The 230,686-nt window shown below is 48.2% G+C and carries 227 protein-coding genes, 1 tRNA gene and 13 pseudogenes (2 of these 241 cut by a window edge); 102 read left to right on the top strand and 139 right to left on the bottom strand.

Features of this window, described 5'->3' with window-relative positions; genetic code table 11:
* The 24 genes and pseudogenes from dcm to codY form a co-directional block, all read left to right on the top strand.
* A protein-coding gene (gene dcm, locus DW085_RS20385) for a DNA (cytosine-5-)-methyltransferase (RefSeq protein ID WP_118491486.1) crosses the window boundary here: on the top strand, positions 1-344 show its 3' portion. Its footprint begins 142 nt before the window's first position; the window shows 344 of its 486 coding nt (coding positions 143-486); its start codon lies beyond the left edge, outside the window; it ends in the stop codon at positions 342-344.
* A 4-nt stretch (positions 345-348) separates the two neighbouring features.
* Positions 349-519: a hypothetical protein gene (locus tag DW085_RS19060; protein ID WP_182430767.1), complete on the top strand. Its 171-nt coding sequence runs from the start codon at positions 349-351 to the stop codon at positions 517-519.
* 2 nt (positions 520-521) lie between these two features.
* Positions 522-713, top strand: coding sequence for a hypothetical protein (locus DW085_RS04145; protein WP_118491484.1), 192 nt, complete (start codon positions 522-524; stop codon positions 711-713).
* 169 nt (positions 714-882) lie between these two features.
* Complete coding sequence (locus tag DW085_RS04140; RefSeq protein WP_118491482.1) at positions 883-1,263, top strand: hypothetical protein; 381 nt, start codon at positions 883-885, stop codon at positions 1,261-1,263.
* 185 nt (positions 1,264-1,448) lie between these two features.
* Positions 1,449-1,880: a dUTP diphosphatase gene (locus DW085_RS04135; RefSeq protein ID WP_118491566.1), complete on the top strand. Its 432-nt coding sequence runs from the start codon at positions 1,449-1,451 to the stop codon at positions 1,878-1,880.
* A gap of 32 nt (positions 1,881-1,912) precedes the next feature.
* Positions 1,913-2,149 (top strand): polya polymerase, encoded by a 237-nt coding sequence (locus tag DW085_RS04130; protein ID WP_118491481.1) that lies wholly within the window; start codon positions 1,913-1,915, stop codon positions 2,147-2,149.
* Positions 2,150-2,153: 4 nt separating this feature from the next.
* Positions 2,154-2,312, top strand: a complete 159-nt coding sequence (locus DW085_RS19055; RefSeq protein WP_182430765.1) for a hypothetical protein — start codon at positions 2,154-2,156, stop codon at positions 2,310-2,312.
* 20 nt (positions 2,313-2,332) lie between these two features.
* Positions 2,333-2,776, top strand: a complete 444-nt coding sequence (locus DW085_RS04125; protein WP_118491479.1) for a hypothetical protein — start codon at positions 2,333-2,335, stop codon at positions 2,774-2,776.
* A 12-nt stretch (positions 2,777-2,788) separates the two neighbouring features.
* Complete coding sequence (locus DW085_RS04120) at positions 2,789-3,301, top strand: GNAT family protein (RefSeq protein WP_118491477.1); 513 nt, start codon at positions 2,789-2,791, stop codon at positions 3,299-3,301.
* Positions 3,295-3,813 carry an AAA family ATPase gene (locus DW085_RS04115; RefSeq protein WP_118491475.1) on the top strand — a complete coding sequence of 173 codons (519 nt, stop codon included), beginning with the start codon at positions 3,295-3,297 and terminating at the stop codon, positions 3,811-3,813. Before DW085_RS04120 ends, DW085_RS04115 begins: the two co-directional genes overlap by 7 nt.
* Before the next feature lie 10 nt (positions 3,814-3,823).
* Positions 3,824-4,276: a phosphoadenosine phosphosulfate reductase family protein gene (locus DW085_RS04110; protein ID WP_243033917.1), complete on the top strand. Its 453-nt coding sequence runs from the start codon at positions 3,824-3,826 to the stop codon at positions 4,274-4,276.
* Between the two features lie 200 nt (positions 4,277-4,476).
* Positions 4,477-5,103, top strand: coding sequence for a hypothetical protein (locus DW085_RS04105; RefSeq protein ID WP_118491473.1), 627 nt, complete (start codon positions 4,477-4,479; stop codon positions 5,101-5,103).
* Positions 5,104-5,315: 212 nt separating this feature from the next.
* Positions 5,316-5,765, top strand: a complete 450-nt coding sequence (locus DW085_RS04095) for a hypothetical protein (RefSeq protein WP_118491469.1) — start codon at positions 5,316-5,318, stop codon at positions 5,763-5,765.
* Between the two features lie 11 nt (positions 5,766-5,776).
* A complete protein-coding gene (locus DW085_RS04090) occupies positions 5,777-6,481 on the top strand; it encodes a hypothetical protein (protein ID WP_118491467.1) in 705 nt (234 codons plus the stop codon).
* On the top strand, positions 6,474-7,043 hold the full coding sequence (locus DW085_RS04085) for a GTPase (protein ID WP_182430764.1): 570 nt from the start codon (positions 6,474-6,476) through the stop codon (positions 7,041-7,043). The genes DW085_RS04090 and DW085_RS04085 overlap by 8 nt, the downstream gene beginning before the upstream one ends.
* A complete protein-coding gene (locus DW085_RS04080; protein WP_182430763.1) occupies positions 7,018-7,584 on the top strand; it encodes a hypothetical protein in 567 nt (188 codons plus the stop codon). The genes DW085_RS04085 and DW085_RS04080 overlap by 26 nt, the downstream gene beginning before the upstream one ends.
* Before the next feature lie 221 nt (positions 7,585-7,805).
* Positions 7,806-9,983: an anaerobic ribonucleoside-triphosphate reductase gene (gene nrdD, locus DW085_RS04075; RefSeq protein WP_118491461.1), complete on the top strand. Its 2,178-nt coding sequence runs from the start codon at positions 7,806-7,808 to the stop codon at positions 9,981-9,983.
* A 73-nt stretch (positions 9,984-10,056) separates the two neighbouring features.
* On the top strand, positions 10,057-10,596 hold the full coding sequence (gene nrdG, locus DW085_RS04070; protein ID WP_118491459.1) for an anaerobic ribonucleoside-triphosphate reductase activating protein: 540 nt from the start codon (positions 10,057-10,059) through the stop codon (positions 10,594-10,596).
* Positions 10,584-10,760 carry a hypothetical protein gene (locus DW085_RS19050; RefSeq protein WP_182430762.1) on the top strand — a complete coding sequence of 59 codons (177 nt, stop codon included), beginning with the start codon at positions 10,584-10,586 and terminating at the stop codon, positions 10,758-10,760. Before nrdG ends, DW085_RS19050 begins: the two co-directional genes overlap by 13 nt.
* Before the next feature lie 30 nt (positions 10,761-10,790).
* Positions 10,791-11,060, top strand: a complete 270-nt coding sequence (locus tag DW085_RS04065) for a hypothetical protein (protein ID WP_118491457.1) — start codon at positions 10,791-10,793, stop codon at positions 11,058-11,060.
* Between the two features lie 43 nt (positions 11,061-11,103).
* A complete protein-coding gene (locus DW085_RS04060) occupies positions 11,104-11,763 on the top strand; it encodes a cell wall hydrolase (protein WP_118491455.1) in 660 nt (219 codons plus the stop codon).
* Between the two features lie 55 nt (positions 11,764-11,818).
* On the top strand, positions 11,819-12,019 hold the full coding sequence (locus tag DW085_RS04055) for an excisionase (protein WP_118491454.1): 201 nt from the start codon (positions 11,819-11,821) through the stop codon (positions 12,017-12,019).
* A gap of 73 nt (positions 12,020-12,092) precedes the next feature.
* Positions 12,093-13,229, top strand: coding sequence for a site-specific integrase (locus tag DW085_RS04050; protein WP_118491452.1), 1,137 nt, complete (start codon positions 12,093-12,095; stop codon positions 13,227-13,229).
* A gap of 232 nt (positions 13,230-13,461) precedes the next feature.
* Positions 13,462-14,258, top strand: a pseudogene (gene codY, locus DW085_RS04045) (GTP-sensing pleiotropic transcriptional regulator CodY).
* Between the two features lie 106 nt (positions 14,259-14,364).
* On the opposite strand, the gene purF reads toward codY, so the two are convergent.
* Positions 14,365-15,789: an amidophosphoribosyltransferase gene (purF, locus tag DW085_RS04040; protein WP_118491450.1), complete on the bottom strand. Its 1,425-nt coding sequence runs from the start codon at positions 15,787-15,789 to the stop codon at positions 14,365-14,367.
* A 174-nt stretch (positions 15,790-15,963) separates the two neighbouring features.
* Complete coding sequence (locus tag DW085_RS04035; protein WP_118491448.1) at positions 15,964-18,063, bottom strand: glutamine synthetase III; 2,100 nt, start codon at positions 18,061-18,063, stop codon at positions 15,964-15,966.
* Between the two features lie 909 nt (positions 18,064-18,972).
* Between DW085_RS04035 and aspS the strand changes: the two genes are divergently transcribed.
* From aspS to gatB, 4 genes are all read left to right on the top strand, one after another.
* Positions 18,973-20,304, top strand: coding sequence for an aspartate--tRNA(Asn) ligase (gene aspS, locus DW085_RS04030; protein ID WP_118491446.1), 1,332 nt, complete (start codon positions 18,973-18,975; stop codon positions 20,302-20,304).
* A 75-nt stretch (positions 20,305-20,379) separates the two neighbouring features.
* Positions 20,380-20,673, top strand: coding sequence for an Asp-tRNA(Asn)/Glu-tRNA(Gln) amidotransferase subunit GatC (gatC, locus tag DW085_RS04025; RefSeq protein WP_106999925.1), 294 nt, complete (start codon positions 20,380-20,382; stop codon positions 20,671-20,673).
* 41 nt (positions 20,674-20,714) lie between these two features.
* Positions 20,715-22,190: an Asp-tRNA(Asn)/Glu-tRNA(Gln) amidotransferase subunit GatA gene (gatA, locus tag DW085_RS04020; RefSeq protein WP_118491444.1), complete on the top strand. Its 1,476-nt coding sequence runs from the start codon at positions 20,715-20,717 to the stop codon at positions 22,188-22,190.
* 1 nt (position 22,191) lies between these two features.
* Positions 22,192-23,628, top strand: a complete 1,437-nt coding sequence (gene gatB, locus DW085_RS04015; protein ID WP_117795458.1) for an Asp-tRNA(Asn)/Glu-tRNA(Gln) amidotransferase subunit GatB — start codon at positions 22,192-22,194, stop codon at positions 23,626-23,628.
* Positions 23,629-23,794: 166 nt separating this feature from the next.
* On the opposite strand, the gene DW085_RS04010 is transcribed toward gatB, so the two are convergent.
* Positions 23,795-24,874 carry a Xaa-Pro peptidase family protein gene (locus tag DW085_RS04010; RefSeq protein ID WP_117795456.1) on the bottom strand — a complete coding sequence of 360 codons (1,080 nt, stop codon included), beginning with the start codon at positions 24,872-24,874 and terminating at the stop codon, positions 23,795-23,797.
* 248 nt (positions 24,875-25,122) lie between these two features.
* Between DW085_RS04010 and DW085_RS04005 the strand changes: the two genes are divergently transcribed.
* The 13 genes from DW085_RS04005 (at position 25,123) to pgeF (ending at position 34,789) form a co-directional block, all read left to right on the top strand.
* Positions 25,123-26,487, top strand: a complete 1,365-nt coding sequence (locus tag DW085_RS04005) for an MATE family efflux transporter (protein WP_117795454.1) — start codon at positions 25,123-25,125, stop codon at positions 26,485-26,487.
* A gap of 232 nt (positions 26,488-26,719) precedes the next feature.
* Positions 26,720-27,061, top strand: coding sequence for a YlxM family DNA-binding protein (gene ylxM, locus DW085_RS04000; protein ID WP_106999921.1), 342 nt, complete (start codon positions 26,720-26,722; stop codon positions 27,059-27,061).
* Positions 27,062-27,076: 15 nt separating this feature from the next.
* Positions 27,077-28,444 carry a signal recognition particle protein gene (gene ffh / locus DW085_RS03995; protein WP_118293513.1) on the top strand — a complete coding sequence of 456 codons (1,368 nt, stop codon included), beginning with the start codon at positions 27,077-27,079 and terminating at the stop codon, positions 28,442-28,444.
* A gap of 81 nt (positions 28,445-28,525) precedes the next feature.
* Positions 28,526-28,765: a 30S ribosomal protein S16 gene (rpsP, locus tag DW085_RS03990; protein WP_106999919.1), complete on the top strand. Its 240-nt coding sequence runs from the start codon at positions 28,526-28,528 to the stop codon at positions 28,763-28,765.
* A gap of 32 nt (positions 28,766-28,797) precedes the next feature.
* Positions 28,798-29,025, top strand: coding sequence for a KH domain-containing protein (locus DW085_RS03985; RefSeq protein WP_022360235.1), 228 nt, complete (start codon positions 28,798-28,800; stop codon positions 29,023-29,025).
* Between the two features lie 203 nt (positions 29,026-29,228).
* A complete protein-coding gene (rimM, locus tag DW085_RS03980; RefSeq protein WP_106999918.1) occupies positions 29,229-29,741 on the top strand; it encodes a ribosome maturation factor RimM in 513 nt (170 codons plus the stop codon).
* 65 nt (positions 29,742-29,806) lie between these two features.
* On the top strand, positions 29,807-30,565 hold the full coding sequence (trmD, locus tag DW085_RS03975; RefSeq protein WP_118491442.1) for a tRNA (guanosine(37)-N1)-methyltransferase TrmD: 759 nt from the start codon (positions 29,807-29,809) through the stop codon (positions 30,563-30,565).
* 154 nt (positions 30,566-30,719) lie between these two features.
* Entirely contained in the window at positions 30,720-31,067 is a 348-nt protein-coding gene (gene rplS, locus DW085_RS03970; protein ID WP_022360232.1) for a 50S ribosomal protein L19, read from the top strand.
* 235 nt (positions 31,068-31,302) lie between these two features.
* Positions 31,303-31,848: a signal peptidase I gene (lepB, locus tag DW085_RS03965; RefSeq protein ID WP_106999916.1), complete on the top strand. Its 546-nt coding sequence runs from the start codon at positions 31,303-31,305 to the stop codon at positions 31,846-31,848.
* A gap of 24 nt (positions 31,849-31,872) precedes the next feature.
* The gene (gene ylqF / locus DW085_RS03960) at positions 31,873-32,748 is read left to right on the top strand and encodes a ribosome biogenesis GTPase YlqF (RefSeq protein WP_022358769.1); all 876 of its coding nucleotides are present in this window, start codon (positions 31,873-31,875) and stop codon (positions 32,746-32,748) included.
* Positions 32,749-32,754: 6 nt separating this feature from the next.
* Positions 32,755-33,426, top strand: coding sequence for a ribonuclease HII (locus DW085_RS03955; RefSeq protein WP_117795445.1), 672 nt, complete (start codon positions 32,755-32,757; stop codon positions 33,424-33,426).
* 15 nt (positions 33,427-33,441) lie between these two features.
* The gene (locus DW085_RS03950; RefSeq protein ID WP_118491440.1) at positions 33,442-33,828 is read left to right on the top strand and encodes a YraN family protein; all 387 of its coding nucleotides are present in this window, start codon (positions 33,442-33,444) and stop codon (positions 33,826-33,828) included.
* A 70-nt stretch (positions 33,829-33,898) separates the two neighbouring features.
* Positions 33,899-34,789 (top strand): peptidoglycan editing factor PgeF, encoded by an 891-nt coding sequence (gene pgeF, locus DW085_RS03945; protein WP_118491438.1) that lies wholly within the window; start codon positions 33,899-33,901, stop codon positions 34,787-34,789.
* Between the two features lie 155 nt (positions 34,790-34,944).
* Here the strand turns inward: pgeF and DW085_RS03940 are convergent, their stop codons facing one another.
* Positions 34,945-35,154 carry an alpha/beta-type small acid-soluble spore protein gene (locus DW085_RS03940; RefSeq protein ID WP_022358773.1) on the bottom strand — a complete coding sequence of 70 codons (210 nt, stop codon included), beginning with the start codon at positions 35,152-35,154 and terminating at the stop codon, positions 34,945-34,947.
* Positions 35,155-35,469: 315 nt separating this feature from the next.
* On the opposite strand from DW085_RS03940, the gene rsmD reads away from it, so the two are divergent.
* The 3 genes from rsmD to DW085_RS03925 are packed head-to-tail and all read left to right on the top strand — an operon-like array spanning position 35,470 to position 37,177.
* On the top strand, positions 35,470-36,024 hold the full coding sequence (gene rsmD / locus DW085_RS03935; protein WP_022358774.1) for a 16S rRNA (guanine(966)-N(2))-methyltransferase RsmD: 555 nt from the start codon (positions 35,470-35,472) through the stop codon (positions 36,022-36,024).
* 20 nt (positions 36,025-36,044) lie between these two features.
* Positions 36,045-36,548 (top strand): pantetheine-phosphate adenylyltransferase, encoded by a 504-nt coding sequence (gene coaD, locus DW085_RS03930; RefSeq protein ID WP_022358775.1) that lies wholly within the window; start codon positions 36,045-36,047, stop codon positions 36,546-36,548.
* Positions 36,549-36,559: 11 nt separating this feature from the next.
* On the top strand, positions 36,560-37,177 hold the full coding sequence (locus tag DW085_RS03925) for a hypothetical protein (RefSeq protein WP_022358776.1): 618 nt from the start codon (positions 36,560-36,562) through the stop codon (positions 37,175-37,177).
* Here DW085_RS03925 and DW085_RS03920 read toward each other — a convergent pair.
* Positions 37,143-38,147 (bottom strand): nucleoside recognition protein, encoded by a 1,005-nt coding sequence (locus DW085_RS03920; RefSeq protein ID WP_243033916.1) that lies wholly within the window; start codon positions 38,145-38,147, stop codon positions 37,143-37,145. The genes DW085_RS03925 and DW085_RS03920 overlap by 35 nt on opposite strands.
* Positions 38,148-38,384: 237 nt before the next feature.
* On the opposite strand from DW085_RS03920, the pseudogene DW085_RS20380 reads away from it, so the two are divergent.
* The 38 genes and pseudogenes from DW085_RS20380 to fliB all read left to right on the top strand — a co-directional run.
* A pseudogene (locus DW085_RS20380) lies at positions 38,385-38,522 on the top strand (hypothetical protein); the annotation flags it as partial.
* A 14-nt stretch (positions 38,523-38,536) separates the two neighbouring features.
* Positions 38,537-38,595: pseudogene (locus DW085_RS20375) on the top strand (hypothetical protein); the annotation flags it as partial.
* 34 nt (positions 38,596-38,629) lie between these two features.
* Positions 38,630-39,871, top strand: a complete 1,242-nt coding sequence (locus tag DW085_RS19575) for an RsmB/NOP family class I SAM-dependent RNA methyltransferase (protein WP_243033915.1) — start codon at positions 38,630-38,632, stop codon at positions 39,869-39,871.
* On the top strand, positions 39,871-41,340 hold the full coding sequence (locus DW085_RS20370; protein WP_118491436.1) for a pseudouridine synthase: 1,470 nt from the start codon (positions 39,871-39,873) through the stop codon (positions 41,338-41,340). The genes DW085_RS19575 and DW085_RS20370 overlap by 1 nt, the downstream gene beginning before the upstream one ends.
* 1 nt (position 41,341) lies before the next feature.
* Complete coding sequence (locus DW085_RS03905) at positions 41,342-43,279, top strand: YgiQ family radical SAM protein (RefSeq protein WP_118491434.1); 1,938 nt, start codon at positions 41,342-41,344, stop codon at positions 43,277-43,279.
* A 171-nt stretch (positions 43,280-43,450) separates the two neighbouring features.
* Positions 43,451-44,056, top strand: a complete 606-nt coding sequence (locus tag DW085_RS03900) for an SDR family NAD(P)-dependent oxidoreductase (RefSeq protein ID WP_347474965.1) — start codon at positions 43,451-43,453, stop codon at positions 44,054-44,056.
* Positions 44,056-44,214, top strand: a complete 159-nt coding sequence (locus DW085_RS20365) for a hypothetical protein (RefSeq protein ID WP_347474964.1) — start codon at positions 44,056-44,058, stop codon at positions 44,212-44,214. The genes DW085_RS03900 and DW085_RS20365 overlap by 1 nt, the downstream gene beginning before the upstream one ends.
* 57 nt (positions 44,215-44,271) lie before the next feature.
* A complete protein-coding gene (locus DW085_RS03895; protein ID WP_118491432.1) occupies positions 44,272-44,841 on the top strand; it encodes an O-linked GlcNAc transferase-like protein in 570 nt (189 codons plus the stop codon).
* 18 nt (positions 44,842-44,859) lie between these two features.
* A complete protein-coding gene (locus DW085_RS03890) occupies positions 44,860-45,858 on the top strand; it encodes an RluA family pseudouridine synthase (protein WP_118491430.1) in 999 nt (332 codons plus the stop codon).
* Between the two features lie 48 nt (positions 45,859-45,906).
* Complete coding sequence (locus tag DW085_RS03885; protein ID WP_022358599.1) at positions 45,907-46,452, top strand: Holliday junction resolvase RecU; 546 nt, start codon at positions 45,907-45,909, stop codon at positions 46,450-46,452.
* Complete coding sequence (gene pepT, locus DW085_RS03880; protein ID WP_118491428.1) at positions 46,449-47,768, top strand: peptidase T; 1,320 nt, start codon at positions 46,449-46,451, stop codon at positions 47,766-47,768. Before DW085_RS03885 ends, pepT begins: the two co-directional genes overlap by 4 nt.
* Positions 47,769-48,142: 374 nt before the next feature.
* Positions 48,143-48,466: a hypothetical protein gene (locus tag DW085_RS03875; protein ID WP_147353924.1), complete on the top strand. Its 324-nt coding sequence runs from the start codon at positions 48,143-48,145 to the stop codon at positions 48,464-48,466.
* A gap of 365 nt (positions 48,467-48,831) precedes the next feature.
* Positions 48,832-49,698, top strand: coding sequence for a transposase (locus tag DW085_RS03870; RefSeq protein ID WP_118491424.1), 867 nt, complete (start codon positions 48,832-48,834; stop codon positions 49,696-49,698).
* 139 nt (positions 49,699-49,837) lie between these two features.
* Positions 49,838-50,146 carry a 50S ribosomal protein L21 gene (gene rplU, locus DW085_RS03865; protein ID WP_106999905.1) on the top strand — a complete coding sequence of 103 codons (309 nt, stop codon included), beginning with the start codon at positions 49,838-49,840 and terminating at the stop codon, positions 50,144-50,146.
* 5 nt (positions 50,147-50,151) lie between these two features.
* Entirely contained in the window at positions 50,152-50,481 is a 330-nt protein-coding gene (locus DW085_RS03860; RefSeq protein ID WP_022359434.1) for a ribosomal-processing cysteine protease Prp, read from the top strand.
* Positions 50,482-50,484: 3 nt separating this feature from the next.
* Positions 50,485-50,775 (top strand): 50S ribosomal protein L27, encoded by a 291-nt coding sequence (gene rpmA, locus DW085_RS03855; protein ID WP_022359433.1) that lies wholly within the window; start codon positions 50,485-50,487, stop codon positions 50,773-50,775.
* Positions 50,776-50,834: 59 nt separating this feature from the next.
* A complete protein-coding gene (gene obgE, locus DW085_RS03850) occupies positions 50,835-52,127 on the top strand; it encodes a GTPase ObgE (RefSeq protein ID WP_106999904.1) in 1,293 nt (430 codons plus the stop codon).
* A 215-nt stretch (positions 52,128-52,342) separates the two neighbouring features.
* The gene (gene yhbY, locus DW085_RS03845; RefSeq protein WP_022359431.1) at positions 52,343-52,639 is read left to right on the top strand and encodes a ribosome assembly RNA-binding protein YhbY; all 297 of its coding nucleotides are present in this window, start codon (positions 52,343-52,345) and stop codon (positions 52,637-52,639) included.
* 50 nt (positions 52,640-52,689) lie between these two features.
* Positions 52,690-53,316: a nicotinate-nucleotide adenylyltransferase gene (gene nadD, locus DW085_RS03840; RefSeq protein ID WP_117795776.1), complete on the top strand. Its 627-nt coding sequence runs from the start codon at positions 52,690-52,692 to the stop codon at positions 53,314-53,316.
* Entirely contained in the window at positions 53,316-53,897 is a 582-nt protein-coding gene (yqeK, locus tag DW085_RS03835; protein WP_118491422.1) for a bis(5'-nucleosyl)-tetraphosphatase (symmetrical) YqeK, read from the top strand. Before nadD ends, yqeK begins: the two co-directional genes overlap by 1 nt.
* Positions 53,898-53,924: 27 nt before the next feature.
* Positions 53,925-54,293, top strand: coding sequence for a ribosome silencing factor (rsfS, locus tag DW085_RS03830; RefSeq protein ID WP_118491420.1), 369 nt, complete (start codon positions 53,925-53,927; stop codon positions 54,291-54,293).
* A 449-nt stretch (positions 54,294-54,742) separates the two neighbouring features.
* The gene (locus tag DW085_RS03820; RefSeq protein WP_106999901.1) at positions 54,743-55,060 is read left to right on the top strand and encodes a helix-turn-helix transcriptional regulator; all 318 of its coding nucleotides are present in this window, start codon (positions 54,743-54,745) and stop codon (positions 55,058-55,060) included.
* Between the two features lie 21 nt (positions 55,061-55,081).
* A complete protein-coding gene (locus DW085_RS03815) occupies positions 55,082-55,735 on the top strand; it encodes a hypothetical protein (RefSeq protein ID WP_118467706.1) in 654 nt (217 codons plus the stop codon).
* A 47-nt stretch (positions 55,736-55,782) separates the two neighbouring features.
* On the top strand, positions 55,783-56,298 hold the full coding sequence (locus DW085_RS03810; protein ID WP_118491416.1) for a hypothetical protein: 516 nt from the start codon (positions 55,783-55,785) through the stop codon (positions 56,296-56,298).
* A gap of 532 nt (positions 56,299-56,830) precedes the next feature.
* Positions 56,831-57,082, top strand: coding sequence for a hypothetical protein (locus DW085_RS03805; protein ID WP_118491414.1), 252 nt, complete (start codon positions 56,831-56,833; stop codon positions 57,080-57,082).
* Positions 57,083-57,463: 381 nt separating this feature from the next.
* Positions 57,464-58,777 (top strand): hypothetical protein, encoded by a 1,314-nt coding sequence (locus DW085_RS03800; protein WP_117795417.1) that lies wholly within the window; start codon positions 57,464-57,466, stop codon positions 58,775-58,777.
* Between the two features lies 1 nt (position 58,778).
* The gene (locus tag DW085_RS03795; RefSeq protein ID WP_118491412.1) at positions 58,779-59,591 is read left to right on the top strand and encodes a DeoR/GlpR family DNA-binding transcription regulator; all 813 of its coding nucleotides are present in this window, start codon (positions 58,779-58,781) and stop codon (positions 59,589-59,591) included.
* Between the two features lie 4 nt (positions 59,592-59,595).
* Positions 59,596-60,207, top strand: a complete 612-nt coding sequence (locus DW085_RS03790) for a class II aldolase/adducin family protein (protein WP_107000398.1) — start codon at positions 59,596-59,598, stop codon at positions 60,205-60,207.
* Position 60,208: 1 nt separating this feature from the next.
* Positions 60,209-61,042: a purine-nucleoside phosphorylase gene (locus tag DW085_RS03785; protein ID WP_106999896.1), complete on the top strand. Its 834-nt coding sequence runs from the start codon at positions 60,209-60,211 to the stop codon at positions 61,040-61,042.
* 31 nt (positions 61,043-61,073) lie between these two features.
* On the top strand, positions 61,074-62,147 hold the full coding sequence (gene mtnA / locus DW085_RS03780; protein WP_243033914.1) for an S-methyl-5-thioribose-1-phosphate isomerase: 1,074 nt from the start codon (positions 61,074-61,076) through the stop codon (positions 62,145-62,147).
* Between the two features lie 13 nt (positions 62,148-62,160).
* On the top strand, positions 62,161-63,333 hold the full coding sequence (locus DW085_RS03775) for a BMP family ABC transporter substrate-binding protein (protein WP_117795415.1): 1,173 nt from the start codon (positions 62,161-62,163) through the stop codon (positions 63,331-63,333).
* 32 nt (positions 63,334-63,365) lie between these two features.
* The gene (locus DW085_RS03770; protein ID WP_118491410.1) at positions 63,366-64,907 is read left to right on the top strand and encodes an ABC transporter ATP-binding protein; all 1,542 of its coding nucleotides are present in this window, start codon (positions 63,366-63,368) and stop codon (positions 64,905-64,907) included.
* Complete coding sequence (locus DW085_RS20150; protein ID WP_284525705.1) at positions 64,894-65,502, top strand: hypothetical protein; 609 nt, start codon at positions 64,894-64,896, stop codon at positions 65,500-65,502. Before DW085_RS03770 ends, DW085_RS20150 begins: the two co-directional genes overlap by 14 nt.
* 32 nt (positions 65,503-65,534) lie before the next feature.
* Entirely contained in the window at positions 65,535-66,041 is a 507-nt protein-coding gene (locus DW085_RS20145; RefSeq protein WP_284525704.1) for a hypothetical protein, read from the top strand.
* Positions 66,041-67,000 carry an ABC transporter permease gene (locus DW085_RS03760; RefSeq protein ID WP_106999892.1) on the top strand — a complete coding sequence of 320 codons (960 nt, stop codon included), beginning with the start codon at positions 66,041-66,043 and terminating at the stop codon, positions 66,998-67,000. Before DW085_RS20145 ends, DW085_RS03760 begins: the two co-directional genes overlap by 1 nt.
* A 3-nt stretch (positions 67,001-67,003) precedes the next feature.
* Complete coding sequence (locus DW085_RS03755; protein ID WP_118491408.1) at positions 67,004-68,278, top strand: amidohydrolase; 1,275 nt, start codon at positions 67,004-67,006, stop codon at positions 68,276-68,278.
* A 314-nt stretch (positions 68,279-68,592) separates the two neighbouring features.
* Positions 68,593-69,288 carry a TMEM165/GDT1 family protein gene (locus DW085_RS03750; RefSeq protein WP_118467698.1) on the top strand — a complete coding sequence of 232 codons (696 nt, stop codon included), beginning with the start codon at positions 68,593-68,595 and terminating at the stop codon, positions 69,286-69,288.
* Entirely contained in the window at positions 69,276-70,430 is a 1,155-nt protein-coding gene (fliB, locus tag DW085_RS03745; protein WP_118491407.1) for a flagellin lysine-N-methylase, read from the top strand. The genes DW085_RS03750 and fliB overlap by 13 nt, the downstream gene beginning before the upstream one ends.
* 186 nt (positions 70,431-70,616) lie before the next feature.
* Here the strand turns inward: fliB and lexA are convergent, their stop codons facing one another.
* A complete protein-coding gene (lexA, locus tag DW085_RS03740) occupies positions 70,617-71,234 on the bottom strand; it encodes a transcriptional repressor LexA (protein ID WP_022359416.1) in 618 nt (205 codons plus the stop codon).
* A gap of 182 nt (positions 71,235-71,416) precedes the next feature.
* Complete coding sequence (locus DW085_RS03735) at positions 71,417-72,331, bottom strand: hypothetical protein (protein ID WP_118491405.1); 915 nt, start codon at positions 72,329-72,331, stop codon at positions 71,417-71,419.
* A gap of 978 nt (positions 72,332-73,309) precedes the next feature.
* Here DW085_RS03735 and DW085_RS03730 point away from each other — a divergent pair.
* Complete coding sequence (locus tag DW085_RS03730) at positions 73,310-73,612, top strand: LysM peptidoglycan-binding domain-containing protein (protein WP_022359414.1); 303 nt, start codon at positions 73,310-73,312, stop codon at positions 73,610-73,612.
* A 183-nt stretch (positions 73,613-73,795) separates the two neighbouring features.
* A complete protein-coding gene (locus DW085_RS03725; RefSeq protein ID WP_118491403.1) occupies positions 73,796-76,045 on the top strand; it encodes an alpha-galactosidase in 2,250 nt (749 codons plus the stop codon).
* Between the two features lie 209 nt (positions 76,046-76,254).
* Here DW085_RS03725 and DW085_RS03720 read toward each other — a convergent pair whose 3' ends face one another.
* Genes DW085_RS03720 through cobI form a run of 4 tightly spaced genes read right to left on the bottom strand, consistent with a single transcriptional unit; the run spans position 76,255 to position 79,096 of the window.
* A complete protein-coding gene (locus tag DW085_RS03720) occupies positions 76,255-76,806 on the bottom strand; it encodes a hypothetical protein (protein WP_118491401.1) in 552 nt (183 codons plus the stop codon).
* Between the two features lie 25 nt (positions 76,807-76,831).
* The gene (locus tag DW085_RS03715) at positions 76,832-77,575 is read right to left on the bottom strand and encodes an ABC transporter permease (RefSeq protein WP_243021941.1); all 744 of its coding nucleotides are present in this window, start codon (positions 77,573-77,575) and stop codon (positions 76,832-76,834) included.
* The gene (locus tag DW085_RS03710) at positions 77,566-78,408 is read right to left on the bottom strand and encodes an ABC transporter ATP-binding protein (protein ID WP_118491399.1); all 843 of its coding nucleotides are present in this window, start codon (positions 78,406-78,408) and stop codon (positions 77,566-77,568) included. The genes DW085_RS03715 and DW085_RS03710 overlap by 10 nt, the downstream gene beginning before the upstream one ends.
* Positions 78,401-79,096 (bottom strand): precorrin-2 C(20)-methyltransferase, encoded by a 696-nt coding sequence (cobI, locus tag DW085_RS03705; RefSeq protein ID WP_333523582.1) that lies wholly within the window; start codon positions 79,094-79,096, stop codon positions 78,401-78,403. The genes DW085_RS03710 and cobI overlap by 8 nt, the downstream gene beginning before the upstream one ends.
* 442 nt (positions 79,097-79,538) lie before the next feature.
* Here cobI and DW085_RS03700 point away from each other — a divergent pair, with 442 nt between their 5' ends.
* Genes DW085_RS03700 through DW085_RS03685 form a run of 4 tightly spaced genes read left to right on the top strand, consistent with a single transcriptional unit; the run spans position 79,539 to position 81,876 of the window.
* Positions 79,539-79,727, top strand: coding sequence for a hypothetical protein (locus tag DW085_RS03700; RefSeq protein WP_333523581.1), 189 nt, complete (start codon positions 79,539-79,541; stop codon positions 79,725-79,727).
* Between the two features lie 27 nt (positions 79,728-79,754).
* Entirely contained in the window at positions 79,755-80,555 is an 801-nt protein-coding gene (locus tag DW085_RS03695; protein WP_118491397.1) for a PfkB family carbohydrate kinase, read from the top strand.
* Between the two features lie 33 nt (positions 80,556-80,588).
* Positions 80,589-81,455, top strand: coding sequence for an amidohydrolase family protein (locus DW085_RS03690; protein ID WP_106999877.1), 867 nt, complete (start codon positions 80,589-80,591; stop codon positions 81,453-81,455).
* Complete coding sequence (locus tag DW085_RS03685) at positions 81,445-81,876, top strand: secondary thiamine-phosphate synthase enzyme YjbQ (protein WP_106999876.1); 432 nt, start codon at positions 81,445-81,447, stop codon at positions 81,874-81,876. The genes DW085_RS03690 and DW085_RS03685 overlap by 11 nt, the downstream gene beginning before the upstream one ends.
* A 366-nt stretch (positions 81,877-82,242) precedes the next feature.
* Here DW085_RS03685 and DW085_RS03680 read toward each other — a convergent pair whose 3' ends face one another.
* Entirely contained in the window at positions 82,243-82,401 is a 159-nt protein-coding gene (locus DW085_RS03680; protein WP_333489807.1) for a helix-turn-helix domain-containing protein, read from the bottom strand.
* A gap of 11 nt (positions 82,402-82,412) precedes the next feature.
* Between DW085_RS03680 and DW085_RS03675 the strand changes: the two are divergent.
* From DW085_RS03675 to DW085_RS03635, 7 genes and pseudogenes are all read left to right on the top strand, one after another.
* Positions 82,413-82,523: pseudogene (locus tag DW085_RS03675) on the top strand (AraC family transcriptional regulator); the annotation flags it as partial.
* Positions 82,499-82,720 (top strand): hypothetical protein, encoded by a 222-nt coding sequence (locus tag DW085_RS03670; protein ID WP_118491395.1) that lies wholly within the window; start codon positions 82,499-82,501, stop codon positions 82,718-82,720. The pseudogene DW085_RS03675 and the gene DW085_RS03670, both read left to right, overlap by 25 nt.
* A gap of 119 nt (positions 82,721-82,839) precedes the next feature.
* Complete coding sequence (locus DW085_RS03665) at positions 82,840-83,442, top strand: Type 1 glutamine amidotransferase-like domain-containing protein (RefSeq protein WP_007888235.1); 603 nt, start codon at positions 82,840-82,842, stop codon at positions 83,440-83,442.
* A gap of 288 nt (positions 83,443-83,730) precedes the next feature.
* A complete protein-coding gene (locus DW085_RS03655) occupies positions 83,731-84,102 on the top strand; it encodes a DUF2500 domain-containing protein (protein ID WP_118293988.1) in 372 nt (123 codons plus the stop codon).
* A gap of 539 nt (positions 84,103-84,641) precedes the next feature.
* Positions 84,642-84,926, top strand: a complete 285-nt coding sequence (locus DW085_RS03645) for an Ada metal-binding domain-containing protein (protein WP_106999871.1) — start codon at positions 84,642-84,644, stop codon at positions 84,924-84,926.
* 172 nt (positions 84,927-85,098) lie between these two features.
* Positions 85,099-85,389 carry a DUF4491 family protein gene (locus tag DW085_RS03640; protein WP_015552777.1) on the top strand — a complete coding sequence of 97 codons (291 nt, stop codon included), beginning with the start codon at positions 85,099-85,101 and terminating at the stop codon, positions 85,387-85,389.
* A gap of 277 nt (positions 85,390-85,666) precedes the next feature.
* Positions 85,667-86,029 carry a helix-turn-helix transcriptional regulator gene (locus tag DW085_RS03635; RefSeq protein WP_106999869.1) on the top strand — a complete coding sequence of 121 codons (363 nt, stop codon included), beginning with the start codon at positions 85,667-85,669 and terminating at the stop codon, positions 86,027-86,029.
* A 252-nt stretch (positions 86,030-86,281) separates the two neighbouring features.
* Here the strand turns inward: DW085_RS03635 and DW085_RS03630 are convergent, their stop codons facing one another.
* From DW085_RS03630 to DW085_RS03305, 70 genes and pseudogenes are all read right to left on the bottom strand, one after another.
* Positions 86,282-87,337, bottom strand: coding sequence for a tyrosine-type recombinase/integrase (locus tag DW085_RS03630; protein ID WP_022358642.1), 1,056 nt, complete (start codon positions 87,335-87,337; stop codon positions 86,282-86,284).
* Position 87,338: 1 nt separating this feature from the next.
* Positions 87,339-88,177 (bottom strand): annotated as a pseudogene (locus DW085_RS03625) (tRNA 2-thiocytidine biosynthesis TtcA family protein).
* 333 nt (positions 88,178-88,510) lie between these two features.
* Positions 88,511-90,367, bottom strand: a complete 1,857-nt coding sequence (locus DW085_RS03620; protein ID WP_118491391.1) for an NlpC/P60 family protein — start codon at positions 90,365-90,367, stop codon at positions 88,511-88,513.
* Between the two features lie 144 nt (positions 90,368-90,511).
* The gene (locus DW085_RS03615; RefSeq protein WP_022358645.1) at positions 90,512-91,159 is read right to left on the bottom strand and encodes a cytidylate kinase-like family protein; all 648 of its coding nucleotides are present in this window, start codon (positions 91,157-91,159) and stop codon (positions 90,512-90,514) included.
* Positions 91,160-91,320: 161 nt separating this feature from the next.
* Positions 91,321-92,244: an RluA family pseudouridine synthase gene (locus tag DW085_RS03610; RefSeq protein ID WP_118491389.1), complete on the bottom strand. Its 924-nt coding sequence runs from the start codon at positions 92,242-92,244 to the stop codon at positions 91,321-91,323.
* Positions 92,241-92,765, bottom strand: a complete 525-nt coding sequence (lspA, locus tag DW085_RS03605; protein WP_118491387.1) for a signal peptidase II — start codon at positions 92,763-92,765, stop codon at positions 92,241-92,243. Before lspA ends, DW085_RS03610 begins: the two co-directional genes overlap by 4 nt.
* Before the next feature lie 22 nt (positions 92,766-92,787).
* Entirely contained in the window at positions 92,788-93,897 is a 1,110-nt protein-coding gene (gene aroB, locus DW085_RS03600) for a 3-dehydroquinate synthase (protein ID WP_118491385.1), read from the bottom strand.
* Positions 93,898-93,918: 21 nt separating this feature from the next.
* Positions 93,919-94,677 (bottom strand): YlmH/Sll1252 family protein, encoded by a 759-nt coding sequence (locus DW085_RS03595; protein ID WP_022358649.1) that lies wholly within the window; start codon positions 94,675-94,677, stop codon positions 93,919-93,921.
* A 149-nt stretch (positions 94,678-94,826) separates the two neighbouring features.
* Positions 94,827-95,336 (bottom strand): cell division protein SepF, encoded by a 510-nt coding sequence (locus tag DW085_RS03590; protein ID WP_118491383.1) that lies wholly within the window; start codon positions 95,334-95,336, stop codon positions 94,827-94,829.
* A gap of 4 nt (positions 95,337-95,340) precedes the next feature.
* Positions 95,341-96,039 (bottom strand): YggS family pyridoxal phosphate-dependent enzyme, encoded by a 699-nt coding sequence (locus DW085_RS03585; RefSeq protein WP_106999861.1) that lies wholly within the window; start codon positions 96,037-96,039, stop codon positions 95,341-95,343.
* A gap of 41 nt (positions 96,040-96,080) precedes the next feature.
* Positions 96,081-97,484, bottom strand: coding sequence for an HlyD family efflux transporter periplasmic adaptor subunit (locus DW085_RS03580; protein ID WP_118491381.1), 1,404 nt, complete (start codon positions 97,482-97,484; stop codon positions 96,081-96,083).
* Between the two features lie 189 nt (positions 97,485-97,673).
* Positions 97,674-98,237: a cupin domain-containing protein gene (locus tag DW085_RS03575; protein WP_117795366.1), complete on the bottom strand. Its 564-nt coding sequence runs from the start codon at positions 98,235-98,237 to the stop codon at positions 97,674-97,676.
* 45 nt (positions 98,238-98,282) lie between these two features.
* On the bottom strand, positions 98,283-99,464 hold the full coding sequence (locus DW085_RS03570) for a MalY/PatB family protein (RefSeq protein WP_117795364.1): 1,182 nt from the start codon (positions 99,462-99,464) through the stop codon (positions 98,283-98,285).
* Positions 99,465-99,796: 332 nt separating this feature from the next.
* Positions 99,797-100,771: an oligopeptide/dipeptide ABC transporter ATP-binding protein gene (locus tag DW085_RS03565; RefSeq protein WP_118472332.1), complete on the bottom strand. Its 975-nt coding sequence runs from the start codon at positions 100,769-100,771 to the stop codon at positions 99,797-99,799.
* The gene (locus DW085_RS03560) at positions 100,755-101,846 is read right to left on the bottom strand and encodes an ABC transporter ATP-binding protein (protein ID WP_118491379.1); all 1,092 of its coding nucleotides are present in this window, start codon (positions 101,844-101,846) and stop codon (positions 100,755-100,757) included. The genes DW085_RS03565 and DW085_RS03560 overlap by 17 nt, the downstream gene beginning before the upstream one ends.
* A 13-nt stretch (positions 101,847-101,859) precedes the next feature.
* Complete coding sequence (locus DW085_RS03555) at positions 101,860-102,870, bottom strand: ABC transporter permease (protein WP_227589504.1); 1,011 nt, start codon at positions 102,868-102,870, stop codon at positions 101,860-101,862.
* A gap of 8 nt (positions 102,871-102,878) precedes the next feature.
* Entirely contained in the window at positions 102,879-103,253 is a 375-nt protein-coding gene (locus tag DW085_RS19560) for an ABC transporter permease (RefSeq protein WP_243015181.1), read from the bottom strand.
* The gene (locus tag DW085_RS19555) at positions 103,208-103,798 is read right to left on the bottom strand and encodes an ABC transporter permease (RefSeq protein WP_243015180.1); all 591 of its coding nucleotides are present in this window, start codon (positions 103,796-103,798) and stop codon (positions 103,208-103,210) included. The genes DW085_RS19560 and DW085_RS19555 overlap by 46 nt, the downstream gene beginning before the upstream one ends.
* Positions 103,799-103,992: 194 nt before the next feature.
* Positions 103,993-105,654 (bottom strand): peptide ABC transporter substrate-binding protein, encoded by a 1,662-nt coding sequence (locus DW085_RS03545; protein WP_118491377.1) that lies wholly within the window; start codon positions 105,652-105,654, stop codon positions 103,993-103,995.
* Positions 105,655-105,678: 24 nt separating this feature from the next.
* A complete protein-coding gene (locus tag DW085_RS20140; protein WP_284525703.1) occupies positions 105,679-105,804 on the bottom strand; it encodes a M24 family metallopeptidase in 126 nt (41 codons plus the stop codon).
* Positions 105,801-106,739, bottom strand: coding sequence for a Xaa-Pro peptidase family protein (locus tag DW085_RS03540; protein WP_284525702.1), 939 nt, complete (start codon positions 106,737-106,739; stop codon positions 105,801-105,803). The genes DW085_RS20140 and DW085_RS03540 overlap by 4 nt, the downstream gene beginning before the upstream one ends.
* A 2-nt stretch (positions 106,740-106,741) precedes the next feature.
* Positions 106,742-107,380, bottom strand: coding sequence for a M24 family metallopeptidase (locus DW085_RS03535; protein ID WP_118481774.1), 639 nt, complete (start codon positions 107,378-107,380; stop codon positions 106,742-106,744).
* Complete coding sequence (locus tag DW085_RS03530; protein WP_118491376.1) at positions 107,361-107,981, bottom strand: aminopeptidase P N-terminal domain-containing protein; 621 nt, start codon at positions 107,979-107,981, stop codon at positions 107,361-107,363. The genes DW085_RS03535 and DW085_RS03530 overlap by 20 nt, the downstream gene beginning before the upstream one ends.
* Positions 107,982-108,393: 412 nt before the next feature.
* Positions 108,394-108,813: a hypothetical protein gene (locus DW085_RS03525; RefSeq protein WP_022359521.1), complete on the bottom strand. Its 420-nt coding sequence runs from the start codon at positions 108,811-108,813 to the stop codon at positions 108,394-108,396.
* 87 nt (positions 108,814-108,900) lie between these two features.
* The gene (locus DW085_RS03520; RefSeq protein ID WP_181986192.1) at positions 108,901-109,878 is read right to left on the bottom strand and encodes a serine hydrolase; all 978 of its coding nucleotides are present in this window, start codon (positions 109,876-109,878) and stop codon (positions 108,901-108,903) included.
* Positions 109,875-110,270: a methylglyoxal synthase gene (locus DW085_RS03515; protein ID WP_022359519.1), complete on the bottom strand. Its 396-nt coding sequence runs from the start codon at positions 110,268-110,270 to the stop codon at positions 109,875-109,877. Before DW085_RS03515 ends, DW085_RS03520 begins: the two co-directional genes overlap by 4 nt.
* A gap of 82 nt (positions 110,271-110,352) precedes the next feature.
* Complete coding sequence (locus DW085_RS03510; RefSeq protein WP_337803801.1) at positions 110,353-111,429, bottom strand: FtsW/RodA/SpoVE family cell cycle protein; 1,077 nt, start codon at positions 111,427-111,429, stop codon at positions 110,353-110,355.
* Between the two features lie 28 nt (positions 111,430-111,457).
* The gene (locus DW085_RS19550) at positions 111,458-111,616 is read right to left on the bottom strand and encodes a hypothetical protein (RefSeq protein ID WP_243033913.1); all 159 of its coding nucleotides are present in this window, start codon (positions 111,614-111,616) and stop codon (positions 111,458-111,460) included.
* Between the two features lie 151 nt (positions 111,617-111,767).
* Positions 111,768-112,558 (bottom strand): annotated as a pseudogene (gene minD, locus DW085_RS03500) (septum site-determining protein MinD).
* An 84-nt stretch (positions 112,559-112,642) separates the two neighbouring features.
* Positions 112,643-113,308, bottom strand: coding sequence for a septum site-determining protein MinC (locus DW085_RS03495; RefSeq protein WP_118491372.1), 666 nt, complete (start codon positions 113,306-113,308; stop codon positions 112,643-112,645).
* Positions 113,309-113,322: 14 nt separating this feature from the next.
* Positions 113,323-116,223: a penicillin-binding transpeptidase domain-containing protein gene (locus DW085_RS03490; RefSeq protein WP_118467660.1), complete on the bottom strand. Its 2,901-nt coding sequence runs from the start codon at positions 116,221-116,223 to the stop codon at positions 113,323-113,325.
* Positions 116,216-116,734, bottom strand: a complete 519-nt coding sequence (mreD, locus tag DW085_RS03485) for a rod shape-determining protein MreD (protein WP_022359512.1) — start codon at positions 116,732-116,734, stop codon at positions 116,216-116,218. The genes DW085_RS03490 and mreD overlap by 8 nt, the downstream gene beginning before the upstream one ends.
* Positions 116,715-117,569 carry a rod shape-determining protein MreC gene (gene mreC, locus DW085_RS03480; protein ID WP_106999850.1) on the bottom strand — a complete coding sequence of 285 codons (855 nt, stop codon included), beginning with the start codon at positions 117,567-117,569 and terminating at the stop codon, positions 116,715-116,717. The genes mreD and mreC overlap by 20 nt, the downstream gene beginning before the upstream one ends.
* Positions 117,566-118,312, bottom strand: a complete 747-nt coding sequence (radC, locus tag DW085_RS03475) for a DNA repair protein RadC (protein ID WP_118491371.1) — start codon at positions 118,310-118,312, stop codon at positions 117,566-117,568. The genes mreC and radC overlap by 4 nt, the downstream gene beginning before the upstream one ends.
* A 67-nt stretch (positions 118,313-118,379) precedes the next feature.
* Positions 118,380-118,634 (bottom strand): DUF4321 domain-containing protein, encoded by a 255-nt coding sequence (locus DW085_RS03470; RefSeq protein WP_106999848.1) that lies wholly within the window; start codon positions 118,632-118,634, stop codon positions 118,380-118,382.
* Positions 118,635-118,769: 135 nt separating this feature from the next.
* Positions 118,770-120,068, bottom strand: coding sequence for a methionine gamma-lyase family protein (locus DW085_RS03465; RefSeq protein ID WP_117795348.1), 1,299 nt, complete (start codon positions 120,066-120,068; stop codon positions 118,770-118,772).
* A 241-nt stretch (positions 120,069-120,309) separates the two neighbouring features.
* Positions 120,310-121,293, bottom strand: coding sequence for a tRNA (adenosine(37)-N6)-dimethylallyltransferase MiaA (gene miaA, locus DW085_RS03460; RefSeq protein WP_118491369.1), 984 nt, complete (start codon positions 121,291-121,293; stop codon positions 120,310-120,312).
* A 24-nt stretch (positions 121,294-121,317) separates the two neighbouring features.
* The gene (gene mutL, locus DW085_RS03455; protein WP_118491368.1) at positions 121,318-123,414 is read right to left on the bottom strand and encodes a DNA mismatch repair endonuclease MutL; all 2,097 of its coding nucleotides are present in this window, start codon (positions 123,412-123,414) and stop codon (positions 121,318-121,320) included.
* A 32-nt stretch (positions 123,415-123,446) separates the two neighbouring features.
* A pseudogene (gene mutS / locus DW085_RS03450) lies at positions 123,447-126,088 on the bottom strand (DNA mismatch repair protein MutS).
* Positions 126,089-126,190: 102 nt separating this feature from the next.
* Positions 126,191-127,468, bottom strand: coding sequence for a L,D-transpeptidase family protein (locus DW085_RS03445; RefSeq protein WP_118491366.1), 1,278 nt, complete (start codon positions 127,466-127,468; stop codon positions 126,191-126,193).
* 13 nt (positions 127,469-127,481) lie between these two features.
* Positions 127,482-128,848, bottom strand: a pseudogene (gene miaB / locus DW085_RS03440) (tRNA (N6-isopentenyl adenosine(37)-C2)-methylthiotransferase MiaB).
* A gap of 355 nt (positions 128,849-129,203) precedes the next feature.
* Positions 129,204-129,782, bottom strand: coding sequence for a 5-formyltetrahydrofolate cyclo-ligase (locus tag DW085_RS03435; protein WP_118491364.1), 579 nt, complete (start codon positions 129,780-129,782; stop codon positions 129,204-129,206).
* A 16-nt stretch (positions 129,783-129,798) separates the two neighbouring features.
* Complete coding sequence (locus DW085_RS03430) at positions 129,799-130,026, bottom strand: DUF896 domain-containing protein (protein WP_022359502.1); 228 nt, start codon at positions 130,024-130,026, stop codon at positions 129,799-129,801.
* Between the two features lie 90 nt (positions 130,027-130,116).
* Positions 130,117-131,755: pseudogene (locus DW085_RS03425) on the bottom strand (FAD-dependent protein).
* Positions 131,752-132,996 (bottom strand): NAD(P)/FAD-dependent oxidoreductase, encoded by a 1,245-nt coding sequence (locus DW085_RS03420; protein WP_118491362.1) that lies wholly within the window; start codon positions 132,994-132,996, stop codon positions 131,752-131,754. Before DW085_RS03420 ends, DW085_RS03425 begins: the two are co-directional and overlap by 4 nt.
* Positions 132,997-133,080: 84 nt before the next feature.
* On the bottom strand, positions 133,081-133,458 hold the full coding sequence (locus DW085_RS03415) for a hypothetical protein (RefSeq protein ID WP_106999838.1): 378 nt from the start codon (positions 133,456-133,458) through the stop codon (positions 133,081-133,083).
* 75 nt (positions 133,459-133,533) lie between these two features.
* A complete protein-coding gene (locus tag DW085_RS20360) occupies positions 133,534-134,460 on the bottom strand; it encodes a polysaccharide biosynthesis C-terminal domain-containing protein (protein WP_347474967.1) in 927 nt (308 codons plus the stop codon).
* Positions 134,400-135,344, bottom strand: coding sequence for an oligosaccharide flippase family protein (locus tag DW085_RS20355; RefSeq protein ID WP_347474963.1), 945 nt, complete (start codon positions 135,342-135,344; stop codon positions 134,400-134,402). Before DW085_RS20355 ends, DW085_RS20360 begins: the two co-directional genes overlap by 61 nt.
* Positions 135,325-136,464: a DUF3048 domain-containing protein gene (locus DW085_RS03405; RefSeq protein ID WP_243033925.1), complete on the bottom strand. Its 1,140-nt coding sequence runs from the start codon at positions 136,462-136,464 to the stop codon at positions 135,325-135,327. Before DW085_RS03405 ends, DW085_RS20355 begins: the two co-directional genes overlap by 20 nt.
* Positions 136,465-136,530: 66 nt before the next feature.
* Entirely contained in the window at positions 136,531-137,028 is a 498-nt protein-coding gene (ybeY, locus tag DW085_RS03400; protein WP_022359625.1) for an rRNA maturation RNase YbeY, read from the bottom strand.
* A complete protein-coding gene (locus tag DW085_RS03395) occupies positions 137,025-138,059 on the bottom strand; it encodes a PhoH family protein (protein ID WP_243033912.1) in 1,035 nt (344 codons plus the stop codon). The genes ybeY and DW085_RS03395 overlap by 4 nt, the downstream gene beginning before the upstream one ends.
* A complete protein-coding gene (locus DW085_RS03390) occupies positions 138,034-139,323 on the bottom strand; it encodes a sporulation protein YqfD (RefSeq protein ID WP_182430759.1) in 1,290 nt (429 codons plus the stop codon). Before DW085_RS03390 ends, DW085_RS03395 begins: the two co-directional genes overlap by 26 nt.
* Positions 139,324-139,332: 9 nt before the next feature.
* A complete protein-coding gene (locus DW085_RS19545) occupies positions 139,333-139,503 on the bottom strand; it encodes a YabP/YqfC family sporulation protein (RefSeq protein ID WP_243033911.1) in 171 nt (56 codons plus the stop codon).
* 166 nt (positions 139,504-139,669) lie between these two features.
* Positions 139,670-141,544 carry a DUF6020 family protein gene (locus DW085_RS03380; protein WP_147353923.1) on the bottom strand — a complete coding sequence of 625 codons (1,875 nt, stop codon included), beginning with the start codon at positions 141,542-141,544 and terminating at the stop codon, positions 139,670-139,672.
* A gap of 97 nt (positions 141,545-141,641) precedes the next feature.
* Complete coding sequence (gene rpsU, locus DW085_RS03375) at positions 141,642-141,818, bottom strand: 30S ribosomal protein S21 (RefSeq protein ID WP_003504099.1); 177 nt, start codon at positions 141,816-141,818, stop codon at positions 141,642-141,644.
* A gap of 134 nt (positions 141,819-141,952) precedes the next feature.
* On the bottom strand, positions 141,953-144,562 hold the full coding sequence (alaS, locus tag DW085_RS03370) for an alanine--tRNA ligase (protein ID WP_243033924.1): 2,610 nt from the start codon (positions 144,560-144,562) through the stop codon (positions 141,953-141,955).
* A 203-nt stretch (positions 144,563-144,765) separates the two neighbouring features.
* Complete coding sequence (locus DW085_RS03365) at positions 144,766-145,608, bottom strand: lysozyme inhibitor LprI family protein (protein WP_118491354.1); 843 nt, start codon at positions 145,606-145,608, stop codon at positions 144,766-144,768.
* Between the two features lie 251 nt (positions 145,609-145,859).
* On the bottom strand, positions 145,860-146,333 hold the full coding sequence (rnhA, locus tag DW085_RS03360) for a ribonuclease HI (protein ID WP_022359619.1): 474 nt from the start codon (positions 146,331-146,333) through the stop codon (positions 145,860-145,862).
* Positions 146,334-146,366: 33 nt separating this feature from the next.
* On the bottom strand, positions 146,367-147,974 hold the full coding sequence (locus DW085_RS03355) for an MBL fold metallo-hydrolase (RefSeq protein ID WP_117795317.1): 1,608 nt from the start codon (positions 147,972-147,974) through the stop codon (positions 146,367-146,369).
* Between the two features lie 208 nt (positions 147,975-148,182).
* Positions 148,183-149,654 (bottom strand): annotated as a pseudogene (spoIVA, locus tag DW085_RS03350) (stage IV sporulation protein A).
* Positions 149,655-149,748: 94 nt separating this feature from the next.
* Positions 149,749-150,459 carry an ABC transporter ATP-binding protein gene (locus DW085_RS03345; RefSeq protein ID WP_022359704.1) on the bottom strand — a complete coding sequence of 237 codons (711 nt, stop codon included), beginning with the start codon at positions 150,457-150,459 and terminating at the stop codon, positions 149,749-149,751.
* Positions 150,460-150,472: 13 nt separating this feature from the next.
* Entirely contained in the window at positions 150,473-151,231 is a 759-nt protein-coding gene (locus tag DW085_RS03340) for an ABC transporter ATP-binding protein (RefSeq protein ID WP_022359705.1), read from the bottom strand.
* A 3-nt stretch (positions 151,232-151,234) separates the two neighbouring features.
* Positions 151,235-152,299: a branched-chain amino acid ABC transporter permease gene (locus DW085_RS03335; RefSeq protein WP_118293682.1), complete on the bottom strand. Its 1,065-nt coding sequence runs from the start codon at positions 152,297-152,299 to the stop codon at positions 151,235-151,237.
* Positions 152,300-152,411: 112 nt separating this feature from the next.
* Positions 152,412-153,293 (bottom strand): branched-chain amino acid ABC transporter permease, encoded by an 882-nt coding sequence (locus tag DW085_RS03330; RefSeq protein ID WP_117795313.1) that lies wholly within the window; start codon positions 153,291-153,293, stop codon positions 152,412-152,414.
* A gap of 287 nt (positions 153,294-153,580) precedes the next feature.
* Positions 153,581-154,774: an ABC transporter substrate-binding protein gene (locus DW085_RS03325; protein ID WP_118491352.1), complete on the bottom strand. Its 1,194-nt coding sequence runs from the start codon at positions 154,772-154,774 to the stop codon at positions 153,581-153,583.
* Between the two features lie 323 nt (positions 154,775-155,097).
* Positions 155,098-156,107: pseudogene (locus DW085_RS03320) on the bottom strand (NAD(P)H-dependent glycerol-3-phosphate dehydrogenase).
* 37 nt (positions 156,108-156,144) lie between these two features.
* Positions 156,145-156,777 (bottom strand): glycerol-3-phosphate 1-O-acyltransferase PlsY, encoded by a 633-nt coding sequence (plsY, locus tag DW085_RS03315; RefSeq protein ID WP_118491350.1) that lies wholly within the window; start codon positions 156,775-156,777, stop codon positions 156,145-156,147.
* A complete protein-coding gene (der, locus tag DW085_RS03310; RefSeq protein ID WP_118293679.1) occupies positions 156,777-158,108 on the bottom strand; it encodes a ribosome biogenesis GTPase Der in 1,332 nt (443 codons plus the stop codon). Before der ends, plsY begins: the two co-directional genes overlap by 1 nt.
* Before the next feature lie 20 nt (positions 158,109-158,128).
* On the bottom strand, positions 158,129-158,287 hold the full coding sequence (locus tag DW085_RS19035) for a hypothetical protein (protein WP_182430757.1): 159 nt from the start codon (positions 158,285-158,287) through the stop codon (positions 158,129-158,131).
* Between the two features lie 52 nt (positions 158,288-158,339).
* The gene (locus DW085_RS03305; RefSeq protein ID WP_118491348.1) at positions 158,340-159,794 is read right to left on the bottom strand and encodes a DUF512 domain-containing protein; all 1,455 of its coding nucleotides are present in this window, start codon (positions 159,792-159,794) and stop codon (positions 158,340-158,342) included.
* Between the two features lie 279 nt (positions 159,795-160,073).
* Here DW085_RS03305 and DW085_RS03300 point away from each other — a divergent pair, with 279 nt between their 5' ends.
* Positions 160,074-161,261 carry a ribose-phosphate pyrophosphokinase gene (locus DW085_RS03300; RefSeq protein WP_022359714.1) on the top strand — a complete coding sequence of 396 codons (1,188 nt, stop codon included), beginning with the start codon at positions 160,074-160,076 and terminating at the stop codon, positions 161,259-161,261.
* Between the two features lie 136 nt (positions 161,262-161,397).
* On the opposite strand, the gene recG is transcribed toward DW085_RS03300, so the two are convergent.
* From recG to DW085_RS03285, 3 genes are all read right to left on the bottom strand, one after another.
* A complete protein-coding gene (gene recG / locus DW085_RS03295; RefSeq protein WP_118491346.1) occupies positions 161,398-163,455 on the bottom strand; it encodes an ATP-dependent DNA helicase RecG in 2,058 nt (685 codons plus the stop codon).
* Between the two features lie 278 nt (positions 163,456-163,733).
* Complete coding sequence (locus tag DW085_RS03290; protein WP_118491344.1) at positions 163,734-165,428, bottom strand: DAK2 domain-containing protein; 1,695 nt, start codon at positions 165,426-165,428, stop codon at positions 163,734-163,736.
* Between the two features lie 15 nt (positions 165,429-165,443).
* Positions 165,444-165,800 (bottom strand): Asp23/Gls24 family envelope stress response protein, encoded by a 357-nt coding sequence (locus DW085_RS03285; protein WP_106999821.1) that lies wholly within the window; start codon positions 165,798-165,800, stop codon positions 165,444-165,446.
* 442 nt (positions 165,801-166,242) lie between these two features.
* Here DW085_RS03285 and rpmB point away from each other — a divergent pair, with 442 nt between their 5' ends.
* A complete protein-coding gene (gene rpmB / locus DW085_RS03275; protein WP_003504147.1) occupies positions 166,243-166,428 on the top strand; it encodes a 50S ribosomal protein L28 in 186 nt (61 codons plus the stop codon).
* Between the two features lie 136 nt (positions 166,429-166,564).
* On the opposite strand, the gene DW085_RS03270 is transcribed toward rpmB, so the two are convergent.
* The 15 genes and pseudogenes from DW085_RS03270 to pyrH all read right to left on the bottom strand — a co-directional run bounded on the left by DW085_RS03270 (position 166,565) and on the right by pyrH (position 186,307).
* Positions 166,565-167,737: an AAA family ATPase gene (locus tag DW085_RS03270; protein ID WP_243033910.1), complete on the bottom strand. Its 1,173-nt coding sequence runs from the start codon at positions 167,735-167,737 to the stop codon at positions 166,565-166,567.
* A 55-nt stretch (positions 167,738-167,792) separates the two neighbouring features.
* Positions 167,793-168,017 carry a hypothetical protein gene (locus tag DW085_RS19540; protein ID WP_243033909.1) on the bottom strand — a complete coding sequence of 75 codons (225 nt, stop codon included), beginning with the start codon at positions 168,015-168,017 and terminating at the stop codon, positions 167,793-167,795.
* 39 nt (positions 168,018-168,056) lie between these two features.
* On the bottom strand, positions 168,057-169,094 hold the full coding sequence (locus DW085_RS20350) for an ATP-binding protein (RefSeq protein ID WP_347474962.1): 1,038 nt from the start codon (positions 169,092-169,094) through the stop codon (positions 168,057-168,059).
* A complete protein-coding gene (locus tag DW085_RS03265; RefSeq protein ID WP_347474961.1) occupies positions 169,094-171,235 on the bottom strand; it encodes a diguanylate cyclase in 2,142 nt (713 codons plus the stop codon). Before DW085_RS03265 ends, DW085_RS20350 begins: the two co-directional genes overlap by 1 nt.
* Before the next feature lie 188 nt (positions 171,236-171,423).
* On the bottom strand, positions 171,424-171,984 hold the full coding sequence (locus tag DW085_RS03260; protein WP_118491340.1) for a DNA-3-methyladenine glycosylase I: 561 nt from the start codon (positions 171,982-171,984) through the stop codon (positions 171,424-171,426).
* Between the two features lie 106 nt (positions 171,985-172,090).
* Positions 172,091-173,653 carry a cardiolipin synthase gene (gene cls, locus DW085_RS03255; protein ID WP_118491338.1) on the bottom strand — a complete coding sequence of 521 codons (1,563 nt, stop codon included), beginning with the start codon at positions 173,651-173,653 and terminating at the stop codon, positions 172,091-172,093.
* Positions 173,654-173,895: 242 nt separating this feature from the next.
* Entirely contained in the window at positions 173,896-175,170 is a 1,275-nt protein-coding gene (locus DW085_RS03250; RefSeq protein ID WP_106999780.1) for an aminotransferase class I/II-fold pyridoxal phosphate-dependent enzyme, read from the bottom strand.
* Positions 175,171-175,242: 72 nt separating this feature from the next.
* On the bottom strand, positions 175,243-179,751 hold the full coding sequence (locus DW085_RS03245; protein ID WP_118491336.1) for a PolC-type DNA polymerase III: 4,509 nt from the start codon (positions 179,749-179,751) through the stop codon (positions 175,243-175,245).
* Between the two features lie 4 nt (positions 179,752-179,755).
* Positions 179,756-180,831, bottom strand: a pseudogene (ispG, locus tag DW085_RS03240) (flavodoxin-dependent (E)-4-hydroxy-3-methylbut-2-enyl-diphosphate synthase).
* A 228-nt stretch (positions 180,832-181,059) separates the two neighbouring features.
* Positions 181,060-182,187, bottom strand: a complete 1,128-nt coding sequence (gene rseP / locus DW085_RS03235) for an RIP metalloprotease RseP (RefSeq protein ID WP_118491334.1) — start codon at positions 182,185-182,187, stop codon at positions 181,060-181,062.
* Between the two features lies 1 nt (position 182,188).
* Positions 182,189-183,331 carry a 1-deoxy-D-xylulose-5-phosphate reductoisomerase gene (locus DW085_RS03230; protein ID WP_022360463.1) on the bottom strand — a complete coding sequence of 381 codons (1,143 nt, stop codon included), beginning with the start codon at positions 183,329-183,331 and terminating at the stop codon, positions 182,189-182,191.
* A 42-nt stretch (positions 183,332-183,373) separates the two neighbouring features.
* Positions 183,374-184,174, bottom strand: a complete 801-nt coding sequence (locus tag DW085_RS03225) for a phosphatidate cytidylyltransferase (protein WP_106999776.1) — start codon at positions 184,172-184,174, stop codon at positions 183,374-183,376.
* A gap of 12 nt (positions 184,175-184,186) precedes the next feature.
* A complete protein-coding gene (locus DW085_RS03220; protein ID WP_118491332.1) occupies positions 184,187-184,912 on the bottom strand; it encodes an isoprenyl transferase in 726 nt (241 codons plus the stop codon).
* Positions 184,913-185,037: 125 nt separating this feature from the next.
* Positions 185,038-185,592 (bottom strand): ribosome recycling factor, encoded by a 555-nt coding sequence (gene frr, locus DW085_RS03215; RefSeq protein WP_022360460.1) that lies wholly within the window; start codon positions 185,590-185,592, stop codon positions 185,038-185,040.
* Positions 185,593-185,605: 13 nt separating this feature from the next.
* The gene (pyrH, locus tag DW085_RS03210) at positions 185,606-186,307 is read right to left on the bottom strand and encodes a UMP kinase (protein ID WP_106999774.1); all 702 of its coding nucleotides are present in this window, start codon (positions 186,305-186,307) and stop codon (positions 185,606-185,608) included.
* 527 nt (positions 186,308-186,834) lie between these two features.
* Between pyrH and DW085_RS03205 the strand changes: the two genes are divergently transcribed.
* On the top strand, positions 186,835-187,128 hold the full coding sequence (locus tag DW085_RS03205) for a helix-turn-helix transcriptional regulator (protein ID WP_022360458.1): 294 nt from the start codon (positions 186,835-186,837) through the stop codon (positions 187,126-187,128).
* Positions 187,129-187,256: 128 nt separating this feature from the next.
* Here DW085_RS03205 and DW085_RS03200 read toward each other — a convergent pair whose 3' ends face one another.
* The 16 genes from DW085_RS03200 to pta form a co-directional block, all read right to left on the bottom strand.
* Complete coding sequence (locus DW085_RS03200; protein WP_118467603.1) at positions 187,257-188,510, bottom strand: chloride channel protein; 1,254 nt, start codon at positions 188,508-188,510, stop codon at positions 187,257-187,259.
* Positions 188,511-188,558: 48 nt separating this feature from the next.
* Positions 188,559-189,836, bottom strand: coding sequence for a threonine ammonia-lyase (gene ilvA, locus DW085_RS03195; protein WP_118293662.1), 1,278 nt, complete (start codon positions 189,834-189,836; stop codon positions 188,559-188,561).
* Between the two features lie 166 nt (positions 189,837-190,002).
* Positions 190,003-194,574, bottom strand: coding sequence for a chromosome segregation protein SMC (smc, locus tag DW085_RS03190; RefSeq protein WP_118491330.1), 4,572 nt, complete (start codon positions 194,572-194,574; stop codon positions 190,003-190,005).
* A 2-nt stretch (positions 194,575-194,576) separates the two neighbouring features.
* Positions 194,577-195,269: a ribonuclease III gene (gene rnc / locus DW085_RS03185; protein ID WP_107000387.1), complete on the bottom strand. Its 693-nt coding sequence runs from the start codon at positions 195,267-195,269 to the stop codon at positions 194,577-194,579.
* A 185-nt stretch (positions 195,270-195,454) separates the two neighbouring features.
* Positions 195,455-195,685, bottom strand: coding sequence for an acyl carrier protein (acpP, locus tag DW085_RS03180; RefSeq protein WP_106999769.1), 231 nt, complete (start codon positions 195,683-195,685; stop codon positions 195,455-195,457).
* Positions 195,686-195,786: 101 nt separating this feature from the next.
* Positions 195,787-196,776, bottom strand: a complete 990-nt coding sequence (gene plsX, locus DW085_RS03175; protein WP_106999768.1) for a phosphate acyltransferase PlsX — start codon at positions 196,774-196,776, stop codon at positions 195,787-195,789.
* A gap of 176 nt (positions 196,777-196,952) precedes the next feature.
* Positions 196,953-197,282 carry a DUF6363 domain-containing protein gene (locus DW085_RS19530; protein WP_243033908.1) on the bottom strand — a complete coding sequence of 110 codons (330 nt, stop codon included), beginning with the start codon at positions 197,280-197,282 and terminating at the stop codon, positions 196,953-196,955.
* The gene (locus DW085_RS19525) at positions 197,252-197,764 is read right to left on the bottom strand and encodes a patatin family protein (protein ID WP_243033907.1); all 513 of its coding nucleotides are present in this window, start codon (positions 197,762-197,764) and stop codon (positions 197,252-197,254) included. The genes DW085_RS19530 and DW085_RS19525 overlap by 31 nt, the downstream gene beginning before the upstream one ends.
* 381 nt (positions 197,765-198,145) lie before the next feature.
* Positions 198,146-198,760, bottom strand: coding sequence for a cytidylate kinase-like family protein (locus DW085_RS03165; RefSeq protein ID WP_118293659.1), 615 nt, complete (start codon positions 198,758-198,760; stop codon positions 198,146-198,148).
* Positions 198,761-198,772: 12 nt separating this feature from the next.
* Positions 198,773-200,125, bottom strand: a complete 1,353-nt coding sequence (locus DW085_RS03160; protein WP_118491328.1) for an SLC13 family permease — start codon at positions 200,123-200,125, stop codon at positions 198,773-198,775.
* A 408-nt stretch (positions 200,126-200,533) separates the two neighbouring features.
* A complete protein-coding gene (locus DW085_RS03155) occupies positions 200,534-201,535 on the bottom strand; it encodes a hypothetical protein (protein WP_106999764.1) in 1,002 nt (333 codons plus the stop codon).
* 787 nt (positions 201,536-202,322) lie between these two features.
* A complete protein-coding gene (gene rpmF / locus DW085_RS03150; protein ID WP_003499726.1) occupies positions 202,323-202,505 on the bottom strand; it encodes a 50S ribosomal protein L32 in 183 nt (60 codons plus the stop codon).
* 2 nt (positions 202,506-202,507) lie between these two features.
* The gene (locus tag DW085_RS19520) at positions 202,508-202,720 is read right to left on the bottom strand and encodes a DUF177 domain-containing protein (protein WP_347474960.1); all 213 of its coding nucleotides are present in this window, start codon (positions 202,718-202,720) and stop codon (positions 202,508-202,510) included.
* Positions 202,717-203,025 carry a hypothetical protein gene (locus tag DW085_RS19515; protein WP_243015177.1) on the bottom strand — a complete coding sequence of 103 codons (309 nt, stop codon included), beginning with the start codon at positions 203,023-203,025 and terminating at the stop codon, positions 202,717-202,719. Before DW085_RS19515 ends, DW085_RS19520 begins: the two co-directional genes overlap by 4 nt.
* Before the next feature lie 98 nt (positions 203,026-203,123).
* Complete coding sequence (locus tag DW085_RS03140; protein WP_022360442.1) at positions 203,124-204,314, bottom strand: acetate kinase; 1,191 nt, start codon at positions 204,312-204,314, stop codon at positions 203,124-203,126.
* A gap of 233 nt (positions 204,315-204,547) precedes the next feature.
* A complete protein-coding gene (gene pta, locus DW085_RS03135) occupies positions 204,548-205,543 on the bottom strand; it encodes a phosphate acetyltransferase (protein ID WP_117795259.1) in 996 nt (331 codons plus the stop codon).
* Between the two features lie 297 nt (positions 205,544-205,840).
* Between pta and DW085_RS03130 the strand changes: the two genes are divergently transcribed.
* Both DW085_RS03130 and udk read left to right on the top strand, forming a co-directional pair.
* The gene (locus tag DW085_RS03130; protein ID WP_347474959.1) at positions 205,841-207,205 is read left to right on the top strand and encodes a nucleotidyltransferase family protein; all 1,365 of its coding nucleotides are present in this window, start codon (positions 205,841-205,843) and stop codon (positions 207,203-207,205) included.
* Positions 207,206-207,299: 94 nt separating this feature from the next.
* A complete protein-coding gene (gene udk / locus DW085_RS03125) occupies positions 207,300-207,881 on the top strand; it encodes a uridine kinase (RefSeq protein WP_118491326.1) in 582 nt (193 codons plus the stop codon).
* Positions 207,882-208,158: 277 nt separating this feature from the next.
* On the opposite strand, the gene DW085_RS03120 is transcribed toward udk, so the two are convergent.
* From DW085_RS03120 to yedE, 3 genes are read right to left on the bottom strand one after another with little or no spacing between them, the layout of a single operon-like run.
* Positions 208,159-208,395: a DUF3343 domain-containing protein gene (locus DW085_RS03120; protein ID WP_106999761.1), complete on the bottom strand. Its 237-nt coding sequence runs from the start codon at positions 208,393-208,395 to the stop codon at positions 208,159-208,161.
* A 32-nt stretch (positions 208,396-208,427) separates the two neighbouring features.
* Positions 208,428-208,649, bottom strand: coding sequence for a sulfurtransferase TusA family protein (locus tag DW085_RS03115; RefSeq protein WP_118481752.1), 222 nt, complete (start codon positions 208,647-208,649; stop codon positions 208,428-208,430).
* A gap of 19 nt (positions 208,650-208,668) precedes the next feature.
* Positions 208,669-209,763, bottom strand: a complete 1,095-nt coding sequence (yedE, locus tag DW085_RS03110) for a YedE family putative selenium transporter (protein WP_118491324.1) — start codon at positions 209,761-209,763, stop codon at positions 208,669-208,671.
* Between the two features lie 395 nt (positions 209,764-210,158).
* Here yedE and DW085_RS03105 point away from each other — a divergent pair, with 395 nt between their 5' ends.
* On the top strand, positions 210,159-211,052 hold the full coding sequence (locus tag DW085_RS03105; protein WP_118637455.1) for a selenium metabolism-associated LysR family transcriptional regulator: 894 nt from the start codon (positions 210,159-210,161) through the stop codon (positions 211,050-211,052).
* A gap of 44 nt (positions 211,053-211,096) precedes the next feature.
* On the opposite strand, the gene DW085_RS03100 is transcribed toward DW085_RS03105, so the two are convergent.
* From DW085_RS03100 to DW085_RS03070, 7 genes and pseudogenes are all read right to left on the bottom strand, one after another.
* The gene (locus DW085_RS03100; RefSeq protein ID WP_243033905.1) at positions 211,097-212,509 is read right to left on the bottom strand and encodes an SAM-dependent methyltransferase; all 1,413 of its coding nucleotides are present in this window, start codon (positions 212,507-212,509) and stop codon (positions 211,097-211,099) included.
* Between the two features lie 12 nt (positions 212,510-212,521).
* The gene (locus DW085_RS03095; protein WP_106999746.1) at positions 212,522-213,886 is read right to left on the bottom strand and encodes a PFL family protein; all 1,365 of its coding nucleotides are present in this window, start codon (positions 213,884-213,886) and stop codon (positions 212,522-212,524) included.
* A gap of 30 nt (positions 213,887-213,916) precedes the next feature.
* A complete protein-coding gene (locus tag DW085_RS03090; RefSeq protein ID WP_022360436.1) occupies positions 213,917-214,189 on the bottom strand; it encodes an ACT domain-containing protein in 273 nt (90 codons plus the stop codon).
* Between the two features lie 345 nt (positions 214,190-214,534).
* On the bottom strand, positions 214,535-215,332 hold the full coding sequence (locus DW085_RS03085) for an MBL fold metallo-hydrolase (RefSeq protein ID WP_022360435.1): 798 nt from the start codon (positions 215,330-215,332) through the stop codon (positions 214,535-214,537).
* A gap of 7 nt (positions 215,333-215,339) precedes the next feature.
* A pseudogene (gene coaE / locus DW085_RS03080) lies at positions 215,340-215,920 on the bottom strand (dephospho-CoA kinase).
* Between the two features lie 19 nt (positions 215,921-215,939).
* A complete protein-coding gene (polA, locus tag DW085_RS03075; protein ID WP_118491321.1) occupies positions 215,940-218,612 on the bottom strand; it encodes a DNA polymerase I in 2,673 nt (890 codons plus the stop codon).
* A gap of 38 nt (positions 218,613-218,650) precedes the next feature.
* On the bottom strand, positions 218,651-218,989 hold the full coding sequence (locus DW085_RS03070; protein WP_022360432.1) for a zf-HC2 domain-containing protein: 339 nt from the start codon (positions 218,987-218,989) through the stop codon (positions 218,651-218,653).
* Positions 218,990-219,196: 207 nt separating this feature from the next.
* Between DW085_RS03070 and DW085_RS03065 the strand changes: the two genes are divergently transcribed.
* Positions 219,197-219,279: transfer RNA gene (locus DW085_RS03065), tRNA-Leu, on the top strand.
* 152 nt (positions 219,280-219,431) lie between these two features.
* Here DW085_RS03065 and DW085_RS03060 read toward each other — a convergent pair.
* From DW085_RS03060 to DW085_RS03000, 13 genes are all read right to left on the bottom strand, one after another.
* On the bottom strand, positions 219,432-220,280 hold the full coding sequence (locus tag DW085_RS03060) for a M15 family metallopeptidase (RefSeq protein ID WP_118491319.1): 849 nt from the start codon (positions 220,278-220,280) through the stop codon (positions 219,432-219,434).
* 465 nt (positions 220,281-220,745) lie between these two features.
* Positions 220,746-221,036, bottom strand: coding sequence for a phage holin family protein (locus tag DW085_RS03055; RefSeq protein WP_118491317.1), 291 nt, complete (start codon positions 221,034-221,036; stop codon positions 220,746-220,748).
* Between the two features lie 3 nt (positions 221,037-221,039).
* On the bottom strand, positions 221,040-221,399 hold the full coding sequence (locus tag DW085_RS03050) for a CD1375 family protein (protein WP_347474958.1): 360 nt from the start codon (positions 221,397-221,399) through the stop codon (positions 221,040-221,042).
* Positions 221,399-221,776, bottom strand: coding sequence for a hypothetical protein (locus DW085_RS03045; RefSeq protein ID WP_118491315.1), 378 nt, complete (start codon positions 221,774-221,776; stop codon positions 221,399-221,401). The genes DW085_RS03050 and DW085_RS03045 overlap by 1 nt, the downstream gene beginning before the upstream one ends.
* Before the next feature lie 720 nt (positions 221,777-222,496).
* Positions 222,497-223,255 (bottom strand): hypothetical protein, encoded by a 759-nt coding sequence (locus DW085_RS03040; protein ID WP_118491313.1) that lies wholly within the window; start codon positions 223,253-223,255, stop codon positions 222,497-222,499.
* Positions 223,256-223,268: 13 nt separating this feature from the next.
* Positions 223,269-224,201 (bottom strand): hypothetical protein, encoded by a 933-nt coding sequence (locus DW085_RS03035; RefSeq protein ID WP_118491311.1) that lies wholly within the window; start codon positions 224,199-224,201, stop codon positions 223,269-223,271.
* 2 nt (positions 224,202-224,203) lie between these two features.
* Positions 224,204-224,626, bottom strand: coding sequence for a hypothetical protein (locus tag DW085_RS03030; protein ID WP_118472739.1), 423 nt, complete (start codon positions 224,624-224,626; stop codon positions 224,204-224,206).
* Complete coding sequence (locus DW085_RS03025; RefSeq protein WP_118491309.1) at positions 224,619-225,146, bottom strand: hypothetical protein; 528 nt, start codon at positions 225,144-225,146, stop codon at positions 224,619-224,621. The genes DW085_RS03030 and DW085_RS03025 overlap by 8 nt, the downstream gene beginning before the upstream one ends.
* A 19-nt stretch (positions 225,147-225,165) precedes the next feature.
* Positions 225,166-225,585 (bottom strand): hypothetical protein, encoded by a 420-nt coding sequence (locus DW085_RS03020; protein ID WP_347474957.1) that lies wholly within the window; start codon positions 225,583-225,585, stop codon positions 225,166-225,168.
* Positions 225,578-227,332, bottom strand: coding sequence for a hypothetical protein (locus DW085_RS03015; protein ID WP_243033904.1), 1,755 nt, complete (start codon positions 227,330-227,332; stop codon positions 225,578-225,580). The genes DW085_RS03020 and DW085_RS03015 overlap by 8 nt, the downstream gene beginning before the upstream one ends.
* Positions 227,332-227,739 carry a hypothetical protein gene (locus DW085_RS03010; protein WP_118491307.1) on the bottom strand — a complete coding sequence of 136 codons (408 nt, stop codon included), beginning with the start codon at positions 227,737-227,739 and terminating at the stop codon, positions 227,332-227,334. Before DW085_RS03010 ends, DW085_RS03015 begins: the two co-directional genes overlap by 1 nt.
* Positions 227,732-230,629, bottom strand: a complete 2,898-nt coding sequence (locus DW085_RS03005; protein ID WP_118491305.1) for a hypothetical protein — start codon at positions 230,627-230,629, stop codon at positions 227,732-227,734. Before DW085_RS03005 ends, DW085_RS03010 begins: the two co-directional genes overlap by 8 nt.
* A gap of 3 nt (positions 230,630-230,632) precedes the next feature.
* Positions 230,633-230,686 carry the 3' portion of a Gp15 family bacteriophage protein gene (locus DW085_RS03000; RefSeq protein WP_284525701.1) on the bottom strand. 525 nt of this gene lie beyond the right edge of the window, so 54 of the gene's 579 nt are visible here — the last part of the coding sequence; its start codon lies off the right edge, out of view — the gene reads right to left on this strand; its stop codon occupies positions 230,633-230,635.

Raw genomic sequence — 230,686 nt, 5'->3', positions numbered from 1 at the left:
AAGTCGCGATTGCAGAAAATGTGAAGGCGCTGACCCAGAAGAAATTTTCCAAAGAATTCCAGATGGTGTTAGATGGATTGGCGGCGGCTGGGTATAAGAACTACTGGCAGGTTTTGAATGCCAAGGACTACGGCGTGCCGCAGCATCGGGAACGGGTATTCATTGTGAGTATTCGGGATGATATTGAAAGCCACGAACCGATTTTTCCGGTGCCGATCCCATTGGAAAAATGCATGGAAGATTTGTTGGAGCCGGTTGTTGATGAAAAATATTACATCAATAGCGAAAGAGCCATTCAGTTATGCAGGCGCCTTGATGAAGAAAGTGATTCGAGAGGAAGGTGATGTAATGGATTTATATAAGTTTTTGACTATTTTCGTATTTGATATTGCTGCGTCGCTGTGGGCTTACATGGGAATAGAGTTTTTGAAAGATTATTTTGAATCGTTAAAAAATGTTGATGCAGCGATTTGGGGTCCGGCGATCGGACTTATCGTGTCGTTTTTTGTGTGGTGTTAGATATGACAGATGTACAAATGTTAGAAGTTATCTGTGTCGGAGTAATCATCTGGTTTGCTTGTGTAGACTGGGGAATGCAGGACTATTGCCGGGAGGACGACGATAACCTTCCGGCGGTGATGCTGTTTAGTGTCCCGGTGGCGATACTCATAACGATATGGATGATGAATATGGGATGGGTCCCTTTTTGGTAAGGAGAAAATATGAACGGAGAAATATTATTTGTAGGAAATGTTTGCCCGACAAGAACCCGTGAAAATCCGAATCAGGGACGGGTATATGACCCAAGAGGATTATGTCCCTGCTTAAATTGCGGTGGGGGAGGGAATCGGCAACCATTTATCATAGAGAGGAGAACGAAAAGTGACAAATTTTGAGAAGTACAAAGACGAGATTTTAGCCATCATTAATAAAGAGGAGAATATTGCGATGGCTAACGGAATTTTGCAAGAGTGCAGAGACCTGAATTGCAATGATTGCGATTTTGGCAAATCTTCCGGCGATTGTGATTGCAACATGATGAGATGGCTCTATAAAGAATTTTGTCCGTTCAAAAGAGGAGAGCGGGTGATTCTTACCATTCCGGGGCAGCCACCGCTACGATGCTATTTTGCAGAGCAGAAAGAGAATGGTTGTGTTTCTGTTTTTTCCGGTGGGCGTGACGAATGGAGTTCAAACGGAGATACCATGACCTATCCAGAGGAATATATCAAACCGTACAAGGAATGTGAGGAGACGGAATGACATCGGCGACAAAGAAAATCATCCAGGAGATACGTGGTTTAGACAAAAAGCGTGAAGAGATTTTAGATAAACTAAATACATTACCCGGCGGCTATCGAGAGCTTGTGTTACTAAATAGTCTTGATGACTGCGAAAGCCGTGTGCGATTCTTGAACGAGCTATTAATAGAAATGGAGGATAAAAAGATGAACATTAAAATCAAATACTTTGCCGATGACATGGAGCCACTTACCTACATCGACGGCAAATCCGACTGGATCGATTTGCGGGCGGCACAGGATATGACCATTGCAGCGGGTACATACGTCGCGATTCCGCTTGGCATCGGCATGAAACTGCCGGTTGGTTACGAGGCTCATGTGGTTCCGCGCAGTAGCACTTTTAAAAATTTCGGTCTACTCCAGACGAATAGCATGGGCGTGATCGATGAGACGTATTGCGGCGATAATGATCAGTGGCATTTCCCGGCATACGCAACTCGCGACACAGTAATACATAAGAACGACCGGATTTGTCAATTCCGCATCATGGAGCACCAGCCGACGATCGAGTTTACACCGGTCGAGCATCTGGCAGATGAATCGCGCGGCGGATTTGGTTCCAGCGGCATCCGCTAAATTTACATCGCAAACAGAGAGGAGGGCGAATATTGAAACTTGCAAATATCACGAATGTTGATGGATTTTTCAAAGCTGTTGAGGATTGTAAAGGGCGTGTAGAGCTGGTATCCCCAGAGGGCGACCGCATCAACCTGAAATCAAAGCTGGCTCAATACCTAACGCTGGCAAACATCTTTTCGGATGGCTACATCAAAGAGATGGAGCTTGTCGCGTATGAAGAATCCGACGTTTCCAGACTGATTAAATTCATGTACCAGGGAGAGTGATTTCATGGACAGATATTGGGAAACCGAAAAATGCCCCCGTTGCGGTGAAGCACTTGAAACCGAGACATATAAAGAATACCGGGATTCGACGGTGCTTATGCCGATATGGGAAGAATTAACGGTATGGTTTTGCCCGGCGTGCGGCTGGAACGACCGGGATTAAGGTGATGGAAAGGAGTAGTTATGGAATTAGTCAATGTTAATTTATATGCGGAAGGATATTATAGTGGAGCAACTTATGAGGATAATATTTGGATTAAAGAATCTTCCTACGAAAAACTAAGAGATATTTTTCCAACAGAGATTAGCTGTGGTGAATTAGATGGTAAGCACAGCGAGGTTATGGGAGAAGTCGAAATTCAGAATAATTGGCACACGGATGAGGATTTCGCCAAGGCTGGAAGAAGTGAAGGCGATGGAGATCGTCTCGAATTAGAATTAGTAGATCTTTACAACGAACATGGTCTCGATTGGGACGCAGAGCAGGATGAAATCGACGAGTATTTTGATGGATTAGATATTTGGAAAGACGTGACTATTACTCTTCCGGAGAGTAAAATTCCGGCGTTAAGAAAGTATGCCGATTGCCTTATTTATAATGACGACGATAAAAATAGCCGCGCATAAGAAGAGGTGAAAATGTTAGATTTAGCAATTAATCACAAAGAAGAGCTGCAGAAAAGACTTCGTGAAACATGGCTTACAGAACAATATAAGTTTGCTCATTGTGATGTGTTTTGTGAAGAAGAAAAAATTGATGAAGACACCTGGAATAAACATCAGTTTGTTTCGTTAGATCCGGATGGTAGTATTATTGGTTATATCGCCTACAACATCAGTCGCGCAAAGCATAGTTGCTATGGCTTATATATATGTAATTTTTCTGACAATAAAGCTGTTTTTAGTATAGATCTAGGAAATGCTTTGAGGGATATTTTTGAAAGATTCGGGTTCAGAAAGTTGGTTTTTAGTGTCGCCGTTGGCAATCCGATTGAAAAATCATACGACAAAATGATGGAAAGATATGGCGGCAGAGTAGTTGGCATTTTCAAAGAAGAGTTCAGATGTTATGACGGAAAATATTACGACAAGAAGTGCTACGAGATTTTTCGGGACGATTATATGAAACATAGGAGGACGACAAGATGCTAGTTGTAAATCTGTTTGGAGCGCCGGGGAGCGGCAAATCAACTGGTGCGGCATATATTTTTTCACAATTAAAAATAGCCGGGGTCAACGCTGAGCTGGTCACAGAATTTGTCAAGGACAAGGTTTGGGAGAACAATGAAGAGGTGTTCAAGAACCAGGCGTATATCTTTGGCAAGCAGAGTTTCAAAATGAGCCGATGTCGGGATAAGGTTGACGTGATAGTAACGGACTGCCCGCTGCTTTTATCCGCATTATATAACAGCGACGAAATTCTGGGCGAAGAGTTTAATAATGTGGTACATAGGGTTTTCGATTCATACGAGAATATGAACTTCCTCATTAACCGAGTAAAAGCATATCAGCCGGTCGGAAGGTTGCAGACAGAAGAAGAATCCGATCAAATCCAAGGTTCTTTAATGTCTTTATTGACAACCATGAGAGTTCCTTATGAAATCAAAAATGGCAATGTAGCTGGCTACAATGAGATAATCGACGATGTCTTATATTACATTTGAAAGGAGAAAGATGGGACAAAAGCATAATATTACAGACCTACACCAAATGCAGTCGTTGCCGCTTAAAGCAAAAATCGCGATGACAAACCTTCGTATCCAACAATGGGTCGAAGAATACGGAGAAGACGGGGTTTATGTGAGTTTTTCTGGCGGGAAGGACAGCATGGTGTTACTTGATTTAGTAAGAAAACTATATCCTAGTATCGTCGCTGTATTTGTGGACACCGGGCTTGAATATCCTGAAATCCGCGAGTTTGTGAAGCGTTTTGAAAATGTCGAATGGCTCAAACCCAAAAAGACTTTTCGGCAGGTTATCACAGAATACGGCTATCCTTTTATTTCAAAAGAAGTATCTGATAAGGTGTATGGTGCGCGACGTTATCTAAAAGAGTTAAAAGAGTATAATGCTCGGGGGGGGGCAATGTTCGTTATGCATGGGCGATCGCAGATCTTACCGGTATAGACCGGCGAATCGATCCAAATAATCCAGCATATCAAAATCTCTTGCATCCTAACCTAGATGCTCCAACCGAAAATTCTCGCTATCAGCAAATTATAGGCACATATCCCGGCAAAAACGGCAAGCCATCATCTTATAATTTCACAAAGTATCAATTCTTCTTGGACGCTCCGTTCGAAATTTCAGCAAGTTGTTGTCGAATCATGAAAAAATCGCCTGTTCATTCTTACGCCAGAAAAACCGGAAGAAAGCCGATGACCGCGCAGATGGCGAGTGAAAGTCGATTAAGAACGTCGCAGTGGCTCAAAAATGGATGTAACGGATTTAATATGAAGTCGCCAATCAGCAATCCTATGAGTTTCTGGACGGAGCAAGATGTTTTGCTTTACATCAGGGTTCGGCAGGACGAATACGATTCAAACTTACGCGACTGTAATCTTGAAGTCAAATGCAGCGCAGACAAACGTCGTAGAAAGATGGCGCGAAATTACATCAAGAAGCATAAGCGATTCGAGATCTGCTCTGTATATGGAGACATCGTCGGATCAAATGGCGAGAAAGAATCGCTGCCGGAAAATGTAGCAGATATGGGAGTGCTCGACTTAGATAGACCATTGCTCAAAACGACGGGTTGCGATCGTACCGGCTGTATGTTCTGTGGCTATGGGTGTCATTTGGAAAAGCCGGGAAACGGGCGGTTTGAGCGGATGAAGTTGACGCATCCAAAACAGTATGACTATATCATGCGACCCAGAGAACAGGGCGGACTTGGATACAAAGAGATAATTGACTGGATCAATGAGCATGGAAATTTTGATATTAGATATTAGAGAGCGGGGAGGTGATTAGATGACATTTGAAACAAGTCCCAGAATCAATAAGTGGATGCAGGACCATGTAAGACAAGGTTGCATAACTCGTGCAACTGCTGGTGAACAATTTGTTTTTACGTTTCTGCCAAGCGGCATCATAGATTGTCAGACAGTGAAATGTATGTGTTGCGGGAAGGAGTTTACGGATTATGTTGATTGAGGAGGCGTAGATGAATAAACGCGCACGAAAAAAGTGGCTGAAACAACATGGCAAATACGTCGCCCCCAAGGAGCTTTGGAATCTGGATTGCCGTATCGCCGAATTTGTCTTGCCCCGGCTGAGAAAGTTCAGGGAGGTCGAAGACGGTTGTCCCGGTTGCGGCGAAATGGATACGCATGAGAAATGGATGGCGGCTCTTGACAAGATGATCCTGGCTTTCGAATATGTTTTAGATCAGAGCGACTGGTGGATTGATGATCCCAAATATGATTATATTGACGGTCTACATATGTATGGCGCGCCGATCGAAGGCAGCGAATTTGAACGCTTAATCATCGAAAAAGAGGATTGGGTCGCTGAGATTGAAGAAAAACATAAGCAGGAAGAACGGCGGCGGCAGGAAGTAATCGAAGAAGGATTGCAGTTGTTCGCAAAATGGCTTCAACGTTTATGGTGGTAGAGGAGGTTTATATGAAATTTGAGCATACAAAAGTTTGTAATCTTGACGGCGCTGTTCGTGGGCTTAGAAATCCGATGCAGAGCTGGGATCGCAGTGATAGCTATCAGTCTGATTTCACAGATGACGGCAAATGCGGTTTCGTTCTCGGAGCAAATGACTTGGAGCTAATGCAGCGCTTATTAAAGGCGTCGATCAAGGAAGGAAGTTCTCACAGTAAATTCATGCGTCAGATCATGGTTTGCGTTGATATTACCGCACCTCTCTTCTGGTGGAAAGAAGCCGATCAGTATCGTGTAGGCGTAATAACAAATAGTGAAAGCACCATGCATAAGCTGGCGTCTACGCCGATCACAATGGAGTGTTTCGAAATAGGCGATTACAACAAGGGCTTAATCAGCGAACTTGTCGATGGAGAGCAAAAATTCCTTTTTTCATCTTCCGAAGAACCGCCGTGTATTATTGATTGGTTGGAATCTCTTAGGCAGGCTTATCTTAAAACAAAAGATAGAAGATATTGGAAAGAACTCGTGCGTTGGCTTCCTGAATCCTGGCTTCAGACCCGCACCGTTACATTAAACTATGAGAACGTCCGTAATATGTACTTCCAGCGACGTCATCATAAACTCACGGAATGGTCGGAACAATTTGTTGCGTGGGTTGAGTCGCTGCCGTATGCAAAAGAGCTGATTATGTATGAAGGAGATACCAATGAGTAAAAAAACAATCTTTCTTGTCGCAGGTAGAAGCGCGGTGGGAAAAAGCAGCCTTGTCCATGCAGTGTGTGAAAAGACCGGTCTCGTACCGGTCAAATCATACGCGACCCGTCCGCCGCGTCCCGGAGAAACCTCTGAAAACTCCGATCATATCTTTATTTCAGAGGAAGACGTCGCAGGATATGAAAACGATATGGTTGCGTACACAGAAATCAACGGCGCCAAATATTTTGTGACCCGCGAAATTCTGGATGAATCAGATATTTATGTAATTGACCCCGCTGGAATCAAATTCTTACTGGATACCGTCGGGGACGAATATAATTTTATTCAAGTTTATATCCGCGTCCCAAGCTCTACGGCAAAGCAACGGGCAGCACAGCGCGGCGATGCCGTGTTTGAAGAGCGACGAAAATCAGAGGACGAACATTTTAGCCAGTACGAACACGATATGCCGTGGCAGTACCATATTCTGAATGATGGAACCTTTGAAAGCGGCGTGGAAAAACTGGAACGAATCATACGAAAGGAGCAGGAGCGTGCAAAAGCAGAGACTAATTCTTGATTTTGACGGAACAATCACCGATTCAATCGCATCCATTGTTTCTTTATATAATGAAGATTTTCGGTATTATGCCGGGTTCACGCCGGTAGCGCCGGAAAGCATCAAGACGTGGGGAATGGTAGAGTTAGAGCTGGCAAATCCTTGGTATATTGATGCTCTTTGGAACCAGCCGCGATTTTTTGAGCGTCTACAATTTATGCGCGACGGAGAAGAAGTTATCCGTATGTTGTCGTCGCAGTATTCGATTGAAGTGGCGTCGATGTGTCCTCAACCAAACGGCATCGGCAAAGAACGTTGGATCCAAAAACATATGCCTTACATTTCTAAAATTCACATCATCAATCCGGACGAATTTACGGATAAATCCCATTTAGATATGAGCGATGCAATTTTTATTGATGACAATATGAAATATTTAAGCGCGACTAATGCCAAAAAGAAGATCTGCTTCGGTAAGGTTTATGAGTGGAATAAAGGCTGGGACGGGCTGCGCTGCGCGAACTGGAATGAAGTCGCGGCAGAGTTGCTTTTAGACGATTGAGAGGAGGTGAAAAAGGGTAAGTGATAGCAACCGTAGGAATGTTAAAGAGATCTCTCCCCTGCGACGACGATTTCATCACAATCATGATTGAAAACAGGGAATATATTATTGACGGGCTTCGCCGGGTTCCGAATTACACGGAATCCCCAAGCTCGCACGTGTGTTTGGAGTGCCGAAGTTGTGGGACGGGCGAGATCCGAAGATAGAAAGGAGAGGATAAGTTGGCAAAAAAAATAATTAAACGAAATGGCGAAGAAGTGGATTTTGACCAGGCAAAGATTGTGAATGCGATCACGAAAGCAAATAAAGAGGTTGACCGGATTCATCAGATGACAGCATACCAGATTGAAGCCGTCGCGTCATCTATTGTCGAGCAGGTACAGAAGGCGCCGCACGCGGTAAATGTAGAGGATGTTCAAGACATGGTCGAAACCGGCATCATGGAGGTGCGCGGCTATGAAGTCGCCCAGAAATATGTACGTTACCGTTATCGTAGAGAGCTGAAGCGCAAATCAAACACGACGGACAATGGCATTCTGACACTTTTAGATCATGTCAACGAGGAGGTTAATCAGGAAAATTCCAACAAAAATCCAATGATTAATTCTACCCAACGCGATTACATGGCGGGCGAGGTCAGCAAGGATTTGTCGGAGCGTGTACTGCTGCCGGAGGAAATTGTTCGCGCACATAAAGAAGGAATCATTCATTTCCATGATAGCGATTATTTTGCACAGAGAGAACATAACTGCGACTTAATTAATCTGGAGGATATGCTGCAGAACGGCACTGTGATCAGCGAAACGATGATTGAGAAGCCACACAGTTTCTTTACTGCCTGCAACGTCACGACTCAGATCGTAGCGCAAGTAGCCAGCAACCAGTATGGCGGACAGTCGTTTTCTCTTGCACATTTGGCGCCATTTGTCGATATTAGCCGCCAGAAAATCCGGGATGCAGTCGTCGAAGAGCGTACCGCGTGCGGCGACTCATTAGATGAAAACACAATCAATCACATCGTCGAGAACCGTCTGAAAACAGAGGTTAAGAGTGGTATCCAGACAATCCAGTACCAGCTCATTACTCTAATGACCTGCAATGGACAGGCTCCGTTCGTTACGATGTATATGTATTTAGATGAGGTCCCGGAAGGGCAAACCAGAGATGACCTCGAGATGATCATTGAAGAGGTACTGCGCCAGAGAATGCAAGGTGTCAAAAATGAGAAAGGCGTCTGGATCACACCGGCGTTTCCAAAACTCATCTACGTTCTGGATGAAGACAACATCACAGAAGAGTCGAAGTATTGGTATCTAACCAAGCTGGCAGCAAAGTGTACCGCAAAACGGATGGTTCCGGATTATATTTCCGCCAAAATCATGCGCGAGATGAAAAACGGCGCTGTTTACACTTGTATGGGCTGTCGTTCCTTTTTAACAGCCGAAGACGGCATCAGAAATCCAGACGGAAGTATGAAGTTTTATGGGCGTTTCAACCAGGGCGTTGTCACAATCAATCTAGTAGATGTGGCGTGTTCATCCGGTGGCGATATGGAGCGCTTCTGGCAGATTCTCGATGAGAGACTGGAACTGTGTCATCGTGCGTTGCGTTGTCGTCATGAGAGATTACTCGGTACACCGTCAGATGTGGCGCCGATCCTCTGGCAACATGGCGCTCTCGCGAGACTAAAAAAAGGTGAAACGATTGATAAACTGCTTTATGGCGGCTATTCAACTATTTCGCTTGGATATGCGGGGCTTTATGAAATGTGTAAGTACATGACCGGAAAGAGTCACACCGATCCGGATGCAAGACCATTTGCGCTGAAAGTTATGCAGCGTTTGAACGACAAGTGTGCCGAGTGGCGCACGGCAGAAAACATCGCCTACTCGGTTTATGGAACACCGCTTGAATCCACGACCTATAAGTTTGCAAAATGCTTACAGAAACGGTTCGGTATCATTTCAGGCGTCACAGACCATAACTACATCACAAACAGCTATCATGTCAATGTGCGCGAAGACATCGACGCATTTACAAAACTCACGTTCGAGTCTGAATTCCAGAAATTATCCCCAGGCGGAGCCATTAGCTATGTAGAAGTACCTAATATGCAGAATAATATTCCGGCTGTGCTCGCGGTCATGCAGCATATTTACAAGCATATCATGTATGCAGAATTAAATACTAAGAGCGATTATTGCGAATGCTGTGGTTATGACGGCGAGATCAAGATTGTTGAGGATGAGGCTGGCAAGCTGGTGTGGGAGTGCCCGAATTGTGGCAACCGCGACCAGAATAAAATGTCAGTCGCACGTCGTACCTGCGGTTACATCGGGACTCAGTTCTGGAACCAGGGACGTACCCAGGAAATCCGGGATCGGGTGCTGCATCTGTAAAATAAGTTGTTGAATAAAAGAGTCAGAATTTCTGTTCGGCAGCGATTCTGGCTCTTTGAGTATAGGAGAAAGTATGCATTACTGTGCGATTAAGAAAAATGACATTGCCAATGGACCTGGAGTACGCATCACCTTGTTTGTTTCTGGCTGCGACCATCATTGCAAAGGCTGTCATAACCCTCAGACATGGGATCCGGAAGCAGGACAGATTTTCGACGATGCGGCATATGAACAGATTTTTAAAGAGTTGTCGAAGGATTACGTCGCAGGAATTACGATAAGCGGTGGCGATCCTCTTTACGCAGGCAATATTAGACAGATTCGTCCATTGCTCTATTTGATTAGGACAAATTTTCCAAATAAGACGATCTGGCTGTATACGGGCTACACATGGGAACAGCTTTGGTATGATGACAAGTTTGATGTGGAGGGCGGGATCGTTGAAAATCAATGGCGTAGGGCAATCACCGTTATGTGTGATGTAGTTGTTGATGGTGAGTACAAGGAGTCTTTTCGCGACCTTAGTTTGGCATTTCGCGGGAGTTCCAACCAACGACTTATTGATGTGGCAAAAACATTCAGTGCCGAGGAGGTGGTTTTATGGGAATCGTGATCGGAAGTTTTGTCTGGCTGTTATGGACTATTTTGACCGTAATCGTCAGCGTGGTGATTTCGGCGATAGGCGGCTTGATTTGCGTTGCGGCTGCAATTTTTGTTTCACCCGCAGCATTGATCGCAAGTTTGATACAGTTCGGAGATAAAAAGAGAAGTATATAGTGTTAGGCGAAAATAAGAAAGGAGATACATATGAGTTTAGTACAGCACAATGTATGCAAATTAAAAGACGGGCGTGAGCTGAATTTTGATTCGCGTTGCAATTATGTGGAGGTCAACGGCGGATTCGCCTGGTTCTATGCGATTAATCCTGAAAACAAACAGAGAAATCTTTTATTACAGGCGGTAAACGTCGATGAGATTGCAAGAATCATCCATGAATTTCCAGCAGATCTCTACGATGAAATTATGAAACCGCTGTCTAAAATCGCGGTTCCGGAGAAAAAGATTATCACGCCGTAAGGTTTGATATAGCAACTATTAACCCTTGTATAAAGGAGGTTTCATGAAAAAGGCTTTTATCGTCGCGGCGACGATTGCTTCACTGTTTGTCATGCCTGGCTCGGTACAGGCAGGGGAGATGAATATGAAAACCGCTGTTGAAATGGCGGCACAGGACGAATTGGAAACAAAAACAATGTATGCACATGGCGCATTTGAAATTTACGCCGAACCGGATACCACTTCCGAGGTAAAGGGCATCGCGATGGAGAACACTTCATTTGACGCGGCATTCACCGAAGATGGCTGGACAATGATCTTGGCGGAAGATGGTGTGGCTTTTATCGAGGCAGTGAATCTTTACGAGGAACCGGTGAATCATAACTATTCCGACCACGACTTATATCTTCTGGCTCATCTAATCGCCGGAGAAGCGCAACCGTGTGATGATATGGAACAAAGATATGTAGCGTCGGTGGTACTTAACCGGGTAGCGGACAGTCGCTTTCCAAACTCATTAGAAAACGTTATTTTCCAGAAAAGACAATATGCCTGTATTCCAGATGGTAATTTTTACCGGCAACCGACCGAGCGGAACTGGGCGAATGCCAGATGGATTCTTGAAAATGGCAGTATTCTTCCGGGAAATGTGGTGTGGCAGTCCGGCGGGAAACAGGGACGCGGCGTGTACCTAAAAACACCGTGGCATTATTTCTGTTACTAAAATATGGAGGACGTTCTTCTGAATGTCCTCTTTCTAAACTTGAGAAAGGCGAGCAATGACAAAAGAATCTGTACCTATTTGGGAGAAGGCGGCACTGACATTGGAGGAAGCCGCGGCTTACACCAGCATCGGAATCAATAAGTTAAGAGAGCTGACAAATAATCCTCGATGCGAATTCGTTATCTATGTGGGAAGAAAAAGGTTGATTAAAAGGAAAAATTTAGAAAAATATCTGTCAGAAAACATTGAATTGTAGACTTTTGGTGCTTCATGTGCTAACATAATAGCACATAAGGCTTTTCTCATTTAAGAAAGGAGTTTTAAATCGTATGGGAAAAGACCTAAAAGGGAAGGAGCTTGGCATCGGCATAACCCAACGAAAAGATGGGTATTACGTGGGGCGATACACAACCTTTAGCGGAAAGCGGAAGCAGAAAATTTTTAAAAAGTTTCAAGAATGCAGAAAGTGGGTTGCGAATGCAGAATATGACGACAAACACCGCAATCTCAATTTTCCAGATGAAATATTGGTTTCCGAATGGTATAATTATTGGATCGGGATGAAAAAAAGGAAGCTTAGAATTTCAACAATTAATACTTATGAAACCAATTATAAGAATTATATCAAACCTGTAATCGGCGACAAAATGTTGGCTAAGGTAACATCTATGGATTGCCAGTTAATTTTGAATAATATGTCTGATGCCGGAATGAAAACAGCCTCTATTAAAAATATAAAGATAATTTTGAAAGACCTATTGGAATACGCCGTACAAAATGATGTTCTTTCAAAAAACCCTTGTGGTAAACGTATTGAATATAAAATTGGACAAAAATCCAATCCAAGAAAAGCGTTGACCATTGATGAGCAAAAAACTTTGTGCAAGGGCATTATAGGCAACGAATTCGAATATGTATATGTTTTAGCCCTACAAACCGGATTAAGAATCGGGGAAATATCCGGGCTGCAATGGAGCGATGTCGATTTGAAAAATAAAGCCATACATATTCGCCATTCGCTGAGTTATGATAGCAAAATACAAAGTTGGAGAATTGGAGATCCTAAAAGTGAAGCTGGCTTTAGAAAAGTGCCTTTAACTGCGGAAGCGATAAGAGTGTTGTCGCTGCAAAAAGAAAAAGATAAACAAATTGAATCGGCAGAGCAAGAATGGGAAAGTTACGTATTTCTGCGTAAGAATGGTACGCCTCTGATTATGGGGAATGTTGATTCAGCTTTGCGAACTGTGTGCCGCAGGGTTGGGATACGTGAAATCTCAATGCATATCCTCAGACACACATTTGCTACGCGATGTATTGAAGGCGGAATGTTACCAAAGACGTTGCAAACGCTCTTAGGACACGCAGATATTACTACCACAATGAACCTCTATGTAGACACCACAGAAGACCAAAGTGAAAAAGAAATTTACTTGGTCGAAAGTGCTTTATCAGTAAATGGTACATAATTGGTACATGATTAACATGATAAGGCGAAAAACATCGTAAAATCAATATTTTTTTGATGTTAATTTGGCAAATGTAAAAAACTCATAAAAACTCTTGAAATAGATATTAATTATTAAAAAAAAATGAAAAATACAGAAAAACTCTTGCTATTATACGAAAATCGTGTTACAATTCTTACAGGTTAGGATCGAATTCTAATTTACGATAAAGGCAAAGGAGGTAACTGGTAAAATGAGCGTTCAATTACTGGACAAAACTAGAAAAATTAATAAGTTATTGCACAACAACCATTCTCATAAGGTTGTGTTCAATGACATTTGTGAAGTCCTCAGTGACATACTGGAATCCAATATTCTCGTAATCAGCAAGAAAGGTAAAGTACTCGGAGTTGCGATTCATGAGGGTGTGGATGAGATCGAAGAGTTGATCAAGGATCAGGTCGGCGGTTTTGTTGACCGTATGTTGAATGAACGCCTTTTAAGCGTTTTGTCAACGAAGGAAAATGTCAACCTTGCCACATTGGGATTCGCCGAGGAGAACGTGAAGAAGTATCAGGCGATCATCACGCCTATTGATATATCCGGTGAGAGACTGGGTACTCTGTTCATCTACAAATCAGATGCACAGTACGACATCGACGATATCATCCTGAGTGAGTACGGAACCACTGTTGTCGGACTTGAGATGATGCGTTCTGTCAACGAGGAGAATGCAGAGGAGACAAGAAAGATCCAGATCGTTAAATCAGCGATCAGCACCCTGTCCTTCTCCGAACTGGAAGCAATTACCCACATCTTCGATGAGCTGGAAGGCAACGAGGGCATTCTGGTAGCCAGCAAGATTGCAGACAGAGTCGGCATTACCCGTTCCGTTATCGTCAATGCACTCCGCAAGTTTGAGAGTGCAGGCGTTATAGAGTCCCGTTCGTCCGGTATGAAGGAACCTACATTAAGGTTCTGAACGATGTTGTATTTGACGAGTTGAAAGCGTTAAAAGCGCAGAACAACCGTCCGTCATCCAATGTATAAAAACATATAAGACATTTTAAACAAAAACAAAAGTTTTGACAAAACGTGAAAAAGTGTGAGGGATAAAAAAGGACTCGGTGAGAGCCCTTTTTTATTTGCACAATATTTATTCTAATGCATCCTTAATCTCCCCATCCGGCACATCCATCGGATAGTTTCCGGTAAAGCATGCCGTACAGAGCGGCAGTCCGCCTGCCATCTCCTCGAGATCTTCAACCGGCATATATCCAAGCGAATCCGCACCGATCTCCCGGCAGATTTCTTCGACGGAATGGCTGCTGGCGATGAGCTGTTTATTGGATGGGACATCGGTACCGAAATAGCAGGGGAAGAGGAATGGCGGAGAGCTGACGCGCACATGGACTTCCTTCGCCCCGGCTTTTTTGAGCATGCGGATCAGGTTTTTCATCGTCGTACCGCGCACGATAGAGTCATCGACGAGGACAATGCGTTTTCCCCTGACAGCCGGTTCCAGAATATTAAGCTTGATACGGACGCTATTTTCGCGTTCTTCCTGGGTCGGTTTGATGAAGGTTCTGCCGACATAGCTATTTTTATGGAAAATAATCTCATATGGAATGCCGGATGCCTTCGCATATCCCATCGCGGCGGTCAGGCCGGAATCCGGTACACCGGCGACGAGGTCGGCATCGGCAGGGAAGGAATGTGCGAGAGCCGCGCCGCCGCGCAGCCTAGCCTCATAGACGCTCACATCATCGATGTGGCTGTCGAGGCGGGCAAAATAGATGTATTCGAAAACGCAGTGCGCCCGTTTTTCCTGCTGCAGGCTTTTATCAGAAAAAACGCCGTCGCGGGTGATGGTCACGATCTCACCCGGTTCGATATCACGGATAAATTCGCCGCCGACCGAGGTGATGGCACAGCTTTCCGATGCCATGATCCAGACATTTCCCTTTTTGCCGAGGCAGAGAGGACGCAGACCAAATGGGTCACGAACACCGATCAGCTTGCGCGGGCTGGAGATAATCAGGGCATAAGCGCCACGTGTTTTTGCCGCGGTCCGTTTGATTGCCTCTTCGGCGGTCGGGGCAGCCAGACGTTCTCTGGCGATGTGGAACGCGATTACCTCTGAATCCATCGTCGTCTGGAAGATTGCGCCGGTTTCTTCAAGCTGGCGGCGCATCTCAAACGCATTTACCAGGTTTCCGTTGTGCGCCAGACAGAGTGTTCCCTTAAAATATTTAAGTACCAGTGGCTGTGTGTTTTCGATGGTAGAAGAACCAGTTGTGGAGTAGCGGACATGACCAACTCCCAGATTGCCGCCGAGGCGTTTTAACGTCTCCTCATGAAATACCTCATTGACAAGTCCCAGCCCTTTGTAGCAGTTGACAACGCCCTTTGGACCGTTCGTGTCACAGACTGCGATGCCGCATGACTCCTGACCGCGGTGCTGGAGTGCGCTGAGTCCGTAGTACATATCTCTGGCAACATCGCCGCCCTCCAGGTCAAACATTCCAAATACGCCGCATTCCTCACGAAGCCCGGTTTCGTATGTGAGTGACTCCCTCATGATATAAACCTCCTTTGTATTCAAGATACCTGAATGATAAGAAAATAACAGGGATAAGAACCCAAAATTGACTGCAAAATATCAGTATAAAAGACAATATACCAATATTTTGCAGCCAAATCATAACACATTTTTCTCGATTTTTCAATCAAGTCATAATATTGACATGTCAGATTATACGGAGAACAGCAGTTCATCGTAAGTCGGATACGGCAGGAAGGAATCTGGAATCAGGGCTTCTGCGGTATCAACGCTGCTTCTCAAGTCATCCATCTTGGCAAGAATCGTATAGTGGAAATATGCAACCTTCTCGATATTATCTTCCATGGATTCTGCCGCTTTTTCAGCCTCTGCCAGTGCTTCGGTTTTCTCGGAAATCTCGGTGTAGAGACCGGACAGCTTCTCAAGCAGTTTGCTCTCGGCGCTGATCGGTGCGTCCGGCAGGATTGCCTTTGTCTTTGCGGCGGTTTCAGCCAGCTCCTTGCAGTAGGAGAGGACGGACGGCAGGAAGGTCTTCTTCATCATCGAAAGCATCGTCTTTGCCTCGATGTTGATGGTCTTGATGTAGTTCTCTTCCTTGATTTCGTAGCGGGAGAAGAGTTCCTCCTTGGTATAGATGCCGTGTTTCAGGAACAGTTCTACGTTTTTCTCAGCAATCAGGCGCGGAAATGCCTCTGCACAGCTCGGCAGGTCGAAGAGTCCGCGTTTGTGAGCTTCCTCTACCCATTCGCTGGTGTAACCGTTGCCGTTGAATACGATGCGGCGGTGATCACGCAGCACTTCCTTTAAGAGCAGATGGATTTCTGCCTCCAGAGCCTTGCCTGAAAGACCTTCCAGACGGTCTGCAAATTCGCCTAAAACTTCAGCTACGGCTGTATTGATGACAATGTTCGGTTCCGATACAGAGAGAGCGGAACCTGGCATACGGAACTCGAATTTATTGCCGGTAAAGGCAAACGGAGAAGTGCGGTTGCGGTCGGTCGTATCTTTGATAAAGTGCGGCAGAACCTTTGCGCCCGGCTTCATGGTCTGGATTTCTTTTGCCTCAGACTCCAGATCTTTTTCCACAATATTGAGAACTGCTTCCAGATCATCGCCGATAAACATAGACACGATAGCTGGCGGCGCCTCGTTGCCGCCCAGACGGTGGTCATTTCCGGCAGTTGCAACTGATACGCGGAGCAGATCGCCGTAGACATCGACTGCCTTGATCGTTGCGAACAGGAAGAGAAGAAACTGTAAGTTCTTTGCCGGATCACGGTCCGGATCAAGTAGGTTTTCGCCGGTGTTGGTCGATAAAGACCAGTTGTTGTGTTTGCCGCTTCCGTTGATGCCCTCAAATGGTTTCTCATGGAGCAGGCATACAAGACCATGTTTTTCTGCCACACGTTTCATGATTTCCATAGTGAGCTGGTTATTGTCAACTGCCACATTGGTAGTTGTGTAGATGGTGGCAAGTTCATGCTGCGCCGGAGCTACCTCGTTGTGTTTGGTTTTTGCCGGAATACCGAGTTTCCAAAGCTCTTCATCCAGTTCTTTCATGAAAGCGGAAACTCTCGGACGGAGAGCGCCGAAATAGTGGTCATCCATTTCCTGCCCCTTCGGAGCCGGTGCGCCAAACAGAGTTCTTCCGCAAAATTTCAAATCGCTTCTCTTATTAAACAGTTCTTTATCAACCAGGAAATACTCCTGTTCCGGACCAACGGTGGAGACAACGCGGGTCACATCTTCGTTTCCGAAGAGTTTCAGGACACGCAGCGCCTCGCGGTTGATGGTTTCCATCGAACGCAGAAGAGGGGTTTTGGTATCAAGTGCCTCGCCGCTGTAGGAACAGAATGCGGTCGGGATGCAGAGTGTATCGTCTTTAATAAATGCTGGGGAGGTTGGATCCCAGGCTGTATAACCTCTTGCCTCAAAGGTGGCACGAAGTCCGCCGGATGGGAAACTGGATGCATCCGGTTCGCCCTTTACCAGCTCTTTGCCGGAGAAATCCATGATAACTTCGCCATTGCCAACCGGGTTGATGAAACTGTCGTGCTTCTCAGCAGTGATGCCGGTCATCGGCTGGAACCAGTGTGTGAAGTGAGTTGCACCATTTTCAACGGCCCATTCCTTCATTGCAACTGCGACTGCATTTGCAATGTCGAGATCCAGATGGCTGCCATTTTCAATCGTTTTGCGGAGTGCCTTATAAACATCGCGCGGCAATTTGCTTTTCATGACTTTGTCGTTGAATACAAGACTTCCATACAGTTCAGGGATGTTTTTTTTCATAACTCATGTCTCCTTTCAGGTTTTATGTCTGCGATTTTGTGATGATTAAATCTACGTAAGATGAATGTGCTCTGACACATTTTACATAAAGAAAAGGGCACCTCGATCATCTCGAAGCGCCCTTGCTTTTATGTGTAGTAGTATACACGAAAAATTCTGAATGTCAATACAATTTGCACACGAATTTTGAAAAAATGTTTCAAGGGAGGATATTGTACAAGATTTCTTCTATTTAAGTCGAACATCTGTGAGACTTGGCGCGTGATACTGGTCAGCGAAGCTGACATATTCCATACAGAATTACTGCGTGAAAAAAAATTAAAAAACCTCTTTACAAACTCAGAAAAATAGTTTATAGTTTGAACATAAAAAATTGAATCCAACGGGGTGGGCAAGGATGCCATGATAATCATGGTATTCGTGCCCACTTTTTTAAAAGGCAAAGATGGAGACTCTGTTTCGAAGAATCCGACAGAAAGACGCGGTCACCGGCTGAGAGCCGTGTCAGGAGGGAGCGGGACAATAGGGAACACTCCGGAGCCGGATGACTGAGAGCGACACTGGACACCCCGCCAGCCGCCGCAGGTAGGTCATCACGTGACTGCGCGTTAAGCAGCGAAAGAGTAAAAAGAAAAACAATCGTTTCTTTTTAAATGCGGGTGGTACCGCGGGAATATCCCGTCCCGGAATGATGTGAGTGAACGTCATTCCGGGACTTTTGTGTAATAGGAAATTCCTTGGAATCCCCTATTACACAAAAAGGCACTAACGTGCCAATGATGCGCACTCGCGCGAAGATGTAGTTTGTCGCAAGCGACCGCGCTCGGCGCGAGAATGTGCCAAGGCACATTCTTTTTCATTATTCCCGTCCCGGACATATCAAAAAGCAGAGAAAGAGAGGAAACAGCGATGGAATTTATGACAGGTAAAAAGGAAAAAGAAGTGCTGGATCTGGCAGCCGTGTTTGCAGACGGTATGGAAGGACGGGAAGTAAAGGTAAACGGCGCGATCATGAGTGTCCGCAACATGGGCGATATCGCATTTGTGATTCTCCGGAAACGTGACGGCGTGCTGCAGACTGTCTATGAAAAAGGTGTGACCGACGCAGATTTTACTGAATTAAGAGAAGAAACATTCGTAGAAGTTTCCGGTGTCCTCCGAAAAGAAGAGCGGGCGCCGAGAGGCATGGAACTTCGTTTAAAGAGTGTTCGGATCCTCTCGAAACCGGAAGAACCGATGCCGATTGCCGTATCAAAATGGAAAATGAGCGTATCCCTGGAAGCCAAACTGGATATGCGTTCTCTGACACTCCGCAACCTGCGGGAGCGCGCACGTTTCAGAATCCAGGAAGGAATCGCACGGGCATTCCGGGAGTACCTGTATGGAGAAGGATTTACGGAAATTCATTCCCCGAAGATCGGAGCAAAAGGAGCCGAGGGCGGAGCAAACGTCTTTAAACTCGATTATTTTCACCGCCCGGCGGTGTTAGCGCAGAGTCCGCAGTTTTACAAACAGATGATGGTCGGCGTGTTTGACCGTGTGATGGAGGTTGGTCCGGTGTTCCGTGCGGAGAAGCATAACACGAAACGCCATTTAAACGAATATACCGGACTGGATTTTGAGATGGGATATATCGATGATTTTACCGATATCATGGCGATGGAAACCGGATTTCTTCATCATATGGTGGAAATTTTAAAGAAGGAATATTCCACGGAGCTGGAAATCCTTAAAGTCAAACTTCCGGAAGTAGAGAAGATTCCGGCAGTGACCTTTACCGAGGCGAAACGCCTTGCCTCCGAAAAATATGGAACCCAGATCAAAAACCCATACGATCTGGAGCCGGAGGAAGAACACCTGATTGGACGCTATTTTAAAGAAGAGTACGGCGCCGATTTCGTGTTTGTCACCCATTATCCATCCAAGAAGCGTCCATTCTATGCGATGGATGACCCGACAGATCCGAAAGTAACACTCAGCTTTGACCTTTTATTCCGTGGACTGGAAGTCACAACCGGCGGACAGCGTATCCACAGCTACACCGAGTTGATGGAGAAGATTGAAAAACGCGGTATGGATACCGAGGGAATGGAACAGTATTTAAGCACCTTCAAACACGGTATGCCGCCTCACGGCGGACTCGGTATCGGTCTGGAACGTATGACGATGCAGCTGCTTGAAGAGGAGAATGTCCGTGAGGTTTCGCTCTTCCCGAGAGATATGAGCCGTCTGGTACCGTAACGTGACAGGACGCAATTTCCTATGAAACAAAGAGCTTGTCCATAACACATATTATAATAGGAAGGAACAGAACTTATGGCAGTGAAAATAGACGATGAAATGATTGATTATGTTGGTATTTTAGCAAAGCTTTCCCTTTCCCCGGAGGAAAAGGAGGCAGCGAAAAGCGACATGAGCCGGATGCTTGAGTATATCGATATGCTGAATCAGCTTGATACTTCGGAGGTAGAACCGATGTCGCATGTCTTTGACATTCACAATGTGTTCCGCGAAGATGTCGTGGAAAATGGAGATGAATCAGATGCGATGCTTTCGAATGCACCGGAGCAGAAAGAAAAACAGTACAAGGTGCCTAGGACAGTGGAGTAAAAAGAATTAGAGATATAAGCAGCGATATGGAGGAAATCAGGATGGGAATTTCAGAATTAACAGCGCTGGAGCTGGGAAAAGAAATTAAAGAAAAACGAATCTCCGTCCGGGAGGCGGTACAGGCATCTCTGGAACGGATTCATAAATATGAAGATACAGTTCATGCTTATGTAACGCTGACCGAGGAGGCAGCACTGGCACAGGCGGATGAGATCCAGAAACAGATTGACGATGGCACCCTGACCGGACCGCTGGCGGGCGTTCCAATGGCGATCAAGGATAATATTTGTACAGAGGGAATTGAGACAACGTGCAGTTCCAAAATTTTAAGGGGATTTGTACCTCCGTACTCAGCGGAGGCAGCGCTGAACCTCAAAAAAGCCGGTGCGATCCTGCTTGGCAAGACAAATATGGATGAATTTGCGATGGGAAGTACGACCGAGACATCCTGGTTTGGACCGACGAAAAACCCCTGGAATACAGAGCATGTACCGGGCGGATCTTCCGGTGGCTCGTGTGCGGCTGTCGCAGCGGGAGAGACCTTTTTTGCTCTTGGTTCAGATACGGGCGGTTCCATCCGCCAGCCAAGTTCCTTCTGCGGCGTGACCGGCATCAAACCGACCTATGGAACGGTTTCCCGGTATGGTCTGATCGCCTATGGTTCCTCGCTGGATCAGATTGGACCGATTGCGAAAGATACCGCAGACTGCGCGGCAATTCTGGAGACGATCGCTTCCTATGATAAAAAGGACAGCACCTCTGTCAAGCGGGAGGCGTACAATTTTACCGCTGCCCTGACCGGAGAGGTAAAAGGGATGAAGATCGGAATCCCGTCCGATTATCTGGGCGAAGGACTCGATGAAGATGTAAAAAAAGCTGTTCTGGCGGCAGCTGAGGCGTTAAAAGAACGCGGGGCAGAAGTGGAGTTTTTTGATTTAGGCATGGTTGAGTATGCGATCCCAGCATATTACGTCATTGCATCGGCGGAGGCAAGCTCCAACCTGTCCCGGTTTGACGGTGTGAAGTACGGTTACCGCACACCGGAATATGAAGATTTACATGAAATGTATAAAAAGAGCCGTTCCGAGGGCTTTGGACCAGAGGTAAAACGCCGTATCATGCTCGGTTCGTTCGTTTTGAGTTCCGGCTACTACGATGCATATTATCTGAAAGCACTCCGCACAAAAGCATTGATTAAACAGGCATTTGACAAGGCGTTTGAGAAATACGATGTCATTCTGGGACCGGCAGCGCCGTCCACGGCACCGCTGCTGGGCGACAGCCTTTCCGATCCGATGAAGATGTATCTGGGCGATATTTATACTGTTTCGGTCAACCTGGCAGGTCTTCCGGGCATTTCAGTTCCGTGCGGGCTGGATTCGAAGGGACTTCCGATCGGGCTTCAGATGATTGCAGACTGCTTTCAGGAAAAGAAGCTGTTTGGCGCGGCATCTGCATACGAAAAGGCGAGAGGTGCATGGAAGCTTCCGGTTATGACAGACAAGGAGGGCAGATAAGATGAAGAAAGAATATGAGACAGTCATCGGCTTGGAGGTACACGTAGAGCTGGCGACGAAAACCAAGATTTTCTGCGGCTGCTCCACCGAATTTGGAGCAAAACCAAATACTCATACCTGCCCGGTTTGTACCGGTATGCCGGGTTCTCTGCCGGTTTTAAATAAGAAGGTCGTTGAATACGCGATGTCTGTCGGTCTGGCGGCAAACTGTGGTATCAACCAGTTCTGTAAATTTGACCGGAAAAACTATTTTTACCCGGACAACCCGCAAAACTATCAGATTTCCCAGCTGTATCTCCCGATCTGCCACGACGGTTATATCCCGATCGATACGCCTGCCGGTGAAAAGAAAATTCGTATTCATGAAATTCACATGGAGGAAGATGCCGGAAAGCTGATCCACGACGAGTGGGAAGACTGCTCGCTGGTTGATTACAACCGAAGCGGCGTGCCGTTGATCGAGATCGTTTCTGAGCCGGATATGCGGAGTGCTGATGAGGTTATTGCCTACCTCGAACGCCTGCGCCTGCTGGTACAGTATCTGGGCGCATCAGATTGTAAGTTACAGGAAGGTTCGATGCGTGCCGATGTCAACTTATCGGTCCGTGAGGTGGGAAGTGAGACATTTGGTACGAGAACCGAGATGAAGAACTTGAACTCTTTCAAGGCGATTGCCCGTGCGATCGACGGTGAGCGCGCCCGCCAGATTGAGCTGCTGGAAGAGGGCAGGAAGGTCATCCAGGAGACGAGACGCTGGGATGACAACAAGGAATACTCCTATGCGATGCGTTCTAAAGAGGATGCGAAAGATTACCGTTATTTCCCGGATCCGGATCTTCCGCCGGTCTGCATCAGCGATGAATGGCTGGAATCCGTCCGCGCCGCCCTGCCGGAATTGCAGCCGGAAAAAATGGCACGTTACCAGAGTGAATATGGTCTGTCTGAATATGACAGCCGCATTCTGACTGAGTCTAAGAAGATGGCGGATATGTTTGAAAAGACCACTACCATCTGCCAGAAACCGAAGAAAGCGGCAAACTGGCTGATCGGCGAGGCAAGCCGCCTGCTCAAGGAAAAAGGACAGGACGCTGAAAGCCTGTGGTTCTCCCCGATGCATCTGGCACAGCTCATCGATCTGGTCGATGCCGGAACGATCAATAACAACACGGCAAAAGAAGTATTTACAGCTGTTTTCGAGCAAGATGTCGATCCGTCCGCCTATGTCGATGCACACGGACTTGGCATGGTCAATGACGACAGTGCCCTGGAACAGGCAGTTTCCGATGTACTCGCCGCAAACCCGAAGACGGTGGAAGAGTATAAGAGTGGAAAGACAAAGGTACTTGGATTTCTGGTTGGTCAGGTGATGAAAGCGATGAAGGGCAAGGCAAATCCGGGTAAAGTGAATGAAATGATGACGGAGAAGCTGAACGCGTAAAAACGCCTTTTTATAAATGAAAATTATAATTAGCTTTTAAAGAAAAGTAAAAAGAAACTGTCTACAGATACTGGATTTCTGGATGATTCGTGAGTTGTAAGCGGAATTACCAGAAATACCATCTGTAACAGTTTCTTTTTTATATGTTATAAATTATGCGATGTGATTACTCTACAATATCCAGCTCCTTGCTGAAGGAGTTCAGAATCTCGCATCCGTCCTCAGTAATCAGCACCAGATCCTCGATTCTCACACCAACTTCGCCTTCTACATAAATACCTGGTTCGATGGAGAAGATATTGCCAACCTCAGCGACCTTGGTGTTCGCAGAAGAAACATCGCCGTACTCATGTACTTCCAGACCGATGAAATGTCCCAGCCGATGGGTAAAGTTCGGACCATATCCGGCATCCTCGATGATCTGGCGGGCAGCTTTATCGACTTCGCAGAGCGGAACGCCCGGTTTCAGAATTGCTTCTGCGGCAGCATTTGCGCGGCGGACGGTCTCATAAATAGCGCGGTGCTTCTCAGACGGTACTTTTTTATAGAAGAAAGTACGTGTCATATCGGCACAATAGCCATCCTTCCTGCATCCAACATCAAACAGGACGGTGTCGCCCTCTTTCAGAACCGTGTTGTCCGGACCGTGGTGTCCAAGCGCGCAGTTTGCACCGAAGCCAACCAGTGGTTCAAAGGAATATCCGTCTGCACCGAGACTCTTATAAATATCTAACATCTTGGAAGCGATCTCTTCCTCAGTCACGCCCTCATGGATCAGACCTCGGAACTGTGCCATCGCCTTATCATTGATTGCGGAAACCGCACGCATTTTTTCACGTTCTTCGTCATCCTTGCACGCACGGACCTCATCGATGCAGATGGAGCTGACCTTGTAGGAGGAAGCGCCCGAATGATCGATGACCGGAATCAGGAAACGGGCAGCAAATGTTTTATCAATACCGAGCGGTTTGCCTGCCTCAACACAGTCGCACAGAGGAGTCAGGTAATCGTCTGTATCCGAGAAACGGAATTTTTCTACGCCCAGATCTTCCGGAACGGTAAAGAGGTTATTGATAAAGATCTTATTCTTGCCGGACTGGTTAATGTAAAGTGCCAGCAGACGTTCACCCGGATCAATAAAGCGACCCGTCAGATAATAGATCGCATATGGATCGGAAATAATCATCTGATCGAGTCCCTCTGTCTCCATTTTTTTCAAAATTTTATCAAGTCGCTGTGTGTTCATCATGATGTCCTCCTTATAAATAGAGTGGCTGTAACTGTGAAGATGCCGGACAGTTTACGCCATAAATTTATCGTAACTGTTCAGTACCTTCACAGTCACAATTTAGCTGCTTTTATTATAAGACGCGCTGAGAAAAAGTCAACGATAAAAGAACGCTTGAAAAGTGTATGGAAAGGGGGTAGAATAGTATCAACTGACCAGCCTTTGAAAAATGAAAGGACTTTTTTTGGATACGAAAGGAAAAAAACATGGCGAAATCCTATGAAATGGATATGTGCAATGGCCCGATTCTCAGAAAGGTACTTACATACTCCATTCCGTTGATGCTTTCTGGCGTGCTTCAGCTTCTTTTTAATGCGGCGGATGTGATTGTGGTGGGACGTTTTGCAGGCAGCCAGTCTCTGGCAGCAGTCGGCTCGACCAGTTCCCTTATTAATCTTCTCATTAACGTCTTTATTGGTCTGTCGATCGGCGCGAATGTCCTGGTAGCGCGCTATTATGGTGCGAAGAATGACCGCGACATGAGCGAGACAATCCATACGGCGATCACGGTCAGCCTGATGAGCGGGCTGTTTCTGGTCTTTTTGGGTTTGTTTACCTCACGTTTCTGGCTGGAACTGATGGGGACGCCGGACGATGTCATCGATAAATCGACGATCTACATGCGGATTTATTTTGCCGGTATGCCGGCAACGATGGTGTACAATTTCGGAAGTGCAATCCTGCGCGCGATCGGCGATACGAAACGCCCGCTGTATTTCCTGACCGTGGCAGGTGTTATCAATGCGGCACTGAACGTATTCTTTGTTACCCAGCTCCAGATGGATGTAGCAGGTGTCGCGCTGGCAACCGTGATTTCCCAGTGTATTTCCGCATTTCTGGTTATCCGCTGCCTGATGCGTTCAGATGGCGCGATGAAGCTGTCGCTTTCCAAGCTGGGAGTCAACCGGAGGAAACTTCTTCTTATTATAAAGGTAGGTCTTCCGGCTGGTATTCAGGGGGCGATTTTTGCGATCTCCAACGTACTGATTCAGTCGTCTGTCAATTCCTTCGGTTCGATCGCGATGGCAGGCAACACGGCATCGCAGAATATCGAGGGATTTGTGTATACCTCGATGAATGCGCTGTACCAGACCAATTTAAGCTTTACGAGTCAGAATATCGGAGCAGAGAAATACACGCGGATCAAAAAGATTCTTGCCACCTGCCAGGGCGTCGTTGTGACAGTAGGACTGGTGCTTGGATTTGCAGCATACCTCGGCGGTCCGTGGCTGTTGCAGATATATTCAGAAGACGCCGACGTTATTTCCTATGGACTGCTCCGGATGTCGATCATCTGTACGACGTATTTCCTGTGCGGCGTGATGGATACGATGGTCGGAAGCATCCGCGGACTTGGGTATTCGATCCTGCCGACGCTAGTCTCTCTGACCGGCGCCTGCGGACTGCGAGTGATTTGGATCTTTACCATATTTGCAGCGCAGCGATCGCTGGCGATCCTGTATCTGTCGTACCCAATCTCCTGGGCGGTCACTGCGACGGCACATATGATCTGCTTCTGGCGGGCGGCGAAGAAGATGCCGAAGGAAGATGGCCATCCGGTGCGGGGATAGAATTTGAAAGAAAACGTTACTGTTCACGCATACGTGCCCAGTAACGGAATTTGCCGTGGCTTCGCATTTAAATACGGCAAATTCCTGCTGCCACCACGTTTTCTTACGGCACTTTCGGTTCCAAAAGTGCCTACCTGTGAACAGTAACAAGAAAACACAAATCTCATTAGTGTAAAGAAAAAATACTTGACACCAATTAGATTATCGTGTATGATAACACAGGTGATGAGGAATGGAAAAAATTGTTGAACAGGGTCTTTTGTATGATTTCTACGGAGAACTCCTGACAAAGCATCAGCAAAGTGTATATAAGGATGTGGTATTTAACGATCTGTCCCTCAGTGAGATTGCAGACGAACAGGGCATTACCCGTCAGGGTGTGCATGATCTGATCCGGCGCTGTGACCGTACACTTCTTGGTTATGAGGAAAAGCTTGGACTGATTGCCAAATTCCAGAAAACCAAGGAAAAAGTAACTGAGATTCATCGGTTGACGGAAGAATTCAGCCAGACACAGAATCAGGCGCTGATTGAGGCAATCGGGCGAATCTCAAACGAGATATTGGATTTATAATGCAGGAGGTTTTTGATGGCATTTGAAAGCTTGGCAGACAAACTGCAGAATGTGTTTAAAAACCTGACAGGCAAGGGACGACTCAGCGAGAGCGACGTAAAAGCCGGACTCAAAGAAGTCAAGATGGCCCTTCTGGAAGCGGATGTAAGCTTCAAGGTAGTAAAACAGTTTATCAATTCTGTACAGGAGCGGGCGATTGGAACCGATGTTTTAAATGGTCTGAATCCAGGACAGATGGTAATAAAGATTGTCAACGATGAGCTGGTCAAGCTGATGGGCTCCGAAATGACAGAGATTGCGTTAAAACCGGGCAATGAGATTACCGTCATCATGATGGCAGGTCTCCAGGGTGCTGGTAAGACGACCACAACGGCAAAGATTGCCGGAAAGCTCAAGGCAAAGGGAAGAAATCCATTGCTGGTAGCATGTGATGTCTACCGACCGGCGGCAATCGAACAGCTGCAGAAAAATGGTGAAAAACAGGGTGTTCCCGTATTTGCGATGGGAACGAACCACAAACCGGTCAATATCGCAAAGGCAGCGCTTGAGCACGCGGCGAAAAATGGCAACAATGTGGTTATCATCGATACAGCCGGCCGTCTCCACATCGATGAAGCGATGATGGATGAGCTGGTTGAGATCAAAGAGAATGTGGATGTTTATCAGACACTTCTCGTTGTAGATGCCATGACTGGTCAGGATGCAGTCAATGTAGCGAGCATGTTTAACGACAAAATCGGCATTGACGGTGTGGTTCTGACAAAGATGGATGGCGATACGCGAGGCGGTGCGGCTCTTTCTATCAAGGCGGTAACCGGAAAACCGATTCTCTATGTCGGTATGGGCGAGAAACTTTCCGATTTGGAACAGTTTTACCCGGACCGTATGGCTTCCCGGATCTTGGGCATGGGCGATGTTCTTTCCATTATCGACAAAGCATCTGCTGTGATCGACGAGGAGAAGGCAAAAGAACTCGGCCGAAAGATTAAGAAGGCAGAATTTGATTACAACGACTTCCTCGATCAGATGAACCAAATCAAGAAGATGGGCGGCATGGCGAGCATCATGAGCATGATGCCGGGCATGGGACAGCTTAAAGGTCTGGATTTAGATGAAAATGAGAAGACGATGGGGCGCGTGGAGGCGATCATCCTCTCGATGACAGCCGAAGAGCGGCGCAACCCGGATCTGATGAATCCGTCCCGCAAGAAACGAATCGCACAGGGCGCAGGCGTGGATATCGCAGAAGTCAACCGCCTGGTAAAACAGTTCGGAGATATGAAAAAGCTGATGAAACAGCTTCCGGGCATGGCAGGCGGCGGAAAACGCAAGGGTCTTGGCGGACTCGGCGGTATGCTTGGCAAGATGAAGCTGCCGTTTTAAACAAGTGTTAGTAGATGCAGTGTGCATTAGCTATATTTTATAATTCAAGGAAATAAGGAAAATTTCAGGAGGTAATTTAAAATGGTAAAGATGAGATTAAGAAGAATGGGTCAGAAGAAAGCTCCTTTCTATAGAATCGTTGTTGCAGATTCCAGATCCCCGAGAGATGGCAGATTCATCGAGGAGATCGGTATCTACGATCCGAACACAGAGCCGAGCACTCTGAAATTCGATGAGGAAGCTGCTAAGAAATGGTTAGCAACAGGCGCTCAGCCGACAGAGACTGTTGGTAAACTCTTAAAGATCGCTGGTATCCAGTAAATCAAGCATACTGACCTGTGAGGTGCAAAGGTATGAAAGAATTAGTAGAAGTTATCGCGAAAGCACTGGTTGAGAACCCGGACGAGGTAGTGGTTACAGAATCGGTCAAAGACGATGAGACTGTAATCGAGCTTTCCGTTGCACCGGCCGATATGGGTAAGGTAATTGGAAAACAGGGTCGTATCGCGAAAGCGATTCGCTCGGTTGTCAAGGCGGCTTCATCCAAGGAAGACAAGAAAGTTATTGTAGAGATTCAGTAATACAGACGAAGCTGAAAAGCCGGCTGCCTGAAAGGGTGTCCGGCTTTTTTATTTCATAGGAAATTGCGTCCTATGAAATAAAAAACGCTCCGCGAGGATGCGCACTCGCGCGAAGCAGAAACATGTCGCAAGCGACCGCGCTCGGCGCGAGAATGTGCCAAGGCACATTCTTTTTCATGTATTTTATACAGGAGGATTACAGAATGGTTGATTATCTGAGAGTTGGTGTAATTACATCCCCGCATGGCCTGCGCGGAGATGTGAAAGTATTTCCTACCACCGATGATGTGAATCGTTTTAAAAAATTAAAAAAAGCGTATATCGACACTGGAAAAGAAAAAATGCCGGTGACCGTGGAACAGGTGCGTTTTTTCAAAAATATGGTCATTCTTAAATTTAAAGAGATGAATCGGATTGAGGACTGCGAGCCGTTTCGTAATAAGGATATTCTGATCACCCGCGATCAGGCGGTGAAACTGAATCCAGATGAGAATTTCATTGCCGATCTGATTGGTCTGAAAGTGCTGACGGACGAAGGCGAGGAGTTCGGTACGGTGAAAGATATCCTTCAGACAGCGGCTAACGACGTGTATGTGATCGAAGGACCTGAGGGCAAAGAATACCTTTTCCCATCCATCAAGGAATGCATCCTGAATGTGGATCTGGAGGCTGGCACTGTAACGGTTCATATCATGGACGGTCTGCTGGATCTGTAAATGGAATGAAAATCCTAAAATGAAAGTACCGTTGTGAAAGTGCTGTATAAATATAGGAGAAACGGATGAATTTTCATATTCTGACCCTGTTTCCGGAGATGGTAATGGGGGGACTGAACACAAGTATTACGGGGCGTGCGATTGACAAAGGGCTGATCTCGGTTGAGGCGGTCAATATCCGCGATTATTCGAAGGACAAACACCATCATGTAGACGATGCGCCCTATGGCGGCGGCGCCGGTATGGTGATGCAGCCGGAACCGATTTACGATGCATATGAAGACCTGGCGGCGCGCACCGGGAAACGTCCGCGCGTGATCTATCTGACTCCGCAGGGGCAGGTTTTCAACCAGAAAATCGCGGAAGAACTGGCGAAAGAAGAGGATCTGGTGTTCCTCTGCGGGCATTATGAGGGGATCGATGAGCGCGCGTTAGAGCTGGTTGTGACCGACTATCTCTCCATCGGCGATTATGTCCTGACGGGCGGTGAGCTTCCGGCGATGGTTATGATCGACTGCATTTCCCGTCTGGTGCCTGGTGTGTTAAATAATGACGTATCCGCGGAATTTGAGTCATTTCACGACAATCTGCTGGAATATCCACAGTACACCCGCCCGGTTGTATTTATGGATAAGGCGGTCCCGGACGTACTTCTGACCGGGCATCACAAAAATATCGAGACTTGGCGCCGTCAGAAATCGATCGAACGGACGCTGGAACGCCGCCCGGACCTTTTAAAGGATGCGGTTCTGGATAAGAAAGAGAAGAAATATCTGGAAGAGCTGATTCGTCAGAAAGAGGAAAAAGAAATAAAAAAATTCTAAAAAAGAGAGCAGAAAGTCCTTGCAAATCAAGGATTTCTATGATAAAATCATATTCTGTGAAATAAAGAGATGTTCCGCTGTTACAGGAAGCACGTTTTTACGGGATAAAAGATCGTATTAAGAACATCAAAGATTTTAAAGGAGGTTCACAAAGATGAACGAGATTATTAAGAACATTGAAGCAGCTCAGTTAAAGGAAACCGTTCCGAGTTTCAACGTAGGCGATACAGTACGTGTATCTGCTAAGATCAAAGAGGGAAACCGCGAGAGAATTCAGGTTTTCGAGGGAACTGTTATTAAAAGACAGAACGGCGGCGTTCGCGAGACTTTCACTGTTAGAAAGAGCTCCAACGGTGTTGGTGTAGAGAAGACCTGGCCGTTACATTCTCCGTCTGTAGAGAACGTTGAAGTAGTAAGAAGAGGTAAAGTAAGAAGAGCAAAACTGAACTACCTGAGATCCAGAATCGGCAAGGCAGCGAAGGTAAAAGAGTTAGTAAAATAATTTCTGAAGCGGATGGGGCTGCTGTACAGGTCAGCCTGCTGTGCATCCGGATATGCGGTTATGTGTGTCCGGCGCGGCGGGAGGAGCTGTGCAGCAGCTTTTTTTCGTGTAATAGGAAATTCCTTGTGATTCCCTATTATAAAAAAGAATGTGTCCTGGCACATTCTCGCGCCGAGCGCGGTCGCTTGCGACATGAGCGATGATTCATGGGGAACGGATAGAGAGGGAGTGACATATGGAGCTGAAAGAGGATAAAAACCGCATCCGTCTGGTGGTTGGATGGATCGTGGATATCGCGGTGGTAATTTCGATCGCGTGGTTCGCCGTGTTTGCGATGGGGACGCAGATACGGGTGAGCGGTCAATCAATGGAACCGGTGTTGTCGCAGAACGAAAAGGTTCTGATGAACCGCCTGAGTTACCGCGTGATGCGCCCAAAGCGCTATGACATTATCGTATTTGAAAAAGAAACGGGAAATTACAATATAAAACGCGTCATTGGACTGCCAGGTGAGACGGTGCAGATCAAGGACGGTTATATTTACATTAATAATGAAAAATTAGACGCCCCGAACGACTTGGGTAAGGCGGCTCTGGCTGGACTGGCGGAATATCCGATTAGTCTGGATAAAAACGAATATTTTCTGCTGGGTGACAACCGCTCCGGCAGTGAGGACAGCCGCTTTTCCAATGTGGGAAATGTGAAGTTCCGGCAGATCAAAGGAAAGGTCTGGCTGCGGATCCAGCCGGTTAGCCGGTTTGGGTTGATTTCGTCGAGATAGGTTCTAAGAAAGGAAGAAAATTTCATGCAGATACAATGGTACCCTGGACATATGACAAAGGCAAAAAGAGCCATGAAGGAAGATATCAAGCTGATCGATCTGGTGATTGAGCTGGTGGATGCGCGTGTGCCGCTCGGCAGCCGCAACCCGGATATTGATGAGCTTGCGAAGGGAAAGGGACGGATTGTCCTTTTAAATAAGGCGGATCTGGCGGACGACGGCTGTACAGAGCGCTGGATCGCATGGTTTAAGGAGCAGGGCATCCATGCACTCCGCATCAACGCGCGCAGCGGCATGGGAATGAAGCAGATCCAGCCGCTGGTGCAGGAGGCATGCAAGGAGAAAATTGAGCGTGACCGCCGCCGCGGTATCAAAAACCGCCCGGTGCGGACGATGGTAGTCGGCATTCCGAATGTCGGAAAATCGACCTTTATCAATTCCTTTGCCGGAAAAGCCTGCGCCAAGACTGGAAATAAACCGGGTGTTACCAAGGGAAACCAGTGGATCCGCTTAAATAAGACACTGGAACTTCTCGATACGCCGGGAATCCTCTGGCCGAAATTTGAAGATCCGAATGTGGGACTGTGCCTTGCATTTATCGGCTCGATCAACGATGAGATTCTGGATAAGGAAGAGCTGGCAGCCGAGCTGATCAAAAATATGTCCGGACGTTACGGAAAGCGCCTGGAAGAGCGGTATGGTGTGACGCTGGTTGAGAATACGGCTGGGGACGGCGAAGATACAAAAAAAGCCTGGGAAATTCTGCGTGAAATCGCAAGGGCACGTTCCTGTCTTTTAAAGGGCAGCGAGCTGGATACGAAAAAAGCGGCTGGCTTCCTATTAGATGACTTCCGCAGCGGCAAACTGGGGCGCGTGACGCTGGAAGTGCCGGAGGTATAGGAAAACATGAGAAAACTAACAGGAGAAAAACTGGAAGCAGAACTGGCGCGTCTCGAAGGAATGCGCGCCTATGAACATCAGTACGAAAGTGCAGGGATCGTCTGCGGCATTGATGAGGCGGGCAGAGGTCCATTAGCCGGTCCGGTGGTGGCGGCGGTCGCGGTACTTCCAAAAGACTGTACGATTCTGCGGCTGAACGATTCCAAAAAATTGTCGGAAAAATGCCGGGAAGAATTGTTTCTGGAAATCAAAGAAAAGGCAGCTGCCTACGGAATTGGAATTGTAAGCCCGGAGGTGATCGATTCCATCAATATTTTGCAGGCGACCTATGAAGCAATGCGTCAGGCAGTCGCACAGCTTCCGCAGGAGCCGGATATCTTTTTAAATGACGCGGTCATCATTCCGGGGATTTCGGAGGAAAAGCAGATTAAGATTATCAAGGGCGATGCAAAAAGTGTCTCGATCGCGGCAGCCAGTATCCTGGCAAAAGTGACGAGGGATCATATGATGATGGAGTACGATAAAATCTATCCGGAATACGGGTTTGCGAAGCATAAAGGATACGGAACCAAGATGCATAACGAGGCAATTTTAACCTATGGTCCATGCCCGATCCACCGGAGAACCTTTTTGAAGAAGCTGCTGGGCGAGGAAGCCGCGATGCAGGGGATGAAATAACAGAAAAGGAGCTGAATGGGAGAAAGAAACTTTCATCTTCATGGAAATTCATTCAACCGCCGTGCCATCGGAACTGAATATGAAACCCTGGCGTGTGAATATCTCACCCGGCACGGTTATCAGATTCTCTGCCGGAATTTCCGCTGTCGCCAGGGTGAGATTGATATTATCGCAAGAGATAGAGACTACCTGGTTTTTATCGAGGTCAAATACCGCCACGATGAACACGAAGGCGATCCGGCGGAGGCAGTGGATGCCCGCAAGCAGGCGCGGATTCTTCGTACCGCCCGGTATTATATGACGCATTATCATATTTCCGAGGACACGCCATGCCGGTTTGATGTGGTGGCGGTGCTTGGCAGTAACGTGAGATTAATTCGGGACGCGTTCTGGTGCGGATAATTACAAATGAAAGAATTCAAAAACTGCACAATCAGATTTGAGCAAGAGACAGAAAAAGGATGTGACAATCATGGCGCTTACCTATATACAAAAAACAGTTCATCCGGCACCAATTACCCTTCATGAGTCAAACGGAGTGGCTTATTTTACCTTTCCGCTCTTAGAGCAGACCAGGATGGTGCGCCACGCATTTTCTACCCGGCTTGGCGGAGCGAGCAAGGGATATTTCAGTACGATGAACTTTTCGCTGACGCGCGGCGACAACCGGAACGATGTGCTTGAAAATTACCGGAAAATGGCGCGGATTCTGGGAACGGATGTGTCAAAGATGGTGCTCAGCCATCAGACGCACACGACGAATATCCGTCTTGTTACGGAAACGGACGCTGGAAAAGGAATCTGGCGGGAACGCGATTATGAAAACATCGACGGGCTTATCACAAACGAGCCGGGGCTGACGCTGGTTACATTTTTTGCGGACTGTGTACCATTATATTTTGTAGATCCGGTGCATCGTGCGATCGGACTGTCGCATTCCGGCTGGAAGGGAACCGTTCATCGGATGGGACAGAAAACGATCGAGGCGATGGGAGAGGCGTTCGGCACGAAGCCGGAGGATCTGCGCGTCTGCATCGGACCGAGCATCTGCCGGGACTGTTATGAGGTCAGTGAGGATGTGGCAGATGCATTTAAAGAAGAATTTGGAGCAGAAATCAGTCAGGATGATTCAACATCCTGTTATTCCTGGAATGGGAAATCGATTCTCATGAATAAGGGGAATGGCAAGTACCAGCTTGACCTCTGGGGCGCGAACCGCCTGGTGCTCCTGGATGCCGGAATTTTACCGGAGCATCTGGCTGTGACGAATGTATGTACGAAATGCAATCCGGATCTTTTATATTCACACCGCGTGATGGGAGATAAGAGGGGGAATCTGGCGGCATTTTTATCGCTAAAGTAAGTATGTAATCTGTCTGTCAAACAAGTGAATGAATGTTTTGCAGAAAAGAACAGCAGCATGATTGAAAATCGGTCGTTCAAGTCCGGTTTTGTCAATCATGCTGCTGCCGTTTTTTCCGCCGTTTCAGCGAAGATTCAGAAGAGCCCTACGATGCCTTATTTACCAGCCATCTTTTTTTCCTGTTCCTCAATCATCTTTTTGACCATATAGCCGCCGACGGAACCAGCCTGTGCGGAGGTCAGGTTACCATTGTAGCCCTCGCTTAAAGGAACGCCAATCTCATTGGCAACCTCCATCTTAAAGCGGTTCATCGCTTCCTTGGCTTCCGGTACATTGGTTTTGTTAGTGTTGTTGGAACTAGACATAACAGACGCCTCCTTTTTTGCGTGTGCCCCTTCAAACTTTCGTTTGTCCGGGTGTCTCTTTTTGTTACATTCTCAGTATGCGGATCTTAAAAGTGAAATACACTAGAAGGTTTTGTGCAAATTGACATTTTGGGGCAAAACACCCACAATGTAGGGAAAAAAAGTTAGTATTGATCCGATTTTATGCTTGTATATCAGTAAAACTCATACTATAATAGAACAGATGTAGTGTTAAAAAATACGCAAACTGTTTGGTGAATTTTACGGTTGCAGTTCAAAATACATTAATATTTCTAGTAAGATGGAGAAAAATCCATGCGGGTAATAGCAGGAAGTGCCAGAAGGCTTACTTTAAAGACGATCGAGGGAATGGATACGAGACCGACGACGGACCGTATCAAAGAAACTCTTTTTAATATGATTCAGAATGATATCTATGGATGCACATTTCTCGATTTATTCAGCGGAAGCGGGGCGATCGGGATCGAAGCTTTAAGCCGCGGGGCAAAAGAAGCTGTTTTTGTGGAGAAGAATCCGAAAGCGGCGGACTGCATCCGTGACAATCTGAAAGCGGCCCGCCTAGCTGATAAGGCGACGCTGTTAAACTGTGATATTTCGGATGCATTGAAACGGATAGAAAACCGGAAGAGTGCGTTTGATTTCATTTTTATGGATCCTCCGTACAACCATCTCTGGGAGAAAGAAGTGCTTACTTATCTGGCGCATTCGTCCCTGGCAGATGAACATACGATGATCATCACAGAGGCATCGAAAGAGACCGGGTGCAGCTACCTTTCAGAACTGGGATACCATCTCGAAAAAGAGAAGATATATAAGACGAATAAACATCTGTTTATCCGAAAAGCTTGAATACCAAAGGAGAAAAAAAGATGAAAACAGCCATTTATCCGGGCAGCTTTGATCCGGTGACGCTCGGACATTTTGATATTATAAAGCGATCCTCCGAAATTTTTGATCAGGTCATCGTGGGAGTTTTGTGTAATAACGCAAAATCTCCGTTGTTTTCTGTCGAAGAACGTGTTAAGATGTTAGAGGAAGTGACAAAAGACATTCCTAACGTGGAGGTGCAGTCGTTTGACGGACTTCTGGTCGATTTCATGCGCCAGAATCACGCAAAGGTCATCGTGCGTGGTCTGCGTGCGATCACGGATTTCGAATATGAGCTGCAGCTCGCGCAGATGAACCGGGTGATTGCACCCGAAATAGATACCCTGTTTCTGACAACGAACCTTAAATACGCGTATTTAAGTTCCAGCATGGCAAAAGAGGTTGCGATGTACGGCGGAGACATTTCCGAATTTCTCGATCCGGTCATTGCAAAACAAGTACAGGAGAAATACCAGGCGCTTCAGGAAGACAGGGAATGTAAGTAAGGAGAAAAGCTATGAGCAGAATTGAACAGATCATCACAGAAATTGAAGATTATATCGACAGCTGCAAGTTTCAGCCGCTGTCCAACACGAAGATTTTAGTAAATAAAGAAGAGATTGAAGAACTGCTCGTGGAACTGCGTCTTCGCATTCCGGAGGAGATCAAGAAATATCAGAAGATCATCAGCAACCAGGATGCGATTCTGCAGGAGGCACGTTCCCAGGCAGACGCGATGGTAGCCGAGGCGACCGCCCAGACCAATGAGCTGGTTAATGAGCATGAGATCATGCAGCGTGCATATGCAGAAGCAAACAGCATTATTGAGCAGGCAAATGCACAGGCACAGCAGATCGTGGACAACGCTGTCACAGAGGCAAACAATATCCGCCAGGGTTCCGTTCAGTACACGGACGACATGCTCCGCAGCCTGCAGACCATCATCAAGCATTCGATGGAGGGCGCGCAGAGCCGTTTCGAGTCTTACATGAGTTCGATGCAGTCCAGCTACGATGTCGTATCTTCCAACCGTAATGAGCTGGCTGGCAGTGTCGTGACCGAGCCGGAGGAGAACACAGGCGCCGAGGCAGCAGCGGCCGCTACACAGGCGGCATCCGGCGAAGCAGCAGAATAAAGAGAACGAACGAGAGACTGGCGTGAACCAGTTTCCACAGTACATAATGCCGGATGGAAAGTCCGGCATTTTTTTCTCTGTCTTTTCGGCTGTCCCGTATGACTGAATTTGTCTGGGCGATCCCGGATAACCCGCCGAACGCAGCACATGCCGCCATCGCGCCGGATTGAACCGGGATACTGAATATGGCACCAGAACGGGCGATCGCATCGATGCCGGTTGTCATTTCAGCCGTCCCGATCAGAAACAGACGCAGCGTGCCGGAACAGAAGGCGTCGGCAAAGGCAGCGAGGATCGAATACAGCATGATCAAACCGCCGATGCGGACCTGCAGTTCGATGCAGTCCATCAGGATGGTGTCGAAGGAAGCGGGAACGGGAACGGAGACGGATGTGGATTTTGTGCGGGCGGGCTTGACAGAGCCGGTTTCTTTCGAAAAAAATCGGTTTTGAAGGCTAAAAGAAGTTACTTTATTATAAATGCATAGGAGACTTCCAACCAATAAAAGCGGCGTATATAGTGCCAGAACCAGATAGTTTGACGGAACTGCCGGGTTCAGCCTAGGTGCAGCGTATCCGGCGATAAACATGGGGCTTGGCGAAGCACTGATGGCGGTCAGAAGCCGTTTTTCATGTGCCGAAAGCAGCGATTTCCGGTTAAAATCGGCGGCAGTTTTCATTCCCATCGGGTAACCGCAGAGCAGCCCGGCAAGCAGGGCATAGCCGCTGTAGACAGACATCCCAAGATGTTCCAAAACCGGATGAAATGGCGCTAGAAGCAGCCGGACGCCGCCGTGTTCAGCTAAAAGCTTTGAGAAGAGCATAAAGGGAAATAACGTCGGAAAGACCGTATTGAACCATAAAAGAAGTCCTTTCTGTGCCCCATCCGCAGAGAGACGCGGATGCGAGAGCAGAAGCGCCAGGATAAGTGCTGGGAACAGGGCGGATAATATTTTTTTTATATATGGCATGGGAGCGCCTTTCTATCATTAAAAAGTAATATAAAGATAGATTATATATATGTAGACAGAAAATGGCTCATTCCTTTTGGAAGCCTGAAAACCGGCATACCGAACAAAGAAAGAACGAATGAGCGCGAAGAAAAAGTCTTTAGAATCACGATTATAAATGGATATACAGAGCAATAGACAAAAACAGGAGGAAAACGATTGGATTACCGAGAACTGCCGGAAGAATTTCTTGAAAAAATGAAACAATTTCTGGGGGAGGAATACCCGGAGTATCTGGCTTCGTATGAGGAAGAGCCGCGTTCAGGGCTGCGCGTCAACACGGGCAGGCTGACACCGGAACAGTTTTTAGAGATGGCACAGACGGCGGACTGGAATTTGAAACCAGTGCCGTGGACGAAGAACGGTTTTTATTATCAGGCGAACGCCCATCCAGGCATCCGTGGTACTACGCGGGACTCTACTATTTGCAGGAACCGAGTGCGATGTCACCGGCGGCATGGCTGCCGATCAAGCCGGGCGACCGGGTTCTGGATTTGTGCGCGGCACCGGGCGGTAAAAGTACGGAACTGGCGGCGAAATTAGCCGGTACAGGTGTCCTGTTTTCCAATGATATCAGCAATTCGCGCGCAAAAGCGCTTCTTAAAAATCTGGAAATGTTCGGAGCGGGAAATATCTGTGTAACGAGCGAGGCACCGGAAAAAATGGCTGGCATCCTGCCGGAGTTTTTTGATAAGATTCTGGTCGATGCGCCGTGCTCCGGCGAAGGTATGTTCCGCCGCGATCCGTCGATGGTAAAGAGCTGGAACGAAAAAGGTCCCGATTATTATGCGCCGCTGCAGCGCCAGATTCTCGACTGTGCCGTGCAGATGCTTGCGCCGGGCGGGAAACTGGTTTATTCGACTTGTACCTTTGACAGGGGCGAGGACGAGGGAACGATCGAGTATATTCTGGAGAAATATCCTCAGATGGCGGTCGTGCCGCAGAAACCGGAATATGGCTTTGAGGGAAGCCGTGGCATTGAGGGCTGTCTGAGATTGTTTCCGCACCGTCTGGAGGGCGAAGGACATTTTGTTGCGCTGTTGGAGAAGCGGACGGAGAAACCAGACGCAAATGTCAAGGATTTGGAAAATGCCGGTGAGAAAGCATTGAGCGATCCACTTTTGGTAGAGGAAATAGAAGCGCGGTTGTGCCGTGTGGCGGAAGACGGTAAGTCCAGACAGATGGCTTCCGGAAAAGCGAAAGGGAAAATGTTTGGAAAGGGAAAAAACGTGGCGCAAAACCAGACCGCCGAGGATTTTTCCCCCCTGTTTGAGCTTCTGCGCCAGCTTCCGGTAAGAACCTGGAATCCGGAGCAATTCTACCGTGACGGCGAGCGCATCTATTACCTCCCGGCAGCGCTGGCAGGCGACAATACACGTTATTTTAAGCCGCTCCGCTGTCTGCGTACCGGACTTCTGCTCGGAGAACTGAAAAAAGGGCGGTTTGAACCATCCCAGGCGCTGGCAATGAACCTGCGGATGCAGGAATTTGTAAATTACTTAAATTTTAATGCCTCGGATGAGCGCACGATCCGCTATTTAAAGGGCGAGACATTGACAGCCGCAGAGGAAGAGGCAGCAGATGGTCTTGTACTAATCTGTGTGGATGGATTTCCGCTTGGCTGGGCGCAGAAACGGGGCGGTCAGCTTAAAAATAAATACAATCCCGGATGGAGGTGGCAGTGATGGGACAGGGTAAAAGTATACGTTTAGACCGTTTCCTGGCAGAGATGAAGCAGGGAACGCGCAGTCAGGTAAAAGAGATGATCCGCAAAGGGCGGGTTCTGGTCGATGGAACCGTCTGCCGCGAGTCTGACCGGAAAATATTCCCGGACGAAACCCGGGTTACACTGGATGGACAGCCGGTTGGCTGGGCAGACACGGAATATTATATGTTAAATAAACCGCAGGGCGTCGTTTCCGCAACGGAAGACGGGCGCTATCAGACTGTCATTGACCTTATTGATGAAGCAAAGCGAAAAGACCTCTTCCCGGTCGGACGCCTCGATATTGATACGGAAGGACTGCTTCTCATCACAAACGACGGTGCGCTGGCGCATGAGCTTCTGGCACCGAAAAAACACGTGGATAAGGTCTATTTTGCACGCGTAAAGGGAACACTGAAAGAAGGAATCGAAGCGCGCTTTCAGGCAGGACTGACGCTGAAGGATGGCACACCGGTACGGCCGGCAGAGCTTGTGATCGAGAAAAAATGGAACGACGCAGGAGAAGACCTCTGCGAGGCGCGCCTGACCATCCATGAAGGAAAATTTCATCAGGTAAAGCGGATGTTTGAGGCAGAGGGCGGCGAAGTCATTTACCTGAAACGCCTTTCGATGGGACCGCTTGCCCTGGATGAGGCACTGGCGACGGGAGAGTACCGGGCGCTGACGGAAGATGAAATTAGAGCGTTAAAAGAAAGAATGCTAACCTCACAAAATTGTGTATCGAATGACGAAAATTTGTCAGACACCCAAAATAACACACCTCCTGAAATCAACTGGAACACAGTAGACGCCGTCCTCTTCGATCTCGACGGCACCCTGGTCGATTCCATGTGGATGTGGAAAGCGATCGATGTGGAATTTTTAAAGCGTTACGGCTATGACTGTCCGGAAGATCTTGAGAAGGTGATCGAGGGCATGAGCTTTTCCGAGACAGCAATCTATTTTAAAGATCGCTTCCAGCTGCCGATGACCCTGGATGAGATAAAGGCCATCTGGATTGAAATGTCGATCGATAAATACCGCCATGAGGTACCGCTGAAATCGGGGGTTGCGGAATTTCTTCCATTTTTAAAGAAAAAAGGAATCCGCATGGGAATTGCAACGAGCAATGCACAGGATATGGTAGCAGCCGTGCTGGATTCTCTGGATATCCGTTCCTATTTCGGTGTGGTGGCAACTGCCTGTGAGGTGGCAGCAGGAAAACCGGCGCCGGATATCTATCTGAAAGTAGCGGCGGATCTGGGCGTACAGCCGGAAAAATGTCTGGTATTTGAGGACGTCCCGGCGGGGATTCTGGCTGGAAAACGGGCTGGTATGCGCGTTGGCGCGGTCGAGGACGTATTTTCACTTTCCATGACCGAAGAAAAGAAAGAATTAGCTGATTTTTATATCCGGGACTACCGGGAACTGATACAGGGGGCAAGATAAAATGATACATGATTTTTTACCGATCTGCAGGGCGGATATGGACAAGCGCGGCTGGGAGAGCTGCGATTTTGTCTACGTGTGCGGGGATGCGTATGTCGATCATCCGTCGTTCGGACACGCGATCATCAGCCGTATGCTTGAAGCGCACGGCTATAAAGTAGGCATCATCGCCCAGCCGGACTGGAAGAATCAGGAATCCATTCAGATTCTGGGCGAACCGCGTCTCGGATGGCTTGTGAGCGCCGGAAATATGGACTCTATGGTAAACCATTATTCGGTTTCGAAAAAGCGCCGCGCAAAGGATTCCTACACACCGGGCGGCGAGATGGGAAAACGTCCGGATTATGCGACGATCGTCTATTCCAACCTGATCCGCACCTGGTCGAAAAAGCCAATCATTCTCGGCGGTATCGAAGCCAGCCTGCGGCGTCTGGCACATTATGATTACTGGTCCGGAAAAATGAAACGGTCCATTCTGCTGGATTCCCAGGCAGATCTGATTTCCTACGGAATGGGCGAGCGCTCGATCGTGGAGATCGCGGATGCGCTGGCCAGCGGCATCGAGGCAAAGGATATCACCTTCATCGAGGGAACTGTTTATAAGGCGGAAAACCTGGATTCTGTTTATGACGAAATCCGTCTGCCGTCTTACCGCGAGGTTTCCTCTGATAAAAAGACGTATGCGGAGAGCTTTTACACCCAGTACAGCAACACCGATCCATTTTCGGGAAAACGCCTCGTTGAGCCGTACAGCGACCGCCTCTATGTGGTCCAGAATCCGGCGGCGAAACCACTGACCCAGGAAGAGATGGACGATGTCTACGCACTTCCATACATGAGAACCTGGCATCCGTGTTACGATGCAGCGGGTGGTATTCCAGCGATCACGGAAGTAAAATTCAGCCTGATCAGCAACCGCGGATGCTTCGGCGGATGCAGCTTCTGTGCGCTGACCTTCCATCAGGGACGCATCGTGCAGACCCGCAGCCATGAATCAATTATTCAGGAAGCAGAACTTTTGACCCAGGAACCGGATTTCAAGGGCTACATCCACGATGTCGGCGGTCCGACCGCAAACTTCCGTCACCCGGCATGCGAAAAACAGATGACCTACGGTGCCTGTCCGCACAAACAGTGCCTGTTCCCGCAGCCGTGCAAAAACATGAATGCCGATCACAGCGACTATATTTCCCTGTTAAAGAAGCTGCGGGCGATTCCGAAGGTAAAAAAAGTTTTCATCCGTTCGGGTATCCGTTTCGATTATCTGCTGGCGGAGAAAAACCGGGCATTCTTGCGGGAGCTTTGTCAGTACCATGTCAGCGGACAGCTCAAGGTAGCGCCGGAACATATATCGGATAATGTATTAAAACGGATGGGAAAACCGGAGAATAAGGTTTACCGCCAGTTCATGAAGGAATATGCAGCGATGAATGACTCGCTGGGAATGAAGCAGTACCTCGTTCCGTACCTGATGTCCTCCCATCCGGGTTCCACGCTCAAGGAGGCGATCGAACTGGCAGAATATCTGCGCGACCTCGGCTACATGCCGGAGCAGGTGCAGGATTTCTATCCGACGCCATCCACACTATCTACATGTATGTATTACACGGGATATGATCCGCGCACGATGGAAAAAGTGTACGTGCCGACCAACCCGCATGAGAAAGCGATGCAGCGTGCGCTGATCCAGTACCGCAACCCGAAAAACTATGATCTGGTACTGGAAGCACTCCGTCTGGCAGGCAGAACGGATCTGATCGGTTTTGATAAGAAATGCCTGATCCGTCCGCGGCAGATCAAAGGACGCGATTTCGCGGCTGGCGGATATAAAGGGGCGCATCATGCAGCCAGACGGCAAAACCGGCTGCTGCCAATCGTGCAAAAGACACCAAACGACCGGCTGTGGGCAGTATGGCCGGGCACAAACAGACCGGCATAAATGGAAATGGACGAAATGCGGGGGGATTTGGCAGCGCTGGTGTTGGAAAGAGCGGTGGCAGCGGAAAGAAAAAAGCCATCCGGAACGTGCACAAGAAGAAATAAAACGTATGTACGCTCGGAATGCAGGAACGACTCCGAGCGTACATACTTGAGACGGGAGGAATTTCTCATGAAAATTGCGATAATTACAGGTGCCTCTTCCGGCATGGGGCGCGAGGCAGCCAGACAGCTGGCGGATCGCTTTTCGGGACTTCAGGAAGTCTGGCTGATTGCCCGCCGGATGGACCGGATGCAGGAGCTGGAACGGACGCTGCCGATCCCGGCGCGTTGTTTTTCCATCGATTTGACGGATGCATCCCAGCGGGAGACGCTGGAAAACGAGCTGGCGGCGCGCAAGCCCAACGTAAAGCTTTTGGTAAATGCTTCCGGCTTTGGTAAAATCGGAACGGTCGGGAACCTGCCGCTTGACGATGAAACGGGAATGATAGAGCTCAACTGCGAGGCGCTGTGCGCGGTCACGCATATGGTGCTTCCCTATATGAGCGAAAACAGCCGGATTCTCCAGTTCGCGTCAGCAGCCTCCTTTCTGCCGCAGCCGGGATTTGCCATCTATGCGGCAACCAAGGCATTTGTCTTAAGCTACAGCCGCGCCCTGCGGGAAGAACTCCGCCCGCGCAGAATCGGTGTGACGGCGGTCTGCCCCGGACCGGTCAAAACCGAATTTTTCGACATTGCCGAGACAACTGGGAGATTCCTCTTTATAAGCGTCTGGTGATGGCAGATCCGCACAAAGTTGTAAAACTTGCCATCCGCGACTGTATGGCGGGAAAAAGCGTGTCGATTTACGGCGTATGGATGAAGGCATTCTTTGTGCTCTGCAAGATAGTTCCGCATGAGTGGATTCTGCGCACGATGCAGGCGTTAAACCATTAAATCAGACAAAAAGCTAGTATCATTCAATAAAAACATGATAGAAAGGATTTTTACACCGTGAAAAAGATAAAAAAAGGCGATTACGGCTACCGCAATCATTTCAAGCGGAAACAGCTTTTTATCATCGCACTTCTGGCATTATTTATCATCGCACAGCTGGTTGGACGGTCTTTTACAGACAATGATTCCGTCAAAAAAATTCTGACGGTCATGGCGATCGTCACGGTACTTCCGGCGGCGAATCTCGCTTCCCCGCTGATTGCCATTTTCAAATACCATACGCCGGAGCAGGCGTTTCATGAGGCATATATGCCGTATGAGGAAAAATTTGAAGTTCTCTATGATCTGGTTCTGACGACACCGGAAGATGTGATTCCGTCCGATGTGACCGTCGTTCACCCGACCGGCATCTATGTGTACTGCATTAATCCAAAGCTGAATGTAAAGCGCGCGGAGGCAGGTTTAAATGAACTGTTAAAGGCTAACAAACTGGATCCGAACCTGAAAATCGCGACCTCACGCAGTACCTTTGACAAGCGGATTCACAGCCTGAAACCGGCGTCAGAGTATGAGGACGATGGAACTGTAGAGTACGGCGTGCGCGTAATAAAAGGATTATCGATGTAAAAAAGGGAGGCGGCAGCCATGCGGATGCTGACAGTATCTAAAAATGAGGCGGGGCAGCGCCTGGACAAGCTGCTGGCAAAATATCTGAATCTGGCGGGAAAAAGCTTCATTTATAAAATGATGCGGAAGAAAAATATTACCCTGAACGGAAAAAAATGCGACGGTTCCGAACATCTGACCGAGGGCGATGAGATCAAGCTGTTTCTGGCAGAGGAGACGATCGAGAAATTTTCGGAAGTGAAGATTCAGAAGGTTCAAAAGAAAAAGCTCGATATCGTCTACGAGGACGAACATATTTTACTGATCAATAAGCCATCTGGAATGCTGTCTCAGAAAGCGAAAGAGACGGATGAATCGTTGGTTGAATACCTGATTGACTATCTGCTGGATTCCGGCAAATTAAAGAAAGAGGACCTGGCGTGCTTCCGTCCGTCCGTCTGCAACCGCCTCGACCGCAACACAAGCGGCATCGTGGCAGCTGGACGTTCCCTGCCGGGACTGCAGATCATGTCCGAGGTCATCAAGGACCGGAGTCTGGGAAAATATTATGTCTGCGTCGTGCGGGGAATCGTAAAAGGCGAAGCCCGCATCGAGGGATGGCTGACGAAAAATGAAAAGACGAATCAGGTGTCGATCCGAAAAGAGGAGACCCCTGGAAGTCTGCCGATCCGGACTGCATACAGACCGCTGGTATCTGGAAATGGATATACCCTTCTGGAGGTTCATCTGATCACCGGACGATCCCACCAGATCCGCGCCCACCTGGCTTCCATCGGACACCCGATCGCCGGGGATCCGAAGTACGGTGATCCCCGGGTCAATGAGGAAGTGAAGAAACGCTTCGGCGTCCGTTCACAGATGCTTCATGCGTGGCGGCTGGTAATGCCGGAAACGATCTCCGAGCCGCTTTCATATCTGGCGGGCAAAGAATTTACCGCGCCTATGCCAGCGGAGATGAAGCGGATGGAAACGATGATGAAATCAGCTCCAAAACGCCCAGCCAATCATCGCCCGTAAATTTTAAATTGTGCGAAAAATCAAAAAAATAAGTGGAGGAGCAACAACATGGGGACTTGGAACAGCCGGGGACTTCGTGGTTCAACCCTGGAGGATATGATAAACCACACAAACGATCTTTACCGTGAGAAAAAGCTGGCATTGATCCAGAAAATCCCGACGCCGATCACGCCCGTCTCGATCGATAAAACCAGCCGCCATATCACGCTGGCGTATTTCGACCAGAAGAGTACCGTCGATTACATCGGCGCGATTCAGGGCGTCCCGGTCTGCTTTGATGCGAAAGAATGCGCGGCAGATACATTTCCACTGCAGAACGTCCATCCGCATCAGGTCGCATTTATGCGGGAATTTGAAGAGCAGGGCGGGATTGCTTTCTTAATTATATATTTTTCACAGAGGGATGAACTTTACTACCTGCCATTTTTCCATCTGGACGCATACTGGGAGCGGATGCAGCAGGGCGGACGGAAGAGTTTTACATATGAGGAAATGGATAAAACGTGGCGCATCAAAAGCCACCGGGATATATTAGTCCATTATCTGGAACCGCTGAGCCGGGATTTAGGAGAAAGAGAGGATGATTTTTCATGACAACAGCCGTAGAACGTTTTTTGAAATATGTATCATATGATACGCAGTCAGACGAGGCATATGACACCTGCCCGAGCACAAAAAAACAGCTTCTGTTAGCCAATGAGCTGAAACGCGAGCTGGAAGAAATGGGTGCATCCGATGTGCGGATGAGCGAGTACGGATACTTGTTTGCACGCATTCCGGATAATACAGGCAGTACCTCTGCACCGCAAGAAGCGGAAGCTTCTTTCAGCACTGCGTCTGCTCACGGTGCATCCGGCGTTGGACAAAAAAACACCATCCCGGCACTTGGCTTCATTTCCCACATGGACACCGCGCCGTCCTTAACCGGAACAAACGTAAAGCCGCGCATCGTCCAGGCATATGACGGCAAAGATATCGTATTAAATGCAGAAAAACAAATTGTCATGAAAGTTTCAGAATTTCCGTTTTTAGCCGACTTAAAAGGTCAGGATCTGATCGTAACCGACGGAACCACGCTTCTGGGCGCCGACGATAAGGCAGGCGTGGCGGAGATCATGACGATGGCAGAATATTTCCTGAGCCACCCGGAGATCCCGCACGGCGAGATCTGCATTGGATTTACGCCGGACGAGGAGATCGGACGCGGCGCGGATCGTTTCGATGTGAAAGACTTCGGTGCAGCGGTTGCTTATACGGTAGACGGCGGTCCGATCGGCGAGATCGAATATGAAAATTTCAACGCCGCTTCCGGCAAAGTCCGGATTCAGGGAGCCAGCATCCATCCGGGAGATGCGAAGCTCAAGATGAAAAATGCCATTCTCATCGGCATGGAATTTCAGAGCCTGCTGCCGGTCTTCGAAAATCCGATGTACACAGAGGGTTACGAGGGATTCTATCATCTGGATGAAATGAGCGGAAATGTAGAAGAGGCGCAGTTAAATTACATCATCCGCGATCACGACCATGAAAAATTTGAACAGAAAAAGAAATTTTTCGCAGAAGCAGCCGATTTTCTGAGCCGTAAATACGGTGCAGGCACCGTGACGGTGGAGATAACCGACAGCTATTACAACATGAAAGAGAAGATAGAGCCTTGCATGTATCTCATTGATACAGCCAAAGACGCCATGCTGGCATGCGGAATCAAACCGAAGGTTGTTCCGATCCGCGGCGGCACAGACGGCGCCCGCCTTTCCTATATGGGGCTCCCGTGCCCGAATCTCTGCACCGGCGGATATAACTATCATGGAAAATATGAATTTATTCCGGTGGCGTCATTGGAGAAGACGTCCAGGGTTCTAGTGGAGATTGGGAAAAAGTTTGCTGTCATAAGAAGCAGTGTAGAGTGATTATGAAATAAAGACAATCCTTTAAACAGGCAAATTGCCCTTATATAATAGTGCAAATTGCCTGTTTACTTTCATGACTGGTAAGTCAATATTAATTTTTCTGTTAAATGGAATCCATTTCATTATTTCTATTATAAAATTTATTATGGAAACAGGATGAGCTTCATACTGGATATTTTATATTTTTTAGACTTCTATGGAATCGGATATTTTTGTGCTAAAAAGCTAACGAAAAAACGGATACAATTCCGCTTGATTTTTCGCTCTCAAACAAAGCATTTCTGTTTGGTCTGGGTGGTGCGTTTGCTGGGGTGTGTTTGAATCTATTTTTTAATCGGAATTTTCATGTAAACTTTTTCAGATGGCAGTCGTTTATGATTTGTTTTGGTGGATTCACTCTCATGTACCTTATTACCAGTCATACCAGTAAAAATAGAAGCGTCAGCGCAAATGAAACATTGTCACAAAAAGCGTTATCCAATATGCAGCCTATAAACAATGTATTCGCAGCAGAGGAAACGGAGCAGCCACTAACCAGAGCAGCGACAGAAATACCCATCAACCAGGAACATTTTTTTGTTGCAGACATTGATAACGAACTAGATTATGTTTTTTTAGATGAAATTTTATATCAATCATTTAATGGAACTGGATTAAAGATAGTTGCTATTTTCCCCTTCCCCCGCTACCAGGTTTAAAATCTCCAAGTGTATACAAATATGTTTATGCATAATATGGTTTTGAAAAATATTTCCTTATTTTTGCACAAATATATAGAATCGCTTTTAGCTATATTGTATGTATCATTTCACATACAGGAAATACACCCGTTATATGTTTGGGCGTATTTACAGAATAAATAGTTGCAAAATTCTTACTTGCATATCCGAACCAGATATGTTACATTTAACTCATCAAGCATATATATTTCTTTATCTGCAATTCAAGCAATCTTATATTCTAATTATTAATCTGAGAAATCTTATGCTTATCCAACTTGGCAATACGAAAGAGCAGGAGATTCTCAGAAAAGCCAGATTCTCCTGTCAGAAAGGGGAGAATTATGGGGAATTTAATGAGGGTGCGGAGAAATCACAAGGACACGCTGTTCCGGATGCTGTTCAGCACAAGGGAGAATCTGCTGAGTCTGTACAATGCAGTGAATCATTCGCATTATACAGATCCGAAAAAATTGGAGATTGTGACGCTGAAAAATGCTGTATATATGAATATGAAAAACGATCAGGCATTTTTGCTGGATATGCAGTTAAACTTATATGAACATCAATCGACATGGAATCCGAATATGCCACTGCGTTTTCTGTTCTACGTGGCGAAAGAGTACCAGATGCTGGTCCGGAACCAGACCTTGTACGCATCGGCATTGGTGGAACTGCCGACACCGCATTTTGTAGTATTCTACAATGGAGAAAAAGAGCGGGAGGCGGAGGGTCTGCTTAAATTGTCACATTCGTTCATGCAGAAGACAGAACATCCTGAGCTGGAATTGCTTGTGAAGGTTTTAAATATCAATCTGGATAAAAATCTGGAGATCCTGGAAACCTGCCGGTTGTTGAAAGAGTATATGCTGTTGGTTCATAAAATACGGCGGTATGCGATTGAATACAAAGATATCAATCAGGCAGCTGAAAAGGCTGTGACGGAATGTATTGATGAAAATATATTGGCAGAGTTTCTGAGGAAGAATCGAGCGGAGGCGATAGAGGTGTGTATTTTTGAGTATGACGAGAAGAGGGAAACGGAATTGATACGGAAGGCGGAGTTTGCAGAAGGGGAGAAGGTTGGTGAGGCTAAAATACTTTTAAACCTGATTGAAAAAGGCATACTAACAAAGGAACAAGCCCTTGAACAATTTGGTGGTACTTATGAGGACTTGGAAAAAGCAGCTTTATCCGTAACACTGGTTTGAATTTTTCTCCCAAATTCAAGAAAAAACCGTTGACAGATCCATATTCGGATGATAGAATATCTAAGTGTGCCGCACAGCGAGGCTAAAAGTGCGCAAGCCGCCATAGCTGGCGAGTAATGATAATAGGAGGTGCCATCAGATGTACGCGATTATTGCAACAGGTGGTAAGCAGTATAAGGTTGCCGAGGGCGATGTAATCAAAGTTGAGAGACTCGGTGCTGCTGCAGGTGAAGCTGTTACTTTCGATCAGGTTCTGGCTGTTAACAACGGTGAGATGAAGATCGGATGCCCGACCGTTGAGGGTGCTACTGTATCCGCAACAGTTGTTAAAGAAGGCAAAGGCAAAAAAGTTATCGTTTACAAGTATAAGAGAAAAACTGGCTACCATAAGAAAAATGGTCACAGACAGCTCTTTACAGAAGTTAAGATCGAAAAGATCAACGCTTAATTGAAATGATTCAAGTAGACGTATACTCCGATTCCAAAGGATGTACCACGGGAGTGGAAGTAAAGGGACATGCTGGATATGATGAGTACGGCAAAGATATTGTCTGTGCGGCTGTATCCGTTCTGACTGTCAATATGGCTAATTCGGTGGAGAAATTTACCGATGACGGTTTTAAGGGCAGTGTGGATGAAAAGACAGGTCAGTTTATTTTTCATTTTACCGGTACTGTAAGTGCGGAATCAAAACTCCTGATGGATTCGCTGATACTTGGACTTACCGATATCGCGGAGAGTTATGGAGATAAATACATTAAAATTCGATTCAGGGAGGTGTAACGCATGTTTAAAATGAACCTTCAGTTATTCGCTCATAAAAAAGGTGTTGGTTCCACAAAGAACGGTCGTGATTCTGAGTCCAAGAGACTTGGTGCGAAGAGAGCAGACGGACAGTTCGTATTAGCTGGCAACATTCTTTACAGACAGCGCGGAACCAAGATTCATCCAGGTGTGAACGTAGGACGCGGTGGAGATGATACATTATTCGCTATGGTTGACGGCGTCGTAAAGTTTGAAAGAAAGGGCAGAGACAAAAAGCAGGTTTCTGTTTACCCGAGAACAATTAACGAATAATTATAAAGAAGCTCCATACGGATTGTATGGAGCTTCTTTCAGATCAAAAGGAGGTATTTATGTTTGCCGACAGTGCAAAAATTTATATCAGATCCGGAAAAGGCGGCGACGGTCATGTCAGCTTCCGCCGGGAACTTTTCGTAGCTGCTGGCGGTCCGGACGGCGGCGATGGCGGTCGCGGCGGCGATGTCATTTTTGAAGTGGACGACGGACTGAATACCCTGACCGATTTCCGTCATGTCCGCAAATATGTGGCTGGCGACGGAGAGCAGGGCGGAAAACGCCGCTGTCACGGAGCAGACGGCGAGGATCTGATTGTCAAGGTTCCGGAAGGAACCGTTATCAAGGATTTTGAATCCGGTAAGGTAATCGCGGATATGTCCGGCGAGAACCGCCGAGAAGTGATTTTAAAAGGTGGCAAGGGCGGTCTTGGAAATATGCACTTTGCGACCTCGACGATGCAGGTTCCGAAGTATGCACAGCCGGGACAGCCGGCACAGGAACTCTGGGTACAGCTGGAATTAAAGGTAATCGCAGATGTTGGTCTGGTTGGTTTCCCGAACGTCGGTAAATCGACCTTGCTTTCACGCGTTTCCAATGCACGTCCGAAGATTGCCAATTACCATTTCACGACGCTGAACCCGCATCTTGGCGTGGTTGATCTGCAGGATGGACAAGGCTTTGTCATGGCAGATATTCCGGGGCTCATCGAGGGTGCATCCCAGGGAATCGGTCTGGGACATGATTTCCTGCGCCATATCGAGAGAACCAAGGTTCTCGTGCATGTTGTGGATGCGGCATCCGTCGAGGGACGTGATCCGGTTGAAGATATCCGTACCATCAATGCGGAGTTAAAAGCATATAATCCGTCGCTTTTAGAGCGTCCGCAGGTGATTGCTGCCAACAAGGTAGATTCGATTTACAATACCGGCGAAGAGGACTGGGAAGACCCGGTAGAGCGCTTAAAACGCGAATTTGAGCCGGAAGGCATCCAGGTATTTGCCATTTCTGCAGTTACCGGACAGGGTGTAAAAGAGCTCCTTTACCATGTAAATGATCTGCTGAAAACGGTTGACCGCAAGCCAGTTATTTTCGAAAAAGAATTTGAGTACCAGTATCAGGGCGAGAATCTTCCGTATACCGTGGAACGCAATGAAGATGGTATTTATGTGGTAGAAGGACCGAAGATCGAGAAGATGCTTGGTTACACAAACCTTGATTCTGAGAAGGGCTTCCAGTTCTTCCAGAAATTCTTAAAGGACAGCGGTATTCTGGCTGAGCTGGAAGAGGCTGGCATCGAAGAGGGCGATACAGTTCGTATGTATGGTCTTGAATTTGATTACTATAAATAATTGACATTTACGTAACTGTTCAGTACCTTCACAGTCACGCACAAAAATCCATTAAAAATTGCCTACGGCAATGGGATTTTTGCCTGCTGGTCCATGTTTTCGTACGGTCAGCGCAGTAAATGCGCAGACCTACTGAATAGTTACACATTTACAATATTTCAAACTCAGAAATCCACACTGGATCTGAGTTTGAATTTTAACAGGAGATAGATTTTATGACAAGCAAACAGAGAGCTTATTTAAAAGGTCTCGCGATGACCATGGATCCGATCTTCCAGATCGGCAAATCCAGCCTGACACCGGAACTGACCGCTGCTGTGGCAGAGGCGCTGGAGGCTCGCGAGTTAATTAAACTGAATATTCTGAAGAACTGCGTCGATGACGGCAATGAGCTGGCAGCCGTTCTGGCCGAGCGTACCCACGCACAGGTAGTACAGGTAATCGGCAAGAAAATTGTTCTTTATAAAGAGGCAAAGGACGAGAAGAAACGTAAGATCGTTCTGCCAAAATAAAGGAGCTGCATTCTGCGAATGAATCTCTGACAGAAAGGATACGGATGACGATGAAAAAGATCGGTATTATGGGGGGAACATTTGACCCGATCCATAATGGACATATCATGTTGGGAAGACAGGCGTATGAAGAATATGATCTTGACTGCATCTGGTATATGCCCTCCAGGATCCCGCCGCATAAAAAGGATCATACGATCACAGCGGCAAAGGACCGTTTGGCAATGACTGCAGCTGCGATCGCGCCGTATCCTTATTTTAAGCTGTCTGATTTTGAACTTCGCAGAACCGGCGGAAATACCTACACAGCAGACACGCTTCGCTTATTGAAAGAAGAATATCCGGATGTTGAATTTTTCTTTATCGCGGGCGCAGACTCAATTATGGACATTGAAAAATGGTATCATCCCGAATATGTTCTTCCAGCCGTCACATTTTTGGCGGCAGCAAGAGAGCATGAGGAGGCGGATCGTTCGCTGGATGAGCAGATTTCCTATTTAAACCAGAAATATCAGGCGCATATTCTGCGTCTTCACTGCCGTGAAATGGATGTTGCTTCGGCGGAGATCCGCGCGGCTTTCCGAGCAGGACACGCAGCAGACGTTCGTTCCCTGGTGCCGAAGGAAGTCTGTCAATATATCGAACAGCACGGCTTGTATCAGGAGGTAAATGTGTAATGGACGAAAGAATTACAGAGATACGGAAGCATTTGAAAAAGAAATTGAACCCGATGCGCTATGAACATACGCTGGGTGTTTCATACACATGTATGGCTCTGGCAATGCGTTACAGTGCCAATCTGGATCAGGCGGAGATGGCTGGACTTCTCCATGACTGTGCAAAGCGCTATGATGATGCGACTATCATCTGCAAATGCCAGGAGCATGGCATTGAACTGACTGAAGGTGAACTGCGGGCTCCGGCTGTGATTCATGCAAAATTAGGCGCATGGATGGCAGAACACAAGTATGGTATTACCGATCCAGAGGTCTTATCTGCAATCGCCTGCCATACGACCGGAAAACCGGCGATGTCCCTGTTAGACAAGATCCTGTACGTAGCCGATTACATCGAACCGCGCCGTGATAAGGCGCCAAATCTGCCGAAGCTCCGCCGTCTTGCATTTGAAGATCTGGACGAAGCGCTGTATCAGATTCTGGACAGCACCCGCAATTATTTAAAGGAAACGGGCATGGCAGAGGATGATACAACCGAACAGACCTGGGAATACTATCATGAACGTCATGTTCATCAATAGACACATTAACAGGATTTAAATAAAATAATGAGGAGGATAATCCCCGTGGAAGCAAAAGAGCTGACCAAACTTGCCGTAAAGGCGCTGGAAGATAAAAAAGGCGAAGATATTCGCGTCATTGATATTCATGGAGTATCTGTACTGGCTGATTACTTTGTCATCGCAGACGGAAGCAACGCCAGCCAGGTAAAGGCAATGGCAGATAATGTAGAGGAAGAACTCGGCAAAGCCGGTCATGAGTGCCGTCAGATCGAGGGCTATCAGACTGCCGGATGGATCCTGATGGATTACGGCGATCTGATCGTACACATTTTCTCCCGCGATGACAGACTGTTTTATGATCTGGAGCGCATCTGGAGAGACGGAAAAGTAGTTGAGAATATGGAGGAATTGTAATAGATTTTTGTTTCATTCCTTTTATATCACGAACAGAAAGGGAAAAACCTGTAAATGGTTTTTCCCTTTTATCGCGAATAAGAGAGAAAAACTTGAAATCTGTGTTTTCCCATCTATCGCGAACAAGGCTGATAAAGTGTTTTCCTTTCAACTCAAAACTTACTTTTTAAAAGCGCTCCATTTTGTAAATTTCAAAAATAGTGAAATAAAACGAGTTACAAGGTTGGAATACGCTAATTGCAACGAACGCAATTTGTTTATTGAGAAGTGTTGTATCAAAGCAATAAGTATATATATTGATATTTTTTTAAAAGATCATATAATAGTGGTAGGAAAAACCCTACATTCCCTACTGCTATAGTATGATTGGTACTGGTGGGTCTGTCCTTTCCGTGGTAGAATATTTACGTTATCAAGAAACACGGTCCTGAATCATGGAGGTGCAAAGTATGGAACCAATGTATTTGTCAATCCAGCCGGAAGAGACAGGGGAACGCATAAGAAGACTGCTTTTGGAACAAGGGTATACGATTCGGGAAATCCAGGGAGCTTTCGGGTTTGAAAATCCGCAGGCCATTTACAAATGGCTGTCCGGTAAATCGTTACCCAGCATCGACAACTTCATTATTTTAAGTAGATTATTGCATACTACGATTGAAGATATCCTCGTCATTGACGGGGATATTCCTCGTTTATGGGGAATTTTAAACCGATGGTTGAATGACATCCGTTGCCGTATGATTTACAATCGGATCAGAAACAAATGATAGAGGAGAGGACGGTGAAACATGGAATCGGAACATAAATTTATGTTAAATGATATTCTGCGAAAGAAACGGAAAAGTAAGATGCGCAAACCGGAATATCCTGTTTTTCTTACTTACGGACCGATTCACGTTTTCCCCTTGGGATGGATAAAACGTTGGAAAGAAGATATCATCTGCATCTGTCAGAGATTGCGTTACGGATACTGCTACCGTGATGCCTGGGCGATTGACCAGTGGTTTCTTGTTATCATCCCCAATATGCTCAACGATCTACGTATCAACGGTCATGGATATCCGGGATCTTTCACAGGAACCGAAGAAGAGAATGTGCGGAAATGGAACCGGATCCTAGAACATATGGAATTTCTATTTCGGGAGGCAAACGAGGAAACCTGTCACCGGAAAAATCCATATGAAGAAGCATATGATCAGGCAAGAGAGGCTTTCACCCGGAAATACGGGATGTTTGGTGAAAAGCTGAAAACCGAAGAAGAAAAAGAGCAGGAAAAAGATAAAGGTTATTACTGTGTGCATACCATGTCCGATGTGCCGGAATACAAGGAAATATTGGACCAATGGTTTGCAGCGGAGAAGGAACTGGCAGCATACCGAGATCGGTGTATGAAAGAAGGAATGAAGCTTTTTACCAGATATCTCTGGGAGCTGTGGGACTGAGATCATTTTTATTTATATTGATAAGAACATTGTGGGAGGCGAAAATCATGCAGAAAATTACATCGGCTTATGCAAATAAGATGCTGAGAAGCCTGGAAGAAGACAAGGCATTCTGGGTAAACAAGGAATCGACATCCAGTACTTACGTGGCTGCGGTCAACGAGGAACCAGTCGTTCCGGAATATGATTACATGACTGTTGCGAATACGATTGATGAGATTGACAGGAAGATCCTTACTATTAAGCACACATTGAATCTGACCAATGCCACCGCAAAAGTGCAGGTCGGCGCTCAGAAAATGAGCATTGACGGCATCCTGATCCGGATGGCGCAGCTCAACAAGAGAAAGACGGTGCTTGACGATATGCGCAAGAGACTTCCAAAAACGCGAGTCTATGGCAACTCCTTCGGTTCTTCTGGTTCGGCACCGGAGTATAAGTATATCAACTACGATCCGGAACTGATCCGGCAGGAATATGACCGCATCTCCAATACGATCATGGAAATGCAGATTGCACTGGATCGTTATAATCAGACGGTGCTGTTTGAGGTGGATATCTAAGTAGAATTTCCGTACAGGGCATACTTCTAACAAAAAAATTACAAGTGGTTACGGTTCATTGTCATCGCTTATCGGTTATTTGTTATCGGGTTATGTGTTTCGGTTCATGGAGACGGCTTTGGAAAAGCATATCATGCAGATTTTCAAATCACCCTGTAAAAAACCTGTGAGGGATCACGGTGCCAAGGTACGGTTTTCAGGCACAACGGCTGCGGAAGCAATTCCGTAGCCATTTTTCATGGTAAGAAGGATTTCGGTCTGAAAGAGTTCAAAACCTAACTCAAAACTTACTTTTTAAAATCGCTCCATTTTGGAAATTTCAAAAATAGTGTACTGAAGTGGGTTATAAACACGGAATGGATTGGGTCACAAGAATTCCAAAACCGGAATTATGATAAAGCGCTTTATGATTTCAGGCAGGAACGTCTGAGCGAAAATTTGACTCAAAACGTTATCCGCAGAAACCGCTAATTGGAAATTCGAATTCGATGATGATATAGTTGGGCAGAAAAAATCGAAAGGAGATCAGACTATGGGAAGACTTTACAAAATCAACCAGCCGTGTCCCAAGTGCCATGAGGAACATAATTGGTGGCATATTCAGCTGACGGATGAGGAACAGGCGAAGATGGATGCGTATGTGGCAGCCAGTGAGGGAAAATCATCCTTGGAGTTATTTCTGGGCGAGCCGGGAATTGTTGTTATGCGAAAGCTTAAGTGTTGTTGCTGCGGTCACGTATTTGAAGTGAAACAGTACATTATTCAAGGGTATATCAGCATATGAAGCATAAAACAGCTTGTTTCTAATAGTAAATTCCAGTTTTGAAGAACTTTGCAAAACTAACGTCCATAAAAATCATGATATTTTGATTTGCCAGAATTTACTTTTGCAAGTGATTAGCTAAATCAGAACTTAAACTTGCAAACTGGAAGCTCGGATTCCAATTCAGCTCTCCTAGAAAGATCCCTTCGATTTTTCGGGGGATCTTTTTGTGACATAGAAAACCTCATCCTATGGTGAAAAAACAAAACAAAAAACAGAAAAACAAAGAAAAAGAAAGATTAGTACTTGCTTTTCCTATAAAAGGTGCTTATAATGTATGTAAATAAATCAGCTGCTAGTTAGTAGCAAAACTAATAAATACATATAAGAGGAGAAGAAGAGATGAGAAAAAAACTTGCAGTAATGATGGCTGCTATGGCCGCAACCGCGATGGTAGGGGGCTGTGGTGCAAAGGATGCAGCACCGACCGGCGCAGAGACCAAACCGGCTGAGACTTCTGCTGCTCAGGAGACAGAAGCAGCTCAGGAAGAAACCAAAGAGGCTGATGCCCATGAGGCAGAATACCTGGCAGAGTTTTTCGATGTACAGATCAAAGAAGATCCGGACAGTGCTGCTTTTTCCGCTGACCTGAAAAAGGTAGCAGGAGATGAGGCACCGGCTGTCGAGGGGGACATGACCTGGTTTTCTGCTGTGAAAGCTGCTGTGGCTGCTGCTGATTATGAAGAGCTTGCTCTTAGCTATCCGGAAGATAAGATTAAAGATCGTCTTGAACAATATGGGGTAAAGATGGATGAGACGAATGAATATGCCAGATACGTTGCTGCTGCTCTGGATACCAGCCTCATCACTTCCGAAACTGCGAAAAAAGTCGTTGCAGAAGATGCCTTTACAGCTGAGGATGAAATCAGTCTTCTGATGGCAATTGCCAATGCAAATGGAGACGCAAGAAACTACCTTGGCATGTCAAATGATCCAGACATTTACGCGAAACTGGACCAGGCATGGAATTCCTTTATCTTATTTGATGACAGCAAACTGGCAGAGATCGGAAAAGAAGCTGTACAGAACAAGGTAACCACCGGATATGGATTAAAATCTGCTGCATACAGTGCCCGCTTTTTACCGGAACTGACCTTACAGTACGGTCATTCTGATATCAAACATGTACATCAGCTGATGGGGCTCCTGAACAGCGAGAATATCACAGCAAAGGTTCAGCTTGAGCCTAAGATTAGTATTTACCAGTATCTGCCGGAGTGGGGTCCGATCCCGGAGGCTACTCCAACCTACGAAGTAAAAGAATATGAAGATCTTGCACTGGTATATGCAGTAGAATATGACCTTGAGCTTGAGTTCGACAATCTTGAGGATATGAATCGTTTTGACGAAGTAATCAAGACGTACGCAAAGAAAAATGAAGGAAATGAAGAAGCAAAGGGCCTGATCTATGCATCCTGGTGGCAGCCGCTTTATTCTTCAACCAGAACAGATATGCCGGAGACTGATTATCATCAGATCTATGATTGCGTAATCACGAACGATACGTATTCCATTCATCCATTTACCTTACCGGAAGATAAAGATGAGGTTGTTGAAAAACTGACGGAAATCTCCGACGGCCTGGAAGTAGTACCGGTTGAACGCTTCTGCAATACCGCTTTCTATAATTACCTGGAAGGTGAGGACTATCAGTAATATGCATGCAATCGAACGTGCAGAATACATCTTGTCCATGCTGGAGAAGAATAAAGTAGTCATGGTGACGGATCTGAGCCGTGAAATGGGAGTTACGGAAGAAACGGTTCGAAAGGATCTGGAAAAACTGGAAAAACAGGAGAAATTAAACCGTGTTCACGGAGGTGCCTACTTAAACGAAGGTTTTGGCAATGAAACTCCCATCTCGGTTCGCAGCAAGGTGATGCAGGAAGAGAAAAAGCTTCTTGCATCTCTCTGCATGCAATGGATTCACGAAAAGAGTTCCATTTTTCTGGATTGCAGTACCACGGCTCTTCATATTGCAAAGCAATTAGCGGATTTTCCCGGCAAGCTGACCGTCATGACCAATTCTCTGGCAGTGGCAAAGGAGATTGATGTGAATCCGCAGATTCGTCTTATTTTATTTGGCGGTGAGCTGAATCGCGATCGGGAAGCGTTTGAAGGACAGACCGTACTGGAACAGATGAAAACCTGCTTTATCAATTATGCATTTGTCAGCAGTGCCGGCTGCAGTCTGGAGGCAGGTATTACAGATTCCACCCGTGAAGAAGCAGATATCCGTCGTCAGGTATTAAAGCAGGCGAAACATAAGATCCTGGTGGTGGACAATACGAAGATCGGACGCAACGAGGTGTATGTGATCGGAGAGTTGGAGCAGCTCAGTCAGGTGGTTGTGGATCATTCCATCCGAAAAACCAATCCGGACCTATGGGAATGGTTCCAGGCACATCAGATCCCTGTCCTGGAAGGGAAAGCGGAAAGAAAATCAAAAACCAAAGGAGATGAGCGATAAGATTATGACAGATTTGAAGGAACTGAAACAAAATGTGCTGATGACAGCGAAAAAGGCCTATGATGAAAAGCTGATGGCCGGAACAAGCGGCAATATCAGTGCTTACTTTCGTGAGAAGCAGTGGATCGTAATTACTCCCAGCTCCTATGATTACAGTTTGATGGCGGAAGAGGATATCGTAGTGATTGATCTGGATGGCAATCTGGTCGAAGGAAGACACAAGCCATCTTCCGAGTGGAAAATGCATGCTGAGATTTACCGTCACCTGTCCCATGCTAATGCGGTGGTGCATACACATTCTCCTTATGCAAGCAGTTTTGCGGTAAACCATCAGGAAATTCCAGTTGTACTGATTGAAATGATTCCTTTCTTAAAAGGGAAACTGGAGGTAAGTCCTTATGCACAGCAGGGAAGTGCAGAGGTTGGTCTGAATGCAGTTCCAATCCTGGAACGGAAAAATGCCTGTCTGATGGCCAATCACGGTGTCGTGGCTATCGGCGGAACATTACCGGAAGCATATACAAACAGTGTTTATGTGGAGGATGCTGCAAAGATCTATCATCTTGCACTCTGTTCAGGACATCCGGTTGTGATCAAAGAATACGAGGAGGTCTGATATGACAAAGGCGTATGAACGATTATTAAAATGCTATCAGTGCTTTAAAGACAAAATTAATTTTAAGCCGGAGGTGGCACTGGTGCTGGGATCCGGACTCGGTGATTATGCAGATACCATTCGGGTAGAAGCTGTTTTGGATTATCATGATATTGAGGGTTTTCCTGTGTCCACAGTCAGCGGACATAAGGGCAGATTTGTCTTTGGATACGTAGGAGATGTCCCGGTCGTAATCATGCAGGGACGTGTCCACTACTATGAAGGATATTCCATGGAGGATGTAGTTCTTCCCACCCGTCTCATGAAGATGATGGGGGCCCGGGTCTTGTTTCTGACCAATGCTTCCGGCAGTGTGAATTATGATTACAAAGCCGGTGATTTTATGATGATCACCGACCAGATCAGTAATTTTGTACCGTCTCCTCTCATCGGACCCAATGAGGAGATGCTGGGAGAGCGTTTCAGCGATATGTCTGAGATTTACCGTAAGGACCTTTGTGAGATCATCCGGGGTGCTGCTGCAGACCTTCAGATTCCGCTTCAGGAGGGAACCTATATCCAGCTGTCCGGTCCGAATTTTGAAACTCCCCATGAAGTAAAAATGTGCCGGATACTTGGAGGAGATGCAGTAGGAATGAGCACCGCATGCGAGGCCATAGCTGCCAATCATATGGGCATGAAGGTCTGCGGTATTTCCTGCATTTCCAATCTGGGATGCGGAATGACTGATCAGCCTTTGAGTGCGGAGGAAGTGAAGGAAACAGCTGACCGTGTTGCACCGTTATTTAAACAGCTGATTACGGAATCCATAGTTCGAATCGGTAAAATGATCTGAGTGATGAATAAAAAACAAAGGAGATGATAAAGTGGACAATCAGTCAGAAGCAATCAAAAATGTGTACTTGCATGAAGACGGCAAAGCTGTGACCATCATTGATCAGACTAAGCTTCCAACGGTTACCGAATACCTGACCCTTGGAACGGCGAAGGATCTGTATGATGCCATTTTTGAATTGAAAGTCCGGGGAGCACCGGCAATCGTAATTTGTGCGGCATTTGGAATGTATGTTCTGGCCGGAACGATTGAAACCGGGGATTACGATGAGTTTTTAAAGAAATTCAGAGAGTATAAGGATTATCTGAACTCTTCCCGTCCAACTGCAGTGAACCTGAGCTGGGCATTAAACCGCATGGAGCAGGTAGTGACAAGCCACAGCGATGCTTCTGTACCAGAGATTCTTGGATATCTGAAGAAAGAGTGCATGGATATTCAGGAAGAGGACAGCCAGATGTGCAGAGCGATTTCTGAATATGGTTTAAGCCTTATTAAGGACGGAGACGGAATTCTGACACATTGCAATGCCGGACCCTTAGCCACCTCCCGCTATGGAACTGCCTTAGGACCTCTCTTCCTTGGAAAAGAGCAGGGCATGAATTTCCATGTATTTGCAGATGAGACAAGGCCGCTTCTTCAGGGAGCAAGACTTACCTCATATGAGTTAGATCAGGCAGGAATCGATGTAACATTGATTTGTGATAACATGGCCAGCATTGTAATGAAAAACGGCTGGATCCAGGCCTGCTTCGTAGGCTGTGATCGTATCGCTGCCAACGGTGATGCGGCCAATAAGATTGGAACCAGTGGTGTTGCAATCCTTGCAAAACATTACGGAATTCCGTTCTATGTATTAGGACCGAGTTCAACCATCGATCTTGACTGTGCAACTGGCGATGATATCCAGATCGAACTTCGAAGTCCGGAAGAGATCAAAAGCAAATTTTATGAAAAACCGATGGCACCGGAGGGTGTCAAATGTTATAATCCGGCATTTGATGTAACCGATCACACGCTGATCGCCGGAATTGTAACGGAAAAAGGAATCTGCAGACCACCGTATACGGAGAGTCTTGCAAATATGTTTGGCAAAAACAAAAAATAGGAGGAAAAGATTGATGAAAAAATTATTTGGTATTGTAGCAGGTGTAGCAGTATCCGCAGCGTTAATGACAGGATGCGGTGGAAACAATAATACAGCCGAGACAAAGGAAAATACGGCTGAAACAGCAGCAGCTTCTGCTGAGAACGCTGATGGAGATTTAAAGATCGCCATCGTGACCAGTCCATCCGGTGTAGATGACGGCTCCTTTAACCAGGATAACTACAACGGTATCCTGAAATTTATCGAGTCTCATCCGGGAGCAACCGTAACTCCGGTTCGCGAGGAAACCGGTGATCCGGCTGCAGTTATTCAGGCAGTTGCTGATATCGTTGCAGACTACAATGTGATCGTATGCCCGGGCTTCCAATTCTCCGGAATCGGAACCATCGCAACCGATAACCCAGATGTAGATTTTATCCTTGTAGATACGAATCCGACCGATTCTGAGGGTAATGACATCGAATGTGATAATATTTATGCAATGACTTTCAAGGAGCAGGAAGGAGGTTTCTTCGCGGGAATGGCAGCTGCACTGGAGTCTGAAAGCAAAAAGGTAGCTGTAGTAACCGGTATTGCATACCCAAGCAATGTAAACTATCAGTACGGTTTTGAGAGTGGTGTCAATTACGCAAATGAGAAATATGATACCGGTGTTGAGATCGTAGAGATCCCATCTTACGCAGGCGTTGACGTTACCAATAAAAATGTAGGTGGAAACTATGTTGGAAGCTTTGCAGATGAAGCAACCGGTAAAGTTGTTGGAAAAGCTCTCATCGATGAGGGCTGTGATATTCTGTTCGTAGCTGCAGGCGGTTCTGGAAACGGTGTATTTACTGCTGCTAAAGAAGCTGGCAATGTAAAAGTAGTAGGCTGTGACGTAGACCAGTATGATGATGGTGCTAACGGTTCTGATAACATTATTCTGACTTCTGTACTGAAAGTTATGAGCATGAACGTAGAGAAACAATTAAATGCTATCGCAGACGGAGGTTTCCAGGGAGCAAACGCTCTGTTAGGTGCAGATTCTGATTCTGTTGGTTATGTAACAGAGGAAGGACGTCAAAGCATGTCTGAGGATACCGTGAAGAAGATGGACGAAGCATATGAACTTGTAAAAGATGGAACTATCGTTCCGGCAGCAAACTTTAACGGAATTGAGCCGGAAGATTTCCCAGGATTGAAATAATACGTTCTGTACCAGAAAATGAGGAGGCTTAAATGTCGGAATATATCATTGAAATGAAGCACATCACAAAACGTTTCCCAGGTATCGTGGCAAACGATGATGTGACGCTTCAAATTAAAAAAGGTGAGATCTTCGCACTGCTTGGCGAAAACGGTGCCGGAAAATCAACTTTGATGAGCATGATATTTGGTATGTATGAACCGGATGAAGGTGAGATCTTCATCCGGGGTAAGAAAGAACAGATTCATTCTCCAAGCTACGCAACAAAACTCAATATTGGTATGGTCCATCAGCATTTTAAGCTGGTACAGAATTACACGATTACAGAAAACATTATTCTGGGTTTAAAGAAGAAAGACAAACTGTTTGGAATCCTTCCCTATGTTGATTTAAAAAAAGCAGATCAGGAGATCGAGGCGCTTTCTAAGAAGTACGGTCTGGAAGTCAATCCGATCGATGTGATCGAAAATACAAGTGTATCGACACAGCAGCGTGTCGAGATCCTGAAAATGCTGTACCGGGAAGCTGAAATTCTGATCTTTGATGAGCCGACAGCAGTGCTGACGCCTCAGGAGATTGAATCCCTGCTGACGATCATCCGCAACCTCAGAGATGATGGAAAAACCATCATCCTGATCACCCATAAGCTGGAGGAAATCAAAAAAATTGCAGATAGATGTGCGATTTTAAACAGAGGAAAGCTCATCGATGTTCTAGATGTCGCCACGACCTCTACAAAGCAGATGGCCAATTTGATGGTTGGACGGGAAGTTTCTTTTGAAGTAGAGAAATCAGAGCCTCATTACCGGGAGACTGTGTTAGAGGTAAAGAATCTCACTGTAAAAAATCAGGATCATTTTGAAGTAGTAAAAAATGTATCCTTTTCTGTCCACGGCGGAGAAGTATTTGCCATTGCCGGAGTATCCGGCAATGGTCAAATTGAGATTGCAGATGCGATTGCAGGAGTTGAGAAGGCAGCTTCAGGTAGTATTCTTCTGAATGGAGTCGATATCACCAATTACTCCATCTGCAAACGAACCCTGGAAGGAATCTCTTATATTCCGGAGGATCGGCAGAGCTGCGGCCTGGTCATGGATTTTACCCTGGAGGAAAATCTGGGACTGAAAAACTACTTCCGAGAACCATTTTCCCATAAAGGTGTACTGGATAAAGCAGAATTTTCCCAGTACGGAAATGAACTGATTGACCGGTATGACATCCGGAGCAGTCAGGGAAACAAGACCATTGTCCGCTCCATGAGCGGCGGTAATCAGCAGAAGGCCATCATCGGAAGAGAGATTGAACTTCAGTCTCCTCTGATGATCTTTGTGCAACCAACCAGAGGTCTGGATATCGGAGCCATCGAAAATATCCATAAGCAGATTATCCGACAGAGAGATGCAGGAAAGGCAATCCTGCTGATTTCGTTAGAGCTGGATGAGATCATGAATTGTGCAGATACCATCGGAGTAATATATAATGGAGAAATCCAGAAAATAGCAGCTGCAAAAACGCTTACATCAAATGAAGTGGGAGAATTTATGATGGGGGTGCACCAAAATGCTGAAAATTAAACACAGATTGAAAAAGATGCTTGTCAGACTCCTGGGAAATGAAAAATACCAGGGTATCACCATTCCCATGTCGGCCATTTTCTTAAGCCTTCTGGCTGGAGCTGTGATCATTCTTTCGCTTGGCAAGAATCCTCTGTCGGCCTATGGTAACCTTCTTCAGGGGGCTGGATTCCTCCCGAAACCGAGTTATGCCGGATATAAGAATATGCTGACCGACTTCACCAGTTATATGAATGCCTGGACTCCGATGCTTTTTGCGTCTCTGGCAGTAGCAGTCGGTATGTGTGCCGGACTCTTTAATATCGGTGTCTCCGGTCAGATGCTTACCTCTGGTTTTATCACAACTCTGGTGATCGGATATAGTTCCCTTCCGGCAGCGGTGGCTAAGCCATGCGTACTGATTGTCGGAGCAGTCGTTGGTGCACTCATCGGTGCACTTATTGGCTGGTTAAAATACAAATTTAATATCAATGAAGTCGTATCTTCGATCATGATAAACTATACGGCCCAGTATGTGATCAGCTTTTTCATCAACACGTACTATATCAATCCGGTTCCAGGCAGTCCCAGGCCGTCTCGAAAGCATCCCGCCTGACTCTGATGGACACACCCGTCGGAAACTTGAAAATGGATATTCCCTTAGGAATCCTTCTTGCAGTTCTGACTGCAGTCCTGGTGAAGTTCGTGTTAGATCGCACCGTATTTGGCTATGAACTCAAATGCGTGGGACTTGGAAGAAAAGCGGCCATGTATGCAGGTGTCAATGTTGGCAAAAGCATGATCATGGCGATGATGTTCTCCGGTGCATTAGGAGGCCTGGCAGGAGTGACGTACTACCTGGGGTATTTTGGTTCGATTCAGCCCCGCGTCCTTCCAAGCACCGGTTTTGATGCCATCGCAGTGGCACTTCTTGCAGGAAACCATCCCATCGGCATCATATTTTCATCTCTTCTGATCACAGTGATCAGCAAGGGCAGTACCTACATGAATTCAGCATCCGGTCTGGAATCAGAGATCGCATCCGTTATCACCGGATTGATCCTGCTGTTTTCCGCCTGCGGTGTATATATCCGTTACAAAGTGAATCGAATGAAACAAGAGTTAAATGAAGAGACAGAAAGGGGGATCAGCTGATGGAACGAATCCTGATTGATGGTTTATCCTTTGCGATCCCGCTGTTCGTAATGGCAATCGGAGGGATCTACAGCGAAAAGAGCGGCGTGACGAATCTGGCTTTGGAGGGATTGCAGGGAATGGGGGCATTTATAGGCGCCTTTGTGGCCGTTCTGGCTGCAGGCTATTTTGGAAGCAATTCCCAGGTTCCTTATTATCTCGCAATTGTATGTGCCATGGCAGGTGGAATGCTGTATTCGCTCTTATATGGACTGTTATGTATCCGTCTGAAGGCAAATCAGATCATTGGCGGAGTCGTGATCAATATCCTGGCTATGTCACTGACTGCATTTTTTACAAAACTTTTAAACCGCCTTGTGTTCGGTGCAGCTTCGGAAAAATTTGTTCTGGGTGTGTCTGCACGGTTTACAATTCCGCTGCTCTCCGGCATCCCAGTAATTGGAGCCGCATTTAAAGATGTCTATCCATTTGAGATCCTGATCCTTCTGATCGCAGTTGTTGCCTGGTATGTGCTGTATAAAACGCGTTATGGCATGAATCTTCGTGCCTGTGGAGATAATCCTCACGCAGTAGACGCAGCAGGAGAGAATGTTACCCGGATCCGTCTGATTGCAGTCCTTGTATCCGGTGCTCTGTCCGGTCTGGCTGGAATCAGCTTTGCTTATTCCATTTCAGCGAACTTTTCTTCCAACATCTATGTGGGATACGGATATCTGGCGATTGCAGCCATGATATTCGGAAACTGGAAGATCCTTCCTACACTTGGATCCTGCCTGCTGTTTGGTTTTGCCCGATCCGGAGGCTATTATCTTGTCCAGAAGATGCAGATGCCCAGCAGTTACTCGGATCTTGCCATGACGCTGCCTTATATCGTTACAATGCTGCTTTTGATTTTCTTCTCAAAATACAATCGTGCTCCTCGTGCACTTGGAGAGATTTACGACAAAGGAAAGAGGTAGAACATGAATATTCGTTTTTATAATGCCCAGATTCTTCCGATGAATGGAAATATGGATATCATCCACGGAGAGGTATGGGTCGAAGGGAACACTATTACATATGTAGGTCCTCATAAGGAATGCGGCAATGTGTGGGACCGTGAGATCGATGCAGAAAAAAATCTCATCATGCCGGGCTTTAAAAATGCACATACGCACACAGCCATGACGTTTCTTCGATCCTATGCGGATGATATGCCGCTGCAGGACTGGCTGACAAAGCAGATCTTCCCGATGGAAGCAAAATTACAGCCGGATGATATCTACTGGCTCTCCAAACTGGGAATCATGGAATACCTGACCAGCGGTATTACCTCCTGCTTTGATATGTATCTGAATACAGAAATGATGGCTAAAGCATCGGTAGAATGTGGATTCCGGAGTGTACTCGTCAGCGGAATCAATGATTTTTCCTCTTCATTGGAGGAAGTGGAGGCAGATTTTAATACCTACAACCAATATGATGAGCTGATCAGGTATTGTCTGGGATTTCATGCAGAATACACTTGTTCCGAAGAACTCTTAAAAAAGATTGCCGAGCTGTCACAGCGCTACAAGGCTCCTGTATTTGCTCATATGTCAGAAACAGAACGGGAAGTGGCAGAGTGTGTACAGCGCCATGGAACTACACCTGCAGCTTATCTGGATTCCCTGGGCTTATTTGAACATGGGGGCGGTGGATATCATTGCATTTGGTTTACCGATGAGGAAATAGAACTCTTCCGCAGGAAAGGACTGACAGCGGTAACCAATCCTGGATCCAACACAAAACTTGCAAGCGGCATCGCCAACACTACGGCATTTTTGAAACACGGAGTCAATATGGCCATCGGCACAGATGGACCAGCCAGCAACAACTGCCTGGATATGTTCCGGGAAATGTTTTTAGTGACGGGACTGGGAAAACTTCATGATCGGGATGCATCTGCAGTACCAGCAGAAGAAGTTCTGAAAATGGCAGTAACCGGCGGTGCAAAAGCAATGGGACTGACAGACTGCGACTGCCTTGCAGAAGGCAAAAAGGCGGATCTGATTATGATCGATCTGAACCAGCCGAATATGCAACCTATCAACAACCTGATGAAAAACCTGGTATACAGCGGAAGCAAACAGAATGTGAAGATGACCATGATCAACGGCAAGATCCTCTATGAAGACCAGAAATTCTTCATTGGGGTGGAGCCAAAGGAAGTTTACAAAAGGGCAAATGAGATCATAACCCGAATGAGACAATCGTAGGTAAAAGCGTTAAATTCCGTTGACAACACATTCTTTATTTGATACTATTTATCAAGTAAATTCAATATTCCATGAGGGAGTAGTTAGCGCGAAAGTGTGGTTTGTCAACATTCTGATTATAGCAACTGTATAATCTGGCAAATCTTAAATAATGAGACTCATGTATATCGATGGACGACAGTTTTTGTATCATGCATAGCTGTCAGTTGATATACATGAGTTTTTCTTTTGTGCATTGATGCAAAAAAGGGAGGACATCATAATCGACAGTGAGCGGTGAGGGAACATGCATTACATCTAGGAGGAAATGAAAAATGATGCTGTTTTTTAAAGTGTTTTTTACAGAATTTATCGCAGAGATGGGCGATAAAACCCAGCTTATGCTGATTGCTCTCACTTCAAAATATAAGTTGAGAGATATTATACTAGGAACTGCGGCGGCGATTCTTGTTCTGAATGGTCTTGCGGTTCTGGCGGGCGGACTTGTCAGTGAATTTATTCCTGACTGGCTTATTAAGATGATTGCAGCACTTGCATTTCTGTATTTCGCCGCATCGACTCTTGCCGGTGATGATGAAGAAGAAGAGGATGAGGGCGGTAAATCAAAGATTCAGTTTGCACCCTTAGCTGTTTTTTGTACATTTTTTGTGGCAGAACTGGGAGATAAGACTCAGCTTACAGCCATCACGTTCGGAGCCAATGAAGGCATGAAATCAGCCTTTGTTGTATGGATTGGGTGCTCTCTGGGACTTTTTGCAGCGGATATTCTCGGAATGCTGGTTGGATATCTTTTAAAGAGCAAAACTCCCGATGGGCTGCTGAATACACTGGCATTTGTTATTTTTTCCATATTTGGTGCTTTCACACTTCATCAGGGACTGAACATGATGAACGCAAGAGTCTGTCCGATTCCGGTATGGCCGGTATGGATTGCTGCGGCTGTTATTTTTACTGCCTTATGTGCCTGGATCTATATAAAAAGAAAGAAGGAAAATAAATGCGATATTTAAAACCACATTATTATGATAAATTTGTCTGTACAGCAGGAGATTGTCCGGATAGCTGCTGTGCCGGATGGCAGATCATGATTGATGAAACCTCTCTGGAGCGATATGGAAATGAAAAGAGCGAGTTCGGAACGCGATTACGCAATTCTATTGACTGGGATGAAGAATGTTTTTACCAGAACAATCGGCGCTGTGCATTTTTAAATGAAGAAAATCTCTGCGATCTTTATAAAGCACTGGGACCAGATTCTCTTTGTGATACCTGCCGGATGTACCCGAGACATACGGAAGAATACGAGGGACTTCGGGAATTGTCTCTTTCCCTGTCCTGTCCGGAGGCGGCTAGAATCATTCTTTCCTGTAAAGAACCGGTCCGTTTTCTGGAAGAAGAGGACGATTTGGAGGACGATTTTGAAGAATTCGATTTTATGATGTTTTCCCAGTTGGAAGATACAAGAGATGTTCTGTTTTCGATTTTACAGGATCGATCCCTTCCTCTGACACTCCGAATGTCGGCATCCGAACAGCTGACAGAACAATATCAGATCCGGGTGGAAGAGCAGAAGGAATATGAAATTGATGAACTTTTGCGAAACTGTGAAGCTCATCATCAGAGAAAAAAACTTCAGGAATTTGTATCAGAAAGTCTTGCTGAAAAAGGCATTGATGCAGCATCTCTCCATCGGTGGGCACGCCAGATAGAAGAATTGCAGGTACTACGCGGTCTGGAACGCCTGCGTCCGGAATGGGATGATGTGCTGGATGGTGCTGAAAAGTGGCTGTATCAGGGAAGCGAGGAAACCTATCATAAAATTTGCGAAGAATTTCATAAGGCATATGGAAGTTTAGGAAGTCACAAAGAAGAATGGGAAAATCTGGGTGAGCAGCTTTTAATGTTTTTTGTCTATACCTATTTTTGCGGGGCTGTCTACGACGATATGGTCTGTTCCAAGATGGAACTGGCATTGTTCTCTGTCCGCTGGATACAGGAATTTCTGATGGTCCGATGGCTGGAAAATGGAAAGAAACTTTCCATGAAGGATGTGGAAGAAATCTCCTGGAGATATGCCCGGGAAGTAGAACATTCCGATGATAACTTAAATGCACTGGAAGACTGGCTTTTTGAGCGGTATGCACCGGTTTAATCACTGAAAGAAGCGTATTGCAAAAATGAATCATACGAACAAAAAAGCTCTATTCTATAAAATTGAGCGTACAGTATCTCCGGACGTCAACGAATAGCATAGAGCTTTTGAGTTAAATTTTGCCACATAATGCTTCTGTCATTTTCATGATAATAAGCAAAAGGTAAGCGTCAGTAAACCAAGAGGTTACCGCATAAGGCGCAGCAGACCGATTACTTTGCCAAGAATCTGTACTTTATCCACAATAATCGGATCCATAGTTGCATTCTCCGGCTGGAGACGATAGTGACCGTTCTCCTTGAAGAAACGCTTAACGGTAGCTGAATCATCGATGAGTGCAACCACGATCTCGCCATTCTCTGCGACACTGGTCTGTTCCACGATAACACGATCTCCGTCATAGATGCCCACATCGATCATACTATTGCCGCGGACCTTCAGCATAAAAGTTTCGCTGTTCGGAAGCAGTTCTGCCGGAATCGGGAAATAGTTCTCCACATTCTCATCAGCCAGAATCGGCGCACCGGCTGCTACAGTACCGATAAGGGGTACATTCACCAGTTCACGGCGGGACAGGTTAAAGGTGTCATCAACGATCTCGATGGCTCTCGGTTTCGTCGGATCCCGGTGAATATATCCGTTCTTCTCAAGCTGTTCCAGATGAGAGTGGACAGAAGAGGTAGACTTAAGCTGTACCTTTTCACAAATTTCACGTACCGTCGGCGGATAACCTTTCTTTAAAATGCATGCTTTAATAAATTCCAAGATCTCTTTCTGTTTATCTGTAATACGTCCCTGTGCCATATAGATTCCTCCTGTCGATGAAGTATATAAAATGTTTTTAATATCGGATATACAGTGATTCTGGCAGGATACAAGTCGAACGCCCACCTGATGGGACCAGCAGCTGAATCACTGAAAGGTCTGGCCTATAGTAAGCCCTTATTATATTATATATAGTAACATATGTTCGGGCAAAATGCAAACTATTGTTCGTCTTTATCAATGTTTTCTTTTTTAAGCTGTTCTCTTGCCTGCTCAAGCAGCACTTCCAGACGGGCATTTTCTTTGTCTGCCTGACGAAGGAGTTCCTGCATTTCCCGTTCTTTTTTGAATAGTGCGCGCTCCATCGTAAGCTCCGCCTGGGCTTTGCATTGCTGAAGACCCATATCAGCATCTGCTTTTTGTTTTGATAATTCCTGGGTAAGTTCTGTGAGTTTCTGCTGTAGTTCTTTATTTTCAGTTTCAAGTGCCAGAATCCGATCGGATGCATGCTGATAGGACTCTGACTTTACCTCCTGTTCCTTCTGAGAGTGAGAGAGAGCAAGTACCGTATCATGAAGCTCCTGTTTGCATTGTAAAAGCTCATTCTTAAGCATTTCTTCTGATTCTTTTGAATGTTCATTTTTCTTCAGCTGATTTTGTGCCTCTTCTAGTTTCTCCTTCAGCATCTGGTTGATCTGCTCCTGGTCAGCAGCACCTTTTCTGAGCGATTCTAGCTGTTCGGTGAGTGTCTGTTCCTGCTTGGTCAGCAAAGCGGACTCCGCATCCATTTTTTTCTTTTCTGCTTGAAGTTGTTCTACTTTTTTCTGTAACTCTGTGAGGCGCAGTTCTTTTCTCTGGAGTTCAGAAGAGAACTCCTCCCGTGCTCTGGCTTCTGCATTCTGGTTCAATTCCAAGCTATACAGATATGCGGAGGTGATGGACTTAACCATGGTTTCAAACTCCTCAATCTCGACACCTCTCCCCGGGATTGAGGATTTGGCTTGATTTAACTCAAACACCTGCATCACATGATCAAAGCCCTGGGCCTGGTTCATTCCTTTTTGTTCGCAAAATGCACGGAAAGCATCCGCTGTATCGGAATCGATTCGAAAGTTTGCCTGTTTAATTTCTCCCATATTCTATATTCTCCAATCTATTTTTTTGTAACTGTTTATGCAACTATTCAGTAGGTCTGCGCATTTACTGCGCTGACCGTACGAAAACATGGATCAGCAGGCAAAAATCCCATTGCCGTAGGCAATTTTTAATGGATTTTTGCGTGTGACTGTGAAGGTACTGAACAGTTACCTGTTTATTTAATACCCTGACATTCTTGCTGCGAGATGGTAACTGTTCATATTCATGTAGACAGTTACGCGAGATAATACTCTGCTTATCAAACTGATTTCAAAGAAGTGCTTTGCAAAGATCATGCGCCAAGTCTTATAACGTTCGATTTAAACTGAAATTTCAAATTGCGTCATACTTTATTTTATGTATATAGATTATCATGAAACCACAAGGGCGTCAATCTGATTCTGTGGTATGTTATATATATGTTATACATGATTATTGTTATACATAGATTATGATTTTGATAGTAAAAATAGGAATGAAACTATCAACTATTCGTGAAAGGATGCTTTCGCGAATAGTTTCATCGACTTTTGTGGTTATATTTGCCAGAAATAGCAGCGCAGTTTTGTGCAATATGTATGATTCCCTATAAAAATCTATATACCTAAAGTATTTAGATTTTTATAGGGAGCAGGTGTCTGCTGCTTACGAGCAAAGCTGCGTTTTCTTACGGCGCTTTTGAAACCGAAAGTACCGTAAGAAAAGGTGGTGGCAACAGAAATTTGCCGTATTTAAATGCGAAGCCACGGAAAATTTCGTTACTGGGCACGTATGCATGAACATTAGCAAGCTGCGAACAAATGTTTGCGTTTTTCTTTCAAAACCATTGACAAACATTTGTTCGCATCGTATAATGTAGCTATACAGAACAAATGTTCCTGACATTTTTATAATATTCAAATCTCTTCTCATTCTTTAAGAACAGATTTGAATACAAAAAGACGATTCCAACAAAACACGAGAGGAGAAGATTGCAAATGTATACGTTGAAAAAAGGTGTTATGGTTTTAGCTGTTGTTTTCATCATGCTGCTTTCGGGCTTTTTTGGACGGAGTCTGATGTATGTGATGGCTGAGGAAGAAGCAGATACTAGACCGGAAAAGTACTATACCAGTATTCATCTGAAAGATGGAGATACGCTCTGGAGCATTGCTCAGACATATTGTGCAGATTCGGAGGAGTCAGTTGAAGAGTATGTACGGGAGCTGCGCCAGATGAACAGTCTTTCGGATGACCATATTGACGCAGGGCATTACCTGACCATTCGTTATTATAAATAAATCGTTACCGTTCACATACACGTACACACAACCGATAACAGAGACAGAATCAAATTTATAGAATTTTCCATATTCCTGTCCGTAGTCTGTTCATTTAATCTATTTTCTGGTAGAATAAAGTTTAGCAAGCAGTCTATATCTGATTAAATGACAAGCGACAGATGAACAGGAGGAAATAAGGATATGAGTATTGTATATCACGAATCATCGAAGATATTTCATTTATATAACCAGACCATCAGCTATATCATGATGGTTCTTCCAAACGGACATATGGGACAGCTGTATTATGGGAAAAAGATTCGTGACAAGGAAGATTTCTCATACCTTCTTGAATTAGCTCCCAGAGACATGGCATCTTATCTCTATGAAAACGATCGCACCTTTTCACTTGGACATATTAAGCTGGAGTACGGTACTTACGGAAGCGGTGATTACCGGCATCCGGCAGTAGAGATTCTCCAGAATGATGGAAGTACCTATTCAGATTTTCAATTTACTGGATATCAGGTTACATCCGGAAAGCCAAAACTGCCAGGACTTCCTGCTACTTATACTGAACAGGACGGGGAAGCTGAAACTCTTATTATTACGTTAAAAGATACCCATACTAATCTGGAGCTGCATCTTTTATATACAATATTTGTCGAGGGCGGTGTCATTGCCCGAAGTGCTTCTATTTCCAATCAGGGAGACATTTCTATACAGGTTCAGACCGCGATGAGTCTTTGCCTGGATCTTCCTGACCACGATTATGAGTGGATGCAGTTTTCTGGGGCATGGGCGAGAGAGCGCGCGCTCCACACACGCAGGCTTGAGTATGGCATTCAGGCGATTGACAGCACCCGGGGACATTCTTCCCATGAGCAGAATCCGTTCATTATTTTAAAACGCCCTTCGGCTGACGAATTTCAGGGAGAAGCCATTGGCTGCAGCTTGATTTACAGCGGTAATTTTCTGGCTCAGGCAGAAGTGGAGTCACATGGAACCACCCGTCTTATGATAGGAATTAATCCGTTTGGCTTTAGCTGGGAGCTGAACCCTGGTGAAACCTTCCAGACTCCGGAGGCAGTGCTTGTTTACTCCTCTCAGGGACTTAACGACATGAGCCAGACTTTTCACCGGCTGTACCGGCGCCGACTGGCAAGGGGGTACTGGCGTGATCGCGAGCGCCCAATCCTGATCAATAACTGGGAGGCAACTTACTTCAATTTTACCGAAGAGAAACTTCTACAGCTGGCTTCCAGAGCGCAGAAATGCGGCATAGAGCTGTTTGTTTTAGATGACGGCTGGTTTGGTGCCAGAAGCAGCTCAAAAGCCGGACTGGGAGACTGGGAGGCAAACCGCGACCGTCTGCCAAACGGTCTTTCCGGACTGGCACAGAAGATAGAAGCGCTCGGCATGAAGTTTGGTCTCTGGATCGAACCGGAGATGGTAAATGCCGATTCCGATTTATTCCGCACGCATCCTGATTGGATCCTTCAGGTTCCAGGGCGAACGCCTTGTCACGGACGTTACCAGTATGTATTGGATTTTTCCCGGCAGGAGATCCTTGATTACATCTATGAAAAGATTGCATCGATTCTGGAAGGCGCCTCCATTTCCTATATCAAGTGGGATATGAACCGAAGTCTCAGTGATGTATGGAGCAGAGGAGTTTCCGCCAGACAGCAGGGAGAAGTATTTCACCGCTACATTCTGGGTGTTTATCAAATGTATGAGCGGCTGACAACACGCTTTCCGGACATTCTGTTCGAATCGTGCGCCAGCGGCGGAGCGCGTTTTGATGCAGGTATGCTGTATTACGCACCGCAGGGATGGATCAGTGATGATACAGATGCGATTGAACGCCTGCGGATTCAATACGGTACTTCTTATGGTTACCCGATCAGCTCGATGGGATCCCATGTATCTGCTTCTCCGAATCATCAGCTTCATCGTCAGACACCGCTTTGGACACGTGCCAATACCGCGTTCTTCGGAACTTTCGGCTATGAACTGGATCTGGCACAGCTCGGAGAAGATGAGCTATCTGAATTAAAAATTCAGACCGCCTTTATGAAACAGCACCGGTCCCTGATTCAGTATGGTACTTTTTACAGACTTTCCAGTCCGTTTGAAAACAATATCACTGCCTGGATGGCAGTCAGTGAGGACCGCACAGAAGCCCTGGTCGGCTGGTACCGGACACTGAATGTCGCCAATGGTCCGTTTACGCGGCTATATTTACAGGGACTGGAAGAATCCGATCTTTACATTGTTACGGAATATACAGAAGGACATGAAAGTGCCGTAAGCACCCACTATGGCGACGAACTGATGAATTTAGGACTGATTACCAGTGACGCCTCTTCCGGACAGTATATGGATGGTAGAAGAGAGAGCTGCGACTTTGATTCTCGCCTGTTTTATGTACAAAAGCAGGCTGAATAATAAATAAGATAAAAGCATTAAAAAGGGATTCTCCCGAAGCTGGTTTTCAAAGAAGAATCCCTGTAACTGTTCAGTAGGTCTGCGCATTTACTGCGCTGACCGTACGAAAACATGGGTCAGCAGGCAAAAATCCCATTGCCGTAGGCAATTTTTAATGGATTTTTGCGCGTGACTGTGAAGGTACTGAACAGTTACGAATCCCTTTTAATTTAAATCCGGCGTTTCCCCGTATAATCCCGCTTCCGGCGTTCATTTACGATATGATTCAGAATCCCGCCACCGATAATAATAACGGCTGCCATCATCAGCACACGTTTCGCCCCTTCCTGCGGAAGTGTGCTCTTAGACGCAATCGACGTAGTATTGAATTGAAGGGTATATTCGATTTCATGAGGCGTTCCCATCGCCAGTGTATCCGCCCTGACTGTAAGTTCTTTTGTCAGATCCAAAACAGGGATCGTAAAATGAGAATTTGCGTCCTTGGCACTTTCATTCTCGTATTTTCTATTATCTACCACCATGTAATCATAATTGGAACTGCTCCATGTGATGGATATGTATGCCGTTCCATCTGTCACCGTCAGAAGAGCAGGACTTTGGATCGAAGCCTTTCCGCTTCCTCCGGTCATCGTTACCTCGATGGCATATTCACCATCCTCCAGGGAAAGCAGCGTTCCAGCACCTGCCTGCGCCGTCAACGTCCACCGGCTGCTAAATAAGATACAAATGATTCCCAGAAGAATGAAACCTATTTTTTTCATAGACAGAAAACTCCTTATCCTGTGTTTATAAATTCTTTTTCTTATACAGAAACCAGGACGCAGCAACCGAAAAACACGCCAGATACAGAAGCAGGATCCCAATCGTTGTATAAGAAAATGCCTCATGATTGGCGATGCTGCGAAGCGCCGCACTGGTCTGCGATAACGGCAGATATTCAATCACCTGGCGCAGACCATCCGGCATACTCCGGGCTGAAAAGAATGTATTGCACAGATATGCCATCGGCATAATCACGTAATTCGAAAAGCGCGGCACATCGGCATGGTTTTTGGCATAAAAAGATACCACAACTCCAATTGTGGAAAACACAGATCCGTTTAAAAACATTAGAAGGAACGACCAGCCGTTAAAACAGAGCCCCGTTCCGATCGGCAAAATCAGAAGAATAATCACGGCTCCCGCATATAATCCCCGGAGACTTCCGCCGATGATCTGTCCCGCGATGAACTGCCACAGCGGGGTAGGAGAGATGATGACCTGGTCAAATGCTTTTTCGTACAATCTCTGGACGTTTAAATTCTGGGCGATAGCATTGAAACTGCCGTTCATGGTCGTCAGGGCAACCACTCCTGGAATCAGAAAGTTCAGATACGATTGTCCGTGCGACATGGTCTGGATTCCAAGACCAAACACCAGAATATATAAAAGAGGGGCAATCATGGCAGCCAGCGTGATTTTATAAAAATCCCGCCGGAATTCTACCCATTTTTCCCATAACACAGTAAGAATACCCATTTTTACCGGCATTCCAGCTGCTGCCCGATTGTTTCCAGAAATACATCTTCCAATGTCGTACTGCGAAGCGCTGTTTCCTGTTCTGACGCGGACAAATACTGAATTGCCTCCTCCTTTCCATGAAAATAGTGTGATTTCAGCCCATCTGGTGAAGTCTCATCAACCGCATACCGCCCCAGCGTCTCTATCATATGCCCCGGAGCATCTGTTTCCTCCAGACGTCCACCGCACATAAAGCCGACACGGTCACAAAGTGTTTCTGCTTCCTCCATATAATGCGTTGTCAGAAGAATGGTAAGCTTTTGCTGATTCAGCTTTTTCAGAAGATTCCACATCTGACGGCGGGCAAATGCATCCATCCCTGCAGTCGGTTCATCCAGAAGAAGGATTTCCGGTTCTGTTAAAAGTGCCCGGCAGACCATCAGCTTCCGCTTCATGCCTCCGGAAAGCTTTCGGACGGTTCTCTTCCGATAATCGATCAACCCGCAGAATTCCAGCAATTCCTCTGACCGCTCCCGAATCTTTTTGATCGGCATATAATAAAGACGTCCCTGATATTCCATAATCTCGTTCATCGTCATATCCTGACGCATCGAGTATTCCTGCGTAACGACACTGAGTTTTTGTTTCAGCTGATTTTTCTGACGGGTCAGCAGCTCTCCGTTGATCCAGATTTCACCCGAAGTCGGAAGCAGGAGAGTGGAGAGCATTCCGATGGTGGTCGTTTTTCCGGCACCATTCGGTCCCAAAAGCCCAAAGAACTCGCCTGTCTCAATTTTCAGGTTCAGATCCTCGACCGCCAGAAAATGATCGTATTTTTTGGTCAGATGCTTTAATTCAATCATGGTTCCCTTCCTTCACGACAATAATCGAATAATAACTTGCCCGATCTGGAATTTCATCGATTTTATGATAAATATGCTCCTCTGGCATACCACAATTTTCGATCATGGTACCTGTCATATGCTTTTCTTTCAGGGTCGCCTTGACAAGCGGCATCTTGGAAGCTGCTTTCATCAGAACCTTGGTACCTGGAAGTTCCAGCGCCGCCTCAATATCATAAGTGGACGGAATAATATGAAGCTGTTCTGAGCGGTCGACAAGACTGTCCTGAAGCTTGGCGCTGACCGCGCAGAAGGACGGAATGCCATTGATGATTTCAGTTGCATAACCATGTGCTTTTACAATCCGATGGATATAAATATAGGTACTGTAAATCGTCGGATCTCCGAGCGTGAGGCAGGCAACATCCTTCCCCTGTTCCAGCTGCTCTATAATCTGATCCGAGGCAGCCTGGTATGCTGCATTTAAAACAGCTTTATCTTTTGTCATCGGAGTAGTGAGGTTTAAGCATTCCTTTTCATCCAGATTTTCCACGATCCCGCTGGCAATTTTATAGGAAACTGCATTTTCCTTTCCATCCGCCGGTACCGCAATCACCGGGCACTTCTGAATCGTGTCAACTGCCAGATACGTCATGAGCCGCGGATCGCCCGGACCTACTCCTACGCCATATAAGGTTCCTTTTATCATAAACATTTCCTTTCTGTGAAAACTGTGAGAAATTCAAGTGTTCAACTTTTAAAATTTTTGTACGATGCCTTTTTTGCTTTTTTAATAAAGTACGAAATTAGCCTTTTTCAAAAGTAAAAAATTTTGTACTTTATAGTTAGTGGTTAATAAATGGCTTAGATACAAGGATTATAGCATAAAGTACAAAAATTTCAAAATGCACTTTATTTCAGAATGTACTTTATTTCGAAACAGAATAAAGTACATTTTCAAATCGCTTCATTTGAAAAAGGAATGATGCAGACATGTTGAGCGCAGGCTCAATGTGGCTGCATTTTTTTCTTGTTTTTTTATAAAATCCTATTGACAAAATGATTCAGAAACACTAATATGATAATATAACATTATATAATGATATATAATCAATCGATTGAAGAGGAGTTCGACTAAAGGAGCTAAGGAAATGAAGGTAATAGGGATTGGGGACAATGTATGTGATAAGTACATCCATTTAAAAACCATGTTTCCTGGGGGGCAGGCGCTGAATTTTGCAGCGTATGCCGGAATGCTTGGAGCAGATGCCGCATATTATTTTAATCCGTTTGAATATGATAAGAAAAATGTACGGAATTTAAAAATGTATATGCAGTGACGAAGATAAACAGAGGGAGGAGCAGTTATGCGGTTTGCAGCGGTAGGATTCACCTGTATTGATGTATACAAAAACTTAAATATCAGTTACCCGACAGGCAATGGAATCGATCTGATGTTTAATCTGATGGATTTGGTTCCCGAGCTTGTGCCGTCCGTGGTGACGGCGATTGGAGATGATGCCTATGGACAGTCTATGCTGGAAGCGTGTCAGAAAAGGAAGGTAGATACCGGACATGTTACCATTGTTCCCGGGGGACAGACGGCAGTGATAGAGATGCTGTTAAATGGCAGAGACCGGGTGCATCACAGGGCGGAAAAAGGAGTCATGATTCCATATCAGCCAACGGGAGAGGATATGGATTTTATCCGGACACAGGATTACATTCATACCGATCTTTCGTGGAATGTGACAGGATTGCTGAAGGACATGAGAAGCAAGGGAACGAAGATCTATTTTGATTTTTCCAAGCGGTATCGGCATGAGGATGTTCCGACCATTCTAAAAAATATCAATTATGGTATTTTTTCATTTGAAGAGGAGACCGAGGAGGTAAGAGAGCTTTTGCGGATGGGCTGTTCCATGGGAGCCGAGGTGCTGCTTGCCACGTTTGGGGAAGGAGGCTCTCTGGCTTTTGACGGAACAGAGTTTTATCGACAGCCGTGCATACCGGCACCGAAGCTGGTGAATACCGTAGGCGCGGGAGATTCCTATGGCGCCGGCTTTATGAGCGGAGTTCTTCGGGGCAGAAGCATACCGGAATGTATGCTTTCCGGCGCGAAAAAGGCTGCTGAGATTGTTAGTATATTTGAACCTTATCATGTGTAAAGGAAGCTTTGGAGAGAAAGGAGTTGTCGTTTCGTGATTATTGATGTACATGTACACCCGGTATTATTTGGTCCGATCTGTACAGATTCGGACAGGGTGAATTTCAGAAAGAAGGCGTTTGGCCTGTACAAATCATCTCCTGTGCCCATGGAGCAGGTCATGGCCGTGATGGATCATGCCGGAGTGGATCGGGCGGTAATTCTTGCGGAAGATTATTCTGCATCGATGGGACAGCCGATTGTGTCAAACGAAGAAGTAAAGAGGATCGTAGAATTGTTTCCGGAACGCTTTATCGGCTTTGCCAGTGTCGATCCGCGAGAGGAATGTGCGGCAGAAAAACTGAAGGACGCGTTTGAAAAGCTGAATTTGATGGGTCTGAAGCTGAATTTATCCCATTTAAATATGTATCCGGATGACAGACGGTTAAAACCGTTATTAGATCTGTGCACAAAGTATGACAAGTCGGTGCTGTTTCACAGCGGCTTCAGCTGGGAACCGGATTCCCCGTCAAAATATACACGTCCGATTTTGTTTGAAGATATCGCCGTGGAATATCCGACGCTTCGGTTCTGCCTGTCGCATCTGGGATGGCCCTGGGTGGATGAGCTGTGCATGCTGTTGTTAAAGTATCCCAATGTTTATACAGATACGGCGACGGTATTTATGGACAGCCCCAAAAACTATTATGAACAGATTTTCTTGAAAAATATGGCTCCGGGATGGCTGCAGAATAATCTGATGGATAAAGTGATGTACGGATCCAACCTCCCCAGATTTCGCCAGGTCAGAACAAAGGACGGTCTGGAAAAACTGAATCTTCGTCCGGATGTGCTGAAAAAAATCCTGGGAGAGAATGCGGAAGTGTTTCTGGGAATGAAAGGAAGAGGCTATGATTATTAAATCTTATACGCATGAAATTGCCAGCAGACAGGAATTTGAAATGGTAAAAATCACAGATCAGGTGCAAAAGGACGTGGCTGCCAGCGGAATCACAGCAGGAGTTGTTTTTGTCATATCCATGCACACGACTACGGCGATTATGATAAATGAAAGCCTTCCCTGTGTGGAAAAGGACATTGAACTGACGCTGGAACGGTTGATACCAACAGACGGAGATTACGTGCATACCCATATGCTCCCAAGCTATGGAACCTGCAGCGGAAATGCCCCGGGACATTTGAAGTCAATGCTTTGCGGAAATCATTGTGTGCTTCCGGTAATAGATGGAAAAACAGCGGGCGGAAGTGCCCAGGATATTTATTTTGTGGAGTTCGATGGACTGAAGATAAGAAAATATACGGTTCAGATCATGGGAGAATAACCTGATTTTTCCTGTAACAGAGAATAGCGCCTTGCTTTGCCAAAGTGAGGCGCTATTCTTCTGTATCGAATTCGATGCCAGTGTGTGCACACGATTATAAGTGCTCACCAAAGCAACGGATTCTTTATCAAAAACGAAACATGGATGCTTGTACTTTCTGTAAAGGTTTGCGAAGAAAGGAACGGCATTATATTTGACTAAGAGAAGGTCACTTTACATCCCTCAAAATGGGTAAAGTGACCTTTTTATATTATCTTTTATTTAAGGGGAATCATGTATTAGAAGCAACTTGTGATAAGAAAACTAGGAATGTAACATTTTTAATCCTCTTTTTAAATAAATTGGATTTTTATAATATTATGGTTTTCAGAACTTATTTCTTATCTTTTGGTATTCTCTAGGTGAATATCCTTTTAGCTTGTGGAAGAGTCGGCTGAAATAAAGCTGGTTATCATACCCGACAATCTTAGAAATCTCATTGATGGAATAAGTTGTTGTTTCAAGTAAAATCTGAGCATTGGTGATTCGGATTCCTACTGGATAGTGGATTTGAAAGTCAAAGAACGTTTAACCGAACATTTAAAGAAAGATACAAAATATCGCCGAGTGACTATCGGAGTAAATGCGTGAAAGATATGTTGTTATAAACGGTTCTATTAATGGAAAAGAGCTTTCTGTATCCACAAAGAAAAATCCGGAACGGAAGTTGCAGACGGAAAGCCATACCGTTATAGGAAAAGCAGCCGGAGACTTCCAGAACCAACAGAAGATCCAGAAAAATGATCGTGAACAGAGGCTGGCAGGAATCTACTACAACCGAGGAAGAAATGCAGGAGAAGATTAAACGGATGCCGGTTACAGAAGCAAGCCGAATGGCAGTGTACTAAAATTTGGTGGATGTAACTGAAGAAAAAATATGATATAATGTGAGTAACAAGTCGGGATTTATAAAGGAGAATATTGATGAAACTATTTTTATGTTCGCACTTTTCAAGTGTAGGAAGTCTGATAAAGGAAGAAATTGAAAATAAGAAAGTCGCATTTATTCCAACAGCTTCACTGCGTGAAGGCTACACCGGTTATGTCGGCTCGGCTCGAAAATTATTCAAAAAGTTGGGAGCAATCGTAACTGAAATTGATATTTCAACGGAGGCTTATTCAACGATACAGTCTGTTTTTGAAGAAGCAGATGTGATATATTTTACCGGCGGAAATTCTTTCTTTCTTATGGACCAGCTCCGTAAAACGGGAACTGATGGACTGCTGAAAAAGGAATTGGCAAATGGAAAATTGATGATCGGCGAGTCGGCAGGCGCAATTATATGCGCTCCAAGCATCCAATATATCGAGCAAATGGATGAAAAGCCGGAGGACTACTCACAAGAAGATGATGCAGGGATTGATTTGATTGATTTCTATGTTCTTCCGCATTATCTTACAGCACCATTTAAGAAAGTTACCGAGAAAATAATGACTGAGTTTTCGGATTTGAATCTATGCCCAATTAACAACCGTCAGGGAATTGTAATTGATGGTGAAGATTCAAAGGTTATTTGCAAAGACTAATTTGAAAATTCCAGTTTGCCGATGCTAAAAGGTTAAAACAGAATATCGCGGAGACGATGGACTATACGATTTATTAAAATATATTATCTATGCGAGTTTCTACATAATTGTGATTAAAACGGGTATGGATTTCTATGGGTATAAGCGCTTTCCGAAACTATACGAATCGTATTCTGCACCGTGGTATACAGAAGCATTACTGTATATCGCTGCCTCGCTTTTCGTGATTGTCGTATGTTTTGTGCTCAGAGTAATCATTGGACGAAAGATGAAGAAGAGGTGAGCTATATGTTTATGCTGTTTGAGTTTATGTTTCCGATTATCTTCATAATGGTTTTTGGCATGATCATCTTCCAGTTTGTGACAGGAATCGGAACATGGCATAAAAACAATCAGTCACCGCGTTTGTCGGTGAGTGCAACCATCGTCGCAAAGCGTGAAAATATCACACATCATAGCCATGCAAATGCGGGTGACCTGTCTGGAACTCATGGCTACCATTCGACTTCAAGTACCAGCTACTATGTCACGTTTCAGGTAGAGAGCGGTGACCGGATGGAACTGTCGGTTTCTGGCAGAGAATATGGAATGCTGGCGGAAGGCGACATTGGGAAACTTACGTTTCAGGGAACGAGATATCTGTCATTTGAGCGCGTGTGATTCTGGAGGTGATAGTGTGAAAGGAAGTAGACGAGGAGGTGATTTTAAGAAAAAGTTTATGTCAATTCAAGTTAACGAATCCAGAATTAATGTCGCGATGGTCTTCTAATAATGAAGAACCAATGTCACATTATTTAAATAATTCATGTTACCGAGCACTCTGGAAATGCCCTGATTGTGGTGGCGAATATATAAGTTCTATTCGAGATATGGCAACGGGAAACGTGGATTGTGTGTATTGTTCAATGAAAGAAGTTCTTCCGGGTGTTAATTCCTTTTCCGTATTGCATCCGGATTTAATGAATGAGTGGAACCATTTGGATAACTATTTGTTATGTGATCCTGATCAGATTTTGGATAATTGCATAACACCTGTTTGTTGGACATGCCCAGTGTGTGCACACGATTATAAGTGCTCACCAAAGCAACGGATTCTTTATCAAAAACGAAACATGGATGCTTGTACTTTCTGTAAAGGTTTGCGAAGAAAGGAACGGCATTATATTTGACTAAGAGAAGGTCACTTTACATCCCTCAAAATGGGTAAAGTGACCTTTAACATCAATTATGCGACGGGGGACAGCTCGGCTTCTGGAACAAACAAGACGGCAGAAACAGAGCAGGCCACACAGGCTGTTACGCAGGCAGCTTCTCAGCAGACCAGCACGGAATCCTATATCCTCAATACCAATACAAAGAAATTTCATCGGCCGTCCTGTTCGTCGGTCAAACAGATGAAGGAGAGCAATAAAAAATCCTCATCAGAGAGTAGGGATGCGCTGATTGCTGCAGGTTATGATCCGTGTAAAAAATGCAATCCGTAAAAATGTGTCAGATATTTAAAAAATATGGAAGAGGAAGGTTGTAGTTCTATATTGCAATACTTCTTCTTTGCGCATATTGGATATGCTGTTGAGGGCGACTGTTGCACGCAGAAGATAAGTTGCGCCGGTCTGCGATAATGTGCTGTTTGTATAAGGAAAAGGACAAGGAGTTATGATGAATTTTAGTGGGATATTGATTGGTGTGCTTACCTTTTTTCTGATTGGATTGTTCCATCCTATTGTTATATATGCGGAGTATTACTTTGGAAGCCGCTGTTGGCCGGTATTTTTGCTGGTGGGCATTTTGTGTATGATTCTATCCGTAAGAATGCAGGAAATACTTTGGTCGGTTTCCCTGGGTGTCTTGGGCGTCAGTTGCTTTTGGAGCATTAAGGAACTGAAAGAACAGGAAAAAAGAGTGGCAAAAGGATGGTTCCCGAAGCGGAAGGTGGATAAGCACTAAAGAAGAAAGCGGGGAGATGAGAAGATGGCGGTATGGAGATTACAGGTGAATACTGGAGGAGCGAACGTTGCGGATTATTGCTTGCAAAACCATGTTGCAGCACTTTGGGCTGGCAAGGTACTTGCTATGGAACGTTTACGAAATGAGAGATAGAGCGTATGGAAATAATCTATACGTTGTCAACGCACCATAGCGTTTACTATACGTTCTATTTTTTGCCTTTTTAAGAAAAGTGATTAAAAAACTATTGACAATTTGTTACTGGGAGAGATAGAGAGTGCGTTTTGATGAACTTTTTGAAATGAGAAAACTGACAGGAATAAAATTAAAGGACTACATCAGTGGCAATGGATTCTCTAAGGTATCGTTCTGCAAAAAGACAGAAATTTCTCGACCTACTTTAGATAAAATTTTAAATGGCGAGATAGATAGTAAAAGCTCATTCGATAAGCATTTGAATAAAATTTTTACCAGTTTGGGCATTGGCCCGGATACTTTGATGGAATTTTCAACGAAAACGCAAAGCGTAGATGCGATGTACTCGCAAAAGGCTCTGATAAATTATCAAATGAATGATAAGGCAAAGATGGAGTATGATCTGTTGCAGGATATTTTAAACCTTTGCAGTGTTTATTATTAGAGGCAGAAGGCTATGAGTGAACAAACTACAGCAGCCAACTTAGACGAAGTTATTGAGACACAGATGAAGCAGAGTGCGAGTGCTTGAACTAGGAAAACCGATGGCATAGACTATAAGCAGTCGAGGTCATCGGTTTTTACTTGGCAAATATGAATTTTGAACTTTATTTTAGCAAAATACTATTTTCACTTTACACGGAAATAAAGTACGAAATTAGCCTTTTTTACCTAAAAATTTTTTTACTTTTTGCCTTTACTCTTTTTCTCTCAGCTGCACCTTATTCCTTGCACTTCGCCGCCGTTCATCCTCCAGCGCCGCATAATGCTTCTTCGTCGTATTGACATCACTGTGTCCCAAAACATCTGCGACGAGGTAAATATCGCCGGTTTCACGGTACAGATTCGTGCCGTAGGTGCTGCGGAGTTTATGTGGCGTGATCTTTTTTAGCGGTGTGACGAGCTGTGCGTATTTTTTGACCATTTTTTCCACGCTGCGTACGTTAATGCGCTTACGCTGCATGGAGAGGAAGAGTGCTTCTTCGCTGCCTTCCTCTGGGACAATATGTTCACGCTCGCTGAGATAGTCCTGAAGCGCATATTCTACCTCGGCACCAAAATATACGATGACTTCCTTTCCGCCTTTTCGATGAATCCTAAGACCACCGTTTCGGAAATCAACATCGTTGATATTCAGTCCGACACATTCTGATACACGAAGCCCCGTACCAAGCAGAAGCGTCATCATCGCCAGATCTCGCAGCTTGGTCTTTGCATGGTAGGCTTTCTGTTTTTCGGTCAGACATTCGCCATCCTCAACCTCATCCAGGAAACGCGCCACCTCGTCAACATCGAGGCGTATAATTTCTTTTTCATGAATCTTGGGAAGCTGCAGAAGAGAAGCGGGATTATTCTGAATCCGCTCGGTCCGGTAAAAATAGTTGTAAAAGCTTTTGACCGTCGATACTTTCCGCATGATACCCCGCTCTGTATTCATCAGATCCTCACGTTTTTCGGTCGAATAACATTTCAGATACTCCATATATTCTTCCAGATCCATCAATTTGATTTCATCCAGAAGAGAGAGCGGCAAATCGCGCAGCTTCTTTGATTTAAGCTCTGGATTTGCTTGTTTCAGGAAATCAAAAAATGTCTTTAAATCATAGGCATACGCAAGCCGGGTGCGCGCTGATGTACGAGGTTCAATGCCGCGGAAGAAATCGGTACAGAACGGTGGCAGCTCTTTCAGAATGCCTCGGATTCGTTTTGTGTTTTCGATGTCTTCCTGTTCGTGGTAGGAGAGTGCAGCCATATCACAATTCCTCCTTTGGTGATGATGAAAGGTCCGAATGTATCAAATTTTTCAGGTGTCGATCGGTCCGTTCCGGCCATCCGGGATTGTTTCCATCAATAATCGCATGGAAAAAGCGATCTTTTACCCCCGGTGAATCATGGTTGAGTTTCTTTGTTAATTGCTTCACATACTCGCGTTTTGTTTTTCCATCTACCGGACATGGATTTTTACAGACTGGAAGATGGTATTTGTTTTTAAATCCGATCACATCGGCTTCCTGGACATACATCAGCGGGCGGATCAGAGTCAATCCCGTTTTGTCCAGATGGGTTTTCGGCGAGAAGGAATAGAAACGTCCCTCATAAATCAGGGATAAAAGCATGGTTTCGATCAGGTCGTCGCGGTGATGTGCATAGGCGATTTTATTACAGCCAAGTTTCAGTGCCGCTTCATTTAAAGCGCCTTTTCGCATCTTGGCACAGAGCGCACATGGATTGGATTCCTGACGGGTTTCAAAGAGAATCTTGCCGATTTCCGTCGGGACGACCGTGTAGGGCACGTTTAATTCATCACAAAGCTCCTGAACCGGTTTTAAATCAAATGCAGCCGCATCCGATGAAAGCGTCGGCGACAACCGGTTCGAAACCTCCGGAGAAAGTGCCTGAAAGCCCAGATCAACTGTAATAGCACAAAGTTCAAATGGTTCCGGGTAAAACCGGCGAAGCCCTGTAAAGCATATAAAAGTGTCAGGCTGTCTTTACCGCCAGAAATACCGATAGCTATTTTATCGCCGGATTGAATCAGACGATAGTCATCAACCGCCTGGCGGGTTAAACTTAGAAGACGTTGAAGTTTCATGAGAACATCCTTTCAAATATAACGAATGAATAGTTTAGCAAATAGATTAAGTGCATACACATATTTATATTTCAAACTATTCGATAAAGTAGGCTTTCACGAATAGTTATGTCCATCTTCCTATCATACCATGTTTCCCTTTATTTGTAAATAAATCTTTTTACGAATTATTCAATATCGTATTTCAGCATAAAAACAAACCTAAACACAAAATGGATGGATGCCGCCTTTACCATTTACCAGCAAACACTCCAGCAAAAAACAAAGGCAACATCCATCCAGCTCAAAATCCCTTATGACTAATTCATATTCATTTTATTCTTTATTCACTTCTTAATCCAAAAACGCCCGGTAATACGGCCAGACCGCATGAACCTTTCCGACCGTTACATTGCTTGCACTGCCGGATTCATGTACGCCCAGTATGGTTCCGTCTGCGTTCCAGCCTAAAAACATTACAACGTGCGAATCACCGCCAAGCTGGACAAGCAAGTCGCCCGGCCGAAGCTCTGCGCTGTTGATCGCCCGTCCTGTCCGCACAATCTCGTAGGTGCTGGCGGCACCCATTCTATTGCCAAGCGCGGTCCAGTATACCCAGTTGACCCATCCAGAACAGTCAAGCCCTGACAAAATCCGTCCCTTGTAATCCGGGCTTGTCACGCTGGCAAAATGATTGCCGGAAAGTCCTGCTGTACTCGGTTTTCCTCCATAATAATATGGAATCTTGCCAACGGAATTGAGCGCGCATGTGATAACGGCACGCCGCTCCGGTGATAAATCCTCTGGAAGTAAATCCAGGTAAGATGCAATTTCTGCCGGTGTCAGCGGATTCCCGAGTGCAAACTCTGAACTGGCAAGCCCGTACATTCCCTGCCAATCCTGAGCAGCGAGTGTCTGGGCGGCTGTCTGTTTTTCTTCCGTCCAACCCTGCCAGTTCCCGACAGCCTGATTTCCCGTTCCATCGAGTGCAAACAGATTATGCTTCTCTTTCAGACCGGTTGTCTTAACGGTAATGGTCAGATCAACATGTCCCGGGCAATATTTTCCGTTTTCATTTAATGTAACTGCCGCAGCGCTCTCCGCACTGAACGTCGCCTCTGACGGGGACGCAGCCGCTTTTGATTCGGCTGCCTGCTCCTGTGTGGAAGCCCCCGGTCCCTGTGCCGGTTTGACATAATTATTTGCTGTGGATGCCGCCTCGCTCTCCGTTAACGGCTCCTCTGCCGCTGTCTGACTGTCTCCTGCGCCCTGGGCATCTAAAGCCTCCGAGGATGCCTCTCCTGCTGCACTGCCGCTCTCCACATCGTCATCTGCTGTTTCCTCTGTTGCCGGCTCGTCCGGCAGTTCTGTACAGCCCTCACAGTAATACACATTGCTAATGCTCACGTGGTACTGGTGGGAACTGGTCCAGAGCTGATTGATATAGGTATTGAACAGGTCTGTATTTTTCCAGTCAAGGCTGTATGTATATACATTTGCCATGGACAAAATATCGGTCGCATTGGATGCGAGGGACGTCGGCCTTCCGTCTCCGTCGCATATCTGGAAACGGATATTTTTCCAAGTTGGAACTACCCAGCTCGCCGGATCCTGCGCGTTATGCTCTGGATTGGAGGGATCATAGCTGCCGAGTACCTGTGCAGCTGGCAGCCCCATTTTCTGGGAAGCCGTAAGCGGTGTCGTCTGGATCCACCCGTAGATCTCCGATATCCACTGTGCATCCCGCGTTCCAAGCGCTTCGTACATCTTCGCGCCCCAGGTATCTTCTGTCCCCATACTCCGGAATCGTTTTGCAAGTTTATACCATGGAAGAGACTCAAATGCCGCCAATGGATCAGACAGATCAACAGCGCTCTCTTCCGTCCGGAGCGCCATCAGGTTATACTCCGTTTCCGACGGAACATATTCTTCTGAGTCTGCCCCCAGACCATTTAAAAATCGGGATGCCATGTGAATCGGGTGTACCATTTTCTTCATCAGACGGTCGCAGAAGGATTCGTCTGTATCATTTTGTGTCTCCTGGTCTAAAATTCCATCTGCAATCACAACTTTATCAGCAGGCACACCGACTGATAAATCCACCTCCGGGCGCACTGCTTCGGCAATCCCGCACAATAAAATACCCGATGCCGCCATGAGCGCCATTCGGATTATATAAGAATGTCTTTCTTTCATCATCATTTTCTTCATGTATCTACATTCAAAATCTTAAGTAACTATTTTGTTTTTATACCCCAACGCAATCTCATCTTCAAAACATCCAGGCGCAAAAAACCGGTGCGTCCTTTCTGATTCTTCACCAGAAATTCAAACACACCGGTTTTAATTATACTTTTATGCGTTCTCGTTTATCTTAAGAAATTCTTGTTTCTTTTTGGCGAATTCCTTAATAATTTCTACGGCACCGTCGATGCCTACAACACTGCTGTTGATGCAGAGGTTATAGCTCTTGGAGCTGCCCCAGCGTTTGCTGGAATAATAGTTATAATAACCAGAACGCTGCTTATCGGTCTTGATCATCACATCTTTTGCCTTATCGCGGGTAATATTGTGACGTTTCATCAATTCCTGAATCTTCACTTCCTCATCTGCACAGATGAAAACAGACACTACGTTCGGATAATCTGCCAGCGCATAGTCCGCACACCGTCCTACAATGACACAGGATTCTTCATCTGCCAGTTTCTTGATCGTGTCAAACTGTGCCAGGAAAATCTTGTGGTTGATCGGCATATCCATATAAGCCGATGTATTATAACCCATCGAATAGGTGTCCATTACCAGTGAATATAAGAAGCTGTTGGTTGGTTTCTCATCATGCGTCTTAAAAAGCTCTTCACAGAGACCGCTGTTCTTCGCTGCCAGTGCAAGAAGCTCTTTATCATAGCACTTGATTCCCAATGATTCCGCCAGTTTTCGTCCAATCGCTCTTCCGGAGCTGCCGCATTCGCGACCGATTGTAATTACTAAATTTTTTTTCATGTCTCCCTCAACTCCTTTCAAGTTCTGCCTTTATTATAACATAAGCTATCTGAAAAGTCATCATTTTTTCGGAATAAAAGGTATTTATTAGCGACACAGAAATAAACTATCTGAAAAGAATGTGTATACGAATCGGAACGATCTTACTATTCATGTCACTTTTACTTTCCAGCTTTTTTCCGCAGCTTCTCCAGCAGTTCTTCAAAATACGCTGGCAGCGGCGCAGAAAACTCCACATACTCCCCGGTCCGCGGATGGATAAAGCCTAAGACTCCCGCATGCAGGGTCTGCCCTTCCAGTGAAAATGGCTGCCGCGCCGGACCGTACACCTCATCGCCCAGAAGCGGATGACCGATGCTTGCCATATGGACGCGGATCTGGTGTGTGCGTCCCGTCTCCAGGCGGCATTCGATAAATGTATACGCCCCGAAGCGTTCCAGTACGCGGTAATGCGTGATCGCATCGCGCCCCTGTTTGGAGTGGATGCTCATTTTCTTACGATCCGTCGGATGACGCCCGATCGGTGCATGGACAGTACCCTCATCCTCGCGCAGATTGCCAAATACGATGGCATAATACACGCGGGTGATCGAATGCACCTTGAGCTGTTCTGCGAGAGAATTGTGGGCGAAATCATTCTTGCACACCACCAGCACGCCGGTTGTGTTCATATCGATCCGATGGACGATCCCAGGGCGCATGACTCCGTTGATGCCGGAGAGCTGATCCTTGCAATGGTACATCAGCGCATTGACCAGAGTCCCCGTATAATGCCCTGCCGCCGGATGGACAACCATCCCCTTCGGCTTATTGACTAAAATTATATCCGAATCTTCATACAAAATGTCCAACGGGATATTTTCCGCCTCGATCGCCGCCTCCTCCGGTTTTGGAACTTCAAAGGCGATAGTTTCCCCACCATTTACCTTGAAACTGCTTTTAACCGCTTTTCCGTCTGCTGTAACGCTGCTCTCTTTCAGAAGTTTCTGCAAAAAGGAACGGGACAGATCCGGGCAGGCGTCCGCCAGAAATTTATCGATGCGGGTTCCAGCCGCCTCTTCTGGAACCAGATATTCCTGCATCATCGTCCCGACTCCTTTTTCGCACCTTTAAAAGAAAGGAATTCCAGTTCCTCATCCGAATAGAAGAAGAAAAACAGAAGGATCAGCGAGAACGTCGCGATCACCACATAGCAATCTGCCACATTAAAAATCGGAAAATCAATCAGCTTAAAATACAGGAAATCCACCACATATTTCTGCGTCAGACGGTCGATCATATTGCCAACTGCGCCTGATACGAGCAGAAACAAGCTGCACATCAGCGGCAGATACCGTCTCCCTGCCGGCATCCGGTAAACCGCCCACAACACCGCCAGAATGACTGCCGCTGCAATCAGGAAGAAGAATCCCTGCCGTCCCTGCAGCATTCCAAAAGCAGCGCCACGGTTTTCAGAATAATAAAATTCAAACACACCTTTAATGAGCACAACTGGCTTCTGCCCTTTCAGATGGACAACTGCCAGATGTTTTGTAAACTGATCCAGTCCGATGCTGACTCCCAGCCCGATAAAAAAGATAAAGAACTGTCGTAATTTCGTGTTCATGCACCTGATTCCTTTCCTGCTATTATACCAGCACCTGATCGAGTGCCTGTTTCATCTCGTCCTCGGTTACCGTGCGATCCACGTAGGCATCGCCGATGGAATGAATAAGAATAAATTTGATGATGCCGGAATCCATCTTCTTGTCGTTCTTGGACGCTGCCACAATCGCATCTTTTTCAAGCCCGGATACCTGCGTACCGATATGGAATTCTCCCAGTGCTTCTTTGAAGCGGTTTGTTTCCTCCGGTTTGATCATGCCGCGGTTTTCCGACAGTTTCATCGCTGCCAGCGCGCCGAGTGCCACGCATTCACCGTGCAGAAGTTCAAAGTTTTTCAGCTTCTCGATCGCGTGTCCCAGCGTATGACCAAAGTTTAAAAGCATACGGTCGCCTTTTTCGGTCGGATCCTTCTCTACCACAGCACGCTTGATCTCATTGCTCCAGGCCACTGTCTTGCGGAGTGCCTCCGGTTTTCTCGCCCAGATATCTGCCGCATTTTCAAGCAGCCACTCATAATATGCCGCATCCTTGATCAGACCATGTTTGATAACCTCTCCCATACCAGCGGAAAACTGGTTGTCCGGAAGTGTCTGAAGCGTATTGATATTGGTAAATACCAGCTTCGGCATATGAAACGCGCCAACCATATTTTTGTACGCGTCAAAATCAACGCCCGTCTTGCCGCCAATGCTGCTATCCACCTGGGAAAGAAGCGTCGTCGGAATCTGCATGAAGGCAACGCCGCGCAGATAGGTCGCCGCCGCGAATCCGCAGAGATCGCCCACAACTCCGCCGCCGAGTGCTGCCAGCATATCGTTGCGGTCAAAATGGTTCAAAATCAGGGTTTCATATAAATCCCGGACGGTGTCGAGGTTTTTGTGCTCCTCTCCCGCCGGAAATACAAACGAAATTACCGTCTTGCAGCACGGCGCCAGGAGTTCTTTTACCTCATTCAGATATAATTTTTCTACGTTCGAATCCGTCACGATGCAGAGACGGCGGTTTGAAATGGAGAGTTTTTCGATTTCACCCGGAAGTGCCGAAAAATCTTCGGTCATCACAATATCATAGATCGGCTTCTCGTCCAGGTGAACGGTTACGCGATTCATTTTCTCATTCTTTACAGCTGTCATTGGTTTTCAGTCCTTTCTTTTTTATACATATTTATCCGCATAAACATACAGACGTCCCTTTTTCGACAATCCCCCGCTCCCGGCAAAGCGGAATTTTCCCATGCCGCGCACAGATACAATCTCGCCCTCTTTAAGCTGCACCGCCGGGGAAGTCACCTGTTTCCCGTCAATAAACACCTTTTCGCCCTCAATGAGCGGCAGTATCTTCGTGCGGGAGGATGAAAATACCATCGCGATCACACTGTCAAGACGCGGTGATGCAACGCTTCCACTCACGCGCTCCATCTTCGGTGTGATCGGCTCCGTCGCGTCCGCCCTGCGGCAGATCACGGAGGTGTGGCGCACCATCGTGAGTTCCTGGCAGAGATAATCCGCCATCTTTTCCTGGCAGAAGACGCAGCAGCCATTTTCCTTCATCAGAATATCCCCAATGCAGCTGCGCTCAATCCCCAGGTTCATGAGCGCCCCGAGATAATCCCGGTGCGTCAGCGCCTCACTGTAACGCAGGTTTGCCGGAATGACCTCCAACACGGCGATCGGAAGTCCAAACTCCTCATCGTCATACGAAGCCAGAAAACAAAGAAGTTTGCGCTCTGCGCCCTCAAAGCCGCCCGTCAGGCAAGTCCGCACCGGCGGCAGCGTCTTCTCGATCGAGTGAAAGATCGTCTGTTCATTTAACGACAAAAAGCCGGTACTTGTCTGTATATCGCGCTGATAACAGAGTCCGGCCAGTTCTATCATTCTCTTTTTTAAAAGCTGTTCTTCTTTTTCCTGCAGCATCGCGTGTTTCTACTCCTGTTCGAAAGTGCTTATATAAAGTGTGCTCCTGCCCGAAAAGCCTGTATACAATCAGAAATCACACAAATTTCCGATTGTATAATAAATACTCCCAGGTTCAGATATATAGCGAACCTGGGAGTATATCAGTATCAGAAGTGGAGATTCATCCCGGAAACATTCACGGAACCGTCTGCTAAGAGTTCGGGAAAGTCGCCGGACAGCTCAACCGATGACGGTGTCGCAATAAAAATGTAATTGGAAATCTTCTGGAGATTTCCATCCATCGAATAGGTCGCGCCACAGGTGAAATCAATGATACGCTGTGCAACCTCCATGTGGATTCCTTCCATATTTAAAACAACAGCTTTTCCAGCCAGCAGGTAATCGCAAATCTCTCTCGTATCCTCCATGGAAGTAGGTTTGATCAGAGATACTTCCATGCTGCGGCGCATCTGCACTACCTTGCTGTTAGAGGAACGTGGCAGAAAACGCGGCTTAGATTCCTCCTCGTGGCGGTAATCATCCATCTCTTCGTCCCTCTTGCCGAAAGAACGCTTCTTAATCACCGGTTTTTCTTCTTCGTAATCTTCCTCATCGAAGTAATCGTCATCATTCTCTGTGAGACGCATTGTATCCATTAATTTGTTCAGAATACTCATAACCCTATTTCTCTCCTATCTTTGCCCTGGTTCCAAAAATGCCCGTACCGACTCTTACCATAGTTGCACCTTCTTCAATCGCTGTCTGATAGTCTCCGGTCATTCCCATCGAAAGGACATTCATAGTAACATTATCAATGTTTTTCCGTTTCATGTCAACATATAATTCATATAATTTTTTAAAAACACCACGATTTTCTTCCGAATTCTCTACAAATGGTGCAATCGTCATAAGTCCCTGTATGTGGACATGCGGGTACTTTGCAATTTCGCGTGCCGCTTCCTCGACTTCTTCCGGGGCAAAACCAAATTTGGACTCTTCTCCGGCGACATTGACCTCCAGAAGAATAGAAACGTCCAGATCACGTTTGACCGCTTCTTTTTCGATCTGCTCTGCCAGTCCCACCGTATCGACGGAGTGAATCAGAACTGCCTTGTCAATTACCTGACGGACTTTATTTTTCTGTAAATGTCCAATCATATGCCAGCGGATATCAGACGGCAGCTGCGGTTCCTTCTCCAGAATCTCCTGCACCTTGTTTTCGCCGAAATCTCTGGCGCCGGCATCATATGCCTCTTGAAGCATCGGCACCGGCTTTGTCTTACTGACCGCGATCAGCGTGACATCCTCCACCTTCCGTCCGCTCCGCTCGCAGGCGTTCCGTATATTCTGACGTACTTCTTCTAACTGTTCCTGAACCATATGTGATACACCTTCCTTATCTCTATATTTTGGAAATATCATTACTGATATACGATCTGGCCATCCGATACGGTGCTGGCATCCAACACGATATGGTCATAAACCGATAATCCATATTTGGTTCCTTTTTCTACAATGTAATATTCACCGCTATTTGCAAGTTCTTTCACCTGCTTGAACACCGCGTATCCCTTATTAATATTGTAAGCACCTGTCAGCTTTGCCGTCGGTCCTACCTGGAAGCGCTCGTTTGAATCCGGCTTCACCAGATAATCGCCGCTCTTTAACAGCCCATCGTCGCTCTTCTCGACATAATAATACTCATCGGTCGAGCTGTAAATCTCCGGCGTGACAAATTCAATCGACGCCTTTCCGCCTTCGCCGTAAACTTCTTTATTGAAGCCAGCCTCATCTTCAGTAGCGTTGCCGCCCGTTGTCATATAGTCAACTGGAATGGTATAAAATTCCTTCTCCATCACCGATGATACCGGAATTTTAAGTCCCTGCGTTTCCTCGCTGGAGATCTCGAAGGTCATAAAACGCTCGGATTCAAACTGGATCATGTAACGGTCCAGATCCAGGCGTCCATACAGATTGCCATCGGAACCGGTAAACATCGAATAATTTCCCCGGAATTTCATATCACTTCCTAACGGCTCGATCGTCAGTGTATCTTGATCGGCAAACTGCTCTTTATCTTTGTCATCCATCTGAAACACGATACTCCAGTTCTCCGATGTGATGATCTTGTACACCGGCGTGCCCGCCTCGATCAGTTCCCCAGCTCGTCCCACCTGCCGCGTATATTGACTCCGGTCAAACGAATCCGCCGTCACCTCCTCCGGCGCGACCCCCTCAAAAGAATCGGTCACATAGGAAATAATACCCGGCTGGGGCGCCGATATCTGTTTGTAATTGATACCCTGTGCCTGAAGCTGTGCATCCATATCGCCCAGCGCATTGAAATTCATATACTCTGCAACCGAAGCCTGCAAAGAATATTTGGCGTCGTAGACGCTTTCAAAGCGCTGATCGTTGTAGGATAAACAGAACGAACTGAGTTGTTTCTTCAAATCAGCCAGATTTTCTGCTGACAGGGACATCCCAGAGGACTGATTTTCTTCCAAAAATTTCCCCAGCTCGCCGGTCTCATCTAGCGAATAGACGCGCGATCCAGCGCCTGCCCGCTTTCCCTCGCGCACATAATAGTTGACGTATCCGGTCTGCGGTGCATTTTCCACTGTCTCATCCCGAAACAGGATTCCGTTGTATTCTTTATTATTTACAATACTTCCCTCGACGACCTCATAAAACTGGACGTGATCCCGCCTGAGATATGTATAGACACTGAAAGAAAGATAGACGAAAATCATGGCAAAAATGATCATGCCTACATTGATATTCAATGGCTTTCTGTAGCGTACAATTTTCTTATTTTTGGCCATGCAGCTCTATCCTCCCTTTTCCCGATGTACTTCTCTGGCAGCTGTTTCTGCAGTTTCACAGTTACCAGACAAAAATCCACGCAAATTTGTCTCCGGTCATGGACTTTTGCAATATTCTGTATAGCCCAACGTACAGCCTTTATTATACGAGTGAATTGTCCAAATTTCAAGATCAATTCATCCCGTCAATTATACAGAATCATCCATAATCTGCAGATGCCAGAAGGAGCGGCAGGGAGTATCGCCCGCATTCCGCATCGTGTGATAGAGATTCGGCTTGATATAGATCGAATCGCCCGGTCCTAAGAGATAAACCGTTCCATCCAGATTGACCTCCATCTTGCCTTCCAGAATGACTCCGACCTCCGCGTATGGATGCAGCCCCCAGGACGGCGGTGTATCTTTTGTCTCTGGATCATAGGTTGAAAACTCATAAATACCGCGTTTCTTTCCAAAATCCAGACGGCGGATTTGAAGCTTGTACTCATCATATTCATATAACTGCTGCTCCTCCTGGCGGATCAGGGTTCTCTCCTCGCCGGAAGGACTGAGCAGATCCCGGATCGAAATACCAAGCGCCACGCAGATGCGCTGCAGATTGTTCAGCGTCGGGCTTGCCTGGTTCCGCTCCAGATTGCTCAGATATCCCACTGACAGATCGGTAAACTGGGACAGCTTCTGGATCGTGATAGATTTACTCTTGCGAATCTCCTTGATCCGCTGTCCAATATTCTCCACTTCTTCAAATTCCATGCAATCCCTCCGAACGTTTTATTTTTACGGTTCTGCTATTTTTCATTATGCGTTCCGTTTTTTCCATGCCGCCTCGATCTGATCGAGCGCCTGTGCAATCACACTGCGCGAACTGCCCAGATTAAAGCGCATAAATCCAGATCCCTGTTCACCCGAATGCGTGCCCGGATCCAGCCATACCTTCGCTTCATTCGAGAAGAATGCCATCAATTCATCATCCGTCATCCCCAGTTCACGGCAATCCAGCCATGCCAGATACGTTCCCTCCGGTTCTACCAGTTGAATCTGCGGCACACGGTTTTTACAGAAATCGCGCACCAGTGCCAGATTGCCAGCCAGATAGCCGATAAGCTGATCCAGCCATTCCCCGCCGCCTTCATACGCTGCACGGCAGGCGAACAATCCCAGACGGTTCATATTTTCCTGACCAACATCCAGCAGCTCCGACCGGAATTTACGCCGCATCTCCGGATCCGGGATAAAGAGGTTTGATGTCGCCATGCCAGCCAGATTGAAGGTCTTGCTCGGCGCTGTACACATCATCGAATGAAGGCATGCTTCCTCTGAAATCGACGCATACGGAGTCTGCTCATGCCCCTGCCATACAAAATCGCCATGGATCTCGTCGCTGATCACGTATACATGGTGGCGCAGGCAGATGTCAGCCAGTGCGGTCAGCTCTTCCCTCGTCCAGACACGGCCAACCGGATTGTGCGGATTGCATAAAATCATCAGTTTGACATGCTCATCCAGCACCTTCTGCTCCAACTCTTCCAGATCCATCTCATAATGTCCATCTTTTAAAACCAGCGGATTCTCCACCAGCGTCCGCTTATTGCGGAGGATCGCCCGGCTGAATGGATGGTAGACCGGCGGCTGGATCAACACCGCATCGCCCTCCTGGGTAAAAGCCCGCACTGCGATCGAGAGTGCAAACACGATACCTGGCGTGCAGGTCATCCACTCCGGCTGCAGAGTCAGATGATGGCGTTTCTGATACCACGCTGCCACCGCATCAAAGTACGACTCATCTGCCCGGCTGTAACCGAAAATCCCGTGATCTACTGCCTTTTTCAGCGCTTCAACCACGCTGTCCGGCGATCGAAAATCCATATCCGCCACCCAGAGCGGCAGAATATCATCCGCTTTCCCATTTTCTTTCTTAAAATCATGCTTGATCGACCAAGTATGGGTCCGATCGATCGGTGTATCAAAATCGTACTGCATAGAAAATCCACCTTTCTGTTATATATCGTTAAAATTTTCCAAATTCAGCCATAATTTTAAAAAAATTCTAACTAATATTTTACACCAGTCGGCGATCAATGTCTACAATTACTCCCTCAATTAGCCAAAAAACTAAGAAGCTGACGAGGACAGGGCGGTCTGGCTTTCAGCTTATCAAATTGTACGCATTTTGAGCACAGATGTCCGAATGAGGCAGATGTAAGTCCGCATCAGGCGAGCATCTGTAGCGAAAGCAAGCGAACAATGATAAGTCTGAGAAGCCAGGCTGTCCTGTCCCCGTCAGCTTCGACGCCTTCACGAATCTATTTAATTTACTTTACCATATGACAAGCCACAAAATGCCCCGGCGTCACTTCCCGGAGTTCCGGCAGCTTCGCCCTGCACTCCTCCGTCGCATACGGACATCTCTCGGCAAAACGGCAGCAGTCCTTCGGGTTGATCGGGCTTGGAATCTCGCCCTTAACCATGATACGCTTCTTCTCACGCACCAGCCTCGGATCCGCAACCGGAATCGAGGACAGAAGCACCTGCGTGTACGGATGCAGCGGATGTGCATACAGCTCTTCGGAATCGGCAAATTCAACCATCGTTCCCAGATACATAACGATAACACGGTCGGAAATGTATTTGACGACGCTCAAGTCATGTGCGATGAAGAGATAGGTCAGTCCCATTTCTTCCTGCAGTTCCTTTAACATATTTAAAACCTGCGCCTGGATTGAAACATCCAGTGCGGAGATCGGCTCGTCGCAGATTACAAACTCCGGTTCGACCGCTAATGCCCTAGCAATACCAATTCTCTGTTTCTGACCGCCGGAAAACTCATGTGGGAAACGGGACATATGGTCGCGGTTCAGACCGACGCGCTTCAGGATCGCCTCTACCTTCTGATCCACATCCTTGTCCGTCGCCAGTCCATGCAGTTTCATGCCGGAACCGATGATATCCTTGACCGTCATACGCGGGTTCAGGGAGGAATGTGGATTCTGGAAGATCATCTGCACATTCTTGCGGAATGCTTTTTCCTCTTCACGGGTGTATTTAAAAATATCTTTTCCTTTATAGGTGATCGTGCCTGCTGCCGGCTCATACAGCTTTACCAGGCACCGTCCCGTCGTGGACTTGCCGCATCCGCTCTCACCTACCAGTCCCAACGTTTCACCTTTATAAATCGTAAAATGCACGTGATCAACTGCTTTCAGCACTTTTCCCCTGCCGACGTTGAAATACTGGCAGAGATCCGTGACCTGGAACAGGGGTGTGCTCCTATCAATTTGTTTTGCCATGGTGTCCCCTCCGTTTCTCTTCCGGCAGAGCCGCAACATTTTCCTCTTCTTCCTGTTTCTGCGCCTCAGTCAGCCCTTTCATGATATCCACCTTCGGCGCATATTCATGCTGCAGCCAGCACGCACAGGTATGTTCGTCTGAAAGCCTGTGAAATTCCGGCTGTTCTTCATAACAGACCTTCATCGCAAACTCACAGCGCGCTGCAAACGGGCATCCTTTCGGCGGTGCAAACAAATCCGGCGGAGTTCCGTCGATGGGCACCAGCTTCTGATTCTTGGAGGTATCCAGCGTAGCGATTGATTTGATGAGACCTGCCGTGTACGGATGTGCCGTCTCATAGAAGATCTCATCAACCGTTCCTTTTTCAGCCACCTTGCCGCCATACATAACAAGCACGCGGTCGCACATCTTGGCGATAACTCCGAGATCGTGGGTAATCAGGATAATCGAGGTGTTCATCTTATCGCGCAGTTCCTTCAGAAGATCCAGGATCTGTGCCTCGATCGTTACGTCCAGCGAGGTCGTCGGCTCATCCGCGATGATGATGCTCGGCTTGCCGACCAGCGCGATCGCGATCATGACACGCTGCTTCATACCGCCGGACAACTCATGCGGATACTGTTTATAACGACGCTCCGGCTCATTAATGCCGACCAGACGCAGGATCTCCAGCGCCCGTTCCCTGACTTCTGCCCGGGTCATCTCCTTCCGTCCGACAAAAACCTCCTCGATCTGTTTTCCAACCGTCATGGTTGGGTTTAACGAGGTCATCGGATCCTGAAAGATAAATCCAATCTCCACACCGCGGATTTTCCGCATCTCGCGGTCTGTCTTGGTGATGATCTCCTCGCCTTTATACTTGATCGAACCGCCCTCAAAAAATCCCGGCGGCTCCGGGTTGAGCTTTAAAATGCACTGGGAGGTAACGCTCTTGCCGCATCCGCTCTCGCCTACAATTCCAAGAATCTCGCCTTCGCGTACATTAAAACTGACATCCCGGACGGATTTTACCACGCCGCCGTATGTATGGAACGAGAAGGTCAGATTCTTGATTTCCAATATATTTTTAGCCATTGTCTCCTACCTCCTATTCCGTTCCTCTCAATCTCGGGTCAAATGCATCCCGCAGACCATTTCCGAGCTGGTTGAGCGCCAGTACAGTTGTACAGATAAAGAATGCCGGCACGTACAGCATATGCGGCGCTGCCGTCATCATACGGGTTCCCTCTTTTGCCAGAACGCCCCAGCTTGCCTGCGGCGGGGAAATGCCGAGACCGATATAACTCAAGAACGCCTCCTGGAAGATGGCGCTCGGAATTGCCATTGTCAGGTTTGTGATCAGAAGACCCATTATATTCGGGATGATCTCACGCACGATGATGGTGAACGCCGACTCGCCCATGACGCGGGCTGCCAGTACGAAATCCTGCTCTTTCAAGCGGTATACTTCGCCTCTGGTAAAACGGCAGGTTCCCGTCCATCCAACAATAACCATTGCAATGATTAAGCTTTTAACGCCGGAGCCTAATACTACCATAACCAAAATACAGACGATCAGAGATGGAATACCATAAATAACATCGATAATACGCATGACGATCATATCAAACTTGCCGCCATAATAGCCGCAGAAACCGCCCAGCACTGTACCAATTACAGTATTTAAAAGGGCTGCCAGAAGACCGATCGTCAAAGAAACACGCGCGCCCATCCAAACACGTACCCAGAGGTCACGCCCCAGAGAGTCGGTTCCCAGCCAATGAGCTGCTGAAATCCCCTTGCTCATCGAGTAGGCATCCTGCTGGTCAAATCCGTAGTGGCTGAACATCGGTGCAAAGATCGCTAACAGTCCATATGCAATCAACAGAATCAGACTGAAATATGCCGCCTTATTTGTCCGGATTCGTCTCCACGCCTCCTGCCAGAAGGTCAGGCTTGGTCGGGAGATCGATTCCATTTTTTCAATATTTTTACCTACCATCTCAAACTTGTCGCGGGTAATCGTGCGTCCATCTGTCAGGTTTTCGGATGTGCCCGCTGCTGCGCCGGAATTCTCAGAAGGCAGCACATTTCCATCTTTCATTTTCATCTCACCCATACTGCCACCTACTTTCCGCCGATCCGCACTCTCGGATCGATCACGCCATACAGAATATCAACTACCATGTTGCAGAATACCAGGAATGTGCCGTAAAACGCCGTCATGCCAAGGATCAGGGAGTAATCGTTGTTCTGCACACTCTCAACATAATATTTACCCATGCCGGGGATAGCAAACAGGGACTCGATAACAAATGTACCGGTCAGAACGGCTGCTACCGTCGGACCGAGGATCGTAACAACCGGCATGATCGCGTTCCGGATCTGATGCTTCCAGGTCACACGGAACTTGGAAATGCCCTTCGAGCGCGCCGTCTTGATGTAATCCTGCTGGACTACCTCCAGCATACTCGCACGCATGATACGCGAGACGGATGCCATCGTGTAGAATCCCAGTCCGATCGACGGCAGGATCGTGTAGGCGAAGCCTTGTACTGCGCGATCGGGAACAGCCCCCATTTGACTGCAAAGAAATGCTGCAGCAGCGCGCCCATGATAAAGTCCGGGACACTTGTACCAAATACAGCTACAATCACAAAGATTAAATCAATTTTATTGCCACGGTTTAATGCAGAAATAATACCAAATACAAGACCAAAGGAAATCGCAAAACATAATGCGCGGATACCAAGGTCTGCCGAATACGGAAATGCGCCTGCTAACAGGTCATTGACGGTACGGCTCGGATATTTGGTAGAAAAACCGAAATTTCCATGAATCAGATTATTCAGATATGTCAGATACTGCTGGAGTAAAGGTTTATCGAATCCGTAGTAGGCACTTAAATTGGCCTTTGCGGTTGCTGACATTTTCGGATCATTGAACGGTCCGCCCGGCATCAGCCTTGCCAGGAAAAATACAACGGATACGAGAACAAACACAGTCACAATGGATATTCCCACCCGCTTCAGTATATATTTTTTCATAGGTTCACGCTCCTTTAACTACGGGAACATCCCAAATCCGGTTGTTCCGGCCGCCGGTTACGGCTCATTCATCCGCCAGGCGGCCACCGGATATGTACTGCGCTTCAGAAATCCAGCCGCTTTGCCGGATCCTGAAGCGCAGGTGCTTCAATCATCTTCTAAGGTTTTTCAATATGTTTTGGATAGATGATGGATTAGTTTGTGATGTCCACATACATATAGTCATAGTTCAGTCCAACAAAGTATGCGCCCAGATTCTGTACACGGTCAGATACCATATACGGAACCTCTCTTAACTGAAGCGCTACCAGTGCGCCGTCTTCCAGGAGTGTCTTCTCTGCATTGAACAGATTGTCCATACGCTCTTTACCGGAAGTTGTCTTGGAAGCGTCGATGTACTTATCGTATTCATCACTGTGGTAATTTAAGTAGTTGTAGCCGGAGGTGCTGTACCAGAGCTCCAGGTAGCTGTACGGGTCAGAGTAATCCGGTGCCCAGCCGCTCATGATGATATCGTACTCATCACTGTCCGGAACCAGGAGTGCGTTTTTCGTTGCGTACGGAACCATGTTGATATCTACGTTGATACCCAGGTTGTTCTTCCACTGGTTTGCAACAACCTCTGCCTCTTTCTTCGCTGTGTCAGAATCGGATACAACCAGTTTCAGGGAAATATCAGAAGCACTGGAAAGACCTAATTCAGATAATGCCGTATCCAGATACTCTTTTGCCTTATCCATATCACCCTGAAGTGGGAATGCCTCTAACGGATACTCGGTGCCGTACTCGCCGTCCACGCCGCGAACCTGCGGAAGCACATATCTCTGGTTAGCCTGATATAAGCCATTGTGGGTCAGAAGAATGTATTCTTCGCGGTTGACTGCGTAGTTCATCGCCAGACGCAGGTTCTTGTTTGCCAGATATTTATTCCGGTGATTCAGTGCCGCATAATCGTCTGCGCCGTTGTAGTAGGACTGTGTCTTGCCCTCATACTGCGCTGCCAGCTCGGTTGGAACCTCTGCCAGATCCAGCTCGCCTGCATCGAACATCGAAACAGCGGTAGTCTGATCGGCTACGGTCAGAATCTCAACGCCGTCCAGACTGATCTTTTCATTGTCATAGTAATCTGGATTCTTCGTCAGTTCTACCTTGCCGTTACTGTATTCACTTACAACGAACGGTCCATTGTAAACCTGTTTATCGGCACTTCCGCCGAACTCATTGCCATATTTCTCAACCAGGTCTTCACGTACCGGCATGAATGCACTCATGCTTGTCATGCTGACAAAGTAATCAGCCGGATTCTCAAGCGTAACCTCCAGGGTAAAGTCATCCAGTGCCTTGACTCCCAGTTCATCCACCGGAAGTTCACCCTCACTGACCTTGGCACCGTTCTTTAAAACAGCACCCAGATAGCTGGCAGGGCAGGCTGCTGCCGGATCGCAGAGACGCTTCATACCGTACTCATAATCCTTAGCCGTAACAGTCTGTCCATCACTCCACTTTGTATCCTGACGGAGTTTGAAAGTATATACGAGACCATCATCGCTGACTTCATAGCTCTCAGCGGTTGCCGGCTGAAGCTCGCCCTGTACATTGCGGTACAGACCATCATAGATATGATAGGAGACGGTCGCGTCTGCTACGGAGTTTGTCTTATCAGGGTCAATCGTCGCGATATCCGCCGTGTTGGAATAACGGAAAATCTTTTCGCCCGCTGCTGCGCTCTGGGAACTGTCACTTCCCGATTCAGCTGCCTTCGTATCATCCACCGAAGCGCTCGGAGTGGAACAGCCCGCTACACTCGCTGCCATCAGTGCAGCTAATCCCAGTGCAAGTAGTTTGTTTTTTCTCATAATATTCCTCCTTGTCCTTTTTTATTAAAGCTCAATCAGTTCCTTGGTGGCGCTGATCAGGTTTTCATTGCCTGTCTCCGTGATGAGAAGCTGATCTTCAATGCGGATACCGCCCCATCCTGGAATATAGATACCCGGTTCCACGGTCATGACATTATTGGCATGCACGATATTTTTAGAAACAGGCTCATAAATGGAATCTCATGGACAAACATGCCGACGCCGTGTCCGATTCCTGTGTAGTGATATGGAAAATACTCGGTCCCCTCGATGATCTTCGTGGATTCATAATATGCATCCGATGCCGAAACCCCGTCTTTTAAGAATCCTTCCACCGCGGCGACCATCTGCTGCTCAATCCTGTATACTTCCTTCTGCTTCGGCGTTGCGCGTCCGACTACCAGAGTACGCGTCATATCAGATAAATAACCGTGATACTGGCATCCATAATCCATCAGGACCAGATCGCCGTACTCAATCGCTTTCTGAGACGGGATTCCATGAAGCAGGGACGTTCTCGCACCGGAGATGAGGATATTGCCGTATGGCTGTGTATCCGCACCCTCCAGAACCATATAGAGGCTTAAACGCGCCGCCAGCTCTTTCTCGGTAATGCCGACCCGGATATCCTTCTGGATCTTTTCATATGCCCTTGAAGCAATATCACAGGAGATACGCAGGCACTCAATCTCTTCCGGCCTCTTGATGGAGCGGAACTCCTCAATGATGCCGTCCGCCGGTACCAGCTCTGCTTTTACCTCCGACTGGAGATTCTGGTACTGTTCAACGGTCAGGTGGGATGCTTCATAGCCGATCGTCTTTGCTCCAACCTTTCCCGCCGCGTACGCAAGTGCCTTTCCGATGGAACCATAGGTATCTCTCCAGTTCAAAATCGTGTAATCCGGGCACTCATAGGAAACCTGCTCGGTGTAGCGCGGATCTGTCAGAAAGAATTTTTCCTGCTCCGTGATAAAAAGCCAGGAATCTTCGCCGGTATAATGGCTGACATACTTTACATTGACCGGACGGCTGATAAACATGCCATCCAGGTGCTCTTTCTGCATATACGCAAGTAACTGTTCCATGCTTACTCTCCTCCCATCACTGATTCTATTTCCTCTATCGTTCTGGGGATGGATGCTGTCAGATTCTCACAGCTATCCTCCGTTACCAGGCAGTTATCCTCGAGGCGGAAGCCGATGCCCCATTCCTCGCAGTAGATGCCGATATCCACACAGAAAACCATACCCGGCTCTACAATATCCACATCAACCAGATCATGTGTGTCCCAGCCAACATGGTGGGCGCCGCCGTGCCAGATATATCTGCCGACGTCCTCATACCGGTCACATAAGCCGATCGCTTTGAGCTGTTCGAAATTGTATTCCCTCGCCAGCCGGTCCACATCTGCCATCTTCATTCCCGGCCGGATGATGGAGAACATGTGCTGCGAGGTCCGGTATGCACATGTGTAAAGAAGTCGCTGCCGTTCGGAAAACTTTCCGTTGCACGGCCAGCCGCGCGATACATCATTGAAGAGGTGGTCGTACTGGGCGCCTACGTCGTTGAGAATCATATCGCCGTCCTTCGCCTGCCCTGTGTACTCATAATAGTGAATACAGAAATTATTGGCTCCCGCGGAAATGATACTCGGAAATGCCGGTGCAAGGCATCCGTGCTGCGCCAGTGCGTAGTCGAATTCGGCTTTATACTGGTATTCGTACATTCCCGCTTGATGCCTTCATCATCGCCAGAATGCCGTCCCTTGTAATCTTGACTGCCTCCCGCATCGCCTCGATCTCACACGGCTGCTTGATGGTGCGCTGGCGGCGTATCTGACGGGAAATATCCGTGAGTGTGGCTGCCGGGTACCACTTTCTAAGTTTCCGTGCCATCCGGATACTCTCGGTATCTGCATCCTCCGGATCGTGCCGGTACAGATCCATCGCAATCCGCTCAAACCGTCCGCTCCGCATCAGAAGTTTCAGACGGTTTTCCCACTCGCCGCTCGATGCGATCTGCGCGGCCCCGGATCGCGCCCTGGCCTCCTCCGGTGTGAACCGTTTCCCGGTCCACCGCTCGGTCAGCATATCCGGCGGAAGTATGTAAAGTGTTTCCTGTACCTCTTCTCCGTCCTTCTCTGCCATCAGGACTGTGTGTTCCTGCCCGATGCCGGTCAGATAGAGAAAACTCCGATCGGCATAAAACGGATAATTTTCATCGGCTGTTTTTCGGATGGAAGAACCGGAAAACAGGAGAAGCAGGGTGTGATCCGGAAGGCTGTCATACAGCCGCTGTCGGTTCCCCTGGTAGAATTCTGCATTCATAGTATTTTCCTTCCTGTCTTTTAAATGATTTCCGCATACTTTTGTATCTGTCTCACAAATAGACGCATCGGAATCTTTTGTCTCCCGACACGTGTCATTATACCGTATAAATCGAAATTTTACAATTATTTTTCAGTATATTTTGTAATTTTTTTATCCAATACAAAAAATTTCATATGCATGATAGGAAATACTTATAATTTTGAAAAAAATGTAAAAGCATATCTATTTTTTCCCAAAGGTGGTACCTGCAAAAGAAGCATTTCAATGAAAATGTGGAAAGATGGTTTTGAGCCCAAACTAGAAAATTAGGAAAAAAAGAGACCATCCAATTCTCCTTTTTCAGATGAATCGGACAGTCTCCTGTCTCCGCCCTGCGCTGACAGCTGCGGTTTCGTTCATTTTGAATCTCTTATAAAGATACTACAACACTTTCTTTCGCGCACTCTGGAAGATCGGCTGCATTCATGGATATGCTTAAAACGAATTTTACATGATATTTCTCACTGATGGTCTCCAGCGTCTTGTAGGTCTCTTCAATATCCGCTCCCTCGAGGCAGGCAAGTTTCAGGAAGCTGTCAAGATACATCTGCTCCAGATCGTGATCCTGGCAGATAATACCACAAATAAATCCGATAAATCCATCGCTGGTATCAATCGGATATTCCTGTACATTGATAAGGCGAATCTGGTTATTCAACTCATACATATGTTTGGAACTCTTATCCAGATAGACAACGGATCCCTTGGCTTCTTTGACAGCCGTGTTCGCCATATCGAGTAAATATTTAGTTTTTCCTTTTCCCTTTGCTCCTGCGATGATCTGAACCATAACAATCTCCTCCTTGAATTTATTTAAGTTGTATGTAAAATCTTTTATTGTATAAATAATTATAGTATAAATTTATAAATATTGCAATCACTTATTTGAAATTTTAGTCAAAATTTCCGTCATATTGTCATAAAGTGACGGACGATTTGCAGATTTTAGCACAACCGATATATATTCCTTGCCATCGTCCCCATCGCTCGCCATGATCAGGCAGTAGCCAGCCGCCTGTGTGGTGCCGGTTTTGCCGCCTAAGACAGTCACTCCCTCCGGTGCCTCGCGGTCTCCCTTCAGATACCAGTTGCCAACCTTCCAGACCTGCTGTTTTGCGGCTCCATTTGCATCGGTATAATCAGCTGTATAAGACTGCGCGTTGATGATCTCACAAAACAGCGGCAGTTTAAGCGCCTCGTTGAAAATCAGGTAGAGATCATATGCCGTTGTATAGTGGTCGGTGCTGTGCAGACCATTTGCATTGACAAAATGCGTGTGGGTCGCACCGAGTTCCTTCGCTTTCGCATTCATCTTCTCCACAAACGCATCCGTGCTTCCGGCGATATGATCCGCAATCGCATTGGCTGCATCGTTGCCGGACGGAATCATCAGTCCATATAAGAGCTGCTCCAGCGTAAAGGTATCGCCCGGCTTGATGCCTGCCATCGAAGCGCCTGCCTCGTGGATCACGACATCGTCATTTGCCGTCACCGCATCGGAAAGATTGCCTTCCTCGATCGCGATGATCGCCGTCATTACCTTCGTGATGCTCGCCGGGTACATCTGGTCATAGATGTTCTTACCATATATAACGCTGGAGTCGGTCACATCAAACAATGCGCCCGCCTGCGCCGTCACCGCATCATCTGGAGCAATATCGCCGTCTGCAGATTCCGGTACGCAGAGAGAAGAGGCAAAAAAGGGCGCCAGCCCGGCACCTGCCGCTGGCGTCATCTGCGCTTCCCGTTCTTGAAATGAATATGCCTGTTCCAGACCGCGGGCACCACAGCCGGTCAGCATGCTGATACCGCAAAGCATCAGTGCGCCCGCAAGTCCGATTGTCTGTTTTCTCATTTGTACATCTCCCGCCATTCCATATCGCCGCGGTCAAGCGCCTTAACGAGAAGCTCTGCCGTCGCCAGGTTTGTCGCCATCGGGATATTGTGAATATCACAGAGGCGGACAACATCATTAACATCTGGCTCATGCGGCTTCGGCGCCAGCGGATCGCGCAGGAAAATCAGCAGATCGATCTGATTGTGTTCGATCTGTGCGCCGAGCTGCTGGGAACCTCCCAGATGACCCGGCAGATATTTATGGAGGGTCAGATTCGTAACCTCCTCAATCAGGCGGCCTGTCGTTCCTGTCGCATAGAGTTCATGCTTGCTCAGGATGCCGCGATATGCGATACAGAAGTTCTGCATCAGTTTTTTCTTCGCATCATGTGCGATTAACCCGATATACATCTATACCTGCCTCCTTAATGATTCCTATTTTTCATAACCATAAAATTCAATTTCCATGCAGCTTCACAGTCCATGCATGTACTTACTGAACGGTTACGTTATTTCGTTGCAATCCAACATTGAGAACAACTCCCATTCCGATAAACATACTGAGCAGCGAACTAAGTCCGGAGCTTATGAAAGGAAGCGGAAGACCCGTGTTCGGGAAGATTCCCGTGGCTACCGCAATGTTGGCAAAACTCTGGAACGCCAGAAGCGCCGCCATGCCCGATGCAATCAGACGCCCAGCTGTGTCCTTCGCGCGCGCCGCAATCCAGAGGCACTCATACACCAGCAGCGCATAGAGAGCAATGACCGCCACGCCGCCGACAAACCCAAGCTCCTCTCCGATAACAGCGAAGATAAAGTCCGTCTGTTCCTCCGAGAGGAAATTTCCATTCTTGACGGAGCTTAATGTGTTGTTAAAAAGCCCCTTGCCGCGCAGCTGCCCGGAGCCGATCGCCATCATGGAGTTATCCTGCTGACGGTTCAGATCCGTAAATTCACTGCTGCTGTGGAAAATCTTTCCCATGATACGCTGTGCCTGGTATTTCTGGAGAAACGGGATGAATCCCTGCAGCGACAGATAGATAAGCGCCGCAAATCCAGGTACCCCGACCGCCACCGCACCGGCAATCCATTTGTAACTGATACCGGCTACATAAACCATGCACAGAATCATGAAGCAGATGACGATGGTAGTGGAAAGGTTCGGCTGTAAATATACCATGCCGACCGGAAGGACACAGATAAGCGCCGTCATCCCCAATGTCTTTGGCTCATTGATTTTCTCCCGGTTTCTGGAAAGAAAATTTGCCAGGATGAGGATCAGACCGATCTTTACAAACTCGGACGGCTGGATCTGAATCCCGCCGATCCGCAGCCAGCGGGTCGCGCCCTTGGTGGTACGTCCAAACAAAAGAACTGCCGCCAGCATTCCGGCACAGACCACATAGATAAGCGTGGTAAATCGGAAATACTGATGGTAATCAATCAAAGACAGAACCAGACAGATAATCAGGGATACAACCACTCCGATAATCTGTTTTATCACAGAGGAACGGTCCTGATTGCTGGCGCTCCCGACAACCAAAATGCCGAGAACACTCAGCAGAATCATATAAATGAGGGCTCGAAAGTTGTAATTTCTAAATTGGTAATCGAATATCATGCTGTAAATGGCTCCTTAAAGTAAGAACCGGCACCGACGCACAGACCGCCGGGAATACCTCCGCCGGCTGTTCTGAGGATGTCCTCAGAATCCGGAGTGTCACATCCCCCGGATCAATCTCCAGATAACGTGACACGCTCCTCAGGAAATCTGCGCGAATCAGATCCAGAAGTTCCGGCGAACAGCCGCCCGATCGGCAGTCAGAAGGTGTTTTAAACGCTTTCTGGCTATCTCGCCGGAATTCTTTTTCGTAAACAGTTCTGCAATCAGAATCATAGCGTCCCCTCCTATGCACGTTTGAGGAAGCCGGATATCCGGGACCAGAAGCCCGGAGACGCATCAAGCTGTATAAATGGTACCGATTCTCCAAGTATTCGTTTGCATATGTTTAAATATGCCTGCCCGGCATATCCATTCATGCCGACCAGCGGTTCGCCCTGATTCGTGGATATAACGATATCCTCATCGTCCGGGACTGTGCCAATCACAGGGACAGACAGAATATCCATCACATCATCCACCGACATCATATCGCCCCGGCGCACCATATCGCTCCGGATCCGTTGATAATCAGGTCCATACGCCCGACCCCGGATGCTTCTAAAAGTCCGATGATCCGGTCAGCATCCCTTATCGCAGATACCTCCGGTGTCGTGACAATCAGCGCCCGGTCCGCCCCGGCGATCGCATTACGAAAGCCCTGCTCAATCCCGGCGGGACAGTCAAGCAGTATGTAATCAAACTCTTCTCTTAAGTCTTCTACTAATTTTATCATCTGCCCCGGACTCACGGACGACTTGTCCCGCGTCTGGGCGGAAGGTAATAAGAACAGGTCAGGATATCTTTTGTCTCGAATCAGCGCCTGCTTCATCCGGCAGTTTCCCTCGATCACATCGACCAGATTGTAGATAATCCGGTTTTCCAGTCCCATGACGACATCCAGGTTTCTCAGACCGATATCGGTGTCGATGAGAACCACCCGTTTGCCAAGCATGGCAAGCCCGGTGCCGACGTTCGCTGAGGTTGTCGTTTTGCCGACGCCTCCTTTTCCGGAAGTAATAACGATAACTTCGCTCATAGGAACATCCTCCTGTATTCTGTTTTACCATTTTATTCTACTCTAAAAAGTAGAATAATTCCAGTCTTAAATCCATTAAATACGCTAAATAAAATGAAAATAATCTAAAAAACTTTTTTTGACCGATTCTACGTCAATCTTTCCACCGGATACCGATGCAATCATCGGTCCGCGCCCCATCTTTTTACCCTGGCTGCGCGTTTTGGCTGTCAGATCAGCAATCCGAAGGTGCATCGGCGACATCTCCAGCGCGGTGATCACCGCGTCCTCACTTCCCGCCGCCCCAGCATGGGCGGAACCCGCCAGCGTGCCAAGAACGACGATATTGCCCCGTGCGCTGACACGCGCGCCGCGCTCCACATCCCCGATGATCACGATGCTCGCATCGGATTCCAGCAGATCGCCCCGGGATAAATTACCTTTATAGAATTGTCCCGTCCGGGCAGTCAGCTCCATCAGCCGCTCGGTCAGCGCCTTTTCACAGCGGGCGATGCGGTTAGCGTCAGTATCCAGCAGACAGAGAATCTCTATCTGGGAATTGGCGGTAATCGCATCCGTCACCTGTAGTTCCTCGATTGGGGTCAGTTCTCTCCCCTCCAGGGTCAGCGTCATCTGGGCGGATCCCCAGAATTTTTCACTTTCTTTAAACTTTTTCCCTACATCCTCCAGTAACTGTTCAAAGGGGGTGTCCGGATTCAGAATTACCGTCATACCGGACTTACATCCCTTTATTACTACGGAACTTTTCATAGTTCCATCACCTCTTAATCTCCATTGATTCGTTCATTGGACGCATCCAATGCTCCTGAATTCAGGATATCATCCAGACTCGCATAGCCATAGAAGTAACGATATACGTGTTTTGCCACCATCGCCGCATTCGAAGAAGAATATCCATTCGGGATACTGACCGTCACCGAAATTTCTGGATTCTCATACGGTGCAAACGAAATAAAGAACGCGTGGTTGCCCCGTTTCTGGGACTCCTGCGCAGTACCGGTCTTACCGGCCACGTGTACGTCCAGACCATCAAACACGCGCTTGGTCGAACTGTTGGTAACTACCTGGCGCATACCTTGTTGGACTGCATCCCAGGTGCTTGTCTGGAAATCAAGGGTTGACGCCACAGCCGGCGAATAATCCTTGACCAGATTACCCTGGGAATCCGTCTCCTTATCAATCAAGCTCAGATCATAGACCGTGCCGCGGTTGGCAAGCGCCGTCACATAGCGGGCAAGCTGTACGCTCGCAAACTGGTGCGTACCCTGTCCCATACTGGAACGCTCCGGATCGGTATCACTGATAGACGGCGTCGCCTCCGAGATTTCAATGCCCGAAGTCCGGTCCAAACCGAACATGGTCGCGTATTTTTTCAGCGTCTCCAGACCTTTCTCCGGTTTGTAGCTTCCATCTGTCTCTGTGGACAGGCGGTGCGCCACCTCCGAGAAGAAATAGTTACAGGAATTTTCGATGCCTCCCACGACATTTAACGGTCCGTGGAAGCCCGGATATTTCCAGCATCGGATCGGATTGCTGACTTCCTCATAAATACCGGTACAGTTAATCATATCAGAAAGCGTGATTGCCCCCTCTTCCAGACCTGCAATCGCCGTGATCGGCTTGAAGGTGGAGCCTGGTGCTTTCAGTGTCTGCGTCGCATTGTTTCGCAGCGGCAGCGACTGATCGGCATTTAGCTGGGCAAAATAGGTGCTGTCCGAAATCCGGTTGTTGTCATAGCTTGGATAAGATACCAGTGCCAGCACCTCGCCAGTCTTCGCGCTCGTCACGACACAGCTCGCCGTACACGGGTCAAGTGCCAGCTGCGCCGGTGTGATCTCAATATTGCGGATCTTATTCATCAGGAACTGGTACGCATATTCTTCCCCGCTGACACGCAGCAGGTTGACCTCATTCTCATCGTATGCAAGCACATTCTGGGAATAGAGCGCCATACAGAGCTCGCGCCCAGTCACAACATTGTTATTGATTAAATACTGATAAATCAGTTTCTCGAATGCCGGATCCTGTTCCAGATCGCGGAAACAGTCGTCTAGCAGTGCCGTGAAGACATCGTCCGCATTCGAATACCGGCTCTGGATGTCCAGCTTCGTCGTATCGATCCAGTTGTTGGCAATTCCATAATATAAGTATTCCCGCAGACTGATCGTACCGTTCTTCCACGCCTGATACATGTCACTGGACGTATCAATCGCATCACGCTGGACAATCGCCTTGTTGCTGGAAGAAAGATACGAATAGATATACTGCATATATGCCTGCATTTCCTCTGACAGCGCGTTCATCGGCGTTGCATTTTCAGACTGCAGTTCGCCCCGCAGTTCCTGTTCAATCCGCACGCGTGAGCTCTCGTACTTCTGATAAATCTGCTGTTCCACATCGGATGCCTCTTCGGAAGCAAAATTGTCAATCGAGAGGACGTTGTTGTTGATCAGCTGGAAGTATGCCTTCTTGATCGGTATCTTAATACTGGAAGAATCGATATAAGCGATATCTTTCTCATCCTGGTTGACAATCGTCTTTAACAAGACGCCCGCCAGCTGCTTCTCCAGAATGTGGTAAATACCCTTCTGAAGGTTCAGATCGAGGGTCAGCCAGATATCGTTGCCTGCCACTGGTGCGACTTCCCCAGTCACGCTTAGGATTCTTCCGACGTTATCTACATATGCCGTCTGGGAACCTTTCTTACCCTTTAATTCCAGTTCCATCGAGGATTCGATGCCGGTACGGCCTACTACATCATTTAACTCATAGTCATCGTTGACCGCCTTTAACTCCTCCAGACGTTCGCTCGTTACTTTTCCCGTATATCCAATGATCGGCGCAAAGTAGAGGCTTTCATTGTACACACGGATCGTCGATTCCTGTATATTGACGCCCACCAGATCGGCTGCGTGCTCTAAAATGTCTGCAACGGTCTCATCGCTGATATCCGTCGCGATCGTTGTCGATTCGTACTTCTGGAACGCGGTAAAACGCATCGTGTAGCGGATACCGACGATCTGCAGCGCCACCTCATCCGAAACATCGATCGGATTGCCGTCTTTGTCAAGCGGGCGCCCGTCCCGGTTCTTATCGTCACCGAGTGTCAGGTGGTACTCCTTTTTCATCCGCTCCAGCAGATCTGGCGCTGAAATGTCGGACGGGTATTTTCCATCTGAATCGTCCATCTCATCCACATTTTTAAGACCATAATAATCACGCAGGAATCGCTTGCGTCCGGACTGTGTCTCGGAGGTATACACGACATTTCCATCGTGATCGAGCGTAAGCTCTAAACTGGTCTGTGCGCTCTCACCGTGTTTATTCAAGATCGATACCAGATCGTAGAGCATCGTGTTCCACTGTGCATCCGTCTTGTACGCACCGGTATCCTGTATGGTAACGTCGTATGCCAGTTCGTTGTACGCCAGCACATTGCCGTTCCGATCGTAGATATTACCCCGCGTGCTGGCAGTCTTTATGACTTTTTCCGTCATCGCTGTATATGCATCCTGATACTCTTCGCCCTTGATGATCTGCAGGTTGAACAACCGCATCACCAATGCGGACGACATCAGGCAGAACACAACCGCCAGGACAAAAAGCCGGGAGGTAATCACTTTTTTGAACCATTCTCGCAGATATTCTTTCAGGTCATCAAACAATGTTCGAATCTCTCCTTTGTTCCCATTCTTTCAGTTTCCGGTTGATAAAAAGGAAAAACCGGTATACGACAAGCGTCGTAACCGTGGTAAATATGATCTCCGGGATAATGATGGAGACCAGATAATGCCCAAAATTCAGACGATTCCGTATCAGGAACCGGAATACATAGATGTACAGGTTATAGATTAAATCACTTGCCAGGCTCAAAAGCAGCGGCAGCGTGATGTAGTCTTCATAATAATACTTGTTGCAGATTCCACTGACATACCCCAGATTGATGAAAAACAGTGTATAAAAGCCAAATGGTCCACTGTAAAACAGATCCATAAAAAGACCTGCCACCAGTCCGTAGAACATCCCCCGCTCGCGCCCCTCGATGAAGCTGCACACAAACACCACAATCAGCAGCAGGTTCGGAGCCGAAGATAAGAAGGCGATCTGTGGGAACACGCAGATCTGGATCGTGAATGCCAGAATCAGCATGACAAGGTTAATCAGCAGCTTCCGCATTATTGTCGCCTCCATCCCCATTTTTCAGCTGGGTGATTACCAGTACCTCCTGCAGGTTATCAAAATCTGCAACCGGAATGATTGTACCGGATTTGGTTACGTTGTTGGCATCGGTCGTCAGCCCGGAGGCATAACCGATGAGAATGCCCGGCAGGAAAATATCACTGATGTTGGAGGTCACGATCTTGTCGCCCTCCTGGATATCTGCCTCTTTCTTGATATGGTCAAGTCCCAGCCGTCCATCCTGGTAAAGCGTCAGGTTGCCGGATACATTACAGGTATCGCCAGTCCGCAGGGACATGCCGCTGACGTTGCTGTCGTCATCGATGATCGCGCGGACAGTTGCATAGTTTGCCCCGACATCGGTTACAATACCGACCAGTCCGCCGCCTGCCATGACGTTCATATCTTCCTGGATGCCATCGTCCGCTCCCTTGTCGATCCGGAATACCTGAAACCAGTTTCCAGAGTCCTTTGCAATGACACGGGCGGCTATTTTTTTATACTGCATATATTCCTGATCAAGCTGATACAGCTCTCTGAGACGGTCTAACTCGTAAAGCTCCGACTGCAAGCGGTTGTTCTCTTCCACCATCTGGTCCAGACGCATCTGGAGATTTTTGTTCTCCTCCTGCGCCTCCCGCAGGGAAGAAAAATTTTCAAGCGCATTGTAGAGTCCTGTGCCAATCGCGTTGACGCCTGACTGCAGCGGTACCAGAACAAAACCGACGCCCGTCCGAAGCGGCATCAGAAAGCTTGATTTGATAGACGTTGCTGTAATCAGCACAAGACAGAAGGCTGACATACCTGCCAGAATATACTTGCTGTTTTTCATAATGATAGTATTCCCCGTTCTTTGAAACTAAAATAGGCTTGTTCGCCGATAATCACATGATCCAAAAGCCGGATTCCCAGCATAGCGCCCGCCTCTTGAATCCGGACGGTCGTCCGCCGATCCTCCGCACTGGGGGTAGGATCCCCGCTCGGATGATTATGTACTAAAACGATGCTGGCTGCATGATAGCGCAGCGCCTCGATAAATATCTCCCTCGGAGACGCCGGAGAGTGATTGAAGGTTCCCCGAAACAGCAGGATATCCCGAATCAGCCTCTGCTTCGTATTGAGGATCATCAGGTGCATCTCTTCCTGCTCTTTGTGACGCATTTCCTCCATATAAAAGGCGGCGATCGCCTCCGGCGCCGTAAACGCAGGTGCTTCTGAAAGCGTCAAGGTGCGCCAGATCCGCTGTGACAGTTCTCCCACACACAAAAGTTCGATTCCCTTGACCCTGCCGATTCCTTTCTGCTCCATCAGTTCTGGAAGAGTCAGATGCAAAAGCCCTAAAATTCCCGGCGGCTGCGCCTGCGCCAGAATCCGGGTTGCCAGGGAAAGTGCCGACTCCTGCCGGTTTCCGGTCCGAATAAGGATCGCTAAAAGCTCGGCGTCCGTCAGTGCCCCAACTCCCTCCCTCTCACATTTTTCGTAGGGTCGGTCTTTTTCAGGGATATCTTTCATAGTAAGACGCCATCCAGCGGCCGGTTCAGAACTTTTTACTGGTTTCTTTGTTTCTTTTTTCATTGATTGTCCTCCTGCGTGCCTCTCCTCTGCATACAGAAAGCCATTCCCACCAGGCGGGATTCTTTGATTAAATCAGACGATATGCGATCAGTGCAATGACAACGCCGATGATGCTCGCCATCGTCACCCGGATTGACAGACCAAACGTGATAACCAGGATTCCTAAATCAAGAACAACCGGGTCCATCAGACCGAAGGATTGTCCGTAATTCAGCCACGACAGTCCCCTGACGCCGGATGCCATATTTCCGATAAATCCACCTAACACAATCCCTGTCATCAGGAGCAGCAGAAGAATCCAGAAATTTTTTGCTCGATTCATGATACCGAATACCGTCCCTTTCTATAATCTTTATTATCTTAGCACAAACTGCCGGAATGTGTATAGACAGTCCGGCAGATTTTTTTTTAAAGTTTTCTTAAAATTAATTACAAAATCATTCAAAAAACGTCATTTCTAGTCGATTTTGAGCTGCTCAGGTTTTACTATGCCTGCATCCAGAAGCTTCTGCAGGGACATTAAAATGCCTAACTTCGCATGGTACCAGGTCAGTCCGCCCTGGAAGAAGACGCTGTACGGCGGTTTGATCGGACCATCCGCGGAAAGCTCTATCGAGGATCCCTGGATAAAGGCACCTGCTGCCATAATAACCTGGGAATCATACCCCGGCATATCCCACGGTTCCGGCGATACATAGCTGTCAACCGGCGCCGCCGCCTGAATGCCCTGGCAGAACGCAATAACACCCTCCGGTTTTCCAAACGTGATCGCCTGAATGATATCATAGCGCGGCTCCGTGCTGTTCGGAACCACATCAAAGCCCAGGCGCTCATAGACGTTTGCCGCAAAGATAGCTCCCTTTAATGCGCCGGATACAACGGTCGGTGCCAGGAAAAGTCCCTGGAAGAAGGACTGGTTGACGCCAAGACTCGCGCCGACCTCCCGTCCGAGTCCCGGAGAACCAAGGCGGTACGCTGCATTTTCGATGCACTGTCTGGTTCCGGCGATATAGCCGCCGATCGGCGCCAGTCCGCCGCCCGGGTTTTTGATCAGGGAACCGACTACCATGTCCGCACCGAGATCGCTCGGTTCGATCCGCTCAACGAATTCGCCATAGCAGTTGTCTACCATACAGATCACTTCCGGTTTGATGGATTTAACAAATGCAATCAGTTCACCGATCTGCTCTGCCGAGAGGGTTGGACGGGATGCGTATCCCTTGGAACGCTGGATGGTTACCAGTTTTGTCTTCTCGTTGATCGCCGCGCGGATGCCGTCGTAATCGAAGGTTCCGTCCGGCAGCAGGTCAACCTGACGGTATGAAATGCCGTACTCCCGCAAGGAACCGTTGGACTCTCGGATGCCGATCACTTCCTCCAGAGTATCATACGGTTTTCCCACCGGCGAAAGCAGTTCGTCGCCCGGGCGCAGGTTTCCGGCTAATGCCGTGTAGAGCGCGTGCGTTCCGCACACGATCTGCGGGCGCACCAACGCGTCCTCAGTGTGAAATACATCCGCATATACCTGTTCCAGCGTCTCACGTCCGAGGTCGTTGTAACCATATCCGGTTGTACCGGAAAAATGAATATCGCTGACGCGGTTTTTCTGCATCGCAGCGATTACCTTTAACTGATTGTACTCTGCATTGCCATCTATCTCTGTGAAACGGTCTTCCAGAGCCGCTTCGATTCTGGCTCCATATTCAAGCACTTCTTTCGAAATACCGAGGTCGCCATACATTTTCTCTAACTCCATGGTGGTTCCTTTCCTGTTGTCGGTTATTCGTAACTGTTCAGTACCTTCACAGTCACGCGCAAAAATCCATTAAAAATTGCCTACGGCAATGGGATTTTTGCCTGCTGACCCATGTTTTCGTACGGTCAGCGCAGTAAATGCGCAGACCTACTGAACAGTTACGGTTATTCTATAATTCTTTTTTTGTTTCTTTAACTTTTCTTGATTTTTACAACTTATAATTTAGAGTGTTCCATCCATCTTATGAATCACACTCCATAATACCCGCTTCCGCCGCTAATTCCTGCAGAATATGTTCCAGCACGCGTTCCCGGTCATTATCAAATTCCGGCAAATATAAGAAACGCACGTCGCGTTCCCGCCGGAACCAGGTAAGCTGACGTTTCGCAAAATGGCGCGTATCGCGTTTCAGGATATTGACCGCTGTCTCCAATGACATTTCGCCATTTAAATATGCCAGAATTTCTTTATATCCAAGTCCCTGCATCGCCACTGAATCACGGCGACAGCCCATCGCCTGCAGCTGCCTCACTTCCTCGACCAGTCCCTCTTCCATCATCTCATCGATCCGCTTCTCGATCCGCTCATAGAGAACTGTCCGATCGGTATTTAATACATAATAGAAGAAATGGTACGGTGAAATCTTTGCCCGCTCCGCCTCATTGTGGGCAGAAATCTTCTCGCCCGTCTGCTCATAATATTCCAGCGCGCGGATCACACGTTTTACATTGTTTGGGTGGATCGCCTCCGCCGATTCTGGATCGACCGCCCGCAGACGCTCATGCAGGACTTCTGCCCCCTGTTCGGCTGCCAGGCGTTCCATCTCCTCCCGAAACTGCGTATTTTCGTCGATCTGGGTGAAATCAATATCATTGAGCAGCGCCTGAATATAAAAGCCGGTTCCACCTGCCACGATCGGAATTTTTCCGCGGCTGTAAATATCTTCCGCCGCCGCGCGGGCAAGCGCCTGAAACCGCACGACATTGAAATCCTCAGTTGGCTCTAAAATATCGATCAGATGGTGCGGCACACCGTCCATCTCTTCCAGGCGTATCTTTGCCGTACCGATATCCATGTGGCGGTACACCTGCATCGAATCCGCGCTGATGATCTCGCCGCCGATCCGCCTGGCAAGCTGGATGGACAGCGCCGTTTTTCCGACTGCTGTCGGTCCGGTCAGGACAATCAGGGGCTTTTTTTCAGCCGCTTGTTCCAGATTTCCCATAAGACTTTCTCTCCTTTTAATGGGTTATACAATCCGTTTGAATTTCTTCTCCAACTCATATTTGCTCATCGATATGATCGTTGGGCGTCCATGTGGGCACGCATACGGATTTTTGAGTTCCAGAAGCTCATCGATCAGCTTGTCCGCTTCGGCAAATGATAATGTGTGATTGCCCTTGACCGCCGCCTTACACGACATCGTCGCCACACGCTCATTGATGAGATCCGGGGTTCCGCTTCCATTGCCCTCCGCCAGATCGTCGATCATCTCCATCAGAAGCTCGCGTTTTGCGACGGAAAAGAGGTTCGCCGGGACGGCACGCACCGCGTACTCCTTGCCGCCAAACGGCTCAATCTCAAATCCGATCGAGGTAAAATGTTCCATATACTGCTCTAATTTGAGCTGCTCACTGCTGTTGAGACTCAAAATGATCGGCGGATCGATCATCTGGGAGGTGTACTCCCTCTTTTGAAGGGATGCCATCGTCCGCTCATAGAGGATTTTCTCATGCGCCGCATGCTGATCAATGATGTACAGATTATCATGATACTCCACCAGCCAGTATGTGTCAAACAGCTGTCCAATCAGGCGGTGGTTCGCACGCGCCGGTTTGGTCAGGAGTTTATCTTCAAACAGATCCATCTGACGGGGCTTTTCAGATGGGGCGGACTGGGTCGATCCCGTTGAAACAGATGCAGGAGATGCAGTTTGCCCCGCTGAAGCTGAGATGGATTCGCTGGAAGGCGCTGACGTGGCCGGCTCTGGCAGATCTGACTCTGTATTGATTGAAACATTTTCAACTCTGCCGGTTGTGTCGGTTCTTCCAAACACTTCATCGAACCGCCCCGTTCCTGACACAGCCACATTTGATCCGCTGCCGTTTTCAGCCCCATATCCCGGCACATCTTCCGAGACCGATATCATTTCTGCCTGCGACGCCCCCAGACGTTTCGTCTCAAACGGTTCCGGATGTTCCTCACGAATACGGACTGGTTTTAAGGACGGACGGCTGCCCTGGCTGCTTTCCATCTTTCTGGTTGGAAGCTCCGGCAGCACTCCCTTTTCCAGCCCCGGAATCTTCAGCTCTTTCTCTGCATTCTTCTCATTCTCCAGCGAAACCGCCGGAATCAGTTCCCGGTTAGCGAGTGCCATCGCGATCGTATGGTAGACCGTCCGGTAGATCTGTTCGCCGTCCCTGAAACGGATCTCCATCTTCGCCGGATGGACGTTGACGTCAATATACGACGGATCGATCGTAAATTGCAGCATCGTAAATGGATACTTGTGCTGCATCATGAACGGTTTATATGCGTCCTCGATCGCCTTTCCGATGATACTGCTCTTGATATAGCGTCCGTTGATGAAATAATTTTCATACGTGCGGTTGCCGCGCGCGATCAGCGGCTTACCGATGAAGCCGCCTACCCGGATCGGATCAGCTCCGGCATCCACCTCAATCAGGTTTGCCGTGATCTCGCGTCCAAAGACCGCATAAATTATATCTTTTAAGTTATGATTTCCAGAGGTATGGAGACGGCTCTGGTTGTTATTGATGAAACGGATGGAGATTTCCGGATGCGACAGGGCAATCTTTTCGACTAAATCTGCCACATGGGACCCTTCTGTCGCCGGCGTCTTTAAAAACTTCCGGCGTACCGGTGTATTGTAGAACAGATCTCTGGCGATAAAGGTCGTACCTTCCGGCGCACCGACCTCCTCCAGTCCCAGTTCCTCGCCGCCCTCGATGCGGTAACGGGAACCGCTGATCGAATCGTTTGTTTTCGTGATCAGTTCCACCTTCGCCACCGACGCGATCGACGCCAGCGCCTCGCCGCGGAACCCTAACGATGCCACCTGAAACAAATCCGACGCCGTCCGGATCTTGCTGGTCGCATGGCGCTTAAATGCCAGTGGGATCTCCTCGCGCACAATGCCGCTTCCGTTATCCGTCACCCGGATCGTCTGCAGACCGCCGCCCTGAATCTCCACCGTGATCGCCGTCGCCTTCGAATCGATCGCATTCTCCAAAAGCTCCTTGACAACCGACGCCGGCCGTTCAATGACCTCGCCGGCTGCAATCTGATTGATTGTATTGGAATCCAAGACCTGAATCGCAGCCATCTATCTCCTCCACATCCTTCCTAAACTCTTTTTTACTGGTGCATCCACCGATTTTTCAGCTTCGCCTGCAGCTTATCTAATGTATTGAGCGCATCCAACGGAGACATCCGGTTTACTTCCAGTTCCATGATCTCCTTGATGATATCGTCCTCATTGACCGTGTCAAAGATCGACATCTGCTGCAGATCTACCTCGTCCGGTTTTGCCACCTTTTTGCGCGTCTGGGTTCCCGGACCATTTTCTGCAATCTCCTTCGCACGCGCTGTAATGTCGGCATCGCTCAATTCTTCCACCAGTTCTTTTGCCCGATCGATGACCGGAGCCGGAACGCCTGCAAGCTTCGCCACCTGGATGCCGTAGCTCTTATCGGCGCCACCCTTCACGATTTTACGCAGGAAGACGATATCGTCGCCCTGTTCCTTGACCGCGATACAGTAGTTGTTGACGCCGCTTAAGGTTCCTTCCAGCTCTGTCAGTTCATGGTAATGTGTCGCAAACAGCGTCTTAGCACCCAGAATCTTCGTATTACTAATATACTCCACAACCGCCCAGGCGATCGAAAGGCCGTCGAAGGTACTCGTACCGCGCCCGATCTCATCGAGAATCAGAAGGCTGTTTTTCGTCGCATTCCGCAGGATATTCGCAACCTCGGTCATCTCCACCATGAAGGTACTCTGACCAGATGCCAGATCATCCGAGGCGCCCACACGGGTAAAAATACGGTCGCAGAGACCGATATCCGCCTCATCCGCCGGGACGAAGCTTCCGATCTGCGCCATCAGCGTGATCAGCGCCGTCTGACGCATATAAGTTGACTTACCAGCCATGTTCGGACCGGTAATGATCGAAATCCGGTTCTTTCCGTTGTCTAAATATGTGTCATTAGCGACAAACATCTCGCCGCCCATCATGCGCTCTACGACCGGATGACGTCCGTTTTTGATGCGGATGATGCCCTTTTCGTTGATATGAGGTTTCACGTAATTGTAACGCGTCGCCACCACCGACAGAGACGCCAGCACATCCGTCATCGCGATCGCACGGGCGGTACTCTGAATCCGGTTTACCTCGCCCGCGATCTGGTCGCGCACCTGGCAGAACAGATCATATTCCAGAGAAACCAGCTTGTCCTCGGCGCGAGAATGATATCTTCCAGCTCTTTCAACCGGTCGGTCGTATAGCGCTCTGCGTTTGTCAGGGTCTGTTTACGGATGAAATAATCCGGCACCAGATCCTTAAAGGAATTAGTCACCTCAAAATAGTAGCCAAATACCTTATTGAACTTGACTTTCAGGTTTTTGATGCCTGTCTTTTCGCGCTCGCTCTGCTCTAACTGTGCCAGCCAGTCTTTTCCTTCTGTCTTTGCATGACGCAGACGGTCTGCCTCCTCATGGTAGCCTTCCTTGATGATGCCGCCCTCGCGCACCGTGATCGGCGGCTCTTCCACGATCGCCTTGTCAATCAGTTCCTTCAAATCTGCCAGCGGATCCAGAGCGGCTTCCAGGTTTTTAAGCAGCTCGCCTGAAAACTCCTTCAAAATCTGTTTGATATACGGAAGCATCGCCAGTGAATTGCCAAACGCGATGAGATCGCGCGGATTTGCCGTCCGGTAACTGATGCGTCCGATCAGACGTTCGAGATCGTAGATCGGATTCAGATATTCGCACAGCTCCTCGCGGCTGATATAGTTCATGTTCAGCTCTTCGATCGCATTCTGGCGGCGCAGGATCTCCTCCCGGCTGATGAGCGGCTGCTCCACAAGTGTCCGCAGCATACGGGCGCCCATCGCCGTTTTCGTCTTATCAAGCACCCAGAGAAGTGTGCCCCGCTTCTGCTTTTCCCGGAGCGTCTCAGTAAGCTCCAGGTTCCGGCGCGTGGACGTATCCAGCATCATAAACTGTCCGGTCGTATAGACAGTCAGGCGCGTCAGGTGTTCCAGTGTATTTTTCTGCGTCTCATACAGATACTGCAGGACAGCGCCCGCCGCAATCGCGCCCGTCTCATAGTCCGCCAGTCCCAACGCTTCCAGGTGCTCTACATGAAAATGTTCCCGCAGGATTCTCCGGCAGGAATCATCAGAAAAGAACCGATTTTCAAGTGCTGAGATCACGGCATTTAACCGTACTTTCAAGTCCTCTAAATCGATTCCTGACATGTAAAAAGCCTCGTTGCAGATAAGCTCCGACGGCGAAAATTTATAAATTTCATCTAACAGACTGCGCTCGTTGCGAACCTCCGTCACAAGATAGTCGCCCGTGCTGACATCAACCGTCGAAACGCCGAATACACCGTCTATGTATACAATTCCCATCAGGTAATTGTTTTTTGATTCCTCCAGAACCTGTGAATTTGTCAGGGTTCCCGGCGTCACCACCCGGATTACCTCCCGCTTCACAAGTCCCTTTGCCTGTTTCGGATCCTCCATCTGCTCTGCGATGGCGACCTTATAGCCCTTCTGGACGAGACGGCTCAAATAACCCTCTACGGCATGATAAGGAACGCCGCACATAGGCGCGCGTTCCTCCAGTCCGCAGTCTTTTCCAGTCAGGGTAAGTTCCAGTTCTTTCGAAACAGTCTGGGCATCCTCAAAAAACATCTCATAGAAATCGCCAAGACGATAAAACAGAATACAGTCCGGATACTGTTTTTTCGTCTCCAGATAATGAGTCATCATTGGTGAAAGTGCCACAATTTACCTCTCTTCATCGCGATCTGCCCGTTTTCCGGCACTTCACTCATCTGAATGCCAGACCGGACAGACCGCTGTCGTTTTATTTTAGTTGAATTTCGGATCCGTCGGATCCCAGGTCTGCTGATCGGAGATCGGTACCAGCTCCGGCTTATCAAATGGAGATGCTACATTGGCATCCTCGTATACCTGTACAGGCGTTCCCAGATGGCAGTTATCATATACCCACTTGGAGTTTCTACAGTTCAGGCGTACACAGCCTAAAGAACGGGAAACACCCAGACCATTATAGCCGACGGTCAGAAGGTTATTCTCATTCGGGGTTGCGTATGTAATCGAATGGAACAGGAATCCCTGTGTGATACGGGTTGCATACTGGGTGTAAGTATCATTTACCATCAGTCTCCAGCGATATTTCTCCGGTGTCTTGAAAGTTCCAATCGGCGTATCATCACCGACGGAGGTCAGCATCGCTTTCACCGGAATAATATATCCGTTATTGCCGTCTTTTGCATAAACCGTCAGGCAGTTCAGTGTCTTATTTACCTTCAGGAGATAATCGGACTGCTTGCCAATCAGGCTGTCTACATCCTGAACCAGACGACCGCAGGAGTCAAAGTAGAACTTGTAACCATCGATATACTGCCAGCCGGTCTTTGCGTAGCCATTTTCAAAATAATAACGTACAAAGTCATCGGAAAGCCAGCCGTTATATACGCTTCCGTCCTCATTGAACATAACCGTTGCATTTTCTGCTACGCTCAGTCTGCTGGAAGCAGCTGATTTGTAGCGCGGTGCTGCACTCTGCGGACCTGCGCTTCCCTTCGGAACTAATACGACTTCAATCGAAAGGATCTTCTCGCCGATATCCACGGTACCAGCCACTTCGCCGTTCTTCGCATATCCCATCTTGCCCTGACCACTGGATGTAACGCTATAGTAAACATCGTACATCTTCTCAGCCTGACCGGAAAGCTGAATCTGGATCGCCTCTACCCAGCTTCCAGAACCAACCACACCGGTCTGGATGCCGTCATGGTACCACCACAGATAACCGCCTGTGTTGGTATATGCACGGTAGGACACGCCGCCGATCCCCTCAAAGTTTTTCAAATCCATCGCAAATGCAGAAATATCGCCTTCCGCATTATACAGATAATTGACGCCGACATGAAGTGCCGTGTTCTCATCCTGCTGCCCGGTTCCCTGGTTGAACTGCTCTGCCGATGTTGACGAACCGGTGTTTGGCATACCGACTGTACCGTTTGCAATGTCATCTGCCGGTCCTGCATATGCGACGGAAGCACTTCCTGCCAGCATGAAGGCTGACAGCAGAACCGTCAATCCTTTATAATGCTTTTTCATAAATTTATCCTCCTTAATCTACCAGGGATCCCATATAGTAAAATCCCTTGGATTCCTTCAGATATACTTTAACAATTTTACCAATCAGCTCTTTTCCACCTGGGAAATGAACGATTGTGTTATTGGACATACGTCCGGTTACCAGTCCCTCCACGTGACTGTCCGGTTCCTCCACCAGAACCTCCTGCACCGTATGGACATCTCGTCCACAGACCTGTGCGGAAATCGCCTGTACCTCTGCGAGCAGACGGTCGAAACGTTCTTTGACAACTTCTTCTGGAACCTGATTTTCCATCGCTGCCGCCGGAGTTCCGGTGCGCTTCGAATAAATAAAGGTAAATGCACTGTCGTAGCGGACTTTCCGCACAACCTCCAGTGTCTCCTCGAAATCTTCCTCCGTCTCTCCCGGAAATCCAACGATGATATCCGTCGTCAGGGAAATATCCGGTACCGCCTTGCGGATGCGCTCTGTCAGTTCCAGATACTGCTCCTTCGTGTAATGGCGGTTCATCTTCTTTAGGATCTCGCTGCTGCCCGACTGAAGCGGCAGATGCAGATGGCGGCAGATCTTCTTGGAAGATGCCATCACTTCGATCAGCTCATCCGACAGATCCTTCGGATGGGAGGTCATGAAACGGATCCGTTTAAGCCCCTCAATCCGCTCTACCCGGCGCAGAAGTTCTGCAAAGGTAATTGGAGATTCCAGGTTCTTTCCGTAGGATTGACATTCTGCCCTAACAGCATGATCTCCACGACGCCGTTCTTAACCAGCTCTTCAATCTCACGGATGATGTCCTCCGGCGCACGGCTGCGCTCGCGTCCGCGCACATACGGGACGATGCAATAGCTGCAGAAATTGTTGCAGCCAAACATGATATTAACGCCAGACTTAAATGTATATTTGCGCTCCGACGGCAGATCCTCAACGATCTTATCAGTTCCTTTCCAGATATCGATGACCATCTTCCCCGTCTCAAAGCGCTGTTCCAGCAGCTCTGCCAGTTTATATACATTGTGTGTGCCGAAAATCAAGTCCACAAAGCGGTAGCTCTTCTTTAATTTCTCTACAACCTCCGGCTCCTGCATCATGCAGCCGCAGAGTGCGATCATCATGTGCGGATTCTTTTTCTTGAGACTGTGAAGATACCCTAAACGTCCATACACGCGCAGGTTCGCATTTTCACGGACTGTACATGTATTGTAGAGGACGAAATCCGATTCCTCACTGGTTCCTTCCACAAATCCTGCTTCCAGCAGAATACCGAGAAGCTTTTCTGAATCGTGTGCATTCATCTGACACCCGAACGTCGAGATAAAGCAGGTCAGCGGACGCCCCAGTTTGTCCGAAATCTCCTGTACCTTCTGGCGGCAGAGTGCCATATAATACTGCTGGCGATCCGGTTCCTGCTGCGGTATACCGCCCACCGGAATCTGACATTTGTCAGACACAAACACGCCTGCTGCGGATTCGGACGAATCGTTTGTATGTAAATCCATAAATTGTATTGCTCCTTACTATTCTTTCATTATCCTAATAATCCTAATATTTCATACATTAGATAATATTACTATATGGCGCTCATTTTCGCAAGTCCCATTCCTGCCAGAATCCTTTCCAGTTTCTTACAAAATATTCCGGTTCATGTATCTGGAAGCAAAAACAGAGTTTACCACACGGCTGCTCTGTTCTTGTATTCCTTTGATATGTTTCTGCTTCGCGCGAGTGCGCCAGACATTACAAAACTTTAATTGTCTGCTCCGGTGTCACAATATATGCCATTTTTTTATCGTGCTTTTCGGTTTCAAATGCCGGAAACAACTGGAATCCATAGCAGATCCCCACCGCCATATGGTCCGGTTCTGCCGCAAAAAAGCGGTCATAATACCCCGCCCCATAACCGATGCGGTTTCCGTCCTTGGAAAACCCTACGCCAGGCGTGATCACCAGCGCTTTCGGCGCATCTGCCTCCTGACATCCGTCCGCCGGTTCCGGGATGCCATATGCCCCCGCCACAAGCTGGCTCCGATCTGTGACATAGAAAAAACGCATCTCACGCCCAAACACCCGCGGCAGCGCTACCCGGCAGCCGCGCTTTAACAGCTCGTCAATCAAATATTCCGTACTTGCCTCACCGCGCACACTCGTATAAACATACACTGCCGTCCCGGCTGATGGAAAGAGGGGGTGGAGACGTTCTAACAACGCCTCATCCCATCGTTGTTTTTCTTCTGGCAGCAGAGTCCGGCGTTTTTGAAGGACATATGCGCGAATCTCCTGTTTTGATATCTGCGATCCAGATGAATGAATAACCATCTCTTCTACCCTTCAATTAATTCTTCGTATCCGTAACGCCGCCGTATTTCTTACCCAGATCCGTAATAGAACCGTCTTTCTCTTTAATCAGTATCGAATTTAACTGTCCTCGCATATTTCCACGGATTGACTCAATGTACTCCTTCCGAAGCGCTGCCTGCTCTTTTTTCTCTTCTTCGGTCAATCCAACTGCCTGGCTCTTATGATATAACGTATTAATACGGTCAATTCTTTCCTGTTTCATCTATCATTTCTCCTCTTATAATGCTTGTTTCTTCGCAGCTACAGGCAGACATCCTTACTATAAAGCCTAAAGCCGCTGAACCATTCTCTCTCACAATTTAATTTTGGGGATAGCATACTTCGCGATAATTGCCTCTGCCGTCTTCATCCCATCCATCGCCGCCGAGGTAATGCCGCCCGCATATCCAGCGCCTTCGCCGCATGGGTAGATGCCCGCGATCGTGCTGCTCTCCATCGTCGCGTGGTCACGCGGAATCCGCAGCGGCGAGGAGGTCCGACTCTCTACTCCGGCAAAAACCGCATCCTCACGGTCAAAGCCATGAATCACATGTCCAAAATGTTCCATTCCCTCTAACATCGCTGCCGAAAGCGCTTCCGGCAGCACCTCCCGCAGATTTCCAAATGCAAACTGTCCTTCAAACTGTGGTGTCACTGCTCCAAATCCCGTTGAAATCCGGTTTTCCCGGAAATCACCATAAAGCTGTACCGGGATTTTTCCGCCGCCGCAGCGGTATGCCGCTTCCTCCAGCTGACGCTGAAACGTCACGCCGCCAAGTGTGCCCGGCTGTGGAAAATCCTCCGGTGTAACGGTCACAATCAGGGCGCTGTTTGCGTTTGCACCGGCACGATCATGGTTGCTCATGCCGTTGATTGCCAGCCGTCCCGGCTCTGAGGATGCATCCACAACAAAGCCGCCCGGACACATACAGAAAGAATACACGCCCCTGCCTCCGGAGGTCTGTGCCGTCAGCTTATAGCTGGCAGCCCCCAGATTCCCGGCTTCTTCCCGTCCGTACTGGCTTAAGTTGATCTGCGTCTGTGGGTGCTGGATCCGCAGTCCCACCGCAAATGCCTTTGCCTGCATGTCGAGCGGTTTCTCTGCCAGCATCGCAAACGTATCGCGGGCGCTATGCCCGATCGCCAACACCAGTGCCGATGCCGGAATCTCCTCCACCGTCCGTCCTGCCTCCGACGTGCCTTTACGGGCACTGACGCGGATGGAACACAAATGACCATTCTGTGTCTCAAAGTCCTCCAGACGGCAGCCAAACCGTACCTCACCGCCCAGACTCTCTATCTCACTTCGAATATTCTTTACCACCGTCCGCAGAACATCCGTTCCAACGTGCGGCTTGTTCACATAGGTAATCGCCGGATCCGCGCCCGCCTGCGCCAAGATTTTCAGCACTTCCTTATTCCGCCCAGACGGATCCTTGACCAGCGTATTCAGCTTCCATCTGAAAACGTACCGGCACCGCCCTCGCCGAACTGCACATTGCACTCCGGATCCAGCGTTCCATCTGTCCAATAGCGTGCAACTGCCTTTGCACGGCTGTCCGCATCCAGCCCCCGTTCCAGAATAAGCGGGCGATATCCGGCACGCGCCAACATCAGACCACAAAACATACCTGCCGGACCAAAGCCCACGATTACCGGTCGTTCCCGAAGCGCTCTATTCCCGGATCAGGCAGGCGGTACGCCTCTTCCTTTCGGATCTGCACATTTACACTGCGCGCACGTTTGACAATCGCCGCCTCTTTCCCTGCCACTGCAACATCTAATGCATATAAATAGTACAGATCTGGCTTTTTGCGCGCATCCAGAGACTGGCGCACCAGCTCCACCGACTGTATCTGATCTGCCGATACTCCCATCATTTTGGCAGTTTTCTTGCGAAGATCCGCCTCACTGTGGCTGACCGGCAGTTTTACCTGATTTACTCGTATCATTTATCTGACTCCCTTCCAGCACATTTTCCAGCTGCTGCGCCGCTGCTCCACGCCCACTGGAGATTATAACCGCCGCAGATGCCATCGACATCCAGAATCTCCCCGGCAAAATATAACCCTTTTACCTTCTTCGATTCCATCGTCTGTGCGTCAACCTCCCGCACATCGACGCCGCCGCAGCAGATCTGTGCCTGTTCAAAGGAATTTGTACCGTTCACGCTGACCTCAAACCGGCAGAGCAGATCCCCCAGCGTCTGAATCTGTGCCTCTGTCAGGCTGCCAACCGTCCGATCTGGCCGGATTCCTGCCTGTTTTAAAAACAGAGCTGCCAGTTTTTTATGTATCCAGCCGGAAAAAAAGTCCTCCACCTGCCGTTCTTTCAGGCGCTCACTCCGCTCTTTTAATATCCGACGTGTCTCCGTTTCCGGGCATTCCGGATAAAAATTGAGTACCGCCCGTACATCCCGTCCCTCATCGAGCGCGCGCGCCGCAAAGCGGCTGACCTGGAAAACCGGAATCCCCGAAATACCATAATCCGTAAGCTGCACCTCGCCCTTGTCCTCCGCCAGCTTTCTGCCATCGCTGTAGAGTATCACAGAGGCATCCGCGCGTACTCCGGCGAGCTGTTTAAAGAACTTTTCCGGGCAACGAAGCTGAACCAGTGCCGGAAGCGGCTTGATGATATGGTGTCCCAGCCGTTTCGCCAGCTTATATCCGCTTCCATCCGAACCTGTACCCGGTGCCGCCTTGCTGCCGCACGCCAGAATCAGCGCCTCGCCTGAAAAGCTCCCCTGGGACGTTTTCACTTCAAACCGACGTTTTGCATCTTCGCGCAGCGTGATCGAGAAAACATCACATTCCGTCACCACCTGAACCGACTCCCGCGCAAGTCCCAGACGGAGTGCATCTAAAACAGCGCTTGCCTGCCCGGAATATGGATACAGATATCCGTCCCGTTCCCGCGTCAAAACGCCGAGATCCTCAAAATATTCCAGTGTCATCGGAAGCGTAAACGCCCCAAGCGCCTTCCATGGAAAATCCGGCTGACCACTGCGGTAGCAGAACGGCTCCTGCAAACGGTTTGAAAGGTTACAGCGTCCATTGCCGGTAGACAGGATCTTCTTGCCGACCCGGTCTTTATGTTCCAGCAGAACCACCTGAGCGCCCTCCCTGGCAGCAAAAATGGCAGCCGTCATTCCGGCTGCTCCCGCTCCCACTATGATTACTTTATTCTGACTCATCCCTATTTCCCTTCCTGACCGTTTGCTTCGTACCGTTCATACGCGGACTTTCTTCTTTGTTTTTTGACTGTATTATAATCACATCTAACTGCTGAAAGACTCCAGATAGTGAAACACATCCGTCATTGTGTCGAACCAGACTCCTTCCAGCAGTTTTTCCTGTTCTTCCACGGAAAATTCTGAGAGCGGCATATGGGTCTGGAAACAGACTTCGCCGCTTGTTCCGTCAAAGATAAGCAGCATCCCATCCTCCGCCGTCAGACAATAGCCGGATTGTTTCTCCGCCACTTCCGGTTCCGGGTTCAGAACCGCATTATTCTCCGGCATCCGCTCTGACTCATACACGCGCCCCGGTACCGGTTCCGCCCGCCGTGGACGGTACCACCAGAGCCCTGCCGCCAGAAGCAGAAGCATTGCAAAACAAAAAAGCGCCGCAAACAGTATTCCCTGATATTTTCTCATAATAAGGATACCTCCTGTTGTGTATCCTTATTATTCACTTTTTTCTAAATTTTAATCATAACTAAATTTCTAACCCTACATCAGATGCAGCTTCCGGCAGATGCGTGTGAGTTTCCGTCCCATCGGCATTGAATACATCTCATCTTCCTCGATACAGTGCAGCTTGATAAGAAGCACGCCATATACCGCGACCGCCACAAGCACCGCCAGCAGCGTTCCCAGCACATTGCTGTGGATCACCAGCGTAACCCCACGGTACACGCCATATGCCGCCGCGCCCATAAATGCTGCGCTGATTGCCGGCAGCAGGAAGGTCTTGACCATCTCCTGGCGGTAACCGAGTGTGTTGCGGATCGCGATCGCATTTAAAATGCACATAAAGAGCGCAAATAAAATACTTGCAAATACCATACTGTAGATACCCATATTGAAGATCATCAGCATAATATACAGCGCAATCACGTGTAATGCCAACGAAATCAGGGCGTTCCGCACCGGAACATTCATCCGGTTCAGTCCCTGTAAGATTGCATTGGTAACCGTCGAAAGCGACAGGAAGATAACGGCTGAAGCGCCAATCATCATCATACGGATCGCTTCCGCATTGTTGCCGCCACGGAATAACAGGTTATTGACCGGCGCTGAAAGTACCGTCAGCCCCACCGCCGACGGAATCGCAATCAGCATAGCAAACCGGATCGCAAGGGCTGTCTTCTCAATCGCCGCCTTTCGGTCCTTACGCGCTATTGCACCGGACAGCGAAGGAATCAGCGACGAGGACAGTGAGTTCGCCATCGCAAGCGGGACATGTACCAGCAGCATATATTTGTTGTTGTAGATACCCCAGAGGGCTAAAAACTCTTTGCCGCGTCCCAGCGACTCCATGCCGTGCGCCATGATACCGTTGTCAATAACCGAGTTAATATTGTAAACACCCGAGCTTACGATAACCGGAATAACGGTAAAGAAGAAGATTCTCGAAATCTGACGGTAGGAATCCACACTACCGCTCCGATCCTTGGCAATCCGCCGTTTTGCCGTCGGACGGTAGAGTAAAAACAATACCAGCACAAATAACAGGCTGCAAACGCGCCGCTTCCTGTGCCGATCGTACCGCCTGCCGCGCCAAATGCCTGTGCATATCCATCTTTTCCATATACTTTCGCTGTATCCAGTCCCACCTTGAAAAGGACGCTGGCGGCCACCACACTGATAATCGCGTTGACCACCTGCTCCAGGATCTGGGAGATCGCCGTCGGAATCATCGTTCCATGTCCCTGGAAATAACCGCGCAGCACGCCCAGATACGCCATGATCCAGATCGTTGGCGCAAGTGTGCGGAGTGCATACACGCAGAACGGCGTGTTAAACAAGGTCGTTGCAAAAAAGCCTGCAAAATTCCAGGTAATAAAGCATGCCAGACCACCTACGACCGTCGCATAGACAAGCGCCGCCCGCAGAACACGGTTCATATTGCGGTACTGCCCTTTCGCAAGGCGGGCCGCTACCATCTTCGACACCGCCAGAGGCAGACTGTACGATGAAAGGATCAGCATGATATTATATACGTTGAATGCCGTCGAATAATATCCCATGCCCTCATCGCCGATGATATTCGTCATCGGGACGCGGTACAGAATACCGATCAGACGCACAATGATACCGGCAGCCGCCAGGATCGTACCCTGAATGACAAAATTTTCTTTCTTCACCGGAACCGCTTCCGGCTTCCGGCTGCTTCCTGACCGGTTACGGCTTCTGCCCGCACTTTCCCGGCTGCCTCCAGCTGCTTCTTCTCTACGTCCTGCCGTGCGCTGCCGGCTGATTATCTCTCTTTCTTTCTCTTCCCGCATTCCGGGTTTTCTTCTACTCCGTCTGTTCTCCATAGAATTCCGCCTTATCCATACGGTCATTCGGAAGGATGCAGACCCAGGTCTTGCCCGGATTCAGCTTGATTTCCTGACCGTCCATATCGTAATACTTTGTGACGCCGTAAGCGCCGTCTTTTTCCCAACGAATCAGAATGCCGTGTCCATTTGTAAAATAATACCCCGTCGCCGGTGTATGGACATCAATATCCAGATATTCCGTCGGTTTATAATATTTCCACAAACAGTATTGGAAAATAATATTTTTAACCGCTATCTGTCCTTCATCTCCCATATGCGGACCGCCATACTGATACCGGTAGTACAGCCCGTCCTCCGGGTGATACTCAAACCAGGGATTGCTTAACTGATAACCTGGCACTACTTTGGCCGCTGCGATACCATCCTCAAAGCACACCGGCGCACTCTCCGGCGCAAAAGTATAATGCCCCTCATAGCTCTCCGGATACGCATCCGCATAACCGCTCGCCTCGATCGCCTGGCGCAGCTTTGGTCCCGATGCATAGGCATTGTGCGGGGTCTTCCGATCCTTGGTCCGGAAATACGCAGATGCCCCATTGCCTTTGATTCCATCTAAATGTTCCATCTGCTCCAGATACGGAAGTGCAAACGTATTCTGCCCATAATGTGCATAGACCGCCTCAAATTCCCTTGCAAAAAAAGTATAGTATGGGCGGCAGCTCCGGACGGAACCGATCCGGTCCAGATCGTCATAGTCCTCTATCAGTGCCATATAACGATTCATGTTGCCTTCCACCGGTGCCTCATAGACCACTCCGGCATGGTTGATGCCATACTGCGGAAGCGCCGCCTTGTCATTGCTCATCATGATTGCGAGCGGACGGCGGTTCGCCTTTGCGACATCCGTCCATTCCCCGGTCAGATAACTCTGTATCTTCCCGTCTTTTTCGTAACGTCCCTCCGGCTCTGCTTCCGGCTGCGTTTCGGCCTCCGTCTCTGTATTTAAGGACAGCTCACGTGTCTCCTCCTGTGTCTCTGCTGCAGTTACCGATATTTCTTTGTGAGCCGAACAGCCTGACAGCCAGCAGACTGCCATCAGAGTCAGTGCCAGTGCCTTATTTTCCAACTGTTTTTTTTCATTCCGCACTTCCCCCATCACATCCCCATATGCCTCATTTCCCGAATGGGCTCTCCCCTTTCCCTCCGGTTCTTTTCTCTGCTTTTAGCGCGTATACCCTTTGCCAGCCAGGATTTCCTCCTGTTTTTTCTCCATCACAAGGCGTTCGTCATCTTCCATATGATCGTAACCGCACAGGTGCAGCATACTGTGTGCCACCAGGAACGCCAGTTCGCGCTCCTTAGAATGACCGTATTTCTCCGCCTGCTCGTCTACCTTATCGATCGAGATCACGATATCGCCCAGAAGAAGTTCGCCCGTCTCCGGGTTAAAATAGTCCTCTGACTGCTCTTCCAACCGTTCAAAATCGGACGGCACATCGTAATCACCCATCGGAAAAGAGAGGACGTCGGTTGCCCGGTCGATTCCTCGGAATTCCTTATTAATACGATGAATCTCCTCATCATTTGTCAGGACTACATTGACCTCCGCCTCATACGGGCATTTTTCATAATCGAGTGCCGCAACCACGATCTCCTCGATGATCGGCCGGTAATCTATCTCCCACTCCCGCTCTGCTTCATATTCGATCTGGATTGTCATCTGTTCTTTCTTCCTCCATCTTTCCGGTCACGCGTCCCGGAACTATTTCTCCGGAAACCGCGGGACGCATCCGCATCTTTTTTCTCATACGCATCGTATGCCTCTACGATCTTCTGTACCAGCGGATGGCGGACTACATCGCTGCTGGTCAGATAGCAGAAACCAATATCGTCAATTTTCTTGAGTACATGAATCGCCGTATCCAGTCCGGACGCAGCTCCGGCAGGCAGATCCTTTTGCGACTGGTCGCCCGTCACAATCACCTTGGAACCAAAGCCGATACGTGTCAGGAACATCTTCATCTGTGCCGGGGTCGTATTCTGCGCCTCATCGAGAATGATGAACGCATTATCCAGGGTACGACCACGCATGTACGCAAGCGGCGCCACCTCAATCAAGCCCTTCTCAGAATTGTGCAGGTAACTTTCTGCCCCCATAATCTGATACAGCGCATCGTAAAGCGGACGCAGGTACGGATCGATCTTGCTCTGCAGATCGCCCGGCAGAAAACCCAGTTTTTCCCCCGCCTCGATCGCCGGACGCGTCAGGATGATCCGGCTTACCTCGCCACTCTTAAATGCTTGTATCGCCATCGACATCGCCAGATACGTTTTTCCGGTACCCGCCGGACCGATGCCAAATACAATCATCTTCTTGCGGATCAGGTCCACGTACTGTTTCTGTCCCATCGTCTTCGGTTTGACCGGCTTGCCCGTGATCGTCCGGCAGATGATATCCTTATCGATCTCGAGAATCTGATCGTCCTTCTCCGTGAAGGACAGCGACAGGGCGTAATCAACATTCTGCTCGGTAATGGTATTGCCGCGCCTGGAAAGCTCTAACAGATTGTTGAACACACTCTTCGCCTGCCGGATCGTCTGCTCCGGACCGATGATTTTCAGCGCGCCGTCGCGTGTGATCATCGTCACGTGCAACGTCCGCTCAATCTTTTTCAGATACGCGTCAAACTGTCCGCATACATTCCGCTCATGTTCCATCGGAATATCAATCATTGTCTCTATTATGCTCATTCCTTTGCTGTTCTCCTTGTGTCACAACTTGAATCGGCTCCTCCGTCTGAAGCCGTACCTCAAAATGGCAGACTCCGCCATTTATTAGTATTCTACCATCACTTGCCATAATATGTACACCTTTTTCGATCAATTTTTCTTCCGTCTCCTTTTGAAATGCCGCTGACAGCGCCGCAAGCTCTGGTTCTGTATACCTTTTTTCGCAGACAGACGTCTCCCGGTACTCACTCCACCCGACAGAAAGCGGCAGATAAAAATCAAGCGGGAGCCGCAATTTCCGGTACTCCGTCCGGATCGTCCAGGCAGGTTTCATCCGCCTGCTTCGTCTGAAAAATCCCCACCGCTCCGCCACATCGAATGTATGTTCTATCATATCGTAAAATTCTGGAATTTTCCAGTAAAATGTGTGTGTTCCTGCTTCCAAAGCAATTCCGTATCGTTTCTTTCCCGTTTCCGTCCGCATTTCCCTCCAGAGCGGAAGCTCCTTTCTCCCGACCCGCTCCCGGATCCCATATATATCCGCATCCGCCCGCACCCGGTAAGAGGAAATTTCTTCGCCTCCATCATCTGTGATCGGCACCGTTCCCGACACCAGAAGCTGCCCCTTTTCCACCGTATCTCCCGCCTGCACAAGCGGGATTCCGCTCCGGACGACTACCGACGTGATCCGCGCGTCGGATGCCGCCGCCAGATCGCACGCCTCGCCGGACTCCACTTCCTGACGGACCGGAACCTCGCTCTCCCGCAGGCGGATGAAAAGGCGCGTCCCATGCAGGCGCACCGACACCCAGGTGATATCTTCAAATGACTCCCGCAGTTCTTCCTCCAGCCTCGCACAAGAAATCCGCTTCTTGGGAATTCCCTCTTCAATCTGCAGCGTCTGGAGGTAATGATTCAGCTCACTTTCGGTATAACGCCGGTTTCCACTCCAGTCGATCTCCCAGACAAATTGTGCCAGAAACAATAATAACAGAAAAAAAAGGACGAAGCTGACCGCCCACCCTTTCCGTTTCCGGTTCCGCCAGAGAAACACCGGCAGTCCACGCTTTTCAACGATATGCAGACGGACTCCCGCTTTTCTTGCCAGTGGCGCACACCGCTTAAAATCGCGGATTTCCATATAAAACAGCAGATTTTCCTGCTCTTTTTTTACCTGCCAGACATTTAAACCTGCCAGTGTACAAAGATTCAGGAATCTCTCCGGGGAGGTGCCGCGCATGTTAAGCCGCACTATCCCATGTAGAAGGTGCCTTACCTTCGCCATACTCATTCCTCACAGCACCCCAAATTCGACAGACACAATCTGCCCCGTGACCCGCAGATTGTCGCGGTCATAATACTCAATCGAAAGCCCTTTCCCCTTGATAGTAAGCCGGAGGTTCTTTCCCGTCAGCCGCAGCATTTCGTCGGAAAAAAAGAGAATGCTCCTGTAATTTTCTACCACAGCCGCCCGACTGCCGGTAAATACAGAAGCATCTCTCCGAGAACGACGTCCTCCGGCAGATGAAGTGCCGAAACGATCGCTTTTTTCTGTCTGCCAAACAAGCGCCTACCGCCTATTTCATTGTTATTATCTAATATATGTAGGAAAGCAGAAACTATGCCGTTTACTATTTTCCCGTCAAACCCACTATCATTTCCAGCATCCGCGGCACACAGTAAATCAACGGCAATGCATACCGCAGGGAAACCACCGGTCCCAGCAGAAGTGTTCCCCAGCAGCCTAGCAGAAGCATCAGCGGAATGATCTCATACGCCCGGTGCTTCCAGACTGCAAATCCTGCCGCAAACAGCATCAGCCAGAACGGAAATGCCTGATTGAGAAGCACCGACAGCACCGGAACCGACTGGAATGCGGGTGTCAGTGTCGCCTCCCTCAACCAGTCCGAAAGCGCCTGAAAATGGCTGTTACGCGTGATATGCAGGATATTTAAATTACCTTCCAAGTATGCCCCATCGTATAAAATATAGCTGATCCAGTACTGGCTGTCTCCCATATACCAGTACCCCCAGTTCCCCATCAGAAATGAATCCAGATAAATACCCGGATGGCGCTTCCCGATTTCCGCCCAGGTCCGCACGAAACGTCCCATATCTGCCTGCATCACTTCCGTATGGAATCCATTTTTCACTGGATCCGCATTGACACGGACATACTCACTGAGCGCCTGCGGGTCAATCAGCGTCTCGATATATTCCTTTTCCTCCGGCGTCAATTTCTCCGGAACTTCATGATACATGCGCGCCAGCTGCTGCATCGGCACGCACAGCATCTCCCTCGCATCGCCCTTTCCCACGCCGAACGCCGTTGGAATCGGACCGGATAAAACATACCATAAAGCTGCCACCAGCAGAGATGCCCCGATAAACCAGTTTCTGCGATACACTTTTTTTCGTAAAAACAGGCAGACTGCCAAAACAAAAAACAAGAACACATAGATTCCCTGATTCCGGAACAGGCACATGAAAAACACACTCACAAAAAAGAGCAGCCAATCACCCGTCTTTCCCACTTCTTTCCGAGATCCTGTTCCGTTCGGATTTTTCTCTTTATCCAGCTCTCTTTCTTTATCCAAATCCTCTTTCTTCTGGCACATTCCCCGCCAAAAATGCTCCGGATCCTCCGCCAGACAACATGCCGTATCAAATGCCAGCAGAAAAAATGCGCCAAAGAGCACATCCTTCGTCGTGACAAAGGAAAAGACCGTCAGATACGGATTCAGGATCCAGAACGTCCACGAAGCAACGCAGAGCCATCGCGGTGCCCGCCGCGCTTTCATCCGGCACAGACACAGGGAAAATACCGCACTCATAAAAAACGACTGCGACAGCGCATACAGCGCCATCCCTGCCTGATAGGTATGGAACAGACGCCCCGCAATCTTCATGCAGAGTCCCAGATATAGCGTGTGAATTAATGGATGGTGGGTTGTCAGCGGCAGTTTTCCATAAAACTGAAGGAGCTGCGCGGACGCATCGTAAGAATAAATGCCCGGATAAACCGCCAGAAAAACCGGAAGATAGACGCACCAGGAGAGAAACATCCATTTCAGCCATGTCCCCAAATCCGAATTTTTCGCTGCGCGCTGTTTCGCTTCCCGTCCCTGGCTTTCCACATCGCGGCTGCTTCCCTGGTCTTCGCAGTCTTTCCCCCTCCGTGCTTGCGTCCGTTTCTGGCAACTGTTCACAGGCAGGAATTCTCTGAACTGAAAATCCCGTATCTCAGACCAGCCACGCCCCAAAGCATCCAGTCCCACACAAATCGCCCAGACCATCACCGTCATACACACCGCCCAGCCCGCCAACTGTCCCAAAAACTGTCCCGCCGTCCGGTAAATCAGCTCATTGCGGCTGTAACGGATTCCCAGAAGAATCATCAGCCCCATCAAAACACCAAGCACAAGGCTGACTGCTGCCAGGCGCCGATCCGCAATATATTGTTTCAATCCCTTTCCCCGTCTCTCATTTTCCTGCTTCTCTCTCATGCCCCTCACTCCATCATCCGCCACATCGCATTTCTTCTCTTTCTCCTATTGCACAAAAAAGTCCTGGTTCATATGAAAACCAGGACTTTTGCGTTACTTAATTGTATTTGCGTTTTCTAGCAGCTTCGGATTTCTTTTTACGACGAACGCTCGGTTTCTCGTAATGCTCTCTTTTCCGAATCTCCTGCTGGATACCAGCCTTAGCACAGTTTCTTTTGAATCTGCGTAAAGCGCTGTCCAGACTCTCGTTATCTTTAACGATTACATTTGACATAGCTCACACCTAACCTCCCTCCAGTTGTGTAATAAGTGCATATTAATACAACTGTATGGGTATTTTTTTAGCACTAAAAAGATTATATCATAAAATGATACGTCAACAACATTTTACATTTTTTTATGATTTTTTTATTTTACTTGCTCTGCTACTACTTCTGCCGCTTTTTCAAGGGCTGCTGCAATACCAGACGGATTCTTTCCGCCAGCCTGTGCCATGTTCGGACGGCCACCGCCGCCGCCGCCGACAAGACCTGCGATTGCTTTGATTAAGTTTCCAGCATGTGCACCCTTCTTCATCGCACCGTCAGTTACAGAAGCCATCAGGCTTACCTTGCCATCCAGAGTAGATGCAATCAGAACAACGCCGTCGCCCAGCTTCTCTTTCAGCTGATCGCCCAGATTACGCAGACCGTTCATGTCTACATCCTTAACCTCAACTGCCAGCAGCTTCACGCCGTTTACATCCTGTACCTGGTTCATAACATCGCCCAGAGAGTCGTTCGCCAGCTTACTTTTTAACTTCTCGTTCTCTGCGTGCAGAGTCTTGATCTCCTCTAACATGGACTCAATCTTGCTGCTCAGTGACGCCGGAGTGGTCTTTGCCAGTTTCGCCGCCTCATGCAGCTCATTCTCTACCTCTTTGTAGTGGTTCATCAAACCGGTGGAGGTCAGCGCCTCGATACGGCGGACGCCTGCTGCAATACCAGCCTCAGAGAGAATCTTGAAGGATGCAATTGTGCCTGTGTTGGATACGTGTGTACCGCCGCAAAGCTCGGTGGAGAAATCTCCCATCTTGACAACACGGACTTTCTCGCCGTACTTCTCGCCAAACAGTGCCATCGCGCCCGTCTTCTTTGCCTCATCCAAGGACATAACATCGGTTACAACCGGCAGGGATGCTGCAATCTCATCATTTACAATCTTTTCAACCTTCTCTATCTCCTCTGGAGTCATCGCAGAGAAATGAGTAAAGTCGAAACGCAGACGGTCACGGGTTACCAGGGAACCAGCCTGCTCTACATGGCTACCAAGTACGGTACGCAGCGCTTTATGAAGCAGATGGGTTGCGGAATGGTTGCGGGAAGTCAGTTCACGGTTTTCCTTGTCAACCGACATGGTTACTTTTTCTCCCACCTCGAACATACCCTTTACTACAACACCGACATGACCGATCTTGCCACCCTGTAAATGAATGGTATCTTTTACTTCAAACACAGAGCCGTCCGGAGCGGTAATCTGACCGAAGTCACCCTCCTGGCCACCCATGGTTCCGTAGAACGGGGTTTCCTTGGTAATAATTGTACCAGTCTGACCGTCAGTCAGTGCCTCTACAATCTCATCCTCGGTCGTCAGAACGGAAATCTCGGATTCCGCTGTCAGACGATCATAGCCGATAAACTCAGTTGTAATAGCCGGATCGATGGACTGGTATACCGTAACATCCGCGCCCATATAGTTAGTCGTCTTTCTTGCCGCTCTCGCCTGTTCTTTCTGGCGTTTCATCGCTGCGTTGAAGCCGTCCTCATCGATACCGAGGCTCTTCTCCTCGAGAATCTCACGGGTTAAATCGATCGGGAATCCATACGTATCGTAGAGCTTGAATGCGTTGTCGCCGGACAGCACTTTCTCGCCCTTCTTGTTCATATCTTCTTCCATATCAGCAAGGATCGCAAGACCCTGATCAATGGTCCTGTTGAACTTATCCTCTTCCTCCGAAAGAACCTTGAAAATCATCGCGCTCTTCTCTTCCAGTTCCGGATAACCATCCTTGGAAAGGTCGATAACGGTGCGGGACAGAGCTGCTAAGAACTCACCCTCGATGCCAAGTTTTTTGCCATGGCGTGCTGCACGGCGCAGAAGGCGGCGCAGAACATATCCGCGTCCCTCGTTGGATGGCATAATGCCATCGGAAATCATGAAGGTGCAGGACTTGATATGATCCGCTACAATACGCAGAGAAATATCGGTCTCATGATCTTTCTGATATTCGGTATGTGCCAGCTCGCAGACACGGTCTAACAGAGCTTTGTTGGTATCAACCGTAAACAAGGAATCTACATCCTGTACGATCACTGCCAGACGCTCCAGACCCATTCCGGTATCAATGTTCTTGTGCTCCAGCTCGGTGTAGTTGCCGTGACCGTCGTTGTTAAACTGGGAGAATACATTGTTCCATACCTCCATGTAACGGTCACACTCGCAGCCTACCGTGCATCCCGGTTTGCCGCAGCCGTATTTCTCACCGCGGTCATAGTAAATCTCAGAACACGGACCGCACGGACCAGCGCCATGCTCCCAGAAGTTATCCTCTCTGCCAAAGCGGAAAATACGCTCTGCCGGAATACCCATCTCTTTGTTCCAGATATCAAATGCCTCGTCATCGCTCTCGAACACAGACGGATAGAGGCGATCCGGATCAAGTCCGACAACCTCGGTTAAAAATTCCCAGGACCAGTGAATCGCTTCCTCTTTGAAATAATCACCGAAGGAGAAGTTGCCAAGCATCTCAAAAAAGGTACCATGACGGGCAGTCTTACCGATATTCTCGATATCGCCGGTACGAATACATTTCTGACAGGTACATACTCTTGTTCTCGGCGGAATCTCCTGACCCGTAAAATATGGCTTTAACGGAGCCATACCAGAGTTGATAAGCAGAAGGCTGTTATCATTATGCGGAACCAGAGAGAAACTCTTCATTGCCAGATGTCCCTTGCTCTCAAAAAAGTCTAAGAACATCTTTCTAAGTTCGTTCACACCGTATTTTTTCACGTTGCTTCCTCCTATAGTTACTTCTATTTAAGTAAAATTTTCCTCATTCTTTATATCCTATCATAGGAATTTACATTTCGCAAGAGGTTTATCGGTACAAAAAGTGTGCAAAAATGGGACCCTTACCGCAATTCTATATGCCGCAAAAGTCCCATTTTCTAATTTTTTCACTACTCTGCCGGAAGATACGATTCATACAAATCCAAAAGCTCATACGCCCGATCCCGCGTCGAATTTGCCAGCGACGCCGTGTACTCAACATTTTCCATCGTGCCGCCCTTGTAGCGCTCCGCCGCCTGTTTCGCCGCCGTATCACGTTCCCGGATCCATCTGCGTTCCCGACCACGCAGCGTGTCTGTCTCCTCGTCTGGAAGCACCGCCATGATTGCCTGATAAATCTGATTTAATTCGGCATCCCAGAGCCGGTACTCATACGCGACCGCCTCCCGCATCGCGTCGGTCGTATTCGCACTTCCCGAATTTTCCAGGTTTTGAATCGTATTCTCGATCTCGCCCAGCCGGTTCCGGTAATCTTCCGCTGTCCGGTCCGAGCCTGCACCTGTCCCGGAGGACGCGCCTCGCGCAGGAGATACAATTCCATTTTCAACCGGGGACACAATCGCCCCTGTATTCACAGAATGATCCGACTCATCGCCCGCGCTCTGCTTCTCTGCCGCCTTAGCAGCCGCCCGATTATCTGCACGTTTTTCCTTTTGTTCACCTAAAGACTGGACAGAAACATCTCCTTCCGCCTGCATACAGGCTCTATCTTCTGTCCCCACGCTTTCCGCATGCGCCATTTTTTTAGAAGATGGCTCCGGCGCATCCTCCGCCAGACCATTTTCCGCTGCTTCCGCCGCAAATGGTTCCGCCTCATACATCGCCTCCGGTCCGACCGTCAGGCTTCTCTCACTTCCCGCCTGCTCCCGGATATAACGCCGCGTTGCCGCCGTCGTCACAATCCCCAGCACCAGAATCAGACCGAGGGCAGCGATCATTCCTTTATTTTTCAAATTACTCTCAACCGCCTTTGCTATTCCTGTTCACTTGATAATTTTAAAATAGCACATTTAAGACAGTTTGAAAATAGATGATCGAAAGATGTAACATATCGTAAGGGTTGTTATAGTAACTGCTCACAGGTAGGAATTTTCTGAACTGAAAATTCCGTACAATACAGTTCCGGATGCAGATTTTGCCGATTTGGAATGCGAAGCATCGGCAAAATCCTGTTACTGGGCACACATGTGTGAGCAGTAACGAGCTATACCCCCGGATCCACCATCAGCTCGTCCCCATCCGCCGCCGAAGTAGCCAAAAAGTCACATCTCTCATTCTCCGGATGCCCATTATGCCCCTTCACCCAGAAAAACGAAATCTGATGGGGTTCCTTGGCAGCGAGCAGGCGCTTCCATAGATCTACATTCTTAACCTCCTCATTTTTGCCGCGTTTCCAGCCCTTTTTGATCCAACCCTCGATCCAGTGCTGGTTAAAAGCGTTGACGAGATACTGGGAATCTGAATAGAGTTCGATCTCGCAGGGGCGGTTGAGCGCCTCGAGACCGGCGATAGCTGCCATCAGCTCCATACGGTTGTTCGTAGTTCGTTTGTAGCCGCCGGAAATCTCTTTCGTGTGCAGTTTTCCTGCCGGATCTACATAGTGAATGACGGTTCCAAATCCGCCCGGACCATCTGGATTGCCGCGGGCGGCGCCGTCTGTGTATATAGTTACTTTCAAGTCAGAAATCTCCTTTATGTCTATTATTGAAGCTTAGCGGTCCCACTTATCGCAGAGCGAGTTGATCTGGTCGGCAAAACGTGCCAAATCTTTGTTCGCCCCGCCCTCGTTATGCATAACAACACGGCGCAGGCGGTCGCAGGCTGCCAGCAGGCGGGCAAATACACCAGCCGCTTTCTTCGTTGCTTCGTTCACTGCCGGTTTCTGAATCGGAATACCCTTCGTAACAGTCACGAAGCATCCCTCTTTCAGGTCGTAGGAACTGCCGGAGAACGGAGCCATCGCATTGATGCCGTAAGTTTCCTTGACCGTCTCTGCAAATGCATCGCACACTGTGTCATCGCCGTGTACCACGAAGACCTGGGACGGTTTTTCCATAAAACTGCCAACCCACTCCAAAAGCCCGGTCTCGTCCGCATGGCCGCTGATGCCCTCGATCTTCTCGATCCGTGCTTTGACCTCGATCGACTCACCGAACAGCTTCACTTCCTCGCGTCCCTCAATAATGCTGCGTCCCAGTGTGCCGACTGCCTGATAGCCAGCAAACAAAATCGTACACTCCGGTCTCCAGAGGTTGTGTTTCAGATGATGGCGGATACGGCCCGCATCACACATGCCGGCTGCCGAGATGATAACCTTCGGTTCCTCGTTGAAGTTGATTGCAACGGAATCGCTGCTGGTGATCGAGAGATGCAGACCCGGGAAAGAAATCGGATTGATGCCCTTTTTTACCAGCTCCTTCGTCTCTTCATTGTAGCAATCCATCATATTGTCCTTGAATACGCCGGTCGCTTCCACCGCCATCGGGCTGTCTAAGTAAACCGGAAATACGCCGTGCCCGGTTACAAGATTTTTCTCCTTGATAATACGGATGTAATTCAACACTTCCTGCGTTCTGCCGACCGCAAATGCCGGGATCACGACATTGCCGCCCTTATCCAGCGTCTCCTGAATCACGCGGGCAAATTCTTCCACGTGATCGCCTGTATTCTTGTGGAACCGACCGCCGTAAGTACTCTCCATGACAACATAATCCGCCTGACGGATGTACTGCGGGCTGCGGATGAGCGGCTTGTTTTTGTTACCGATATCACCTGAAAATACAATCTTCTTGGAACAATCGTCTTCCTTCATCCAGATCTCGATCGAAGCCGAACCAAGCAGATGTCCCACATCGACAAACCGAATCTCCAGATTGTCATTCAGACGGATGATCTCATTGTAATTGCAGGGGACAAAGTGATGCAGTACCCCTTCTGCATCGTTCATCGTGTAAATCGGTGTCACCTCCGGTTTTCCGGCACGCATGGCTTTCCGGTTTTTCCACTCCGCTTCTGACTCCTGGATATGGGCGCAATCTTTCAGCATGATATCACACAGATCGCAGGTCGCGCGCGTCGCCATAATCTGTCCGCGGAATCCCCTCGCATAGATAAGTGGAAGCAATCCCACATGATCGATATGGGCGTGCGTCACCAACACATAGTCCACATCCGAATACGGAATCGGAAGTTCTGCATTTTCATACTTGTTGATCCCCTGTTCCATACCGCAGTCAATCAGAATATTCAGCCCGCATGCCTCCAGAAAATGACAGCTGCCTGTAACCTCATGATCCGCACCGATAAATGTAAGCCTCATAAAATCAGCCCCCTGTTCTGTCGTTTGTGTTTCCGCATACCCCTTGCGGAAAGTGTTTTTGCTATTAGCCTCATTATAACTGATTTCTGACAATTTTGCAATTTCCCCGATAAAGTTTCGATAAAATTTTCATAAAATCACCTTATCTGTCCCACATTCCCATTCCAGACAACGCACCATTTTCCCAACAAGAGCCAGACCTATTCTATTATATAATAATACAGATCATCCCCATTGCTGTCATTGATGATTTTCTGCAGCGTATCCTGCAGCTTCACCTGGCAGTCCTCAGTGAGCTGGGAGATCTTCGCCTGAATCCCGTCATCGACGATCTGGGCGATTGATTTTCCAAAAATATTGGTTTCCCAGATGCCTTCCTCACCTTTTCCAGCATTCTCCCGGATGTATCGGATCAAATCCTCTGCCTGCTGTTCATTTCCCACAATCGGCGCAATCTCAGTCTCAATCTGCGCTTGATGAGATTGATGGACGGCGCCTGCGCTTTCATTTTGACTCCATATTTATTGCCGTGGCGCACCACCTGCGCTCATCGAGGACGATCTCCCCGCGTTCCGGCGTGACAACCCCATAGCCCTTCTTGCGCGCCTGCGTGAGCGCCACGGATGCCTTTTCATACTCGCTCTGCATCGACGCCAACCGCTTCAAGGTCTGCATCAGCTGGTACTCGCCCTCGATCGGCATTCCCACATACTCGCTGAGGATCTGATAATAATGCCCGTCGTCCAGCTCGACCACCGCCTGAACGCTGCCATCATCCATTTTCATTGATACAATCCGGATCCGACGGATCGCTTCCCCGGTTTCCTCCGGCAGCGCCAACGCCACATCGCGCATATGTACCGTCCGATCCATCATCCCCCGGACTGCCTGTATGACCTCCGATTTAAGCCAATGACTGTTTGGCAGAATCTCCAGCCATTTCGGAATCGAAAAATCAATCTCCGTGACTGGGAATTCCAGAAGCACCTGCCCCAGAATCTCCCGGATATCCTCGGCACGCAGCTGCTCACAGTTGACTGGGAGCACCTGCACCTCATATTTTTCGGTCATCCGGGCTGCCAGCGCCCGCGTCTCCTCCGAATACGGTTTCTGCGAGTTTAAAAGCACCAGAAACGGCTTTCCCAGTTTTTTCAGTTCCTGCACGGTCTTCTCTTCCGCCGGAACATAATTCTCCCGTTTCAACTCCCCGAAACTGCCGTCCGCCGTAACCACAAGCCCGATCGTCGAATGATCCGTGATGACCTTGCGCGTTCCCAGCTCGGCTGCCGCTGTAAATGGGATCTCCTCCTCATACCACGGCGTCCGCACCATGCGTTCTTTCTCGTTTTCAATATGACCGGCAGCGCCCTCCACCATGAAACCGACGCAGTCGATCAGGCGGACCCGCACCTCCACACCGTCCCCAAGCGAGAGCTTTGCCGCCTCTTTAGGGATAAATTTCGGTTCCGTTGTCATGATCGTTTTCCCCGCCGAAGACTGGGGAAGTTCATCCCGGGCGCGCTCGCGGGCATGGACATCTTCCAGCCCCGGAAGGACGAGAAGTTCCATAAAGCGCTTAATAAAGGTCGATTTCCCTGTCCGAACCGGACCAACCACCCCAATATAGATCTCGCCGCCGGTTCGCGCCTGGATATCGCTGTATACATTAAAATGATCCATAAAAATACCCCCTTGGTCTGCTGATACAATGTATTCAGACCATAAGGGGGTTATGAATATTCCCATTTGGAAAGCTCCGGCTCACAGAACATTTTTATTCGCTCAGATAAGCCTTCTTCACTCTCTCATTATTCATCAGTTCTTTCGCATCACCGCTCAGAACGATATTGCCCGTCTCAAGCACATATGCTTTGTTGGAAATGGAGAGCGCTTTTTTCGCATTCTGCTCGACCAGAAGAACAGTCACGCCGTCCTTGTTGATTTCCTGGATAATATCGAAAATCTCATTAACATAGAGTGGGGACAGACCCATCGACGGCTCGTCGAGAACGATCAGGCGCGGGTGACTCATGAGGGCGCGTCCCATCGCAAGCATCTGCTGCTCGCCGCCGGACAAAGTTCCGGCAAGCTGGTTCTTGCGCTCTTTCAGACGCGGGAAACGCTTGTAAATCATTTCGATCGTATCTTCAATTTCCTTCTTGTCATTTCTTGTATACGCACCCATTTTCAGGTTCTGGAGAACCGTCAGGGAAGCGAACACACGGCGCCCCTCCGGCACGTGGGCGATTCCCATTGATACCAGCTTATAGCCCGGTACATGGGTAATATCCGTTCCCTCAAATGTGATATTGCCTGCCTTGGACGGCAGCAGACCCGTGATCGTGTGAAGCGTCGTCGTCTTTCCGGCTCCGTTGGCACCGATCAGCGCTACCACATCGCCCTGTTCTACCTCAAAGGAAATTCCCTTGAGTGCCTGTATCACACCATAATATACCTGTAAATCTTTTACTTCCAGCATTGACATACGAAACTTCCCCCTATTCTCCCAGATATGCTTTGATAACTTCTGGATTGCTGAGTACTTCGCTGGTCGGTCCCTCTGCCAGCATATGACCGAAGTTTAAGACCGTCAGGCGCTCGCAGATACCGGAGACCAGCTTCATATCATGCTCAATGAGAAGTACGGTCATATCAAAATGATCGCGCACGAAACGGATCGTCTTCATCAGCTCTGCCGTCTCATTCGGGTTCATGCCGGCTGCCGGCTCGTCAAGAAGCAGAAGCTTCGGCTCGGTCGCCAGCGCTCTGGCGATCTCCAGCTTTCTCTGCTTGCCGTATGGGAGGTTCGATGCCTTATAATCAAACTCTTTGTCGAGGTCAAACACCTTCAAAAGCTCCATTGCGCGCTCATCCATCTCTTTCTCAACCTTGTAATAGGACGGAAGACGCAGAATGCCGCTCAGCGTAGAATATTTATGATGGTTGTGAAGACCAACCTTTACATTGTCAAGCACGCTCAGCTCCTTGAACAGACGGATATTCTGGAAGGTTCTCGCGATGCCTGCCTGATTGATCTGGATTGCCTTGTGACCGGTAATGTCCTTTCCATCCAGCAGAATCCGTCCACCATCCGGCTTGTACACGCCCGTCAAAAGGTTGAAAATAGTCGTTTTACCAGCGCCGTTCGGTCCGATCAGGCCGTAGAGCTGTCCTTTTTCTATCGTGATGCTGAAATCATCGACCGCTTTCAGACCGCCAAAAGAAATACTTAAATTTTTTACATCCAGCATTGCCATGATTTACGCCTCCCCTTCTGTCTTCTTTTTCCGGAATGATGAAAAGATGCGCTCGCGGACCTCGATCGCCTTCGGGCTGGAGGTCAAAAGCATCATTGCAATCAGGACGACCGCGTAAATCAGCATACGGTAATTATTGAGGCTTCGAAGCATCTCCGGAAGCAGGGTTAAGATAACCGCCGCGATCATGGAACCACGGATATTTCCGATGCCGCCCAGAACCACAAATACAAGGATCATAATGGACATATTATAACCGAAGCTCTTCGGGGTCGCTGCCAGCGTTGCCAGGTTGTGTGCGTACAGAACGCCTGCCACACCGGCTAAGGAAGCAGAGATGGTAAATGCCATCAGTTTGTATTTCGTGATATTGATACCCACGGACTCTGCCGCAATACGGTTATCGCGGATCGCCATGATCGCACGACCTGTCCGGGAATTGATGATATTCAATACAATAAACAGGGTCAGGAGCACCAGGATAATGCCGATCGTAAAGGTCGCCGTCTTCGGTGTACCTGTGATACCCTGCGCCCCCTTAATGATCACCTGACCGTCCGCTGCCAGCTTTAAGGAAGCTACGTCTTTCATGGAAACATGGATGCCGTTTCCGTCGATACCGACGTACAGAACATTGATAATATTTTTAACGATCTCACCGAATGCCAGCGTTACAATCGCCAGATAGTCTCCTTTCAGACGCAGAACCGGAATACCGATGAGGATACCAAATACCGCCGCTACCGCCGCACCGACAAAGAGCGCCAGAATGAAGCGTACCTGATTGCTTGCGATCAGATTTTTCATGGCATGATTAAAAAATGCACCTGAAAACGCACCCGCACACATGAATCCGGCATGACCCAGACTCAGCTCGCCGAGGATACCAACCGTGAGGTTTAAGGAAACCGCCAAAATCGTATAGGTACAAAGTGGAACCAGAATACCCTTTAAAAGACTGTTTACATGGCCGCCTGCCATCATAATCTGAATCAGAATGTAACAGCCGATTACAATCGCATACGTGATCGCATTCTGAATCCGAATTTTATTTTTATATGCGTTCATTTTAAACACCTGCACTTTCTCTTGCTTATTGCAGTTCATGCACCATCTTGTTTTCACACGGCACTTTCCGTTTCAAAAGTCCCCGGCATGAACCATCGTATAATTTTCTCTATTATACTTTCTCCGTCATCTTCTTGCCGAGAATACCGGTCGGGCGGACCAGAAGCACGATAATCAGGACAGAGAATACGATCGCGTCAGAAAGCTGGGAGGAAATATACGCCTTGGCAAGGTTTTCAATGATACCAAGCAGGATACCGCCGATAAATGCGCCCGGGATCGAACCGATACCGCCAAATACCGCTGCCACGAATGCCTTGATGCCCGGCATGGAACCGGTGTACGGAGACAGGGACGGGTACGCCGAGCAGAGCAGCACGCCTGCTACTGCCGCCAGAGCGGAACCAATCGCAAAGGTTACGGAGATCGTGCGGTTTACATTGATACCCATCAAGGTTGCCGCACCGCGATCCTCAGAAACCGCCAGCATCGCCTGTCCCATTTTCGTCTTATTGATAAATGCCATCAGGGCAGCCATAATCACGATACAGCTTAAAATCGTCACGATCGTGACACTGGAGATCGAAAGCTTGCCGCCAGCCAGCTTTAATGCCGGTACAGTAATAACTGATGTAAACTGTCTCGCATTGGAACCAAAAATCAGAAGCGCCACGTTCTGGAGCAGATAACTGACACCGATCGCGGTGATCAGAACTGCCAGCGGGGACGCGTCACGCAACGGTCTGTATGCAACTCGCTCGATGGTAACGCCCAGCACTGTACACACAACCACCGAAGCCAGAATACCCACAACCGGAGAACCGCCCATCGTTGTGACAATCGTAAACACTGTGAAACCGCCTACCATGATGATATCGCCGTGTGCGAAGTTCAGCATACGCGCGATGCCATAAACCATGGTGTAGCCCAGTGCAATGATCGCATAGACACTTCCCAGACTGATGCCATTGATTAAATAAGAAAGAAAACTCATATGTATACACCTACCTCTTTGTTTCTACGTTTTCGCATTTCCCTGTACACGCATTTCGCTGCACATGTTTACCTGTGACCGAATTTAGCAGAACAAACATGACCGTCTCGCAGTCCGCAGAAAGCAAACACCCAGTCGTCGCAGGCAAGCATGTGCAGTGAACCGTTTTAAAAAGAAAGCTGTTACTAAATGCCCGGCAGCCATCTGTGCCACCGGACATCCAGTAACAGTCCCATCAGAGCTACATACATATAGCCGCAACGGTTCTGAAGTTTTTAAATTTTTAATTACTGCATCATCTCATATTTGCCGTCTTTGATCTCTACAGCTTTCGGCGCTTTCTGCGGCTCGCCTTCTGCCGTCCAGTGCATCTCTGTACCGGTCAGACCATCGATCTGGATCTCAGTCATAGCTGTTTTCAGTGCATCGCAGATATCGGAAGTGCTCATATCCGGTGTGATCTCTGCCTTCTCTGCAGCTGCCTTAATTGCATATACGCCGTCGTAAGCATCTGCTGCGAACTGAAGCGGGTCGATGCCGTAAGCATCACGATAAGCAGTTACGAAGTCCTGGCTGGACTCCTCGTCTACGGAGAACGGAGTCAGAAGCATCAGACCTTCTGCTAAGGACTTATCAAAGCCATCAACGCTCAGGATACCGTCCATACCATCACAGCCGAAGAACTGCGGATGGAAATCTTTATCGTTTGCCTGTTTCAGGATAACAGATGCCTCCTGATAGTAGATCGGCAGGAATACCAGATCAGCGCCGGACTCTTTTGCTTTATCAAGCTGTACGGAGAAATCGGTATTGTTATCAGATGTAAATGCCTCGCTGGCTACTACCTCCAGACCCTGATTCGGGGCCTCTGCTACGAAGGACTCGCGGATACCATCGGAGTACTCGCTGGAGCTGTCGTAGATGATAGCGATCTTGGTTGCCAGTTTGTGCTCGCCGATGTACTGAGCGGATGCACGTCCCTGATCCGGATCAGAATAGCATACGCGGAATGCGTTGTCGCCGGAAATACTCTCAACAGCAGATCCGGACGGAGTCAGCTGGAACAGGTTATCTGATGCTGTCTCTGCTACAACTGCGATACACGGCTTGGAAGTAACGGTACCAAGAAGCATCTGCATGTTCCAATCTTTTAAGGTATTGTATGCGTTGATCGCCTTCTCCGGATCATTCTCATCATCCTGGAAGTTGAACGCTACCTGGTAACCATTGATACCGCCAGCCTCGTTGATCTCATTGATTGCCAGCTCAGTACCATTCTTTACAGCCTCGCCGTAAGCGCCAGCCGCACCGGTGATCGGTCCGATGCCGCCGATTTTAAATACTTCGCCGTCAGCTCCCTCTGCGCCCTGTGCGTCTTCTGCTGCTGATTCAGAAGTGCTCGCATTTCCAGAGCCACCGCAAGCGGTCATAGACATCGCCATCATGGCTGCAAGTCCAAGACTAACTACTCTTTTTTTCATAATATTCTCCTCCAATTCTATGCTGCAATGGAATACAACAACTATTTGAATGAGGCAATTATAAATTTTACCCCTCTAATTGTCAATACAAAAACCACTTAAAAAAGAGGGAATTTAGCGGATTTTCGTTTTTTTTTCGCTAAATTCTCTCTTTTCCAGATCTCGTAGTTATATTAAGTATTCTTACAGGTTATAGCAAACACTTTTATAAGCTTTTGTCCACCTGACGTGGACACCTGCATTTTCCAGAAAAACATAGTAGATCTCATTGCTATTTTCCCGAATTTAATCACTCAAATTCAGAAAAACGGCTACCGCCTGAATTATCCTTCCCACGGAAGATCGCTCGATTCGATCCGCGGATCGCGCATCATCAGATCCGCCAGCGCCTCTTTCGGAGATTTTCCGTCAAACAGCACCTGATTGACCTGGGAAACGATCGGCATATCGCAGCCGTATTTCTGCGCCAGCAGAAGACCGGCTTTCGCAGAATAAACGCCCTCGACAACCATCTGCACTTCCTTCATCGCCTCATCCATCGTATATCCCTTTCCAATCAGGATCCCCGCCCGGCGGTTGCGGCTGTGCATGCTCGCACAGGTTACGATCAAATCACCGATGCCGGATAATCCGTAGAAGGTCTGCTGTTTTCCGCCCATTGCAATACCCAGACGGGCAATCTCCGCAATTCCGCGGGTGATCAGCGCCGCCTTCGTGTTATCGCCGCATCCCAGCCCATCCGCTGTACCGGCTGCCAGCGCAATGACATTTTTAAGAGCCGCACCAATCTCGACGCCCAGCATGTCCGGGCTGGTGTAAATGCGGAACACCGGACTCATGAACACACTCTGCATGAACTCGGCAGTCTTTTTGCGGTGCGCCGCTGCCACACAGGTAGTCGGAAGTCCCCGGCTCACCTCCTCGGCATGGCTCGGTCCGGAAAGGACGGCTACCTCCGCCAGCGGAAGTTCCTCCTCGATGACCTGTGACATCGTCATAAGACTCTGCTCCTCGATTCCCTTCGCCACATCCACGACAATCTGACCGTAACGCAGGTATTCCTTCATCTTCGCCGCCGTACTGCGGACATAGACGGACGGAACCGCCATAATCAGCATATCCTTCTCCGCCATCGCGGTGCGCAGATCCGCTGTCATCTGGATCTGATCCGGAAGTACAACCTCCGGCAGATTTTTGTGCCGTCTGGTGCGGCTCATTTCCTGGATCTCTGTATCAAATGCCGACCAGATTGTCACATCGTGTCCATTATTGTTCAGAAGCACCGCCAGGCTGTGCCCCAGGTTCCGGCTCCGATAATTCCTACTGCTGCCATCCTGATACCTCCCGACCTGCTTTTCTCTCTTCTTCTCTCATGATTTCTTCGCGCCCAGTTTGTTTTCTGTGCCGGACAACAGACGCCCAATATTGCTCCGATGGCGCCAGATCGCCATGCACATCAGGATCGCGCCCAGTGCATAGAACTGGATGCGGTTCGGCGTGCTTACCCGGTAGGAACCCATGCTCTCAAAGATCACAAGCTCTGCAAAAAAGGTGAGCGACACAAGAATCGAACCAAGCGATACATAGCGGGTCAGGAACACCGTCACGGAGAAAATCACGAAACAGGTCAGCGTAATCCGCAGATCCATCGCTGTCATGATGCCCGCCATGCAGGCAATTCCCTTGCCACCCTTGAATTTCAGGTAAAACGGGAAATTGTGACCGAGTGTGACTCCCAGACCCGCATACAATGCAAGAAGATCCACGTCCGCATTTCCCTTAAACAGCAGACGGCAGACTGCCATTGCAAACACCGCCTTGAAAAAGTCCCCTAAAAATACGATCGCGCCCGCTTTCTTTCCCATCACACGCAGGACGTTCGTAGAACCGGCATTTCCGCTGCCGTACTGGCGGATATCCATATGATTCGCCTTTCCATACAGATAGCCGGACTGGATCAGACCAAAGATATAGCCAATCACAATACAGATGAGACGTTCCATTATTGATCCTTCCCCTTTCTCTCGCGGATCAGGAATTTTAAGGAAGTTCCCTTGAATCCGAATGCGTCACGGATCTTGTTCTCGAGATACCGTGTATATGAGAAATGCATCAGTTCCTTATCATTGACAAACACAACGAATGTCGGCGGTTTGACCGCTACCTGTGTCATATAGTAGAGCTTTAAACGCTTGCCCTTGTCAGACGGCGGCTGCTGCAGTGCCACTGCCTCTGCCAGGATCTCATTGAGAACGCCGGTTGCAATACGCAGTGTCTGATTTTCGCGCACCATGTCGATCATCTCAAACAGCTTATTCATACGCTGTCCGGTCAGTGCGGATACGAACACGAACTCCGCATACGGAATAAAGGACAGAACGGTCTTAATCTTATTGGTGTACTCATAAATAGTCTTATCGGTCTTATCGATCGCATCCCATTTATTTACCACGATGATAATACCTTTTCCACGCTCATGTGCGATACCGGCAATCTTTGCATCCTGCTCGGTTACTCCCTCTTTCGCGTCGATGACCATCAGAACCACATCCGCTCTCTCAACCGCCGTTACGGTACGGATGATGCTGTAGCGCTCCAGCTCCTCCTTGATCTTGCTCTTGCGGCGCAGACCTGCCGTATCGATAAAGACATACTCGGTACCGTTGCGGACAATCTCTGTATCGACTGCATCGCGGGTCGTACCGGCGATATCCGATACGATGACGCGGTTCTCGCCCAGAAGCTTATTTATAATAGAAGATTTACCTACGTTTGGTTTTCCGACAATCGCCACTCTCGGACGGTCATCCTCTTCCTCGTCGCCGCTTCCCTCCGGGAAATGTGCCACGACTGCATCCAGCAGATCGCCCAGTCCCAGACGGGAGGCTGCCGAGATCGCTACCGGATCACCGATACCGAGGTTGTAGAACTCATAGACGTCATTGCCAAATTTCGCCGGATTGTCTACTTTATTGACCGCCAGAACAACCGGTTTTCTCGATTTACGCAGCATATCCGCCACCTTGGAATCCGAATCGGTCATGCCCTGACGCACATCTACGATAAACAGGATCACATCCGCCGTCGCGATCGCGATCTCCGCCTGCTCACGCATCTGGGACAGGATAATATCCTTCGTATCCGGCTCAATACCGCCAGTATCGATCAGGGTAAAAGAATGGTCTAACCAGGTACAGTCCGCGTAAATACGGTCACGCGTTACACCTGGAGTATCTTTTACAATCGAAATCATATCGCCCGCAAGGACGTTGAAAAGGGTGGATTTTCCCACGTTTGGACGTCCAACGACCGCCACCACCGGTTTCTTTTTCATATTTATGCCTCCATTTATTTTCATGCTCCGCAGCTGGTTTGTAAATCCACAGCTGCTATTTTTATTGTCCAGTTACTTGTTTCATTCATTGTGATGCATTCCACATCCAGACGCTTTCTTTCTGTGTGTCCGAAAGCACGTTTTCCACTGTATTTCCAGCCATCACGTTTCTTTCTCATCCTCCCGATCTGAGTCTTCCTCTTCAAAACAAACGACTTCGTCCGGGGCATCCTAATCCAGGTCTTCCGGCTCATATGCGTACACCTGTACGCCATCCAGATCTTCTTCCTGCCAGTTATCATCCATCTGAGCGACAAATTCCTCCGGATCCGGCTCATACTCGCCATGCCTGGAGCTTTCCTCCTTCACAGGAGCCAGAATTGCTTCCACAAAATCGCGTCCGCTTGATTTTACAATATCCACCGGAACTTGTAAAGCATTTTGTACATCCGTGCGGGTCAGATCATCCAGAAATGTCTCCTCGCCGCTTCGGAACATGGCGATCGGAAGCAGCAGGCGGCTGCCAAGCGGCTGTTCCTTTAACTGTGCAATCAGATCCTTTGCCGTGATCAGCCCCGCCACCGTGATCCGCTCGCCAAAGAAGTCATTGCGGATCGCATATACATGTACCTTTTTCCCCGGGAACTGGCGGCACACGCGCTCTACATACTGCTCAATATACGGGGCAGCCAGCCGTCCCGTTGCAATCGAAATCTCCTCCGGGCACACCTCGCCAGCCTCTCCCGGATGCAGCTGCTCCAGCGCCTCGGCTATCTCCTCCTCCATCAGGCGAATCATGCCGACCCCATTTTCCAGCTGGATATAGCCATCATAGCGATCCGCTTCCGGAAGTGGGCGCCCGGCGCCCATGTAAAACTCATCGCTGGCGTGAATGAAGTGAATACCGTGTTCCGCATAGATCTTCTTCTGCCATTTCTCTATCAAATCAATGGTATCGCCCAACTGCTCCGGTGTAAACGGCTCAAGCGGATACAGACCATCGCGGTACTTCGAGAGACCGACCGGCACGACCGAAACGCTCTGCATCGCCGGAATGTATTTCGTCAGATCACGGATCGAACGGTCTAACTCCGCCCCGTCATTGACGCCCCGGCATAAAACGATCTGACCATTCATCGGGATATCCGCCTCATACAGGCGGTCGATTTTCTGGAGTGCCTCACCGGCAAAACGGTTATGAAGCATCTTGCAGCGCAGCTCCGGATTTGTCGTCTGCACTGAAATATTGATCGGCGCCAGCTTAAACCGGATAATCCGCTCAATATCCTTATCCTTCATATTCGTCAGCGTGATATAGTTGCCCTGCAGGAACGAAAGTCTGGAATCATCGTCCTTAAAATACAGTGTCTCACGCATGCCCGGCGGCATCTGGTCGATGAAACAGAAGATGCACTTATTCCTGCAGGAACGATAATCGCTCATCAGACCATTTTCAAAGGTAATCCCCAGATCCTGATACTCATTTACGATATCCAGTTCCCACTCCTCGCCGTTCTTCTTGCGGACCAGCAGCGTGATCTCCTCACTGTTTATCTTATATTCATAATCAAAAATATCCTCTATCTCATCTCCATCGATCGTCAGAAGGACGTCCCCCGGCTCCAGCTCCATTTCCTCCGCAATCGAGCCCGGATCGACCGATTTTATCAGATGACCTTTTTTCATTTATAAAATCCTCATTTCAAATATTTTTAAACCCTAAGAATCCAGTATTATATTAACAGTAATCAGCTTTTTTGTAAAGTTGTGCTTCCGATTCGCAGATGTGGATTTTTGGGGAAGCACGCCAAATATTTGATTTTTTTTGTAATTTTCTCATTTGCTATTGACGTTTCTTATCATAAAATGGTATAAAGTAGTTGTATTATGTCCTGCAAATGGCAGACAAACTTGTACGCTCTGCCCGCATGCATCGAAGGACCTACACTGTTTGGAGGTATAATCATGTCGAATGACTACGTGTTTAATGACACGCTTCCGGTTGCGCCGCTTAAAATTGCCGCACTGGAGAGCTGCCGGGATCTGGCTGAGAAAGTCAACTCCCACATTATCAATTTCCGCCGCAACGATATTGAAGTCCTGAAAAAACGTCAGGAAAATTTACAGTACCGCGGCTATGATGCTGATTCCTACATGCTTGACTGCGCGTGCCCGCGTTTCGGAAGCGGTGAAGCAAAAGGCATCGTCAATGAGTCTGTCCGTGGTACCGATATTTACGCCATGGTCGATGTAACCAACTACAGCCTGACCTACAAAATGAGCGGATTTACCAATCATATGTCCCCGGACGACCATTATCAGGATTTAAAACGTATCATCGGCGCATCCATTGCTACCGCACATCGTGTCAATGTTATCATGCCGTTCTTATATGAAGGACGCCAGCACAAGCGCAGCGGTCGTGAATCCCTTGACTGCGCGATGATGCTCGAAGAACTGATTCAGATGGGCGTAAGCAACATCATTACCTTCGATGCACATGACCCGCGTGTACAGAACTCCATTCCGTTAAGCGGTTTTGATAATTTCATGCCGACCTACCAGTTTATCAAGGCATTACTGAACCATGACAAAACCTTAAAGATCGACAAGGACAACCTGATGGTTATCAGCCCGGACGAGGGCGCTATGTCCCGCGCCGTATATCTGGCAAACAACCTGGGTGTTGACATGGGTATGTTCTACAAACGCCGCGATTACTCCCGTGTTGTCAATGGACGTAACCCGATCGTTGCCCATGAGTTCTTAGGTTCTTCCGTTGAAGGAAAGACCGTTCTCATCATCGATGACATGATCTCCTCCGGCGAGAGCATGCTGGACACCTGCCGCGCCCTCAAAGAGCGCAAGGCAAAACGCGTCGTTGTATGCGCTACCTTCGGTCTGTTCACCAACGGACTTGAGAAATTCGACGAATTTTTCGCAAAAGGTTACCTCGACTGCGTCGTAACCACCAACTTAAACTACCACACGCCGGAACTTCTTAAACGTGACTGGTATGTAGAAGCTGATATGAGCAAGTTTATCGCTGCAATCATCAACTCCCTGAACCATAACGTATCTCTGGAGAACGCACTGACACCGACGGCGAAGATCCAGAAGCTGATTAAGCGGTATAACGAGGGACAGATGTAATGAGAATTGACGGCTGATAAACGGCTGGAAATTTCAAAAAACTCCTGCATACACAGATGAATGTTCATTCTGTGTATGCAGGAGCTTTTTCTAATTAATCTACTCAAACCGCGATTTGCAATTCAATCCATCCCCATCACAAATTCACCTTCTCCCAACCTCTCTCCAAATACCCATTCATCTTCCGTTTCAGCTCCTGATTCTCCTCCGCCTCCAACAGCGGATCTTTATCCATTAATTTCTTCACTTCGTCCGAAACTGCCTTCAATATATCTGCATCTGCAAATATATCCGCTAAATGGAATTCGAGATCACCGCTCTGGCGGACGCCGAAGAGGTCTCCGGGACCGCGCAGTTTTAAGTCTTCGGAGGCGATGTAGAAGCCGTCATTTGACTTATTGAGAATACCCAACCGCTTTCCGGCGTCTTCTTCGCCGGAGGCGTTGACCATGATGCAGTAGGACTGATCTTTTCCTCGACCGACACGGCCGCGGAGCTGATGGAGCTGCGCCAGTCCGAAGCGCTCGGCATTTTCGATCATCATAACGGTGGCATTCGGGACATTGATTCCGACCTCGATGACCGTGGTGGATACCAGCACATGAATCTCATTTGCCGCAAATGCTTCCATGATCGCATTTTTTTCTTTTCCCTTCATCTTTCCGTGCAGATATTCCACCCGGATCGACGGGGACAGGGCGCGGCGCAGCTCTTCGGTATAATCGATGACGTTCTCTGCCTCCAGCATCTCGCTCGGCTCGACCATCGGGCAGATGACGTATGCCTGACGGCCGGCGCGGACTTCATTTTCGATGAAACGGTAGGCATTCGGGCGAAATTCACGGTTCACGACACAGTTCTTGATCGGCTGCCGGTTTGCCGGAAGTTCATCGATGATGGAAATATCAAGATCCCCATATAAAATAATCGCCAGCGTCCGCGGGATCGGCGTCGCACTCATGACAAGCACATGCGGCTCGCCGCCTTTTTTGCTCAGCATTTCCCGCTGCGCCACTCCAAAACGGTGCTGTTCATCCGTGATTACCAATGCCAGATTGTCGTACACCACTTTTTCCTGAATCAGCGCGTGGGTTCCAATCACGATATCTGCCTCATGATTTTCAATCGACTCTCTGGCAAGCCGTTTTTCCTTTGCTGTCATCGAACCGGTCAGAAGCACCGGACGATATGTGATTCCCAGCGACGCAAACAATTCGGTCATCGACTCGTAATGCTGGCGCGCCAGTACCTCCGTCGGCACCATCAGCGCCCCCTGATATCCATTTGCCGCCGCCTGCAGCAACGCCAGAATCGCCACAATCGTCTTACCCGAACCAACGTCGCCCTGAATCAATCGGGTCATGATATGCCCGCCGGACAAATCGGCGTACACCTCCCGGATTACCTTTTTCTGTGCCCCGGTCAGAGCATATGGGAGGCGCTCTTCCACCGACGCCATTTCCCCAGAAAACGTAAATGGATATACGCTCTTTTTATCTTCTTTTTTGTCTTTGAGCAGGCGCACTGACATCAGGAACATGAAAAATTCATCAAACACAAGACGTTTCCGGGAAAACATCAGTTCTTCCCGGTTTGCCGGAAAATGGATGTGCTCCAGCGCATAGTTGATTTCCGCCAATCCGTACTTTTCCCGCAGACCAGCCGGCAGATATTCCCGTTCCATCTGGCGCATCGTGAGGGCTTCCGTGACTGCCTTTGCGATCGTCTTATTGCCAAGTCCCTTCGTCTGTCCGTAAACCGGCTGCATAGACGACACGACTTTCGCATACTGTTCCGGGCGGTAGATCTCCGGCTGCTCCATCGTAAGTCTTCCCCGTTTTTTTACCACACGGCCACGGAAAATAAAGCGTTCCCCCGCCTTGAGCGTCCCGCGCAAATAGGGCATATTGTACCATGCCAGCGCCAGTGTGCCTCCGCTGTCCCGCAATCCAGCCGTCGTAACCTGCAGGCGCGTTCCATACCGCACCACATCCGCCGTTTTTGCCAGGATTCCGCCGACTGCCGCGATCGTATCCTCCTTCAGTTCCGAGATCGGCTGCGGTTCCTTAAACTCATCATAAGCACGCGGATAATAATGGAGCAGTTCTTCCACCGTTTCCACGCCTATTTTTTGAAATAACTTTGCCGTCTTTTCACCGATGCCCTTAACAGCGGTTATATTCTGCTGTTCCATTTATCTCCTCCTGCTTTTCAGAATATTCTCCGGAAAATCAGCCACGCGGACAGTTACCGGACAAAAAATCCGGGAATACATTGGAATGAAAGAGAGGCAGGACGCAGGGATCTCTCCCCTGACCTGCCTCATTTCATACTTATGAATTATTTTGTTTTATACGTCAAATGTTTTATCTGCGCCATCACATAGAAAATTCATTTTCTCGTTATCTGCATTTTCTCAGCCAATAGTGCAGATTCATTTAACGCATTTCAATCACTTTAAACGACCTAAATCTACTCTACCGAAATCATATAATAGTAAATCGGCTGCCCGCCATTCTGGCATTCAAATTCGCAGGATGTAAATTCTTTGCGGGCTTTCTCACAGAATGCCTCTGCGTCCTCTTCCGTGACATCCTCACCATAATAGATCGTCACAAGCTCAGACTCATCATCTACCATCTTACGAAGTGACTCCATCGCGGTCTCCTCGATATTCTTGCCAACTGCCAGCATGCCGCTGTCGCCGATCCCCATGATATCGCCCTCTGCGATCTCCATACCATCGATCGATGTATTGCGGACTGCGTAGGTAATCTGACCGGTCTTAACGTGACTCATCTCCTCGGTCATCTGTTCCATATTTTCTTCCGCCGTCAGATCCGGAGCAAAATTAATCAGCGCCGTGATACCCTGCGGAACCGTCTTGGACGGAACTACATATACCTTGGTATCTTCTGACAGGCTCTTTGCCTGCTCTGCCGCCAGAATAATATTTTTATTGTTCGGCAGAATGTAAACTGTCTCGGCATGGACTTTTTCGATTGCTTCCAGCATATCCTCCGTACTCGGATTCATCGTTTGTCCGCCCTCGATGATATAGTCAGCGCCGATACCCTTGAAAATCTCAGAAAGACCTTCTCCGACCGATACGGCGATAAATCCATATTTCTTGCGTGGTTCTTCCTTCTTCTCTTTGGCTTCCTCTTCTGCCTTCTGCTGTGCCGCCAGACGTTCGGAATCTTTGATCAGTTTCTCCTGATGTTCCTCACGCATATTGTCAATCTTGATGCGGGACAGGGAACCGTAGGTCAGTGCTTTCTGAATCGCCAGACCTGGATCGTTTGTATGAACGTGAATCTTGACAATATCATCATCTGCCACAACTACCAGGGAGTCGCCGATCGTGCTCAGATAATCTTTCAGTTCCTGCTCTGTCGTCTCATCCGCCGGTTTTTCTGCATTGATAATAAATTCCGTACAATAACCAAAACGGATATCCGCTGCCTGCGTGCTTCCGGCGCCTGTTGCTGTTTTTGCCGCTCCATTTCCCGATACAGACGGAGTAACTGCCGCGTCGATATCCACGACTTTTCCTTTTAAGCCCTCAATACAGCCCTTGATAACCTGAATCAGACCCTGTCCGCCAGAATCCACTACACCTGCCTCTTTCAGAACCGGAAGCATCTCCGGTGTCTGGCTTAAAACATATTCGCCGTACTCCAATACTTTCTCTGAAAATTCAAGTACGTCCTCGGTCTGCGGTGCCAGTTCTGCCGCTTTATCCGCCATTCCCTTGGCAACCGTCAGAATCGTACCTTCCTTCGGCTTCATAACTGCCTTATAAGCTGTCTCCGTCGCACGGTTAAATGCGTCTGAGAGAACACTCGTCGTAATGACATCTACCGTCTTAATCTCTTTCGTAAATCCGCGGAAGAGCTGTGAAAGGATAACGCCGGAATTGCCTCGTGCGCCACGCAGGGAACCGGAGGAAATCGCTCTCGCCAGCGCCTCCATCGTCGGATTTTCAACGGCTGCCACTTCTCTGGCGGCTGACAGAATCGTCATCGTCATGTTCGTACCGGTATCTCCATCTGGAACAGGAAATACGTTCAGCTCATTGATCCATTCCTTGTTGGCCTCCAGGCCCTTTGCTCCAGCCAGAAATGCATTCTTTAACATCCCGGCATCTATATAATTCATGCCCACAGGGTTTGTTCCTCCTTAATCTATCACTCTTACGCCTTCAACATAAATGCTGATTTTCTCAACCTTCATGCCAGTAAACTCTTCTACTTTATATTTTACACTCTCGATCAGGTTGTCCGCAACGGTAGAGATGCTGACTCCGTATGCCACGATTACGTGGAAATCGATGCTGAGTGCATTGTCCTTGATGGCTACGTTGATGCCGTGTGTCAGGCTTTCTTTTTTAAGCAGTCTTACCAGACCATCTTTCATACTGACAGCCGCCATGCCAACGATACCGAAGCATTCTACTGCTGTCGTTCCGGCGTACATTGCAATTACTTCCGGATCGATCTGGATCGAACCCATTTTATTGTCGATGCGTCCTTTCATATTGACAGCCTCCGTTTCTTTACTTGTTTTTGTTTGATTCGAATTTTATGCCATGATTTTTTACGGGCTGGACATGCGGAGCCGAGACGGCTCCTGTGTCGGCGCGTGGGATAAGATTTATGCGTCTCTCTACCCTGTCATGCAGCTCGATTCCGCTTCGCTTCATCTCGCTCACGGGCTTCGCCCTATGGATAAAAAGGAGAGGAAATCTGCTTTTGTGCGAGCACAACGCGGATTTCCTCTCCTTTTTATCCGCATGACTCATGGCTTACGTGAATATTATACCTCATCCTCTCTAAAAAGGAAATAGAAAATAGACATCTGTCGAAAATTTTTTTTATTTTTTTTGGTTTTTCACTTGCATATTTTCCTATTTTCTGCTATTATACCTTTGTTATGGATTTTAATAGGAAGTCCAATGATCGGTTAAGGAGGTGCTACGATGGCTAAGTGTGCAATCTGCGAGAAAGCTGCTCATTTTGGTAATGCAGTGAGTCATTCACATAGAAGATCTAACAAAATGTGGAAAGCTAACGTTAAGTCTGTTAAGGTTAAAACTAATGGCGGAGCTCAGAAGATGTATGTATGTACTTCTTGCTTAAGATCCGGTTTAGTTGAAAGAGCCTAAATCGAGTTTAACTGGCCTCAGGTGTCTGCCTGAGGCTTTTTTCTTGTCCTTAGCATAATGAACGACAAAAAATGTTGGAAATATGCTTTTTGAGCACATTCCAACATTTTATATAAAACCTTTCCTTCAAAACACCTTAAAACAAGTTCAGCAGCGCTCCATATAGCTTCTCATTTCCCATCACCACCAGCGCCAGTTCTTCTTTTGCCTCGCTGAGCTGATAAAAAAGATGTCTCACATCGCGCTCTGTCGAGCGCAGATATCCCATTTCATCATAATAATAGCGCCCATCCAGCCGATGCACCATGCGATCGACTTCTCGCGTATGGCGAGATTGTATTTCTACGGCAGAATCGGATTGCTTTTCCAGTTTTTCCTGCCAATCGGATTCCTGGCACTCATATCCCTGGTGGATGTAATCATTCAGCAAATTAGCTGCTTCTGACTCATCATTGGCATAAACCACCGCGACATGGGGATAGCGCCGCATTCCGCGTCCGTGCGGCAGGTGCATCATATTTTGTATAAAATAGGAAAGTTCTGCATTCGCACGGATCCGATTCGTCAGGTGGAATGTCTGGATTCCCGGCTGCTCCCCCAAGAGCTTTATTGCACCCAGATCCAATTCTTCCGGCGAAATCATATCCTCACAGTTACTGGAAAAAATAACCGGACGCGTTTTGCCGATCTCCAGCAAAATTTCCAATGTATTGGGCGACAGAAGGTGTGCCTCATCTACTAAGATCGCGCTGTATGCTTCAATCCTGATTTCCGCTCCCGTTTGAACACTATCCTCCGCCAGGTACTCCACCCGCCGCAGCCGCTCATGCAGCACCTTCCACTCTTTTCCCGCTTCACCGCAGTGGATCATGCACACCCGCTGCCGCCCGGAGAGTTTCATCGCAATATCATATAAAAGCAGCGTTTTTCCCGTCCCCGGAAGCCCGGTAAACCAGAAATATCCCGTCCGGTCTGCCCGGATTTTCTTTAAAATCTGGCGTTCAATATCCCTCTGCTGGTATGTCAGGAAATATTCTTTCTTTAAGAACCGTCCCGGCTCTGTGAGCGGCGAAATCAGGTACAGCTCCGCCTGAAACAAGTCTTCGATATCGCCTGGATAATCAGCACTCTCCTGTTGCAAATCCCGGCAGAGCTGTTCCCAGTCCGCCTCCACAATGCGGTCATGATTCGTCAGACGCACCAGGCGGTTTTGGCTGCTAATATAAGTGTACGAACGAATCGGCTTTCCCAGCGCCGCCAGATAATACCGGTTTTGTATGAGCTGCTTGCGGATCGCCTCATCCGACACCTGTCCGCTCTTTAATTCAAGGTTTAAAATTTGTTCTTCCTTGATCTGAAGCAGATCAAACTCTTTCCCCAGTCTCGGAATCTGAAACGAATAGAAAAAAACGCAGTGCGTACACCGCCTGCATATGTCTCTCCAACTCCGAAACAAGCGCTTTCATGCTGTCCAGCTCCCATTCCCGTATTTTCAGAAACACATCCCGCCCCGAAAGCTGTCGTTCCAGCTTTTGAAGGTATTCCGTATTCTGATTTCGGGTAATCGTGTAAATAGAAATTGCTTTCATACCTGTACCGCCTGCGTTCCTTTTCGCCCTTTCCAAACTTTATAGATCCCTCTTTTTGCCGCAGCACTCCATGAGCGCCGCCAGCACCTTATCCATCTGCAGTGGTTTTGCCAGATGCACATTCATCCCAGCTGCCAAGCACTGCCTGGCATCCTCTTCAAAGGCATTTGCCGTCATGGCAAGAATCGGAATCTGCCTTGCATCCGCCCGCGGAATCGCCCGGATCGCGCGTGTCGCAGCCAGACCATCCATCACTGGCATCATCACATCCATGAGAATCGCATCGAACGTCCCCGGAGGTGCCGCCTCAAAGCAGTCTACTGCTTTCTTCCCGTTCTTCACAATCGTGACATGGGCACCCGCATCGGTCAGAAGTGTTTCCGCGATCTCTGCATTCAACTCATTGTCCTCCGCCAAAAGCAGCTTCAAACCGTGAATATCTCCTGACGGCGCTGCTTCCTTAACCGGGAACTCCTCCGGCGGCGGTGCAATCTCAAATGGAATTTCCACCACAAACGTCGTTCCAATGCCGACCTCACTCGTCACCTCGATGTTTCCGTGCATCTGTTCAATCAGCCCTTTGACGATCGTCATGCCAAGCCCAGTTCCCTGGTAAACACTACGCGCATCATTTTTCTCCTGTGCAAACGGGTCAAAGATGTGATCCAGAAATTCCTGGCTCATGCCAACTCCCGTGTCCGAGATCGTCCACCTATAGACGCACCAGCCGTCCCGTACATCCTGCGCCTCCACCCTGGTACTGATTTTTCCGCCCGGACGATTGTATTTGATGCAGTTTCCATAAATATTCAGGAAAATCTGGCGCAGATGGAGCTGGCTGCCATAAATATACGGATACGGAATCTCCGCTTTTCTTTTATCATACTCCCATTGAATGCCCGCATCTACCGCGCGCTCGATGATGATGCTCACGATATCGCGCGTCATCTCTGCCAATGAAATATAATCATGTGCCAGAATGATCTTTCCCTCTTCCAGCTTGCTCATCTGCAGCACATCATTGATAAGGGACAGCAGATGCCCCGCCGCCACCTGCATTTTCCGGTGATTTTCCATCACCATCTCCTTATCATCAAATGTGCCTCATCGATTTTTAAAAGCCCGATAATGCCATTGAGCGGTGTCCGGATATCGTGACTCATGCGGCTTAAGAAATCTGTTTTCGCCCGGTTTGCCGTCCGCATTTCATCAAATGCCGCCTGCAGGCGCGCGTGCTCCTGTTCATCCCGCGCGTGCATCTGCGACGTATCCTGAAGAAGAATGATCGCATGAACCACCGGCATCTCACAAGAAAGCTCCGTATCAAACACGATCGTCTGCGTCATCAGAACTGTTTTCTGTACCCAGCAGATCGTGCCATCTTCCTCCTGGATACAGTATTCCACGGAAATATGTTTCTCCCCTGCCTCAAACCGCTTCAACAGCTTAGCCGGATCATCTGCCAGACGATAGCTTCCCAAGGTCTCCTGGGTGACCATCTTCATATATTCACTGCAATAATCACGGTAAGAACACGGCAGCGGATAGTCCATAAATAGCTCCCGGCATTCCTCGTCTTTTCCATTCAAGACAACACTCTTCTCCAGAATATCCTTTGTCAAATTAACTGTATATATCATATCCGACAGATCCAGGAGTGCATCCACATAGCTGTCATTTTCCAGAATCGACTGTTTGAGCTGTTCGTAATAAAGCGTCAGCTGTTCCTTCGCATCTGCCCGCCCTTCTGAACTTTTCCGGATCGTCTCAAATGCCAGCAGGAAATGATGCAGCTTTCCTTCCTCATCCCAATCTACCGGGATCAGCGTCAGGCGGCTGTAGAGTCCCTGACCGTTCGTGTCATACTGCAATTCGAGTAGATCTCCCTCCGCCTGCAGCTTCCCGGAAAGCTCTGAAACCTGCAGGCTCTGGCGGATGTTGGCGCGGTCAGCACGAGCCACCCGTTCCGCTGCTATCTGCTCCGCCGCACCGGAATAGCTTCCGTCCGACGCCAGAAAGAAATCAGCACTGGCACGGAGTGCCCGGTAGGTATCCATGTGTGCGTCGCAGTAGAGACAATCCGAAAAGTTTCTCCCGAACCGGTTTAAAAGCTTGAGCAGGTGGAAATCCAGCCGTTTTTCCGCTGCCGCTTCCTCACGCTTTACATGGTTTTTGTTGATATACATATTTTTATCGGCAAAATTGAAAAGCTCCCGCATCGTACTGCCCGGAAAATCACTGGCAAGTGCATACCCGACCGCATAGCTGAGCGGCGTATCCGGATATCCCCTTGACTCCTCTGTCATCGCCTCCCGCACATGGGCGAGGCATTCCCGCATAGCATCCTCATCCAGACCATGCGTAACGGCAATAAATTCATCGCCGCCGTCCCGCCCTACGAACTGTTCCGCAGGCATGGACGCGCGCAGACAGACGGCGAACCGCCTGATGTAGGCATCCCCCGCCTCATGCCCCATGCTGTTGTTGATTCGGCGGAGATTATTCAGGTCAAAACTGCATACTCCCACATCCTCTTCCGCCGGTTCCGGATCATCCAGCAATTCTTCACATTTATTCTTATTTGGAAGTCCGGTCGCCTTGTCCAGATAAACCTTTTTCTGCAGCACACGGTTCATCGCCGCATAGCGCACCGCCTTGATAAATTCATATCCAATCAGAAGCATCAGAACAATAATATCAATCGTGATATATTTTTCAATTACCGTCAGCGAGGATGCCTTCCGCTGGGAATACGCCTCCGCCAGTCCCGTCGCCTCATCACAGATTTCAAAGAACCGCTCGCTCTTATCAATGATCTCTGTATTCTCATAGCCGACTTCTCGGACACGCAGGATTTCATCGTGAAGCGCGGCAAAGTAATCATCCAGCTCCTGCATCTTACTCTGAAACGCCCCGTCATCGAGGCGCACCAGCCCCAGTTCTCCATTGCCATTCCGCAGACCGTCGACAAGGGCCTCAATATCCTGAATCATACCATCTTCCGGCTGACCGGAAATTTCCAATTTAATGATACGCTGTGTTTTTCCGCGCACCAGTCCCGCATAATTGACCACACGCGCCGTTCCCTGAATACTGGAGACAATTCCCATCATCACGATAATCAGTGCCGCCAGCATAACCGCCAGCACGCCGATGCAGATCTGTATTATGTTTGAAGTCTTTTTCTTCTTACTCTTATTCGCATTCTCGGAATCCATCGCTCCGTCCTCCCGTGAAAAAGAATGTGCCTTGGCACATTCTCGCGCCAAGCGCGGTCGCTTGCGACATGTTTCTGCTTCGCGCGAGTGCGCATCCTCGCGGAGCGTTTTTTGTTTCATAGGACGTAATTTCCTATGAAACAAAAACCCTGGCACGCCCTTTTCCCTGCACCTGCCATCTTGTTATTTTACATCTCATATCCCAGAAAGCATCCATCCTCATGCGACTCAATCCGCCCGACCGCCTGCAGATACGAATAAATAATCACCGTCCCGGCAAACTTCATCCCACGCTTTTTGAGATCTGCCGACACTGCATCTGAGAGCGGCGAGCTGACCTTGCCTGTCTCATGAATCACCGCTTCTCCCGTCCAGTGAGTCAGATACGCGTCAAAACTCCCATATTCATTCTGAATTTCCCGGAATATCCGTGCATTCGTGACAGCGGCATGAATTTTCAGCCGGTTATGTACAATTCCCGGGGCGGTCCGGAGTGCTTCCTCCTTCGCCTCGTCGTAACCGCACACCTTGTCCAGGTCAAATTCATCGAACGCGGCGCGGAATGCCTCCCGCTTATTGAGAATGCACTCCCACGAAAGCCCTGCCTGAAAGCATTCAAGGATCAGCATCTCAAAGAGCTTCGCATCATCCCGAACCAGCTTTCCCCACTCCTCGTCGTGATAACGGATATACAATTCATTCTTTGGATTCGCCCAGCAGCAGCGGTGTCTTCCATCGTGCCATTCCATACGTTTATCTCTCCCTGTTCGTCATTTGCTCTCACATTTTTTGCTTATTTATCCTTGTTTTTCATTCAAGAAAACATAAATATGCCATATCTCTCGTTTTGAAGTTCTACATAAGCGGCGCCAGAATCCGCAGCGCCTTCCCCGCAAACCGCCGGATAAACGGATACTTCCGGCAGTTTTCCAGAGTGATCCGCTCGCTCTTTGCAAGTGTTTTCTGGAAATCTTCTTCCACATCCATCACAACCGCATTGCGGAAGAAATAGGACGCACACTCAAAATGCAGATACAGGCTTCTGAAATCAAGGTTGATCGTTCCGACCACCGCCTTCTCATCGTCGCTCGTAAACATCTTCGCATGGATAAAGCCCGGCGTGTATTCATAGATCTGGACACCAGCCCGCAGAAGCTCTGCATAATAGCTGCGAGCCAGCAGGTACGCATATAACTTATCCGGTATATGCGGCATGATAATAATGACCTCCACGCCGCGCTTTGCTGCAAACTTGAGCGCCGCCAGCGTCGTATCATCGAGAATCAGATACGGGGTCGTGATGTGCACATACCGGCGTGAACGCCCTAAAATATCGAGGTACACCGACTCGCCGACATTTTCCCCGTCGAGCGGGCTGTCCGCATACGGCATCACAAAGCCGCCGTATGCCATCCCCGCCGGCATATGAAATTCCGGCGGACATAAAAATCGGCGGTACTCCTCGCCATCCCGCTCCGTCACATCCCAGAGCTGCAGAAACATCATCGTAAAACTATCCACGGCTTTTCCTTTGATCAGGACTGCCGTGTCCTTCCAGTGTCCAAAGCGCACCCGCTGGTTGATATACTCATCCGCCAGGTTCACGCCTCCGGTAAACGCAGTATGACCATCAATCACGCAGATCTTCCGGTGATCGCGGTTATTCTGATAACTCGAGAGAGCCGGACGCACCGGCGCAAAAATCTTGCACTGAATCCCCTTCTCCTGCATCGCCTTCTCATAGCCGTGCGGCAGCGTGAAGAGATTTCCCATGCCGTCATACATAAATCGGACTTCCACGCCCTCGGCGGCCTTCGTCTCTAACACCTGTAAAATCGCATCCCACATCACTCCGTGTTCTACGATAAAATATTCCATAAATATAAAATGTTCCGCTTTTTTGAGTTCTTCCAATAATACTGGAAACATATCATCTCCCAGCGGGAAATAACGTGCCCCCGTATTTTCATACGCCGGGAAACGTCCGTACTGGTTCATATAGCGGACGAGATTGCCGCCGCTGGCGCTGATGCTCTCATAGTGTGCCAGCACCTCCGGATCCTGTAAAAGGTACGGACGCAGTTTTGTCCCAACTTCCTCGATCCGCCGGTTAATACGGTGCGTGCCAGGCTGCAGCGTCAAAAACAGATAAAACAGCGTTCCAAACACTGGAAATACCAGAATCGGCACAACCCAGGACAGCTTGATCGTGCTGTTTCCTTCATCGCTGATAATATAGATCAATATCAGGGCACTGAGTATCGCAGATCCGCCATACATATAAATCAGGTACTCTCTAAACCAGTCAAACCCGGCAAAGAGCACAAGAATCTGTATCAGCAGAAACAGCGTTCCCAGCGTGGTACGCCCGAAAATCAGACGCAGCAGTTTTTTCAATTTTTTAAGTATTTTTTCCATTTTCTACCAGTCCATTTCTCTATCTCGTTCATCGGGCATCTGTCATATCATTTAAAACTACAGTGCCATCTCTCATAGTATGACAGATTTTTGCAAATAAAACAAGAGGTCAGCCAGAGACTGACACAGATTTATGTGTCATCCCGACTGACCTGTCATTGCAAGCGCTCATTTTAACAACCGCATTGAAACATCTCACTGATATTCCGCATAAGGCTTATATAGCGCCATTTCCTGGAATTTTAGTCCTCCAGTGCCTGACGGATATCCTCGATGATATCATCCGCATTCTCAATTCCGACACTCAAACGGATCAGGCTCGGATCAACGCCCGCCTCCTTGAGCTGCTCGTCGGAGAGCTGACGGTGAGTATGACTTGCCGGATGCAGCACGCAGGTTCTCGCATCGGCAACATGGGTTACGATGGCTGCCAGTTTCAGCTTATCCATGAACTCGCCAGCTGCCTGACGACCGCCCTTTAAGCCGAAAGAAATAACGCCGCATGTACCGTTCGGCATATATTTCTGCGCCAGTGCATGGTATTTATCATTTTCAAGTCCCGGATAATTCACCCAGGCCACATCTTCACGGCTCTGTAAATACTCGGCGACCTTCTGTGCATTCTCACAGTGGCGCGGCACACGCAGATGCAGTGTCTCCAGACCGATATTCAATAAGAAGGAATTCTGCGGGGACGGGATGGAACCGAGATCACGCATTACCTGTGCGGTTGCCTTGGTGATATAAGCCGCCTTACCGAATTTCTTCGTGTAAATAATGCCGTGGTAAGACTCATCCGGCGTCGTCAGACCCGGGAATTTATCTGCATGTGCCTCCCAGTCAAAGTTGCCACTGTCCACGATGCAGCCGCCGACGGTCATCGCATGTCCATCCATATATTTTGTAGTAGAATGCGTTACAATATCTGCGCCCCACTCGAACGGACGGCAGTTGATCGGAGTTGCAAACGTATTATCTACAATAAATGGAATACCATTTCTGTGTGCAATCCGGGCAAATTTTTCCAGATCCAGCACTACCAGAGCCGGGTTTGCAATCGACTCACCGAAGATACACTTTGTGTTCGGGCGGATCGCCTTCTCGATCTCCTCTTCCGGCGCATCCGGGTCAACTAACGTAACATCGACGCCCATTTTTTTCATCGTAACGACAAACAGGTTTGATGTGCCGCCGTATACGGTTGCCGAGCAGACCAGATGATCGCCCGCGCCGCAGATATTAAATACCGCATAAAAGTTTGCCGCCTGTCCGGAGGATGTCAGCATTGCTGCCGCGCCGCCCTCCAGCTCACGGATCTTATCTGCGACTGCATCATTGGTCGGGTTTGCCAGACGGGTATAAAAATATCCGTTTTCCTCCAGATCGAAGAGTCTTCCCATCTGCTCACTGGTTGAATACTTAAAGGTCGTGCTCTGGTAGATCGGCAGAATTCTCGGCTCGCCATTTTTCGGCTGCCATCCGCCCTGGATGCACGTTGTTTCCATTGAACGTTTCATTTTTCTTCTCCTTCATATGTTTATTTTTAAATAATTATATAGTAATTGAGCCTATTTTTTAGTACAGCTCTTTTACATCACCATATCAAACAGCGAAAGCTGATTGCTCTCCGGCAACCCCGTCAGAATTCCCAGCTCTGCCATCAGATCGCACACCGTTTTCGTAACCTTGGTACGGTTGATAAAGTCCTCTTTCGACAAGAACTTTCCATCCTCCGCCGCAAAAACAATCGCGTCTGCCGCTTTCTCGCCGAGTCCGTCGATACTGCTTAACGACGGCATCAGCTTTCCGTCTATGATCTGGAAATTGCGGGCTTTTGCCCGGTAAATATCGATGGGCATGAATTCAAATCCGCGCGCATACATTTCCTGTACGATACGCATATCGCGCAGCGTGTCCTGCTCTTTCTTGGAAAGAGAATCCGACCGGCTCTTGTACTCCGCCAGATGGTACTCCAGCTTATCGCGCCCCTGGCACATCAGCTTGTAGGTAAATCCACTCGCCCGGATGCTGAAATATGCCGCATAGTATGCCAGCGGGTAAAATACCTTACAGTACGCCACACGCCACGCCATCATAACGTAAGCCGCCGCGTGCGCCTTCGGGAACATATACTTGATTTTCAGGCAGGAATCGATATACCACTGCGGCACATCGTGAGCTTTCATCTCCTCGATCCACTCCGGTTTCAGTCCTTTTCCTTTTCGGACAGACTCCATGATAGTGAAGGAGAGTCCCTCTTCAAGTCCTTTCTGAATCAGATAAATCATAATATCGTCTCGACAACAGATCGCCGTCTGAATCGTCGCCTGTCCGCTCAGGATAAGGTCTTTCGCATTGCCTAACCATACATCCGTACCGTGGGACAGACCGGAAATCCGCACCAAATCCGAAAAATATTTCGGTTTGGCGTCGATCAACATCTGCATCGCGAAGTCTGTACCAAACTCCGGAATGCCAAGCGCCCCAAGCTTACAGCCGCCGAGATCCTCCGGCGTGACACCGAGCGCTTCCGTGTTCTGGAAGAGACTCATGACCTCCTTCGAATCCAGTGGAATATCCTTAACCGGATCGAGTCCCGTCAAATCCTGCAGCATACGAATCATGGTCGGATCATCGTGTCCGAGAATATCGAGTTTTAACAAGTTGTGGTCGATGGAGTGGTAATCGAAATGCGTCGTAACGGTACGCGTCGTCATATCGTCCGCCGGGTGCTGCACCGGCGTAAACGTGTCAATCTCCTCTCCGAGGGGCAATACGATGATACCGCCCGGATGCTGTCCAGTGGTACGCCGCACACCGACGCAGCCGGACACGATGCGCTCAATCTCGCACCGGCGCTTACGAATTCCTTTATCCTCATAATAATGCGCCACAAAACCATACGCTGTCTTATCTGCCAGCGTACCGATCGTCCCCGCACGGAAGGTTTGTCCTTTTCCAAAGATGACCTCCGTGTAGCTGTGCGCCCGGCTCTGATATTCACCGGAAAAGTTTAAGTCGATATCCGGCTCCTTATCGCCCTTGAATCCCAGGAACGTCTCAAACGGAATGTCGAACCCGTCTTTTTTCAGCGGTTTGCCGCACTTTGGACATATCTTATCCGGCATATCACAGCCCGCCATACCCGAAAACTTTTTTACATCTTCTGAATCAAAATCGTAATAATGGCAACTCGGACAATAGTAGTGCGGACTCAGCGGATTTACCTCCGTGATACCAGACATCGTCGCCGCCAGTGAGGAACCAACAGATCCTCGCGAACCAACCAGATATCCATCCTCATTCGACTTCCAAACCAGTTTCTGCGCGATGATATACATAACGGCAAATCCATTGGAAATGATCGAGTGAAGTTCCCGCTCCAACCGATCGACTACCATCTTCGGCAGCTTATCGCCGTACATATCATGTGCACGGTTGTAGCAGATGGTACGCAGCGTATCATCCGAATTCGGAATAACCGGCGGACACTTGTCCGGGCGTACCGGGGAAATGCGCTCACACATCGCCGCGATCTTGCGCGTGTTTGTGATAACGATCTCCTCCGCCTTATCGCTGCCTAAATATTCAAATTCCCTCAGCATTTCCTCGGTAGTCCGCAAATACAGCGGTGCCTGATCGTCTGCATCCTTAAAGCCCTTGCTCGCCATGATGATACGGCGGTAGACCTCATCCTCCGGGTCGAGGAAATGGACATCGCAGGTCGCGCAGACCGGCTTGTTCCACTGTTCGCCAAGTTCAATCACTTTGCGGTTCAGATCCTGCAGATCCTCCCAGGTGTTGACCGAACTTTTCTCATCCCGCAGCATAAATGCGTTGTTTCCAAGCGGCTGCACTTCCAGATAATCGTAGAAATTTGCAATTTTTCCCAGTTCTTCCTCCGGAATCCCGCGCAGGATCGCCTGAAACAGCTCTCCCGCCTCGCACGCCGACCCAAGAATCAGCCCCTCGCGGTGGCTCGCCAGCAGACTCTTCGGAATCCGCGGACGTTTTGCAAAATATGTCAGGTTCGACTGGGAAATCAACCGGTACAGGTTGATTCGCCCGACATCATTCTTCGCCAGAATAATAATATGGTAGGTCGGCATCTTCCGGATCATTTCCGGTGTCATTTTGCTGAGTTCGTTGAGCTGCGTCAGGTTTTCGATATCACGAGCCTTTAACATCTCGATGAACTTGACAAAAATCTCTGCCGTCGCCCCCGCATCATCGACCGCCCGGTGATGGTTTTCAAGGGAAATTTTAAGCTCTTTCGCTACCGTGTCAAGCTTGAAGCGGTTCAGGTTCGGCAGCAGGACACGCGCCAGCGAAACCGTATCGAGAACGGTCGGCTGGAATGTGAGTCCCTGCCGTCTCGCATTTTCTTTGATGAAACTGATATCAAACGACGCGTTGTGCGCGACCATGACCGCACCCTCGCAGAATGCCAGAAACTCCGGCAGAACCTCTTCGATCGTCGGCGCGCTGATTACCATGCCGTCGTTGATGCTTGTCAGCTGTTCAATGTCATAGGGGATTGGCACTTCTGGGTTGACAAATGTGCTGAATTTGTCCACAATCTTTCCATCCGTCACACGCACCGCGCCGATCTCGATGATGCGGTTCTTGATCGGGCTGAAACCGGTCGTCTCGATATCGAATACAACGCAGGTGTGGTCTAACGTCTGTCCTTTCTCATTCTCCGCCAGCTCCTTCATATCATCGACGAGATAGCCCTCAACACCATAGAGGATCTTGAAGTTTTCGCCCTTATCGACCGCATGGTTCGCATCCGGAAACGCCTGCACACAGCCGTGGTCGGTGACAGCGATGGCGTCCATGCCCCACTGTTTGGCACGTTTGATGATATCCTTGACCTCGGAAACACCGTCCATATCGCTCATCTTTGTGTGACAGTGAAGCTCCACGCGCTTGAGCGGACTGTTGTCCATCCGCTTGCTGGTGAAATCTTCGCATTTCTTGATGCCGGAAACCGAACCGATCGTCAGCTCGCCGTCAAATTTATCAATGTTGGCAACACCCTTGATGCGGACAAACTGTCCCGCCTTGGTCGCCGTCTTCAAATCATCCAGCGTATCCTCCCGTGCAAAGATCTTGACGCCGATTGTATCTGTAAAATCCGTTACCGAAAACATAAACAGTGTGTTGCCGCTGCGAAGCTCCCTTAGCTCGCAGGTCAGGATCTTTCCGCGGATGACAACCTGCCCAACCTCGCCTTCCAACTCCTCGATCGGGCTCGCCTCCTCATCGAAATCGCGCCCAAACAGCACATCCGGATTGTCGGATTTCTTCATATAGCCCGAACGGCGGTACTCGCCGCCCTTGCCAGATCCAGCATTTGCGCTGCCTGCCTGGTTTCTGCCTCCTGCCGGATTCCCCCCGGCTTTCAGCTTACCAACCGGTTTTAAAACAGTCTTTCCCTCGTCAAATGGCAGATCGACACCGCCAGAGGCAGGTTCTGCCCCCGATGGTTCCATATACGCCTCATTGGCACCTGCTGCTCCGGCAGCCGCGCCGCTTCCGCCTGCCGCCTGCGGCTTCATGTAGATGATCTCCGGCTCAGTATTCTTCTTCTCAACCGGACGGTAGGAAGTCTTCACAACCACCGGCACATTGCAGCGCTCGGTGAAGATTTTCTCCAGAATCCGCACCAGCTCCGGTGCCTTATCGCGCACGATCATCGTGTCCTCCAGCGACAGCTTCAGGTATCCTTCTTCTTCAAAATTCATCTCCGCCTTACGGAACATATTATAAAGAAGGATACTGTAATTTTTCAGCTCCATCAAAATGCTGTCCCGGTATACATTCATGAGTTTTTCCGGCGTGTACTGGCTGGACAGATGGTATTTCTCCAAAATCTTGATCGTCACCCGTTTGCCCGGAAACAACTGCTCCTTGATGCCTTTTTCCAGATCGTAGATACTCTGCTTGTGCATCAGGCGCGGGCTGTCGATGTATACGCGGATCACGCTCCGGTCACGGTTCGTCGAGATCTTCTCGATCCCGACCATTTCAAGCAGTCCCCGCACATTTTCCGCAATATGTAAATCTGGAAATACCTCCAGAAATGTTTTCATTCTATCATTCCTTTGCTTTTTTCTCTTCCACCATCCGGTCAAGCTCCGCTTTGAGCGCCGGTAAAAGTTCACTCTCCGGCAGTTTTTTCACAATCTCGCCCTTGCGTATCAGAAGTCCTTCGCCGATACCGCCGGCTACACCGAGATCGGCTTCCTTCGCCTCGCCCGGTCCGTTGACCACGCAGCCCATGACGGCAACCTTGATATCCAGCGGATATCCCTGTACCAGCGTCTCCACCTGGTTTGCCAGACCGATGAGGTCGATCTGCGTGCGTCCGCAGGTCGGACATGAAACAACTTCCACGCCTCCCCGACGAAGGCCCAGCGTCTTCAAAATCAGCTTTGCCGACTTGATCTCCTCCAGCGGGCTGCCTGTCAGGGACACGCGGATCGTATCACCGATTCCCTGACTCAAAATCAGTCCCAGACCGACCGCTGACTTGATATTGCCCGCAATCACAGTTCCCGCCTCTGTGATACCGACATGCAGCGGATAATGAGTCTTTTTTGCAATTAGTTCATGTGCTTTTACACACATCATAACATCCGAAGATTTGATGCTGATAACCAGATTGTCATAACCCATCTGCTCAATCAGGCAACCTTATCCAGCGCACTCTCAACGAGTCCTTCCGCTGTCACGCCGCCATATTTCTCTACCAATGGCTTTTCCAAAGAACCGCTGTTGACGCCGACACGAATCGGCACGCCATACTCTTTTGCCTTGTCAACCACCGCCTGGATCCGCTCTCTGGAACCGATATTTCCCGGATTGATACGGATTTTGTCCGCGCCGCACTCGATCGCCGCGATCGCGAGACGATAGTCAAAATGAATATCCGCCACCAATGGAATATGTATCTGGCGTTTAATCTCCGTCAGGGCAGCAGCCGCCTCCATTGTCGGCACTGCCACACGGATAATATCGCAGCCCGCGTGCTCCAGCGCCAGAATCTGCTCGACGGTCGCCTTCACATCCTCTGTTTTCGTATTACACATCGACTGGATCAGAATCGGATTGCCGCCGCCGATCTGACGTTTTCCAATCTGCACCACTTTCGTCTCGTCCCGGTATCCCATATCGTTCCTCCCAAACCTTTCTTCTCCGACATGAAATTTCCGGTCTTTTTCGAGCGAATCTTTCATGCCTTTGAATTAAATGAATTAGTAACTGTTCAGTACCTTCACAGTCACGCGCAAAAATCCATCAAAAATTGCCTACGGCAATGGGATTTTTGCCTGCTGACCCATGTTTTCGTACGGTCAGCGCAGTAAATGCGCAGACCTACTGAACAGTTACATGAATTATTACAATAAATTTCTAATATCATTAAACAACACAAACAGCATCAGCGTCATCAATGCCGCCATGCCCGCCATATGAACCATGCCCTCTTTTTCCGGATCAACCGGCTTGCCGCGCAGCATCTCCAGAATGATAAAGACGAGCCGTCCGCCGTCCAGCGCCGGAACCGGAAGCAGGTTCATGACACCCAGATTGGCGCTGAGTAGAATACACATATTGGCCAGATTGACAAGCACAATCATAAGTCCGTAGCTCTGGCTCTCCTTGACCGTCGTGCCGATCATCGACACAATCCGCACCGGACCCGCGATATCGTTCGAGCTGACCTGCCGCTTCAGAATCATGCCAAGGCTGCTGAACGTCACACGGATCCAATAGCGCACTTCATAGAAGCTATACTGCGCCGTCTGAATCACGGACGCCGGTTTCCGGTAAACGCCGCCACTGATTCCAATAAGATAGCGTCCCGCCTCCTCGGAATAGCGCGGAACCATCTGCGTCGTGTAGGATTTCCCATCCCGCACATACTCCACCGTGACACTCTTTCCCGGATGAAACTGCAGATACGTCTGCACATCGCGGTACAGATAGGTGCGCGTGCCATTTAAGCGCTCGATCGTATCGCCCGCCTGCAGCCCCGCCTCCTGTGCCGGATAGCCGTCCTCAACACTGACAACCGACGCCGGATCAAATCCCACACAGCTGATCACGAAAAAGGCGCAAAACCACGCCAGAATGAAGTTGAATACAGGTCCTGCCACCACGACTTTAAAACGTGTCCAGGCAGAAACCGCATTAAAATAAATCCCCGTTGCGCCCGGAGGCAGCAGGAGCCGATCCGTTTTTCCATCTGTCAGACTCTGGTTCTGATCGCAGGAACTCCCTTTTTCCGTCTCACCCGGCGCATCATACCCTTCATCTTCCCCCAGCATCATACAAGAACCGCCAAACGGAAACAGCTTCAGCGAGTACCGCGTCCCGCCTTTCACAAAACTGAAAAGTCTAGGACCCATGCCGAGCGAAAACTCAACGACGCAGATTCCGCCCCGTTTTGCCAATAAAAAATGTCCAAATTCGTGAAACAGCACGATCAGGCTGAATACAATCAGTGCCGCCAGCAAACTTACCAATCTACCACCTGCTCTCTATAAAATCATAGGTTTCCTGTTCTGCTGCCAGAATCTCTTCGACCGTCGGATTCTCTTTCACGGTATGGTGTTCCATCGCCGCCTCAATCATATCAGTGATGGTCAGATATCCGATCTCGCGATCGAGGAATTTCTGGACTGCCCGCTCATTTGCCGCATTGAACACGGTCGGAAGCGTGCCGCCGCGCCGTCCGGCTTTGTATGCCAGGGAAAGTCCGTGGAAATTCTCAAAATCCGGCGCTTCAAAGGTAATCTGTGCCAGCTTTGCAAAATCCAGCCGGTCGCCCGCCAGGAAGCGGCGCTCCGGATAATACAGCGCATACTGGATCGGAAGCTTCATATCCGGCGTGCCGAGCTGCGCTATCACCGCGCCGTCCTCGTATTCTACCATTGAATGAATCACACTCTGCGGCTGCACAACCACCTGCACCTGATCCATCTCCACGCCAAAGAGCCATCTTGCCTCCATAACTTCCAGACCTTTGTTTACCATCGTGGAACTGTCGATCGTGATCTTGCGCCCCATCGTCCAGTTCGGATGTTTCAGTGCATCTTCGACCTGCACACCCTTCATCTGCTCTCTCGTCCATCCGCGGAACGGTCCGCCGGACGCTGTCAGGAGAATCTTGTGGATCTTATTTCCCGTCTCACCGTTCAAACTCTGGAAAATCGCGCTGTGCTCGCTGTCCACCGGCAGAATGCGGACATGCTTCTCCTTTGCCAGCGACATAATGATATGCCCGGCCGTTACCAGGGTCTCTTTGTTTGCAAGTGCAATATCTTTTCCAGCATTCATCGCTGCGATCGTCGGGCGGATACCGATCATTCCGACTACCGCTGTCACCACAATCTCCGCACCCAGCTCCGTTGCCACTGCGAGAAGTCCATCCATGCCGCTCTCGACACGGATATCCAGATCGCGCACACGGTCTTTCAGTTCTTTTGCTTTTTCCTCGTTCCAGACCGCCGCGATCTTCGGAGAAAACTCCCGGATCTGTTTCTCCAGAAGATCAATATTGCTTCCAGCCGCCAGAGCCGTTACTTCTATATCTTTATTCGCCCGGACCACTTCCAATGTCTGTGTTCCGATCGATCCGGTTGATCCAAGTATCGCAATTTTTTTCATTTCTTATTCTCCTGTTTCTGTATTTTCATACATGCTTCCGTTTTATCGTAAAAACGTCAGTGCAAAATAAATCGCCGGTGCCGTAAAAATCATGCTGTCGAACCGATCCAGCACGCCGCCGTGTCCCGGAATCAGGTTTCCGTAATCCTTGACATTGTGGTTCCGCTTGATCGCCGACGCCGCCAGATCCCCGATCTGGGAAATGACCGCCGCAATCGCACACGCCACCGCGCATGCCACCATCGGATTGCTGACCTCGTCCATCTTCGCACCGAAGAAATACGCATAAATGCAGCCTAACAGAGCCGATCCGACCACACCGCCGACGGCGCCCTCGATCGATTTTTTCGGGCTTAAAACCGGTGCCAGACGGTGTTTTCCAAGGAGCATTCCCGCGCAGTATGCGCAGGTGTCACAGCCCCATGAGCTTAAAAAGATCAGCCAGACAAGGTATTTTCCGTCCGCCATTGCCCGCACCTGATACAGGTAGGAAAGCATAATTCCCAGATAAAAAATGCCGAAAAATGCTACTGTAATCTGCTCGGTCCCATATTTCGGAAACGTGAACACGTAAATGCTCATCAGCACCATCAGGGCTGCAATCGCAAGCAGCGTCACATAATGCTGCCCTTCAAACCACACCAGCCCATAATATCCCAGACACGCCAGATATCCGGCGATGCCCGGCGCTTTTTTCTCAATCCCCATAACCCGGTAAAGCTCAAACATACCGATCAGGGAGATTGCGGCGGTCACACAGTACAGAAGGACACCGCCCTTTGTAACCAGTAAAATCGCGAGTGCTACAAGCACAATCCCGCTTATCAGCCTCGTTCTGAACATGGCAACTCCTCCTTATGCCTTGACTCCGCCAAAGCGTCTGTCTCTTTGATTGAACTGCTCAATTGCCTTTATAAGCTCGTCGCGGTTGAAATCCGGCCACAGGCAGTCCGTGATATAAATCTCACTGTAGGCAAGCTGCCACAGCAGATAATTGGACAGGCGGATCTCGCCGCTGGTGCGGATCAGAAGATCCGGATCCGGGATGCCCGCCGTATCTAAATAGGACGCAACGGTCTGCTCTGTCACGTTCTCCGGCACCAGCTTTCCGTCCTGACAGTCCATCATCATATGGCGCACCGCGCGCGTGATCTCATCTCTGCCGCCGTAGTTGACTGCGATCACAAAGGTCATGCCCGTGTTTGCCGCCGTCTCGTCTTCCAGGCGGTTGATGCCCTCGATGATATCGCTGTCAAAGCGCGTGCGGTCGCCGATCATTTTGACTCTTACATTATTTTTCTTGGCAATCTTTAAAAGCCGTTTCAGATAAAAACGGAAGAGCTGCATCAGCGCCCCTACTTCTTCAGCGGAACGCTTCCAGTTTTCCGTTGAAAAACCATATACCGTCAGATAACGGATTCCCAGTCTCGCTGCATCCTCAACCGTCTGTTCAACCGTCACACACCCCTCTTTATGACCTGCGGTTCTCGGAAGGCCTCTCTTCTTCGCCCATCTGCCGTTGCCATCCAGAATGAGGGCGACATGCTGCGGAATTACCAGGTTTTCGATATCCCTTTCCATCCAGTTTTCCTCCATAATATTCCCTTAATAGCCAGAAAACAGGACCAGCCGGCCATCCGCATCTGCAATGCCGGCCAGCCCTGCTTGAGGCAGCCTGATTTTTACATTTAAACTCTATTGTATTTTTATACAGTCATGATCTCGGCTGTTTTTTCTTCTACTGCTTTATCAACCTTTGCGATCATCTTGTCAGTCAGCTTCTGGATCTGATCCTCGCCATCTGCCAGCTCGTCCTCGGTGATCTCGCCGCCTTTTTCCAGCTTCTTTAACAGGTCGTTTGCATCACGGCGGATATTGCGGACTGCAACCTTCGCGCCCTCGCCCTTTTTCTTAACATCCTTTGCCAGATCTTTACGGCGTTCCTCAGTAAGCTCCGGGAAAATCAGGCGGACTGCACTTCCATCGTTGTTCGGGTTGATACCCAGATCGGAAGTCAGGATCGCTTTCTCGATGTCCTTAATGAGCTTCTTCTCCCACGGCTGGATCAGAATCATACGCGGCTCCGGTACAGAGATATTTGCCACCTGCTGTAACGGGGTCGGTGCGCCGTAGTAATCTACTTTGATTTTGTCCAGTACATGCGGGTTCGCACGTCCAGCACGAATGGATGTATACTCATTCAGCAGTGCGTCATAGGACTTATTCATCTTCTCTTCGTAAACTTTTAATCTCTCCTGCATAAAATCCTCCTAGTTATGCGGTAACCACTGTACCGTTAATTTTTCCGCGCATTGCATTTACAATTCCGTCTTTTTCATTCAGGCTGAATACTGCCATCGGAACGTGATTTTCCATACACATGATGGAAGCTGTGAGGTCTACGACCGCCAGCTGCTTGTCGATCACCTCCTGAATCGTGATCGTATCATACTTCTTTGCATCCGGGTTGATCTTCGGATCGCTGTCATAGACGCCGTCGATCGCCTTGGCCAGAAGAATGCAGTCTGCATCCATCTCAATCGCACGCAGCGCTACGCCGGTATCAGTTGAGAAATACGGATGGCCTGTACCGCCTGCAAAAAATACGACCATACCCTTTGAGAAATATTTATTGGCTCTGTCCTTTGAAAACAGCTTCGTCATGGAACCGCACTCAAATGGTGTCAGAATCTGTGTCATCATACCCTCGCTCCGGAAGATCTCCGACACGTAAATACAGTTCATGACCGTTGCCAGCATTCCGATCTGATCCGCCTTGGTCCGATCGATTGCATTGCTCTGGCGGCCTCTCCAGAAGTTTCCGCCGCCGATCACGATACCTACTTCGATTCCGTCATCGACTGCCGTCTTAACCTGTCTGGCTACTTCCTTGACCGTCGCCTCATCAAACCCGGTTTTCTTGTCGCCTGCCAGCGCTTCTCCGCTCAGCTTCAGTAATACCCGCTTTAATTCCATAATTCGGTTCTCCCTGTCTATATGTACGTTCTGATGTACATTTTATCTGTGATGACCGTAAAAAGCTGCGTCACCTTATCAAAGATATTCTACCACAAAAAATCCGAATGTGCGATAGAATTTTCGTAAATCCTGTGCATCCTTTCATCATTTTCCCCAAACGCCTTTCTGTATACGGATTCTTCGCCCTATTTTTCATTTTTTCTCAAATTTTAGCGCCCGTTTTACTTTTTTTCTATTTCACCTTTTCCCGCCGCTCTCATTCTGCCCCCAGTTTCTCATTATTTATCTGCACTTATCCTCTGCAATCTTTTTCTGTGCATTATTTAACAGCCTTCCTAGGTGCAATCCATGTATGTGCATTATTTTATTGGATATGCATTTTATAACATTGCAAATTTGAACCATTATATTGTTTGATAAAAATCAATTTCCAGCTACAATAGTTATATCAGTTGTAATTATTTATTATCTCTGAAATAACAATAACGCATGATTCTTTCGGATCGGGGAGGCACTTGAAAAATATGACAGCAATCGATCAAAAACAAATTAACAAGCAGCAGACAAACCGTTATGAAAAATATTACCGTCAGATAGGTCTCAACATCGCTTATTACCGCAAACTCCGTGGCATGAGCCAGATGGCTTTAGCAGAGGCGACCGATTTAAGCCGGACTCATATATCCAACATCGAGGCACCGAACATGAAAACGAGTCTTTCCTTAGAGAGTCTCTTTGATATTGCAGGTGTTCTGCAGGTTGCACCGCGCGCCCTGCTCGATTTCCGTGATGAGAAACCGCAGGATTTTCATGAATAAATCATGATAGAGCACGTAGATTCATGAATTTCTTTAAAGCATGACATTTTAGGGTTCCAAAGATAAATTGGAACCCTTTTTGTGGTATTCAAAAGTAAAAAATCAAAATTATGGTGAGCATTTTCCACCTATTTATTCGTCTTCCGGTTAATAAACTCCGTCCTCGTCTTCGAGTAGATAAATTTCTGACTCGCATACAGGCTGTAATAACCAGAGAAACTAAAGCTGACTGCAATCACCAGCACGAAAAACGGCATCGCTTCATAGCCAAAAAGCTCAAAGCCCAGCAGAAGCGTTGAGATCGGGCAGTTTGTGACTCCCACAAAGAGTCCCAGCATACCGCAGGCGGTCATAAGACCGACCGGCTGTCCAAAGAGAAATGCAAAGAAACTGCCAAACGCCGCGCCGATCGTCAGGGTCGGCACGATCTCGCCTCCCTTGAAGCCTGCCTCCAGCGTAACCGTCGTAAAGAGAATTTTCATCAGGAAATCCCATGGAAGTCCCTCGCCCTCGAAACATTTTTCAATCAGGGAGACGCCGCTTCCGTTGTAGCGGGTCGAACCGGTCAGAAGCGTCAAAACAATCACAATCGCCGCGCCGGATAGAATCCGCCAGACCGGCGATGGAAGATATTTTTTGTAGAGATGTTCCGTTGTGTGAAGCGTGATGCAGAAAAGCTCCGACACCAGCGCGCAGCCAGCCGCCAGACCGACAGCAACGATCGCTGTTTCAATACTCCACGCAGGAACCGCACCAATCGCAAACTGCTCCGGCATCAGTCCCCAGAACCTCGCCAGCGCCGCCGCCGTAAAGGCAGAAAAGACACATGGAACCAGCGCTGCATAGTACATAACGCCGATGCTGATAACCTCCATCGAAAAGATCGCCGCCGCCATCGGTGTGCCAAACAAGGCGGCAAACACACCGCTCATGCCGCACATGACCGCAATTTTCTTATCTTTCTCATCAAATTTCAGCCATTTTCCGATCTGGGTTCCGATGCTTCCTCCCATCTGCAGCGCCGCGCCCTCCCGTCCGGCAGAACCGCCGCCCAGGTGCGTCAGAAGTGTTCCTGCAAAGACTGCCGGGGCAGTCGCAAAACTGATCTCTGTGTTCGAATAGATCGATTCGATCACCATATTTGTGCCCCGGTTATTACTCTCTCCCAGCACATGGTAAACACCCAGAACCAGAAGACCGGTAAGCGGCAGCAGAAAGACCATCCACGGGTGGCTTTGAAAGAATGCCGACACCCATAGGACACATTTTCCAAATGCCGTGCCGATGCAGCCGCTCACAATTCCAATCACAATCGCGCCTTCCACCCATTTTATAAAATAGGAAATATTTTTTAACACCGGCTCATATTTCTCCCGCTTCATTTCAACTCTCCCCTGTCTGCTCTATCCACACTGCTTTTCATTTCCATCTTAGACATCATAGATATTTTTGGATTTTACCAGCTTCGGACGGTAGCCTGCTTCCTTGAGTGCTTCCACTATCTTATTCTTGTGATCCGTACCAAACGCCTCAACGGTGATCCGCAGCTCCACTGCTGCGTTGCGGTTGATGCTGACAAACTGGTTGTGCTCCAGTTTGATGACATTGCCCTGCTCCGCTGCCATCAGATTTGCAACTTTTGCAAGCTCTCCTGGCTTATCCGGCAGCAGTACCGATACGGTAAATACGCGGTCTCTCTGGATCAGACCATGCTGTACGATGGATGCCATTGTGATCACGTCCATGTTGCCGCCGCTCAGGATGGATACGACTTTTTTCTTCTTCACATTCAGGTGTTTCAGAGCAGCCACAGTCAGAAGACCGGAGTTCTCAACGATCATCTTGTGGTTTTCTACCATATCAAGGAATGCCACGATCAGCTCGGAATCCCCGATGGTGATGATATCATCCACATTGATCTGGATGTACGGGAACAGCAGATCGCCCGGGCGTTTAACGGCAGTACCATCCGCGATTGTGTTGACGCTCGGGAGAGTCACTACTTTTCCTTCTTTCAGGGATTCCTGCATACAGTTTGCGCCTGCCGGTTCTACACCGATCACTTTGATCTTCGGATTCAGCAGTTTCGCCAGCGTTGCAACACCGGTACAGAGTCCGCCGCCGCCAATCGGAACCAGAATATAATCAACGGTCGGAAGCTCTTTGATGATCTCCATGGCGATGGTTCCCTGACCGGTGGCTACGTCCAGATCGTTGAACGGATGGATAAAGGTATATCCGTGCTCCGCTGCCAGCTCATTTGCATATGCCAGCGCCTCATCGAATACATCGCCGTGAAGAACCACCTCTGCGCCATAGCTTCTGGTACGGTTTACCTTCATGAGCGGCGTGGTCGTCGGCATAACAACCGTTGCCTTGCAGCCAGCCAGTTTTGCCGCGTATGCAACGCCCTGTGCATGGTTTCCAGCCGATGCGGTGATCAGACCGCGCTGTTTCTCCTCATCACTCAGGGTGCTGATCTTATAAAATGCACCTCTTACCTTGTAAGCACCTGTATACTGCATATTTTCCGGTTTTAAATATACTTTATTGCCGGTCAAATTCGAAAAATATTCACTGTAAACCAGTTTTGTCTCGGAAATAACCTTGCTGACAACCTCAGTTGCTTCTTCGAATTTCTCCAGCGTCAGTCCCTGCGGCTCAGCCTGTACTGCCTCTGCTGTCTCTTCCTTTATTGTCTCACTCATTGTCTTTCCTCCATTTATCCGTATTTCTCAGAATGCGCCCTGCTTTTGCCGGTTCTCTGACCAGACAGTCTGCCGGGTGTGTCCTCTCTATCTGAATCTACGGCTTAAGCAGATTTGTTCTCCGCCAAACCAGTTTCAGCCGCGGCATGTTCAGCTATTTTTAGCTTTATTCATTCTCTGTCAATGCTTCATTTCTCTTAAACAGTGCATTGACGAAATCATTCGCATCGAATTTCTGTAAATCGTCAATCTTCTCGCCGATTCCGACGTATTTAACCGGAATACCAAGCTCGGACTGGATCGCAACCGCGATACCGCCCTTTGCCGTGCCATCCAGCTTCGTCAGGATGATGCCGGTGATATCCGCCACCTCCATAAACTGTTTTGCCTGTGCAAGCGCGTTCTGACCGGTCGTTCCGTCAAGGACAACCAATGTCTCACGGTAGGCGTCCGGATATTCTTTGTCGATGATCCGGTTGATCTTCTTTAGCTCTTCCATCAGGTTTTTCTTGTTATGCAGACGACCTGCCGTGTCGCAGATCAGCACATCGGCATTTCTTGATTTTGCCGCCGCGATCGCATCGTAGATAACAGCTGCCGGATCAGAACCTTCCTGCTGGGCGATCAGATCAACGCCCGCGCGTCCTGCCCACTCCGTCAGCTGCTCAATCGCTGCCGCACGGAATGTATCCGCCGCCGCCAGAATGACCTTCTTGCCCTGATCCTTTAACTGACCCGCCAGCTTGCCGACCGAGGTCGTCTTCCCGACGCCGTTGACGCCGATCACCAGCACAACCGACTTGCGGTTTTCAAATTCGTAGGCATTTTCGCCCAGATCCATCTGCTCTTTGATGCTGGCAATCAGAAGATCCTTGCACTCTGCCGGATCCTTGATGTGGTTTTCTTTTACCTTTTTCCGGAGATCCTCGACGATCGCCATCGTCGTCTGGATACCTAAATCGCCCATGATAAGCGTCTCTTCGATCTCCTCATAGAAATCATCATCGATCGCGGAAAAACCGCTGAATACGGAATCAATTCCGCTTACAATGGAATCTCTCGTTTTCGTCAGCCCTTCTACCAGACGGCTGAAAAAGCCCTTTTTCTTCTCTCCCATGGCTGCGCCTCCTTTTCTATTTCTGAGCTCTTTTTTGCAATTATAATTCTGCTTTTCCTCTTCCCGCTCCATCTGCGCCTCGATCAGACTGACCGATACCAGCGTGGACACACCTTTTTCCTGCATCGTGATACCGTACAGGCGGTCTGCCGACACCATCGTGCCTCTTCGGTGGGTGATGACAATAAACTGCGTGTAGCGCGTCAGCTTATGCAGGTACCCGGCAAACCGGTCTACGTTGGAATCGTCGAGTGCCGCCTCAATCTCATCAAGCAGGCAGAATGGCGACGGTTTTAAGTTCTGAATTGCAAAAAGCAGCGCGATCGCCGTCAATGCTTTCTCCCCACCGGAGAGCTGCATCATATTCTGCAGTTTTTTGCCCGGCGGCTGTGAAATAATCTGGATGCCTGCCTCCAGAATATCTTCTTCCTGCGACAGCTCCAGCGTACCCGTTCCGCCTCCGAATAATTCCTTAAATACTTTATCAAACTCGCGGCGGATCTCACCAAATTTTTCCCTGAACTGACGCCGCATTCCTTCATCGAGCTCCTCGATAATTTTTTCCAGCGCCGCCTGTGCCGCTACCAGATCTTCATGCTGGTTTTTCATAAATTCGTAGCGGCCGGATATCTCCTTGTAGTCCTCGATCGCGTTGACATTGACATTCCCAAGGGCGCGGATCTCCATCTTTTTCCCATTGATCGACCGCTTCATTTCTGGAATCGAGGTCAACTCTTCCTTCCGCAGCTCTTCCGCGCGCGAATACGTAAGCTCATACTCACTCCACATATAATCGACCTGCGACTCCAGGCGCTCATTCAGGCGTTCTCTCTGATTCTGGAGACGGAAGTTCTCGCGGTCTAAAAGCTGGAGACGTTCGTTCAGCTCTTCCTTTTTATCAAAGAAAGTTTTCTGCCGCCCCGCCTTTTCTTCCTTCTCACGCTGCTTGTTCTGGATTACCAGTTCCATCTGCGTCCGCTTGTCCCCGGACGCCTGTATCTCGGCTTCCAGCGCTGCAATCTCTCGCTCTCTGGCAGCGATCGTCTCGCTGCTGTCCGCGTGACCGCCGGAAAGTTTCTCTTTCTCTGCCCGGAGACGTTCCTGCTCCTGCAATACACGGCGCAGATTTTCCTCGATAAACGCGCCCTTCTGCTCCGCCTGGGAATGCCCAAGCTGTATCTCCGAAAGGGCTGCCGCCGCTTCCCCACGCTGCTTTTTCGCCGTCTCAAGACCTGTCTGCTGCTCTTCCACGTACTGGTTCTTCTCATTGCTTAGCGTTTCAAGCTTCGTCTCTTCGGTCTGCAGCTCCCGCAGCGCCCCGCGCAGATCGCCTACCTGCAGCTCGAGTTCCTGATTTTCTGAAGACAGATCCTGCGAGGAATCTGCAATCTCCTGCCGTCTCGCCTCTAACTGGCAGATCGTCAGTTCCAACGTATTCTGCTGGATCTGCATCTGCTGGCGCCTCTCCTGGACGGATGCCAGTGTTCTCTTCGCTTCCGTCAGCCTGCGCCCTGTCTCTGCCAGCTCCTTCTGTACCGCCTCTACCTGTTCCAATGCCTTTTTGCAGGCAGCTTCCAGTTCTTCGATCTCACGGCGGCGTCCCAGCAGATTGCTGCTGTTCTTGAATGCACCACCGGTCATCGAACCGCCAGGGCTTAAAAGCTCGCCGTCCAGCGTCACGATCCGGAGAGAATGCCGATATTTCTTTGCCAGCGCAATCGCATGATCGATCTGATCCACCACGACCACGCGTCCCAGCAGATAGGACACCAGCCCGCTGTATTTCTCATCCGCAGAGACCAGTTCGCTTGCCAGTCCAAGAACGCCCATTTCTTTCAGCGCCCCCGGCTGTCCAAAACTCTGGCGGCGTTCCATGCTGGTCAGCGGCAGAAACGTCGCACGGCCATACCGGTTCTTTTTCAGGTGTTCAATCAGGCGTTTCGCCGTCTCCTCGGAATCCGTCACAATGTTCTGGATGCTGCCGCCAAGTGCCGTCTCGATCGCCGTCTCATATTTCTTCGTCGTGCTGATCAGATCCGCCACAACGCCGTGAATACCCGGAACGCAGTTCCTGACTTCCATCACGCGGCGGATACTGCCGCCGTAGCCCTCGTAGCGCTCCGCCAGATTCCGCATCGATTCCAGCTTTGTCCGGTTCGTGTGGTAATCCTGCTGAAGGCTCGAAAGTTTCTGGTTCAGGCGGCGTTCCTGTTCTTCCTCCGTGCGCGTCTGCTCCTGCAGCTCTTTTTCCTGCGCCGAAAACGCTTCCAGACATTCCCGCACCTTCCCTAATTTGGCTTCTTCTTCTTTTTTCTGCTCTTCCTGAACCGACTCATCGCTCTTGAATTTCAAAAGCTTCTGCGTCACTTCCGCCCGGCGCACATCCGCCTGCTCCAGCATCGTCTCATAGCGCTGACGGCGGGCGGCAAGTTCCGCTTTCTGGTTCAGAGCGTCCATGATCTCGGCTTTTGCTGTCTCGATCAAAGTTTCCGTCCGGCTGACCGCCTCGTCCATCGAACGGACTGCTGCCTCCGCTTCCTGCTGTTTTGCCTCGATCATCTGCACCGATGCATTTAGTGCCTGTTTTTCAGACTCATATTCCGCCTGTTCTTCCTCTTTCTGATGCATTTCGCCGTCGATCGACGCCATCCGGCTGCGGATATGTTCTTCGTTCATCTGCTCCGTCCGGATCTGCTCTCTGAGAACCCCGATCCGTCCGGTCTTCTCCTGGCGTTCCAGATCTTCCCGGCTGCACGCCTCACGATCCGCGGCAATCGCCGCATCCAGCGCATCCAGCTCGGTTCCGAGCAATTCGTACTCCGATTTCAGTGTCTCCGATTCCGCCCGCACACTCTCCTGATCGCCGGTCAGAATCATCTCCTTCTGCTCCACTTCCCGGATCTGGCGCTTCAATTCCTCCGATTCTGCCAAAAACAGGTTGGCGTCCAGGCAGCGCAGCTCTTCCCGCAGACGCAGATACTCCTTCGCCTCCTCCGACTGCCGTTCCAACGGTCCTACCTGTTTTTCCAGCTCGGACAAAATATCCGTCACGCGGATCAGGTTCTGTTTTTCATCTTCCAGCTTCTTCTGTGCGATCGCCTTGCGCCGCTTGAATTTCACGATTCCAGCCGCCTCGTCAAACAGCTCGCGCCGTTCCTCCGGCCGCCCTCTTAAAATCTGATCAATCTGCCCCTGTCCGATGATGGAATATCCCTCTTTACCGATACCCGTATCGTAAAAGAGCTCGTTGATATCTTTTAGACGGCAGCTCGTTCCATTAATCTTATATTCACTCTCACCAGAACGGTAAAGACGTCTTGAAACCGTGACTTCGTCGTACTCAATCGGAAGTTTGTGATCGGCATTATCCAGTGTGATCGCCACGTAGGCAAATCCCTGCGGTTTTCGAAGCTCCGTACCAGCAAAAATAACGTCCTGCATCGTGCCGCCGCGCAGCTGCCTGCTTCTCTGCTCACCGAGCACCCAGCGCACTGCATCGGCGACATTGCTCTTGCCGCTGCCGTTTGGCCCGACGATGCCCGTGATTCCGTTGTGGAACTCAAACAGAATTTTATTGGCAAATGACTTAAAACCCTGTATTTCAATACTCTTTAAATACATACCTACTCCTGCGGTTTTCTGATAGTGAGGATCCCACGGTACGCCGCACGCTGTTCCGCTGATTTTTTCGTCCGTCCGATGCCGCGGCCGATCTCCTGACCGTCCAGCATCGCGGACACTTCGAAGCTCTTGTTGTGATCCGGTCCTTCTTCTTTCAGAAGAACGTATGTAAGTGTCTCGTCTGTGTGTCCCTGCACAATCTCCTGCAAGATAGTCTTGCTATCATAAAAGAGCTTTTTGTGTTCCATATCGTTGAGAATAAATCGATGAATAAACTCTTTTGCATTAGCAAAACCACCGTCCAGATAAATCGCACCGATCAGTGCCTCCATCGCATCCGACACCACCGAATCGCGCCCCCGTCCGCCGGTCGCATCCTCGCCTTTTCCAAGCAGCAAAAATCCACCCAGATCGATCTCCTGTGCGCAGAATGCAAGCGTCGGCTCGCAGACCAGACTCGCACGTGTCTTTGTCATATCGCCCTCCGGCATCTCCGGAAACGTGCGGAACAGAAAATCACTCGATACCACTTCCAGCACCGCGTCGCCTAAAAATTCAAGACGCTCGTTGCATCCCAGTTTTCCAAGATGGTGCTCATTGGCATACGAACTGTGTATCATCGCGTGTTCCAGAAGCTTCTTGTCCTGAAACGAATAGCCAATCCGTTTTTCCAATTTATTTAATGTATACTCCATATATTTCTCTCTTTCCAGCCTGTCCTGCTGCTGACTGATTCCGGCAATCATTGCTATTTGTGTCTGTGAGCCAGAGTCAAACATCCGTTCTTTTTGGAAAGGAGCTGTCGCGATCCTGCCCTTCGGCAGCCCGCCCAGCCCCTTTGCCTGACAGACTTCTCTATAACTTTTTAACAAACATTGAATTAGTTCAGTGCGTTCTTGATCTGCTCTACTGCATCGCCCACAGATACAATCTTTTCTGCCTCCTCAGTCGGAATTTCGATATCAAACGCCTCCTCGATTCCCATGATAATCTGAAAAATATCCAGCGAATCAGCGCCCAGATCATCCACAAACGTCGTATTTAACGTAATTTCATCTGCTTCAACATTCAGTACCTCCGCGATAATGTTCTGTAATTTTTCAAATTCCATAATTTTCTTCCTTTCTATGAACTTATTTTAAAATATTTAGAATTCTAGATTGATTAAAAACATATCGTTTTTTCGCTACATTTTATAATTTCACGAAAGCTTCACAGACTTTCCTTGATCTTTTCATTAATCGCCTGCTCTTTAAAGGTCACACACTGAAGAATCGAATTGCACACCTCGATGCGCTTGGAATTTCCGTGCGTCTTGACAACCAGCCCCTTCAATCCCAGAAGCGGTGCGCCGCCGTACTGGCTCGCATCGAATGCTTTGAGCGTCGTCTTCAACGCCGGTTTTACAAGCAATGCGCCGATCTTTGAGCGCAGGCTCGTCATCATGCCCTGTTTTACCATGGAAATCAGGGTTGCACCAACACCTTCATAGAGTTTCAGGATGACATTTCCGACAAATGCCTCAGAAACGATGACATCCGCGCCGCCGTGCGGAATCTCGCGTGCCTCGATGCTGCCGATGAAATTGATGTCCTTACATTCTTTTAAGAGCGGGAATGTCTCTTTCACCAGCGCATTGCCCTTCTCTTCCTCCGCACCGATGTTGACGATCGCCACACGCGGATTCTTGATGCCAACCACGTGTTCCATGTAGATGGAGCCCATCTTTGCAAACTGTACCAGATGGGACGGTCTTGCATCGACATTGGCGCCGCAGTCGATCAGCAAGGATACACCCTTTTCTGTCGGAATCAATGGAGCCAGTGGCGGACGTTCAACGCCCTTGATTCTGCCGACGATCACCTGTCCGCCGACCAGAATCGCGCCGGAGCTGCCCGCGGAACAGAATGCATCCGCCTCACCCCTGCGGACCATATTCATGCCGACCACGATGGACGAATCTTTCTTCGTGCGGATCGCATTGACCGGCGGTTCCTCCGTCTCGATGACCTCAGTCGCATTGACAACCTCGATCTGTTCTTTCTTATATGTATGCTTTTTTAATTCTTCTGATACGACTTCTTCCTTGCCGATCAGGAAAATCTGAATATCTTCCCTCGACTGGGCTGCCATCACGGCACCTGCCACGATCTCACCCGGTGCGTTGTCGCCCCCCATGGCATCTACTGCTATCTTAACCATTGCGTGTTCTCCTTCTATAATTTATAGCGATACACATACCAAACCTGTCTTCCGCCACTGCGGCATATGTGGTCCGAACGAATCGCTCTTTCATCGTCACGCTGCAGCTGTCCCGCTTTTTATTGTCCACAGCCACATTACATCAATCTTTACTATACTAGAGATCAATCTATAAATCAATAAGATTTGAACCAATTTTCCATTGCATGCATCTGATTGGCAGCATCCTTCCTGCCGATATCATACGTCTCCTGCAATTTTTCAACACTATGTTCGGTTCTGCCGATTGGAAGCGCCACGCTCGGACGGATAACAAAAATTTTTCCCTCTTGTTCGAGGCGATCGATCCATTCCACCGTCTTATTATAGAAATAATAGCGGCTGCGAAGCGCCCTCACGAACGCCGGATATTTGTGATATGCCGCCTCCGGCAGCCAGAAATTGCCCGGTTTCTTGCGGTAGCCCGCCGGACGGGTCAGCACAACGACGCATTTTTTATACCCCATCTTAGCGAAGGTACGCAACGGAATGCTGTCCGTGCAGCCGCCGTCCAGAAGCTCATTCCACCAACCTCGACCATATGGGACACATACGGAAGGGATGCCGTCGCACGGAAATATTCGACATCTTTGAACATATCTTTGATCTCCAGATACTCTGCTTTCCCTGTCTCCACATTGCTGCATGCCACATAAAACCGTGTATTTCCCCGGTCAAATGCCTCGTAATCATACGGATCCAGCCGTTCCGGTATATCATGGAAGCAGAACTGCTCGTCCACCAGATTTCCCGTCCGCAGCCAGTTTTCAAAGCTCATAAAACGCTTGTCATTGCAGTATTTTTTATAATAGCGGATGCTCCGCTCCTTCTGCCCCGACACAAACGAAGCCCCATGCACTGCCCCCGCCGAGACGCCGATCACGCCGTCAAATGAAATATCATGATCCAAAAACACATCCAGGACGCCCGCTGTGTAAATACCGCGCATCCCGCCGCCCTCCAGAACGAGACCGGTCTTTTTTTCTTTTTTTTAACTCTGTCATATATCATCAAACTCCTATTAAATATCTTATATACTATAAAACAAGATCGAACAGATAGCAAATACGATTTTTCTATCTAATTCCATATTTTTTAGTATAACGTTACTGTTCACGCATACGTGCCCAGTAACGGAATTTGTCGTGGCTTCGCATTTAAATACGGCAAATTCCTGCTGCCACCACGTTTTCTTACGGCACTTTCGGTTCCAAAAGTGCCCACCCGGGAACAGTAACAGTATAACACCTCGGCAGAAAAAGGGAAAGGGGGACGTGCGCCGCCTATGCACACGTTCCCCTTTCTCTTTTCCTTCGATATCTCTATTATTTTATTTCTGCATCGCGTCCATCCTCGCCTGCACATACTCCTCCAGCATCTTCGTCGTTCCCTCAATTCCCAGCCGGCTGCTGTTGATCGAAAGGTCATAATTTCTGGAATCTCCCCAACGTCCGCGGCTGTAACAGTTGTGGTAGGATTTCCGCCGCCAGTCCTTCGTCTTTACCAGACGTTTCGCCTCGTCCTCTGAAAGTCCGTGCAGCTGCTCGATTCTCTTCACCCGTGTTTCCTCATCGCCCAGCACAAAGATCGTGATCAGTCCGTCATATTCCTTTAAAACCGTCTCCGCACATCGTCCAACTACCACGAACGATTCCCCTGAATCGGCCTTGTCTTTCAGGTAACTGAACTGCATCTGCGCCAGATTGTTCTCCAGAGAGCTTGAAAATCCGCTGACATTGCGCGCCAGAAAACGGTTTAGCGGCTTCTCGTCGTATTTTTCCAGCACACGCGGATCCACACCCTTTTCCTTGGCAATACTGTCCAGCATCCTATGATCATAAATCGGAAGTTCAAAATGCTCTGCCAGCGCTTCCGCTATCTTGTGTCCGCCGCTGCCAAACTGTCTGCTGACCGAGATAATCACTCTGTTTTTCCTCTCCTCCATATAAAAGCCCCCTTAAAAGTATCTCACATATATACAAACCATGGAAATCAGGATTACCAGCACCGTCGCCGGAGCTGCATACCGGCAATATTTCCCCCAGCCGATAAAATGTCCGTTTTTCGCTGCCACTGAGATACCAACTACGTTTGCCGAGGCTCCGATCGGAGTTCCGCAGCCGCCAATATCCGTACCCATCGAAAGCGCCCACGCCAGAACCGAGAGATCCATGCCGCCTGCCTGCGCCAGACTCCGGATAACCGGGATCATCGTCGCCGCAAATGGGATATTGTCCACAAATGCACTCGCAAGCGCCGACAGCCACAGCACAATCGCTACTACCCATTTTACATTATTTCCACTGACTGCGTCAATGATCCCTGCTAAAGAATTTAGGACGCCCGTCTGCTCCATGCCGCCGACCACGACAAAAAGACCAATGAAGAATAGCAGCGTCTTATAGTCAAGCTTCTTAATCATGCTGAGCGCCTCACCGCCGGATGCCAGCAGCGAAAAAGCACCGATAAATACGCCGATCGTCGCAACTGTCAGTCCCGTCTGTGCATGCGTCACCAGCATCACGATCGCCGCCGCAAAGATCACCACGCTGACCGCAAACCGTTTCCGATCCGCGATCGCCTCCTGTGGGGATGGATATGTAACCGCTTCGTCATGCTTTTCACTCGCCTTTAATTCTTTCCTAAAGGAAAAATAGAAAAACAGCACGATAAAAATCAGCGAAACACCCGCCATCATACCTGTATTTAAAATAAAATCTTTAAATGAATATCCGAGCGAGGTTCCGATGATGATATTCGGCGGATCGCCGCACATCGTCGCAGAGCCGCCCAGATTCGAACAGAAGATCTCTGAAATGATCATCGGAATCGGTTCAAAATGCAGAAGATGCGCCAGCTCTACCGTGACCGCTGCCAAAAAAAGAATAACGGTAATACTGTCGATAAACATCGCCAGAAACGCCGACATCAGCATAAATGAAATAAAAATCGGGATCGTCTTATAATGTACCGCCTTGGCGATTGTCAGGCACAGCCACCGGAAAAATCCCGCGCGCTCCATGCCCTCCACCATCAGCATCATACCGGCAATAAAAAGAATCGTCGCCCAGTTGATGCCGCTCGAGGACTCTGCCGCCGCCTCGGTCTGAAACCAGAAGTTCGGAACCATGAAGCTGTGCAGGCTCAGCGTCTCCGCCGCTGCCGCCTCACTGTGCATACAGACGCCAAACACCAGCACCAGCGTCAGAAGCCCGCATCCGAGCGATACGATATGCCTCTCAATGTGATCCCAGATGATAAGTCCAAACATTACAATAAAAATAATCACAGCCAAAATTTGTGCTGCCATCTCTGTGCCCCTCCTTTGTCAGTCCTTTTTCTGCCATCCTCCATACTGGCTTAGAACCCCTTGCAGTCTCTTCTCAGACCGCCCCTTCCCCTAGATTGTTAAAAAATAGGCAGTCATGAGATACCACCTCTATCTTACTACTTATTTCACAATATGCAAGTATACTTTTTGTTAATTTTTTTATTCCATCAGAAATAACTGCCAGCTTGTCCTTCATCACTCTTTTCATGTATGTGTTTTCATTCTACCATCGTTCTGTTTGCAAATATTCTCTTTATTTTTCTCTGTTTTTAAATGTAAAAGAGACAGACCGCATATTCCGTGCAACCTGTCTCTTCTCACATCTATTTTACAATTCTGTCTCCATCTTCCCTGACGGATTTTCATCAAAATTGTTTCTTAAACATTTTACAGAAGCGCCCCATCTTCCCCGACCTGCTTGCCGTCCGGTGTCGTCGTATTAACTAACATCGCGCCGTTTACATCCAGATAATACCATTTTCCATTCCAGAACACCCAGGTATTCGTCTTGCAATATGCATTTTCATCGAAGAAATACCACACACCGCCGATCTGCTGCCAGTTATTGGTCACATAGCTTCCATCGGAATTGCGGTACTTATAGCCAAGCGCATCCTGTTCCCACGCACCGGCTGCCGGACCGCTGCCTGCTTCCTTGAAGACAAGCGTCTTCTGAATTTCCTGCGCCTGCTCCGCCGTGATTGTGAAGGAATCCGATGTCTGCCATTCGCCGTGCCGTGAATCGCTGTAAACCGCGCGCACATCAAACGTGTAGGTTCCCGCCTGCGTGAGATAACGTCCAAGATTGTATTTCGTTTCTTTTCCCGGTTTTACCGTACTTAAAAATTTCTCATCCCGGTAAACGCGCAGCTCATAGTATTTCGCATCCTCACTGCCGTTCCACTCTGCAACGCCATCCATCTGATCCCACTCTGCCTCATCTACATCCAGGCTGTAATCACTGGAGGTTCCTTTTAAAGCTTTCAGGGTGATCACGACCCGGAGTTCCTCATCGCCCTTGCGCTTGATGGAAGTAACCGTCGCACTGTCGCCGCTCAGGGTCACATTCTTTTTCGCATAACCGGATTTAAAATAATAATCATCGTCTGCCTCCAGCGTAACCTCCAGCTTTGGCTTATCCTTGTCCACCCATTTACCGGACGGCTCGTTGATCACATCAACATTGGAAATATCGCAGTCACCGAAATCGAGCGAAACATCCACATCTGAACTCTCATCACCGACATGAATCGAGGACGAAACATTCAAGCCGATCGAGCCAACCGGGCTGCGGTCCTCCGTATCCTTCGACGCAAATGCCTGAAATGGGATCGCCGCCAGAAGCGCGGCAGCTGTGACGGTCAAAAGTAAATATTTTCCCCTTTTCATATGTAAAACCTCCTAACGTGATATTTATAAAATATTATCCCTCTTTTTTCTTCTTCTCTATATTAACAAAAATAGCGGTATTGTACACCTTTTTGCATACAACACCGCCATCTACATAGTATCTCAGTTACTGTACACACATACGTGTCCAGTAACTGAATTTGCCGTGGCTTCGCATTTAAATACGGCAAATTCCTGCTGCCACCACGTTTTCTTACGGCACTTTCGGTTCCAAAAGTGCCTACCCATGAGCCAATGTCAGTAAGTTAAGCTTTAGCGTTAAATCCCCTATAGGAGTCTAACATATTTTTAAATTGATACTTGACAAAAATGTCAAAATATGCGACCGCTCTCGCTATTGATCTTTTTCAGAAGTAGCGAGAGCGGCCCCTGTAATTAGAAATATATTTTCATTTACAGGAGGCACATATATGACTTTCGCTAGTAAAAGTTAAATAACAAATAACAGTACATAAAATACTTTGTTAAATAACATTCTTATAGGGATAGTTGAGCTTAATGCTCTTCTATCCCCATTTTTTACATTTTTACTAATAAAAATCACAGATTTGATAATATTCACGAAATATAAAAAATGGAGAGATTATTGCAAATTAATAATCTCTCCTGTTTTTGACCACATTTTATAAGCCATAAGTTATAGTTGCTAAAATCTACCCAAAAACACCTGTTAAACACCCTCTTGAAATGGACTAAAAATGGGCTAAAATACGAAAAATGGGTTAAGCAAAAATCGCTTAACCCCTTATTTTTCAATACTTGTAGCTTAGTCTTCTACTTTAACGATTTCTTTCTTGTTGTAGCTTCCGCAAGCTTTGCACACTCTGTGAGGCATCATCAGAGCACCGCACTTGCTGCACTTTACTAAGTTCGGAGCACTCATTTTCCAGTTAGCTCTGCGGCTGTCTCTTCTTGCTTTGGAAGATTTGTTCTTAGGACAGATAGACATGGTTACACCTCCTTAAATTCATTGAATATCTCCTGGATAACCGACATCCTTGGATCGAGCGACCTAGTGTCACAGGTACAAGTCCGAAGATTAAGATTTGTACCACATCTATTGCAAATCCCCTTGCAGTCTTCTCTGCACAGGACTTTCATAGGCAAGCTCAGTAGCAGTTCGTTGCAAACCAACTGGTCTACATCCAGATTGTACCCCTTCATAAAGGTTCATCATCTAAACTCTCCTCCTGACCGTCCTGCACCTCAAACTCTCGTCCAAAATCCAGTTCGCAGTCGAAAGATACTGGCTCCAGACAACGCGCACAGTGACCTCCCACCGTCAGCGTCGCATGACCACTCATCGTATACTTATGCCGTGTCTTAGCCGTCAGTTCCAGTTCAAAAGGCTCAGCCTTCTCAATCTGAAACGTCTCTCCGTCAAAATCAACAGAGTCCAGCGCAGTCTCGACTGTATAGACTTTCTTTCTACCCTCGCAGTTAAAAAGTTCCGATAAATGAATCAGCATACTAATCTCCTAATACGCACTTTGATATTATACAAAGGTCGAGCGCGTTTGTCAATGATTAATTTTACATATTTTTGCAAATTTAAATTCATATTTAATTATTTTACCAGTGCAAGAGTCTCGCGGGCGATAGCCAGCTCTTCGTTGGTCGGAACCAGGAGAACCTGAACCTTGGAGTCGTCAGCAGAGATGATTCTCTCCTCACCTCTTACGTTGTTCTTCTCCTCATCCAGTTTAACGCCTAAGTAGGTCAGGCTGCTGCAAACATCTTTTCTCATCTTGATGTTGTTCTCGCCGATACCAGCGGTAAATGCGATTGCATCTACACCGTTCATAGCTGCTGCGTATGCACCGATATATTTGATTACGCGGTAATCGAATACGTCCAGGGCCAGCTGTGCTCTCTTGTTGCCAGTCTCAGCTGCTGCTTCCAGATCACGACCATCGCTGGATACGCCAGAGATACCGAGCATACCGGATTTCTTATTCAGGACTTCGTTCATCTCATCCAGGGACAGACCTTCTTTTTTACCTACGAAATCGATGATAGCCGGATCGAGGTCACCAGAACGTGTACCCATAACCAGACCTTCCAGTGGAGTCAGACCCATGCTGGTGTCTACAGATTTGCCGCAGTTTACAGCGGAGATGCTGGCGCCATTACCCAGGTGGCAAACGATGATCTTCATCTGATCATACGGTTTTCCAACGATCTCAGCGGTTCTCTTAGATACGTAGCTGTGGGAAGTACCATGGAAGCCGTAACGTCTAACTTTGTATTTCTCATAGTATTCATACGGAATACCGTAGGTGTAAGCAACATCCGGCATGGTCTGATGAAAAGCGGTATCAAATACAGCTACCATCGGTACGCCTGGCATAAGTTCCTGGCAGGCACGGATACCAATCAGGTTTGCCGGGTTGTGAAGCGGTGCCAGATCGTTGCACTCTTCGATCGCTTTCATGGACTCGTCGTTGATTAAGCAGGAAGAAGTAAATTTCTCGCCGCCGTGTACGACACGATGTCCAACTGCACCTACCTCAGACAGGCTCTTGATAACGCCGCTCTTCTCGTTAGTCAGGGCTGCCAGAACTGCGTTGATAGCCTCTGTATGGGTCGGCATAGCGATCTCAGATTTCTCTTTTTCGCCGCCCTCCGGCTGGTAAGTCAGCATACCGTCGATGCCGATTCTCTCGCAAAGACCCTTAGCCAGAACGCCCTCTGTCTCAGAGTTGATTAACTGATACTTTAAGGAAGAACTTCCGCAGTTAATAACTAAAATATTCATGGTAATAGATTCCTTTCTTTATAACATCACAATTCAGCCGCAGGTATTCTCTCTATATGCGGTTCACACGGAAGCATCTGCAAAAACGTCTGCACTGCCCTGTTGTGAACTGCAGGATTATGTATGAATACCGGGCTGAACTGTAATTATCACTTTTAATTCTTAATTAAACGGATTTAGGATTCTCTGACGCGGTGCCAGTTCTACATCCATTTGATTCCAATTGGTATTAATTATGCCTGCTGAGCCTGTACAGCTGTGATAGCTACTACGCCTACGATATCGTCTGCGAAGCATCCTCTGGACAGATCGTTTACCGGCATGGACAGACCCTGAAGAACCGGACCATAAGCGCCAGCTTTTGCAAGTCTCTGAACCAGTTTGTAACCAATGTTGCCTGCTTCCAGGGACGGGAATACTAAGGTGTTAGCATGTCCAGCTACGGTGCTGCCCGGTGCCTTAGCCTCGCCTACAGACGGAACCAGTGCTGCATCAAGCTGAAGCTCGCCATCCAGTTTCAGTTCCGGGAACTTCTCATGGGCAATCTTAACTGCATCTGCTACCTTGGTAACATCATCATGTTTAGCGGAACCCATAGAAGAATAGGACAGCATAGCTACCTTCGGCTCTGCGCCAACCAGCATCTTGAAGCTCTCTGCGGACAGACCAGCGATCTCAGCCAGCTTGTTGGAATCGAAGTCAGTGTTTACTGCACAGTCAGCGAATACGAACAGACCGTTCTCACCGAACTCGCAATCCGGAACTTCCATCAGGAAGAAGCCAGATACAGAGCTGATACCCGGTTTGGTCTTCAGAAGCTGCAGAGCCGGACGAATGGTGTTGCCGGTAGAATGGCATGCACCAGATACAGCGCCGTCAGCATCGCCGCACTTGCACATCAGGCAAGCATAGTACATATAGTCTTTCTCCATCTGCTCTTTTGCGACTTCCGGAGTAACACCTTTTTTGCCTCTTAATTCAACGAACTTGTCGATGTATTTCTGCTTATTCGGATCATTGTACGGGTCAACGATGGTGGCACCGGAAATGTCGAAGCCTTTGCCGTTTTTCTCAATCTCTTCCGGAGTACCGATGATGATCAGATTTGCGATACCCTCTTTCAGAATTTTCTCAGCTGCCTCGTATGTTCTCTTGTCCATTGACTCTGGAAGAACGATGGTTTTCTTGTCTGCTTTTGCTCTTTCCTTAATCTTGTCAATAAATGCCATGGTTATAAAACCCCTTTCATAAGTGTGTGTCTATTACTGCTAACATTATATACCAGTTGTTTATTGTATACAAGAGCGATTTTCAAATTTTTGATTAATTAAATTTTTAACAAGATGCACTATAATTTTCCCTTTACGCTCCCACACTTCCACTATATAATGTAAATGAAGCAGAAAATGGCTGCTATTTTTTACAGATTTTCTGCCGCAACAGCAACAGTCTTTTATTTTTATTTCTATTATAAATAGGCTGCTACAAAATTCCTCGCAAAAATGCAAAAAACAGGATTGAAATTTATGAAAATCGTTGGTTTAATTACCGAATATAACCCGTTCCATGCCGGACATCTGTATCATATGCAGCAGGCAAGGGAACTGACCGGCGCAGACTACTGCGTCGTCCTGATGAGCGGCAGCTTCGTCCAGCGCGGCGAACCCGCCATCTTTGATAAGTACCGTCGTACAAAAGCCGCTCTTCTCGCCGGTGCCGACCTGGTACTTGAGATGCCGGTCGCTTTTTCTACCGCTTCGGCGCATGAATTTGCCGCCTATGGAGTCGCGCTTCTGTCGGCGATCGGTGTGGATGCCGTTGTGTTCGGCAGTGAATGCGGGCAGATTGAATTCCTTAAGCAGGCTGCTTCTGCGCTGAACCACGAATCGGCAGAATTTCAGGAACGGCTGCGGAAAGGGTTGAAGGCGGGACTGACTTATCCGCAGGCACGGGCGAAGGCGCTGGGAGAAACACAGGCGGGCGGGACAAGAGTTGAAAATGTAGAAGATTTTCACGCAAATACAGATGTGTCGAACTCTCATATATGGTCTTCCATTTTAAACTCCCCTAATAATATCCTTGGGATTGAATATCTGCGGGCGGCGGAAGATCTGCACAGCCCGATGGAATTTTATACGATTTCGCGGGAGGGAAGCGGATATCATGAGGATGCACTGTCTGAAGCAAAGTTTCCATCCGCTTCGGCAATTCGCGGGATAGTTCGGAAGAGCTATGAAAATCTGTCAGCAGATAGTCCAGCTTCACTAAAACAGGAACCGGGTTCTGATTCAAAAAGTGAGATTTTATTTAATATTTTAATACCTCATCTGCCAGCCGTGACGCATCCCGCATACGCAGGTGCACTTCCCGTTTTTACGGATGACTTTTCAGAACTTTTAAATATGGCTGTTTTACAGATGCAGAAATCTTCAGCGAAAGGTTCCATTGCTGCCACAAACGTCGTTATGCCTTCCAGCACTTTGTCTGTTGATACCAATACGCAGGCTATATCCCGCATCGCAGATCTCTCCCCGGAGCTTGCCGCCCGCCTTGCAAAACCACCTTACTTTCCTCTCTCTTTTGAAGAACGGATTCAGGCATTAAAGACGCGCCAGCTTACCTACACGCGTGTCAGCCGGGCGCTTCTGCATCTGGTACTCGGTATGCGCGAGGAAGATATTTCCCGGTGGAAGGACGAGGGATATGCACTCTATGCACGAATTCTCGGTTTTCGCAGGCAGAGCAGCCTCTGCTCTCCTGTCTGCATAAAAAAAGCAGCATCCCCCTCATCACTAAAATGGCAGATGCCGCCCAGAACCTCTCCCCGTCGGCGCTCGCGCTGCTGGAGCAGGAGGTGTACGCCTCGCATTTATACCAGACGGTGCGGATGAAGCGCAGCGGCGTATTTCAAAATGAATATACAGAAGGACTGGTTTTTGTATAAAAATGAACCAATTATAAAACTTACAAACGGAGGAAACCACAGTGAATAGAAAATCACCTATTATCATCGGAATTGCCGGAGGAACCGGTTCAGGAAAATCCACTTTTACAAACCGTCTGAAAGACGCATTTGGTGATCAGGTAACCGTGCTTTACCACGACAACTACTACCGCGCCCACGATGACATGCCATTTGAACAGCGCAAAAAGCTGAACTACGACCACCCGGATGCATTTGAGACAGAGCTGCTTCTTGAGCACCTTAATAAACTGAAAAACTGGGAGGCGATCGACTGTCCAACCTACAACTACGCCAACCACAACCGCGCCAAAGCAACCATTCACATCGAGCCGCGCCCGGTTATCCTGTTGGAGGGCATTCTCGTTCTCTATGACGAAGCACTCCGCAATCTGCTCGACATCCGCATTTTCGTCGATGCCGACGCCGACGAGCGCATCCTCCGCCGAATCTTACGTGACACGAAAGAGCGCGGACGCGATATCGAAAACATCATCGACCAGTATCTGACTACCGTCAAACCGATGCATGCTCTCTTTGTTGAACCGACCCGCGCCTACGCGGATGTCGTTACAAACAGTGGACGGAATGAGGTTGCATTCTAGCTGGTGCGGGGGGAGATTGCACGGCTGCTGGAGGAGGCGAAGGCGGGAGAATAATATTTCAAAATATTGGGATCATCGAGGTCACAAATGAGGTCATCGAGGTCATGATTTGATTTCTGACCTCAATGACCTCATTCTGACCTCGATTTACACGCCAAAAAGCAGCGATATCACACAGTCAGCGCTCCATTCTTTTTTGAATGTCTCGCCACTGCCGATACCGCCGCTTTTTCCTATATACTTTTTCTATGATGCCTGCTCTAACATAACATTTTATTTAATTCATAACCACACAGCTCTGCTCGATCTCAATTTGGCTCTCCGCAATCACTCCCTGAAACCGTTCATATTCCGCCGGTTCCATCCGCCAGGCAATTCCACAGCCTGCTGAGAGTTCGCGTGGGACAGGCACCAGGCGCCCTCTGATTCCCTGTTCCCGGCAGAATGCCTCCATCTCCATCGCCGCAGCCGTCGTGTGAAAGGTAAAAATCCGATATTCCCGTTTCTGCCTCATCATTTCCACCTATTTAATATTCCAGAGCAGCATCACGCTTCAAAGGTAATGGTGAAACAGCCGTTTTCCAGCACCTTGGTGTGCCCCTCTTTTCCATGATACTCCAACGTGCGCTCAATATTCGTCCGGGTGTGTGCCTCATCGCCAAGCACACGGATCTGTTTTCCCGGATGTTCATCCATCGCATCCATCACCATCAAAACCGGTTCCGGACAGGAGAGTCCCCGCACATCTACCTCAACAAAATCTGACATTTTCCGTTTCCTCTTTTCTTTATTTCTTTCTACGTTTCATATTTGCCGCTGCAATCACGAATAACAGGGCAATACATACAATTACGGCAATTTTGCCCGGCATCGCCGGACCACCCAAAACGGCTGCCTCTGTCTCGGTTGCCGCTTTTGCTGCCGCACCAACCAGGTTAAAATTGTGTGCAAGTGCCGCACCTAACAGCATTCCCAGAAAGGTTACCGCACTGTCCGAGGAGCCCTGCCCTGCCAGAATGATCTGACGCAGCGGGCATCCGCCAGCCAGAACGGCTGCAAATCCAACGGCATACATACCCAGAATATTCCAGAGATGCTGGGAGTGCGCGATCGGCTGACCGGAAAAGCTCAAATGGAAATTGCCAGTTGCAAGGTTAAAAATCAGCATGACTGCAAACAGTGCGCCGATAATGCTGAGCAGATCAAAGTTTTTCATCAGAATCACATCACGGATGCTACCTGCAAAACACATACGGCTCTTCTGTGCCAATGCACCAATCAGGAGAGCCGCAACTAGGGAAATCAGAACCGGTGCATGCTTGCTTCCCGGTCCTTCCGTGCTGGCTGCGTATACGCCTGTTACTGCTCCAATGATAAAAAGCGCCAGAAGGAGCACCGGAAGCACATATCCGCTTGATTTCTGCGTCTCATACGCTCTGCCCAGCGAAAATCCCTTTTTCAGGAAGAACGAACCAGTTGCAATACCGCCTGCAAATCCAACCAGCGCTACATACGCATTCAGGTCACCGGCTGCCATACGCAGAACCATACGCAGCGGACACCCTAAAAATACCAGCGCGCCGATTACCATGATCGCACCCAGAACAAAGCGGATCATCGGTGAAGAGCCTTCCGTCGCCTTATACTCATTCGTCGCCAGTGAGATCGCAAATGCTCCCACTGCAAATCCTACAATCTCCGGACGGAAATACTGAACCGGTGCTGCTGAGTGAAGTTTCAGAGCGCCCGCCGTATCACGTACGAAGCACGCAATACAGATCGCCATATTGGCCGGATTTCCAAAATACGCCAGCAATGCTGCCAGCACACCCACAAGCGCGCCTGCCACTGCCAGCTTCCATGTCTTGTCAAATACTTTCATACCTGCCTCCTTTTTTATTTCATGTACTCTTAAAGTTTTTCTCACACTCGTCATTGTGGGTGATTTCACGCACCACACTCACATTTCATCAATACATATCAGAAATTTGAGTGCATCTGGCAAAAAAATCATCTCACAAAATCAAACAAGAAAAATTTCAAGCGCGTACATTTCATGGATCTATCCATACTTTCCGCAGACAAGTATAACATCCTGTATTTTTATGGTAAAATCGTTTATATTGATATTTGCTATAAACTTATTGATATTTTCAATAAATAAAGCTACACTCTTCTTTAGAGATTGTTTTCACCTGTCTACTATTCATTTTAATTTTGGATTTTATCACAGAATCATTAAAAATTGATTTTATCTATAGAAAGGATTTTAAATATATGGACATCCGCCAATTAGAAGCTTTCGTGTACACCGTCAAATATCAGAGTTTTTCGCTTGCCGCCCAGAAGCTGTACATCTCACAGCCGACTGTCAGCGCCCACATCCGCAGTCTGGAGGAGGAATTTCACACCCAGCTTTTAAAGCGCACCACCAAATCGCTCTCCCTGACTCCTGCCGGGACAAAATTATATTCCTATGCCACGGAGATTCTGACCCTGCAGCAGAAAGCAATCGTGGAACTCGCCAACGAGACGAAACCGCAGCTTCGGATCGGCGCATCCTCCGTTCCGTCCCTTTATTTTCTGCCGGAACTTTTAAGCGCTTATCACGCAGTTCATCCTGATATCCGTGTCTATGCCTCCTGCTCAGACAGCCTGGACGTTGTACATAAGGTGGATGACGGCATCTGCGACATCGGTCTGGTCGGAACTACTACCTCGGACACCTCCTGCGAATTTCTCCCCTTTGCCTCCGATGAGCTTGTGATCGCCGCCCCCGCCACGCCGCATTATCAGGCTTACCAGACTATGCCATCACCGCTGGATGCCCTCTTAAAAGAACCGTTTCTGCTCCGGGAAGATAATTCCGGCACAAAGCAGGAAACCCTTCATTTCCTGAAAAATAAAGGGCTTTCACTCGATGATTTAAATGTTATTGCCGTGATGGACGATGCCGCCGCCCTCAAGCAGTGTATCATGCTGGGAATGGGCATCTCCATTCTCTCAAAAGCAACTGTGCAGGCAGATGCACGGCAGGGGAAACTGCTTCTCTTTCCGCTTGGGGAAGCTGCCTTTCTCCGGAAACTCTATCTGGTGTATTCGCCGGTTAAGTATATGGCAGAGGAAGGCGGGGTGTTTTTGGAATTTGCGAAGAGGTTTTATCAGCTATAACTGTCCAGCATTATCAACCCCCATAAAAGTGCTTTCTAAATTTCCTACGCCTCTTCCCCCACCAACAACCCATACAACGTCGGCTTCACATGCAGTTTCTTCATCATCGCTTCCAGTGCCGCCCCGTCTGCTTTCTTGCCCTGGCGGATCGCACGGATCATGATATTTTTCGGTGTGTGTTCCATGTCGATGAATTCGAGAATCTGCGTCCGGTAGCCGGACATTTCGAGGAGCTGCCCACGGATTCCGTCGGTCAGAAGCGCCGACATACGTTCTTTCAGAAGGCCGTACTGTAAAACCGGCGACAGAAGGTCGTTCTGAATCTGCTTGTTAATCTCATGCTGACAGCATGGAACGGAAAGAATGACTTTTGCGCCCCATTTGACCGCTTTTGCCAGCGCATAATCGGTCGCTGTATCACAGGCGTGCAGCGTCACGACCATATCGACCTGATCGACGCCCTCATATCCGGCGATGTCGCCGTGCAGGAAGGTCAGGTTCTCAAATCCAAACTTCTTGCTCAGGCGGTTGCAGAGCGCAATGACATCTTTTTTCAAATCCAGACCGATGACACGGATCGAATATTTTTTCAGCACATGCAGATAGTAATACATCGCAAACGTCAGATATGATTTCCCGCATCCGAAATCAATGATCGTATTCGTCCGGTTCGGATCGAGATTCGGAAGTACATCCTCAATAAATTCCAGGAAACGGTTGATCTGGCGAAATTTGTCGTAGCGGGATTTTACAACTTTGCCTTCTGCCGTCATGACACCGAGATCTACTAGAAATGGGACTGGGACGCCTTCCTGAAGGACGTATTTTTTAGTACGGTTATGGGATAACGAAGCCAGACGTTCTGAAAACGCTGCGGCATCCATGCCAGCTGACAGTCCTGTTCCGGCATTTTTCTGCTGTTTCGCATTGCTCTGCAGTTTACCATTTCCCTGTATTTTAGCACTTCTCTGCATCTTTCCGTTTTCGTGACTTGACTGACTCTGACCCGATTTTTCGAGCGAATTTTCTTTCACATCTGCATGACTCTTCGCCGACATCTGCTTTCCAGCTTTCTGCACATCACCTGCTGCCACCGATACCGTCCGATTCTCTGCCCTTTTAACCCCTACCTTCTTCTCTTTGATCGTCACTGTCCCCTTCTTACTGATCAGAATATTGACAATCCCGTGAAGCGACGCGATCTCCGCATTGCGGTAACGGTTTTCCAGTTCTCCGAGCAGGTACTCGGCGGTCTTTTCTGCGTTCTGATTTTTCTGAAATGCCTGTTTTTCCGTAAATTCTTCCGTCTGAAAAGCAAGCGCCCCCCGCAGAAGCAGAGGACGCACAGTTAATTTCAGATAGGATTCACGGGTTCTCGGGTTGCTGAAAATGATTCGCTCCAGATCGGCATCAAGATACCGCAGAAGCACCTCTCTCAGTTCCTGTGATTTATCCATATGAAACTCCTATTAGTTCTTAAAGCTGTGTACTGGTGCCGGGATACGTCCGGTACGTTTGACAAAGTTGTCGCAGGAGAAACGGTTGACCGGAATGATCGGCGCATAGCCAAGCAGACCGCCGAACTCTGCCGTATCGCCCACTGTTTTTCCGATGACCGGAATCAGGCGGACTGCCGTTGTCTTCTGGTTGATCATGCCGATTGCCGCCTCGTCCGCGATGATACCGGCGATCGTGGTCGCTTTCGTATCGCCTGGGATCGCAATCATATCAAGACCTACAGAGCAGACACAGGTCATTGCTTCCAGCTTCTCAATCGTAAGCGCACCCTCAGAAACTGCATCGATCATGCCCTGATCCTCGCTGACCGGAATAAACGCACCGCTGAGTCCGCCAACATAGGAGGACGCCATGATGCCGCCCTTCTTAACCTGATCATTTAACATTGCCAGCGCTGCTGTTGTACCCGGTGCACCACTGCGCTCTAAGCCGATCTCTTCCAGAATCTCCGCCACACTGTCTCCGACTGCCGGAGTCGGTGCCAGCGACAGATCAATGATGCCAAACGGAACGCCCAGACGTTTGGATGCCTCCTGTGCTACCAGCTGTCCAACACGGGTGATCTTGAACGCCGTCTTCTTGATCGTCTCACACAGCACCTCAAAGTTCTCGCCACGTACCTTTTCCAGAGCCGTCTTTACAACTCCCGGACCGCTGACGCCGACGTTGATGATCGCATCCGCCTCAGTCACGCCATGGAATGCACCTGCCATGAACGGGTTATCATCCGGCGCGTTGCAGAATACAACCAGCTTCGCACAGCCGAGGGAATCATTGTCCTTCGTTGCCTCTGCGGTTGCCACAACCATCTCGCCCATCAGACGGACCGCATCCATGTTAAGACCTGTCTTGGTAGAACCGACATTGATGGAGCTGCACACACGGTCTGTACAGGCAAGTGCCTGCGGGATCGAGCGGATCAGAAGCTCTTCCGCCGGTGTCATTCCCTTGGAAACCAATGCAGAATAGCCTCCGATAAAGTTGACGCCCACTTCTTTCGCTGCCTTATCAAGTGTTTTCGCAATCTCTACAAAATCCTCGCTCTTCTTGCAGGCACTTCCACCTACCAGCGCGATCGGAGTAACCGAGATACGTTTATTGACGATCGGAACCCCAAATTCACGTCCGATGGCATCGCCGGTCGATACAAGATCTTTCGCATAAGTTGTAATCTTATTGTAGATCTTCTCATTCATCTTCGCCAGATCACTGTCCACACAGTCTAAGAGGCTGATACCCATCGTGATCGTCCGCACATCCAGTTTTTCATGCGCGATCATGTTATTAGTTTCCAGAACTTCCTGCATGTTAATCATTGGTTTTACGTCCTTTCTGAAAATATTTGCTTAGATTCTGTGCATACTGGTAAAAATCTCTTCTCTCTGACAGAGAATCTTTACGCCTATCTCCTGTCCCAGCTTGTCCAGCTCATGCGCCATATCATCAAAGGATGTCTTGGAACCGGAAATATCCACGATCATCATCATGTTGAAATATTCCTGCAGGATCGTCTGCGTGATGTCAAGAATGTTCATGTTGTGGTCAGCCAGATAATTACACGTTTTTGCAACGATACCGACGCGGTCCTGTCCAACGATAGTAATAATAATCTTACTCATAGGTTTCATCCTCCTGTGTGCTCTCCGTCCTATGGCGGAAATGTTTTTATGACTTACTAATTTCTATAAAAATTCAACTGCCTTCCGGCTGCTAACTTTTATACCTAAAATGATATTTCGTTACTGTACACGGGTAGGCACTTTTGGAACCGAAAGTGCCGTAAGAAAACGTGGTGCCAGCAGGAATTTGCCGTATTTAAATGCGAAGCCACGGCAAATTCCGTTACTGGACACGTATGCGTGTACAGTAACGATGTTTGTCCATGCCTCCAAGCCATAACCCCAAATATATCTTCTGGCTTATTTTCAGACTTTGTATAACCAATTTTAATACTTTTACGTCTTCTACACCGTCACAATCTGCGACACTGCATCGCGTTTTGCCACTGTGATCGGGAAATCATTCGCCTTATACGGCGTATCTCCCTCTGTGATCTCCAGACGCACCGTCTCATATGCCAGCTCTTCGTAATTATTTTCCTTACTCAGATGCCCCAGGAAAATGTGCTTCAAATTGTCATGCAGAATGGAACTTAAAAGCCGCCCCGCATTTTCATTGGAAAGGTGTCCGTAATCGCCTAAGATACGACGCTTCAGGTAATACGGATACGGTCCTGCCTCCAGCATTTTGACATCGTGGTTGGCTTCCAGCAAAATCGCATCCAGCCCCTGCAGATGGTCAATGATGTACTGGGAATAATGCCCCATATCCGTCGCCACCGCCACCGATCTTTTTTCATTCTGAACCCGGTAGGCAACAGGATTCGCTGCATCATGGTCGATCCGGAACGGTTTGACTTCCAGATCTCCTACCATAAAATCAACATCCGGCGTAATCGGGTGCATCAGATCTTCCGGAATCTCGCCAAGACTCTTGGAATCCTGAATTTCCTCTAATGTCTCTTTTGTGCTGTAAATAGGTGTGCCATATTTGCGCGCCAGCACGCCGAGCCCTTTGATGTGGTCGGAATGTTCATGCGTGATGAGAATTCCATCCAGTTCCCGCGCATTCAGCCCCAGGTCATTTAACCCCATCTCAATACGCTTGTTGCTGATCCCCGCATCCACCAGAACGTGGGTGTTGTCGCTTCCTATATAAATACAATTCCCGCTGCTGCCGCTGGCAATACTAACCATCCGCATATGTATCCTAATCCTCTTTTCCTAAAAATGACGCTATCTGCTTCCGAATATCCTCAATCCCGCCGTTGTTGTCCAACACACGCGTCGCAAAACTCCGGTAATCGTCCTCGGATGCCTGATTTGCCATGATGCCCCGGCATTTTTCCTCGCTGTAGCCGCGGCTTGCCATCAGACGCTTGATGCGGTTCTCCACCGATGTGTATACATACCAGATTTCATCAAACATCGCATTGTGGTCGTCATCATAGAGAGCTGCCTCCACAACGATGATCTCCTTGTCGGAATGGTTGATCGCATAGCGGATCTCCTCCCACGCCATCGGGTGGATGATGGCGTTCATCGTCTCCACCGCCTCTTTATTCTGGAAAATAAGCGCCGCCAGCTTTTTGCGGTCAATGCTGCCGTCCTTATTTAAAAAGGAATCACCCAACGCCTCTACACATGCTGATAGCCTTTCTTACCCGGCTCCATGAGCTGGTGAGCCACTTCATCTGCCTTAATAATTTCCGCGTCAAATTCCTCCTGCAGCACACGCAGGACCTCACTCTTACCGGAACCAACGCCTCCGGTAATACTGATTATCTTCATGTTTATCTGTACCTTTCCATTATTTCGTTTCAAACCACGAATTTCCCATCTTCATATCGATTTCCAGCTCCACCTGCAGCTGCGCCGCACGTTTCATCTCCGTCGCCAGAATCGACTGCACCTGTTCCAGCTCTTCTTTCCAGGTTTCAATCAGGAGTTCATCGTGCACTTGGAGGACAATGCGGGAACGCAGTCCTTCGCGGCGCAGGCGTTGATCGACGCGGATCATCGCAATCTTGATAATGTCGGCTGCAGTTCCCTGAATCGGGGAATTCATCGCCACACGCTCACCGAACGAACGCTGCATAAAATTGCCGGATTTCAGCTCCGGAATCGGTCTCACACGCCCATACATAGTCTTGACCTCGCCGTATTTCCTGCCCGTTTTTACCAGACCATCGAGAAAACGTTTGACATCCGGGTAGGTTTCAAAGTAGCGCTCAATGTACTCGGTCGCTTCCTTGCGGGAAATACCGAGATCTTCGCCCAGCCCAAACGCGCTGATACCATATACGATACCGAAATTGACTGCTTTTGCATTGCGGCGAAGCTGCGGTGTCACTTCCTCAAGCGGCACATGGAATACCTGCGACGCCGTGATCGCGTGGATGTCCTCCGCCTGCCGGTATGCCTGGATGAGGTTCTTGTCATTCGACATATGCGCCAGCACACGCAGCTCAATCTGGGAATAATCAGCGTCAACCAGCACACAACCCTCGCGCGGTACAAACAGCTTCCGGATCTCGCGTCCCAGCTCCATACGCACCGGAATGTTCTGCAGGTTCGGCTCTGTACTGCTGATACGTCCTGTCGCTGTGATCGTCTGGTTAAAGGTTCCGTGGATTCGTCCGTCCTCCCGGATAAATGCACCCAGCCCGTCCGCATAGGTCGATTTGAGTTTCGCCACCTGGCGATAATCTAATACTTTCCTCACAACCGGATACTCCGGCGCCAGTTTTTCCAGCACATCCGCCGCCGTCGAATAGCCGGTCTTCGTCTTTTTGCCGCCCGGCAGGGACATTTTTTCAAATAAAACCTCACCCAGCTGCTTCGGGGAATTAATATTAAATTCACAGCCCGTCTCGGCGTAAATCTCCTGCTCCAGTTTCTCTACCTGCGTCTGGAGGCGTTCGCCGTAGGCTTTCAATTCCTCCCGGCGCACCTGAATACCTTCCTCTTCCATATGGTAGAGGCTGTAAATAACCGGCATCTCTATCTCATAAAAGAGATGCAGCATTCCATGTCTTCGAAGCCGCCCCAGCAGGATTTCCCGCGATTTCCACGCCGTATATGCCATGTAGCAGACACAATTCAACGCTTTCTCCGGCATTGTCTCAAATGCATCCGACAGCGCCGTTTTTCCAAGCAAATCGACCTGTGACGGCACGGTCATATCCAGGTAATCGCGCGCCAGGTCATCATATCCATAGGTATCCTTGAGCGGATTTAACAGATACGCCGCCACGCCTGCGTCCATAACCGCACGGTTTCCTTCTGCATTCCGGATGCCGTCCACGATCCGGCGGCTGTGATTTTTAAGAAATGGAAGCTGGTTCTTGAGATCCAGAACCGTCACAGACGGAACCACCTCCATCAGGCGTTCCAGCTCCTCCGCCAGATACTGTCCGGTCAGGAACCCAACCGCCGGGATCGCATAGATCGATGTCCCATCCAGGCAGAGCGCCAGTGCTACAACCTCTCCTTTTTCAATCACCAGCTGCGCGCCGATCTCCTCCGCGCGCTGTGCACGGTCAAAAATCACCTGTGCCTCGCCAAAATCATTTACCAGACGGAAAGATTTTTCCATTTCTGATGACGCAAAGGCGTCCTCACCAAATTTCTGCAGAATGGACTTAAATTCCAGCTGCTTCATATACTGATATGCCTCCGGCGTGTAAAGCGAATCCAGCTTCGCCTCCTCCAGCGAAAAACCAATCTCGCAATTGATGCGGATCGTTGCCAGATCCTTGCTCATCTGCGCCATGTCATAATGCTCCCGAAGCGCTTTCTGTGCGCGCGGCGGCTTTACCTCATCAATGTGTGCATACGCATTCTCAATGCTTCCGTAGGTGGTAATCAGGCTGGTTGCCGTCTTTTCACCGATCGATGGCACCCCCGGAATATTATCCGAAGTATCGCCCATCAGCGCCTTTACATCAATAAATTCGATCGGCGTCACCTGATACTCCGCCTTCACATCCTCCGGGTAATAGTCGCGTATCTCCGTCGTACCTTTCGAAGTACGCGGCATCCGAATCTTAATGTGCGTATCTGCAAGCTGCAGCAGGTCACGATCTCCTGATACGATAGAAACCTCCACGCCCTCCGCCGCACAGCGTTTCGCGATCGTTCCCAGAATATCGTCTGCCTCATACCCCGCCTTGGTAAGAATCGGCACGCCCATCGCTGTCAGCACTTCCTTCATCACCGGAACCTGCTCATGCAGCTCCTGCGGCATCGGTTTTCTCGTTCCCTTGTATGCCGCATACATTTTGTGACGGAATGTCGGCTCTTTCAAGTCAAATGCCACTGCCAGATAGTCTGCCCCCTCATCTTCGATCACCCGGAACATGATATTTAAAAATCCGTACACTGCATTGGTGTGGAGTCCCTTCGAATTTGTCAACTCCGGCACCCCGTAAAATGCCCGGTTGAGTATACTATGACCATCTATCAGCACTAATTTGCCCATCTGTTTCCGTCTCCTGTTCTATCACTTGTTGCTTTTTTCTATGGTGCCAGCCAAATCCTGACCTGCAGCATCACCGTCACCAATACCGCCATCACGCCCAGCGTATTGACCGCATACTCCATTTTCCGGAAGCGCCACATCCGGCGCACACGGGCATATGACTCAGCGATCCGCTTCTGCAGTGCGCCCATGATATCAAAAGTACCCGATCCGGTGTCCAGCTGTTTCAGTCCGACATCCACCATAAAATAAATTTCCAATTCTTCCTGACAGTTGCGGCAATGTTCCAGATGCTCCAGAAACGCTTCCAGCTCATCCCCGCTCAGTTTATCCTGGATATACGGCGTCACAAGACGCTCCGCTTCCCGACAGGTCACAGACGCCACCTCCTTTTCCAGTCTGTCATTCCATATGAATTATCATTCACGCATGACGCGTTCATAAACCCATTTGAACCTAATCATACCTTATTTTAATGAAACACGCAAGCCCCTGCGAATGCTTCGCTTCTTAATTTCAAAACAAACAAAAAAACAGTTGCAATCTGTCTCCAATTTTGGTAAGATAAAAAGCGTCGATAGACAGCCGGCTTGTCGGAATGGCAGACGAGGTGGACTCAAAATCCATTGGTGGCAACACCGTGCGGGTTCAAGTCCCGCAGCCGGCAGATTTGAAAGCCCTTGAAAATATTGGATTTTTCCTTTATTTTCAAGGGCTTTTGGTGTTTTAGAGGTAAAACATGTAAATGTAAAAACAGGCTTTTTAAAGGTATTATGCAACACGAATGCAACACGAAAAAAGGACTATTTTTACATCACTTCACACATTCTGGATATGTCCGTCCTCTGCTATCCGATCTGCTGTAATCATCCAGCCGTCAGAATCAAACGCATACGCCTGTCCGTCAATCTGGCAGACTGTATCATGCAGATACGTGTAGTCGTTTGTCAGATACCACCAGCGTCCGTCCTGGCACACCCAGCCAGTAAGATACTTGCCAGACACCCAGCCGTCCGCAGTCTGGATCCACGGATCGCCGTCGGCAAAGCATTTATTAATTGGCTGCACACGCTGATCCTTGGTGTAGCGCTTGCCTGTGTCTGTACCTTTTGGAGTTGTTCGTATGATAAGTGAGGACGCAGTGACTCTCAACCCGCGTATGCCGCTCTTAATTTCTTTAAGATCGATGATCACCGTTTTTGGCTGTTCTGGTACCGTGTTGTTCTCCGCCGCCCAGGTCTTTTTAAACGCCTCAAATGTCCCATATTTCTGTTTCAAAATCCCAGTACCGCTGCCCCAATCCGGCAAATATACGTGTGGCTTGTCTACGATGCTTTTCCAATCGCCGCCCCATCCAAGCCCCAGCTTTTTGGCAAGCTCTCCGACTTTCTTAAAATAATCTCCTGATTCATTATAGGCGCCTTTTCCATCTGCCCGGTAGAAATCCGCTGCAATGCCCCATTGATGCTGGCTGCTATAGCTGCTGCCCCTAGCATTCGTGACAATACTGCCCGGCTGAGTCCTGCCCTGTGCGTACAGTGCATCCTGCTCGGTCACGCTCCGAAACGATTCTCCGATCTTGATCGGCAGTCCGGCATTCGCGCATTCGCTTGTAAGCTGTGCGATAAGTTTCTGGAGGCGCGGGTGGCATAACGTGATATCTCTCATGGTTTTGTCCTCTTTTCTTTAATAATATGAAAAAATATGAAATTTTGTCTTCCGAGGTATCTTGCAAAGAATTTTCGCATATGCTATAATGCCAATAGGCTAAGAGAAATAATTGCATCCAAGTTATGCAAAACGAAAACCCCAAGGAGTCGCAATCCTTGGGGTTTTCTATTCCATTCTTGCATGGCGGCTTATACCATAGGCTGGTTACCGACTACTTATTTCTATCCAGCCATTTGCAAATGAGATGGCTAATCACACCTGCCGCGATAGAAATAATAAGAGAAATAACTGCATCTTCCAAGCTATGCACCTCCTTTCCGTACCGGTATAGGAGGCGGTAACTTTGACATTATAGCATAGAAATCTTTTTCATTCTATCGATATTCGCTGATTTTCCCCGTTTGTTTCGCGATGGCAGCCATAACCCGGACTGCCGGCGGGAGATAGTTGGATCACCTCCTCCTATTCTTCTTTATTTGATTGTTTTAAAAGCTGATTTACGTAAGTGGATAATCCGGCTACAAGAACGCCCTGCGTCAGTGCCGTAAACACAGCCAGAGCAATATCCTGACCATTGGAACACCCGCAGGTGGCGAAGACATAGATCGCGCAAATCAGCACGCCGATACCGCCATTTATTAATGGGATATACTTGCCTTTTACCGTTTCGCTCTGTTTCAGCCACATTCCAATAAAATACAGCACGAGCGCCACCACCAGTAATTCCGGTTTTACATAATCTTTTATCTGCATACCTTAACCCTCCTTTCCATTTTCCAGATCCGCAATCCGATGATTCGCAACTTTGATCTGCTCTTCCATTACTGCCTGGTTCTCTTCTAATTTATATGTACGCTCAATCACCGTGTTGTGCTTTTCCACCTTTTTCTCGAGCTGCTGGATGCGATAGGTGGTCAGCTGCGCTGATGCAATCACACCAACAAAGGCTCCCAGGATACCACCGGCGGACGCTATCAGGGCTACTATAATCTCTGTATTCATCTTATCCTCCGGATGTTCTTTTAACCATTTTTCTGCTGCTGCGCGCCAATAGAGCGGCACCTCTTCCAGTGTCATTTTCCCGCTTCTGATTCTTTTCCCATAAAACGCACCCATTACTCTACACCTTCTTTCTCTGCCAGTTCGCTGGTGGCTTCCCCCAGGTCGCTGATCGCCTCGTCCTGCACTGTCTGCCCCTCTTCCAGAGCATCCAAGCGTTTCTCTGTGTCGGTTTTCGCACGGAAAGAAAACGTGGTCTGTACGCCATCAGATACTTCCTGCGAGGTTTCAGATTCAAGAATCAAGTCCTTATATGTCCCGACAGTCATTCCAGCATTATTCTGGAATTTTACTTCTGCCAGATTTTCCAGAGTCAGTGTTTTCCAAGTTTCCAGCATAGCATCCTTGCTGTCAAACTTGGCTGTTACCGCTGACAGGGATGCTCCTGTCTGCAGTTCGACTGTTGTGTTGTCTTTGAGAATCATTTTATCCATAATATTTTTCCTCCTTATTAATAGGATTTACTTATTTTATATTAGCATGATGTATCATTTCTGGTTCTCTCCACAAAATAGCGAGACCTTATTTACCAATGCTCTTCATACTGTCAGTGCTAACGACAGTATGAAGAGCATTGGTAAATAAGGTCTCGCTATTTCACTTAATTTTAATCGCCCATATTTCGTATTGAATCGTGATAGGCGAATCAGCCCAGCAGAAAAAATATAAAGTGGTTTCCTTGGAAAACCCCATAGCAAAGGTATTATTACATGAACGATATTCAGTCACATCATTACGTGCTGTGGTTGTGGGAATGTTTAAGGCTTTTTCATATAAAGGTAGATCTTGTTTGAAGGTATCTATTCTCGTATCAAGATATATGCTGTTTGAGCAGTTTACATCAGAGCGCTGCCCTATGATGTATGTGCCAGCAGGAAGCGTTATTGATTTTGTTCCTCGAGTCCATGAATTTATGACAGAAACATTATATGTTTCCAATGAGCTCCAATACTGTTTTCCCAGGTCGCTATTTCATGGTAATTTGAAATTCATACTTTTTCCAAACTGTTGCATCCGCATTGTAATTCTGAATGGCACGCCTATTACCAATATAATGTGTATATTCTTGAGAAAGATATGCGCCTGGATAACCGGTTGACCAATAAACCACGAGTGTGAAAGCTTCGGTAAATTGTTATTAGGTTAAATTACGATTATTTTACTTTTAATAAAGATAAACGAGTTCGAATTTTTAAATCACCCCCTGAAAACTGCTGAACTCTGATGTCTACATGTGCCGGATTTTCATATTTCAAAATAACGGCCAGATTCTGAAAGGTCATTCCATCGGTGCTCGGAGCAACAATACTATAGTGCGCGTTCATGTCTGCAAAAGCTTCAGTTGTTTTTTCTGCAAATCCAATGTGCCGAGATCCCTTTGCATTCGAACTCCATCGAATATTAGCGAAGGCAATATATACGCCAGCATCTACATTAAAGGAATAAGCGACAGTTTGAGTATTACTTGGAACCACGGAATCCTCAGTCCCGACAATAGCACCGTAATAGAGAACTTTCAGGTCGCTATTTAACTGAGTAACCGCTTTCTCTGCCGCCACCAGCCTTTTATCCAGCGCCGCGCCCTGCGTTCCCGCCAGAACGGTGGAGGCATCCGTTGCCAGAAGGTTGTTTACAATCTTATTTTTGTTGATGAGCTCATTCATAACCTTATTGGCGATCGCGTCAATCAGCGCCTGCGCGGTACTCTCCCCTAAGGCACTCACTACCAAACCGTATGTATCGGTAGCCTTGACTTTCGCGGCGGTACCCCCTGCTGCCGCCAGCTCATCAATGCTGACACCGTATTCTTGCAGCGCTGATTCAATTTTATTCAAATGTTCTGCATCAATATCCGGTTCGCTGTTGTCTACCCATTTTGTTGGATCGTAATTGTGTTTATCATTCATTCCCATATTGATTTCTCCTTTATTCGAATTTTATGCTATGAATTTTAAACCAAGCATACTTCTCATATTTTGTCATAGATACATACAAGGAAAGATATACCGTTCGTGAAAAAGATGATACATCCACCCGAAGACTTTCTATTTGATCACCATCATGAGCTCCATCACCACTTACAGCGGTTGGCGCCGTATATTTAGTATCTCTTCCTAACGTCGTTATTCCCAACAAATTTTTATCTCCGAGAACATCCAATCGCCCCCCACTTCCATCATCTGGATCAAACGTAGTTAAAAACGGCTTCATATAGCAAGTATTGTATGCTATCGCTTTCAAATAAACCGTATATTCAATTATTAATGTTTTCTTTCCCGTTATATCAATAGGATTAAATCTGCAAAACTGTTCCGTCAAACGTCCATCAGGCGCTAAGTAAATATACTTTTCTTCATATGTAGGATTCACCGTATGTGAATTGCTGTATGATTTAAGTATTTTTATACTCTGCCCCGGGCCAAACGTTCCCCGATAATACAGCGTATACGGATCATTCACCACAAACCCTTTCCAGGTTCCCGGCCCGACGCCGCCGACGTATTCCCCTTCTTTGATATTCTCCGGCACCAGATTGCTCAGCTTGGGAACGATGATGTTTCCACCCATATAGACCCCTTTTGTTGGAATCTGCTGTTCCTTACTGGTCGGATAGATTGTATAACCTCCCATTGCCGGGATATTCTGCGTAACCTTTCCTCCACTGTATTTTCCTGCCGGTATTGACGCTGTTCCATTCAAGGGAAGGGAAATCGTAGGGGAACCCCTATCAGGCATTGTACCTACACTGATAGCGCCATCTGGACCAATGAATTTTTTCTTTTCCAATACCATTTCCGGTGTCGCTGTCAGCGCATCAAAATCTGCGCTCTGCACCACCATATCCAGCAATCCATCCACCGTTACCCCTCCTCATCTGGAAATCCTTGATAATTTCCCGTAATATCTCCGATTTGAACCCCGTACTTTATCACTTCTGGTCGTAGGTTCTCCACCGACATAAGAACTGCATTACTCTGCAGGTATTTTCCTTTTACATTTACAGTAATTCCACCGCTGCCTGGATCAATCTGCGGACCATCCTCAACTGGAATCCCTGACTGATGGAAAGAATCCGTACCAGCATGATATCCAGCAGGGATGTTGTAAGTCTCATTGACGGTCATTGACTTATCAACCGCCGTTATCCGTTTCATCGCTCCCATCTGCGCTTCCTTGCTGTCAGCTCCCAAGAACTTCTCTCCTTCCAGGACATCCCCCGATACCGCGGTCAAATCCGTATTATCCACACCGGCACCATGCTTTAACAAAATTCCATCAGCCATGTTTTACCCCTTTCGCCGATACTGTAATATCTGTCATTGGCTTTTTGCTGTAACAATATGCCGTTACATCACCGTTTCCCGATGCAATCCGGTCTACGTAACCCCATGCAAGTTTCTGGGCTTCTACCGTCACATTTGACAGTGTGCCGGTCAAGCGCAAACCATATACGGGAATATCTTTTTCTTTTATTCCTGCAAATGTAACCTTCTGTGTGTATGGCGCTGTATCGCTCCATCCGGAACTCTTGAACGTCAGAAGCGCCTCTCCTGTCAATGCATCTGCCGTTTCCGAAACAGCTTTAACCTTTTCTGTGATCTCCTCTTGAAACGAATCACTCCCCGTCCGCAGCTCGTTCACGGCCTTATTGGTTGCATTCACATCATCTGCCGAAAGAATATCCCCCTCCTGCACATAGGTAGTTACATCATCCAGAGAAATTGTTCCATCATCATTATTGGTCATATGATATTTTCGTTTTCCAGAAAAGATATCATTTTTATAATCCGTCTTTAAATTCATATTGTCACGCTCCTGTTCCCTAATGCTTGCCACTTCCCAGCCTGAAGCTTAAATGCTGCATTCCCGGTGAAGAGGTTTCAATCAATGTGCCAATATCATAAATAATTCGTTCGATCGCATTTGCCTGATAAATGGATGTGTATGTAATTCTTTCCGGCGTAAGCGGTGTACTGTCTGGGGTATAATAAGCCGCCCGGATAGCTGCTATATTATCCCGCAGGCGCTTCATCTCTTTCTCTGTCCGGAAGTCATTCATTTTCCAATTCAGCTTATTATGTGTCATATTTTTATAGCCATACCGATTCAGCACATAAGAAACCCATTTTATAGCCCCCTCAATACGGTTCAAATCAGAATAATCAATATACGCTTTCCACGTCAGGTTATCTAAATCTTCCTGTACCCGGTCAAATATCAAACTGTCAAGAATCTCACTCATGTATGCTTATCCTCGCTCTTATTCCTGTTGCAAAACTCGGATCAATGCTTTCTATTACTCCTGTGCGGATGCCGTCGTAGCCGGTGTCAATCTGCACTTTCTGTCCCAACTGCTTGTCCTCTTCCAGAAGCACATCGCCAACAACGCTCTCTGCCCGCTGGTAATATTCATAAATACGTTCCAGTGCCGCCGGTCCATTTTCTGGATTTATGAGAGTTGCATCCGTTACCTCTTTAATATTTTTGTTGTAAATAATATCCGGATTATCTTTCGATAACTGGGATGTCGAATGACCGTATTTTTTCCCAGTCAGTGTAATAACGGCTCCTGTTCCTGTTATGATCGCATAATTGGCTCCACTCTCTTCCAAAGCGCCGCCGAGGATCGAGAGGCTATGATGCGGTTCCGAAAATACAATCTCCGCGGTTCCATTCAGTGCTTCCTTGTATAGCTCTTCCTCCTCATCCGTCTCCGCATAGCTGTGAACGGTCAGCCGGATTCCGGTTACTATGTCGCTATGCTCCAGGGTCAATCCATCAAACGTGTTCGAATTATCAAAAATTCCCGTTACTTCCTGTGGCTGCGGATAAATCCGCACACAATCTCCGTAAGACGTGTCTACGATCGCACCAATGGCAAATGCCACCTGCACCAGCGCATTTCGCTTGCTCGTATACGGAATGTACCCTGTCAGCGTAACATCCTTATAGGACTCATCCAATGTATACCCAAAATCTTCCCCGGCAAATATTTCTTGCAGTACCGTATCTACTTTCACAGCCGAGCAGATCCCTCCATGATATTCATTACCATCCAGAATCCCCAGTGCATCGTGTGTGTCCATATAATAATCGATCCGGTTCTTTCTGGCGCCGCTCTTCAAATAAAAATTTCCCAACAAGCGGCCGTCGAAGTACAATCCCAATCTCTGCTTTTTCTGCAGATCGAACGGAATATTATTCTTAGCCCGAACAGTAAATGACAGCGTATTAATGCTGATACTCTCTGAAATCGCATTGATCTCCTGCAAGCAATCCGTTTCAAGCAACTCATCTGAAAGGAAATCACGATAGATTCCGTAATCAATGCGGGTAAGGAATACCGGGCGGTATGGTTTTGATGTACTTTGGAATGTCAGTACAATCTTGTTGTACCGTAGCACATAATTGCTACAGAAATATCTCGCACTGTCCGGCTCAAAATCCTTATTTGAAAGCAGAGTATCATCTGCATACCATTTAATATTGAGCTTCCGCGCATAATCTCCCGACAGCAAATTGAACGTAAGAAGAATACCTACACTTGAAAACTTCCCGTTGAAACTGATCGTCAGTGCTGGCATATCCATCCAGGTACTTCCGCCAGGTGCTGGGTATAGAAATGTTCGCGGGTACAGCCCTTTTTGAGGTGTGAGCCCTTTTCTGCTATATCTCCATCCAAAATTACCGTCCGCATCCGACCATTCATCCGAAATATATCCGTAATCAACTGCCGGAGCTGGCATATTGATATAGTTTCCATCCAGCAGCGAAAAGCCAGGATAACAAAGCGCGTAACCGGGATAGGTCAAATCATCCCGGCGTAGATCCAAGAACTCTCGTTCTACGGTTGTCGCTGCCGGCACCAACCCCGCCCGCGGGAAAAGTCCTTTATGAGGGCGCAATCCTGCTTTTACAATCTGCGGAGTGCTATTTTCTTTCGCATATGGCGCCACATCGTCATATACAATCTTCAGTCCTTCTCCCATCACGGTCTCCTTTTCGGTTTCATGGCTATAAAATTCAGCGACAGACCCGACCATTTATTGATATGTCCGTTATCCGTCCCCTGCATCTTCAAACTATCATCTCCGCTGGTTACATACGCTTCGAACTCCAAGGTCCCCTGGCCATATGGAAACACCATATGATGAGAGGCTTTCGGCGCTGACACGATCTCATAAAAACTATCGTAATCAGCCCGATTGCTCCGATCCGGATCCAGCGTCAGCGTGTAATTGTAAAAGGTACCTGCAATGTCCCGATACATACTGTAATCTTTCAACCGCCCAGAATTATCCGTATCGGTTACTTTGAAAGAGCGTTTCAGCTCTTTAACCCATAACCGAAACGTCATTCCGTCAATCTCAAATACTCCATTTCCATTCTTAGGCATTCTGTTGCACCATCCTTACTCCTACACGCTGTCTTTCCTGATTGTTCGCCTTATATACTGCACTGGCAAATCTCTGCCCGTTCAGTATCAAATCTATATGAATATCTCTTCCGCCGCCGATTGCTCCAGATTCCTCCAGTGCCTCTTTCAAAGCCTGTTTCATCGTGCTAAGCGGAGATACCACCTCAGTTTCCCGTTTATTGTCTCCTAAGATAGCAGCGAACTCACCCGCTCTCGGCGGTACCACCGTACCAGTTGCCAGACGAGGCATCCTGAACGGTGCGCTCGCGTAAGAAACTGCCCGGTTCGCATTCTGATATGCAGATGCTGTATTCGGTCGGCTGTTTCCGCTTCTGGAATTTGCACTGCTCACAATACTGGAAATTCCCAATCCTGCGATTCCCGCAACCGCCATCGCCACACCAAGCATCACATAATTGGAGGTCAACGCTCCGATCGCCGCTACCACCAATGCAATCGCACCAGCTACCGCGATGATCTTCGTCGCCAGCCGCTCTCCTGGTGTCATTTTTGTCCACGCCTGAGCCACTTTCATTGCCAGCCCTGCAACTGCTGTCAGAACCGTCACAATCGCCAAGAATTTGATATTGGTCGTTGCCAGAACGCCAATCAGCTTCCCAAGATTCGCGATCATCAATCCAACATGAGAAACCAGCGTTGTGACCGCCCATGCCGCAAAGAACATGATTACAACCTCCGTAAGCGCTTGAATCGTACTCTTATGCTGAGATGCCCAGTCTGAAAACCTAAAAAGCGCCTGCGTAAGCTTCTGGAGTGCTCCGATGATTAACTCACCTGTCCATTGCCCAATCGGCTGGAAGAAATCATTCCACATCCAGTCGAATGTCGGTTCTGCTGCCATGAGCACACTATGTAATGCCGTCAGCGCCGCCGCTATCAGGTCAAATACCGCCGGAAGCCCTGATTCAAGCCCCCATTTTGCCAACGGGAGAAGGCATTTATTCAATAACCACAGCAACGCGTCGCCAATGTCTCCTACCACCGGTCCCAGTGCCGCCAAAACTGCATCAAAACTGGTAAGTAACGGAGAAAAGTCCAAATCTGCCGACCAGTCTTTCATACTCTGCGATGCATCACGGAAAAAGCCTGTGATTTCTAAAATGATATCTCCCAGATGCCGCATGATGTTTGTGCCGGTATCGCCTGCCACCCATGCTGCATCCAACTGTGTAGCCAGATTAGCGACCGTCCATGCCAGGTTGGCAACCGTAATCAGCAGATCATCCGTGATACGTTTCCCATATCCTTCCATATTCCAGACCTGCATAAAGGAAGCCCCGACATCCCCCGCCAGCTGCTTCATCGCCGTAAAAGCCGCTTTAACAGCCTCCGTCACTTCCGGACCATTTTCTTTCCACGACTCTTTCAGCGGGTCAAACAAATCAGAGAATGTCTTTTTTATATCCGCAGCCAGATCCTTCATTTCATTCGGAACTTCCTCCGTTTTGAACATCTGATCCGGTGTTGGTCCGACATAATCTTTTGTATCACTGCTGTTCTTCTGCACTTGTATCAGTTCATCAAAGCTAAACAGCAGCTTTTTATTCAGTTTCTCCTTATCCTTTAACTGTTGGTTGCTCTCCTTCAGAGCGGCGCCGTAATCCTCTTCTACCTTAGTTGCCCGCGTATATGTGTCCTTGCCCGTCAAAGCAGCCGCCAACTGTGCTGCCCACGTAACCGCTTCCGACAAAAGTGAAATCATTTTTGTCAGTACCGGTGCCGCATACTCGATCGCCGGAGAAAATGCAGTTGCAAAACTGTTTTTCAACTGGGTCAGGGCAGACACCAGCATAGAGAGCGCCCGATTTGTATCATCCGAATACTGCGCCAGGTTATCCGTACCGGACTTTAACCCCGAAGCAACTGCAGATAGTGCACGGAACACCGTTGAAAACATCAGAGACATCATCAACATCCGTTTCATGCTCATCCGGGCGCCACCCGCCGATTTCTTGGTATTATCCAAGGATTTATTCAGTTTCTTAGTCTGCTTTTCAGATGCCTTTGCGCCGCTCTGGTAACGGCTCAGTTCTTCCCTAAGCCTCCTTATTTTCCGGGCGTTGCTGTCATATTCTTTGTATCCCGGCCCTACGCCCGCTTTTGACAGTTCCTTTTGTCGTGCCTCCAGGGCAGCCAGTTCCTTATTGAGGGACACGATGCGTCGATTCGAAATTTTAGCATTCTCACCGATCGCCGAAAGCCGGGCAGCTTCCTGAGCGGCGGCGGCTTCCTTTTGCCGCGCTTCCTCCAGCCTCTCATTCACACGCCGCTGCGCTTCTTCCTGCTTCCTAGCTGTTTCTGCCTCTTTCTGCCGCTGCTCATCTGTCTTAAACAGTTCTTTTTGATAATCTGCAAGTGACTGCTGGGCTCGTTTCAGCGCGGTCGCCGTCGCATCGAAAGTCTCATCCCCAAATCCCTTTCCGCTGTTGCGCAGTCTCATCAAATCGCCGCTCAGCTTTTCAATCTGTCCTTCAAGGGTGCTCGAATTAAACATCTTTGCGTCTGGTGTAGGGCTTACAATTTCTCTTTTATAATCCTTTGCCGCCTGCAGAAGTTTCTGATATTGCAAATACTTCTCATCGTATTCGCTGTCTCCAAACCACTGTCCTTTCCCTTCAAGCTCTTTCAACTGCTCTTTCAGCGTTTCAACCTGCTGCTTTAATTCGTTCGTGTACCGAGATGCCTGTCCGGCTCCGTTCATATAGTCATCGATGAACTTCTGAACAGAATCCCCATAATCATGAAACTGCGCCGATGCGCCGTCCAGTGCCTGTTCTATCTCATTAATTCCGGCATCAAACCCATCTTTCCGGATCGCTGTATCAATTACTATGGTTCCGTCCGCCATCTATCAGTACACCCCCTTAAATAACGCATCGACCGCCGCCTCTTCTGCCGCAATCCG

Origin of the sequence: Clostridium sp. AF50-3 (assembly GCF_003477445.1) — a bacterium.
Taxonomy (GTDB): domain Bacteria; phylum Bacillota; class Clostridia; order Lachnospirales; family Lachnospiraceae; genus Otoolea; species Otoolea fessa.
This window is presented reverse-complemented; position numbering and strand designations above follow the sequence as displayed.

Bases quoted from the DNA above. Each gene is read 5' to 3' on its own strand.
- DW085_RS19060 (WP_182430767.1), top strand. From the start codon at position 349: ATGGATTTATATAAGTTTTTGACTATTTTCGTATTTGATATTGCTGCG.
- DW085_RS04145 (WP_118491484.1), top strand. From the start codon at position 522: ATGACAGATGTACAAATGTTAGAAGTTATCTGTGTCGGAGTAATCATC.
- DW085_RS04135 (WP_118491566.1), top strand. From the start codon at position 1,449: ATGAACATTAAAATCAAATACTTTGCCGATGACATGGAGCCACTTACC.
- DW085_RS19055 (WP_182430765.1), top strand. From the start codon at position 2,154: ATGGACAGATATTGGGAAACCGAAAAATGCCCCCGTTGCGGTGAAGCA.
- DW085_RS04125 (WP_118491479.1), top strand. From the start codon at position 2,333: ATGGAATTAGTCAATGTTAATTTATATGCGGAAGGATATTATAGTGGA.
- DW085_RS04120 (WP_118491477.1), top strand. From the start codon at position 2,789: ATGTTAGATTTAGCAATTAATCACAAAGAAGAGCTGCAGAAAAGACTT.
- DW085_RS04115 (WP_118491475.1), top strand. From the start codon at position 3,295: ATGCTAGTTGTAAATCTGTTTGGAGCGCCGGGGAGCGGCAAATCAACT.
- DW085_RS04110 (WP_243033917.1), top strand. From the start codon at position 3,824: ATGGGACAAAAGCATAATATTACAGACCTACACCAAATGCAGTCGTTG.
- DW085_RS04105 (WP_118491473.1), top strand. From the start codon at position 4,477: ATGAAAAAATCGCCTGTTCATTCTTACGCCAGAAAAACCGGAAGAAAG.
- DW085_RS04095 (WP_118491469.1), top strand. From the start codon at position 5,316: ATGAATAAACGCGCACGAAAAAAGTGGCTGAAACAACATGGCAAATAC.
- DW085_RS04090 (WP_118491467.1), top strand. From the start codon at position 5,777: ATGAAATTTGAGCATACAAAAGTTTGTAATCTTGACGGCGCTGTTCGT.
- DW085_RS04085 (WP_182430764.1), top strand. From the start codon at position 6,474: ATGAGTAAAAAAACAATCTTTCTTGTCGCAGGTAGAAGCGCGGTGGGA.
- nrdG (WP_118491459.1), top strand. From the start codon at position 10,057: ATGCATTACTGTGCGATTAAGAAAAATGACATTGCCAATGGACCTGGA.
- DW085_RS19050 (WP_182430762.1), top strand. From the start codon at position 10,584: ATGGGAATCGTGATCGGAAGTTTTGTCTGGCTGTTATGGACTATTTTG.
- DW085_RS04065 (WP_118491457.1), top strand. From the start codon at position 10,791: ATGAGTTTAGTACAGCACAATGTATGCAAATTAAAAGACGGGCGTGAG.
- DW085_RS04060 (WP_118491455.1), top strand. From the start codon at position 11,104: ATGAAAAAGGCTTTTATCGTCGCGGCGACGATTGCTTCACTGTTTGTC.
- DW085_RS04055 (WP_118491454.1), top strand. From the start codon at position 11,819: ATGACAAAAGAATCTGTACCTATTTGGGAGAAGGCGGCACTGACATTG.
- DW085_RS04050 (WP_118491452.1), top strand. From the start codon at position 12,093: ATGGGAAAAGACCTAAAAGGGAAGGAGCTTGGCATCGGCATAACCCAA.
- purF (WP_118491450.1), bottom strand. From the start codon at position 15,789: ATGAGGGAGTCACTCACATACGAAACCGGGCTTCGTGAGGAATGCGGC.
- DW085_RS04035 (WP_118491448.1), bottom strand. From the start codon at position 18,063: ATGAAAAAAAACATCCCTGAACTGTATGGAAGTCTTGTATTCAACGAC.
- aspS (WP_118491446.1), top strand. From the start codon at position 18,973: ATGGAATTTATGACAGGTAAAAAGGAAAAAGAAGTGCTGGATCTGGCA.
- gatC (WP_106999925.1), top strand. From the start codon at position 20,380: ATGGCAGTGAAAATAGACGATGAAATGATTGATTATGTTGGTATTTTA.
- gatA (WP_118491444.1), top strand. From the start codon at position 20,715: ATGGGAATTTCAGAATTAACAGCGCTGGAGCTGGGAAAAGAAATTAAA.
- gatB (WP_117795458.1), top strand. From the start codon at position 22,192: ATGAAGAAAGAATATGAGACAGTCATCGGCTTGGAGGTACACGTAGAG.
- DW085_RS04010 (WP_117795456.1), bottom strand. From the start codon at position 24,874: ATGAACACACAGCGACTTGATAAAATTTTGAAAAAAATGGAGACAGAG.
- DW085_RS04005 (WP_117795454.1), top strand. From the start codon at position 25,123: ATGGCGAAATCCTATGAAATGGATATGTGCAATGGCCCGATTCTCAGA.
- ylxM (WP_106999921.1), top strand. From the start codon at position 26,720: ATGGAAAAAATTGTTGAACAGGGTCTTTTGTATGATTTCTACGGAGAA.
- ffh (WP_118293513.1), top strand. From the start codon at position 27,077: ATGGCATTTGAAAGCTTGGCAGACAAACTGCAGAATGTGTTTAAAAAC.
- rpsP (WP_106999919.1), top strand. From the start codon at position 28,526: ATGGTAAAGATGAGATTAAGAAGAATGGGTCAGAAGAAAGCTCCTTTC.
- DW085_RS03985 (WP_022360235.1), top strand. From the start codon at position 28,798: ATGAAAGAATTAGTAGAAGTTATCGCGAAAGCACTGGTTGAGAACCCG.
- rimM (WP_106999918.1), top strand. From the start codon at position 29,229: ATGGTTGATTATCTGAGAGTTGGTGTAATTACATCCCCGCATGGCCTG.
- trmD (WP_118491442.1), top strand. From the start codon at position 29,807: ATGAATTTTCATATTCTGACCCTGTTTCCGGAGATGGTAATGGGGGGA.
- rplS (WP_022360232.1), top strand. From the start codon at position 30,720: ATGAACGAGATTATTAAGAACATTGAAGCAGCTCAGTTAAAGGAAACC.
- lepB (WP_106999916.1), top strand. From the start codon at position 31,303: ATGGAGCTGAAAGAGGATAAAAACCGCATCCGTCTGGTGGTTGGATGG.
- ylqF (WP_022358769.1), top strand. From the start codon at position 31,873: ATGCAGATACAATGGTACCCTGGACATATGACAAAGGCAAAAAGAGCC.
- DW085_RS03955 (WP_117795445.1), top strand. From the start codon at position 32,755: ATGAGAAAACTAACAGGAGAAAAACTGGAAGCAGAACTGGCGCGTCTC.
- DW085_RS03950 (WP_118491440.1), top strand. From the start codon at position 33,442: ATGGGAGAAAGAAACTTTCATCTTCATGGAAATTCATTCAACCGCCGT.
- pgeF (WP_118491438.1), top strand. From the start codon at position 33,899: ATGGCGCTTACCTATATACAAAAAACAGTTCATCCGGCACCAATTACC.
- DW085_RS03940 (WP_022358773.1), bottom strand. From the start codon at position 35,154: ATGTCTAGTTCCAACAACACTAACAAAACCAATGTACCGGAAGCCAAG.
- rsmD (WP_022358774.1), top strand. From the start codon at position 35,470: ATGCGGGTAATAGCAGGAAGTGCCAGAAGGCTTACTTTAAAGACGATC.
- coaD (WP_022358775.1), top strand. From the start codon at position 36,045: ATGAAAACAGCCATTTATCCGGGCAGCTTTGATCCGGTGACGCTCGGA.
- DW085_RS03925 (WP_022358776.1), top strand. From the start codon at position 36,560: ATGAGCAGAATTGAACAGATCATCACAGAAATTGAAGATTATATCGAC.
- DW085_RS03920 (WP_243033916.1), bottom strand. From the start codon at position 38,147: ATGCCATATATAAAAAAAATATTATCCGCCCTGTTCCCAGCACTTATC.
- DW085_RS19575 (WP_243033915.1), top strand. From the start codon at position 38,630: ATGTCACCGGCGGCATGGCTGCCGATCAAGCCGGGCGACCGGGTTCTG.
- DW085_RS20370 (WP_118491436.1), top strand. From the start codon at position 39,871: ATGGGACAGGGTAAAAGTATACGTTTAGACCGTTTCCTGGCAGAGATG.
- DW085_RS03905 (WP_118491434.1), top strand. From the start codon at position 41,342: ATGATACATGATTTTTTACCGATCTGCAGGGCGGATATGGACAAGCGC.
- DW085_RS03900 (WP_347474965.1), top strand. From the start codon at position 43,451: ATGAAAATTGCGATAATTACAGGTGCCTCTTCCGGCATGGGGCGCGAG.
- DW085_RS20365 (WP_347474964.1), top strand. From the start codon at position 44,056: ATGGCAGATCCGCACAAAGTTGTAAAACTTGCCATCCGCGACTGTATG.
- DW085_RS03890 (WP_118491430.1), top strand. From the start codon at position 44,860: ATGCGGATGCTGACAGTATCTAAAAATGAGGCGGGGCAGCGCCTGGAC.
- DW085_RS03885 (WP_022358599.1), top strand. From the start codon at position 45,907: ATGGGGACTTGGAACAGCCGGGGACTTCGTGGTTCAACCCTGGAGGAT.
- pepT (WP_118491428.1), top strand. From the start codon at position 46,449: ATGACAACAGCCGTAGAACGTTTTTTGAAATATGTATCATATGATACG.
- DW085_RS03875 (WP_147353924.1), top strand. From the start codon at position 48,143: ATGATTTGTTTTGGTGGATTCACTCTCATGTACCTTATTACCAGTCAT.
- DW085_RS03870 (WP_118491424.1), top strand. From the start codon at position 48,832: ATGGGGAATTTAATGAGGGTGCGGAGAAATCACAAGGACACGCTGTTC.
- rplU (WP_106999905.1), top strand. From the start codon at position 49,838: ATGTACGCGATTATTGCAACAGGTGGTAAGCAGTATAAGGTTGCCGAG.
- DW085_RS03860 (WP_022359434.1), top strand. From the start codon at position 50,152: ATGATTCAAGTAGACGTATACTCCGATTCCAAAGGATGTACCACGGGA.
- rpmA (WP_022359433.1), top strand. From the start codon at position 50,485: ATGTTTAAAATGAACCTTCAGTTATTCGCTCATAAAAAAGGTGTTGGT.
- obgE (WP_106999904.1), top strand. From the start codon at position 50,835: ATGTTTGCCGACAGTGCAAAAATTTATATCAGATCCGGAAAAGGCGGC.
- yhbY (WP_022359431.1), top strand. From the start codon at position 52,343: ATGACAAGCAAACAGAGAGCTTATTTAAAAGGTCTCGCGATGACCATG.
- nadD (WP_117795776.1), top strand. From the start codon at position 52,690: ATGAAAAAGATCGGTATTATGGGGGGAACATTTGACCCGATCCATAAT.
- yqeK (WP_118491422.1), top strand. From the start codon at position 53,316: ATGGACGAAAGAATTACAGAGATACGGAAGCATTTGAAAAAGAAATTG.
- rsfS (WP_118491420.1), top strand. From the start codon at position 53,925: ATGAGGAGGATAATCCCCGTGGAAGCAAAAGAGCTGACCAAACTTGCC.
- DW085_RS03820 (WP_106999901.1), top strand. From the start codon at position 54,743: ATGGAACCAATGTATTTGTCAATCCAGCCGGAAGAGACAGGGGAACGC.
- DW085_RS03815 (WP_118467706.1), top strand. From the start codon at position 55,082: ATGGAATCGGAACATAAATTTATGTTAAATGATATTCTGCGAAAGAAA.
- DW085_RS03810 (WP_118491416.1), top strand. From the start codon at position 55,783: ATGCAGAAAATTACATCGGCTTATGCAAATAAGATGCTGAGAAGCCTG.
- DW085_RS03805 (WP_118491414.1), top strand. From the start codon at position 56,831: ATGGGAAGACTTTACAAAATCAACCAGCCGTGTCCCAAGTGCCATGAG.
- DW085_RS03800 (WP_117795417.1), top strand. From the start codon at position 57,464: ATGAGAAAAAAACTTGCAGTAATGATGGCTGCTATGGCCGCAACCGCG.
- DW085_RS03795 (WP_118491412.1), top strand. From the start codon at position 58,779: ATGCATGCAATCGAACGTGCAGAATACATCTTGTCCATGCTGGAGAAG.
- DW085_RS03790 (WP_107000398.1), top strand. From the start codon at position 59,596: ATGACAGATTTGAAGGAACTGAAACAAAATGTGCTGATGACAGCGAAA.
- DW085_RS03785 (WP_106999896.1), top strand. From the start codon at position 60,209: ATGACAAAGGCGTATGAACGATTATTAAAATGCTATCAGTGCTTTAAA.
- DW085_RS03775 (WP_117795415.1), top strand. From the start codon at position 62,161: ATGAAAAAATTATTTGGTATTGTAGCAGGTGTAGCAGTATCCGCAGCG.
- DW085_RS03770 (WP_118491410.1), top strand. From the start codon at position 63,366: ATGTCGGAATATATCATTGAAATGAAGCACATCACAAAACGTTTCCCA.
- DW085_RS20150 (WP_284525705.1), top strand. From the start codon at position 64,894: ATGCTGAAAATTAAACACAGATTGAAAAAGATGCTTGTCAGACTCCTG.
- DW085_RS20145 (WP_284525704.1), top strand. From the start codon at position 65,535: ATGGATATTCCCTTAGGAATCCTTCTTGCAGTTCTGACTGCAGTCCTG.
- DW085_RS03760 (WP_106999892.1), top strand. From the start codon at position 66,041: ATGGAACGAATCCTGATTGATGGTTTATCCTTTGCGATCCCGCTGTTC.
- DW085_RS03755 (WP_118491408.1), top strand. From the start codon at position 67,004: ATGAATATTCGTTTTTATAATGCCCAGATTCTTCCGATGAATGGAAAT.
- DW085_RS03750 (WP_118467698.1), top strand. From the start codon at position 68,593: ATGATGCTGTTTTTTAAAGTGTTTTTTACAGAATTTATCGCAGAGATG.
- fliB (WP_118491407.1), top strand. From the start codon at position 69,276: ATGCGATATTTAAAACCACATTATTATGATAAATTTGTCTGTACAGCA.
- lexA (WP_022359416.1), bottom strand. From the start codon at position 71,234: ATGGCACAGGGACGTATTACAGATAAACAGAAAGAGATCTTGGAATTT.
- DW085_RS03735 (WP_118491405.1), bottom strand. From the start codon at position 72,331: ATGGGAGAAATTAAACAGGCAAACTTTCGAATCGATTCCGATACAGCG.
- DW085_RS03730 (WP_022359414.1), top strand. From the start codon at position 73,310: ATGTATACGTTGAAAAAAGGTGTTATGGTTTTAGCTGTTGTTTTCATC.
- DW085_RS03725 (WP_118491403.1), top strand. From the start codon at position 73,796: ATGAGTATTGTATATCACGAATCATCGAAGATATTTCATTTATATAAC.
- DW085_RS03720 (WP_118491401.1), bottom strand. From the start codon at position 76,806: ATGAAAAAAATAGGTTTCATTCTTCTGGGAATCATTTGTATCTTATTT.
- DW085_RS03715 (WP_243021941.1), bottom strand. From the start codon at position 77,575: ATGCCGGTAAAAATGGGTATTCTTACTGTGTTATGGGAAAAATGGGTA.
- DW085_RS03710 (WP_118491399.1), bottom strand. From the start codon at position 78,408: ATGATTGAATTAAAGCATCTGACCAAAAAATACGATCATTTTCTGGCG.
- cobI (WP_333523582.1), bottom strand. From the start codon at position 79,096: ATGATAAAAGGAACCTTATATGGCGTAGGAGTAGGTCCGGGCGATCCG.
- DW085_RS03700 (WP_333523581.1), top strand. From the start codon at position 79,539: ATGAAGGTAATAGGGATTGGGGACAATGTATGTGATAAGTACATCCAT.
- DW085_RS03695 (WP_118491397.1), top strand. From the start codon at position 79,755: ATGCGGTTTGCAGCGGTAGGATTCACCTGTATTGATGTATACAAAAAC.
- DW085_RS03685 (WP_106999876.1), top strand. From the start codon at position 81,445: ATGATTATTAAATCTTATACGCATGAAATTGCCAGCAGACAGGAATTT.
- DW085_RS03670 (WP_118491395.1), top strand. From the start codon at position 82,499: ATGCGTGAAAGATATGTTGTTATAAACGGTTCTATTAATGGAAAAGAG.
- DW085_RS03665 (WP_007888235.1), top strand. From the start codon at position 82,840: ATGAAACTATTTTTATGTTCGCACTTTTCAAGTGTAGGAAGTCTGATA.
- DW085_RS03655 (WP_118293988.1), top strand. From the start codon at position 83,731: ATGTTTATGCTGTTTGAGTTTATGTTTCCGATTATCTTCATAATGGTT.
- DW085_RS03645 (WP_106999871.1), top strand. From the start codon at position 84,642: ATGGGTAAAGTGACCTTTAACATCAATTATGCGACGGGGGACAGCTCG.
- DW085_RS03640 (WP_015552777.1), top strand. From the start codon at position 85,099: ATGATGAATTTTAGTGGGATATTGATTGGTGTGCTTACCTTTTTTCTG.
- DW085_RS03630 (WP_022358642.1), bottom strand. From the start codon at position 87,337: ATGGCTGCACTCTCCTACCACGAACAGGAAGACATCGAAAACACAAAA.
- DW085_RS03620 (WP_118491391.1), bottom strand. From the start codon at position 90,367: ATGAAGAAAATGATGATGAAAGAAAGACATTCTTATATAATCCGAATG.
- DW085_RS03615 (WP_022358645.1), bottom strand. From the start codon at position 91,159: ATGAAAAAAAATTTAGTAATTACAATCGGTCGCGAATGCGGCAGCTCC.
- DW085_RS03610 (WP_118491389.1), bottom strand. From the start codon at position 92,244: ATGATGCAGGAATATCTGGTTCCAGAAGAGGCGGCTGGAACCCGCATC.
- lspA (WP_118491387.1), bottom strand. From the start codon at position 92,765: ATGAACACGAAATTACGACAGTTCTTTATCTTTTTTATCGGGCTGGGA.
- aroB (WP_118491385.1), bottom strand. From the start codon at position 93,897: ATGACAGCTGTAAAGAATGAGAAAATGAATCGCGTAACCGTTCACCTG.
- DW085_RS03595 (WP_022358649.1), bottom strand. From the start codon at position 94,677: ATGCTGCAGGAAAAAGAAGAACAGCTTTTAAAAAAGAGAATGATAGAA.
- DW085_RS03590 (WP_118491383.1), bottom strand. From the start codon at position 95,336: ATGAGTATTCTGAACAAATTAATGGATACAATGCGTCTCACAGAGAAT.
- DW085_RS03585 (WP_106999861.1), bottom strand. From the start codon at position 96,039: ATGGTTCAGGAACAGTTAGAAGAAGTACGTCAGAATATACGGAACGCC.
- DW085_RS03580 (WP_118491381.1), bottom strand. From the start codon at position 97,484: ATGGCCAAAAATAAGAAAATTGTACGCTACAGAAAGCCATTGAATATC.
- DW085_RS03575 (WP_117795366.1), bottom strand. From the start codon at position 98,237: ATGGAATTTGAAGAAGTGGAGAATATTGGACAGCGGATCAAGGAGATT.
- DW085_RS03570 (WP_117795364.1), bottom strand. From the start codon at position 99,464: ATGCAGTACGATTTTGATACACCGATCGATCGGACCCATACTTGGTCG.
- DW085_RS03565 (WP_118472332.1), bottom strand. From the start codon at position 100,771: ATGGCAAAACAAATTGATAGGAGCACACCCCTGTTCCAGGTCACGGAT.
- DW085_RS03560 (WP_118491379.1), bottom strand. From the start codon at position 101,846: ATGGCTAAAAATATATTGGAAATCAAGAATCTGACCTTCTCGTTCCAT.
- DW085_RS03555 (WP_227589504.1), bottom strand. From the start codon at position 102,870: ATGGGTGAGATGAAAATGAAAGATGGAAATGTGCTGCCTTCTGAGAAT.
- DW085_RS19560 (WP_243015181.1), bottom strand. From the start codon at position 103,253: ATGGCATCCGTCTCGCGTATCATGCGTGCGAGTATGCTGGAGGTAGTC.
- DW085_RS19555 (WP_243015180.1), bottom strand. From the start codon at position 103,798: ATGAAAAAATATATACTGAAGCGGGTGGGAATATCCATTGTGACTGTG.
- DW085_RS03545 (WP_118491377.1), bottom strand. From the start codon at position 105,654: ATGAGAAAAAACAAACTACTTGCACTGGGATTAGCTGCACTGATGGCA.
- DW085_RS20140 (WP_284525703.1), bottom strand. From the start codon at position 105,804: ATGACCGTGGAACCGGGTATCTATATTCCAGGATGGGGCGGTATCCGC.
- DW085_RS03540 (WP_284525702.1), bottom strand. From the start codon at position 106,739: ATGGAACAGTTACTTGCGTATATGCAGAAAGAGCACCTGGATGGCATG.
- DW085_RS03535 (WP_118481774.1), bottom strand. From the start codon at position 107,380: ATGTACGAATACCAGTATAAAGCCGAATTCGACTACGCACTGGCGCAG.
- DW085_RS03530 (WP_118491376.1), bottom strand. From the start codon at position 107,981: ATGAATGCAGAATTCTACCAGGGGAACCGACAGCGGCTGTATGACAGC.
- DW085_RS03525 (WP_022359521.1), bottom strand. From the start codon at position 108,813: ATGGTTCAGATCATCGCAGGAGCAAAGGGAAAAGGAAAAACTAAATAT.
- DW085_RS03520 (WP_181986192.1), bottom strand. From the start codon at position 109,878: ATGAGAAAACAGACAATCGGACTTGCGGGCGCACTGATGCTTTGCGGT.
- DW085_RS03515 (WP_022359519.1), bottom strand. From the start codon at position 110,270: ATGTATATCGGGTTAATCGCACATGATGCGAAGAAAAAACTGATGCAG.
- DW085_RS03510 (WP_337803801.1), bottom strand. From the start codon at position 111,429: ATGATTCTGCTGAGTGTTCTCGGCATTTTGGTTGTCGGGAGCGCCAGC.
- DW085_RS03495 (WP_118491372.1), bottom strand. From the start codon at position 113,308: ATGAAAAGTTCCGTAGTAATAAAGGGATGTAAGTCCGGTATGACGGTA.
- mreD (WP_022359512.1), bottom strand. From the start codon at position 116,734: ATGCGGAAGCTGCTGATTAACCTTGTCATGCTGATTCTGGCATTCACG.
- mreC (WP_106999850.1), bottom strand. From the start codon at position 117,569: ATGAAAAACAGCAAGTATATTCTGGCAGGTATGTCAGCCTTCTGTCTT.
- radC (WP_118491371.1), bottom strand. From the start codon at position 118,312: ATGAAAAAAGAAACAAAGAAACCAGTAAAAAGTTCTGAACCGGCCGCT.
- DW085_RS03470 (WP_106999848.1), bottom strand. From the start codon at position 118,634: ATGAATCGAGCAAAAAATTTCTGGATTCTTCTGCTGCTCCTGATGACA.
- DW085_RS03465 (WP_117795348.1), bottom strand. From the start codon at position 120,068: ATGGAGTTAGAGAAAATGTATGGCGACCTCGGTATTTCGAAAGAAGTG.
- miaA (WP_118491369.1), bottom strand. From the start codon at position 121,293: ATGGGAAATCTGGAACAAGCGGCTGAAAAAAAGCCCCTGATTGTCCTG.
- mutL (WP_118491368.1), bottom strand. From the start codon at position 123,414: ATGGCTGCGATTCAGGTCTTGGATTCCAATACAATCAATCAGATTGCA.
- DW085_RS03445 (WP_118491366.1), bottom strand. From the start codon at position 127,468: ATGAAAAAGCATTATAAAGGATTGACGGTTCTGCTGTCAGCCTTCATG.
- DW085_RS03435 (WP_118491364.1), bottom strand. From the start codon at position 129,782: ATGGTTATTCATTCATCTGGATCGCAGATATCAAAACAGGAGATTCGC.
- DW085_RS03430 (WP_022359502.1), bottom strand. From the start codon at position 130,026: ATGAAACAGGAAAGAATTGACCGTATTAATACGTTATATCATAAGAGC.
- DW085_RS03420 (WP_118491362.1), bottom strand. From the start codon at position 132,996: ATGAGTCAGAATAAAGTAATCATAGTGGGAGCGGGAGCAGCCGGAATG.
- DW085_RS03415 (WP_106999838.1), bottom strand. From the start codon at position 133,458: ATGAGAAAATATCAGGGAATACTGTTTGCGGCGCTTTTTTGTTTTGCA.
- DW085_RS20355 (WP_347474963.1), bottom strand. From the start codon at position 135,344: ATGGAGAACAGACGGAGTAGAAGAAAACCCGGAATGCGGGAAGAGAAA.
- DW085_RS03405 (WP_243033925.1), bottom strand. From the start codon at position 136,464: ATGGGGGAAGTGCGGAATGAAAAAAAACAGTTGGAAAATAAGGCACTG.
- ybeY (WP_022359625.1), bottom strand. From the start codon at position 137,028: ATGACAATCCAGATCGAATATGAAGCAGAGCGGGAGTGGGAGATAGAT.
- DW085_RS03395 (WP_243033912.1), bottom strand. From the start codon at position 138,059: ATGAGCATAATAGAGACAATGATTGATATTCCGATGGAACATGAGCGG.
- DW085_RS03390 (WP_182430759.1), bottom strand. From the start codon at position 139,323: ATGGCGAAGGTAAGGCACCTTCTACATGGGATAGTGCGGCTTAACATG.
- DW085_RS03380 (WP_147353923.1), bottom strand. From the start codon at position 141,544: ATGAGAGAGAAGCAGGAAAATGAGAGACGGGGAAAGGGATTGAAACAA.
- rpsU (WP_003504099.1), bottom strand. From the start codon at position 141,818: ATGTCAAATGTAATCGTTAAAGATAACGAGAGTCTGGACAGCGCTTTA.
- alaS (WP_243033924.1), bottom strand. From the start codon at position 144,562: ATGTTCTTAGACTTTTTTGAGAGCAAGGGACATCTGGCAATGAAGAGT.
- DW085_RS03355 (WP_117795317.1), bottom strand. From the start codon at position 147,974: ATGAGGCTTACATTTATCGGTGCGGATCATGAGGTTACAGGCAGCTGT.
- DW085_RS03345 (WP_022359704.1), bottom strand. From the start codon at position 150,459: ATGTCAATGCTGGAAGTAAAAGATTTACAGGTATATTATGGTGTGATA.
- DW085_RS03340 (WP_022359705.1), bottom strand. From the start codon at position 151,231: ATGGCAATGCTGGATGTAAAAAATTTAAGTATTTCTTTTGGCGGTCTG.
- DW085_RS03335 (WP_118293682.1), bottom strand. From the start codon at position 152,299: ATGAACGCATATAAAAATAAAATTCGGATTCAGAATGCGATCACGTAT.
- DW085_RS03330 (WP_117795313.1), bottom strand. From the start codon at position 153,293: ATGAGTTTTCTTTCTTATTTAATCAATGGCATCAGTCTGGGAAGTGTC.
- DW085_RS03325 (WP_118491352.1), bottom strand. From the start codon at position 154,774: ATGAAAAAAAGAGTAGTTAGTCTTGGACTTGCAGCCATGATGGCGATG.
- plsY (WP_118491350.1), bottom strand. From the start codon at position 156,777: ATGGAACGTCTCATCTGTATTGTGATTGGCTATATCTTTGGTCTGATC.
- der (WP_118293679.1), bottom strand. From the start codon at position 158,108: ATGAAAAAGAAACCGGTGGTGGCGGTCGTTGGACGTCCAAACGTGGGA.
- DW085_RS19035 (WP_182430757.1), bottom strand. From the start codon at position 158,287: ATGAGAAAGAAACGTGATGGCTGGAAATACAGTGGAAAACGTGCTTTC.
- DW085_RS03305 (WP_118491348.1), bottom strand. From the start codon at position 159,794: ATGAAAAAAGGTCATCTGATAAAATCGGTCGATCCGGGCTCGATTGCG.
- DW085_RS03300 (WP_022359714.1), top strand. From the start codon at position 160,074: ATGTCGAATGACTACGTGTTTAATGACACGCTTCCGGTTGCGCCGCTT.
- recG (WP_118491346.1), bottom strand. From the start codon at position 163,455: ATGGAACAGCAGAATATAACCGCTGTTAAGGGCATCGGTGAAAAGACG.
- DW085_RS03285 (WP_106999821.1), bottom strand. From the start codon at position 165,800: ATGAAAGGACGCATCGACAATAAAATGGGTTCGATCCAGATCGATCCG.
- rpmB (WP_003504147.1), top strand. From the start codon at position 166,243: ATGGCTAAGTGTGCAATCTGCGAGAAAGCTGCTCATTTTGGTAATGCA.
- DW085_RS19540 (WP_243033909.1), bottom strand. From the start codon at position 168,017: ATGAAAGCAATTTCTATTTACACGATTACCCGAAATCAGAATACGGAA.
- DW085_RS20350 (WP_347474962.1), bottom strand. From the start codon at position 169,094: ATGGAAAATCACCGGAAAATGCAGGTGGCGGCGGGGCATCTGCTGTCC.
- DW085_RS03265 (WP_347474961.1), bottom strand. From the start codon at position 171,235: ATGGATTCCGAGAATGCGAATAAGAGTAAGAAGAAAAAGACTTCAAAC.
- DW085_RS03260 (WP_118491340.1), bottom strand. From the start codon at position 171,984: ATGGAATGGCACGATGGAAGACACCGCTGCTGCTGGGCGAATCCAAAG.
- cls (WP_118491338.1), bottom strand. From the start codon at position 173,653: ATGGAAAAAATACTTAAAAAATTGAAAAAACTGCTGCGTCTGATTTTC.
- DW085_RS03250 (WP_106999780.1), bottom strand. From the start codon at position 175,170: ATGAAACGTTCAATGGAAACAACGTGCATCCAGGGCGGATGGCAGCCG.
- DW085_RS03245 (WP_118491336.1), bottom strand. From the start codon at position 179,751: ATGAAAACATTTCTGGAGGTATTTCCAGATTTACATATTGCGGAAAAT.
- DW085_RS03230 (WP_022360463.1), bottom strand. From the start codon at position 183,331: ATGAAAAAAATTGCGATACTTGGATCAACCGGATCGATCGGAACACAG.
- DW085_RS03225 (WP_106999776.1), bottom strand. From the start codon at position 184,174: ATGTTCAGAACGAGGCTGATAAGCGGGATTGTGCTTGTAGCACTCGCG.
- DW085_RS03220 (WP_118491332.1), bottom strand. From the start codon at position 184,912: ATGGAAAGGGATATCGAAAACCTGGTAATTCCGCAGCATGTCGCCCTC.
- frr (WP_022360460.1), bottom strand. From the start codon at position 185,592: ATGCAGGAGAGATTAAAAGTTTACGAAGAGAAGATGAATAAGTCCTAT.
- pyrH (WP_106999774.1), bottom strand. From the start codon at position 186,307: ATGGAATTAAAGCGGGTATTACTGAAGCTGAGCGGAGAAGCGCTGGCA.
- DW085_RS03205 (WP_022360458.1), top strand. From the start codon at position 186,835: ATGACAGCAATCGATCAAAAACAAATTAACAAGCAGCAGACAAACCGT.
- DW085_RS03200 (WP_118467603.1), bottom strand. From the start codon at position 188,510: ATGAAGCGGGAGAAATATGAGCCGGTGTTAAAAAATATTTCCTATTTT.
- ilvA (WP_118293662.1), bottom strand. From the start codon at position 189,836: ATGAGTGAGACAATAAAGGAAGAGACAGCAGAGGCAGTACAGGCTGAG.
- smc (WP_118491330.1), bottom strand. From the start codon at position 194,574: ATGTATTTAAAGAGTATTGAAATACAGGGTTTTAAGTCATTTGCCAAT.
- rnc (WP_107000387.1), bottom strand. From the start codon at position 195,269: ATGGAGTATACATTAAATAAATTGGAAAAACGGATTGGCTATTCGTTT.
- acpP (WP_106999769.1), bottom strand. From the start codon at position 195,685: ATGGAATTTGAAAAATTACAGAACATTATCGCGGAGGTACTGAATGTT.
- plsX (WP_106999768.1), bottom strand. From the start codon at position 196,776: ATGGTTAAGATAGCAGTAGATGCCATGGGGGGCGACAACGCACCGGGT.
- DW085_RS19530 (WP_243033908.1), bottom strand. From the start codon at position 197,282: ATGGGGTATAAAAAATGCGTCGTTGTGCTGACCCGTCCGGCGGGCTAC.
- DW085_RS19525 (WP_243033907.1), bottom strand. From the start codon at position 197,764: ATGCGCGGTATTTACACAGCGGGCGTCCTGGATGTGTTTTTGGATCAT.
- DW085_RS03165 (WP_118293659.1), bottom strand. From the start codon at position 198,760: ATGGAGGAGAGGAAAAACAGAGTGATTATCTCGGTCAGCAGACAGTTT.
- DW085_RS03160 (WP_118491328.1), bottom strand. From the start codon at position 200,125: ATGGCAGCACAAATTTTGGCTGTGATTATTTTTATTGTAATGTTTGGA.
- DW085_RS03155 (WP_106999764.1), bottom strand. From the start codon at position 201,535: ATGAAAAGGGGAAAATATTTACTTTTGACCGTCACAGCTGCCGCGCTT.
- rpmF (WP_003499726.1), bottom strand. From the start codon at position 202,505: ATGTCTATCTGTCCTAAGAACAAATCTTCCAAAGCAAGAAGAGACAGC.
- DW085_RS19520 (WP_347474960.1), bottom strand. From the start codon at position 202,720: ATGAAGGGGTACAATCTGGATGTAGACCAGTTGGTTTGCAACGAACTG.
- DW085_RS19515 (WP_243015177.1), bottom strand. From the start codon at position 203,025: ATGCTGATTCATTTATCGGAACTTTTTAACTGCGAGGGTAGAAAGAAA.
- DW085_RS03140 (WP_022360442.1), bottom strand. From the start codon at position 204,314: ATGAATATTTTAGTTATTAACTGCGGAAGTTCTTCCTTAAAGTATCAG.
- pta (WP_117795259.1), bottom strand. From the start codon at position 205,543: ATGGCATTTATTGACAAGATTAAGGAAAGAGCAAAAGCAGACAAGAAA.
- DW085_RS03130 (WP_347474959.1), top strand. From the start codon at position 205,841: ATGAAAATCGTTGGTTTAATTACCGAATATAACCCGTTCCATGCCGGA.
- DW085_RS03120 (WP_106999761.1), bottom strand. From the start codon at position 208,395: ATGAGGCAGAAACGGGAATATCGGATTTTTACCTTTCACACGACGGCT.
- DW085_RS03115 (WP_118481752.1), bottom strand. From the start codon at position 208,649: ATGTCAGATTTTGTTGAGGTAGATGTGCGGGGACTCTCCTGTCCGGAA.
- yedE (WP_118491324.1), bottom strand. From the start codon at position 209,763: ATGAAAGTATTTGACAAGACATGGAAGCTGGCAGTGGCAGGCGCGCTT.
- DW085_RS03105 (WP_118637455.1), top strand. From the start codon at position 210,159: ATGGACATCCGCCAATTAGAAGCTTTCGTGTACACCGTCAAATATCAG.
- DW085_RS03100 (WP_243033905.1), bottom strand. From the start codon at position 212,509: ATGGATAAATCACAGGAACTGAGAGAGGTGCTTCTGCGGTATCTTGAT.
- DW085_RS03095 (WP_106999746.1), bottom strand. From the start codon at position 213,886: ATGATTAACATGCAGGAAGTTCTGGAAACTAATAACATGATCGCGCAT.
- DW085_RS03090 (WP_022360436.1), bottom strand. From the start codon at position 214,189: ATGAGTAAGATTATTATTACTATCGTTGGACAGGACCGCGTCGGTATC.
- DW085_RS03085 (WP_022360435.1), bottom strand. From the start codon at position 215,332: ATGCGGATGGTTAGTATTGCCAGCGGCAGCAGCGGGAATTGTATTTAT.
- polA (WP_118491321.1), bottom strand. From the start codon at position 218,612: ATGGGCAAATTAGTGCTGATAGATGGTCATAGTATACTCAACCGGGCA.
- DW085_RS03060 (WP_118491319.1), bottom strand. From the start codon at position 220,280: ATGAGAGATATCACGTTATGCCACCCGCGCCTCCAGAAACTTATCGCA.
- DW085_RS03055 (WP_118491317.1), bottom strand. From the start codon at position 221,036: ATGCAGATAAAAGATTATGTAAAACCGGAATTACTGGTGGTGGCGCTC.
- DW085_RS03050 (WP_347474958.1), bottom strand. From the start codon at position 221,399: ATGGGTGCGTTTTATGGGAAAAGAATCAGAAGCGGGAAAATGACACTG.
- DW085_RS03045 (WP_118491315.1), bottom strand. From the start codon at position 221,776: ATGGATAAAATGATTCTCAAAGACAACACAACAGTCGAACTGCAGACA.
- DW085_RS03040 (WP_118491313.1), bottom strand. From the start codon at position 223,255: ATGGGAATGAATGATAAACACAATTACGATCCAACAAAATGGGTAGAC.
- DW085_RS03030 (WP_118472739.1), bottom strand. From the start codon at position 224,626: ATGGCTGATGGAATTTTGTTAAAGCATGGTGCCGGTGTGGATAATACG.
- DW085_RS03025 (WP_118491309.1), bottom strand. From the start codon at position 225,146: ATGAATTTAAAGACGGATTATAAAAATGATATCTTTTCTGGAAAACGA.
- DW085_RS03020 (WP_347474957.1), bottom strand. From the start codon at position 225,585: ATGAGTGAGATTCTTGACAGTTTGATATTTGACCGGGTACAGGAAGAT.
- DW085_RS03015 (WP_243033904.1), bottom strand. From the start codon at position 227,332: ATGGGAGAAGGACTGAAGATTGTATATGACGATGTGGCGCCATATGCG.
- DW085_RS03010 (WP_118491307.1), bottom strand. From the start codon at position 227,739: ATGCCTAAGAATGGAAATGGAGTATTTGAGATTGACGGAATGACGTTT.
- DW085_RS03005 (WP_118491305.1), bottom strand. From the start codon at position 230,629: ATGGCGGACGGAACCATAGTAATTGATACAGCGATCCGGAAAGATGGG.